This is a genomic window from Marmoricola sp. RAF53, assembly GCF_052114005.1.
Taxonomy (GTDB): Bacteria; Actinomycetota; Actinomycetes; order Propionibacteriales; family Nocardioidaceae; genus Marmoricola.
Genome location: NZ_JBFRDX010000007.1, coordinates 56,768 through 282,954 on the forward strand (window position 1 = coordinate 56,768; position 226,187 = coordinate 282,954).

The 226,187-nt window shown below is 71.9% G+C and carries 219 protein-coding genes, 1 tRNA gene and 1 riboswitch (2 of these 221 running past the window's edge); of the genes, 54 read left to right on the plus strand and 166 right to left on the minus strand.

Annotated features, from left to right (window positions below; genetic code table 11):
* The 3 genes from AB4Y76_RS08025 to AB4Y76_RS08035 all read left to right on the plus strand — a co-directional run.
* Window positions 1-186, plus strand: partial view of an SDR family NAD(P)-dependent oxidoreductase gene (locus AB4Y76_RS08025; RefSeq protein WP_441923946.1) — the 3' end only. It extends 642 nt beyond the left edge of the window; the window shows 186 of its 828 coding nt (coding positions 643-828); its start codon lies beyond the left edge, outside the window; the stop codon is at window positions 184-186.
* Window positions 187-267: 81 nt separating this feature from the next.
* Window positions 268-3,642 (plus strand): alpha-(1->3)-arabinofuranosyltransferase domain-containing protein, encoded by a 3,375-nt coding sequence (locus tag AB4Y76_RS08030; protein ID WP_441923948.1) that lies wholly within the window; start codon window positions 268-270, stop codon window positions 3,640-3,642.
* Window positions 3,632-6,451, plus strand: coding sequence for a glycosyltransferase (locus AB4Y76_RS08035; protein WP_441923950.1), 2,820 nt, complete (start codon window positions 3,632-3,634; stop codon window positions 6,449-6,451). The genes AB4Y76_RS08030 and AB4Y76_RS08035 overlap by 11 nt, the downstream gene beginning before the upstream one ends.
* Here AB4Y76_RS08035 and AB4Y76_RS08040 read toward each other — a convergent pair.
* A complete protein-coding gene (locus AB4Y76_RS08040; protein WP_441923952.1) occupies window positions 6,438-7,619 on the minus strand; it encodes an ROK family protein in 1,182 nt (393 codons plus the stop codon). The two genes, AB4Y76_RS08035 and AB4Y76_RS08040, sit on opposite strands and share 14 nt — an antisense overlap.
* Before the next feature lie 142 nt (window positions 7,620-7,761).
* Between AB4Y76_RS08040 and zwf the strand changes: the two genes are divergently transcribed.
* From zwf to eda (AB4Y76_RS08055), 3 genes are read left to right on the plus strand one after another with little or no spacing between them, the layout of a single operon-like run.
* Window positions 7,762-9,240, plus strand: coding sequence for a glucose-6-phosphate dehydrogenase (gene zwf, locus AB4Y76_RS08045; protein ID WP_441923954.1), 1,479 nt, complete (start codon window positions 7,762-7,764; stop codon window positions 9,238-9,240).
* The gene (gene edd, locus AB4Y76_RS08050) at window positions 9,240-11,075 is read left to right on the plus strand and encodes a phosphogluconate dehydratase (RefSeq protein WP_441923956.1); all 1,836 of its coding nucleotides are present in this window, start codon (window positions 9,240-9,242) and stop codon (window positions 11,073-11,075) included. The genes zwf and edd overlap by 1 nt, the downstream gene beginning before the upstream one ends.
* Window positions 11,072-11,707 carry a bifunctional 4-hydroxy-2-oxoglutarate aldolase/2-dehydro-3-deoxy-phosphogluconate aldolase gene (gene eda, locus AB4Y76_RS08055; RefSeq protein WP_441923958.1) on the plus strand — a complete coding sequence of 212 codons (636 nt, stop codon included), beginning with the start codon at window positions 11,072-11,074 and terminating at the stop codon, window positions 11,705-11,707. Before edd ends, eda (AB4Y76_RS08055) begins: the two co-directional genes overlap by 4 nt.
* Before the next feature lie 66 nt (window positions 11,708-11,773).
* Here the strand turns inward: eda (AB4Y76_RS08055) and AB4Y76_RS08060 are convergent.
* Window positions 11,774-11,856, minus strand: a tRNA-Tyr gene (locus tag AB4Y76_RS08060).
* A gap of 92 nt (window positions 11,857-11,948) precedes the next feature.
* On the opposite strand from AB4Y76_RS08060, the gene AB4Y76_RS08065 reads away from it, so the two are divergent.
* The gene (locus AB4Y76_RS08065) at window positions 11,949-12,437 is read left to right on the plus strand and encodes a YajQ family cyclic di-GMP-binding protein (protein WP_441923960.1); all 489 of its coding nucleotides are present in this window, start codon (window positions 11,949-11,951) and stop codon (window positions 12,435-12,437) included.
* A gap of 162 nt (window positions 12,438-12,599) precedes the next feature.
* Here AB4Y76_RS08065 and AB4Y76_RS08070 read toward each other — a convergent pair whose 3' ends face one another.
* A complete protein-coding gene (locus AB4Y76_RS08070; protein ID WP_441923962.1) occupies window positions 12,600-13,346 on the minus strand; it encodes a DUF3800 domain-containing protein in 747 nt (248 codons plus the stop codon).
* Between the two features lie 161 nt (window positions 13,347-13,507).
* Window positions 13,508-14,527, minus strand: a complete 1,020-nt coding sequence (locus tag AB4Y76_RS08075) for an LLM class flavin-dependent oxidoreductase (RefSeq protein WP_441923964.1) — start codon at window positions 14,525-14,527, stop codon at window positions 13,508-13,510.
* A gap of 67 nt (window positions 14,528-14,594) precedes the next feature.
* On the opposite strand from AB4Y76_RS08075, the gene AB4Y76_RS08080 reads away from it, so the two are divergent.
* Window positions 14,595-15,071 (plus strand): SRPBCC domain-containing protein, encoded by a 477-nt coding sequence (locus tag AB4Y76_RS08080; RefSeq protein ID WP_441923966.1) that lies wholly within the window; start codon window positions 14,595-14,597, stop codon window positions 15,069-15,071.
* Between the two features lie 13 nt (window positions 15,072-15,084).
* Here the strand turns inward: AB4Y76_RS08080 and AB4Y76_RS08085 are convergent, their stop codons facing one another.
* From AB4Y76_RS08085 to AB4Y76_RS08100, 4 genes are read right to left on the minus strand one after another with little or no spacing between them, the layout of a single operon-like run.
* Window positions 15,085-16,071, minus strand: a complete 987-nt coding sequence (locus AB4Y76_RS08085) for a sulfate/molybdate ABC transporter ATP-binding protein (protein ID WP_441923968.1) — start codon at window positions 16,069-16,071, stop codon at window positions 15,085-15,087.
* A complete protein-coding gene (locus AB4Y76_RS08090) occupies window positions 16,068-16,895 on the minus strand; it encodes a sulfate ABC transporter permease (protein WP_441923970.1) in 828 nt (275 codons plus the stop codon). The genes AB4Y76_RS08085 and AB4Y76_RS08090 overlap by 4 nt, the downstream gene beginning before the upstream one ends.
* Before the next feature lie 10 nt (window positions 16,896-16,905).
* On the minus strand, window positions 16,906-17,769 hold the full coding sequence (cysT, locus tag AB4Y76_RS08095) for a sulfate ABC transporter permease subunit CysT (protein WP_441923972.1): 864 nt from the start codon (window positions 17,767-17,769) through the stop codon (window positions 16,906-16,908).
* The gene (locus AB4Y76_RS08100) at window positions 17,766-18,746 is read right to left on the minus strand and encodes a sulfate ABC transporter substrate-binding protein (RefSeq protein WP_441923974.1); all 981 of its coding nucleotides are present in this window, start codon (window positions 18,744-18,746) and stop codon (window positions 17,766-17,768) included. Before AB4Y76_RS08100 ends, cysT begins: the two co-directional genes overlap by 4 nt.
* Window positions 18,747-19,145: 399 nt before the next feature.
* On the opposite strand from AB4Y76_RS08100, the gene AB4Y76_RS08105 reads away from it, so the two are divergent.
* Window positions 19,146-21,032 (plus strand): 2-oxoacid:acceptor oxidoreductase subunit alpha, encoded by a 1,887-nt coding sequence (locus tag AB4Y76_RS08105; protein ID WP_441924380.1) that lies wholly within the window; start codon window positions 19,146-19,148, stop codon window positions 21,030-21,032.
* Entirely contained in the window at window positions 21,029-22,120 is a 1,092-nt protein-coding gene (locus AB4Y76_RS08110; protein ID WP_441923976.1) for a 2-oxoacid:ferredoxin oxidoreductase subunit beta, read from the plus strand. Before AB4Y76_RS08105 ends, AB4Y76_RS08110 begins: the two co-directional genes overlap by 4 nt.
* Window positions 22,121-22,123: 3 nt before the next feature.
* Here the strand turns inward: AB4Y76_RS08110 and AB4Y76_RS08115 are convergent, their stop codons facing one another.
* Window positions 22,124-22,588: an SRPBCC family protein gene (locus AB4Y76_RS08115; RefSeq protein ID WP_441923978.1), complete on the minus strand. Its 465-nt coding sequence runs from the start codon at window positions 22,586-22,588 to the stop codon at window positions 22,124-22,126.
* Between the two features lie 53 nt (window positions 22,589-22,641).
* On the opposite strand from AB4Y76_RS08115, the gene rarD reads away from it, so the two are divergent.
* Both rarD and AB4Y76_RS08125 read left to right on the plus strand, forming a co-directional pair.
* Window positions 22,642-23,556, plus strand: a complete 915-nt coding sequence (gene rarD / locus AB4Y76_RS08120; RefSeq protein WP_441923980.1) for an EamA family transporter RarD — start codon at window positions 22,642-22,644, stop codon at window positions 23,554-23,556.
* Window positions 23,557-23,616: 60 nt separating this feature from the next.
* The gene (locus AB4Y76_RS08125) at window positions 23,617-24,336 is read left to right on the plus strand and encodes a sigma-70 family RNA polymerase sigma factor (RefSeq protein WP_441923982.1); all 720 of its coding nucleotides are present in this window, start codon (window positions 23,617-23,619) and stop codon (window positions 24,334-24,336) included.
* 22 nt (window positions 24,337-24,358) lie between these two features.
* Here the strand turns inward: AB4Y76_RS08125 and AB4Y76_RS08130 are convergent, their stop codons facing one another.
* The 18 genes from AB4Y76_RS08130 to AB4Y76_RS08215 form a co-directional block, all read right to left on the minus strand.
* A complete protein-coding gene (locus AB4Y76_RS08130) occupies window positions 24,359-24,778 on the minus strand; it encodes a DUF2752 domain-containing protein (protein WP_441923984.1) in 420 nt (139 codons plus the stop codon).
* A gap of 12 nt (window positions 24,779-24,790) precedes the next feature.
* Complete coding sequence (locus tag AB4Y76_RS08135; RefSeq protein WP_441923986.1) at window positions 24,791-25,792, minus strand: polyprenyl synthetase family protein; 1,002 nt, start codon at window positions 25,790-25,792, stop codon at window positions 24,791-24,793.
* The gene (nuoN, locus tag AB4Y76_RS08140) at window positions 25,789-27,378 is read right to left on the minus strand and encodes an NADH-quinone oxidoreductase subunit NuoN (RefSeq protein WP_441923988.1); all 1,590 of its coding nucleotides are present in this window, start codon (window positions 27,376-27,378) and stop codon (window positions 25,789-25,791) included. The genes AB4Y76_RS08135 and nuoN overlap by 4 nt, the downstream gene beginning before the upstream one ends.
* On the minus strand, window positions 27,375-28,913 hold the full coding sequence (locus AB4Y76_RS08145) for an NADH-quinone oxidoreductase subunit M (protein ID WP_441923990.1): 1,539 nt from the start codon (window positions 28,911-28,913) through the stop codon (window positions 27,375-27,377). Before AB4Y76_RS08145 ends, nuoN begins: the two co-directional genes overlap by 4 nt.
* 46 nt (window positions 28,914-28,959) lie before the next feature.
* Window positions 28,960-30,933, minus strand: coding sequence for an NADH-quinone oxidoreductase subunit L (nuoL, locus tag AB4Y76_RS08150; RefSeq protein WP_441923992.1), 1,974 nt, complete (start codon window positions 30,931-30,933; stop codon window positions 28,960-28,962).
* Window positions 30,934-30,937: 4 nt separating this feature from the next.
* On the minus strand, window positions 30,938-31,237 hold the full coding sequence (gene nuoK, locus AB4Y76_RS08155; protein WP_441923994.1) for an NADH-quinone oxidoreductase subunit NuoK: 300 nt from the start codon (window positions 31,235-31,237) through the stop codon (window positions 30,938-30,940).
* A gap of 1 nt (window position 31,238) precedes the next feature.
* Window positions 31,239-31,985 carry an NADH-quinone oxidoreductase subunit J gene (locus tag AB4Y76_RS08160; protein WP_441923996.1) on the minus strand — a complete coding sequence of 249 codons (747 nt, stop codon included), beginning with the start codon at window positions 31,983-31,985 and terminating at the stop codon, window positions 31,239-31,241.
* A gap of 2 nt (window positions 31,986-31,987) precedes the next feature.
* Window positions 31,988-32,530, minus strand: coding sequence for an NADH-quinone oxidoreductase subunit NuoI (nuoI, locus tag AB4Y76_RS08165; RefSeq protein WP_441923998.1), 543 nt, complete (start codon window positions 32,528-32,530; stop codon window positions 31,988-31,990).
* A complete protein-coding gene (gene nuoH / locus AB4Y76_RS08170) occupies window positions 32,530-33,807 on the minus strand; it encodes an NADH-quinone oxidoreductase subunit NuoH (RefSeq protein ID WP_441924000.1) in 1,278 nt (425 codons plus the stop codon). The genes nuoI and nuoH overlap by 1 nt, the downstream gene beginning before the upstream one ends.
* Window positions 33,804-36,266 carry an NADH-quinone oxidoreductase subunit G gene (locus tag AB4Y76_RS08175; RefSeq protein WP_441924002.1) on the minus strand — a complete coding sequence of 821 codons (2,463 nt, stop codon included), beginning with the start codon at window positions 36,264-36,266 and terminating at the stop codon, window positions 33,804-33,806. Before AB4Y76_RS08175 ends, nuoH begins: the two co-directional genes overlap by 4 nt.
* A gap of 28 nt (window positions 36,267-36,294) precedes the next feature.
* Window positions 36,295-37,635, minus strand: coding sequence for an NADH-quinone oxidoreductase subunit NuoF (gene nuoF, locus AB4Y76_RS08180; RefSeq protein ID WP_441924004.1), 1,341 nt, complete (start codon window positions 37,633-37,635; stop codon window positions 36,295-36,297).
* Window positions 37,632-38,297 (minus strand): NADH-quinone oxidoreductase subunit NuoE, encoded by a 666-nt coding sequence (nuoE, locus tag AB4Y76_RS08185; protein ID WP_441924006.1) that lies wholly within the window; start codon window positions 38,295-38,297, stop codon window positions 37,632-37,634. The genes nuoF and nuoE overlap by 4 nt, the downstream gene beginning before the upstream one ends.
* Window positions 38,294-39,637 carry an NADH-quinone oxidoreductase subunit D gene (locus tag AB4Y76_RS08190; RefSeq protein ID WP_441924008.1) on the minus strand — a complete coding sequence of 448 codons (1,344 nt, stop codon included), beginning with the start codon at window positions 39,635-39,637 and terminating at the stop codon, window positions 38,294-38,296. Before AB4Y76_RS08190 ends, nuoE begins: the two co-directional genes overlap by 4 nt.
* The gene (locus AB4Y76_RS08195; RefSeq protein ID WP_441924010.1) at window positions 39,637-40,359 is read right to left on the minus strand and encodes an NADH-quinone oxidoreductase subunit C; all 723 of its coding nucleotides are present in this window, start codon (window positions 40,357-40,359) and stop codon (window positions 39,637-39,639) included. Before AB4Y76_RS08195 ends, AB4Y76_RS08190 begins: the two co-directional genes overlap by 1 nt.
* On the minus strand, window positions 40,356-40,910 hold the full coding sequence (locus AB4Y76_RS08200; protein WP_441924012.1) for a NuoB/complex I 20 kDa subunit family protein: 555 nt from the start codon (window positions 40,908-40,910) through the stop codon (window positions 40,356-40,358). Before AB4Y76_RS08200 ends, AB4Y76_RS08195 begins: the two co-directional genes overlap by 4 nt.
* Window positions 40,911-40,924: 14 nt before the next feature.
* A complete protein-coding gene (locus AB4Y76_RS08205) occupies window positions 40,925-41,284 on the minus strand; it encodes an NADH-quinone oxidoreductase subunit A (protein ID WP_441924014.1) in 360 nt (119 codons plus the stop codon).
* A 231-nt stretch (window positions 41,285-41,515) separates the two neighbouring features.
* Window positions 41,516-42,493: a hypothetical protein gene (locus tag AB4Y76_RS08210; protein ID WP_441924016.1), complete on the minus strand. Its 978-nt coding sequence runs from the start codon at window positions 42,491-42,493 to the stop codon at window positions 41,516-41,518.
* Window positions 42,490-43,179, minus strand: a complete 690-nt coding sequence (locus AB4Y76_RS08215; protein WP_441924018.1) for a demethylmenaquinone methyltransferase — start codon at window positions 43,177-43,179, stop codon at window positions 42,490-42,492. The genes AB4Y76_RS08210 and AB4Y76_RS08215 overlap by 4 nt, the downstream gene beginning before the upstream one ends.
* Before the next feature lie 86 nt (window positions 43,180-43,265).
* Here AB4Y76_RS08215 and AB4Y76_RS08220 point away from each other — a divergent pair, with 86 nt between their 5' ends.
* Complete coding sequence (locus AB4Y76_RS08220) at window positions 43,266-44,147, plus strand: L,D-transpeptidase family protein (protein ID WP_441924020.1); 882 nt, start codon at window positions 43,266-43,268, stop codon at window positions 44,145-44,147.
* 46 nt (window positions 44,148-44,193) lie between these two features.
* Window positions 44,194-45,474, plus strand: coding sequence for an isochorismate synthase (locus tag AB4Y76_RS08225; RefSeq protein ID WP_441924022.1), 1,281 nt, complete (start codon window positions 44,194-44,196; stop codon window positions 45,472-45,474).
* Here AB4Y76_RS08225 and AB4Y76_RS08230 read toward each other — a convergent pair.
* A complete protein-coding gene (locus AB4Y76_RS08230) occupies window positions 45,464-46,852 on the minus strand; it encodes a M23 family metallopeptidase (protein WP_441924024.1) in 1,389 nt (462 codons plus the stop codon). The two genes, AB4Y76_RS08225 and AB4Y76_RS08230, sit on opposite strands and share 11 nt — an antisense overlap.
* Window positions 46,853-46,958: 106 nt before the next feature.
* Here AB4Y76_RS08230 and AB4Y76_RS08235 point away from each other — a divergent pair, with 106 nt between their 5' ends.
* Window positions 46,959-47,792: an SDR family oxidoreductase gene (locus AB4Y76_RS08235; RefSeq protein ID WP_441924026.1), complete on the plus strand. Its 834-nt coding sequence runs from the start codon at window positions 46,959-46,961 to the stop codon at window positions 47,790-47,792.
* 116 nt (window positions 47,793-47,908) lie between these two features.
* Entirely contained in the window at window positions 47,909-49,099 is a 1,191-nt protein-coding gene (locus AB4Y76_RS08240; protein WP_441924028.1) for a S53 family peptidase, read from the plus strand.
* Window positions 49,100-49,160: 61 nt separating this feature from the next.
* Here AB4Y76_RS08240 and AB4Y76_RS08245 read toward each other — a convergent pair whose 3' ends face one another.
* From AB4Y76_RS08245 to AB4Y76_RS08280, 8 genes are all read right to left on the minus strand, one after another.
* Entirely contained in the window at window positions 49,161-49,967 is an 807-nt protein-coding gene (locus tag AB4Y76_RS08245; RefSeq protein ID WP_441924030.1) for an ABC transporter permease, read from the minus strand.
* Window positions 49,964-50,719, minus strand: coding sequence for an ABC transporter ATP-binding protein (locus AB4Y76_RS08250; RefSeq protein WP_441924032.1), 756 nt, complete (start codon window positions 50,717-50,719; stop codon window positions 49,964-49,966). Before AB4Y76_RS08250 ends, AB4Y76_RS08245 begins: the two co-directional genes overlap by 4 nt.
* Window positions 50,700-52,046, minus strand: a complete 1,347-nt coding sequence (locus AB4Y76_RS08255; protein ID WP_441924034.1) for an LLM class flavin-dependent oxidoreductase — start codon at window positions 52,044-52,046, stop codon at window positions 50,700-50,702. Before AB4Y76_RS08255 ends, AB4Y76_RS08250 begins: the two co-directional genes overlap by 20 nt.
* A complete protein-coding gene (locus tag AB4Y76_RS08260) occupies window positions 52,046-53,077 on the minus strand; it encodes an aliphatic sulfonate ABC transporter substrate-binding protein (RefSeq protein WP_441924036.1) in 1,032 nt (343 codons plus the stop codon). Before AB4Y76_RS08260 ends, AB4Y76_RS08255 begins: the two co-directional genes overlap by 1 nt.
* Before the next feature lie 78 nt (window positions 53,078-53,155).
* Window positions 53,156-53,899, minus strand: coding sequence for an ABC transporter ATP-binding protein (locus AB4Y76_RS08265; RefSeq protein ID WP_441924038.1), 744 nt, complete (start codon window positions 53,897-53,899; stop codon window positions 53,156-53,158).
* Window positions 53,896-54,780: an ABC transporter permease gene (locus AB4Y76_RS08270; RefSeq protein ID WP_441924040.1), complete on the minus strand. Its 885-nt coding sequence runs from the start codon at window positions 54,778-54,780 to the stop codon at window positions 53,896-53,898. The genes AB4Y76_RS08265 and AB4Y76_RS08270 overlap by 4 nt, the downstream gene beginning before the upstream one ends.
* On the minus strand, window positions 54,777-55,691 hold the full coding sequence (locus AB4Y76_RS08275) for a TauD/TfdA dioxygenase family protein (RefSeq protein WP_441924042.1): 915 nt from the start codon (window positions 55,689-55,691) through the stop codon (window positions 54,777-54,779). Before AB4Y76_RS08275 ends, AB4Y76_RS08270 begins: the two co-directional genes overlap by 4 nt.
* Before the next feature lie 225 nt (window positions 55,692-55,916).
* Window positions 55,917-56,570 carry an MBL fold metallo-hydrolase gene (locus tag AB4Y76_RS08280; RefSeq protein WP_441924044.1) on the minus strand — a complete coding sequence of 218 codons (654 nt, stop codon included), beginning with the start codon at window positions 56,568-56,570 and terminating at the stop codon, window positions 55,917-55,919.
* 55 nt (window positions 56,571-56,625) lie between these two features.
* On the opposite strand from AB4Y76_RS08280, the gene AB4Y76_RS08285 reads away from it, so the two are divergent.
* Together AB4Y76_RS08285 and AB4Y76_RS08290 are read left to right on the plus strand one after the other, a co-directional pair.
* Window positions 56,626-58,143, plus strand: a complete 1,518-nt coding sequence (locus AB4Y76_RS08285; protein WP_441924046.1) for a flavin-containing monooxygenase — start codon at window positions 56,626-56,628, stop codon at window positions 58,141-58,143.
* A 40-nt stretch (window positions 58,144-58,183) separates the two neighbouring features.
* Window positions 58,184-58,804 carry a LysE/ArgO family amino acid transporter gene (locus tag AB4Y76_RS08290; RefSeq protein ID WP_441924048.1) on the plus strand — a complete coding sequence of 207 codons (621 nt, stop codon included), beginning with the start codon at window positions 58,184-58,186 and terminating at the stop codon, window positions 58,802-58,804.
* Window positions 58,805-58,813: 9 nt separating this feature from the next.
* On the opposite strand, the gene AB4Y76_RS08295 is transcribed toward AB4Y76_RS08290, so the two are convergent.
* From AB4Y76_RS08295 to AB4Y76_RS08315, 5 genes are all read right to left on the minus strand, one after another.
* Window positions 58,814-60,682, minus strand: a complete 1,869-nt coding sequence (locus AB4Y76_RS08295; RefSeq protein ID WP_441924050.1) for a Na+/H+ antiporter — start codon at window positions 60,680-60,682, stop codon at window positions 58,814-58,816.
* 75 nt (window positions 60,683-60,757) lie between these two features.
* Complete coding sequence (locus tag AB4Y76_RS08300) at window positions 60,758-61,564, minus strand: PIG-L deacetylase family protein (RefSeq protein WP_441924052.1); 807 nt, start codon at window positions 61,562-61,564, stop codon at window positions 60,758-60,760.
* Window positions 61,565-61,580: 16 nt separating this feature from the next.
* Window positions 61,581-63,179 (minus strand): 2-succinyl-5-enolpyruvyl-6-hydroxy-3-cyclohexene-1-carboxylic-acid synthase, encoded by a 1,599-nt coding sequence (gene menD, locus AB4Y76_RS08305; protein WP_441924054.1) that lies wholly within the window; start codon window positions 63,177-63,179, stop codon window positions 61,581-61,583.
* Window position 63,180: 1 nt separating this feature from the next.
* Window positions 63,181-64,128 (minus strand): o-succinylbenzoate synthase, encoded by a 948-nt coding sequence (locus AB4Y76_RS08310; protein WP_441924056.1) that lies wholly within the window; start codon window positions 64,126-64,128, stop codon window positions 63,181-63,183.
* Window positions 64,121-65,107 carry an AMP-binding protein gene (locus AB4Y76_RS08315; RefSeq protein WP_441924058.1) on the minus strand — a complete coding sequence of 329 codons (987 nt, stop codon included), beginning with the start codon at window positions 65,105-65,107 and terminating at the stop codon, window positions 64,121-64,123. The genes AB4Y76_RS08310 and AB4Y76_RS08315 overlap by 8 nt, the downstream gene beginning before the upstream one ends.
* A 42-nt stretch (window positions 65,108-65,149) precedes the next feature.
* Between AB4Y76_RS08315 and AB4Y76_RS08320 the strand changes: the two genes are divergently transcribed.
* Entirely contained in the window at window positions 65,150-66,028 is an 879-nt protein-coding gene (locus tag AB4Y76_RS08320; protein ID WP_441924060.1) for a 1,4-dihydroxy-2-naphthoate polyprenyltransferase, read from the plus strand.
* A gap of 219 nt (window positions 66,029-66,247) precedes the next feature.
* On the plus strand, window positions 66,248-66,598 hold the full coding sequence (locus AB4Y76_RS08325; RefSeq protein ID WP_441924062.1) for a TraR/DksA family transcriptional regulator: 351 nt from the start codon (window positions 66,248-66,250) through the stop codon (window positions 66,596-66,598).
* Between the two features lie 25 nt (window positions 66,599-66,623).
* Here AB4Y76_RS08325 and AB4Y76_RS08330 read toward each other — a convergent pair whose 3' ends face one another.
* The 3 genes from AB4Y76_RS08330 to AB4Y76_RS08340 all read right to left on the minus strand — a co-directional run bounded on the left by AB4Y76_RS08330 (window position 66,624) and on the right by AB4Y76_RS08340 (window position 69,266).
* Window positions 66,624-67,124, minus strand: a complete 501-nt coding sequence (locus AB4Y76_RS08330; protein WP_441924064.1) for a hypothetical protein — start codon at window positions 67,122-67,124, stop codon at window positions 66,624-66,626.
* 724 nt (window positions 67,125-67,848) lie between these two features.
* The gene (locus AB4Y76_RS08335) at window positions 67,849-68,976 is read right to left on the minus strand and encodes a PLP-dependent cysteine synthase family protein (protein ID WP_441924382.1); all 1,128 of its coding nucleotides are present in this window, start codon (window positions 68,974-68,976) and stop codon (window positions 67,849-67,851) included.
* Between the two features lie 23 nt (window positions 68,977-68,999).
* A complete protein-coding gene (locus AB4Y76_RS08340; RefSeq protein ID WP_441924066.1) occupies window positions 69,000-69,266 on the minus strand; it encodes a DUF4229 domain-containing protein in 267 nt (88 codons plus the stop codon).
* 40 nt (window positions 69,267-69,306) lie between these two features.
* Here AB4Y76_RS08340 and AB4Y76_RS08345 point away from each other — a divergent pair, with 40 nt between their 5' ends.
* Complete coding sequence (locus AB4Y76_RS08345; RefSeq protein WP_441924068.1) at window positions 69,307-69,543, plus strand: hypothetical protein; 237 nt, start codon at window positions 69,307-69,309, stop codon at window positions 69,541-69,543.
* Complete coding sequence (locus tag AB4Y76_RS08350) at window positions 69,527-70,009, plus strand: glutathione peroxidase (protein ID WP_441924070.1); 483 nt, start codon at window positions 69,527-69,529, stop codon at window positions 70,007-70,009. The genes AB4Y76_RS08345 and AB4Y76_RS08350 overlap by 17 nt, the downstream gene beginning before the upstream one ends.
* Window positions 70,010-70,068: 59 nt before the next feature.
* On the opposite strand, the gene ccsB is transcribed toward AB4Y76_RS08350, so the two are convergent.
* From ccsB to hemL, 6 genes are read right to left on the minus strand one after another with little or no spacing between them, the layout of a single operon-like run.
* Complete coding sequence (gene ccsB / locus AB4Y76_RS08355; protein ID WP_441924072.1) at window positions 70,069-71,064, minus strand: c-type cytochrome biogenesis protein CcsB; 996 nt, start codon at window positions 71,062-71,064, stop codon at window positions 70,069-70,071.
* Window positions 71,061-72,665, minus strand: a complete 1,605-nt coding sequence (resB, locus tag AB4Y76_RS08360; RefSeq protein WP_441924074.1) for a cytochrome c biogenesis protein ResB — start codon at window positions 72,663-72,665, stop codon at window positions 71,061-71,063. Before resB ends, ccsB begins: the two co-directional genes overlap by 4 nt.
* Window positions 72,662-73,435 (minus strand): cytochrome c biogenesis CcdA family protein, encoded by a 774-nt coding sequence (locus tag AB4Y76_RS08365; RefSeq protein WP_441924076.1) that lies wholly within the window; start codon window positions 73,433-73,435, stop codon window positions 72,662-72,664. Before AB4Y76_RS08365 ends, resB begins: the two co-directional genes overlap by 4 nt.
* Window positions 73,432-74,037, minus strand: coding sequence for a TlpA disulfide reductase family protein (locus tag AB4Y76_RS08370; RefSeq protein WP_441924078.1), 606 nt, complete (start codon window positions 74,035-74,037; stop codon window positions 73,432-73,434). Before AB4Y76_RS08370 ends, AB4Y76_RS08365 begins: the two co-directional genes overlap by 4 nt.
* A 5-nt stretch (window positions 74,038-74,042) precedes the next feature.
* Window positions 74,043-74,786 (minus strand): histidine phosphatase family protein, encoded by a 744-nt coding sequence (locus AB4Y76_RS08375; protein ID WP_441924080.1) that lies wholly within the window; start codon window positions 74,784-74,786, stop codon window positions 74,043-74,045.
* On the minus strand, window positions 74,783-76,132 hold the full coding sequence (gene hemL / locus AB4Y76_RS08380) for a glutamate-1-semialdehyde 2,1-aminomutase (protein WP_441924082.1): 1,350 nt from the start codon (window positions 76,130-76,132) through the stop codon (window positions 74,783-74,785). Before hemL ends, AB4Y76_RS08375 begins: the two co-directional genes overlap by 4 nt.
* 279 nt (window positions 76,133-76,411) lie before the next feature.
* On the opposite strand from hemL, the gene AB4Y76_RS08385 reads away from it, so the two are divergent.
* Window positions 76,412-77,692 (plus strand): lytic transglycosylase domain-containing protein, encoded by a 1,281-nt coding sequence (locus AB4Y76_RS08385; RefSeq protein WP_441924084.1) that lies wholly within the window; start codon window positions 76,412-76,414, stop codon window positions 77,690-77,692.
* A gap of 78 nt (window positions 77,693-77,770) precedes the next feature.
* On the opposite strand, the gene hemB is transcribed toward AB4Y76_RS08385, so the two are convergent.
* From hemB to AB4Y76_RS08420, 7 genes are all read right to left on the minus strand, one after another.
* A complete protein-coding gene (hemB, locus tag AB4Y76_RS08390; protein ID WP_441924086.1) occupies window positions 77,771-78,748 on the minus strand; it encodes a porphobilinogen synthase in 978 nt (325 codons plus the stop codon).
* Between the two features lie 21 nt (window positions 78,749-78,769).
* Window positions 78,770-80,464 (minus strand): uroporphyrinogen-III synthase, encoded by a 1,695-nt coding sequence (locus AB4Y76_RS08395; RefSeq protein ID WP_441924088.1) that lies wholly within the window; start codon window positions 80,462-80,464, stop codon window positions 78,770-78,772.
* Window positions 80,465-80,528: 64 nt separating this feature from the next.
* Window positions 80,529-81,473, minus strand: a complete 945-nt coding sequence (gene hemC / locus AB4Y76_RS08400) for a hydroxymethylbilane synthase (RefSeq protein WP_441924090.1) — start codon at window positions 81,471-81,473, stop codon at window positions 80,529-80,531.
* On the minus strand, window positions 81,470-82,759 hold the full coding sequence (locus AB4Y76_RS08405; protein WP_441924092.1) for a glutamyl-tRNA reductase: 1,290 nt from the start codon (window positions 82,757-82,759) through the stop codon (window positions 81,470-81,472). Before AB4Y76_RS08405 ends, hemC begins: the two co-directional genes overlap by 4 nt.
* Complete coding sequence (locus tag AB4Y76_RS08410) at window positions 82,756-83,427, minus strand: redox-sensing transcriptional repressor Rex (protein WP_441924094.1); 672 nt, start codon at window positions 83,425-83,427, stop codon at window positions 82,756-82,758. The genes AB4Y76_RS08405 and AB4Y76_RS08410 overlap by 4 nt, the downstream gene beginning before the upstream one ends.
* A gap of 177 nt (window positions 83,428-83,604) precedes the next feature.
* Entirely contained in the window at window positions 83,605-83,844 is a 240-nt protein-coding gene (locus tag AB4Y76_RS08415; RefSeq protein ID WP_441924096.1) for a glutaredoxin family protein, read from the minus strand.
* Window positions 83,841-85,430 carry a class I adenylate-forming enzyme family protein gene (locus tag AB4Y76_RS08420; RefSeq protein ID WP_441924098.1) on the minus strand — a complete coding sequence of 530 codons (1,590 nt, stop codon included), beginning with the start codon at window positions 85,428-85,430 and terminating at the stop codon, window positions 83,841-83,843. Before AB4Y76_RS08420 ends, AB4Y76_RS08415 begins: the two co-directional genes overlap by 4 nt.
* 116 nt (window positions 85,431-85,546) lie before the next feature.
* On the opposite strand from AB4Y76_RS08420, the gene AB4Y76_RS08425 reads away from it, so the two are divergent.
* The 3 genes from AB4Y76_RS08425 (at window position 85,547) to AB4Y76_RS08435 (ending at window position 88,694) form a co-directional block, all read left to right on the plus strand.
* Window positions 85,547-86,431, plus strand: a complete 885-nt coding sequence (locus tag AB4Y76_RS08425; RefSeq protein WP_441924100.1) for an HAD family hydrolase — start codon at window positions 85,547-85,549, stop codon at window positions 86,429-86,431.
* A gap of 171 nt (window positions 86,432-86,602) precedes the next feature.
* The gene (locus tag AB4Y76_RS08430) at window positions 86,603-87,421 is read left to right on the plus strand and encodes a sigma-70 family RNA polymerase sigma factor (RefSeq protein WP_441924102.1); all 819 of its coding nucleotides are present in this window, start codon (window positions 86,603-86,605) and stop codon (window positions 87,419-87,421) included.
* A 124-nt stretch (window positions 87,422-87,545) separates the two neighbouring features.
* Window positions 87,546-88,694: a DUF5667 domain-containing protein gene (locus tag AB4Y76_RS08435; protein ID WP_441924104.1), complete on the plus strand. Its 1,149-nt coding sequence runs from the start codon at window positions 87,546-87,548 to the stop codon at window positions 88,692-88,694.
* 184 nt (window positions 88,695-88,878) lie between these two features.
* Here AB4Y76_RS08435 and AB4Y76_RS08440 read toward each other — a convergent pair whose 3' ends face one another.
* From AB4Y76_RS08440 to AB4Y76_RS08490, 11 genes are all read right to left on the minus strand, one after another.
* Window positions 88,879-90,117: a 1-acyl-sn-glycerol-3-phosphate acyltransferase gene (locus tag AB4Y76_RS08440; RefSeq protein ID WP_441924106.1), complete on the minus strand. Its 1,239-nt coding sequence runs from the start codon at window positions 90,115-90,117 to the stop codon at window positions 88,879-88,881.
* The gene (locus AB4Y76_RS08445) at window positions 90,110-91,171 is read right to left on the minus strand and encodes an NAD-dependent epimerase/dehydratase family protein (RefSeq protein ID WP_441924108.1); all 1,062 of its coding nucleotides are present in this window, start codon (window positions 91,169-91,171) and stop codon (window positions 90,110-90,112) included. Before AB4Y76_RS08445 ends, AB4Y76_RS08440 begins: the two co-directional genes overlap by 8 nt.
* 19 nt (window positions 91,172-91,190) lie before the next feature.
* Window positions 91,191-91,292 carry a 30S ribosomal protein bS22 gene (locus tag AB4Y76_RS08450; protein ID WP_081683056.1) on the minus strand — a complete coding sequence of 34 codons (102 nt, stop codon included), beginning with the start codon at window positions 91,290-91,292 and terminating at the stop codon, window positions 91,191-91,193.
* A 126-nt stretch (window positions 91,293-91,418) separates the two neighbouring features.
* A complete protein-coding gene (locus tag AB4Y76_RS08455) occupies window positions 91,419-91,625 on the minus strand; it encodes a helix-turn-helix domain-containing protein (RefSeq protein ID WP_441924384.1) in 207 nt (68 codons plus the stop codon).
* Window positions 91,626-91,768: 143 nt separating this feature from the next.
* Window positions 91,769-92,983 carry an acetoin utilization protein AcuC gene (locus AB4Y76_RS08460; protein WP_441924111.1) on the minus strand — a complete coding sequence of 405 codons (1,215 nt, stop codon included), beginning with the start codon at window positions 92,981-92,983 and terminating at the stop codon, window positions 91,769-91,771.
* A gap of 7 nt (window positions 92,984-92,990) precedes the next feature.
* On the minus strand, window positions 92,991-93,794 hold the full coding sequence (gene proC / locus AB4Y76_RS08465) for a pyrroline-5-carboxylate reductase (protein ID WP_441924113.1): 804 nt from the start codon (window positions 93,792-93,794) through the stop codon (window positions 92,991-92,993).
* A gap of 42 nt (window positions 93,795-93,836) precedes the next feature.
* Window positions 93,837-94,766 carry a proline dehydrogenase family protein gene (locus AB4Y76_RS08470; protein ID WP_441924115.1) on the minus strand — a complete coding sequence of 310 codons (930 nt, stop codon included), beginning with the start codon at window positions 94,764-94,766 and terminating at the stop codon, window positions 93,837-93,839.
* A gap of 81 nt (window positions 94,767-94,847) precedes the next feature.
* The gene (locus AB4Y76_RS08475) at window positions 94,848-95,591 is read right to left on the minus strand and encodes an ABC transporter permease (RefSeq protein WP_441924117.1); all 744 of its coding nucleotides are present in this window, start codon (window positions 95,589-95,591) and stop codon (window positions 94,848-94,850) included.
* Entirely contained in the window at window positions 95,588-96,310 is a 723-nt protein-coding gene (locus AB4Y76_RS08480) for an ABC transporter ATP-binding protein (protein ID WP_441924119.1), read from the minus strand. Before AB4Y76_RS08480 ends, AB4Y76_RS08475 begins: the two co-directional genes overlap by 4 nt.
* Window positions 96,307-97,116, minus strand: a complete 810-nt coding sequence (locus AB4Y76_RS08485; protein WP_441924121.1) for a sugar phosphate isomerase/epimerase family protein — start codon at window positions 97,114-97,116, stop codon at window positions 96,307-96,309. The genes AB4Y76_RS08480 and AB4Y76_RS08485 overlap by 4 nt, the downstream gene beginning before the upstream one ends.
* A 2-nt stretch (window positions 97,117-97,118) precedes the next feature.
* Window positions 97,119-98,054, minus strand: a complete 936-nt coding sequence (locus tag AB4Y76_RS08490; RefSeq protein ID WP_441924123.1) for a Ppx/GppA phosphatase family protein — start codon at window positions 98,052-98,054, stop codon at window positions 97,119-97,121.
* Window positions 98,055-98,116: 62 nt separating this feature from the next.
* Here AB4Y76_RS08490 and AB4Y76_RS08495 point away from each other — a divergent pair, with 62 nt between their 5' ends.
* The 3 genes from AB4Y76_RS08495 to AB4Y76_RS08505 all read left to right on the plus strand — a co-directional run bounded on the left by AB4Y76_RS08495 (window position 98,117) and on the right by AB4Y76_RS08505 (window position 100,318).
* On the plus strand, window positions 98,117-98,893 hold the full coding sequence (locus AB4Y76_RS08495) for a hypothetical protein (RefSeq protein ID WP_441924125.1): 777 nt from the start codon (window positions 98,117-98,119) through the stop codon (window positions 98,891-98,893).
* A 76-nt stretch (window positions 98,894-98,969) separates the two neighbouring features.
* Window positions 98,970-99,608, plus strand: a complete 639-nt coding sequence (locus tag AB4Y76_RS08500) for a VOC family protein (protein ID WP_441924127.1) — start codon at window positions 98,970-98,972, stop codon at window positions 99,606-99,608.
* 119 nt (window positions 99,609-99,727) lie between these two features.
* A complete protein-coding gene (locus AB4Y76_RS08505; protein WP_441924129.1) occupies window positions 99,728-100,318 on the plus strand; it encodes a class I SAM-dependent methyltransferase in 591 nt (196 codons plus the stop codon).
* A gap of 12 nt (window positions 100,319-100,330) precedes the next feature.
* On the opposite strand, the gene AB4Y76_RS08510 is transcribed toward AB4Y76_RS08505, so the two are convergent.
* The 5 genes from AB4Y76_RS08510 to AB4Y76_RS08530 form a co-directional block, all read right to left on the minus strand.
* The gene (locus AB4Y76_RS08510; protein WP_441924131.1) at window positions 100,331-100,723 is read right to left on the minus strand and encodes a hypothetical protein; all 393 of its coding nucleotides are present in this window, start codon (window positions 100,721-100,723) and stop codon (window positions 100,331-100,333) included.
* The gene (locus AB4Y76_RS08515; RefSeq protein WP_441924133.1) at window positions 100,701-101,339 is read right to left on the minus strand and encodes a DUF433 domain-containing protein; all 639 of its coding nucleotides are present in this window, start codon (window positions 101,337-101,339) and stop codon (window positions 100,701-100,703) included. The genes AB4Y76_RS08510 and AB4Y76_RS08515 overlap by 23 nt, the downstream gene beginning before the upstream one ends.
* Before the next feature lie 103 nt (window positions 101,340-101,442).
* Entirely contained in the window at window positions 101,443-102,876 is a 1,434-nt protein-coding gene (locus AB4Y76_RS08520) for a pyridoxal phosphate-dependent decarboxylase family protein (protein ID WP_441924135.1), read from the minus strand.
* On the minus strand, window positions 102,873-104,204 hold the full coding sequence (locus tag AB4Y76_RS08525) for an MFS transporter (protein WP_441924137.1): 1,332 nt from the start codon (window positions 104,202-104,204) through the stop codon (window positions 102,873-102,875). Before AB4Y76_RS08525 ends, AB4Y76_RS08520 begins: the two co-directional genes overlap by 4 nt.
* Window positions 104,205-104,249: 45 nt before the next feature.
* Complete coding sequence (locus AB4Y76_RS08530) at window positions 104,250-105,296, minus strand: LacI family DNA-binding transcriptional regulator (protein ID WP_441924139.1); 1,047 nt, start codon at window positions 105,294-105,296, stop codon at window positions 104,250-104,252.
* A 130-nt stretch (window positions 105,297-105,426) separates the two neighbouring features.
* On the opposite strand from AB4Y76_RS08530, the gene radA reads away from it, so the two are divergent.
* Window positions 105,427-106,860: a DNA repair protein RadA gene (gene radA, locus AB4Y76_RS08535; protein ID WP_441924141.1), complete on the plus strand. Its 1,434-nt coding sequence runs from the start codon at window positions 105,427-105,429 to the stop codon at window positions 106,858-106,860.
* A 90-nt stretch (window positions 106,861-106,950) separates the two neighbouring features.
* Window positions 106,951-108,036, plus strand: a complete 1,086-nt coding sequence (gene disA / locus AB4Y76_RS08540) for a DNA integrity scanning diadenylate cyclase DisA (protein WP_441924143.1) — start codon at window positions 106,951-106,953, stop codon at window positions 108,034-108,036.
* A gap of 93 nt (window positions 108,037-108,129) precedes the next feature.
* Here the strand turns inward: disA and AB4Y76_RS08545 are convergent, their stop codons facing one another.
* On the minus strand, window positions 108,130-108,864 hold the full coding sequence (locus AB4Y76_RS08545; RefSeq protein ID WP_441924145.1) for a hypothetical protein: 735 nt from the start codon (window positions 108,862-108,864) through the stop codon (window positions 108,130-108,132).
* A gap of 88 nt (window positions 108,865-108,952) precedes the next feature.
* Here AB4Y76_RS08545 and AB4Y76_RS08550 point away from each other — a divergent pair, with 88 nt between their 5' ends.
* Window positions 108,953-109,813 (plus strand): A/G-specific adenine glycosylase, encoded by an 861-nt coding sequence (locus AB4Y76_RS08550; RefSeq protein ID WP_441924147.1) that lies wholly within the window; start codon window positions 108,953-108,955, stop codon window positions 109,811-109,813.
* A gap of 7 nt (window positions 109,814-109,820) precedes the next feature.
* Here the strand turns inward: AB4Y76_RS08550 and AB4Y76_RS08555 are convergent, their stop codons facing one another.
* The 13 genes from AB4Y76_RS08555 to AB4Y76_RS08615 all read right to left on the minus strand — a co-directional run bounded on the left by AB4Y76_RS08555 (window position 109,821) and on the right by AB4Y76_RS08615 (window position 122,978).
* On the minus strand, window positions 109,821-112,334 hold the full coding sequence (locus AB4Y76_RS08555) for an ATP-dependent Clp protease ATP-binding subunit (RefSeq protein WP_441924149.1): 2,514 nt from the start codon (window positions 112,332-112,334) through the stop codon (window positions 109,821-109,823).
* A 222-nt stretch (window positions 112,335-112,556) separates the two neighbouring features.
* Window positions 112,557-112,871, minus strand: a complete 315-nt coding sequence (locus AB4Y76_RS08560) for a histone-like nucleoid-structuring protein Lsr2 (RefSeq protein ID WP_441924151.1) — start codon at window positions 112,869-112,871, stop codon at window positions 112,557-112,559.
* A 96-nt stretch (window positions 112,872-112,967) separates the two neighbouring features.
* Window positions 112,968-114,509, minus strand: a complete 1,542-nt coding sequence (gene lysS, locus AB4Y76_RS08565) for a lysine--tRNA ligase (protein ID WP_441924153.1) — start codon at window positions 114,507-114,509, stop codon at window positions 112,968-112,970.
* 29 nt (window positions 114,510-114,538) lie between these two features.
* A complete protein-coding gene (locus tag AB4Y76_RS08570) occupies window positions 114,539-115,321 on the minus strand; it encodes a type III pantothenate kinase (protein WP_441924155.1) in 783 nt (260 codons plus the stop codon).
* The gene (nadC, locus tag AB4Y76_RS08575; protein WP_441924156.1) at window positions 115,318-116,247 is read right to left on the minus strand and encodes a carboxylating nicotinate-nucleotide diphosphorylase; all 930 of its coding nucleotides are present in this window, start codon (window positions 116,245-116,247) and stop codon (window positions 115,318-115,320) included. Before nadC ends, AB4Y76_RS08570 begins: the two co-directional genes overlap by 4 nt.
* Window positions 116,244-117,938 carry an L-aspartate oxidase gene (locus tag AB4Y76_RS08580; protein WP_441924158.1) on the minus strand — a complete coding sequence of 565 codons (1,695 nt, stop codon included), beginning with the start codon at window positions 117,936-117,938 and terminating at the stop codon, window positions 116,244-116,246. The genes nadC and AB4Y76_RS08580 overlap by 4 nt, the downstream gene beginning before the upstream one ends.
* A gap of 9 nt (window positions 117,939-117,947) precedes the next feature.
* Window positions 117,948-118,367, minus strand: coding sequence for an aspartate 1-decarboxylase (panD, locus tag AB4Y76_RS08585; protein ID WP_441924160.1), 420 nt, complete (start codon window positions 118,365-118,367; stop codon window positions 117,948-117,950).
* A complete protein-coding gene (panC, locus tag AB4Y76_RS08590) occupies window positions 118,367-119,347 on the minus strand; it encodes a pantoate--beta-alanine ligase (protein WP_441924162.1) in 981 nt (326 codons plus the stop codon). The genes panD and panC overlap by 1 nt, the downstream gene beginning before the upstream one ends.
* Complete coding sequence (locus AB4Y76_RS08595; RefSeq protein ID WP_441924164.1) at window positions 119,344-120,270, minus strand: Rossmann-like and DUF2520 domain-containing protein; 927 nt, start codon at window positions 120,268-120,270, stop codon at window positions 119,344-119,346. The genes panC and AB4Y76_RS08595 overlap by 4 nt, the downstream gene beginning before the upstream one ends.
* Window positions 120,271-120,394: 124 nt before the next feature.
* The gene (locus AB4Y76_RS08600) at window positions 120,395-120,754 is read right to left on the minus strand and encodes a hypothetical protein (protein WP_441924166.1); all 360 of its coding nucleotides are present in this window, start codon (window positions 120,752-120,754) and stop codon (window positions 120,395-120,397) included.
* Window positions 120,738-121,508 (minus strand): SDR family NAD(P)-dependent oxidoreductase, encoded by a 771-nt coding sequence (locus AB4Y76_RS08605; protein WP_441924168.1) that lies wholly within the window; start codon window positions 121,506-121,508, stop codon window positions 120,738-120,740. Before AB4Y76_RS08605 ends, AB4Y76_RS08600 begins: the two co-directional genes overlap by 17 nt.
* On the minus strand, window positions 121,501-122,730 hold the full coding sequence (locus tag AB4Y76_RS08610) for an AMP-binding protein (RefSeq protein ID WP_441924170.1): 1,230 nt from the start codon (window positions 122,728-122,730) through the stop codon (window positions 121,501-121,503). The genes AB4Y76_RS08605 and AB4Y76_RS08610 overlap by 8 nt, the downstream gene beginning before the upstream one ends.
* On the minus strand, window positions 122,727-122,978 hold the full coding sequence (locus tag AB4Y76_RS08615) for an acyl carrier protein (RefSeq protein WP_441924172.1): 252 nt from the start codon (window positions 122,976-122,978) through the stop codon (window positions 122,727-122,729). The genes AB4Y76_RS08610 and AB4Y76_RS08615 overlap by 4 nt, the downstream gene beginning before the upstream one ends.
* A 57-nt stretch (window positions 122,979-123,035) precedes the next feature.
* On the opposite strand from AB4Y76_RS08615, the gene AB4Y76_RS08620 reads away from it, so the two are divergent.
* On the plus strand, window positions 123,036-123,599 hold the full coding sequence (locus tag AB4Y76_RS08620; protein ID WP_441924174.1) for a GNAT family N-acetyltransferase: 564 nt from the start codon (window positions 123,036-123,038) through the stop codon (window positions 123,597-123,599).
* Window positions 123,596-124,681, plus strand: a complete 1,086-nt coding sequence (pseI, locus tag AB4Y76_RS08625) for a pseudaminic acid synthase (protein WP_441924176.1) — start codon at window positions 123,596-123,598, stop codon at window positions 124,679-124,681. The genes AB4Y76_RS08620 and pseI overlap by 4 nt, the downstream gene beginning before the upstream one ends.
* Before the next feature lie 27 nt (window positions 124,682-124,708).
* On the opposite strand, the gene AB4Y76_RS08630 is transcribed toward pseI, so the two are convergent.
* Genes AB4Y76_RS08630 through AB4Y76_RS08640 form a run of 3 tightly spaced genes read right to left on the minus strand, consistent with a single transcriptional unit; the run spans window position 124,709 to window position 128,481 of the window.
* Window positions 124,709-126,562 (minus strand): hypothetical protein, encoded by a 1,854-nt coding sequence (locus AB4Y76_RS08630; RefSeq protein ID WP_441924178.1) that lies wholly within the window; start codon window positions 126,560-126,562, stop codon window positions 124,709-124,711.
* Entirely contained in the window at window positions 126,559-127,401 is an 843-nt protein-coding gene (locus AB4Y76_RS08635; RefSeq protein WP_441924180.1) for a hypothetical protein, read from the minus strand. Before AB4Y76_RS08635 ends, AB4Y76_RS08630 begins: the two co-directional genes overlap by 4 nt.
* A 24-nt stretch (window positions 127,402-127,425) precedes the next feature.
* Complete coding sequence (locus AB4Y76_RS08640) at window positions 127,426-128,481, minus strand: PseG/SpsG family protein (protein ID WP_441924182.1); 1,056 nt, start codon at window positions 128,479-128,481, stop codon at window positions 127,426-127,428.
* A 64-nt stretch (window positions 128,482-128,545) separates the two neighbouring features.
* Here AB4Y76_RS08640 and AB4Y76_RS08645 point away from each other — a divergent pair, with 64 nt between their 5' ends.
* Window positions 128,546-129,466 carry a class I SAM-dependent methyltransferase gene (locus tag AB4Y76_RS08645; protein ID WP_441924184.1) on the plus strand — a complete coding sequence of 307 codons (921 nt, stop codon included), beginning with the start codon at window positions 128,546-128,548 and terminating at the stop codon, window positions 129,464-129,466.
* On the opposite strand, the gene AB4Y76_RS08650 is transcribed toward AB4Y76_RS08645, so the two are convergent.
* Entirely contained in the window at window positions 129,467-131,791 is a 2,325-nt protein-coding gene (locus AB4Y76_RS08650) for a glycosyltransferase (RefSeq protein ID WP_441924186.1), read from the minus strand.
* A 117-nt stretch (window positions 131,792-131,908) separates the two neighbouring features.
* On the opposite strand from AB4Y76_RS08650, the gene pseB reads away from it, so the two are divergent.
* The 4 genes from pseB to AB4Y76_RS08670 are packed head-to-tail and all read left to right on the plus strand — an operon-like array spanning window position 131,909 to window position 135,934.
* On the plus strand, window positions 131,909-132,913 hold the full coding sequence (pseB, locus tag AB4Y76_RS08655; protein WP_441924188.1) for a UDP-N-acetylglucosamine 4,6-dehydratase (inverting): 1,005 nt from the start codon (window positions 131,909-131,911) through the stop codon (window positions 132,911-132,913).
* Window positions 132,914-132,930: 17 nt separating this feature from the next.
* A complete protein-coding gene (gene pseC / locus AB4Y76_RS08660) occupies window positions 132,931-134,055 on the plus strand; it encodes a UDP-4-amino-4,6-dideoxy-N-acetyl-beta-L-altrosamine transaminase (protein WP_441924190.1) in 1,125 nt (374 codons plus the stop codon).
* Window positions 134,055-134,816: a cytidylyltransferase domain-containing protein gene (locus AB4Y76_RS08665; protein ID WP_441924192.1), complete on the plus strand. Its 762-nt coding sequence runs from the start codon at window positions 134,055-134,057 to the stop codon at window positions 134,814-134,816. The genes pseC and AB4Y76_RS08665 overlap by 1 nt, the downstream gene beginning before the upstream one ends.
* Window positions 134,813-135,934, plus strand: a complete 1,122-nt coding sequence (locus AB4Y76_RS08670) for a hypothetical protein (protein WP_441924194.1) — start codon at window positions 134,813-134,815, stop codon at window positions 135,932-135,934. Before AB4Y76_RS08665 ends, AB4Y76_RS08670 begins: the two co-directional genes overlap by 4 nt.
* 12 nt (window positions 135,935-135,946) lie before the next feature.
* Here AB4Y76_RS08670 and AB4Y76_RS08675 read toward each other — a convergent pair whose 3' ends face one another.
* From AB4Y76_RS08675 to AB4Y76_RS08695, 5 genes are all read right to left on the minus strand, one after another.
* Window positions 135,947-136,282: a hypothetical protein gene (locus AB4Y76_RS08675; protein WP_441924196.1), complete on the minus strand. Its 336-nt coding sequence runs from the start codon at window positions 136,280-136,282 to the stop codon at window positions 135,947-135,949.
* Entirely contained in the window at window positions 136,282-136,854 is a 573-nt protein-coding gene (locus AB4Y76_RS08680) for a hypothetical protein (RefSeq protein WP_441924198.1), read from the minus strand. Before AB4Y76_RS08680 ends, AB4Y76_RS08675 begins: the two co-directional genes overlap by 1 nt.
* A gap of 110 nt (window positions 136,855-136,964) precedes the next feature.
* Window positions 136,965-137,912 (minus strand): ABC transporter substrate-binding protein, encoded by a 948-nt coding sequence (locus AB4Y76_RS08685; RefSeq protein WP_441924200.1) that lies wholly within the window; start codon window positions 137,910-137,912, stop codon window positions 136,965-136,967.
* A gap of 144 nt (window positions 137,913-138,056) precedes the next feature.
* Window positions 138,057-138,749 carry an ABC transporter permease gene (locus AB4Y76_RS08690; RefSeq protein ID WP_441924202.1) on the minus strand — a complete coding sequence of 231 codons (693 nt, stop codon included), beginning with the start codon at window positions 138,747-138,749 and terminating at the stop codon, window positions 138,057-138,059.
* Complete coding sequence (locus tag AB4Y76_RS08695; RefSeq protein WP_441924204.1) at window positions 138,746-139,459, minus strand: ABC transporter permease; 714 nt, start codon at window positions 139,457-139,459, stop codon at window positions 138,746-138,748. Before AB4Y76_RS08695 ends, AB4Y76_RS08690 begins: the two co-directional genes overlap by 4 nt.
* On the opposite strand from AB4Y76_RS08695, the gene AB4Y76_RS08700 reads away from it, so the two are divergent.
* Entirely contained in the window at window positions 139,450-140,481 is a 1,032-nt protein-coding gene (locus AB4Y76_RS08700; protein ID WP_441924206.1) for an ABC transporter ATP-binding protein, read from the plus strand. The genes AB4Y76_RS08695 and AB4Y76_RS08700 overlap by 10 nt on opposite strands.
* On the opposite strand, the gene AB4Y76_RS08705 is transcribed toward AB4Y76_RS08700, so the two are convergent.
* The 8 genes from AB4Y76_RS08705 to hpt form a co-directional block, all read right to left on the minus strand.
* A complete protein-coding gene (locus AB4Y76_RS08705; RefSeq protein WP_441924208.1) occupies window positions 140,478-141,095 on the minus strand; it encodes a hypothetical protein in 618 nt (205 codons plus the stop codon). The genes AB4Y76_RS08700 and AB4Y76_RS08705 overlap by 4 nt on opposite strands.
* 20 nt (window positions 141,096-141,115) lie before the next feature.
* Window positions 141,116-141,616, minus strand: coding sequence for a DUF3180 domain-containing protein (locus tag AB4Y76_RS08710; protein WP_441924210.1), 501 nt, complete (start codon window positions 141,614-141,616; stop codon window positions 141,116-141,118).
* 7 nt (window positions 141,617-141,623) lie between these two features.
* Window positions 141,624-142,199, minus strand: coding sequence for a 2-amino-4-hydroxy-6-hydroxymethyldihydropteridine diphosphokinase (gene folK / locus AB4Y76_RS08715; protein WP_441924212.1), 576 nt, complete (start codon window positions 142,197-142,199; stop codon window positions 141,624-141,626).
* On the minus strand, window positions 142,196-142,558 hold the full coding sequence (folB, locus tag AB4Y76_RS08720) for a dihydroneopterin aldolase (RefSeq protein ID WP_441924214.1): 363 nt from the start codon (window positions 142,556-142,558) through the stop codon (window positions 142,196-142,198). Before folB ends, folK begins: the two co-directional genes overlap by 4 nt.
* Complete coding sequence (folP, locus tag AB4Y76_RS08725; RefSeq protein ID WP_441924386.1) at window positions 142,551-143,414, minus strand: dihydropteroate synthase; 864 nt, start codon at window positions 143,412-143,414, stop codon at window positions 142,551-142,553. Before folP ends, folB begins: the two co-directional genes overlap by 8 nt.
* Window positions 143,415-143,489: 75 nt before the next feature.
* The gene (folE, locus tag AB4Y76_RS08730) at window positions 143,490-144,062 is read right to left on the minus strand and encodes a GTP cyclohydrolase I FolE (RefSeq protein ID WP_441924388.1); all 573 of its coding nucleotides are present in this window, start codon (window positions 144,060-144,062) and stop codon (window positions 143,490-143,492) included.
* 35 nt (window positions 144,063-144,097) lie between these two features.
* Entirely contained in the window at window positions 144,098-146,134 is a 2,037-nt protein-coding gene (gene ftsH, locus AB4Y76_RS08735) for an ATP-dependent zinc metalloprotease FtsH (RefSeq protein ID WP_441924216.1), read from the minus strand.
* Window positions 146,135-146,221: 87 nt separating this feature from the next.
* On the minus strand, window positions 146,222-146,773 hold the full coding sequence (gene hpt / locus AB4Y76_RS08740; protein ID WP_441924218.1) for a hypoxanthine phosphoribosyltransferase: 552 nt from the start codon (window positions 146,771-146,773) through the stop codon (window positions 146,222-146,224).
* A 66-nt stretch (window positions 146,774-146,839) separates the two neighbouring features.
* On the opposite strand from hpt, the gene AB4Y76_RS08745 reads away from it, so the two are divergent.
* Window positions 146,840-147,880: an LLM class flavin-dependent oxidoreductase gene (locus tag AB4Y76_RS08745; protein ID WP_441924220.1), complete on the plus strand. Its 1,041-nt coding sequence runs from the start codon at window positions 146,840-146,842 to the stop codon at window positions 147,878-147,880.
* Window positions 147,881-147,894: 14 nt separating this feature from the next.
* Here the strand turns inward: AB4Y76_RS08745 and AB4Y76_RS08750 are convergent, their stop codons facing one another.
* The 4 genes from AB4Y76_RS08750 to dacB all read right to left on the minus strand — a co-directional run bounded on the left by AB4Y76_RS08750 (window position 147,895) and on the right by dacB (window position 151,877).
* A complete protein-coding gene (locus AB4Y76_RS08750; protein ID WP_441924222.1) occupies window positions 147,895-148,341 on the minus strand; it encodes a hypothetical protein in 447 nt (148 codons plus the stop codon).
* 62 nt (window positions 148,342-148,403) lie between these two features.
* Window positions 148,404-149,381, minus strand: coding sequence for a tRNA lysidine(34) synthetase TilS (tilS, locus tag AB4Y76_RS08755; RefSeq protein ID WP_441924224.1), 978 nt, complete (start codon window positions 149,379-149,381; stop codon window positions 148,404-148,406).
* Between the two features lie 11 nt (window positions 149,382-149,392).
* Window positions 149,393-150,451 (minus strand): zinc-dependent metalloprotease, encoded by a 1,059-nt coding sequence (locus AB4Y76_RS08760; RefSeq protein WP_441924226.1) that lies wholly within the window; start codon window positions 150,449-150,451, stop codon window positions 149,393-149,395.
* 40 nt (window positions 150,452-150,491) lie between these two features.
* Window positions 150,492-151,877 carry a D-alanyl-D-alanine carboxypeptidase/D-alanyl-D-alanine endopeptidase gene (dacB, locus tag AB4Y76_RS08765; RefSeq protein WP_441924228.1) on the minus strand — a complete coding sequence of 462 codons (1,386 nt, stop codon included), beginning with the start codon at window positions 151,875-151,877 and terminating at the stop codon, window positions 150,492-150,494.
* A gap of 172 nt (window positions 151,878-152,049) precedes the next feature.
* On the opposite strand from dacB, the gene AB4Y76_RS08770 reads away from it, so the two are divergent.
* On the plus strand, window positions 152,050-152,547 hold the full coding sequence (locus AB4Y76_RS08770; protein WP_441924390.1) for an inorganic diphosphatase: 498 nt from the start codon (window positions 152,050-152,052) through the stop codon (window positions 152,545-152,547).
* Here AB4Y76_RS08770 and AB4Y76_RS08775 read toward each other — a convergent pair.
* The 15 genes from AB4Y76_RS08775 to AB4Y76_RS08845 form a co-directional block, all read right to left on the minus strand.
* Window positions 152,519-153,217 (minus strand): class I SAM-dependent methyltransferase, encoded by a 699-nt coding sequence (locus tag AB4Y76_RS08775; RefSeq protein WP_441924230.1) that lies wholly within the window; start codon window positions 153,215-153,217, stop codon window positions 152,519-152,521. The two genes, AB4Y76_RS08770 and AB4Y76_RS08775, sit on opposite strands and share 29 nt — an antisense overlap.
* Before the next feature lie 14 nt (window positions 153,218-153,231).
* Window positions 153,232-155,175 (minus strand): acyl-CoA dehydrogenase family protein, encoded by a 1,944-nt coding sequence (locus tag AB4Y76_RS08780; RefSeq protein WP_441924232.1) that lies wholly within the window; start codon window positions 155,173-155,175, stop codon window positions 153,232-153,234.
* A 34-nt stretch (window positions 155,176-155,209) separates the two neighbouring features.
* A complete protein-coding gene (locus tag AB4Y76_RS08785) occupies window positions 155,210-156,523 on the minus strand; it encodes a C40 family peptidase (RefSeq protein WP_441924234.1) in 1,314 nt (437 codons plus the stop codon).
* Between the two features lie 178 nt (window positions 156,524-156,701).
* Window positions 156,702-157,820, minus strand: a complete 1,119-nt coding sequence (locus AB4Y76_RS08790) for a phosphatase PAP2 family protein (RefSeq protein WP_441924236.1) — start codon at window positions 157,818-157,820, stop codon at window positions 156,702-156,704.
* Window positions 157,821-157,844: 24 nt separating this feature from the next.
* Window positions 157,845-158,849 (minus strand): ABC transporter ATP-binding protein, encoded by a 1,005-nt coding sequence (locus AB4Y76_RS08795; protein WP_441924238.1) that lies wholly within the window; start codon window positions 158,847-158,849, stop codon window positions 157,845-157,847.
* Between the two features lies 1 nt (window position 158,850).
* Window positions 158,851-160,494 (minus strand): ABC transporter permease, encoded by a 1,644-nt coding sequence (locus AB4Y76_RS08800; RefSeq protein WP_441924240.1) that lies wholly within the window; start codon window positions 160,492-160,494, stop codon window positions 158,851-158,853.
* 10 nt (window positions 160,495-160,504) lie between these two features.
* Window positions 160,505-161,596, minus strand: coding sequence for a thiamine ABC transporter substrate-binding protein (locus AB4Y76_RS08805; RefSeq protein ID WP_441924242.1), 1,092 nt, complete (start codon window positions 161,594-161,596; stop codon window positions 160,505-160,507).
* A riboswitch (TPP riboswitch) is annotated at window positions 161,594-161,703 on the minus strand. (Overlaps the previous gene by 3 nt.)
* A gap of 1 nt (window position 161,704) precedes the next feature.
* The gene (locus AB4Y76_RS08810; RefSeq protein ID WP_441924243.1) at window positions 161,705-162,787 is read right to left on the minus strand and encodes an MBL fold metallo-hydrolase; all 1,083 of its coding nucleotides are present in this window, start codon (window positions 162,785-162,787) and stop codon (window positions 161,705-161,707) included.
* Window positions 162,788-162,812: 25 nt separating this feature from the next.
* The gene (locus AB4Y76_RS08815; protein WP_441924244.1) at window positions 162,813-163,898 is read right to left on the minus strand and encodes an NAD(P)H-dependent amine dehydrogenase family protein; all 1,086 of its coding nucleotides are present in this window, start codon (window positions 163,896-163,898) and stop codon (window positions 162,813-162,815) included.
* Window positions 163,895-164,713, minus strand: coding sequence for an SDR family oxidoreductase (locus AB4Y76_RS08820; protein ID WP_441924246.1), 819 nt, complete (start codon window positions 164,711-164,713; stop codon window positions 163,895-163,897). The genes AB4Y76_RS08815 and AB4Y76_RS08820 overlap by 4 nt, the downstream gene beginning before the upstream one ends.
* A 101-nt stretch (window positions 164,714-164,814) precedes the next feature.
* Complete coding sequence (locus AB4Y76_RS08825) at window positions 164,815-165,333, minus strand: hypothetical protein (protein ID WP_441924248.1); 519 nt, start codon at window positions 165,331-165,333, stop codon at window positions 164,815-164,817.
* A 208-nt stretch (window positions 165,334-165,541) separates the two neighbouring features.
* Window positions 165,542-166,432 (minus strand): SDR family NAD(P)-dependent oxidoreductase, encoded by an 891-nt coding sequence (locus tag AB4Y76_RS08830; protein WP_441924250.1) that lies wholly within the window; start codon window positions 166,430-166,432, stop codon window positions 165,542-165,544.
* Entirely contained in the window at window positions 166,429-168,219 is a 1,791-nt protein-coding gene (locus tag AB4Y76_RS08835; protein WP_441924252.1) for an N-acyl-D-amino-acid deacylase family protein, read from the minus strand. The genes AB4Y76_RS08830 and AB4Y76_RS08835 overlap by 4 nt, the downstream gene beginning before the upstream one ends.
* 75 nt (window positions 168,220-168,294) lie before the next feature.
* A complete protein-coding gene (locus AB4Y76_RS08840; protein ID WP_441924254.1) occupies window positions 168,295-169,341 on the minus strand; it encodes a hypothetical protein in 1,047 nt (348 codons plus the stop codon).
* 91 nt (window positions 169,342-169,432) lie between these two features.
* Entirely contained in the window at window positions 169,433-169,858 is a 426-nt protein-coding gene (locus AB4Y76_RS08845) for a PaaI family thioesterase (protein WP_441924256.1), read from the minus strand.
* A gap of 240 nt (window positions 169,859-170,098) precedes the next feature.
* Here AB4Y76_RS08845 and AB4Y76_RS08850 point away from each other — a divergent pair, with 240 nt between their 5' ends.
* Window positions 170,099-171,700 (plus strand): helix-turn-helix transcriptional regulator, encoded by a 1,602-nt coding sequence (locus AB4Y76_RS08850; RefSeq protein WP_441924258.1) that lies wholly within the window; start codon window positions 170,099-170,101, stop codon window positions 171,698-171,700.
* An 18-nt stretch (window positions 171,701-171,718) separates the two neighbouring features.
* On the opposite strand, the gene AB4Y76_RS08855 is transcribed toward AB4Y76_RS08850, so the two are convergent.
* The 3 genes from AB4Y76_RS08855 to AB4Y76_RS08865 form a co-directional block, all read right to left on the minus strand.
* Window positions 171,719-173,233 carry an Ig-like domain-containing protein gene (locus AB4Y76_RS08855; protein WP_441924260.1) on the minus strand — a complete coding sequence of 505 codons (1,515 nt, stop codon included), beginning with the start codon at window positions 173,231-173,233 and terminating at the stop codon, window positions 171,719-171,721.
* 96 nt (window positions 173,234-173,329) lie between these two features.
* Window positions 173,330-173,680 (minus strand): cupin domain-containing protein, encoded by a 351-nt coding sequence (locus tag AB4Y76_RS08860; RefSeq protein WP_441924262.1) that lies wholly within the window; start codon window positions 173,678-173,680, stop codon window positions 173,330-173,332.
* A gap of 132 nt (window positions 173,681-173,812) precedes the next feature.
* Window positions 173,813-175,420 (minus strand): succinic semialdehyde dehydrogenase, encoded by a 1,608-nt coding sequence (locus AB4Y76_RS08865; protein ID WP_441924264.1) that lies wholly within the window; start codon window positions 175,418-175,420, stop codon window positions 173,813-173,815.
* Between the two features lie 165 nt (window positions 175,421-175,585).
* Here AB4Y76_RS08865 and AB4Y76_RS08870 point away from each other — a divergent pair, with 165 nt between their 5' ends.
* Together AB4Y76_RS08870 and AB4Y76_RS08875 are read left to right on the plus strand one after the other, a co-directional pair.
* Complete coding sequence (locus tag AB4Y76_RS08870; RefSeq protein ID WP_441924266.1) at window positions 175,586-176,545, plus strand: helix-turn-helix domain-containing protein; 960 nt, start codon at window positions 175,586-175,588, stop codon at window positions 176,543-176,545.
* Entirely contained in the window at window positions 176,538-177,935 is a 1,398-nt protein-coding gene (locus AB4Y76_RS08875) for a tetratricopeptide repeat protein (RefSeq protein ID WP_441924268.1), read from the plus strand. The genes AB4Y76_RS08870 and AB4Y76_RS08875 overlap by 8 nt, the downstream gene beginning before the upstream one ends.
* Before the next feature lie 19 nt (window positions 177,936-177,954).
* Here AB4Y76_RS08875 and AB4Y76_RS08880 read toward each other — a convergent pair whose 3' ends face one another.
* From AB4Y76_RS08880 to AB4Y76_RS08935, 12 genes are all read right to left on the minus strand, one after another.
* A complete protein-coding gene (locus AB4Y76_RS08880; protein WP_441924270.1) occupies window positions 177,955-178,083 on the minus strand; it encodes a hypothetical protein in 129 nt (42 codons plus the stop codon).
* A 194-nt stretch (window positions 178,084-178,277) separates the two neighbouring features.
* The gene (locus AB4Y76_RS08885) at window positions 178,278-178,529 is read right to left on the minus strand and encodes a WhiB family transcriptional regulator (protein WP_441924392.1); all 252 of its coding nucleotides are present in this window, start codon (window positions 178,527-178,529) and stop codon (window positions 178,278-178,280) included.
* A 5-nt stretch (window positions 178,530-178,534) separates the two neighbouring features.
* Window positions 178,535-181,297: a phosphoenolpyruvate carboxylase gene (ppc, locus tag AB4Y76_RS08890; protein ID WP_441924272.1), complete on the minus strand. Its 2,763-nt coding sequence runs from the start codon at window positions 181,295-181,297 to the stop codon at window positions 178,535-178,537.
* Window positions 181,294-182,205 (minus strand): sugar kinase, encoded by a 912-nt coding sequence (locus AB4Y76_RS08895; RefSeq protein ID WP_441924274.1) that lies wholly within the window; start codon window positions 182,203-182,205, stop codon window positions 181,294-181,296. The genes ppc and AB4Y76_RS08895 overlap by 4 nt, the downstream gene beginning before the upstream one ends.
* 20 nt (window positions 182,206-182,225) lie before the next feature.
* Window positions 182,226-182,843 (minus strand): bifunctional 4-hydroxy-2-oxoglutarate aldolase/2-dehydro-3-deoxy-phosphogluconate aldolase, encoded by a 618-nt coding sequence (eda, locus tag AB4Y76_RS08900; RefSeq protein WP_441924276.1) that lies wholly within the window; start codon window positions 182,841-182,843, stop codon window positions 182,226-182,228.
* Complete coding sequence (locus tag AB4Y76_RS08905; protein ID WP_441924278.1) at window positions 182,837-183,706, minus strand: SMP-30/gluconolactonase/LRE family protein; 870 nt, start codon at window positions 183,704-183,706, stop codon at window positions 182,837-182,839. The genes eda (AB4Y76_RS08900) and AB4Y76_RS08905 overlap by 7 nt, the downstream gene beginning before the upstream one ends.
* 3 nt (window positions 183,707-183,709) lie before the next feature.
* Entirely contained in the window at window positions 183,710-184,519 is an 810-nt protein-coding gene (locus AB4Y76_RS08910; RefSeq protein WP_441924280.1) for an SDR family NAD(P)-dependent oxidoreductase, read from the minus strand.
* The gene (locus AB4Y76_RS08915; protein ID WP_441924282.1) at window positions 184,519-185,463 is read right to left on the minus strand and encodes a DUF4432 family protein; all 945 of its coding nucleotides are present in this window, start codon (window positions 185,461-185,463) and stop codon (window positions 184,519-184,521) included. The genes AB4Y76_RS08910 and AB4Y76_RS08915 overlap by 1 nt, the downstream gene beginning before the upstream one ends.
* Window positions 185,464-185,501: 38 nt before the next feature.
* Complete coding sequence (gene eno, locus AB4Y76_RS08920; protein WP_441924284.1) at window positions 185,502-186,782, minus strand: phosphopyruvate hydratase; 1,281 nt, start codon at window positions 186,780-186,782, stop codon at window positions 185,502-185,504.
* Entirely contained in the window at window positions 186,779-187,774 is a 996-nt protein-coding gene (locus AB4Y76_RS08925) for a phosphotransferase (RefSeq protein WP_441924286.1), read from the minus strand. The genes eno and AB4Y76_RS08925 overlap by 4 nt, the downstream gene beginning before the upstream one ends.
* A gap of 16 nt (window positions 187,775-187,790) precedes the next feature.
* Window positions 187,791-188,669, minus strand: coding sequence for a fumarylacetoacetate hydrolase family protein (locus tag AB4Y76_RS08930; RefSeq protein WP_441924288.1), 879 nt, complete (start codon window positions 188,667-188,669; stop codon window positions 187,791-187,793).
* A 15-nt stretch (window positions 188,670-188,684) separates the two neighbouring features.
* Complete coding sequence (locus tag AB4Y76_RS08935; RefSeq protein WP_441924290.1) at window positions 188,685-189,449, minus strand: SDR family NAD(P)-dependent oxidoreductase; 765 nt, start codon at window positions 189,447-189,449, stop codon at window positions 188,685-188,687.
* 193 nt (window positions 189,450-189,642) lie between these two features.
* On the opposite strand from AB4Y76_RS08935, the gene AB4Y76_RS08940 reads away from it, so the two are divergent.
* Complete coding sequence (locus AB4Y76_RS08940; protein ID WP_441924292.1) at window positions 189,643-190,425, plus strand: IclR family transcriptional regulator; 783 nt, start codon at window positions 189,643-189,645, stop codon at window positions 190,423-190,425.
* Between the two features lie 59 nt (window positions 190,426-190,484).
* On the opposite strand, the gene AB4Y76_RS08945 is transcribed toward AB4Y76_RS08940, so the two are convergent.
* The 8 genes from AB4Y76_RS08945 to AB4Y76_RS08980 all read right to left on the minus strand — a co-directional run bounded on the left by AB4Y76_RS08945 (window position 190,485) and on the right by AB4Y76_RS08980 (window position 199,331).
* Entirely contained in the window at window positions 190,485-191,777 is a 1,293-nt protein-coding gene (locus AB4Y76_RS08945; RefSeq protein WP_441924294.1) for an enolase C-terminal domain-like protein, read from the minus strand.
* Complete coding sequence (locus tag AB4Y76_RS08950; protein WP_441924296.1) at window positions 191,774-192,850, minus strand: mannonate dehydratase; 1,077 nt, start codon at window positions 192,848-192,850, stop codon at window positions 191,774-191,776. Before AB4Y76_RS08950 ends, AB4Y76_RS08945 begins: the two co-directional genes overlap by 4 nt.
* A gap of 32 nt (window positions 192,851-192,882) precedes the next feature.
* Window positions 192,883-193,545 carry an RraA family protein gene (locus AB4Y76_RS08955; RefSeq protein ID WP_441924298.1) on the minus strand — a complete coding sequence of 221 codons (663 nt, stop codon included), beginning with the start codon at window positions 193,543-193,545 and terminating at the stop codon, window positions 192,883-192,885.
* Window positions 193,546-193,574: 29 nt separating this feature from the next.
* Entirely contained in the window at window positions 193,575-194,579 is a 1,005-nt protein-coding gene (locus tag AB4Y76_RS08960; RefSeq protein ID WP_441924300.1) for an ABC transporter permease, read from the minus strand.
* Between the two features lie 2 nt (window positions 194,580-194,581).
* Entirely contained in the window at window positions 194,582-196,084 is a 1,503-nt protein-coding gene (locus AB4Y76_RS08965; RefSeq protein ID WP_441924302.1) for a sugar ABC transporter ATP-binding protein, read from the minus strand.
* Window positions 196,081-197,091 (minus strand): substrate-binding domain-containing protein, encoded by a 1,011-nt coding sequence (locus AB4Y76_RS08970; RefSeq protein WP_441924304.1) that lies wholly within the window; start codon window positions 197,089-197,091, stop codon window positions 196,081-196,083. Before AB4Y76_RS08970 ends, AB4Y76_RS08965 begins: the two co-directional genes overlap by 4 nt.
* 153 nt (window positions 197,092-197,244) lie before the next feature.
* Window positions 197,245-198,135 carry a PfkB family carbohydrate kinase gene (locus AB4Y76_RS08975; protein WP_441924306.1) on the minus strand — a complete coding sequence of 297 codons (891 nt, stop codon included), beginning with the start codon at window positions 198,133-198,135 and terminating at the stop codon, window positions 197,245-197,247.
* Window positions 198,132-199,331 carry an AGE family epimerase/isomerase gene (locus AB4Y76_RS08980; RefSeq protein WP_441924308.1) on the minus strand — a complete coding sequence of 400 codons (1,200 nt, stop codon included), beginning with the start codon at window positions 199,329-199,331 and terminating at the stop codon, window positions 198,132-198,134. Before AB4Y76_RS08980 ends, AB4Y76_RS08975 begins: the two co-directional genes overlap by 4 nt.
* Before the next feature lie 125 nt (window positions 199,332-199,456).
* On the opposite strand from AB4Y76_RS08980, the gene AB4Y76_RS08985 reads away from it, so the two are divergent.
* The gene (locus AB4Y76_RS08985; RefSeq protein WP_441924310.1) at window positions 199,457-200,263 is read left to right on the plus strand and encodes a crotonase/enoyl-CoA hydratase family protein; all 807 of its coding nucleotides are present in this window, start codon (window positions 199,457-199,459) and stop codon (window positions 200,261-200,263) included.
* Window positions 200,264-200,265: 2 nt separating this feature from the next.
* Window positions 200,266-201,360 (plus strand): TIGR03857 family LLM class F420-dependent oxidoreductase, encoded by a 1,095-nt coding sequence (locus tag AB4Y76_RS08990; protein ID WP_441924312.1) that lies wholly within the window; start codon window positions 200,266-200,268, stop codon window positions 201,358-201,360.
* Between the two features lie 13 nt (window positions 201,361-201,373).
* Here the strand turns inward: AB4Y76_RS08990 and AB4Y76_RS08995 are convergent, their stop codons facing one another.
* Entirely contained in the window at window positions 201,374-201,775 is a 402-nt protein-coding gene (locus AB4Y76_RS08995) for a hypothetical protein (protein ID WP_441924314.1), read from the minus strand.
* 108 nt (window positions 201,776-201,883) lie between these two features.
* On the opposite strand from AB4Y76_RS08995, the gene AB4Y76_RS09000 reads away from it, so the two are divergent.
* Window positions 201,884-202,504, plus strand: a complete 621-nt coding sequence (locus AB4Y76_RS09000) for a hemerythrin domain-containing protein (RefSeq protein WP_441924316.1) — start codon at window positions 201,884-201,886, stop codon at window positions 202,502-202,504.
* Window positions 202,505-202,513: 9 nt separating this feature from the next.
* Here the strand turns inward: AB4Y76_RS09000 and AB4Y76_RS09005 are convergent, their stop codons facing one another.
* Complete coding sequence (locus tag AB4Y76_RS09005; protein WP_441924318.1) at window positions 202,514-203,278, minus strand: matrixin family metalloprotease; 765 nt, start codon at window positions 203,276-203,278, stop codon at window positions 202,514-202,516.
* A 39-nt stretch (window positions 203,279-203,317) separates the two neighbouring features.
* Window positions 203,318-203,536, minus strand: coding sequence for a hypothetical protein (locus AB4Y76_RS09010; RefSeq protein ID WP_441924320.1), 219 nt, complete (start codon window positions 203,534-203,536; stop codon window positions 203,318-203,320).
* Window positions 203,537-203,681: 145 nt separating this feature from the next.
* On the opposite strand from AB4Y76_RS09010, the gene AB4Y76_RS09015 reads away from it, so the two are divergent.
* Both AB4Y76_RS09015 and AB4Y76_RS09020 read left to right on the plus strand, forming a co-directional pair.
* The gene (locus AB4Y76_RS09015; protein ID WP_441924322.1) at window positions 203,682-204,542 is read left to right on the plus strand and encodes a patatin-like phospholipase family protein; all 861 of its coding nucleotides are present in this window, start codon (window positions 203,682-203,684) and stop codon (window positions 204,540-204,542) included.
* Window positions 204,543-204,575: 33 nt separating this feature from the next.
* Window positions 204,576-205,343 (plus strand): crotonase/enoyl-CoA hydratase family protein, encoded by a 768-nt coding sequence (locus AB4Y76_RS09020; RefSeq protein WP_441924324.1) that lies wholly within the window; start codon window positions 204,576-204,578, stop codon window positions 205,341-205,343.
* Window positions 205,344-205,468: 125 nt separating this feature from the next.
* Here AB4Y76_RS09020 and AB4Y76_RS09025 read toward each other — a convergent pair whose 3' ends face one another.
* The 5 genes from AB4Y76_RS09025 to AB4Y76_RS09045 form a co-directional block, all read right to left on the minus strand.
* Window positions 205,469-205,678: a BldC family transcriptional regulator gene (locus AB4Y76_RS09025; RefSeq protein WP_441924326.1), complete on the minus strand. Its 210-nt coding sequence runs from the start codon at window positions 205,676-205,678 to the stop codon at window positions 205,469-205,471.
* Window positions 205,679-205,922: 244 nt separating this feature from the next.
* Window positions 205,923-206,174, minus strand: a complete 252-nt coding sequence (locus AB4Y76_RS09030) for a DUF3073 domain-containing protein (protein ID WP_441924328.1) — start codon at window positions 206,172-206,174, stop codon at window positions 205,923-205,925.
* Between the two features lie 86 nt (window positions 206,175-206,260).
* The gene (gene purM / locus AB4Y76_RS09035; protein WP_441924330.1) at window positions 206,261-207,313 is read right to left on the minus strand and encodes a phosphoribosylformylglycinamidine cyclo-ligase; all 1,053 of its coding nucleotides are present in this window, start codon (window positions 207,311-207,313) and stop codon (window positions 206,261-206,263) included.
* 7 nt (window positions 207,314-207,320) lie between these two features.
* Entirely contained in the window at window positions 207,321-208,907 is a 1,587-nt protein-coding gene (gene purF, locus AB4Y76_RS09040; protein ID WP_441924332.1) for an amidophosphoribosyltransferase, read from the minus strand.
* A gap of 9 nt (window positions 208,908-208,916) precedes the next feature.
* Window positions 208,917-210,266, minus strand: coding sequence for a dipeptidase (locus AB4Y76_RS09045; RefSeq protein WP_441924334.1), 1,350 nt, complete (start codon window positions 210,264-210,266; stop codon window positions 208,917-208,919).
* 101 nt (window positions 210,267-210,367) lie between these two features.
* Here AB4Y76_RS09045 and AB4Y76_RS09050 point away from each other — a divergent pair, with 101 nt between their 5' ends.
* Complete coding sequence (locus AB4Y76_RS09050; RefSeq protein ID WP_441924336.1) at window positions 210,368-211,672, plus strand: LCP family protein; 1,305 nt, start codon at window positions 210,368-210,370, stop codon at window positions 211,670-211,672.
* A 42-nt stretch (window positions 211,673-211,714) separates the two neighbouring features.
* Here AB4Y76_RS09050 and AB4Y76_RS09055 read toward each other — a convergent pair whose 3' ends face one another.
* Window positions 211,715-212,002: a sterol carrier family protein gene (locus AB4Y76_RS09055; protein WP_441924338.1), complete on the minus strand. Its 288-nt coding sequence runs from the start codon at window positions 212,000-212,002 to the stop codon at window positions 211,715-211,717.
* Window positions 212,003-212,040: 38 nt separating this feature from the next.
* Window positions 212,041-214,326, minus strand: coding sequence for a phosphoribosylformylglycinamidine synthase subunit PurL (purL, locus tag AB4Y76_RS09060; protein WP_441924340.1), 2,286 nt, complete (start codon window positions 214,324-214,326; stop codon window positions 212,041-212,043).
* 168 nt (window positions 214,327-214,494) lie between these two features.
* Between purL and AB4Y76_RS09065 the strand changes: the two genes are divergently transcribed.
* Window positions 214,495-215,859 carry a glycoside hydrolase domain-containing protein gene (locus AB4Y76_RS09065; RefSeq protein ID WP_441924342.1) on the plus strand — a complete coding sequence of 455 codons (1,365 nt, stop codon included), beginning with the start codon at window positions 214,495-214,497 and terminating at the stop codon, window positions 215,857-215,859.
* Window positions 215,860-215,863: 4 nt separating this feature from the next.
* Here the strand turns inward: AB4Y76_RS09065 and purQ are convergent, their stop codons facing one another.
* The 8 genes from purQ to AB4Y76_RS09105 form a co-directional block, all read right to left on the minus strand.
* Window positions 215,864-216,517: a phosphoribosylformylglycinamidine synthase subunit PurQ gene (purQ, locus tag AB4Y76_RS09070; RefSeq protein ID WP_441924344.1), complete on the minus strand. Its 654-nt coding sequence runs from the start codon at window positions 216,515-216,517 to the stop codon at window positions 215,864-215,866.
* Window positions 216,514-216,774 carry a phosphoribosylformylglycinamidine synthase subunit PurS gene (gene purS, locus AB4Y76_RS09075; RefSeq protein ID WP_441924346.1) on the minus strand — a complete coding sequence of 87 codons (261 nt, stop codon included), beginning with the start codon at window positions 216,772-216,774 and terminating at the stop codon, window positions 216,514-216,516. Before purS ends, purQ begins: the two co-directional genes overlap by 4 nt.
* A 110-nt stretch (window positions 216,775-216,884) precedes the next feature.
* Entirely contained in the window at window positions 216,885-218,255 is a 1,371-nt protein-coding gene (locus tag AB4Y76_RS09080) for an LCP family protein (protein ID WP_441924348.1), read from the minus strand.
* A gap of 195 nt (window positions 218,256-218,450) precedes the next feature.
* Window positions 218,451-220,016, minus strand: a complete 1,566-nt coding sequence (locus AB4Y76_RS09085) for a long-chain-fatty-acid--CoA ligase (RefSeq protein ID WP_441924350.1) — start codon at window positions 220,014-220,016, stop codon at window positions 218,451-218,453.
* A gap of 42 nt (window positions 220,017-220,058) precedes the next feature.
* Entirely contained in the window at window positions 220,059-220,589 is a 531-nt protein-coding gene (locus AB4Y76_RS09090; RefSeq protein ID WP_441924394.1) for an SRPBCC family protein, read from the minus strand.
* Complete coding sequence (locus AB4Y76_RS09095; protein WP_441924352.1) at window positions 220,478-221,377, minus strand: phosphoribosylaminoimidazolesuccinocarboxamide synthase; 900 nt, start codon at window positions 221,375-221,377, stop codon at window positions 220,478-220,480. The genes AB4Y76_RS09090 and AB4Y76_RS09095 overlap by 112 nt, the downstream gene beginning before the upstream one ends.
* A gap of 172 nt (window positions 221,378-221,549) precedes the next feature.
* Window positions 221,550-222,881: an MFS transporter gene (locus AB4Y76_RS09100; protein WP_441924354.1), complete on the minus strand. Its 1,332-nt coding sequence runs from the start codon at window positions 222,879-222,881 to the stop codon at window positions 221,550-221,552.
* Window positions 222,882-222,987: 106 nt separating this feature from the next.
* Entirely contained in the window at window positions 222,988-224,241 is a 1,254-nt protein-coding gene (locus AB4Y76_RS09105) for a hypothetical protein (RefSeq protein WP_441924356.1), read from the minus strand.
* Between the two features lie 127 nt (window positions 224,242-224,368).
* Here AB4Y76_RS09105 and AB4Y76_RS09110 point away from each other — a divergent pair, with 127 nt between their 5' ends.
* Window positions 224,369-224,986 (plus strand): hypothetical protein, encoded by a 618-nt coding sequence (locus AB4Y76_RS09110; protein ID WP_441924358.1) that lies wholly within the window; start codon window positions 224,369-224,371, stop codon window positions 224,984-224,986.
* A 20-nt stretch (window positions 224,987-225,006) separates the two neighbouring features.
* On the opposite strand, the gene AB4Y76_RS09115 is transcribed toward AB4Y76_RS09110, so the two are convergent.
* Together AB4Y76_RS09115 and AB4Y76_RS09120 are read right to left on the minus strand one after the other, a co-directional pair.
* Window positions 225,007-226,113 (minus strand): hypothetical protein, encoded by a 1,107-nt coding sequence (locus tag AB4Y76_RS09115; protein WP_441924360.1) that lies wholly within the window; start codon window positions 226,111-226,113, stop codon window positions 225,007-225,009.
* Window positions 226,110-226,187: the final stretch of a phosphotransferase family protein gene (locus AB4Y76_RS09120; protein ID WP_441924362.1), read on the minus strand. The gene runs 1,056 nt beyond the window's last position; only the last 78 of its 1,134 coding nucleotides appear in the window; its start codon lies beyond the right edge, outside the window; its stop codon occupies window positions 226,110-226,112. The genes AB4Y76_RS09115 and AB4Y76_RS09120 overlap by 4 nt, the downstream gene beginning before the upstream one ends.

A 226,187-nucleotide genomic window follows, 5' to 3' on the forward strand; every position in this document is an offset into this window, starting at 1 on the left:
CCGTTCGGCACCGGGGTCATCCCGATCGGCACGATCGAGCCGCACGAGGTCGCCCGACAGGCGGTCGCTGGCCTGATCGCTGGTGAGGAGATCGTCTTCGCGCTCGGTGGCGGTGGCAACTTCCGCGAGCAGGTCGAGCAGTGGTGGCGCACCGTCGACCAGGCGATTCTCGCCAGCACCGACTGACTCGGAATTGCCGTGACCAGGGCGATCGCGCGCGGACCCGCGGCAGCATCAGTAGTTCTGTACGTCGCTCTGGCCGCGTGCATGCTTGCCGAGCAGCCCGGGCGAGCCACCACTGACACGAAGCTCGGCCTGGTGGTGGCCCCGGTCCGACTCTTGCGTGAGACATTCACGTTGTGGGACCCGGGCTCGTCCTTCGGCGAGATCCGAAACCAGGCCTACGGCTACCTCTTCCCGATGGGCCTGTTCCATGCGGGACTCGCCGGCCTGAGCGTTCCGGGGTGGATCACCGAACGCGCGTGGTCACTGGTGGTCGTGGCTCTTGCCTGTGAGGGGACCCGGCTGGTCGGGCGCGAGCTCGGCCTCGGTGTCTGGCCCGCCTGGTTCGCCGGGGTCGCTTACGGCTTGAGTCCGCGGATCGTCTCCGAGGTCGGCGTGCGCAGTGCCGAAGTGCTGCCGGTGGCTGTCCTGCCCTGGGTGTTGCTGCCGGTGGTGCTCGCACTGCGCGGGAGACTCGGCCCGCGGCGGGCAGCATTGCTGTCGGCTGCCGCGGTTCCCTTCGCCGGCGCTGTCAACGCGACCGCAACCGTGGCGCCCCTCGCGCTGGTCGTCATCTTCCTGGTCTGGGGTGCGAGCAACGGACGGGTGCGCTGGTCGATGCTGGCCTGGTGGTCCGGTCTGGTCGGAGTGGCCGCCGGCTGGTGGCTGCTGCCCTTGGTCCAGCTCGGGCGTTGGTCGCCGCCGTTCTTCGACTACGTGGAGGACGCGGCGGCCACGACGAGGACCTCCGGCTTCGATGCTGCTGTACGCGGCGCGAGCAACTGGGTCGCCTACCTGACCACCGGCAGCCAACCGACCTGGCCGGCCGGGTGGAGCCTGTCGTACACCCCAGCACTGGTGCTGGCCACCGGAGTGGTTGCGGCAATCGCGTTGCTCGGCCTCGCCACCTTCCCGTCCGGATGGCGTACTCCGCTCGCCCTCGGCGCCATGCTCGGCCTCGCGTGCCTGACCGTGGGACACAGCACTTCGTTCCCGTGGCAGAGCCCGCTGGCAGCACCAGTGCAGGGTGCGTTGGACCATCCGTTCGCACTGCTTCGCAACATCACCAAGATCGACCCGGTCCTCCGGCTGCCGATGGCCCTCGGCCTCGGAGCGGCAATGGCGCGGATCACGGCCGTCCGCGTCCCGCGGTTCAGGCTGCTCGCCGCCGGCTTGGTCAGCGGCCTGCTCGTGATGTCGGCACAGCCCGTGCTCGCCGGAGACCTGCGCACGGCAGGCTGGACCCGTCTTCCAGACGCTTGGACGCAGGCCGCTTCCTTCCTGGCCCGGCAACCCGGTCCTGGCCGGACCTGGGTCGTGCCAGGTGCGGGTTTCGCGGTCCAGGACTGGGGCACGACGATGGACGAACCATTCACGGTGCTCGGCCACTCGCCCTGGGTGACCCGTTCTCAGGTGCCGTTGGTCCCGTCCGGCACCATCAGGATGCTGGACGGACTCGAGAGCCTCCTCATCGGCGGCACGCGCTCCCCCACGCTGGGACAGGTGCTCGCCCGCACCGGGATCAGCTGGGTGCTGGTACGCCACGACCTCGACCCGGGACTGGACGACTCCGCACTGGCCGGAGCCGTCTCGACGGCACTCCACACTTCCGGCGGCGTCCGACCGGCGGCGTCCTTCGGAGGCACCGCCGGCGATCCCGAGATCGAACTCTTCTCGGTCACCCCAGCAACGCGCGCACAGACGCTCACCCTCACACCACTGGAAGACGTGCGCACCGTCGCGGGCGATCCGAGCGATCTCAACGCAGCGGTCGCCGCTGGGCTGGTTCGATCCGATCGAGCGGCGATCGTACGCGGCGACTCCCAGTGGACCCCGCCTGCCGATGTCGTCGGCGACGGGTTCGCGGATCGTGAGCGCCAGTTCGGCCGGGTCCACCAAGCAACCAGCGCACTGCGAACACCGTCGGAGCCCTCGCACACCGGGCGCCGGGTGCCGGACTACCCCGGTCCGGACGGCGGCGAACCGGTCGTCGCGCAGTACAGCTCCGTCACCTACGTGGACGCCTCCACCTCCCAGGGGTTCGCTGCGTCATTCGGTCCGATCCGACCGGACCAGTCGCCGCACGCCGCGCTCGACGGCGACCCGCTGACAGCGTGGACGACATCCTTTCTCAGCGATCCGGTCGGTCAGTGGCTCGAAGTCCACTTTGATCGTCCGCAAAGTCTGACCACCGTGCGCATCGACGGCTCCGCCGGCGTACGGAGATGGCGGGTCAGCGCGGGAGGGCACGACGTACTCGCCGGCGCAGACCGCAGCGGCGCCGCGATCGCACGGCTTCCGGGCGTGCGTTCGCGCAGTCTGCGGATCACGGTCGACGCCGCGAATCGCTCGGAGCCTGCCGCGATCGCAGAGGTACGCGCTTCCGGACTGCCGGCCCGGCGCACCTTCATCATTCCCCCGGTTCCGACCACCCGCCATGCCACCTACCTGTTCCGGGCCGCGCCAGAGGAGACCACCGGCATCGATCGCACCGTCACGCTGCCTGGGAAAAAAGTCTGGCGACTGCTCGGCAATGTTCGCCTCGACGACACCGCGAAGGTCAGTTCGGCCTGCACTGACCGACCGATGTTGAGGGTCGACGGTCGTCCGGTCCGGACGAAACTGCGACACAGCCGCGACACCTCAACAGCCGAGGTTCGCTCCTGCGCCGAGTTGCGGCTGAGCGCAGGAGAACACCGTATCGAGCTGCGCCGCAGCGAAGGACTGCAGCCGACCGCGATGACGCTCACTCCGGCACGAGCCTCCGCTCCCCAAGAATCGACCCCGCGGACGATGCAGGTGCGGCACTCCGGGAGTGTCGAAACCCGGAGGGTCGAGATCGGTCCCGGTGACGCCGCGCTGCTGTCCACACGCGACAACGCGAACCCAGGATGGCGGGCAACGCTGAACGGGGTCGACCTGGTCCCGCAGCAAGTCGACGGATGGGCGCAGGGCTGGATCGTCCCAGCCGGTCGCGGCGGGACCGTGACCGTGATGTTCACGCCGCAGGGGCCGTACCGCGTGGGATTGCTGGCGGGATTGGCAGTCGCAGGTGTCCTCCTGGCCGTGGCACTGCGAGTGCTACTCACCAGTCGACTGAACGGCCCTGTCCGCGATCCCGCTCCGGACGGCGTGCCGTCGCTGACTTGGCGCGTCCGCGGCGCCGGCGCTGGCCTTGCCTGGTTGCTCGGCGGACTACCCGGTTTCGCGGGAGCGATGCTGGCGCTGACTCTGCGCCGGCGGCCGCGAGCGCTGCTCGTCCTGGGCTCTGCGCTGGTCGTCGGCGGCGCGGTGGTCAGCAGTGCACTGCTCCTCGACGGTCCACGTCTGACGCCGCAGATCGCGGACGTGCTCACAGGGACCGGCACGGTCCTGCTGCTGGTCTCGGCGTTGATCGGCGGTGCGGGTCGTGTTCGCTGACAGGCAAAGGCGATGGCGGGCAGACCTGATCTGGACAACCGCGCTCACGCTGCTCGTCCTCGGGCCGATGCTTGTCCGCCGTGGTTTCGCGTTGCGCGGCGACATGATCTTCGTGCCGGATCAGCCCTGGAAGGCGGCCTGGCTCGGACTCGACGGAGCCGTGCCGCGGGCAGTTCCGATGGACGCAGTCGTCTGGCTGCTCGGCCAGCTGGTCTCCGGCGATCTGGTGCAGAAGTCACTGCTGGCCGGCTCGTTCCTGGTCGCCGGCCTCGGAATCGGCTGGCTGCTGCGCGCATTGCCGCCACTGCCGCGAGCCGCCGGGATCGCCGTGTACCTGTGGAACCCGTGGGTGTACGAACGTCTGGCGATCGGCCAGTGGGCCTGCGTGCTGTGCTACGCGCTCCTGCCCTGGATCGTCGTCACCGCCTGCCGGTGGCGCGATGAGCAGCCGGGCGGCTGGGGCGGCACCGCGGCCCTGCTGGTGCTCGGCAGCGTCTGCGCACCATCGATGGAGTTGCTCGCGGTACTGGTCGCAAGCGGCATCCTGCTCGCGCGACCTACGGTCCGGTCGCTCACGGGACTGCTCGCCACCGCCGGATTGGCGAGCTTGCCATGGTCGGTGCCAGCTCTTCTCCGCGCCGGGATCGAGCCACCGTCGCACCAGTTCGACGCCTTCTCAGCCCGAGCCGAATCCTCGCTCGGGCTGATCGGCAGCTTGTTCTCGCTCGGCGGCATCTGGAAGACCTCAGTAGTGCCGCCCGAGCGCGGGTTTGCTGTCGTCGTCGCCCTGTCGGTACTGCTGGCGATCGCCGCGTTCGCCGCCTTCGTTGTCGAACGCGCAACGCTTGGGCCGCTCACGACACTGGGAGTCGGGATCGGGGCCGCACTCGGACTCACGATCGCGATGGGGAGTACGTACTTCCTCAGCGGTCTTGGCCCTCACTTTCCCGCACTCGGCATGCTTCGGGACTCCCACCGCTTCCTGGCTCCGCTCGCGCTGCCGCTGGCAATCGGACAGGCGCTCCTGGTCGACAGGCTGCTGACGGCGGCGAGTCCTCGCCGTGACGCATGTCGACTGGTCGCGATCATGGTGACCCTGCTGCCGCTCGTTCTGCTGCCATCGCTTTCCGGCGGCCTGCGTGGCGCCCTGTCGCCAGTGCGCTACCCCGCCGAGTGGTCCCACGCCGCGTCCCTCGTACGGGACACCGACGGCGCAGTAGTCGTCCTGCCCTGGACCGGGAGCTACCGCAGCTTCGGCTGGAACGGCCACCGCGCGATGCTCGACCCGGCACCACGACTGTTGCCGGCGGACGTGCTCGTCGACGACCAGATCCTGCTGGGTGACTCGCGAGTGGCTGGCGAGGATCCGTTTCTCACCCGGATCGGCGCCGCCGTCGAGGAAGCCAGCCCGGATGCCCTGCGTGCACTCGGGGTCCGCTGGGTGCTGGTGGAGAAGGACAACGGCGTCTCCGAGCAGGCGATCCCGACAGGTCGGGTGGCGCTCGACAGCGCCGGACTCCGGCTGATCGACCTCGGGTCGCCAGCTGCCGCGAACCGCGACGTACCGCCGACTGCCTGGGTGATCGCTGGAGACCTGATCGCCTTGACGCTGCTCATCGCGGCGTTGGTCGCGTCCCGTCGGGTCCGCGAAACCAGGCACGGCCCGCAGCGGCGAGCCGTGGTGGTGAACTGGCGCGACCTGGACCATTCCCGGGCCGGTGGCGCCGAGCGGTACGCCTGGGAGGTCACCCAGGCGCTCACGGGGGCCGGCTTCCAGGTCGAATTCTTGTGCGCCCGCGACCGCGATCAGGCGCGTCATGAGCTTCGCGACGGCATCGTGATCGTCCGCGTCGGCGGCCGGATCACCTTCCTTCCGCGCGCGCTCCTACGACTGGCGCGGCACCGGCACCGCCTCGACCTCGTCGTCGACGCCGACTGCGGGCTACCAGCGTTCTCACCGCTGGTCCTCTCCCAGCGGAGGACCGCGATCGTGCTCGTGGTGCACCATGTCCACCAGGCCCAGTTCGGCGCACTTCCGCAGCCACTCGCCGGGATTGCACGTGGGGTCGAGCGCCGGATGATGCCGCGGGTCTACCGTCGTACGACGACCGTGGCCGTCTCCGAGTCCACCCGCACCGAGATGCGTTCCCAGCTCGGCTGGGCCGGCCCGGTGATGGTGATCCCCAACGGGACCGATACTCCAGCAGATGTCGCGGTCGAACCGCAGGGCGAGCGGGTCATCGTGCTCGGCAGGCTCGCACCGCACAAGCGGGTCGACCTCGCCGTCCGCGCACTGGTGGCGTCACACCGGCACCGGCCCGCGCTCCGGGCCGACGTCGTCGGCGGCGGTCCCGAGCACGAGCGGCTGCGCCGTCTCGTCGAGGTGCTGGGCGCTGCGGACGTGGTGCGGTTCCACGGCAAGGTGGACGAGGCCGAGAAGCATCGGCTCCTCGCCTCGGCTCGCGTGCACCTGTGCGCCTCAGCGGCCGAAGGCTGGGGGCAGGTCGTCCTCGAGGCCGCAGGTCATGGCGTGCCCACGCTCGCGCGTGATGTCCCGGGACTGCGCGACTCCGTCCGGCCCGGCGTGACCGGGTGGCTGATCGGTGGCCACGCGGACGACGCAGCCACCGTCGAGGCACTGACCGAGGGTTTGCGGGGGGCACTCGGCGAGCTTGCCGAGACCGACCGCCGTGAGGAGATGGCTGTCGACTGTCGTGATTGGGCCGGTCGGTTCACCTGGGCGGAAACGCACCGCCTGACCGTCGCGGTGGCGGCCGAAGCACTCACGCAACGGGTCAACGCGCGCTGAGGGCCAGGTCGATCTGCACCGGGTCGAGAATCGCCTCGAGTGCGAGTCTGGCGCAGCCGATGACGCCGGCCTGCTCGCCGTGAGTCGAGGCCAGCACCTGGAGCCGGCGGGTGGCGACGGGGGCCGCGTGCGCATAGAGGCCCTCGCGCAGACCGGCGACGAACGTGTCGTACGCCGCGGACATGTCGCCCCCGAGCACCACCGCCTCGGGGTTCAGCAGATCTACTGCGAACGCAAGCGCCTCGCCCACGCGGCGACCGCTCTCCCGGATCAGTGCACGCGCCTCAGCATCGCCGGCGAGCGCCAGGGCGACCAGCGACCGGACGTGGTCGATCTCGCGTCCGCGCCGGCGCATCTCCTGAACCAGAGCCCAGCCGCCCGCCACGGCCTCGAGGCAACCCTGTTCGCCGCATCGACAGGTGCGTCCCTCGGCGGCCGGGGACTTCACGTGGCCGAGCTCACCAGCAGCGCCCCAGGCGCCTCGGACCAGGTTGCCACCCACGACGATGCCGATCCCGAGCCCGGTGGACGCCTTGACCAGAAGCAGATCCCGGTAGGAGCTCAGCAGTTCCCCGGACTCGGATGCGGCGAGCACGTTGGCGTCGTTGTCGACGAAGACCGGCGCCTGGATGAGCTCGTGGAAGTACGGCGCCAGCGGCACACCGTCCCAGCCGGTGAGCACCGGCGAGTCCAGACTCCCGCCCTTCTCGGGATCCACCACGGCAGGAATGCTGATGCCGACCCCGCGAACGGCGACCGGCGCCCAGCCGGACTCGGTGAGCAGATTCCGACAGCGTTCGACGATCCCGGGCATCAGGTCATCGGGCCCCAGCCCGGGCTGCTGGTCCTCGGCGTCACCGGCGAGCACGCGGCCCTCGAGGTCACAGACGGCGACCTGGCTCCGGCTACCTCCGACGGCAGCGGCCACCACGACGCCGGCATCTCGGTTGAACCGGAGCGTCGCCGGGGGGCGCCCACCGCCGGAGGGAGCCTCGTCGCCTTCGGAGACGAGGCCGGCCTCCACCAAAGCAGCCAGACGCGCCGAGACCGCGGTCCGCGACAAACCTGTGGTGCGCCCGACCTCGGCGCGCGTGGTCGCGGACCCGCTGCGGATCAGGGCCAGAACGGCACCGGCGGTGGCCGGGCCCGCTCCCTGATCTGCAGTCATGCGCGTCATTGAACCACCAGGTCCGGTCCATCCGGCCTACTTTCGCATCTCAAATACTTAAGTGTGTATTGCCTGCGCGCAAAAGTCTGCGTAGCGTCGGCATCTCTTCCGCGACCGCGCAGTCCGACCCGAAGGACAATCGATGGGATCTCCCACCGTCGCCCCGTGCGACGTCGTGGTCTTCGGTGGCACCGGCGACCTGGCGGTTCGCAAACTTCTGCCCGCGCTCTACCAACGGCACCGTGACGGCCAGCTGGCGCAGGACACCCGCATCCTGGCCTGCTCCCGGGCCGGCCTCGACGACGCCGGCTACCGCGACAAGATCGCGGGCGAGCTGCCCCGTTTCGTCCCCACCGACGACCTCGAGCCCGAGGCGGCCGAGCGGTTCTTGCGCCGACTCGAGCACGTCACCCTCGACCTCGACGAGGCCGAGGGCTGGACCGTCCTCGCCGACCGGATCCAACGCACCGGGCCCGGCCGGGTCAGGGTCTACTACCTCGCCTGCGCTCCCGGCCTGTTCGGCACCATCTCGGCGCGACTGGCAGAGCACGGACTCATCGACGACCGGTCGCGGGTCGTGCTGGAGAAGCCGATCGGCCACGACCTCGCGTCGGCCCGGGAGATCAACAATGCGGTCGGGGCTGTGTTCGAGGAGTCGCAGATCTTCCGCATCGACCACTACCTGGGGAAGGAGACCGTGCAGAACCTCCTGGTCACCAGGTTCGCCAACAGCTTCCTCGAGCCGTTGTGGAGCAGCACCGCGATCGACCACGTGCAGATCACCGTGGCCGAGTCCCTGGGAGTGGGCACCCGCGGTGACTACTACGACGGCTCCGGGGCACTTCGCGACATGGTCCAGAACCACCTCCTTCAGCTGCTCTGCCTGGTCGCCATGGAACCGCCCACCCAGGTGGACCGGGAGTCGGTGCGCGACGAGAAGCTGAAAGTGTTGAACGCACTGCGTCCCGTCACGGAGGAGGACGCCCACCGGGTCACCGTCGCGGGTCAGTACTCCGCCGGATTGGTGGACGGTGCCGCGGTGCCCTCGTACGCCGCGGACTGCGGCCGCCCGGAGACCCGCACCGAGACCTTCGTGGCCCTGAAGGTCGAGGTGCAGAACTGGCGCTGGGCGGGCGTCCCCTTCTACCTGCGCACCGGCAAGCGGATGGACCGCCGCAGCTCGGAGATCGTCATCCAGTTCAAGCCGGTGCCGCACCCGATGTTCCCCGGCGCCGAGGGCACCAACGAGCCGAACCGCCTGGTCATCCGGCTGCAACCCGACGAAGGCATGCAGCTGCACCTCACCGCGAAGGAGCCCGGCCCCGGCGGCATCCGGTTGCGCCCGGTCTCGCTCGACCTCGACTACGCCCACGCCTTCCGCCGCCGCTCTCCCGAGGCGTACGAGCGGTTGCTGATGGACGTCGTTCGCGGAAATCCGACGCTGTTCATGCGGCGGGACGAGGTCGAGGCCGCCTGGGCCTGGGTCGAGCCCGTCCTCGCCGCCTGGCAGAGCGCGGGCAAGCCCTCCCACCGCTACCCCGCCGGGACGCCCGGCCCGTTCGCTGCGACCACCCTCATCGAGCGCGACGGGCGCTCCTGGTACGAAGGGAACACCCCCTGATGAAGCCCGCCCTGCACCCCGTCCTCGCTGAGGTGACCGCCCGGATCGTCGAACGGAGCGGCCCCGAGCGTGCGGCCTACCTGCAACGCATCCGGGCTTCCGCCGACAGCGGTCCGGCTCGCCGCAGGCTCGGGTGCGCGAACCTGGCGCACGGGTTCGCCGCGGCCGAGCCCGCCGAGACGGAGGCACTGCGTCGCTCGGCCAAGCCGAACATCGCGATCGTGTCCGCCTACAACGATCTGCTCTCCGCGCACCAGCCCTTCGAGACCTACCCCGCGCAGCTGAAGAAGAGCGTGATCCGGGCGGGCGGGATCGCTCAGTTCGCCGGCGGGGTTCCCGCGATGTGCGACGGGATCACCCAGGGCCGCAACGGCATGCAGCTCTCGCTGTTCAGCCGGGACGTGATCGCCATGTCGACCGCGATCGCCCTGTCGCACGACATGTTCGACGGTGCGCTCATGCTCGGCGTGTGCGACAAGATCGTGCCCGGCCTGCTGATCGGCGCGCTCTCGTTCGGCCACCTGCCGACGATCTTCGTGCCGGCTGGGCCGATGACCTCCGGACTCCCGAACGGCGAGAAGGTCCAGGTGCGCCAGCTGTACGCCGAGGGCAAGGTGTCGCGCGACGAGCTGCTCGATGCCGAGGCGGCCTCCTACCACGGGAGCGGCACCTGCACCTTCTACGGGACCGCCAACTCCAACCAGCTGCTCATGGAGGTGCTCGGCCTACACCTCCCGGGGGCCAGCTTCGTCAACCCCGGGACCCCGATGCGCGAGGCGCTCACCGATGCCGCCGGGCGCCGGATCGTGGAGATCACGGCGGCGAGCGGCACGCTCGCGCCGATTGGCGAGATCGTCGACGAGAAGGCGATCGTGAACGCGTGCGTCGCCCTGCTCGCCACCGGCGGCTCGACCAACCACACACTTCATCTGGTCGCGATCGCCCGCGCCGCGGGCATCACGTTGACCTGGGACGACTTGTCCTCTCTGTCCGCGGTGGTGCCGCTGCTGGCGCGGATCTACCCCAACGGCAGCGCCGACGTGAACCACTTCCACGCGGCCGGTGGCTTGGCCCTCGTGATCCGTGAGCTCCTCGGCGCCGGGCTGCTCCATGAGGACGTCACTACGGTCATGGGTGAGGGCCTGGCGCGCTACACCGACGAACCGGCACTGGTCGACGGCGTGCTGCACTGGCAGGACGGGCCGACGCGGAGTCTCGACGCCGACGTGGTCCGCGGCACCCGCGACCCCTTCGCCCCGGACGGGGGCTTGCGGATCCTGGATGGGAACCTCGGTCGCAGCGTGATCAAGACCTCCGCCGTCAAGGACGAGCATCGCGTCGTCACGGCGCCGGCCCGCGTCTTCGACGACCAGGCCGACTTCCTCGCAGCGTTCGGCGCGGACGAGCTCGAGGCAGATCTGGTCGCAGTACTCCGCTACCAAGGACCCGCCGCGAACGGCATGCCTGAGCTGCACAAGCTCACCCCGGCTCTCGGCGTGCTCCAAGACCGCGGGTTCCGGGTCGCGGTCGTGACCGACGGCCGGATGTCCGGCGCGTCGGGCAAAGTTCCGGCCGCCATCCACCTCACCCCTGAGGCGGCCGCCGGAGGGCCCATCGGCAAGGTCGTCGACGGCGATCTCGTGACCGTGGACGCGGTGGCCGGCACGGTCCACCTGCACGTCGGCGACACCGAGCTCGCGGATCGGCCGGTCACAGGTCGCGCGCTCGACGACGCCGAATGGGTCGGCACCGGTCGCGACCTGTTCGCCGGCCTGCGTGCGACTGTCGGCCGAGCGGACCAAGGCGCCAGCGTGTTCGGCGGAGGCGCGCGATGACCAGCCTGCTCGACCGCGTCCCGGTCATCCCCGTCGCCGTGGTCGACGAGGTAGATCATGCCGTCCCTCTGGCTCGCGCCCTGGTAGCCGGTGGCCTCCCGGTCATCGAGCTCACCCTCCGTACCCCAGTGGCGCTTGAGGCGATACGCCGCATCGCCGCCGAGGTTCCCGACCTCCTGCTCGGGGCGGGCACCATCACCACCGGCGAGCAGGCGAGGCAGGCGGCCGACGCCGGCGCCGCGTTCTTGGTTTCGCCCGGCAGCACATCTGCGGTCCTGGACGGCATGACCGAGACCGGTCTGCCGTTCCTGCCGGGGGTCGCGACTGTGAGCGAGGCCATGGCAGCCCTCGAACGGGGGCTCACCGAGCTGAAATTCTTTCCGGCCGAGGCCGCCGGCGGGGCACCCTTCCTTCGATCGCTGCACGGCCCTCTCCCCCAGGTGCGGTTCTGCCCGACGGGAGGGATCACCCGGCAGACGGCCGCGTCCTATCTCGCCCTCCCGAACGTCGGCTGCGTGGGCGGCTCCTGGCTCACTCCGCCAGACCTTCTCGCCGCGGAGGACTGGGGCACTGTCGCCAGATTGGCCGCGGAGGCGCACCGGCTACCCGCCGACCTGATAGCCGGCTCCTGAGTCCCGCCGAGGTCGTTGGCGACACGCGAGAGGCCCGCACCGTCACCGGTGCGGGCCTCTCGTCTGTGGCAGGTGAAGGATTCGAACCTTCGAAGGCATAAGCCGACGGATTTACAGTCCGCTCCCATTGGCCGCTCGGGCAACCTGCCTGTGCTGCTCGTCCCGATAAGGTTGGGCAGCGCAGACGAGGATAACGCACCCTCGCCAGCAGTCGAAATCCGCATCAGGAGGAAACACGGTCATGGCCGACTCATCGTTCGACATCGTGAGCAAGATCGACCGCCAGGAAGTCGACAACGCCCTTTCCCAGGCCGCGAAGGAGCTCGCCCAGCGCTACGACTTCAAGGGCACCGGCGCCGAGATCAAGTGGTCCGGCGAGACGATCGAGATCTCTGCGAGCGCCGAGGACCGCGCCAGCGCCGTCCTCGAGGTCTTCAAGGAGAAGCTGATCAAGCGGCAGCAGTCGCTGAAGATCCTGGACGCCTCGGAGCCGCGCCAGTCGGGCCGCGAGTCCAAGATCACCGTCGCCCTCAAGGAAGGCATCTCCTCGGAGGACGCCAAGAAGGTCGGCAAGCTGATCCGCGACGAGGGCCCCAAGGGCGTCAAGGTGCAGATCCAGGGCGACGAGCTCCGGGTCTCCTCCAAGAGCCGCGACGACCTCCAGGCGGTGCAGGCCCTGGTCAAGGGCGAGGACCTCGACTTCGCGGTGCAGTTCGTCAACTACCGCTGAGGGCGGTTGTTCTCCACAACCCGGCGCTGACGAACTGTCTCCGGCGCCCGGATGTGCTTTCATGGTTCGACCGGAGTCGTCCGGAACCTGCCGCGGATCGCCAGCGGTGCTGCCACCGCCCTCCTTCAGTGGATCGGCCCGCGGAGGTTCCGGACGGCTCCGCTATTTCGTGCAGTGGTCGCAGGGGAACCATTCCTCATCGGTCAGGACGTCGCTGCTCGGCATGCTCATGATGCCGAGCGGGATCGCGCACGTGCCCGAGCTGTGGATCTTGTCCCAGATGCTCAACAGATAGCTCGGCTCGACATAGCCGAACGGTGGACCGGGCCAGACTGCCGCCTTGAGAAATCCCCCGAACAGATCAGCGGCCTGGCTCTCGACGTACTCGTCCGCGGACACCCAGTGCATCGAACCGACCAACTTGTCGGGCACCTTCGGATCAAGTGCGGCCTGCGCCTTGATGTAAGCCTCGGTCGTGCCGTGCCGGTGGTGCTTCACGTGCCCGAACCGGATCCGTACGTCAGTGGCACCGAGCCGCCGCGACGCCCACACGATCGACTTGAAGGTCTTGAACGCGACGTAGTTGTAGAAGCGCTCGTTGTGGTCTCGGTAGGAGCCTTCGCGCAGCGCGGACTTCTTCGCGTACACGTAGCAGACGTGAATTCCGTCGACCGAGCCGAGCACGTCGGCTGCGCGTCGGCGCCGGTCGTGCGACTTCGCATACTGCTTCCACGAGAGCACCTTGTCCTCCGGGACAGCCAGATCCGTGCGCAGCCTCGAGACCGCCTCTCGCAGGGCCGGCGCGGCGTGCTCGGGCATGATGACCGCCGCCATCCCGAAGACGGGGCTCGAGTTCGGAGCGGTCCCGCGATCGCCTGTCTCGTCGACGAATGCGAAGAATCTGGACATCCGGGAAACCTACTGATCTGTGGAGGCCACCCGCCAGCGGGGACGGCGCGGACCGGCGCAATTTTTCGAGATCGGCAGCCCCCGTACCGCGGTCACCAGCGCCGTGACGCCGACTGGTGGTGTGGGCTCCCTTACGTATGGACAGGGTCTGATCGAAGCCCTCAGCGCCAGCCGAGTGCCGGGGCCACGTGGGTGAGCACGCTCTCCACCACGTGGGCGTTGTAGGCGACGCCGAGCTGGTTCGGCACGGTGAGCAGCAGCGTGTCCGCGGCGGCGATCGCCTCGTCCTCGGCGAGCTGCTCCACCAGGGCGTCCGGCTCGGCGGCGTAGCTGCGCCCGAAGCGGGCGATGCTGCCGTCGATGTGCCCGACCTGGTCGGCCTCCTGGCCGCCCTGACCGAAGTAGGCGCGGTCCTCGTCGGTGACCAGCGGGAAGATGCTGCGGCTGACGGAGACCCGCGGCTCGCGGGCGTGGCCGGCCTCCTTCCAGGCGTCGCGGAACATCTGGATCTGCTCGGCCTGGAGCTGGTGGAACGGCACCCCGGTGTCCTCGGTGAGCAGCGTGGAGCTCATCAGGTTCATCCCCTGGCTCGCCGTCCACTCGGCGGTGGCGCGGCTCCCCGCACCCCACCAGATCCGGTCGCGGAGCCCCTCGGAGTGCGGCTCCAGCCGCAGCAGGCCGGGCGGGTTCGCGAACATCGGCCGCGGGTTCGGCTGGGCGAAGCCCTCGCCCTCGAGCATCGTCAGGAAGACCTCGGTGTGCGCCCGGGCCATGTCGGCGTCGGTGGTGCCCTCGGCCGGCGCGTAGCCGAAGTAGCGGAACCCGTCGATCACCTGCTCCGGTGACCCCCGGCTGATCCCGAGCTGGAGCCTGCCACCGGAGATCAGGTCGGCGGCCCCCGCGTCCTCGGCCATGTAGAGCGGGTTCTCGTAGCGCATGTCGATGACGCCGGTGCCGATCTCGATCCGGCTGGTCCGGGCGCCGATCGCCGCGAGCAGGGGGAACGGCGAGGCCAGCTGGCGGGCGAAGTGGTGCACCCGGAAGTACGCCCCATCACCGCCCAGCTCCTCGACGGCCTCGGCGAGCTCGACGGACTGGATCAGCGCGTCGGAGGCCGAGCGCACCTGCGAGTGCGGCGACGGCGTCCAGTGACCGAAGGACAGGAACCCGATCTTCTTCACGTCCGGGCAACGTCCGGGGCGCGGTCAGCCATTCCCGAGCCCCCGCGCGCGCACTAGCCTGCGGCGGGTGAGCGACAGCAACCCCCGCGCCTCCGTCGAGATCGACGCCCCGCTGGACGACGTCTGGGCCGTGATGATGGACGTCGAGGCGTACGGCGAGTGGAACGACTTCTGCTTCCGGGCGGAGTGCCCGTCTCCGCCGAAGCCGGGCGACCCGATCACCCTGCACGTGCGGTGGGCGAACGGCCGTACGACGACGTCGCCGGAGCGGATCAGCATCGTCGAGCCGCCGTACGACGACGCCGGCACCCGTCGCGCCACCCTCGCCTACGTGTACGAGGGCCTGCCGGCGAAGCTCGGCCTGGTCAGGGGCCGCCGGATGCAGCGACTCAGCCAGGTCCCCGGCGGGCCGTGCGTCTACGACACCGTCGAGGAGTTCTCCGGCCCGCTGGTGAAGCTGGCCGGGCCTGGACGGGTGGCCGAGGGGTTCGGGCGGCACGCGGCCGGCCTCAAGGCGCGGGCCGAAGCCCGCGCCCGAGACTGACGGCGGGTCCGGGTCAGCCGACGACGGTCATGCTCGGCACGGTGCTCCCGTTGCCGTGCGTCGGGACCAGCCAAACGTCGATGCCGTCGCGCAGGCCGAGGCTGCGCTGGGTCGCCCGGGTGACGGTCACCTGGACCTCCTCGTGGGCGGCGTCGAGCAGCTCGACGGTCAGCCGCACCTCGAAGCCAACCCGGAGCTCGCGGACGATCCGCGCGGGGATCGAGCCGGCCACGCCGGGGTGGGTGAAGACCTCGATGTCGTGCGGCCGGTGCAGCGCGCCGTCGAGCATCGTGGTGGGGCCGAGGAAGCTCATCACGAAGTCGTTGGCCGGCTTGTCGTAGAGCTCGTCGGGTCCGCCGACCTGCTCGATCCGGCCCTCGTTGATGACGACGATCTCGTCGGCGACCTCGAGCGCCTCCTCCTGGTCGTGGGTGACGAAGACGGTGGTCACGTGCACCTCGTCGTGCAGCCGGCGCAGCCACTCGCGCAGCTCCTTGCGGACCTTCGCGTCCAGCGCCCCGAACGGCTCGTCGAGGAGCAGCACGGTCGGCTCGACCGCCAGCGCACGCGCCAGCGCCATCCGCTGCCGCTGGCCGCCGGAGAGCTGCGAGGGCAGCCGGTGCCCGAACTGGGAGAGGTGCACGAGCTCCAGCAGCTCGTCGACCCGCTGCTTGATCTCGTCCTTGGGACGCTTGCGGATCTCCAGGCCGAAGGCGACGTTCTTCGCCACGCTCATGTGCTTGAAGGCGGCGTAGTGCTGGAAGACGAAGCCCACGTTGCGCTTCTGCGGCGGCAGGTGGGTCGCCTCGTTTCCCTCGATGACGACCTCGCCGGTGTCGGCGGTCTCCAGCCCGGCGATGATCCGGAGCAGCGTGGACTTGCCGCCGCCGGACGGGCCGAGCAGCGCGGTCAGCTGCCCGGTGGGCAGGTCGACGGAGACGTTCTCGAGGGCGACGAAGTCGCCGTAGGTCTTGGTGATGTTCGAGACGCGGATACTCATGATTCGTCCTCCTCGGGACGCAGGATCGAGACGACGATCAGGCAGGCCATGGCGGCGAGCGCCAGCACCGCGGCGATCGCGTACGCCGACTGCTGCTCGAAGCCCTGGTACTTGGACTCGACCAGCAAGGTCGCGGTCTGGGTCTTGTCGCTGATGTTGCCGGAGACGATCTTCACGGCGCCGAACTCACCCAGCGACCGGGCCAGGCTGAGCACGAGGCCGTAGACGATCGCCCACTTGATGCCGGGGATGGTGATCCGCCAGAAGGTCTGCGGGCCGCTGGCGCCGAGGCTCCGGGCCGCCCACTCCTGGTCGTCGCCGATCTCGGTGAGCACCGGCACGACCTCGCGGATCATCAGCGGCAGCGCGACGAACACGGTCGCCATCACGATGCCGGGGGTGCTGAAGATGATCTGCAGCCCGGCGTTCTCCAGCTGCGGGCCCAGCCAGCCGTCCCGGCCGTTGTAGACCAGGAGCAGCGCGAAGCCGACCACGACCGGCGAGACCGACAGCGGGACGTCGAGCAGCGCCGAGAGCAGTCGCTTGCCCCAGAAGTCGTAGCGCACCAGCAGCAGCGCCATGGTCACGCCGAACACCAGGTTGATCAGCACCGCGATCACGGTGACCTTGAGGGTCAGCTGGAAGGCGTTCACGACGCTGGGGTCGGTGAGCGCGTCGAAGAACGCCCCGATGCCGTCGGCGAACGCCTGCCGGAAGACCAGCGCGGTCGGGATCGCCACCAGGGCGAGGACGTAGCTGATGGTGACGGTCCGGAGGACGATCCGGACCCACAGCGGCTCGCGGAGCCGGTCGGTCTCACTCACCACGCCGTGCCTACTCACGACCTGCCACCCTCCGCTGCAGGACGTCCAGCCCGACGATCACGACCAGCGCGATCACCAGCAGGAGCGCCGCGACCGAAGCCGCCGCCGCCGGATTGCCGTTCTCCAGGGACGACAGCATCCGCACGGACGCGACCTCGGTCCGGTTGGGGAGGTTGCCGGACAGCAGTACCAGCGAGCCGTACTCGCCGATGGCGCGGGCGAAGGAGAGCGCGGCGCCCGCGGTGATGGCGGGCACCAGCGCCGGCAGGATCACCCGGCGGAAGGTGGTCAGCCGCGAGGCACCGAGCGACGCGGCGGCCTCCTCGACGTCCCGCTCGAGCGCCTCCAGCACCGGCTGCGTCGTCCGGACGACGAACGGCAGCGTCACGAAGGCGAGCGCCATGAAGACGGCCGTCCGGGTGTTGGCGACGTTGACGTCGATCGGCGACCGCGGGCCGTAGAGCGCCAGCAGCACGAGGCCGGTGACGATCGTGGGGAGCGCGAACGGTACGTCGATGACGACGTCGAGCGCGCTCCTGCCCCAGAACCGGTCGCGGACCAGGACCCAGGCGAGCGCGGTGCCCATGAAGACGTTCAGGACGGTGACCAGGACGGCCGTGCCGATGGTGAGCCGCAGCGCGGAAGCGGTCTGGGGACTGGTGATGGTCTCCCAGAACGCGTCCCAGCCGCCGTCGGCGGCGGTGATGAGCACGGCGGACAGCGGGATCAGCACCAGCAGGCTGAACCAGGTCAGCGAGATTCCGAGGGCGAGGGCCGAACCGGGCCCGAGTGACCGTGTACCCCGGGTGCGGCGCTTGCGCGCCACACCCGGGGTGCGGGTTACCGGTTCGACCTCGTACGAGGTCGCGGTCACTGCTTGCCCGTCTCCGCCTGGATCTTGGTGACGATGCCGTCCTTCTCGTCGAAGAACTTGGGCGCCGCCGCGGCCCAGCCACCGAAGGTGTCGGTGATCGTGTAGAGCGTCTTCGGGGCCGGGTAGGGGTCCGACGGGTCGTTCGCGCCCGGCGTCTCGAAGCTGCCCACGTCGACCAGCGGGCGGAAGCCCTGCTTGGCGTAGTCGAGCTGGCCGTCCTTGCCGATCAGGAATTCGAGCCACTTCGCGGCGGCCGGGGTCGAGTCGACCGTGACGGCGGCCGGGTTCTCGATCAGCAGGGTGTCGTCGGGGACGATGTAGTCGAAGTCGGCGCCCTTGGCACGGGCCAGGATCGCCTCGTTCTCGTAGGAGAGCAGGACGTCGCCGACGCCGCTCTCGAAGGCGGTGGTCGCCTCGCGGCCGCTGCCGGGAAGGGCGGCGGTGTTCTTGAAGAACTTGGTCAGGTAGGCCTTGCCGTCCGCGTCGGTGCCGCCGTTGGCCGTGGCGTGCGCCCAGCCGGCGAGGATGTTCCAGCGCGCGGAGCCGGAGGAGCCCGGGTTCGGGGTGACGATCTTGACGCCCGGCTTCACCAGGTCGTCCCAGGTCTTGATGTTCTTCGGGTTGCCCTTGCGGACCACGAAGACCACGACCGACTGGCTGGCGATGCCCTTGGTCGGGCCGGTGTTCCAGTCCTTGGCGACGAGGCCCTCGTCGACCAGGCGGGTCACGTCGGTCTCGAGCGAGAAGTGCACGAAGTCGGCGGGAGCGCCGGCCACGACGGCGCGGCTCTGGTCACCCGAGGCGCCGTAGGAGGTGGAGAAGGTGACGTCCTTGCCGGCGTCGGTCTTCTGGAAGTCGGCGAAGGTCGTCTTGTTGACCTGCTCGAGGATCGAGAAGCCGACGACGTTGACCTTGTCGCCGCTCGCGGCGTCCGAGCTGGAGCCGCAGCCGGTCAGGGCCATGGCCGCAGCGGCCACGGTCGCACCTAGTGCCACCCAACGCTTTCGAGTACCCAGCTTGCTCATGACCCAGCTCCTTGTTGCCTTGATGATTGTGCGCCAGTCGGCGTTAGTCAGGTAATTTACTACACTTAACCAGCCGCGTGGCAAATGAATCGCCACGTGAGCCGCGTCACTCGCGCTCGCCCGGGTACTGAGATGTTCTACCCGCGCCCGTTTTGCGGACTATCGTGGAAGGAGGCTTCGGCATACCTAGAACGCGTTCTAGTTTGCGCGTACGATGGGCGTCCGAAGCATCGTTGTCCGTACCGCGGCCCCCGGGCTGAGGTGGAGGAAGAGAAGGCGTTTTTCGTGGCCAAGCAGGTCCAACAGCTCGACCGGGTCATCATCCGTTTCGCCGGCGACTCCGGCGACGGCATGCAGCTCACCGGTGACCGGTTCACCCAGGAGTCCGCCGCGTTCGGCAACGACCTGGCGACGTTCCCGAACTTCCCCGCCGAGATCCGCGCGCCCCAGGGCACGCTCCCGGGCGTGTCGTCGTTCCAGGTGCACTTCGCCGACCACGACATCCTCACCGCGGGCGACGCCCCGGACGTGCTCGTGGCGATGAACCCGGCCGCGCTCAAGGCCAACCTGCACGACATGAAGCCGGGCACGGCGATCATCGTCGACTCCCACGACTTCTCGAACCGGAACCTGCAGAAGGCCGGCTACGAGGGCAACCCGCTCGAGGAGCAGGGGGCGGGCTCGCTCGCCGAGGACTACAACCTCTCGGTCCTCGACCTCACCGGCATGACCGTGGAGGCCGTCAAGGAGTTCGGGCTGTCCCGCAAGGACGCGGCCCGCGCGAAGAACATGTTCGCGCTCGGGATGCTGTCCTGGATGTACGGCCGGCCCACCGAGACCACGATCGACTTCCTCACCGCCCGGTTCGCCAAGGCCCCGGACATCCGGGACGCCAACATCACCGCGTTCAAGGCCGGCTGGAACTTCGGCGAGACCACCGAGGCGTTCGTCGTCCAGTACGAGATCAAGCCCGCCAAGATGGAGCCGGGCACCTACCGGAACATCAACGGCAACCTGGCGCTCGCCTACGGCCTCGTCGCCGCCGGCGTGCAGTCCGGCCTTCCGGTCTTCCTGGGCACCTACCCGATCACCCCGGCCACCGACATCCTGCACGAGCTGAGCAAGCACAAGCGGTTCGGCATCACCACCTTCCAGGCCGAGGACGAGATCGCCGGCATCGGCGCCGCGCTCGGCGCCTCCTTCGCCGGTTCGCTGGGCATCACCACCACCTCCGGCCCGGGCATCGCGCTGAAGTCCGAGACCATCGGCCTGGCCGTGATGACCGAGCTCCCGCTGGTGATCATCGACGTCCAGCGCGGCGGCCCCTCGACCGGCCTCCCGACCAAGACCGAGCAGGCCGACCTGCTGCAGGCGATGTTCGGCCGCAACGGCGAGTCCCCGGTCCCGATCGTGGCGCCGCAGTCCCCCGGCGACTGCTTCGCCGCGGCGCTGGAGGCCACCCGGATCGCGATCACCTACCGCACCCCCGTGATGCTGCTCTCCGACGGCTACCTGGCCAACGGCTCCGAGCCGTGGTCGATCCCGGACGCGGCCGCGCTCCCCAAGATCGACCCGAACTTCGCCACCGAGCTCAACAAGACCGTCGTGAAGAACAAGGGGAAGGACACCGAGTCCTCCTCCGAGGAGTACTGGCCCTACCTGCGCGACGACGAGACCCTCGCGCGTCCGTGGGCCGTCCCCGGCACGGCGGGCCTGGAGCACCGGATCGGCGGCCTGGAGAAGGGCGACGGTCACGGGAACATCTCCTACGACCCGGCCAACCACGACTACATGGTCCGGATCCGCCAGGCCAAGGTCGACCGGATCGCCGACTCGCTGCCGCCGCTCGAGGTCGACGACCCTTCGGGCAACGCGAAGGTGCTGGTGCTGGGCTGGGGCTCGACGTACGGCCCGATCGGCGCCGCGGTCCGCCGCGTCCGCAAGGCCGGCCAGGACGTCGCCCAGGTCCACCTGCGCCACCTCAACCCGTTCCCGAAGGACCTCGGCGAGATCCTCAAGCGGTACGACGCCGTGATGATCCCCGAGATGAACCTCGGCCAGCTCTCGCTGCTGATCCGCGCCAAGTACCTGGTCGACGTCGTCGGCTACAACCAGGTCAACGGCATGCCGCTGAAGGCCGCCGAGCTCGCCGAGGCGATCGGCGACCTGATCACCACCACGACCGGTGACGTGCACGCCCACGAAGCCGGCACCGCGAGCAAGGAGAGCGTCAAGTGACGACGCAAGAGCTGCCCTTCCCGGGCCTGGCCGGCGTTCCGACCAAGGACGAGCCGCAGAACCGCAAGGAGTACACCGCCGACCAGGAGGTGCGCTGGTGCCCCGGTTGCGGTGACTACGCGATCCTGGCCGCGGTCCAGGGCTTCCTGCCCGACCTCGGTCTGCGCCGCGAGAACATCGTCTTCGTCTCCGGCATCGGCTGCTCCTCGCGGTTCCCGTACTACCTCGACACCTACGGGATGCACTCGATCCACGGCCGCGCGCCGGCGATCGCCACCGGCATCGCGACCGCCCGCGAGGACCTGTCGGTCTGGGTCGTCACCGGCGACGGCGACGCGCTCTCGATCGGCGGCAACCACCTCATCCACGCGATGCGCCGCAACGTGAACATGACGATCCTGCTGTTCAACAACCGGATCTACGGCCTCACCAAGGGCCAGTACTCCCCCACCTCCGAGTCCGGCAAGATCACCAAGTCGACCCCGGTCGGCTCGGTGGACCACCCGTTCAACCCGGTGTCCCTCGCGCTCGGCGCGGAGGCCTCGTTCGTGGCCCGCACCATCGACTCCGACCGCAAGCACCTCACCGCGGTGCTCTCGGCCGCCGCGGCCCACCGCGGCACGTCGCTGGTGGAGATCTACCAGAACTGCCCGATCTTCAACGACGGCGCGTTCGACGCGGTCAAGGACGGCGAGTCCAAGGCCGACGCGATCATCCCGCTCGAGCACGGCCAGCCGATCCGCTTCGGCGCCCCTGTCGAGGGAGCCGAGAACGCCCTGGGTTCCAAGGGCATCGTCCGGGCCGCCTCCGGTGGCGTCGAGGTCGTCGACGTGACCCCGGACAACGAGGCCGACGTGCTCGTCCACGACGCGCACAACCCGGACCCGACGGTCGCGTTCTCGCTCTCCCGGCTCACCGACGCGGGTGTCCTGCACCAGGCTCCGATCGGGATCTTCCGCTCGGTCGAGCGGCCGACGTACGACGACGGCGCGCGCCAGCAGATCGCCACCGCGACCGCCGGCCAGGACGACCCGTCGGCGGCGCTGCAGGGCCTGATCAACGGCAAGGACACCTGGACGGTCCTCTGAGGATCAGCCGGCGGAGCTCTCCGCCTGTTGCTTGAGCGCGGCGAGGCCCTTCTCGAAGTCCTTGCCGACGAGCTTGTCCATGTTCATGAACAGGGCGAACACCTTGCCCAGGCCGGCGTGCCTGCCCTCCATGGTCCAGGTGACCGTGGTGGCGTCACCGGCCGGCTCGAAGGTGAAGCGCACCTGGTTGGTGGCCTTCCACGGCTTGAGGAAGGCGAGGGTGATCGCGATCGCGGCCGGGTCGGACGCGGTGATCTCCATCGATCCCGCACCGGCCTTGCTGTTGCCCTGCCAGGCGTAGTGCGCACCGACCCCGGCGTCCGGCCCGGTGTAGGTGCGCTGCATCGCCGGGTCCAGCCCCTCCCAGGGCGACCACGCGACCCAGCGGTGGAAGTCGTCGACGTGCGCGTGCACCGCCGCGGCGGGTGCGGCGACCGTGGTGGAGCGCGAGACCGTGAAGTTCGACATGGCCCGAGCCTAGGCCCGGCGGGCGGTGCCGGGCCCGCCCGTAGGCTGTCCCGGTGTCGGAATCGGGGCGGGGGCTGCTGTACGGCCTCGCGGCCTACCTGCTCTGGGGGCTGTTCCCGCTCTACTGGCCGCTCCTGGAACCGGCCGGTGCCGTCGAGATCCTGAGCCACCGGATCACCTGGTCGGTGATCACGATGCTGCTGGTCACCATCGTCGTCGGCCGTCGCGCCCAGCTGCGCGCGATCTTCGGCGACCGTCGGGCGCGTCGGCTGCTCACCGTCGGCGCGGTGGTGATCGCGGTCAACTGGGGCACCTACATCTGGGGCGTCAACCACCACAAGGTGGTGGAGACGTCGCTCGGGTACTTCATCAACCCGCTGGTGACCGTCCTCATGGGGGTGCTGATCCTCGGCGAGCGGCTGCGGCCCTGGCAGTGGACCGCGGTCGGGATCGCCGCGACCGCGGTCGTCGGGCTCACGATCGAGTACGGGCGCCCGCCGTGGGTCGCGCTGGTGCTCGCGTTCTCGTTCGGCACCTACGGGCTGACGAAGAAGCAGGCCGGCGTGCAGCCGGTGGAGAGCCTCACCTTCGAGACGCTGGTCCTGGCTCCGCTGGCCGTGGGCTACCTGGTCTGGCTGGGCCTGCGCGGGGAGAGCCACTTCCTCGGCCACGGTCTCGGGCACGGCTTCCTGCTGGTCCTGACCGGCCTGATCACCGCGGTCCCGCTGCTGCTCTTCGGGGCGGCGGCGATCCGGGTCCCGCTGACCGCGCTCGGCCTGCTCCAGTACCTGGCCCCGGTGCTCCAGTTCCTCCTCGGTGTCACCCTCCTCGACGAGGGCATGACGACCATGCGCTGGGTCGGCTTCGGGCTGGTCTGGGTGGCCCTCGTGATCTTCACCGTGGACTCGATCCGGGCCCGCCGTCGCGCAGACACCAGAACCGCTGTTCCATCACGCCAGAACAGCTGAGACCTGGATCACCCGAGACCCCCGTGAGCGGGCGACCTCCGCGGACGTCTCAGTGGTGTCATGCCGATCCAGCCGAGCACCAGCGACCGCGACCTGATCGCGCGGGTCCGCGCGCGCGACGACGCGGCGTACGAGGAGCTGTTCCTGCGGCACCGCGGGGCCGCGCTCCGCCTCGCCCGCCGGCTCACCGACCACGAACGTGCCGAGGACCTCTGCTCCGAGGCGTTCGCGCGGATCCTGGCGCTCCTGCGCCGCGGCCAGGGGCCCGAGCTCTCCTTCCGCGCCTACCTGCTCACCACGGTCCGCACCCTGCACCTGAACGCGCTCCGCAACGCCCGGCACGAGCGCACCCTGCCCGACAGCGACCTCGTCCTGCTGAGCACGCCGGTCTCCGAGGGCAGCGAGGCCCGGTTCGACGCCCAGGCGATCGCCCGAGCCTTCCAGCGGCTCCCCGAGCGCTGGCGGCAGGCGCTGTGGCTCACCGCCGTCGAGGGCCTCTCCCACGAGGACGTCGGCCGCGAGCTCGGCATCGACCCCAACGCGGTCTCCTCCCTGACCTTCCGGGCCCGGGCCGGCCTGCGGCAGGCCTACCTGGCCGAGCACCTGCGCAGCACCGGCGTGGTCGCCTGCGCCCGGATCGTGGCCCTGCTGCCCGGCCACCTGTCGCGCAGCCTGACGCCGCGCCGCCGGGCGCTCGTGACCGCACACCTCCGGCGCTGCGCCCGGTGCGCGGGAGCGGCCGGGGAGCTCGCCGACGTCGACCGCCGGCTCGGCGCCTGAGCGCCGTCCTGGAGGACGCGGCTCAGGCCGGGGACAACCAGCCCATCCCGGGCAGGTTGCGGGCGACGAAGTAGACCCCGAGCACGGCCAGCAGCGCCCAGCCCCACCAGGACGGCAGGGCCAGCGGCTCAGGCTTCCCGGTGAAGGCGCGCCGCGCCCAGCGCCACCACGCCCAGAGGATCAGCGGCAGCGCCACCACGAACAGCGGGTTGCGGTCCAGCGCCCCGAGCACGTCGAGGCGGGTCAGGTCGTGTGCGGCCCGCAGCCCGCCGCAGAACGGGCAGTACAGGCCGGTGATCGCGAGCAGCGGACAAGTCGGGTAGTGCCCGCCCTCGTTCGGGTCGAGCACGGCGACCAGCGCCGTCCCGACGAGCGCGATCCCGGTCGCCGCGAGCACGTCCCCGCGCGTCGACGCCGGCGGTCGCGTACCGGTCTCGGCCACTGCCCTCGCGCCTCAGCTCGACCGGTCGGCCACCACGTCGGCGAAGGCCTCCAGGGCCGTCCGGACGGGTCCCTCGGGGAGCACGGTCAGCAACGCCTTGGCCTCGGCCGCCTCCCGGACCACGTAAGCACGCGCCTGCGCCATCGCCGGGTGCGCACGCAGCAGGCCGAGCGCCTCCGCGTGCAGCGCGTCGTCGGTCAGCGCCTGGGAGAGGAGCTCGACCAGGCGGGCGTCCGCCGGGTCGGCCGACCGCAGCGCGTAGAGGGTCGGCAGCGTCGGCACGCCCTCGCGCAGGTCGGTCCCCGGCGTCTTGCCGGACTCCTCGGACTCCGAGGCGATGTCGAGGATGTCGTCGGAGAGCTGGAAGGCGACGCCGACCTTCTCGCCGTACGCCGTGAGCGCGGTGACGACCTCCTCCGGCGCGCCGCCGAACAGGGCGCCGTACCGGGCCGAGGTCGCGATCAGCGAGCCGGTCTTGCCGGCGACCACGCGGAGGTAGTGCTCCAGCGGGTCGTCCTCGGCGCCCGGGCCGAGGGTCTCCAGGATCTGGCCCTCCACCAACCGGGAGAACGTCTGCGCCTGGATCCGGACCGCCTCCGGCCCGAGGTCGGCGGTGAGCTCGGAGGACTTCGCGAACAGGAAGTCGCCGGTGAGGATGGCGACCAGGTTGTCCCAGCGGGCGTTCGCCGAGGCGGCACCGCGGCGCAGCGCGGCCTCGTCCATCACGTCGTCGTGGTACAGCGAGGCCAGGTGGGTCAGCTCCACCACGCAGGCGGCGGTGAGGACCTGGTCCGGTCGGGCAGCGCCCCCCTGACCTGCCTCGGACGCCAGGAAGCAGAGCAGCGGGCGGAACCGCTTGCCCCCGGCCTCCATCAGGTGCCGGGCCGCCTTCGTGACGAAGGGAGCCTCGCTCTCCACGTGCCCGAACAGGGCTTCCTCGGCCTCGACCATCCGAGCGAGCAGTCGCTGCTCGAGGTCGACGTCCAGGATCGGCAGGGCCAGCGGCGAGCTCATCTGATGAATTCTGCTACACGGCCGAGCGCGTCGAGCAGCGGCCCCGGCACGAGGCCCAGCACGAGCGTCGCTGCGACCCCGACGGCGATCACCGAGCTGGTCATGATGCTGGGCACCGTGACGCTCGGCCCCTCCCCGACCGGGTCGGCGAAGAACATCACGACGATGATCCGGACGTAGAAGTACGCGGCCACCGCGGACATCAGCACCGCGACGATCACGACCGGCCAGGCGCCCGCCGAGAGCGCCGAGGCGAAGACGGCCCACTTGCCGGTGAAGCCGCTGGTCAGCGGGATGCCGGCCATGCCGAGCAGCAGGAAGGCGAACAGGCCGGCCACGAGCGGGGAGTCCTTGCCGAGCCCGGCCCAGCGGGAGAGCGCGGTGACCTCGCCGCCGGAGTCGCGGACCAGCGTCACCAGCGCGAAGGCGGCGATCGTGGTCAGGCCGTAGGTGGTGACGTAGAAGAGCACCGCCTGGATCGGGTTGATGTCGCCGGCGTGGATCTCGGTCAGCGACCGGGCGCCGAGGAAGCCGGTGAGCAGGAAGCCCGCGTGCGCGATCGACGAGTACGCCAGGATCCGCTTCACGTCGGTCTGGCTCAGCGCCAGCACCGAGCCGACGATCATCGTCAGGATCGCCACGATCCAGAACATCGGCTGCCAGTCCCAGCGTGCCCCGCCGAAGGCGACGTAGAAGAGCCGCAGCAGGGCACCGAACGCGGCCACCTTGGTCGCCGCCGCCATGAAGCCGGTGACCGGGGTCGGGGCGCCCTGGTAGACGTCCGGGGTCCAGGCGTGGAACGGCGCGGCGCCGACCTTGAACAGCAGACCGACGGCCAGCATGCCCATGCCGCCGAGCAGGAGGGCCTGCTCGCCGCTGCCGCTCGCGACCGCGTTCGCGATCTTGTCGAAGGACATCGAGCCGGCGTACCCGTAGACCAGCGCGATGCCGTAGACGAAGAAGCCGGAGCTGAAGGCGCCGAGCATGAAGTACTTCATCGCGGCCTCCTGGCTCAGCAGGCGGCGGCGGCGCGCCAGACCGCAGAGCAGGTACAGCGGCAGCGAGAGCACCTCGAGCGCCACGAACAGCGTGAGCAGGTCGTTGGCGGCCGGGAAGATCAGCATGCCCGCGAGCGCGAACATCAGCAGCGGGAAGACCTCGGTGTGCTCCAGGCCGCGGGCCGACGCCTGCCGCTCGGCCTCGGTGCCCGGGAGCGCCGCGGCCTGGCCGGCGAACGCGGTGACGCCGCCCTCGAGACGACGCTCGGCGAAGAGCAGGATGCCGAGCAGCCCCAGGCCGAGCACGAGCAGCCAGCAGTACAGCGCGGGGCCGTCGATCGCGAGCGCGCCCTCGGCGGCGATGAAACCGGGCTTCGGGTTCGCCGACCGCGGGTCGATCCGGCCGAGCACCACGATGGCGGCGGCCAGCGCGGCGGCGGTGCCGACCAGCGCCAGCAGCACCTGGACCAGGTAGCGCCTGGCGCGCGGGACGGCGGCCTCGACGAGGACGCCGACGACGGCGACGCCGAGCACGATCAGGATCGGTGCGATCAGGTCGTACTCGATGTGCGGAGCGGTGAACTTCACTCGTGGGCCCCTTCCGGAGTCGTCGCCTCGGTCACCGTGGGCGCCGGGTCGTGCTCACCGAGCTGCGACATGGTGTGGTCGACCGACGGGTTGATCACCGACAGCAGCGGCTTCGGGTAGAAGCCGAGGAGGACGACCAGCAGCAGGACCGGTGCCAGCGCCGCGATCTCGCGGGTGCCGAGGTCCTTCATGCCGCGGACCGCCTCGACGGGCGGGCCGGTCATGGTGCGCTGGTACAGGTACAGGATGTAGATCGCCGCCAGGACGATGGCGCTGACCGCGAACGCGGCCGCGACCTCGCTGTAGGAGAAGGTCCCGACGATCACCAGGAACTCCGAGATGAACGGCGACAGGCCGGGCAGTGAGAGCGAGGCCAGGCCGGAGATCAGGAAGAACCCGGCGAGCACCGGCGCCACCTTCTCGACACCGCCGAAGTCGTCGACCATGGCCGAGCCGCGCCGGGTGATCAGGAAGCCGGTGACCAGGAACAGCGCAGCGGTCGCGAGCCCGTGGTTGAACATGTAGAGGTTCGCGCCCGACAGACCCTGGCTGTTCATCACGAAGATGCCCAGCACGATGAACCCGAAGTGCGACACCGAGGTGTAGGCGATCACCCGCGGGATGTTCTTCGAGCCGATCGCCATCAGCGCTCCGTAGACCACGCTGATCACGGCCAGCACGACCACCGCCGGCGTGGCCCACTTCGAGGCCTCCGGGAAGAGCTCGAGGCAGAACCGGATCATCCCGAAGGTGCCGATCTTGTCGAGGACGCTGACCAGCATCACCGAGGTGCCCGGCGTCGCGTTCGCGGTGGTGTCCGGCAGCCAGGTGTGCACCGGGAACATCGGTGCCTTGATCGCGAAGGCGACGAAGAAGCCGAGGAACAGCCAGCGGCCGACGTCGGTGCCGAAGTCGATCTTGGCGAGCTCCGAGACCAGGTACGTCGGACCGCCCGCGGTCTTGGCGGACTCGACGTACAGGCCGATCACCGCGGCCAGCATGATCAGACCGCCGGCCAGCGAGTAGAGCAGGAACTTCACCGCGGCCCGGGCGCGGTCGGCGCCGCCGTACCCGCCGACCAGGAAGTAGACCGGGATCAGGGTGGCCTCGAAGAAGACGTAGAAGAGGAACACGTCGGTGGCCGCGAAGACCCCGATGGCCAGGCCCTGCAGGCCGAGCATCCAGGCGAAGAAGGCGTTGGTCGACCAGCGACCGTGGTCACCGTCGTTCCAGGACGCCAGCAGCACGACCGGCGTGAGGATCACGGTGAGCATCACCAGGGTCAGGCCGACCCCGTCGACACCGACCGCGTAGAACGCCCCGAACGAGGCGATCCACTCGTGGGTCTCGGTGAACTGCATCCCGCCGTCGGGCTCGTACTGGAGGGCCATCGCGATACCGAGGGCGAGGGTCACCAGCGAGACGCCGAGCGCGACCTGCTTGGCCAGGACCGGGGACGTCCTGGGCAGCAGCAGCACCCCGAGGGCGCCTGCCACCGGCAGCAGGATCATCACGGTCAACCACGGGAAACTCATCGGGCCACCTGCTTGGTCGGGGCGGTCATGTCACGGAGGTTCGGGCTCATCCGAAGTTCACCGCCAGCAGGGCCAGCAGCACCAAGGTCGCGCCGAAGAGGAGCGCCAGCGCGTAGGAGCGGACGAAGCCGTTCTGGAGGTGCCGGAAGCGTGCGGACATCGCCGCGAACGCGGCTGCGAGGCCCTCGACGAAGAACCCGTCGACGACCTTCTTGTCGAAGGTCCCCAGCGCGCCGATGCCGGCGACACCCGGCTTCACGACCACTTCCTCGTTGAAGGCGTCGCCGTACAGCTCGGCGCGGGCGGCCCGGGTGACGAAGGAGACCTTCGCCGGGGCGACCCGCGGCACCGGCCGGCGGGCGATCAGCTGCACCGCGACCGCGGCACCGATCAGGACGACCACGAGGATGATCGTGCTCATCGCGATCGGCGAGACGTTCAGGTGCTCCTCGGGGTGGTGGCCGACGACCGGCGCCAGCCAGTCGACGATCCAGTCGTTGAGGAGCAGGATGCCGCCGATCGCGGAGAGCGCGGCGAGCACGATGAGCGGAACGGTCATCACCTTCGGCGACTCGTGCGGGTGCGCGTCCTTCTCCCAGCGCTCCCCCCGCCCGTCGACCTCGGGACCGTAGTAGGTCATCACCATCAGCCGGGTCATGTAGAACGCGGTCACCCCGGCGCCGACCAGTCCGCAGAAGCCGGCCAGGAAGTTGACGGAGAACGCGGACTCGATGATCGAGTCCTTCGACCAGAACCCGGAGAACGGCGGGATGCCGAGGATCGCGAGGTAGCCGACCGCGAAGGTCACGAAGGTCACCGGCATCGCCTTGCGGAGCGCGCCGTAGTGCCGCATGTTCACGTCGTCGTTCATGCCGTGCATCACCGAGCCGGCGCCGAGGAACATGTTGGCCTTGAAGAAACCGTGGGTGAGCAGGTGCAGGATCGCGAACGCGTACCCGACCGGGCCGAGGCCGGCGGCGAGGATCATGTAGCCGATCTGGCTCATCGTCGAACCGGCGAGGACCTTCTTGATGTCGTCCTTCGCGCAACCGATGACAGCACCCATGAGGAGCGTGATGCAGCCGATGACGACGACCGCGGTGCGGGCGTCCTCGGTGAGGCTGAAGATGAAGCTCGAGCGGACGATCAGGTAGACGCCGGCGGTCACCATGGTCGCCGCGTGGATCAGGGCGGAGACCGGGGTCGGGCCCTCCATCGCGTCCAGGAGCCAGGTCTGCAGCGGGAACTGCGCCGACTTGCCGCAGGCGGCGAGCAGGAGCAGCAGGCCGATCGCGGTGAGCGTGCCGCTGGGGGCCCGGTCGGCGGCCGCCGAGACGGCGGCGAAGGACGTGGCCCCGAAGGTGACGAAGATCAGCGCCGAGCCCAGCGAGAGGCCGATGTCGCCGACGCGGTTGATCACGAACGCCTTCTTGGCGGCCGCGGCGGCGGACGGCTTGAACTGCCAGAACCCGATCAGCAGGTACGACGCCAGGCCGACGCCCTCCCAGCCCAGGAACACGCCGACGTAGTCGGCCGCCAGGACCAGGACCAGCATCGCCGCGACGAACAGGTTCAGGTAGCCGAAGAACCGGCGCCGGCGCTCGTCGTGCGCCATGTAGCCGATCGAGTAGACGTGGATCAGCCCGCCGACGCCCGTGATGAGGAGCAGGAAGAGCGAGGAGAGCTGGTCGTACAGCAGGTCCATGTTCACCGTGTACTGACCGGCGGTGAACCAGGTCCACAGGTGCTGGGTGTACTGCCGCTCGCTCTCGTCGTGGCCGATCAGCGCGATGAAGAGCACCAGGCTGACCACGAAGGACGCGAGCACCGTCGCGGTGCCGAGCAGGTGGCCCCACTTGTCGGTGCGGCGGCCGCCGAGGAGCAGCACGATCGCGCCGAGCGCGGGCAGCGCGATCACCACCCAGAGCAGGTTGAAGACCCCCTCCGCGGGGGTCGAGTGCACCACCGGAGCGGCGTGCAGCAGGACGTCGTTTACGGGCGCCATGGCGATGTTCGTCATCCCCTCAGTACTTCAGCAGGCTCGCGTCGTCGACCGAGGCCGAGCGTCGGGTACGGAAGATCGTCATGATGATCGCCAGTCCGACGACCACCTCGGCCGCCGCCACCACCATCACGAAGAACGCGGCGATCTGGCCCTCGAGGTTGCCGTTCGCGCGGGAGAAGGTGACCAGCGCGAGGTTGCTCGCGTTGAGCATCAGCTCCACGCACATGAACACGACGAGCGCGTTGCGGCGGGTCAGCACCCCGACGCTCCCGATCGTGAACAGGATCGCGGACAGGACGATGAACGGAGTGACCGCCATGTCAGTCGTTCCCTTCGATCATGTTCTCGACGTCGGTCGAGATCTCCGGGACGGACTTGACCGTGCCGCGGGCGGCGAGCACCCGCGAGATCGAGGCCTCGGCGGCGGTGCCGTCGGGCAGGAGGGCCGGGGTGTCGACCGCGTTGTGGCGGGCGAAGACGCCCGGTGGCGGCAGCGGACCCAGGTGCAGGCCGCTGTCGGCGTAGTCGCGGAGCCGCTGGGCGGCGAGGTCGGCCTGCGAGGGCTTCGGGGTGAGCCGCTCGCGGTGCGCCAGCACCATCGCGCCGAGCGCGGCGGTGATCAGCAGCGCCGAGGTCACCTCGAAGGCGAACACGTACTTGGTGAACAGGATCTGGGCGACGGCCGGGATGTTCCCGTCCTTGTTCGCCGAGTCGAGCCCGATCGCCGTGCCGAAGGAGACCTGCGCGATGCCGAGCACCAGGGTCAGGCCGAAGGCCAGCCCGACCAGGATCGAGAACAGCCGCTGCCCGCGGATCGTCTCCACCACGGAGTCCGAGGCGTCGACGCCGACGAGCATGACGACGAACAGGAACAGCATCAGGATCGCGCCGGTGTAGACGATGATCTGCACCGCGAACAGGAACGGCGCGTCCTGGACGAGGTAGAGGACCGACAGCGACAGCATCACCACGGCGAGCAGCAGGGCCGCGTGCACGGCCTTGCGGACGACCAGCATGCCGAGCGCGGCGGCCACCATGATCGGGGCGAGGATCCAGAAAGCGACCACGGTCAGGCCTCCTCGGTCGTCTCGGCCGGCTTGTGCAGGTTGCCGCGGTAGTAGTCGCCCTCGTCGTTGCCGAGGCGCATCGGGTGCGGCGGCTGCTCCATGCCCGGCAGCAGCGGGGCGAGCAGGTCGGACTTCTCGTAGATCAGGCTCTCCCGCGAGGTGTCCGCGAGCTCGTACTCGTTGGTCATCGTGAGCGCGCGCGTCGGGCAGGCCTCGATGCAGAGCCCGCACAGGATGCAGCGCAGGTAGTTGATCTGGTACACGCGGCCGTAGCGCTCACCGGGGCTGTACCGCTCGTCCTCGGTGTTGCTGTCGCCCTCGACGTAGATCGCGTCCGCCGGGCAGGCCCACGCGCACAGCTCGCAGCCGACGCACTTCTCCAGGCCGTCCGGCCAGCGGTTGAGTTGGTGCCGGCCGTGGAACCGGGGCGCCGTCGGCATCTTCTCGAACGGGTACTGCTCGGTGACGACCTTGCGGAACATCGTCCGGAAGGTGACGCCGAACCCGGCTACCGGGTCCCAGAACTGCTCCTTGAGCGATGCCATCAGCTTCCTTCCCCGCTCGTGGTGACCGCGGTGCTCGTGTTCCAGGTCGTCGCCGCCGACATCGGCGGGACCGGGTAGCCGCCGGCGAACGCGTCGAACTCCTCCTCGGCCCCGGGCTCCTCGACCTCGTCGGTCTTCTCGCCGACGAAGAAGAGCAGCAGGGCGAGGCCGGCCAGCACGCCGATGGCGGCGTACAGGTAGCCGCGGTCGAAACCGCCGTTGAGGTTGATCGTGCGGATGACGGCGACGGCGATGGTCCAGATGATCGAGATCGGGATCAGCCGCTTCCAGCCGAAGTGCATGAACTGGTCGTAGCGCAGTCGCGGGAGCGAGCCGCGCAGCCAGATGAAGATGAAGATGAAGAACAGGACCTTGCCCATGAACCAGACGAAGGGCCAGTAGCCGCTGTTCGCGCCCGCCCAGAACTCGTCGATCCAGAACGGCGCCGCCCAGCCGCCGAGGAACAGCGTCGTCGCCAGCGCCGAGACCGTCGCCATGTTGATGTACTCGGCGAGGAAGAACAGCGCGAACTTCAGCGACGAGTACTCGGTGTGGAAGCCGCCGACGAGCTCGCCCTCGGCCTCGGGGAGGTCGAACGGCGCCCGGTTGGTCTCGCCGACCATCGAGATCACGTAGATCACGAACGACGGCGCCAGGATCAGGCCGAACCAGAACTTGTCCTGCGCGGCGACGATCTCGGAGGTCGACATCGAGCCGGCGTACAGGAAGACCGCGACGAGGGCGAGGCCCATCGAGACCTCGTAGGAGATCATCTGGGCACTCGAGCGCAGGCCGCCGAGCAGCGAGTACGTCGACCCCGAGGACCAGCCGCCGAGGACGATGCCGTAGATGCCGACCGAGGCGATCGCCATCACGAAGAGCACCGCGACGGGCATGTCGGTGAGCTGCAGCGGGGTCTCCACGCCGAACATGTCGACGACCGGGCCGAACGGGATCACCGAGAAGGTGAGGAACGCGGGGATGACCGCGATCACCGGCGCGAGGAAGTAGACCCACTTGTCGGCCGCCTTGGGGAGGATGTCCTCCTTCAGGGCGAGCTTCACGCCGTCGGCGAGGCTCTGCAGCAGGCCGAACGGGCCGTTCACGTTGGGGCCGATGCGGTGCTGCATCCGGGCCACCACGCGACGCTCCCACCAGATGTTGAACAGGGTGAGCAGCACCAGGATCAGGAAGATCGCGACGGCCTTGATGATGACGATCCAGACCGGGTCGTGCCCGAACGCCGACAGCGTGTCGGAGGTGTCGAGGGGGATCACTTGCTGCCTCCTTCGGTGCCGGCCTTCGCCAGCGTCACCGGCGAGCCGGCCGGTCCGACCAGGTGCCGCACGGAGGCTCCGGGAGCGCTGGCGGGGGCCCAGACGACCCCGTCGGCCAGGTCCGCGACGCCGACCGGGAGCCGGGTGCTGCCGAGCGGGCCGGTGAGGACGACCTCGTCACCCGCGGCCGCGCCGAGGCCCGCGAGGGTCTCCTCGCCGACCAGGACGACGGGACGCCGGGCGGTCGCGCGGAGGAACCCGTCGCCGTCCTGCATCCGGCCGTCGTCGAGGAGCTGCTTCCAGGAGGAGAGCACGAGTCCGCCGCTCACCGCTGGTCGAGGAGCTTGCGCAGCAAGCGTCTCCGAACCGTCCATGGTCGGCCGCTCGCCCTCCCAGGGACCGACCTGCGCCATCTCCGCCGCGGCCTGCTCGGGGGTGCGGATGCCGATCGGGCGGCCGCGCTCCTCGGCGATGCCGGCGAGCACGCGCACGTCGGGCAGCGAGAGCGGGTTGTCGAGCACCTTGCCGAAGGACCGGACCCGGCCCTCCCAGTTCACGAACGACCCGGCCTTGTCGGTCACCGGGGCGACCGGCAGGACCACGTCGGCGAGCTCGGTGAACGCCGAGGAGCGGACCTCCAGGGAGACGACGAACGCCTTCGCCAGCGCCTTGCGGAGCTTCTTCGGCAGCCGGCCCTCGGCGGTGACGTCCGCCGGGTCGACGCCGCCGACCACGAGCGCGCGCAGGTCGCCGTCGACGAGCGCCTCCAGGATGCCGGCGCCGTCGAGGCCCTCGGCGTCCGGGACGTCCTCGACGCCCCACGCCGCGGCGAGGTCGACGCGGGCACCGGCGTCGGCGACCGGCCGGCCCCCGGGAAGCAGGTTGGGCAGGCAGCCGGTCTCGAGCGCGCCGCGGTCACCGGCACGGCGCGGCACCCAGGCCAGCCGGGCGCCGGTGGTCTCGGCCAGCCGGAGCGCCGCGGTGAGGGCACCCGGCACGGTCGCGAGCCGCTCGCCGACGAGCACGATGCCGCCGGCGTCGAGCGCGACGTCCCCGTTCTCGGCCACCGCGGCGAGCGCGGCGGCCTCGGTGCCCGGGACGGTCGGCAGCAGGGTGCCGCCCATCTTCCGCAGACCGCGGGTGCTGTGCGAGGCGAGCGAGAAGACCCGGGCCCTGCCGGCCCGGTGGGCCTTGCGCAGGCGCAGGAAGATCGCGCCCGCCTCGTCCTCCGGGTCGAGCCCGGCCAGGACGACGGTGCGGGCCGACTCCAGGTCGGCGTACGTGACTCCCCCGTGACCGGGACCGGTGAGCACGACCGACGAGGCCAGGAACGCGGCCTCCTCAGCCGAGTGCGCGCGGGCCCGGAAGTCGATGTTGTTGGTCCGCACGGTCACCCGGGCGAACTTGCTCCAGGCGTAGGCGTCCTCGGCGGTCAGGCGGCCGCCGGGGAGCAGGCCGACCTTGCGCTTCGCGGCAGCCAGCCCGCGGGCGGCGACGGCGAACGCCTCCGGCCACGAGGCGACGCGCAGCTCGCCGGTCCCTCCGTCTTCCTTGCGGTCCCGCACCAGCGGGTGGGTCAGCCGGTCGTCCTCACGCGGGGCGAGGAACGCGAACCGGTCCTTGTCGGTGATCCACTCCTCGTTGACCTCCGGGTCGTTGCCGGCGAGGCGACGCATCACCTTGCCGCGACGGTGGTCGACGCGGATCGCGGAGCCGCAGGCGTCGTGCTCGGCGACCGACGGGGTCGAGACCAGGTCGAACGGCCGCGAGCGGAACCGGTACGCCGCCGAGGTGAGCGCGCCGACCGGGCAGATCTGGATGGTGTTGCCGGAGAAGTAGGAGAGGAACTCCGCGCCCTCGGCGATGCCGATCTGCTGCTGCGCGCCACGCTCGACCAGGGCGATGAACGGGTCCCCGGCGATCTCGTCGGCGAACCGGGTGCAGCGCTGGCAGACGATGCAGCGCTCGCGGTCCAGCAGCACCTGCGGGGACAGGTTGATCGGCTTCGGGAAGACCCGCTTGGTCTCCTCGAAGCGGGACTCGCCGCGGCCGTTGCTCATCGCCTGGTTCTGCAGCGGGCACTCGCCGCCCTTGTCGCAGACCGGGCAGTCGAGCGGGTGGTTGATGAGCAGGAACTCCATCACGCCCTGCTGCGCCTTGTCGGCCACCGGGCTGGTCGCCTGGGTGTTCACGACCATGCCCTCGGCCACCGGCAGGGTGCAGGAGGCCTGCGGCTTCGGGAAGCCGCGGCCGTTGCCGGCGTCGGGGACGTCGACCAGGCACTGCCGGCAGGCGCCGACGGGGGCGAGCAGGGGATGGTCGCAGAACCGCGGGACCTGGACGCCGATCTCCTCGGCGGCCCGGATCACCAGGGTGTCCTTCGGGACGCTGACCTCGATCCCGTCGATGGTCAGGGTCACCAGGTCGGACTTGACGACCTCACCGGACGACGCGGTCATGCGTTCGCTCCTTCGGCGCTACGGTGCTTCACTGGTTCGCTCCTGCCGTCTCGAACACGGCACTGGCCGCGGGGTCGAACGGGCAGCCGCCGTGCTCCAGGTGGGCCAGGTACTCCTCGCGGAAGTACTGGATCGAGGAGGTGATCGGGCTGGTCGCGCCGTCACCGAGGGCGCAGAAGGAACGGCCCAGGATGTTGTCGCACTGGTCGAGCAGCAGTTCGAGGTCCTCGGCGCTGCCCTGGCCCTTCTCCAGCCGGGCGAGCGTCTGGGTCAGCCACCAGGTGCCCTCGCGGCACGGCGTGCACTTGCCGCAGGACTCGTGCTTGTAGAACTCGGTCCACCGCAGCACCGCGCGGACCACGCAGGTGGTCTCGTCGAAGAGCTGCAGCGCCCGGGTGCCCAGCATCGAGCCGGCCTCGCCGACGCCCTCGAAGTCGAGCGGCACGTCGAGGTGCTCGGCGGTCAGCAGCGGGGTGCTGGAACCGCCCGGGGTCCAGAACTTCAGCTCGCGGCTCAGCCCGTTGCCGGCGTCGCGCATGCCGCCGGCCAGCTCGATCAGCTGGCGCAGGGTGATGCCGAGCGGCGCCTCGTACTGGCCGGGGTTCGCGACGTGGCCGGACAGCGAGAAGATCCCGTAGCCCTTGGACTTCTCGGTGCCCATCGAGGAGAACCAGTCCGGACCGTTGACGATGATGCTCGGCACCGAGGCGATCGACTCGACGTTGTTGATCACCGTCGGGCTGGCGTACAGGCCGGCGACCGCCGGGAACGGCGGCCGCAGCCGGGGCTGACCGCGGCGGCCCTCGAGGGAGTCGAGGAGCGCGGTCTCCTCGCCGCAGATGTACGCGCCGGCGCCGGCGTGCACGACCAGGTCGAGGTCGTAGCCGGAGCCGTGGATGTCCTTGCCGAGGTGGCCGGCCAGGTAGGCCTCCTGGACCGCGCGCTGGAGCCGGCGGATCACGTGCAGCACCTCGCCGCGGACGTAGATGAAGGCCCGGTTGGCGCGGATCGCGTAGGAGCTGATGATGACGCCCTCGACCAGCGTGTGCGGGCTGGCCATCATCAGCGGGATGTCCTTGCAGGTCCCCGGCTCGGACTCGTCGGCGTTGACGACGAGGTACTTCGGGTTCGGGTTGTCCTGCGGGATGAAGCTCCACTTCATGCCCGTCGGGAAGCCGGCGCCGCCGCGTCCGCGCAGACCGGAGTCCTTCACCGCGGTGATGACGTCGTCCGGGGCCATCCCGAGCGCCTTCTTCACGCCCGCGTAGCCGCCCCGGGCCTCGTACGACGCCAGCGTCCAGGAGCGGTCCTGGTCCCAGTTGTCGGTGAGGACCGGGGTCAGGACGCTGTTGTCCGGTGCCGTCGTCACTTGCCCTCCTGCGCCTTCGGAGCGGTCCAGTCGTTCTCGCGGGCGAGCTTGAGGCCCACCAGCGACGCCGGGCCCGCGCTCGGGCCCTCGTCGGCGAGGTCGTCGGTGAAGCCGGCGAGCACCCGCTCGGCCTCGCGCCAGGTGACCAGCTTCGGCCCGCGGGTGGAGCGGACCTCCTTGCCGGCGCGGAGGTCGTCGACGACCTGGACGGCGGACTCGGGCGTCTGGTTGTCGAGGAACTCCCAGTTGACCATCACCACCGGGGCGTAGTCGCAGGCCGCGTTGCACTCGACGTGCTCCAGGGAGATGGTCGCGTCGTCCCCTGGTCTTTCTTCGGCGGTCTCGTCGTTGCCGACGTCGAGGTGGTCCTTGAGCCGCTGGAAGATCAGGTCGCCGCCCATCACCGCGCACAGCGTGTTGGTGCAGACGCCGACGTGGTAGTCGCCGACCTGGCGCCGCTTGTACATCGTGTAGAAGGTCGCGACACCGCTGACCTCGGCCGGGGTGATCTCCAGGATCTCCGCGCACGCCTGGATGCCGGCGGCGGTGATCCGGCCCTCGGCGGACTGCACCAGGTGCAGCATCGGGAGCAGCCCGGAGCGCTTGTGCGGGTAACGGGCCGCTATCTCGCGAAGCTCGTCCCTCGTCTTCTGGTCGATCAACGGTCCACCCCACCCATCACAGGATCGATCGACGCGATCGCGACGATGACGTCGGCCACCTGGCCGCCTTCGCTCATCACCGAGGTCGCCTGCAGGTTCGTGAACGACGGGTCGCGGAAGTGCGCCCGGAACGGTCGCGTGCCGCCGTCGGAGACGACGTGGGCCCCGAGCTCGCCGCGCGGCGACTCGATCGGCACGTAGGCCTGGCCGGCCGGGACCCGGAAGCCCTCGGTGACCAGCTTGAAGTGGTGGATCAGGCCCTCCATGGACTCGCCCATGATGTGCTTGATGTGGTCGAGGCTGTTGCCCATGCCGTCGCTGCCGATCGCGAGCTGGCTGGGCCAGGCGATCTTCTTGTCGGCGACCATCACCGGGGCGCCCTCGAGGCCGGCGAGGCGCTCGACGCACTGCTCGACGATCTTGAGGGACTCCCACATCTCGTTGAGCCGGACCCGGAAGCGGCCGTAGGCGTCGGCGGTGTCCCAGGTCTGGACCTCGAAGTCGTAGTCCTCGTAGCCGCAGTAGGGCTGCGACTTGCGCAGGTCCCAGCCGAAGCCGGTCGCGCGCAGCGGCGGTCCGGTCAGGCCGAGGGCCAGGCAGCCGGCGAGGTCGAGGTGACCGACGTTCTCGAGACGGGCCTTGAAGATCGGGTTGGCGTTGCAGAGGTCGGCGTACTCGGGGAGGCGCTTCTTCATCAGCGCCACGAAGTCGCGGATCTCGTCCAGCGCACCTGCCGGCATGTCCTGGGCGACGCCGCCGGGACGGATGAACGCGTGGTTCATCCGCAGGCCGGTGATCAGCTCGAAGAGGTCGAGGACCAGCTCGCGCTCGCGGAAGCCGATCGTCATCACGGTCAGCGCGCCGATCTCCATGCCGCCGGTGGCGATGCAGACCAGGTGCGAGGAGATCCGGTTCAGCTCCATGAGCAGGACCCGCATGACCTGGGCCTTCTCGGGGATCTCGTCCTCGATGTCGAGCAGCCGCTCGACGCCGAGCACGTAGGTGGCCTCGTTGTAGAACGGCGACAGGTAGTCCATCCGGGTGCAGAACGTGACGCCCTGCGTCCAGGAGCGGTACTCCATGTTCTTCTCGATGCCGGTGTGCAGGTAGCCGATGCCGCAGCGGGCCTCGGTGACCGTCTCGCCCTCGAGCTCGAGGATCAGCCGGAGCACGCCGTGCGTCGACGGGTGCTGCGGGCCCATGTTGACCACGACCTTGTCGTCGTGGTCCTCGGCGATGCCCGAGACGACGGAGTCCCAGTCCTGGCCGGTGACGGTGTAGACCTTGCCCTGCGAGGTCTCGGCCTCGGAGGCGTACGGGTCGTTCGAGGTGGCAGTCATCAGTTGTAGCTCCTCCGCTGGTCCGGCGGCGGGACGGTTCCACCCTTGTACTCCACGGGGATGCCGCCGAGCGGGTAGTCCTTGCGCTGCGGGTGGCCCGGCCAGTCGTCGGGCATCTGGATCCGGGTCAGGGCCGGGTGGCCGTCGAAGACGATCCCGAAGAAGTCGAACGTCTCGCGCTCGTGCCAGTCCGCGGTCGGGTACGTCGCGCACACGCTGGGGATGTGCGGGTCGGCGTCCGGGGCGGTGACCTCGAGCCGGATCCGGCGGTTATGGGTCATCGAGAGCAGGTGGTAGACCGCGTGCAGCTCGCGCCCGGTGTCACCGGGGTAGTGCACGCCGCTCACGCTCGAGCAGAACTCGAAGCGCAGCTTGGCGTCGTCGCGGAGGACCTTGACCGTGGCCAGGAGGTCCTCGCGGCGGACGAAGAACGTGATCTCGCCGCGGTGGACGACGACCTTCTCGACGGCCGTCTCGACCCCGGCGTCGCGGGTCGCGGTGGCGAGCGCGGTGGCGACGTCGTCCATCCAGCCGCCGTACGGCGGGGTGCTGGCGCCGGGGAGCTCGACGTTGCGGACGAGCCCGCCGTAGCCCGAGGTGTCACCGCTGTCCTGGACGCCGAACATGCCGTGCCGCTGGCCGATCACCTCGCTGCTGGCACCGGCCTCCTGGGCCTGCTGCGACGCCACCACCTCGTGCGACGGGTCCTGGGTCTCGCTCATCGGAGAAGGCCCTTCATCTGGCTGGTCGGCAGGGCCTGCAGCGCGGCGGCCTCCTCGGCCGCGATCTCGTCGCGGCGGTTCTTGCCGAGCTTGGTGTTCTGGACCTGGTCGTGCAGCTTGAGGATGGCGTCGATCAGCATCTCCGGCCGCGGCGGACAGCCGGGCAGGTACATGTCGACGGGCACGACGTGGTCGACGCCCTGGACGACGGCGTAGTTGTTGAACATGCCGCCGGAGGAGGCGCAGACGCCCATCGCCAGCACCCACTTGGGCTCCGGCATCTGGTCGTAGATCTGGCGCAGGACCGGGGCCATCTTCTGGCTGACCCGGCCGGCCACGATCATCAGGTCGGCCTGGCGCGGGCTGGCGCGGAAGACCTCCATGCCGAAGCGGGCGAGGTCGTACTTCGGCCCGCCGGTGGTCATCATCTCGATCGCGCAGCAGGCGAGGCCGAACGTGGCCGGCCAGAACGACGCCTTGCGCATGTAGCCGGCGACCCCCTCGACGGTGGTCAGCAGGACGCCGGACGGAAGCTTCTCTTCAATACCCACGGTTCAGATCTCTCTCAGTCCCAGTCGAGCCCGCCGCGTCGCCACACGTAGATGTAGGCGACGAAGACCGGGACGATGAACAGCACCATCTCCACCAGCGCGAACGTGCCCATCGCGTCGAACGCGACCGCGATCGGGTAGAGGAAGACGATCTCGATGTCGAAGACGATGAAGAGCATCGCGGTGATGTAGTACCGGACCGGGAATCGGCCGCCGCCCACGGGCTGCGGGGTCGGCTCGATCCCGCACTCGTAGGAATCGAGCTTGGCCCGGTTGTGGCGCTTCGGGCCCACCACGGCACTCATGATCACGGAGAAGACGGCGAACCCGCCCGCCAGGATCAGGAGCGCCAGAACGGGGGTGTAGAGCTCCATCCCTCACCTTCCTGCTGAAGTCCGCAAGGCTGCTTTGTGCCCTTGTGAACAACTTCACGATCTGTGACCTACGCAGCATAGAGGCGTAGATCACAGAGCGCGACATCGGGGGGTGACGTCTCCGAAACGCCCTCTGACCTGCGTATTTAACGCACGGCGACGTTGTCTAATTCGGGACGCCACGTCTCGCGCTGTGCCCGGCCGAGACCGCGGTCACAGGGGGTGGCAGCGTCAGCCGGCAACCGGCCGCGCGGCCGCGATCCCGTTGCGGAGGTGCACCAGATCCTCGTCCGAGAACAGCCCGCGCGGCATCGCGTAGGTGCACTGCCTCTGGACGCGGTCCCGGAGGACGACGGCGTCCTCGTTCCACCAGATGTCGCCGAAGTCGGCGAGCGACCACTCCTGGACGGCGACCGGGAAGCGGACCACCAGTCCGTTCGGGGTGAATCCGGCGGAGATGGTCGAGCCCGGCGGGAAGAGCCTGGCGCAGCCGTTCCGGGTCGCGCGCAGCCCCCACAGCTCGGCGCCGAGGAAGACGAGGACGAGCGCGAACCAGCGCAGATCGCCGGTGACGGCGACGAGCAGGACGATCGAGACCAGCCCGAGCAGGGACATCCGCAGCCCGCGTCCCGACAGCCGGATCCGGCGGGTCACGGCCGTGCCGACCTTGCGGGCGGTGTCGTCGCCGGCGACGAAGATGCGGGTGAACCGCGGATCGCCGTCAGCGGCGACGCGCGCAGCGGCCGGCCCGGTGATCCGCGCACGCGCCTCCGGAGGACAGAGTCCGACCGGGACGATCCACGCCCGGCTCGGCGCGGTCGGGCTCGGGAAGATGACCATCTCGGTCCTCACGGTCGGCTCACCGAGCTCCGCGTAGGGCCGGGTCGTCGGCAGCGTCCCGCCGCGGAACGCGACCTCGTGCTCGCCGTACGTCGCGGTCACGGTCGCGCCCAGCGGGTAGATCCGCTCGATCCCCGTCCACACGGCGCGCGCCGTGACGACGAAGAGACCGACCAGCATGACCGCTCCGGCGAACGCCCCCTCGAACCAGCTTCCGATCCCGGCACCCATCACCGCGGCCAGGACGATCGCGAAGGCGACCAGCCCGAGGAACCGGCGCGAACGGAGTGTGAAGCGTCGCGTCGCCTTGAGGACCGCCTTCTGCACGCGCTCGTCGACGACGAGCGCGTAGGTGAGCTCTTCGCTCACTTCGTGCCGCGGTGCAGGGCGACGATGCCGCCCGAGAGGTTGCGCCACTCGACGTCGGTCCAGCCGGCCTGCTGGAGGCGGGTGGCGAGGCCGGCCTGGTCGGGCCAGGCGCGGATCGACTCGGCGAGGTAGACGTAGGCGTCCGGCGAGGACGAGACCGCCCGGGCCACCGCGGGGAGCGCCTTCATCAGGTACTCGATGTAGAGCGTCCGGAACGGCGCCCAGGTCGGCGAGCTGAACTCGCAGACCACGATCCGGCCGCCGGGCTTGGTGACCCGGCGCAGCTCACGCAGGCCGGCGTCGGGGTCGACGATGTTGCGCAGGCCGAAGGAGATCGTGACCGCGTCGAAGGTGCCGTCGGCGAACGGGAGCCGGGTGCCGTCGCCGGCCACGAACGGCAGGTGCGGCTTGGCCCGCTTGCCGACCCGGAGCATGCCGACCGAGAAGTCGCACGGGACGACGGTCGCGCCGCGGTCGCGGAACGGCTGGCTCGACGTACCGGTGCCGGCGGCGAGGTCGAGCACGACCTCCCCGGGCTGCGGGTCGACGGCGTCCAGCACGATCTTGCGCCAGCGCCGGTCCTGGCCCATCGAGAGCACGTCGTTGGTGAGGTCGTAGCGGGCGGCGACGTCGTCGAACATCGCCTGAACCTCGGCGGGCTTCTTGTCCAGGTCAGCGCGGGTCACCGGAGAAGCGTACGGGTGACAACCTCCGGGCCCGTCGGTGCGTCTGACTGAGTATGCGAGGGACTCCAGTGCACGATGGTTCGGTGGTGACGCGAGGGAAGCGTGGGGCCGGTGTGGCGATGTTCGCCGTGCTGGTGCTCGCGACGTGCGGACTCGGGTACGGCGTGGCGACGGCGACCGGCAACCTCGGCCACGCCAGCGGGACGGCCACGACGGACGCAGGCGGCCGCACGACGACCCGGGACACCGCGCGGCCGAGCCCGCAGTCCGCGCCGGTCCCGGCACGGCAGCAGGTGCTCCCCGCCGCCGCCCCGCTGCAGCCGCGCCCCGCCGTCCTGCAGCCCGGCGACCACGGCCGGACGGTCCGCGCGCTGCAGGCCCGGCTCCGCCAGGTCGCCTGGTACGCCGGCAAGGTGACCGACGACTACGGGCCCGCGACCACCACCGCGGTCAAGGGCTTCCAGGCCAAGCGCGGCCTGCCCGTGACCGGGTACGTCGACACCACCACGCTGCAGCGCCTGCACGCGATGACCCGCAAGCCCACGAAGGACGAGCTCGCCAACAAGGTCCCGGACGGCACCTGGACCGACGCGCCGCTGGACCCGCGCTGCCGGACCGGACGGGTGCTCTGCATCGACAAGACCAGCCGCACGATCCGCTGGACCGTGGACGGCGAGGTGCAACGCACGATGGCGGTCCGCTTCGGCGCGGCGTACTCGCCGACCCGCGAGGGCGTCTTCCACATCGGCTGGAAGTCCCGCGACCACGTGTCCACGCTCTTCCACAGCTCGATGCCGTACGCGATGTTCTTCAGCGGCGGCCAGGCCGTGCACTACTCCTCCGACTTCGCCGCCCGCGGCTACGCCGGCGCCAGCCACGGCTGCGTCAACGTCCGCGACCACGCCGGCATCCAGTGGCTCTTCGACCAGGTCCAGGTCGGCGACAAGGTCGTCATCTACTGGTCCTGACCCTCCTCCACGGGACCTCGGCTACCAACGCGTAGGCTCCTGCCTCGTGACGAGCACTCAGCGCGCAGCGACCTCTCCCGTCTCCGGACGACTGGTCGCCCGCTCGATGGAGGTCCCGGACCCGGGCCCGCTGCTCGACCTCCTCCCGGAGGACGCGCCGGTCGCCTGGCTGCGCCGCGGCGAGGGCATCGTCGGCTGGGGCGTCGCCGCCTCGATCCGCACCACCGGCCCGGACCGCTTCGCCGAGGCGAACGAGTGGTGGCAGGAGATCGCCGCCGACTCGGTCGTCCGCGACGACGTCGGCGTTCCCGGCAGCGGCATGGTCTGCCTGGGCAGCTTCGGCTTCGCCGACTCCCGGGGCGACAGCGTGCTGATCGTCCCGCGGGTGGTCGTCGGGCGCCGCGGCAACCGCACCTGGGTCACCCTGATCGGCGAGGACGAGCTCTCCCCGGCCCCGGACCTGGTCGTCCAGCCGGTACCGCCGGCACCGGACAACGTCGTCTTCACCGACGGCGAGGTCGACGGCGCCGCCTGGGAGGCGGTCGTCGCCGCGGCGGTCCGCCGGATCAACGACGGCGAGCTCGAGAAGGTCGTGCTGGCTCGCGACCTGATCGCCACCACCGACGCACCGCTCGACGTCCGCTGGCCGCTGCGCCGGCTCGGCGACATCTACGAGATGTGCTGGACCTTCCACGTCGACGGCCTGTTCGGAGCCACCCCCGAGCTGCTGGTCCGGCGCGAGCGCGGCCTGGTCACCTCCCGGGTGCTGGCCGGCACCATCCGGCGTACCGGGGACGACGAGCGCGACCTCGCCCTCGCCGCGACCCTGGCCCGCTCCTCGAAGGACCTCGAGGAGCACGAGTACGCCGTCCGCTCGGTCGCCGACGCGCTCGCCCCGCACTGCTCCTCGATGAACGTCCCCGAGTCGCCGTTCGTGCTGCACCTGCCGAACGTCATGCACCTCGCCACCGACGTCGCCGGCGTCGTCCCGGAGACCGACAGCTCCACCGTCCTCGAGCTCGCCGCGGCGCTGCACCCCTCGGCCGCCGTCGGCGGCACCCCCACCGATGTCGCGGTCGCGATGATCGAGGAGATCGAGGGCATGGACCGCGGCCGGTACGCCGGCCCGGTCGGCTGGATGGACGTCCACGGCGACGGCGAGTTCGGGATCGCGCTCCGCTCGGCGGAGTACGACACCCGGCCGGACGGGACCGGCCGGGTGCGCCTCTTCGCCGGCTGCGGCATCGTCGCCGAGTCGGACCCCAAGTCCGAGCTCGCCGAGGCCCAGGCGAAGTTCGTCCCGGTGCGGGACGCCCTCACCCGCTGACGGACTCCAGGAAGATCCCCTTGCGGCGGATCCCGACGAGCCGGGCCCCGAACTTGGGGGCGTCGGCCGCCCGGTGCGCGAGGACGTCGTACGGGACGGGGCCGAGCAGCTGCTGGCCACCGGCACCGACGGGGCCGTAGAGCACGGTGAAGAGGTCGTCCTCGACGACCGAGAACTCGGCGAACGCGGTGATGTCCCGGCCGGACTTCGCCTGTCCCTGCCAGGAGGTGAAGAAGGCGGTCCGGTTCAGGTTCGTCGCGAGCACCTGGTCGACGTGGCCGGGAGCCAGCAGCGCGGAGTATTTCCGCCCGGCCCGGGTGACCCGCAGCTCGAAGGTCTGCACGTGCCGCGGATCGGGCGCCTTGCCCACCGAGTCGACGAGCGCCGCGAAGTCCTTGGTCACCAGGTCGGGGACGAACTCCTGCTCGACCACGCCGGGCGCCAGGACCGCGGCGTAGGTGAGCTTGCCGTCGATCCGGTACGCCGCGAAGTCGGCGACGTGCCGCCCGTCCGCCGCCGCGCCGGTGGTGACCAGCTCCTCGAACGCGGCCGGGGTGAGCCCGGTGCGCAGCGTCGTGTCCGCGCCCGCGGTGAAGACGCCGGCGAACTCGGGCGCGACGTCGTCCGCGTCGGTCACCTCGATCGAGGTCAGCCCGATCGGGTACGGCGAGGTCCGCATCGCCTCGGCCGCCGCGGTCAGCTCGTCGGCGGACATGCCGGCGACCATGCTGCTGGTGCCGGCACCGTTGTCGAACAGCCCGTAGAACCGGTCCGGGGTGACGACGTTGTTCGACTTCATCGGCTCGCCGACGAGCGGTCGCCAGCTGTCGTGGCCGGTGTCCTGGAACCAGATCTTCGTGGTGTTGTCCCAGCTGTGGGTGCTGGTGAACGTCGGGTGCACGTCGAAGTGGAGGTGCGGCCCGGTGACGTTGCCGACGCACCCCGAGAGCGCCAGCACCGCGCCCCGCGGCACGTAGTCACCGACCCGGACGAAGACCCGGTCGGGCTGCAGGTGGTTGTAGGCGGCGACCGTCTGGTCGAGGTGCCGGACGACGACGATGTTCCCGTTGCCGTAGACCTTGGAATAGTCCTGGCTCACCAGCACCTCCGGGCTGGCGAAGCCGGCCCAGCTCGTGCGCCAGTGGTCGGACTCGACGGCGATCACCTGGCCACCGCGGGCGGCGCGGACCTCGGTGCCCTCCGGGGCGCCGAAGTCGTAGGAGTAGGACTGCGCCTTGCCGTCGGCGGTGTCGTGGCCGTGAACCGGGTCGTCCCAGTTCCCGTTGCCGAGGTTCCAGTCGTCGTCGGGCGAGAAGGGCAGGCGGTAGTAGGTGCCGAGGCCGTCCGGGGACGGTCCGAGCAGGTCAGCAGCGGTCATGTCGACTCCTGGGAGGGAGGGCCCGTGCGGGCCGGAGGCGGTTGTCGCTCCTCAGGAGTCCGTCCACCGGCCGCTGATACCGCGCCACGGGCATAGGTTCTCTCTCATGAGCACCCTCGCCCTCACCGGATCCACCGGCCAGCTCGGCGGCCTGGTCGCCCGTGCCCTGGCCGACCTGTCCCCGCGGCTGATCGTCCGGGACCCGAGCCGGGCACCGGACATCGCGGGCCGCGAGGTCGCGGTGGCCGAGTACGCCGACCACGACGCCGCCGTCGCCGCGCTGACCGGCGTGGACGTGCTGTTCATGGTCTCGGCCGCCGAGCACCCGGAACGCCGGGCCCAGCACCGCACCTTCATCCAGGCTGCCGTCGACGCCGGGGTCGGCCACATCCTCTACACCTCGTTCTTCGGCGCCGGGCCCGACGCCGTCTTCGCCCTCAACCGCGACCACCACGACACCGAGCAGGCGCTCGCGGAGTCCGGGATCGAGCACACCGTGCTGCGCGACAACTTCTACCTCGACGTGCTCCCCTACTTCGCCGACCACGAGGGCGTCATCCGAGGCCCCGCCGGGGAGGGCCGGGTGTCCGCGGTCGCCCGCGCCGACGTCGCCGCTGCGGCCGAGACCATCCTGCGAGCGCCCGAGGAGCACGTCGGCGCCGTCTACGAGCTCACCGGCGCCGAGGCGCTCACGATGGCCGAGATCGCGACGCGCACCGGCCGGGTCCTCGGGCGCGAGCTGCGGTTCGAGAACGAGACCGACGACGAGGCCTACGCCTCCCGGAGGGCGGCGTACCCGGACGCGGAGCAGTGGCAGCTCGACGCCTGGGTGAGCACCTACACGGCGATCCGCGAGGGCGAGCAGGAGCGGCTGACCGACGACGTCCGGCAGCTGACGGGACGCCGGCCGCGGTCGCTGGAGCGGGTGCTGACGGCGTGACCGACGAGTTCCCAGCGCCGAGAAATTCTGACCCGTCGATGTCTGGCGCAAATCGTCCGGAACGCGCACGATGTCCGTGGAGCGCCCGGATGGGCCGGGCGACGTGGGGAGTTGTCGTGAAGAAGCAGGTACTCGCAGGGGCGCTCGGTCTGGTCGCGCTGCTCGGCGGAACCTTCGCCACCGCGCCGGCGGATGCCGCCGCGCACGGCCGGCACGCGGTCCGCGTCTGCGCCGCATCGTCCACGGCCACGGTCGCGTCGTGCAGCTCGAAGGTGATGGTCAGCGACGCCACCGGCAAGGTGGACGCGTCGGGCACCCCGCCGGCTTCGGCGATGACCCCGGTGCAGCTGCGGGCGGCGTACGGGCTGAACGGGCTGGACGCGACCAGCACGGTCGCCATCGTCGACGCCTACGGCTACACGAACCTGGAGCGGGACCTCGGCACCTACCGCAGCCAGTTCGGCCTGACGCCGTGCACGAAGGCGAACAAGTGCCTGCGGGTGATCGACCAGAACGGCGGCACCAGCCTGCCGCGGATGAACGTCGGCTGGGCCGGTGAGCAGGCGCTCGACGTGGACGCGGTCTCCGCGATCTGCCCGAGCTGCAAGATCGTCGTGGTGCAGGCGAAGTCCGCGTCGATCGTGGACCTCGGCACCGCCGTGAACACGGCCGCCAAGCAGGCCGGCGTGGTCGCGATCAGCAACAGTTACGGCGGCGGCGACCTCGCCGACGCCACCTACGGCAAGTACTACAACCACCCGGGCTTCGCGGTGACCGCCTCGACAGGCGACAACGGCTACCAGGGCGGCAGCTTCCCGGCGTCCTCGGACTACGCGGTCGCGGTCGGCGGGACCTCGCTGGTGATGAGCGGCCTGACCCGGGTCTCGGAGGGCGCCTGGAGCGGTGCCGGCAGCGGCTGCTCGACGGTGAACACCGCCCTCGCCGCGGCCGCGTCGTTCGGCACCGGCTGCGCCAAGCGCGCGATCTCGGACGTCTCGGCGGCGGCGGACCCGAACAAGGGCGGCATGGCCGTCTACTACCCGACGAGCAGCAAGAGCTCGACCTGGGCCCAGGTCGGCGGCACCAGCGAGGCGGCCCCGATCATCGCGTCGGTCTTCGCCCTCGCCGGCGGCGTCCCGGCCGGCGTACAGGCGAACACCATCCCCTACGGCCACGCCGGGTCGCTGCGCGACATCACCTCGGGCACGAACGCGACCAGCTGCCCGACCACCCAGTGGTGCGCCGCCCGCACCGGCTGGGACGGCCCGACCGGGCTCGGCGTCCCGAACGGGGTCGGCGGCTTCTGAGCGGGTTTCGAGACGGTTGCTGCGCAACCTCCTCAACCAGCGAGCCAGAACCATCGAGGGCTCACGACTTCAGCCGCCGCCCTGTCGCGAACACCCGCGCCGACCAGGCGGTCAGGGCCAGGGCGAGCACCCAGACGACGCCGAGCGCGGCGGCGGCCGGGACGTCAGCGGTGCCGAGGAACCCGTAGCGGCCGGCCTGGACGAGCCAGAAGAACGGGTTGAGCTCACTGACCAGCTGCCACCCGGCCGGGAGCTGGGAGACCGGGTAGAAGATCCCGCCCAGGAAGCCCAGCGGCAGCAGCACCAGCGACTCGACCGAGTAGACGTGGTCGAGCGAGCTCGCGTACGCCCCGGCGATGATCCCGACCTGCGCGGCCACCAGCAGCACCGCCGGTGCCACCAGCAGCAGGTAGACCGGCTGGTCGACGCCGAGCCCGGTCAGCGGTACGGCGAACGCCAGCACCGCCAGCGCCACCAGGATGCCGCGCAGCACCGCCGCCAGGGTCAGCGCAGAGAGGATCTCCCACCACCGCAACGGGCTGGCCAGCACACAGTTCAGGTACCGGTCCCGTCGCGCCTCGTAGAGCGAGGTGGTGCCGTTGTAGTAGCCGACGTTCACGATCGCCCGCACCACCAGGCCGGGCACGATGAACTGCCCGTAGCTGACGCCGATGCCCTCGACGTGCCGGGCCAGCACGGTGCCGAAGACGACCACGAAGAGCAGCGTCGACAGCACCGGGCCGACCAGCGCGTACCGCCAGATCCGCAGGTACCGGAGCACCTCGCGCTCCAGCAGCCACCGGAACGGCGGCCGCTCGGCCTCGTAGACGTCGACCCGGGTGGCCGGGTCGAGCAGCACGGTGCTCATGACGCGAGCGCCTGGCTGTAGACGTCGGCGATGCTCGTGGCGGCGTACTGCTCGCGCAGGTGCGTCGCGCTCCCCCGGTCGACGATCCGGCCCGCCCGGATGAGGGCGATCTCGTCGCAGAGCGCCTCCGCCTCCTCCAGGTAGTGCGTGGTCAGCAGGATCGTCGTCCCGGCCTGGTTGAGGGTGCGGACCACCCGCCAGATCTCGGCGCGGAGGTCGACGTCGACCCCGGCGGTGGGCTCGTCGAGGATCAGCAGCCGCGGCCGCGTCACCAGCGCGCGGGCCAGCACCAGCCGGCGCTGCATGCCGCCGGAGAGGTCGAGCGCCGTCTTCCCGGCTTTGCCGGCCAGCCCGAGCAGCTCCAGCGCCTCGTCCGCCCGCCGGGACGCCTCCCGGCGGCCGAGACCGAAGTACCCGCCGTGGTAGACGAGCACCTGCCGGATGGTGAGGAACCGGTCCACGTTGATGTCCTGCTCGGCCAGGCCGACCATCGCCCGCGCCTCCCGGCTGCCGGCGGGGTGACCGAGGACCTCGATCTCCCCCGCCGTCGGCCGGACGAGGTTGCAGACCGAGCCGATCAGCGTCGTCTTGCCGGCTCCGTTCGGCCCGAGCAGGCCGAAGAGCGCGCCCTGCGGGATCTCCAGGTCCAGGCCGTCCAGGGCGGTGAACCCGTCGCCGTACACCTTCCGCAGGCCCCGCACGGCCAGGGCCGGCGGGCGCCCGCGGTGGCGCTCAGGCGCTGCGGCGGACACCGGCCCCGGCCCGGTCGAAGGAGTTGCCGGGACGCGGCAGCCCGTAGTGGTCGCGCAGGGTGACGCCGTCGTACTCCTCGGGGAAGAGACCGCGGGCGCGCAGCTCGGGCAGCACGTGCTCGATGAACGCTTCCAGGCCCGACGGCAGCGCCGCGCCCATCACGTTGAACCCGTCCGCCGCCCCCTGCTCGAACCAGGTGACGAGCGTGTCCACGATCTGCTCCGGCGTCCCGACCACGACGTTGTGGCCCCGGCCGCCGCCGAGCCGGGACAGCACCTGGCGCACGGTCAGCCGCTCCCGGGTCGCCAGCTCGATGATCAGCTCGGACCGGCTGACGAAGCCCTCGCGGCGCGGCCGGTCGATGACGTGCTGCGGAAGCTCCTCGTCGAGCGGCAGCTCGTGCGGCTCGACCTCCAGCACCTTCGCCAGGCCGCCGAGCCCGTACTCCGGGACCCGCAGGTCGTCGAGCTGCTGCGCGAGCGCCCGGGCCTCGGCCTCGGTGCTGCCGATGACCGGCACGATGCCCGGCAGGACGATGACCTGGTCGGGGTTGCGCCCGGCCGCGGTGACCCGCTTCTTCAGGTCGCCGTAGAACTCCTGGGCGTGCTCCAGGGTCTGGCTGGCGGTGAAGATCGCCTCGGCGTAGCGGGCCGCGAAGTCACGACCCGCGTCCGAGGCCCCGGCCTGGACGAGCAGCGGGTAGCCCTGCGGGGACCGGCTGATGTTGAGCCCACCCGCCACCCGGAAGTGCTTGCCCGTGTGGTCCACCGGCCGGATCAGCGACGGGTCCGCCCAGCGGCCGGACTCCTTGTCGCCGAGGAACGCGTCGTCGTCCCAGGAGTCCCAGAGCTTCTGCACGACGTCGAGGAACTCGTCGGCGCGCTCGTAGCGGTCGGCGTGCAGCGGGCGCTCGTCGAGCCCGAAGTTCGCCGCCTCCTCCTCGGTGGCCGAGGTGACGATGTTCCAGCCGACCCGGCCGCCGCTGACGTGGTCGACCGAGGCCAGCCTGCGGGCCAGGTTGTACGGGCTGTTGTACGTCGTCGACACGGTCGCGATCAGGCCGATGTGCTCGGTGACCGCGGCCAGCGCGGTGAGCAGCGTGAGCGGCTCCAGCTGGCCGGGGCTCCGGAACTCGCCGGTGCCCTGCAGGACCGGGCCGTCGGCCAGGAACAGCGAGTCGAACCGGGCCGACTCGGCGAGCCGGGCCAGGTCGATCCAGTGCGCCAGGTCGAAGTCGGCGTAGGGGTTGGACTCGGGCAGCCGCCAGGCGGCTTCGTGGTGACCGGCCTCCATCAGGAAGGCGTTGAGGTGCAGGCGGCGCGTCATCAGTTCGTCTCCGTCGGGTCGTAGTCGGGGGTGAGCAGGTTGTCGACGACGTTGGCGAAGTCGACCTTCTTGGCGATCTCGCCGGCCTCGAAGAAGTTGTCGGCGAGCTGCTGACCGGCCTGGACGTGGGCGTCGTCGACGTACCCGAGGGTGAACCGCCAGACCGGCTCGCTCGCCGTGGCCTGCTCGAGCGGGATGCCGCTGTCGGTGGCGATCGCCTCGGCGTGCTTGTCCGGGTGGGCGTTGCCCCAGGCGTAGGCCTTGCCGATCCGCTGCAGCAGGTCGGTCAGCGCGGCCCGGCGGACCTTGTCGTCCAACGACTTCGACGAGCCGACGTAGTACTGGCTGCCGGGGTCGACCGGGGGCACGCCGGGGACGAGCACCTTCGCGCCCTTCTGGAGGGCGAACTCGCCCTGCGGGTTCCAGATCGACCAGGCGTCGACCTTGCCGCTGTCGAACGCCGCGGCGCCGGACTTCGGGTCCAGGTAGACGATCTTGACGTCCTGCGGGGTCAGGCCCTCGGCCTTCAGGGCGTTGAGGAGCAGGCCGTGGGCGGAGCTGCCCTGCGGGACCGCGATCCGCTTGCCCTTCAGGTCCTTCAGCGACTTCGCGGTCGAGCCCTTCGGCACGATGATGTTCTCCAGCGCCTTGTCCGGGGACTCCGGGAGCTCCAGACCGATCACCTTGAAGCCGAGGTCCTTGGCGGCGCCGGCGATCGGCGGCACCGAGCCGACCATGCCGAGGTCGATGTCGCCGGTGCTCGCGGCGGCGACCAACGGCGGGCCGTACTCGAACTTCGCGAACTTGATCTTGTACGACGCGTCGTCGAACGCGCCGGACGTGGCCGCGAGCGTCTTGATGCCGTCGCTCTGCTCGCCGACGGTGAAGGTGAGCTTCTTCCACTCCGGGTGGGCGCCGTCAGCGGCACCGCCGACCTTCGCGTCTCCGCCGCTGCTGCCGCAGGCGACCAGCGCCAGCGAGAGGGCGGCGGTGCCGGCTGCGGCGACGAGGCGGGTGAACCTTCGGGACATGGTGATTCCTTCTTTCGGGGTGGAACGGGCGTGCGGGGACGCACGACCGGGAGGGGTGTGGGGTGGTGGTGCCGGTGATCAGCGACGCCCGGCGAGGCCGAGGTCGGCGAGCAGCTGCCCGCGGAGGTCCTCGCGGGCCTGGCTGGAGCGGCGGTCCTCGGCGGAGAGCGTGACCGGGTAGGCGCTGCCGATCCGGCCCTCGCGCATGACCAGGATCCGGTCGGCCAGCGCGATCGCCTCCGCGACGTCGTGGGTGACCAGGAGCATCGCCGCGCCGTGCCGCTGGTGCAGGCGGCGTACGAGGTCGTGCATGTGCAGCCGGGTGATCGCGTCCAGCGCGGAGAAGGGCTCGTCCAGCAGCACCAGGTCGGGCTCGGTGACCAGCGCCCGGGCCAGCGCGACCCGCTGGGCCTCACCGCCGCTGAGCGTCTTCGGCCAGGCGTTGGCGCGGTCGGCCAGGCCGACCTCGCCGAGGACGTCGAGAGCGCGCTCCTTCACGCCGTCGCCGCGCAGACCGATGGTGACGTTGCGCCAGACCTTCTGCCAGGGCAGCAGCCGGTCGGCCTGGAAGACGACCGCACGTTCGGTCGGGACCTCGACCACGCCGCCGTCGGGGCGGTCGAGGCCGGCGAGCAGCCGCAGCAGCGTGCTCTTGCCGCATCCGGACGGGCCGAGCAGGACCACGAACTCGCCGCGGGCGATCGCCAGGTCGAGCGCGTGCAGGACCGTCCGGTCACCGAACCGGCGCTCGACGTCGTGGGCCTCGACGGCGAGGTCGGCCGGATTCGCGCCCAGGGTCGGACTGAGAGTCGCGGTCGTCATGACGCCTCGTATCCCGGACGCCAGGCGAGCAGCACCCGCTCCAGCACCCGCACGAACTGGTCGGCCAGCAGGCCGAGGACTGCGTAGATCACCAGGCCGAAGAAGATCTGGTCGGTCTGCTGGTAGGTCTGCGCCCGGTTGATCAGGAAGCCGATGCCCTGGTCGACGTTGACCAGCTCGGCGGCCACCAGGCCGAGGACGCTGTAGGCGAGGGCGAACCGGAGCCCGACGAGGAATCCGGGCATCGCGCCCGGCAGCAGCACCCGGGACACCTGCCGCCACCGGCTCGCGCCGGCCGACCGCGCCATCTCGACGAGACGCTGGTCGACGCCGCGGATCGCGGAGAACAGGTTGAGGTACATCGGCACCGCGGCGCCGAAGGAGATCAGCAGCACCTTGGTGGTCTCGTCGATGCCGAACCAGACGATCATCAGCGGCAGGATCGCCAGCAGCGGGATCGTGTGCAGGATCTGGAAGACGCCGTTGAAGACGTACTCCCCGCTGCGCAGCAGGCCGCCGAGGATGCCGGCCGTGACGCCGACGGCGAGGCCGAGCGCGAGACCGGCTCCCGCACGGCCCAGCGAGGTGAGGAGGCTCGGCACCAGCTCGCCGCGCTGGTAGAGCTCGTAGCCCGCGTGCAGCACCGTGCTCGGCGCCGGCGCGACCGTCTCCGGCAGCCAGCCGAGCCGGCTGGCCGCCTCCCAGAGGATCAGCAGCAGCACCGGCGTGGTGTAGATCCCCAGCGGCCAGCGGAAGAGCTCCACGACCCGGCGCACCCGGGAGGATGACGGCGCCGGGGCGACGAAGCGCTCCCGCTGGATCGGGCGGGGTGGCACGTGGGCCGGACTGTGCGCGGTGGTGTTCTCGAGGACCAGGCTCATGCGGCGGCGCTCCGCTCCGGCACGGCCGAGTAGTGCGAGGAGTCGCCCAGCAGCGCCCGGCTGCGCTGCCCGGTCACGGAGACCGGGACGTCGCCGGAGACGGTGATCCGGCTGAGCCTGCGCGGCTGGTCGTCGTAGTTGTCGATCGCGTAGTGCTGGGTGATCCGGTTGTCGAACACCAGCAGCTGCCCGGGCTGCCACGACCAGCGGAGCACGTGCTCGGGCTTGGTGACGTGCGCCTGCAGCAGCCGGAGCACGTCGCGGGACTCGGTCGTCGAGAGCCCTTCGATGCCGCGGACGAAGCCGCCGATGAAGAGCCCGCGCTCGCCGGTCTCGGGGTGGACCCGGACGACCGGGTGGACGCTCTCGTACGGCGTCGACTCGAACGTCTCCCGGTACGCCGCCTCGGCCGTCCTGCGGGGTCGCGGCTCGGCGTAGTCGTAGACGTTGGTGTGCACCGCCCAGAGGGTGTCCGCGAAGGCGCGCAGCGGCTCCGGCAGGCTCGCGTACGCGGCAGCGCTGCTGGCGATCAGCGTCTCGCCGCCGTACGGCGGGATCACGATCGAGCGCAGCGTGCTGATCGCCGGCGGGTTCACCACGAAGGTCACGTCGGTGTGCCACTCGTTGGCCTTGTTGATGTCGCTGTCGACGTCGAGGACGTTCGGTGTCTCGCCGCCGGGGACCGTCGGGTGGGCGGTCGTCAGCTCGCCGAAGCGGGCCGCGAAGCGCTCCTGCCCGGCGGCGTCGAGCCCGGGGGCGTCGAGGACGAGCGCCTTGTGCTCGCCGAGCGCGTCGCGGAGGAAGGCGACGGTGTCGTCGCTGAGGTCGGCCGCCGGGTCGATGCCGTGGACGCGGGCGCCGATGTGGGCGGTGATCTTCTGGAGGCTGGTCTTGTCGAGAGAGGTGGACATGGTTCTGCTCCTGGTTGTCAGGTTCCGAGAGGGACAACCGAGCCGTGGCGCCTCGCCGCGCAGGGGGCGGGACGGCTCAGGTGGAGCTCACCGACACGACGCGCTGGTGACCCGCATGAGGTCGACGTGCACGCGGGCGATCAGGTGAACCGAGTTGAAGTTCATAATGTCCAGTAGATTACTGGACTTAAACAACAATGCAAGTCGACCCGCGAGCGACCTGCGTCACACCGTCAGGTCTTCCCCCGCGGCCAGCCGCCGGTAGTCCTGCTCCCGCGGCGCGAGGAACCGGCCGAGATGACCGTCCACGATGCCCAGCCCGGCCTCGCTGTAGACGGCGTCGTGGATCGCGAGCGAGCGCGCGGCGCCGACCTCCCGGGCGTAGTCGATGCACTCGGAGACCTTGAGCCACGGCGCGCTCACCGGCAGCAGCAGCACGTCCGGCGCGGCCGGCAGCACCGTCAGCGCGTCGCCCGGGTGGAAGACCGACCGGCCCTCCGCCTCGATCAGGTAGCCGCTGTTGTCGAAGTGCGGGAGCTCGGGGTGGATCACCGCGTGCTTGACGCCGACGACGGTGACGGCGACCTCGTCCGTCGTACCGAGGGTGAAGCGGTCTCCCGGCTCGACGACCGTGACCCGGTCCGCCAGGGCCGGGTCGGCCTCGCGGATCCGGTCGGCCACCGCGGCGATCGTGCGGATCGGCGCGTCGGTGCGGGCGAGCTGCTCGGGGGTCCAGTGGTCGGGGTGCTCGTGGGTGATCAGCACCGCGGTGGCGCCCTCCAGGGCGTCCGGCGCGGTGAACATCCCGGGGTCGACGACGACGTGCTCCGAACCGGTGACCAGGCTGACGCAGGCGTGCCCGTGCTTGATGATCCGCATGGGTCCAGACTAGGGTCGGGATCCTATTGAACTTCGTTCAAGAAGGAGTGGGGCAATGGCGGACCACGACGTCATCATCATCGGCGCCGGCTTCGGCGGGATGGGCGCGGCGATCAGCCTCAAGCGCCTCGGCTACGGCGCGGAGACCGCGGACATCGCGATCCTCGAGCGCGAGGACGACCTCGGCGGCACCTGGCACGTCAACCACTACCCCGGGCTGGCCGTCGACATCGCCAGCGTGACGTACTCCTACTCCTTCGAGCCGAACCCGCACTGGAAGCACTGGTTCGCGCGCGGCGCCGAGCTCAAGGCGTACGCCGAGCACGTGGCCGACAAGTACGACCTGCGCCGGCACATGCAGTTCGGCGTCCTCGCCGAGGGGGCGCGCTGGGACGAGGAGGCGCAGCACTGGGTGCTCATCACCCGCCCGGTCGGCGGCGGCCGCCGGAAGACCCGCACCGCGCGCTTCCTGATGACCGCGACCGGCTTCCTCTCCCAGCCGAAGCTGCCCGACATCGAGGGCGTCGACGACTTCGCCGGCACCGTCGTCCACACCGCGAAGTGGGACGACGGCGTCGACCTGGACGGCAAGCGGATCGCGGTGATCGGGACCGGCGCCACCGCCGTCCAGCTGATCCCGGAGATCGCCCGCCGGGCCGCGCACCTCACCGTCTTCCAGCGCACCCCGATCTGGGTCACGCCCAAGACCGACTTCCGGATCCCCGGGCCCGTGCAGTCGCTCTTCGCCGCCCAGCCCTGGACGCAACGTGCCGCGCGCCGGGTCAACAGCGCCTGGTTGGAAGCGATGATGGTCACCGCGGTGCTGCACTACAAGCAGGCCAAGGTGCTCAACCAGGGCGCCGCGGCGCTCGCGAAGGCGCACCTGCGCCGGCAGGTCCGCGACCCGGAGACCCGGCGCAAGCTCACCCCGGACTACAGCTTCGGCTGCAAACGGCCCACGTTCTCCAACGAGTACTACCCGACGTTCAACCGCAGCGACGTCGCCCTGGAGACGACGCCGATCCGCCGGATCACCCCGACCGGCATCGTTACCGCCGACGCCCACGGACGCGAGACCAGCCACGAGATCGACGTACTCGTGCTCGCCACCGGCTTCAACCTCTGGGACACCAACTTCCCGGCGATCGAGGTCATCGGCCGCGACGGCAAGGACCTCGGCAAGTCGTGGCGCACCAACGGCTACCACGCCTTCGAGGGCGTCACCGTGGCCGGCTTCCCGAACTTCATCAGCCTGAACTCGCCCTACTCCTACTCCGGGCTGAGCTACTTCATGACGATCGAGGTGCAGATGCGGCACATCGAACGTCTCTTCACCGAGCTCGGCGAGCGCGCCGCCACGACCTTCGAGGTCACCGCCGAGGCCGACGCGGAGTTCCTCGACCACATGCTGGCCCGGATGGACGACACCGTCTTCAACCAGGGCTCCTGCGGGACCGCGCGCAGCTACTACTACACGAACGAGGGCGACGCCGTGCTGCTGCGGCCGACCTCGTCCGGCAGCGCCCGCCGCGCGGTCGAGGAGTTCCCGCTCGAGGACTACGCCTTCGCCTGACCCTTTGCCCCGGGACCCCGCCAGCAGGCAGGATCACCCGGTGCTCGACGTCCTCGTCTCCGGCCTGGTGACCGGCTACGCGATCGCTGTCCCGGTGGGGGCGGTGGCCGCGCTCATCATCGCGCTCAGCGCCCGGACGTCGTGGAAGGTCGGTGCCGCCGCGGGCCTCGGTGTGGCCACCGTCGACGGCATCTACGCCTTCGTCGCCGTGATCGCCGGCAAGGCGGTCGCGGAGCTGCTCGCGCCGGTCGAGACGCTGCTCCAGATCGTGTCCGTCGTCGCGCTGCTCGCGATCGCGGTCCTCACCCTGCGGCACGCGCTGCGACCGGAGAAGCCGGAGTCCGCGGAGAGCGGCCGCACCTGGACGCCGTTCCGGGCCTGGCTGACCTTCGTCGGGATCACCGCGGTGAACCCGGCCACGGTGATCTACTTCGCCGCCATCGTCGTCGGCGGGACCGTGGACATCGACGGCCCGGCCGAGGGCCTGGTCTTCGTGCTCGCCGCGTTCCTGGCGAGCGCCTCCTGGCAGGTCTTCGTCGCCAGCGTCGGCACCGGCCTCGGCGCCTGGGTCTCCGGCCCCCGCGGCCGCCGCGTCACCGGCATCGTCGCCGCCGTCGTGATCGCCCTCCTCGCGATCAAGCCGCTCTTCTCGGTGTACTGACCGAGCCGGTCAGCCGGTGAGCTCGTGGACGAAGCACCAGCGCCAGGTCTCGCCGGGTTCGGCGGAGCGCATCACCGGGTGGTTCGTCTCGTGGAAGTGCGCGGTGGCGTGCCGGCGCGGCGAGGAGTCGCAGCAGGCGACCTTGCCGCAGACCAGGCAGAGCCGCAGGTGCACCCAGGCGGAGCCCTCGCGGACACAGTCCTCGCACTCCCCCGGCGTCTTCGGCTCGACCGGCGGACGCGGCTTCCGGAGGTCGTCGCAGCCACCCTCGAACGCGATCGGCGTCCCCGCCGAGCGGACCCGCTCCCGCTCCCGCTCGCTGTAGTCGAGCATCGACTCCTCGACGTCGAGCATCGAGAGCACTTCCTCGACCACCTCGTGGGCGACCTGGCCGGTCGACCGGATCTCCAGGACCCGCTTCCGCTCGGCCTCGATCATCACCTGGCGGCGGCGGGCGTAGATCTCGCTCGGCGTCTCGGTCTCCGCCGCGCCGACCCGCTCCCAGGCCGCGTAGTCGCGGCGGCGGACCCGGTCGCGCAGGATCTCGCTGACCTCGTGCGGGTCCTCCTCCTCGATGCAGTCCAGGGCCGCGAGACCGGCCTGCGAGGCCTGGTGCAGCACGTTCGCCCGGGCGAGCGCGTCCGCGGTCGGGTCGGGCGAGGGCACCTTGAGCTTCCGGGCCAGCCAGGGCAGCGACATCCCCTGGAGGAACAGCGTGCCGGCGGTCACGGTGAACGCGATCAGCAGCAGCACCTCGCGGTGGTCGACCGAGGTCGGGATGACGAACGCCGCCGCCAGCGTGACCACGCCGCGCATGCCGGCCCAGCCGAGCAGCAGCGTGTACGTCCACGGCGGCTTGCGGCGCGTGTCCGGGTCGGCGCCCGGGCGGATCAGCAAGTAGCGCGCCGCGAACACCCAGACCAGCCTCAGCACGATCACCGCGAGCAGGGTGCTGCCGCAGATCACCGCGATGTCCCAGCCGCCCAAGTGGTCGGCCGCGGCGTCGACGATGATCGTGCGGGCCTGCAGGCCGATCAGCAGGAAGACCGAACCCTCCAGCAGGAAGGCGATGCTGCGCCAGTTCATCCGCTCGGCGATCCGCGACTGCGCCGTCTGGATCAGCGGTGCCTTGTGCCCGAGCAGCAGCCCGGCGACGACGACCGCGATCACGCCGGAGGCATGGATCTCCTCGGCGGTGATGTACGCCGCGAACGGCGTGATGATCGACAGGCCGCTGTCGAAGACCGGGTCGGTGACGTGCTTGCGGACCAGCCCGATCCCGAGGAAGAACCCGAGGCCGACGAGGACGCCGCCGCCGGCGGCGACCACGAAGTCACCGAGCACCGAGCCCCAGGTGACGACCACCCCCGCCGCCGTCGCCCCGATCGCGGTGTTCAGCGCGACCAGTGCGGTCGCGTCGTTGAAGAGCGACTCGCCCTCCAGGATGGTCACGATCCGGCGCGGGAGGCCGATCCGGCGACCGATCGCGGTGGCGGCGATCGCGTCCGGCGGCGAGACGACCGCGCCGATCGCGAAGGATCCCGCCCAGCCGACGCTCGGCAGCATCGCGTGCACCAGTACGGCGACCCCGACGGTCGTGAAGACCACCAGTCCGACCGAGAGCAGCAGGATCGCGCGCCGGTTGGCGTTGAAGTCCACCAGCGAGGTCTGCAGCGCCGCCGCGTAGAGCAGCGGCGGCAGCAGCCCGAGCAGGACCACCTCCGGGTGCAGCTCGATGTCCGGCACGAACGGCAGGTAGGAGCCCACGATCCCGACGACGATCAGCACCAACGGTGCGGAGAGGTCGAGCCGTGAGCAGACAGCGGTGGTCGCCAGCACGGTGGCGACCAGGGCGACGAGGGTGACGACGAGGTCCACGCGACGATTATCCGGGGCGCCGGTCGCGCGGCCGTCCCGCCATCCGGGTGCTGGCGGTCAGCTCGTCCCGGTCAGTCATCCAGCCGTGTCCCCGGCTGCTTCCCCGGCTGCCTCTCGGCTCGGGTCGCCGAGCAGCGGTGGTGGCGCGAAGAAGTCCCAGGCGCGGAAGAGCACCGCGTGCTCCACCCCGAGCCGCTTGCCGCCCATCGCCGCCACCATCGGCAGGATCACCGCCGGCGGCGGGTGTCCCTCGATCGCGCCGAGGTACTCCCCGTGCGCCTCCAGCGACGCCACTCCGCGGCGGAGCGGTTCGCCGGTGACGTCCACACCGTGGGTCGGCCGGGTGTGCCCTCCCACCAGGAGCCAGCGCACCCGGTGCGGCGGGTGGCCCTCGTCGACCAGGTCGGGGAAGACCCACGGGTTGTCGGCGTCCCGGACGGCGTCCACGGTCGCGAGCCCGGCGACCCGGTGGTCGGCCTGGTTGAGCCCGGCGACGAACTCGACCTCCCACGACCCGGTGAGCACCACGTCGGGCTGGTGGGTGCGGATCGCGCGGGCGATGTCGCGGCGCAGCTCCAGGCCGGGCTGCAGGACCCCGTCGGGATGGTGCAGCACCTCCAGGGAGCTCACCCCGACGGCCGCGCACGCGGCCTCCTGCTCGGCGTGGCGGATCCGCGCCGTCTCCTCCGGCGGGTTCGGCATCCCGGCCTCGCCCCGGGTCAGCAGCAGGTACGCGACCTCGGTTCCCTGGGAGGTCCACTTCGCCACCGCGGACGACGTCCCGTACTCGACGTCGTCGGGGTGGGCCACCACGCAGAGGACCTTGCGGAAGTCCTGGTCGGGCAGGGGCGGCAGGCTGCTGGGAGTGTCCGTCGTCTCCATGGCACGACGCTAGCCCTCAGGCTCGGGCGAGGGAACGGATGCGCTCGTCGATCTCACGCCGGTTGTCGCGCCGCACCCGGGCCTCGATCACCTCGATGCCGCCGTTGGGGTGGGCCAGCGCCTGGGCGAGCTCGGCGCGGTCGTGCACCCGCCAGTGCGGGATCCGCAGGCCCGTGCAGAGCGCTTCCAGGTCGACGCCGTGCGGGGTTCCGAACAGCTTGTCGAAGCCCTCGGCGTGCACCGGGTCGCCCTGCTCCAGGGTCGCGAAGATCGATCCGCCGTCGTCGTTGGCGACCACGATCGTCAAGTCCGGGCGCGCCTCGGTGGTGCCGGTGACCAGCCCGGTCAGGTCGTGCAGGAACGTCACGTCGCCGACGTACGCGATCGCCCGGGTGGTGTGCGGCCGGCCGAGCAGCGCGCCGAGGGCGGTCGACAGCGTGCCGTCGATCCCGGCGAGCCCGCGGTTCGCGATCACCAGCCGGCGACCGCCGACCGGGTAGGCACCGGCCATCAGGTCGAGGTCGCGGATCGGGTTGCTGGCCCCGACCAGCAGCAGCCCGTGGTCCGGGACGGCGGCGTGCACCTCCGCCGCCACCTCGTACGGCGTCAGCCCGTCCTCCGCGGCGACCAGCTCGTCGATCCGGCCGCAGAGCCGGTCGTCCGCGCCCTTCCACTCCTCCAGCCACGCGGACCCGTCCGGGTGCGCGACCGTGAACGGCCCGTCGTGCTCGAACGTCACCGGGTGCGGCCGGTCCGACCAGGTGCCGCGCGGCCGGTTCACCACGACCTCGAGCCCGTCGCGGGCGAGCAGCCGCTGCACCGGCCGCGACAGCGTGGGCGTCCCGACGACGACGGCGCGCTCGATCCGAGCGCCGAGGTCGGTACCGAGCAGCAGCCGGTAGCCGCGGATCACGTTCGGCCCGTTGCGGGCACCGCTGGTCGGCTCGGCCAGCAGCGGCCAGCCGGCGTCCTGGGCGAGCACCCGCGCCGACGGACCGGCGTCGTCACCGGCGACCACGACCGTGCGCGGCCCGCTCTCGAGACGGTGCGCCTCGCCGCGCTCCCACGGCTCGTCCTCCGGGAGCACGACGTCGGGCACCCAGCGGCCGTCGGGCACGAGCGGTTCGTCGAGCTGCACGTTGAGGTGCACCGGTCCGCGGACGATGCCGGCCAGGCCCTCGGCGATGTCAGCCGGCTCGACGACGTCGGCCGCGGTGACCACGGCGGGACCGTAGAGGCCGACCTGGTCGGTGGTCTGGTTCGCGATCGTGCCGCGCAGCCGGGCCGGCCGGTCCGCGGTGATCACGACCAGGGGAATGCCGGTGTGCGCGGCCTCGAGCACCGCCGGGTGCAGGTTCGCGGCGGCGGTGCCGGAGGTGGTGACCACGGCGACCGGGCGCCGCGACGTCTTCGCCATGCCGAGCGCGAGGAAGGCGCCGGTGCGCTCGTCGATGCGCGTGTGCAGGTCGACCGCGCCGGCCTCGGCGGCGTCGTGGAGCGCGAAGGACAGCGGCGCGTTCCGCGAGCCGGGTGCGAGCACCACCTGGCGGACGCCGGCGCCGAGCAGCGCCTCCACGACGGCGCGGGCGAGGACGGTGGCGGGCGACGGACTCACGTCAGCGATCCTCCCGCAGCGCCGCGACGGCGGCCAGCCGGGCCTGCCAGTGCGCGATCCGCTCCGGCGGCGCGGACACCGCCGCCTCGACGACCTCCGGCCGCACCACTGGCAGGTGCCCGTCGACCGGGAGCAGCGGCGCGGACGTGGGATCGGAGGCGAGCAGCTGCACGGTCGCCAGCCCGCAGGCGTGCTCCAGGCTCGGCAGCGCCGCGGCAAGAGCGAGCCCGGCGGCGATGCCGACGCTGGTCTCCAACGCACTGCTCACCACCACCGGCAGGCCGATGTCCTCGGCGATCCGCAGGCAGGCCCGGACGCCGCCGAGCGGCTGCACCTTGAGCACGGCGATGTCGGCCGCGGCCAGGTCGCGCACCCGGTAGGGGTCCGCGGCGCGACGGATCGACTCGTCGGCGGCGATCGGGACGTCGACCCGGCGGCGTACGGCGGCGAGGTCCTCGACCGACGGGCTCGGCTGCTCGACGTACTCCAGGCCGCCGGCGGCGCGGTCCAGCAGCGGGATCCGCGCGACCGCCTCCGCGACTGTCCAGCCGCCGTTCGCGTCGACCCGGATCAGGCCGTCCGTGCCGAGTGCGTCGCGGACCGCCTCCAGCCGGGCCTCGTCCTCCGCGACGTCCTGGCCGCGCTCGGCGACCTTGACCTTGGCGGTGCGGCAGCCGTTCGAGGCGAGCACGATCGCCCGGGCACGCTCCGGGTCGCAGGCCGGGACCGTGACGTTGACCGGGATGCTCGTCCGCAGCGGTTCCGGCCAGCCCTCGTCGGCGGCCTCCAGCGCCGCGTCGAGCCAGGGGCGGGCGACGGGGTCGTCGTACTCCAGGAACGGGCTGAACTCCCCCCACCCGGCGTCGCCGCGCAGCAGCATCCCCTCGCGCACGTCGATGCCGCGGAACCGGGTGGTCAGCGGGATCGAGTAGACCAGACCCTCACGCATCCGCGGCCCCCGTCCCTCGTGCAAGAGCCCTGATCGCGACGCGGTCGGGCTTGCCGTTCGGGAGCAGCGGGATCTCCGGGACGACGACGATCTGCCGTGGCGCCCACGCGCGGGGCGTGACGAGGCTGCGGACGTGCTCGAGCGAGGTCGCGCTGCCCGCCGCCATCACCGCAACGACCCGTTCCCCCCACTCGGGGTCGGGCACCCCGACGACCTCGACCCCGAACCCGACGCTGTCGGTCCGGATCATCGACGCGACCGCCTGCGCGGGCACCTTCACGCCGCCGCTGATGATCATGTCGTCGACGCGGCCGTCGATCCGCAGCCGCCCGTCCTCGGCCCAGTGGCCGACATCGTTCGTGACCAGCCAGCCGTCACGGAAGGCAGCCGCGGTCCGCTCCGGCTCGCCGCGGTAGCCGTCGAAGAGCACCGGACCGCGGAGCAGCACGTGACCCTCCGGGTCGATCCTGACCTCGACGCCGTCGAGCGGCACGCCGTCGTACACGCAGCCACCGCAGGTCTCCGACATCCCGTAGGTCTGCACGATCCGCAGGCCGTGGCGTTCGGCCTCGGACCGGACCGGCGGCTGGAGCGGACCACCGCCGACCAGGACCGCGTCGTACTCGCGCAGCTGCCAGAGCCGCTGCTCGGACTTCAACGCGCGCACCAGCTGGGTCGGCACGAGCGAGACGTACCGCCGGTCACCGCCCCCGCCGCGGATCGTCCGGTACAGCACCTGCACGCCCGCCACGTACGTCGGCGGCAGGTTGAGCTCCCAGGTCCCCGGGCCGCCGAGGCGGGCGTGCGTCGCGTCGGCCGAGACGCGCATCGCTTCCCGGGACAGCACCACCTGCTTGGGCTGCCCGGTCGAGCCCGACGTCGCGATCACCAGCGGCTCCGGGTCGGCCGCCGCCTCCCACTCCTCGAGCAGGGCGCGGATCTCCTCCGCCTCCCCCGCCACCGGCCGCAGACTGCTCACGCGATGAATCTAGTGGGAGGTGCGCCTGACAGAATCCGCGCCATGGCTACAGCAGGACAGTGGATCTCCGGCGCCCGCCCGCGCACCCTCCCGGCGGCGGTCGCGCCCGTCCTCGCCGGCACCGGCGCGGCGGCGTACACGCACGACGAGGTCTGGTGGAAGGCCGCGCTGGCGCTGCTGGTCTCGCTGCTGCTCCAGGTCGGCGTGAACTACGCCAACGACTACTCCGACGGCATCCGCGGCACCGACGACGACCGCGTCGGCCCGATGCGCCTGGTCGGTTCCGGCGCCGCCACCCCGGGGGCGGTGAAGGGCGCCGCGTTCACCGCCTTCGGCCTGGCCGCGGTCGTCGGCCTGGTGCTCGCGGCCAGCACGAACTGGTGGCTGGTCGCGGTCGGCGCGCTCAGCATCCTCGCCGCCTGGTTCTACACCGGCGGCAAGAAGCCGTACGGCTACCTCGGCCTCGGCGAGGTCATGGTCTTCGTCTTCTTCGGGCTCGTCGCCGTGCTCGGCACCCAGTACGTCCAGGCCGAGGACGTCACCCTCACCGGACTGTTCGCTGCCGTCGGTGTCGGCGCGCTGGCCTGCGCGATCCTGGTCGCCAACAACCTCCGCGACATCCCCACCGACACCGAGACCGGCAAGAACACCCTCGCCGTCCGGCTCGGCGACGCCCGCACCCGCGCCTTCTACGGCGTCCTCCTGCTCGTCGCCCTCGGCGGCCTGGTCGGGATCACCTCGCAGACCTCGCTCTGGGTCGGCCTCGGCCTGATCGGCTTCGTCCCGCTGGGCCGCGCCGACCAGATCGTCCGCACCCAGAAGGCCGTCGGCCCGGGCCTGATCCCGGTCCTCCAGCTCACCGGCGTGGGCGAGCTCCTGTACGCCGCCGGCATCTTCGCCGGCCTGCTCATCGCCCGCTGAGGTCGTACGCCGGCAGCAGCTCCAGGCAGTGCCCCGCTTCTCTCCTCACGGCACGTGCCGTCGCGGCAAGGTGGTCGCTGGGTCGGCGACCGGTCATCCGTCTGCGGACAGCCGTTCGATCCCGCTCGTCATGCGCCAAGCGTAGGAGTCCGGGCGCACAGGTCGGCGTCCGCGAACGGCGACGAGGTCGCAGCACCGTTCTTGAACACGGATGGTCTGATGGAGAGCGTGGATCGAGCGCGCAGACGACTTGAGGCCGATCGTGTCGAGACGGTCGGGCGTCTGGCGAGCCTGACTGACGACTACGACGGAGTCGTCGCGGCCTCGCGGGACACCAACGCCGATGACGAGCACGATCCCGAAGGAGCAACGATCGCGTTCGAGCGATCGCAGATCGGCGCCCTCGTCCGGCAGGTGCAGCTCCACCTGGTGGAAATCGATGCCGCCACAGCGAGGCTGGATCTCGGCACCTACGGAACATGCGAAAGATGTGGCGAGGCGATCGGCGAGGACCGGCTCGAGGCACGCCCCTTCGCGCGCACCTGTATCCATTGCGCGGAGACAAGGTGACCGCGATCTGACAAGGTCGCACGTGTCACCGGCTGCCGCCCGGGTCCGCGCTTCCCGGAGTGACCGACCCGAGGATCGTCGCCACGACCTCCCGGTCCTCATCGCCGGCGTCCACGACCAGCCGGGCATTCCCGTCGGTCCAGCCGCCCCAGGCAGGCGAGCCGGTCCGTTCGGACCGCCGTACTCCCGGACCGTACGCCGGATCGAACGTCGCCGAACCGAAGAAGCCCACTCCGCCGTCGTACCGGCACGGCGTCGTACCTGGTGGTGCCCAGCGCTCGTAGGAGAACTCGCACCCGGTCATGTCGACGCGCCGCCAGCGCCACGGGACGTCGACCCGGACGCCGCGGTACTCGATCGTCTTCCAGCCGTCGTCCCCGCCTGTCTCGGCCACGACCCTGGCGTGCGGGTACGACGACGGCGGGTAGTCGCCGCGGTCGGTGAACGCCAGGGCGAGTGCGGTCACGAGGACCAGGGCGCTCGCGCAGCCAACGGCGGCGGCAAGGCGCTGAGACGAGCTGGTCACAAGCGTCATGTTCCCTGGGCGCGAGCCCCCGCGCTGGGTTATGCATCATCGGCCGCGCCGGATGAGTGCAGGTGAAAGGCCGCCCACCGGTGGTTGAGGACGACGCCCTGCGCCCACCGATGGTTGAGGAAGACGCCCTGCGCCCACCGGTGGTTGAGGAAGACGCCCTGCGCCCACCGATGGTTGAGGAAAGCGCTCCGCGCCCACCGATGGTTGAGGAAAGCGCTCCGCGCCCACCGGTGGTTGAGGAAGGCGCGCAGCGCCTGTCTCGAAACCCCCGGACAACACCATCTCGCCCCGCGCCAGGTTCCCAGTGCTTCGGCCCGGCGGGCGTCCAGGGAGGCTTCGGAGCCCCAATCCTCGAGCTGAGCGGCGTCGGCGGAGAGCCGGGCGTCGGTCCGACATCCCGAGCGCGGCGGAGAACTCGGTGACACAGAAGTTCGACACCAACGGCGCACCCCCGCCGGCCAGCGGGACCGGAGTGTCACCCCAGGTCGCGGCGAAGTCCGGGTCGGTGACGCTGTGCTGGTCGGCCCACGACACCGCCTGGACGAGCAGGCCGACCTCGGCAGCATCAGCTTCGGCACGAAAGCGGCGCGCAGCAGCGAGTGCCGTTACTGCGTCGAGGGTGCCGGTCGTCATGGGACGAAACGACGGACCGGCACCGACAGTCCCGGTCCCGGATTCGCCTTGCCCACGGGGAAATTCGGGGTGCGCGCCTTCCTCAACCACCGGCAGGCGTCGGCTCCACCCACGCGCCGGTCTCGACGAACCGCCGCAGCGTCTCGTCGTACGGCGCGATGTCCAGGCCCTGCGCGGCCAGCCAGTCGTCGTCGTAGTAGGTGTCGGCGTACCGCTCCCCCGGGTCGCAGAGCAGCGTGACGACCGAGCCGGTCTCACCGGCGGCCTTCATCTCCGCGACCACCCGCAGGGCACCCCACATCGCGGTCCCGGTCGAGCCGCCGACCAGCCGGCCGGTGGTCCGGGAGGTCCAGCGCATCGCCGCGACAGAGGCCGCGTCCGGCACCGAGATCATCCGGTCCACCACCGAGCCCAGGAACGACGGTTCGACGCGGGGGCGGCCGATGCCCTCGATCCGGGACCCGATCCCCGTCTCGAACGACGCGTCCCCGCGCGTCCAGCCCTCGAAGAACGCCGAGTTCTCCGGGTCGACGACGCAGACCTGGGTGTCGTGGCGCCGGTAGCGGACGTAGCGCCCGATCGTGGCCGAGGTGCCGCCGGTCCCGGCGCCGACGACCACCCACGTCGGGACGGGGTGCCGCTCCAGGGAGAGCTGCTCGAAGATCGACTCGGCGATGTTGTTGTTGCCGCGCCAGTCGGTGGCGCGCTCGGCGTAGGTGAACTGGTCCAGGTAGTGCCCGCCGGTCTCGGCGGCGAGCCGGCGCGCCTCGTCGTAGATCGTGCCCGGGTCGTCGACCAGGTGGCAGCGGCCGCCCTGGAACTCGATGAGGGCGATCTTCTCCGGCGACGTGGAGGCGGGCATCACCGCGACGAACGGGAGCCCGAGCAGCCGCGCGAAGTAGGCCTCGGAGACGGCGGTCGACCCCGACGACGCCTCGGTGACGGTGGATCCTTCGTGGATCCAGCCGTTGCAGAGCGCGTACAGGAACAGTGACCGCGCCAGCCGGTGCTTCAGCGAGCCGGTCGGGTGCACCGACTCGTCCTTGAGGTAGAGGTCGATGCCCCACTCCTCGGGGAGGCCGAAGACGTGCAGGTGGGTGTCGGCCGACCGGTTCGCGTCCGCCTCGACCCGGCGTACGGCCTCGTGCAGCCAGGTCCGGTCCACACCGGCCGAAGCCGTCCGGCAGCCGCCGTCGCGCTCGATGTCCATCTCGCTCACCCCGGGCCCCGGGGTCAGTCCAGGTCTTCCTTGGTCTTCATCTCCTGGAACTTCGCGTTGGCGCGCTCGGCACGCTCCTGGACCGACTGCGCCAGCCGCTCCCGGTGGCCGGACAGGAACCTCAGGGAGAGCAGCGAGGAGGCGACGGCCGCGAGCACGAGAGCCCAGATCCAGACCGAGTCCCCCTCGCCGAAGATCGCGCGGGCGGCGACGCCGATGATCACCCAGCAGGTGATGAACAGGGTGATCCGGAGTGCGGTGTAGATCAGGAAGTGCTTCACATCGGCCAGGATATTCCCCCGCCCTCGCTACGCTGGTGGGGTGATCCGCTTCGTCGTGTACCTGCTGCTCCTCGCCGCCGTGCTGTACGGCGTGTTCTGGGCGATCGACCGCAGGAACTCGGGGGGATCCGCGGACCCGGCCCGTCCCCTCCCTCCCGGCCCCAAGGGACCGGACGACGACGAGGCCTTCCTCCGGGATCTCGAGCGCGAACGACGTCGCGGCACCCAGGACCCACCCCCTCCCAGCTCCCAGGAGACCCATGACCACCCTGAGTGACTTCAAGGCCAACACGCTGGACGGACAGGTCCAGGACCTCGGCGAGTACGAGGGGAAGGTCGTCCTCATCGTGAACACGGCGTCGCAGTGCGGTCTCACCCCGCAGTTCGCCGGGCTCGAGACCCTCTACGAGCAGTACGTCGAGCAGGGCCTGGTCGTGCTCGGCTTCCCGTGCAACCAGTTCGCGAAGCAGGACCCGGGTACCGCCGAGGAGATCGGCGACTTCTGCCAGAAGAACTACGGGGTCACCTTCCCGATGTTCGAGAAGATCGACGTCAACGGCGGCGACGCGCACCCGCTCTACCAGTGGCTCCGCTCCGAGAAGGGCGGCCTGATGGGCGACCGGATCAAGTGGAACTTCACCAAGTTCCTGCTCGGCCGCGACGGCAAGGTCGTCAAGCGCTACAGCCCGACCACGACGCCGGAGAAGATCGCCGCCGACATCGAGGCCGCACTCCAGGCCTAGTCGCCTCCCGGTCGTCGAGCCTGTCCTCCCTGGTCGTCGAGCACCCCGCAGGCGAGAGGTCAGGCGTAGCTGTGCTGGCTGCCGCTCCCGAAGAAGAAGTTGATCCCCACGAAGTTGAACCACAGCGTGGCGAGACCGATGAGGGCGACGATCGCGGCGGCGCGGCCCTTCCAGCCTGCCGTCGCGCGCGCGTGCAGGTAGGCGGCGTACACGACCCAGGTGATGAACGCCCAGACCTCCTTGGGGTCCCAGCCCCAGTAGCGGCCCCACGCCGCCTCGGCCCAGATCGGGCCGGTGATGAGGGCCGCGAAGGTCCACACCGGGAACCCGAACGCGGTCGTGCGGTAGGCGAACCGGTCCAGCTGGGGCAGCCCGGGGAGCCGGTCGAGGTAGCCGTCGCCGGTCGCCGGCATCCCGGCCTCCGCGCGCTTGCGGAGGTGCCGGTGCTTGACCAGGTACAGCGCCGAGGCCATCCCGCCGAGGGTGAAGGCGCCGGTCGCGGTGATCGCCGAGATCACGTGGATCACCAACCAGGGGGACTGGAGCGCGTCGCGGAGCTCGACGACCGGGTCGTAGAGCAGCAGCACGTCGGCCATCAGCACGACGACCGAGAACCCGGTCACGACCGGGGAGAGCCAGTCGAGCTCGAACTTCTTGTAGAGCAGCAGGTACCCGAGGACGACCATCATCGTGGCGGTCATCGTGAACTCGTACATGTTGCCCCACGGCACCCGCTCTGCGGCGAGGCCGCGGGCGAGGACGGCGACGACCTGCGCGCCGGCCCCGACGATCGTCAGCACCACCCCGATCCGGGCGAGCCGGGCCCGGCGCGGGTCCTCGGCGGCACGCACCGGCGGTGCGACGGTGATCGTGGTGGAGTCCTCCTCCGCGGCGACCGCTGAGGCCGTTGAGTCCGCGGCGGTCGCGACCACCTCGGCGGCCGCCGAGCGGCCCTTGGCCCACTCGGCGAGGTGCACCAGGAAGGCCGCGAAGTAGAACCCCGCGGCGATCACGATCGCCTGGTTGCTGAGGACCTCGTACTGATCGGTTGTCATGCCTTCTCCTCCAGCTGCTGGACCAGCGCGTCGAGCTCCCCGGCCAGGTCTCCCCCGGCCGAGCGATCGAGGCCGCCCACCTCCACGAGCGTACGGTCTCCGTCGCGGCGCGCGGTGACCCAGATCCGCCGGGGGCGGATGAAGAGCGACCCGAGCAGGCCGAGCAGGGCGAGCACGACGCCCGCGAGCGCCACCCAGCTGCCGGGGTTGTGGCTGACCTGCAGCTTCACGAAGCGGTCGACCCGGTCGAAGGTGATCGAGCCCATCCCGTCGGGCAGGTTCTTGGTCTGACCGAGGGCGAGGTCGACCCGGTACTGCTGGCCGTTCGCCTTCTCGACCGGCTTCAGGCCCTTCTTGTCGAGCGCGTAGACCGACTGCGGGACGCCGCTGTCGAGGCCCAGGTCGCCGGACCACACGTTCATCGACAGGGCCGGGTTCTGCGCGTCCGGGAACGCCGAGAACGGGCCGGTCCCCATCGTGAACGCGTACGTCGGGTAGAACTCGCCCTCGAAGCCGAGCTGGGCCTTGGCCGCCTCCGGCACCTTGATCACGCCGAGCGAGCGGAAGGTGCTGTCCTCGGGGAGGAAGACCACCGAGCCGGAGTAGGCGACGGTGCCGTCGGCGTCGCGGACGGTGACGTGCGGCGCGTAGCCGTGGCCGATCAGGTAGACCTTCGTGCCGTCGATCTTCAGCGGGTGGTTCACCGAGATCCGGGTCTGCTTCTCCGGCGAGGTCGGCGAGGCCTGGTAGTCGAGCCCCGCGGAGAACTTGTGCGCCATCCCGGCCTCGCGGCCCTCGCGGATGAACGTGACGTCGAAGTCCTTGACGGTGAAGAAGAACGGCTTGAGCCGGTCCGGCTGGAAGAGTCCGCCGGGGTCGAAGTCGTCGTACTGGGAGAGCGTGTTGCCGAAGCCGTCGCCGGCGACCACGATCACGCCGCCCTTGTAGCCGAGCAGCGAGCCGAACGCGAAGCCGACGAGCACGATCAGGACGGAGACGTGGAAGAGCAGGTTGCCGGCCTCGCGCAGGTAGCCCTTCTCGGCCGAGACCGAAGCGACCCCGGAACCCGTGTCGACGTCCTTGCGGTAGCCGCGCAACGCCCGTCCAGCCTCAGCCACCACGGCGCCAGGATCAGCGGAAGACTCGAACGCGCGGTGCTCCGGCAGCCGGGCCAGGTTCCGCGGGACCCGCGGCGGCCGCGCCCGCATCGCCTTCCAGTAGACGCGCAGGCGCGGCAGGATGCAGCCCACCAGCGAGATCATCAGCAGGATGTAGATCGCGGAGAACCAGGCCGAGTCGTAGACCGAGAACAGCCCGAGCTTCTCGTAGACCTTGGTCAGCTCCGGGTGCTGGGTCTGCCAGTTGGCGGTGCGGAGCGCGTCCACGCCCTGCTGCGGGATCACCGAGCCGGGCACGGCGCCGAGCGCGAGCAGGAAGAGCAGGATCAGCGCGGTCCGCATCGAGGTGAGCTGGCGCCAGGTCCAGCGCAGCAGCTCCAGGGGGGCGAGCGGCGCCGGGCCGGGGTCGGGCCGCGGGTCCTCGCCGTACGCCGGCGTGCCCTCGGCCGGGCTGCCGGCGGCGTCCTCGGTCCCGGTCGTCATACGGTCGCCTCGTAGCCCGTGATCCAGCCGCGCATGTCGGAGATCAGCGCGTCCCACTGGCCGGTGACCATGAGCAGGCCGACCGCGATCAGCATGATGCCGCCGAGCCGGGTGACCCACTGCTGGTGCCGCCGGACCCAGGCGATGCCGCCGAGCATCCGCCGGTAGGCGAGTGCCGCGACGATGAACGGGAGCCCGAGGCCGAGGCAGTACATCAGGCTGAGGAAGGCGCCGCGGCCGGCGCTGGCCTCCTGGGTCGCCAGCGACAGGATCGCGCCGAGGGTCGGGCCGATGCAGGGCGTCCAGCCGAGGCCGAAGAGGACCCCGAGCAGCGGCGCCGCGGCCAGCCCGACGGCCGGCACCCGGTGGAAGCGCCAGTCGCGCTGCATCCACGGGACGGCGCCGAGGAAGGCGATGCCGAGCAGGATGGTGACGCAGCCGAGGACGATCGTGACGGAGTCCTGGTACTCCCACAACCACTCGCCGACCGCCCCGAACAGGGCGCCGTAGGAGACGAAGACGAAGGAGAAGCCGGCGACGAAGAGCAGCGACCCGGCCAGCATCCGGCCGCGCTTCGCCGACTCGAGGTCCGCGCCGGACAGACCGGTCGTGTACGAGAGGTAGCCCGGCAGCAGCGGCACCACGCACGGGCTGAAGAACGACACCAGGCCGGCGACGAGGGCGACCGGGACGGCGAGCAGCAGCGACCCGGTGAGGGCGGTGTCGCGGAACCAGTCGCCGGCGTCGAGCGGGAGGACGGCCAGGGTCATGAGCCGGTCCCGGTGCCGCTGTCCTTGACCACGTCGCTGACGAGGTCGACGAGTGTCTGCGCGCTCGGCACCTCACCGAGGATGCTGGCGGCCACCCGGCCCTGGGCGTCGATGACCACCGTGCTCGGGATGGCGTTCGGGGTCAGGGTGCCGTGGAAGGCGAGCAGGCTGCGGCCGCCCGGGTCGAAGATCGACGGGTACGGCACCTTCCGCTTCTTCTGGAAGGAGAGCGCGTTGTCGCGGCTGTTGTCCCGGGTGTTGATCCCGAGGAACACGACGCCCTGCGGCGCGAGCTCGTTCGCGGCCTTCGCGAGGTCGTCGGCCTCGGCGCGGCACGGCGGGCACCAGGAGCCCCAGACGTTCACGACCACGACCTTGCCGGCGTAGTCGGAGGCGAGGTCGACCTTCGCGCCCTCGAGCGTCTCGCCGGTGACCGCGCCGGGTGTCTTCCGGTCGGCGACCGCGAGCCGGGTGATCACGCCGTTGCCGTCGACGTACCCGCTGCCGCCGTTGCTGCCGACGTCGCTGCCGCAGCCGGCGGCGAGCGCACCGGTCGCCACGAGGGCGGCCAGGAACGCGGCGGTACGACGTCGGGTGCTCACGCGGGTCAGCCGTCGTTGCCGGGGGTGGTGTCCTCGGCAGGGTGGGCGCCGGGGTGCGACCCGGGCTGGGCGGGGAGGTCGTTGGGCTCGGTGAACCCGGTGCCGGAGGAGAACGCCGCGCGGCGCTCCGCCTCGGGGATCATGTCGCCGGCCGGCTCGGAGTAGCCGACCGCGGTCAGCTCGGTGCCGTCGAAGGTGAACGAGGTCAGGCTGCAGAGCGTGCACTGGCGGCGACGCGGGTCGTGCAGGAAGCGGCGCTTCTCGGCGTGCAGCCGGCAGATCCAGATCGGCAGCTGGTGGGAGACGATGAGCGCCTCGTGGCCGTCGGCCGCGTCCCGGGCGTCCTCCACCGCGGCCCACATCCGGGCGGCGACCTGGTGGTACGGCTCGCCCCAGGACGGCTTGAACGGGTTCCAGAGGTGCTTCCAGGTCGACGGCCGCCGGAGCACGCCGTCGCCGACGGAGAACGGCTTGCCCTCGAAGACGTTCTCGGACTCGATGACGCGCTCGTCGGTGACGATCTCGACGCCGCGGACCTTCGCCAGCGGGCCGGCCGTCTGCTGGGCACGCTCGAGCGGGGAGGCGACGACGTGGGTGATGTCCCGGTCGCCGATCCGCTCGGCGACCCGCTCGGCCATCGCCGTGCCGCGGTCGGACAGCACGAAGCCCGGGGCGCGGCCGTAGAGGATGCCCTCGGGGTTGAAGACCTCGCCGTGGCGCAGCAGGTGGACGGTCGTCGTGGTGCTCATCGGTTCCCCTCGGAGGTGGCGGCAGCGGCGGTGGCCGCGGCGGGCAGGGCGTCCAGCACGTGCTGGACAACGCGGTCGTCGTGGGCGGACGAGCAGAACCACGCCTCGAACGCGCTCGGTGGCAGGTAGACGCCCTGGTCGAGCATCGCGTGGAAGAACGCCCCGAACGCGGCCACGTCCTGGGTCTGCGCGGTCGCGTAGTCGCGGACCTCAGGCAGGTCGCCGAAGAAGATCGAGAACATGTTGCCGTTGCTCTGCAGCCGGTACGGCGCCCCGGCGGCGGTGAGCGCCTCGCCGGCGGCCCGCGAGATCGTCGCGGCGACTTCGTCGACGCGGGCGTAGACGGCGTCGTCGGCCAGCCGCAGCGTGGCCAGGCCGGCCGCCGTGGCGACCGGGTTCCCCGAGAGCGTCCCGGCCTGGTAGACCGGGCCCTCCGGGGACAGCATCGCCATCACGTCGGCGCGACCGCCGAAGGCCGCGGCCGGGAAGCCGCCGCCCATCACCTTGCCGAACGTCATCAGGTCCGGCGTCCAGCCCTCGACCGCGCCGTCGGTGCCCCACTGGCCGCTGCGCGAGACCCGGAAGCCGGTCATCACCTCGTCGGAGACGAAGAGCGCGCCGTGCCGCCGGCAGGTCTCGGCGAGGAACGCGTTGAAGCCGGGCTCGGGCGGGACGACGCCCATGTTGCCCGGGGATGCCTCGGTGATGAGGCAGGCGATCGCGTCGCCGTGCTCGGCGAACGCGGCCTCGACGGCGGCCCGGTCGTTGAAGGGCAGCACGATCGTCTGCGCGGCGGCGGAGGCGGGCACGCCCGGCGTGCTGCTGACGCCCAGGGAGGTGCCCAGGGAAGTGCCCAGGGTGGCCAGGCCCGAGCCGGCGCTGGCGAGCAGCGAGTCGACGTGACCGTGGTAGCAGCCGGCGAACTTCACCACCAGGTCGCGGCCGGTGAAGCCGCGGGCCAGCCGGATCGCCGACATGGTCGCCTCGGTGCCCGAGCTGACCAACCGGACCTTGTCGATCGGGGTGCGCGCGACGATCTCCTCGGCCAGCTCGACCTCGGTCGTCGTCGGCGTCCCGTACGACGTCCCGCGGGCGATCGCCGCCTGGACCGCGTCGATGACCTCGGGGTGCGCGTGCCCGAGCAGCATCGGCCCCCACGAGCAGACCAGGTCGACGTAGCGGTTGCCGTCGACGTCGCGCAGCCAGGCGCCGGCACCCGACTCCATGAACCGCGGGGTCCCGCCGACCGCGGCGAACGCACGGACCGGGGAGTTCACGCCTCCCGGGATGACCGTGCGCGCGCGGTCGAACCACTGGGCGGAGCTGTCCGTCGAGAGTCCTGGCACCCCGGCATTCTCCCCGACCGACCCAGGCGGCGACGAATCGCCCCCCGCGCGCCTCCCGCCGTCCGCCCTGAAATTCGGCTAAAGACTTTTTCGGTTTTTCACGACATACTTTGGCGTCCGGTTCGTCTCATCGGTGCGATACCACCCGGTTCGGCCCCTCCCGCTGGCTTGTGGCGCGGTCCGAAATGGGTAGGCGTGACCCCTTCGGGGAATGATCGTTGTCACAGGTATCGCCCGATTTTTCGTAAACGGGCCGATATGAACTGGGAGACTCACCGCATGACCGCACTGTTGAAGAGCCGCAAGAGCAAGGCCGCCACCCTGGTGCCGCTGGCGCTGCTCTCCGCCGCCTGGACCGCCAGCCTCGCCAGCGCGAGCTCGACGGCCTCGGCCGCGCACAGCGACGGGTCCGACCTGCCCGACGGCAGCGCGGTGCCCAGCCAGGCCATCAAGGCCCCGGCGAGCGTGCCGATCCCGGGTGCGATCGCCCCGGCCGTCCCGGACGGCACCGCGGACGCGGTCGTCTCCGGCGCATCGGCCAGCGGCATCCCGGCCGCGGCCCTCTCCGCCTACCAGCGCGGCGCCCAGATCATCGACGCCGCCGACACCACCTGCAACGTTCCGTGGGAGCTCATCGCGGCGATCGGCCGGGTGGAGTCGAACCACGGCCAGTTCGGCGGCAACACCCTCGGCGCCGACGGCGTCAGCAAGCCGGGCGTCTTCGGCCCGCAGCTCAACGGCCAGAACGGCACCCAGGCGATCATGGACACCGACGGTGGCCAGCTCGACCAGGACCCGGTCTACGACCGCGCGGTCGGCCCGATGCAGTTCATCCCGTCGACCTGGTCCTCGGTCAAGGTCGACGCCGACGGCGACGGCCAGCGCAACCCGCAGGACATCGACGACGCGGCGCTCGCCTCCGGCGTGTACCTCTGCTCGGGCACCGACGACCTGTCGGCCCGCGCCGGCCAGGAGGCCGCGGTCTTCCGCTACAACCACAGCCGCCAGTACGTCGACCTGGTCCTGCGGATCATGGAGGCCTACAGCGCCGGCGACTACACCGCGATCCCGTCCGGCACCTACGGCGGCACCGTGTTCTCCCCGAGCTACGCCTCGACGATCGCCTCGCAGCACCAGAAGGCCGTCGCCCGTCCGAAGAAGGGCGCCCCGCAGTCGACCGGCTCCGGCTCGACCGGCAGCACCGGCGGCTCGACCCCGGGCACCGGCACCGAGACCGGTAGCGGCGGCACGCCGTCCGTCCCGGTCAAGCCCACCGACCCGGTCGGCAAGGCGCTGCAGGGCGTCGGCGAGACCGTCGGCGGCGTCGTCCAGGGCGTCACCCAGCCGGTCGCCGAGGTCCTCGGCACGCTGACCGAGGCGCTCGGCTTCTGCAACCAGCAGTTCGCCAGCATCCCGGACCCGCTCGGCCTGCTCGGCCCGGCCAAGGCCAAGTGCGCCGCGAAGGTCCAGGGCATGACCGAGCAGGACGCCGCCGCGGTCATCCCGAACACGCTGCAGACGATCCTCTCCTGGCTGGGTCTGGCGCCCGCCCCGAAGTGATCACGCGGTGATCCACCCCTGACGCAGCACGAAGGCCCCCGGCACGCCGGGGGCCTTCTGCGTCTCCGCGCTCGGGGATCAGCGCTGCAGCAGCGCCGCGGCCTCCAGGGCCCAGTAGGTGAGGACGATGTCCGCGCCGGCCCGGCGGATCGAGGTGAGCGTCTCCAGGATCGCCGGCTCCCGGTCGATCCAGCCGCGCTCCGCGGCCGCCTCGACCATCGCGTACTCCCCCGAGACGTTGTACGCCGCGACCGGGACGTCGACGGCCTGCCGGACCGCGCTGAGCACGTCCAGGTAGCCGAGCGCCGGCTTCACCATCACGATGTCCGCGCCCTCGGCGACGTCGATCTTCGCCTCGCGGACGCCCTCGATCCGGTTGCCCGGGTCCTGCTGGTAGGTCCGCCGGTCCCCGCTGAGCGAGGAGTCGACGGCCTCCCGGAACGGGCCGTAGAACGCCGACGCGTACTTCGCCGAGTAGGCCAGGATTCCGACGCCGGTGTGCTCCTCGGCGTCCAGCGCGTGCCGGATGCTGGCGACCTGGCCGTCCATCATGCCGCTGGGGCTGACCAGGTCGACGCCGGCCGCGGCCTGGGCGAGGGCCATCGCGTCGTACGCCTCCAGGGTGCGGTCGTTGTCGACGCGGCCGTCGCTGTCGAGGACCCCGCAGTGGCCGTGGTCGGTGAACTCGTCCAGGCACAGGTCCGACATCACGGTGAGCTGGTCGCCGACCTCGGCGACCACGTCGGTGATCGCCAGGTTGAGGATGCCGGCCGGGTCGACCGCACCGGACCCGAGCGCGTCCTTGTGCTCCGGGATCCCGAACAGCATCACGCCGCCCAGCCCGGCCGCGACCGCCTCCGCGGCGGTCTTCTTCAACGTCTCCCGGGTGTGCTGGACGACGCCCGGCATCGAGGAGATCGCCACCGGCTCGCCTGCGCCCTCACGGACGAAGATCGGCAGCACGAGCTGGCGCGGCGCGAGGTCGGTCTCGGCGACCAGCCTGCGCAGCGCCGGGGTCCGGCGGAGCCGGCGGGGTCGGACGTCGGGGAAGGCCATGGGCCGAGGCTACTCGGAGGACTACTTCGAGCCGGCCCGGCGGCGCCCCGCCGACTTCCGCTCGGAAGGCTTCGTCACCGGCTGGCCGGCCTCGACGAGCGAGGCGCGACGGGCGGCACCGAAGTCGGCGAGCGCGTCGGCGAGCTCCTCGGCGGACGGCGACGCGGCGAGGACGTCGACCCGCAGGCCGTGCTCCTCGGCGGTCTTCGCCGTCGCCGGACCGATCACCGCGATGATCGTCGAGGCGTGCGGCTTGCCGGCGATGCCGACCAGGTTGCGCACCGTCGAGGACGAGGTGAAGACGACCGCGTCGAACTTGCCCGACTTGATCGCCTCACGGGTCGGCGCCGGCGGCGGGGCCGCCCGCACGGTCCGGTAGGCCGTCACGTCGTCGACCTCCCAGCCGAGGTCGACCAGGCCGGCGACCAGGGTCTCGGTGGCGATGTCGGCACGCGGGAGGAAGACCCGGTTGATCGGGTCCAGCACCTCGTCGTAAGGCGGCCAGTCCTCGACCAGGCCGCGGGCGGACTGCTCGCCCGTGGGCAGCAGGTCGGCGCGCAGGCCCCAGTCCAGGAGCGAGGCGGCGGTCTTGTCGCCGACGGCGGCGATCTTCAGGCCGCTGAAGGCGCGGGCGTCGAGGCCGTACTCCTCGAACTTCTCCCGGACCGCGCGGACGGCGTTGACCGAGGTGAACGCGATCCACTCGTAGCGGCCCTCGACGAGGCCGCGGACGGCCTTGTCCATCTGCTGCGGGTTGCGGGGCGGCTCGACCGAGATGGTCGGCACCTCCTCCGGCTCGGCGCCGTACCCGCGCAGCCGCGAGGAGAGCGAGCCGGCCTGCTCCTTGGTGCGCGGCACCAGGACCCGCCAGCCGAACAGCGGCTTGTTCTCGAACCAGGACAGCTGGTCGCGCAGGTCGACGACCTGGCCGACGACGGTGACGGCGGGCGCCTCCATCTTCGCGGCGCGGGCGTCGGCGGCGACGTTCGCCAGCGTGGAGACCAGGGTGCGCTGGGTGGTGACGGTGCCGGTCCGGGTCATCGAGACCGGGGTCTGCGGGTCCTTGCCGGCCGCGACCAGGTCGCGGGCGATGTCGGCGATGCCGCCGACCGCGGAGAGCAGGACCAGGGTCGGCCGGTCGGCGTACTTGCTCCAGTCCAGGGACGCGCCGCTGCAGGAGAGCACCGTGATCTCGCGGTGGTTCTTGGTGGTCAGCGGGATGCCCGCGTACGCCGGCACGGCGTTGACCGCCGAGACGCCCGGGACCAGCTCGAAGCCGATGCCGGCCTTGGTGCAGGCCTGCGCCTCCTCCGGACCGGACGCGTAGAGGAACGGGTCACCGGCCATCAGCCGGACCACGCGACGGCCGGTCTTGGCCTGCTTGATGACCACCTTGGCGCGCGCGGCGTGGGTCAGCGGCTGGCCGTCCTCGCCGAAGCCGCCGTCCACGAACACCGGGCCGACCGGGGCCGCGGCGACGACCTCCGCGCCCTCGTCGGACTCGTCGGTCGCGCCGAGCGGCTCGGGCAGGCCCAGGACTCCGCGGACGAGGGTCTCGTGCTCGGGGAGCTCGGTCACGACGATCTCGGCCTCGCGGAGGAGCTCGACGGCGCGCACGGTGAGCAGGTCCGGGTCACCCGGTCCGGCGCCCACGAACGAGACCCAGAGGGTCTGCCGGCCGGTCTCGACGCTGGTGGTGCTGGAGGTCTTGGTCACTGTCGCCTTCTTGCTGCTTGCCACTACTGGGAAGAGGTCGTGCTGGTGCGGTGGGTGCCTGGGGTCAAGGCGCGCCCTCGGGCGGGTCGAGCAGCTCGTGCGCGCCGTCGGCGATCATCTCGGCGGCGAGCTTGCGGCCGACGCCGACGGGATCGCCGTACGCGCCGGACGCGGATCGCCGGACGGAAAGACCGCCGTCCAGCGAGCTGGCCACGGCGCGGATCCAGAGCTCGTCGCCGTGGTCGCCCTCGACCACCTCGGCGAGCGCGCCGACGGGGGCGGAGCAGCCGGCCTCGAGCTCGGCGAGCACCATCCGCTCGGCCTCGACGCAGGCGCGGGTGTGCGGGTCGTCCAGCGCACCGGCGATCAGCGCGACCAGGTCGGCGTCGTCGGAGCGGCACTCGACCGCGAGCGCGCCCTGGCCGGGAGCCGGCAGCACCTGGATCGGGTCGAGGACCTCGGTGACCTCGTCCAGGCGGCCGAGCCGGGTCAGGCCGGCGCGGGCAAGGACGACCGCGTCGAGCTCGCCCGAGCGCACCTTGCCGATCCGGGTGTCCACGTTGCCGCGGACGCCGACGAGCTCGATTCCCAGGCCGAGCGCCGCGATCTGGGCGACCCGGCGGGGCGACCCGGTGCCGACCTTGCTGCCGACCGGCAGCTCGCCGAGGGTGAGTCCGTCGCGGGCCACGACGACGTCGCGCGGGTCCTCGCGGCTGGGCACCGCGGCCAGCGCGATGCCGTCGGCGGGAGCGGTCGGGAGGTCCTTCAGCGAGTGCACCGCGAAGTCGACCTCGCCGCGCAGCAGCGCCTCGCGCAGGGCGCTGACGAAGACGCCGGTGCCGCCCAGGCTGGCCAAAGGCGCCGAGCTGACGTCGCCCTCGGTGGCGACCAGGACGAGCTCGACGGCACGGCCGGTCCGCTCGGTGAGGAGGTCGGCGATCATCCCGCTCTGGGTGCGGGCGAGCTCGGAGGCGCGGGTGCCCAGGCGCAACGGCTGCAGGGAAGTCATACGCCCTCCGCCCGGGTGACGGCGTCGACGGCCTCGGGGTCGAGCGCGAACAGCTCGGCGAGCGCCGCGGCGTAGGAGACCGCGCCGGTCTCGTTGGCGAGCTCCTTGACCCGGACCGTCGGCTGGTGCAGCAGCTTGTCGGCGACCCGGCGGACGGCCTGCTCGATCTCCGCGCGGGCCGCGTCGTCGAGGTCCGGCAGCCGGCCGGCGAGCCGTTGCAGCTCGGTCTCGACCACGCCGGTGGCCATCGTGCGGAGCGCGACCACGGTCGGCGTGACGCTGGCGGCGTGCCGGGCGGCGAGGAAGGCACTCAGCTCCTCGCCGACGATCCGGCGGACCCCGGCGACCTCGGCCCGCTCGCCGGCCAGCTCCAGCTCGGCGGCCAGCGTCGCCAGGTCGACCAGCAGGACGCCGGGTTCGGCGGCGACCGCGTGGTCGACGTCGCGCGGCAGGGCGAGGTCGACGATCGCCAGCGGACGGTCCGCGGTGCGGGCGGCACGCACGGTGTCCACGTCGATCATCAGAGCGGTGGAGTCGGTGCACGAGACGACCAGGTCGACCTCGGCGAGCTCGGCCGGGACGGCGTCGAGGCCGACCGCGCGGCCGCCGTACAGCTCGGCGAGGCGGCCGGCGCGGGCCGGGGTGCGGTTCGCGATCACGATCGACGCCGCACCCGCGCGCTGCAGCGCCGCGGTGGCCAGGCCGGCCATCGCCCCGGCGCCGATCACCATCGTCCTCAAGCCCGTGCTCCGCCCGAGGTGGGGCGTGGTCTGCTCCAGCGCGGCGGTCACCAGCGACGGGCCGGCGCGGTCGATGTCGGTCTCGGCGTGCGAGCGCTTGCCGACCCGGAGCGCCTGCTGGAAGAGCGAGTTCAGGGCGGGCCCGACGGTGCCGGTCTCCTGCCCGACGCGCAGCGCCTCCCGGGCCTGGCCGAGGATCTGGCTCTCGCCGACGACCATCGAGTCCAGGCCGGAGGCGACGTGGAAGAGGTGCGAGACGGCGCCGTCGTCGTAGTGCACGTAGAGGTGCGGGACCAGCCGGTCGAGCAGCTCCGGGCTGGCCGCGAGCAGCATCCGGGAGATCGCCTCGACGCTGCCGTGGAAGCGGTCGACCTCGGCGTAGACCTCGATCCGGTTGCACGTCGAGAGCACGGTCGCCTCGACGACGTGCTCGTTGTCGACGACCTCGCGGATCAGCTTGACGGTGCCCTCGGAGTCCCGGGCGACCTGCTCGAGGATCTCGACCGGGGCCGAGTTGTGGGACATCCCGATGACCAGCACACTCACGCGACCACCCCGTCCGCCGGTCCTTCGGCCGCCGCGGCGGCCGACTTGCGCTGCTCGTGGTACGCGAGGATCTGGAGCTCGCTGGAAAGGTCGACCATTCTCACGTCCACCTCATCGGGCACGGAGAGCACGGTCGGAGCGAAATTGAGCACCGACCTGATCCCGGCGGCGACCATGTGGTCGCAGACCGACTGGGCCGCGGCCGCCGGAGTGGCGATCACGCCGATGGCGACACCGTGCTCGTGCACGATCGTGGCCAGCTCGGTGAACGCCCGGATCTTCAGGCCGGCGACGAGCTCGCCCTGACGGCTCTCGTCGGCGTCCAGGAGCGCGACGGTGCGGAAGCCGCGCGAGCTGAAGCCGGAGTAGTTCGCGAGCGCGTGCCCGAGGTTGCCGATGCCGACGATCACGACCGGCCAGTCCTGGGTCAGGCCGATCTCGCGCGAGATCTGGTAGCGCAGGTACTCGACGTCGTACCCGACGCCGCGGGTGCCGTACGAACCGAGGTGGGAGAGGTCCTTGCGGAGCTTGGCGCTGTTGACGCCCGCCGCGGTGGCGAGCTCCTCGGACGAGCACGTCCGGGTGTCCGCCTCGAGCAGCGAATTCAGTGCCCGCAGGTACACCGGAAGGCGCGCGACGGTCGCCTCGGGGATACGCGTACTGCTCACGGTCAACTCTCCAGCGACGCGCCCCTGGCTCGGTCACAGAGCCTGTCCTCGAAGCGCGTCAGCCCACTCACCATAAGAGTTTGTGAACGTGGGAACAAACCGAGACCACGGCTCGACCTGCCCGGGCTAGCACAGGTGAGATGTTCACCACGCGTCGGGGGGTGCCGCCGGCGTGGTTCAGCGGGCCAGCGCCGCGCGCAGCCGGGCCTCGTCGACCCGCCAGAAGTCGTGCTGGGCACCGTCGACGAAGGTGACCGGGATCTGCTCGCCGTACTCGCCCATCAGGGCCGGGTCGCCGCTGATGTCGACCTCCTCGTACGACGTCCCGAGGTCGGCGCAGACCCGGGCGACCACCTCGCGGGCGTCGTCGCACAGGTGGCAGCCGGGCTTGCCGTAGAGCAGGACCCGAGCGGTCACGAGTCGCTCTCCAGCAGCCCGAGGGCCCGCCTCCGCTCGGTGGCGCGCAGCCGGCCCTTCTGCACCTTGCCGGTCACCGTGTAGGGCAGCGTGTCGACCACGACCACCTGGGAGGGCTGCTTGAACCCGGCCAGCCGGTTGGCGCAGTGCGCCCGCACCTCGGCGACGAGCGCGTCCGGGGCGACCTCGCCGGCCGGCTTCACGTAGGCGACCACCCGCTCGCCGGTGATCTCGTCCTCGACGCCGATCACGGCCGCTCCCGCGACCGCGTCGAGCTCGACGATTACGTCCTCGACCTCGCTCGGGTAGACGTTGAACCCGGAGACGATCACCAGCTCCTTGAGCCGGTCGACCAGCACCAGGTCGCCGTCGGCGTCCAGGAAGCCGACGTCGCCGGTCGCCCACCAGCCCTCGGTGTCCGGGCCGTCCGCACCCTCCGGCCAGTAGCCGGAGAAGAGGTTCGCGCCGCGGATCTCGATCTCGCCGACGTCGTCGTCCTCCGGCGGCAGGCCGCGCTCGTCGACCAGCCGCAGCTCGACGCCCGGCAGCGCCGCGCCGACCGAGCGCGGATCGGGCGTCGCGCTGCACAGCGTCGAGGTGACCACCGGCGCCGCCTCGGTGAGGCCGTAGCCCTGCTGCACCGTCAACCCGGTCCGCTCCCCGAACGCCGCGATCAGGTCCGGGTCCAGCGGCGCCGACCCGGAGAGCACGGTGCGCACCGGCCCGAACCGGTCCTCGAGGCCCGGCAGCTGCATCCAGTAGGCGAAGACGGGCGGTGCGACCGGGAGAACCGAGATCGCCTCGTCCTCGATGATGTCCAGGGAGCCCTCCGGGTCGAAGCCGTCGACGAGGACCATCCGGGCGTGCTGCCGGACCACCTGGCCCAGCACCGCGTTCAAGCCGTAGACGTGGAAGAGCGGGAGCACCCCCAGGACGACGTCGCGGCCGGTGATCATCGGCGGGTCGACCTGGGCGGCCTGGTCGATGTTGGCGAGCAGCGCGCGGTGGCTGAGCATCGCGGCGCGCGGCCGGCCGGAGGTGCCGCTGGTGTAGAGCAGGACCGCGAGCGACTCGGGGTCGGTGGCGCCCGGCACCGCCTCGCCGGACTCCATCACCAGGTGGTCCCAGGAGCGTTCGCCGGGTTCGAGCGTGGTACCGACCGTGACGATCCGCGGCGGCACGCCGGCACCGCCCGGGGTGGCCGCGAGCGCCTCGCCGACGCCGTCGACCGCGGCCCGCACGGTGGCGATCGTGCTGCCGTCGGAGATGACCATCCGGGTGCCCGAGTCGACGAGCATCCGCACGACCTCGCCGGTGGCGCTGCGCGGGTTGATCGGCACCGCGACCATCCGGGCCCGGAGCACCCCGAGGTAGCTGGCCACGAACTCCAGCCGGTTGGTCGCCGCGATCATCACCCGGTAGCCGGCCACCATGCCGGCGGCGGAGAGCCCGTGGGCGACGCGGTCGGCCAGCTCGTCGAGCGCGGCCCAGGTCAGGGTGCGGCCGGTCGCGGCCTCGGACAGGGCGATCTTGGTGGGCTCGGCCTCCGCGGCGCGCGCCAGGAGATCGGCGACGTTGGTCTCCATCCCCCGGAGTCTTCCACAGGCGATTGAGCCGAGAGGGGTGGACGGCCCAAACCCTCTCCTGTCCGGCACGCCCGCCGCGCGTGCCTTTCTCCCCCGACGCGCCCTAGGCTGGCGCCGTGACGGCTGCTGGCGGCAAGAACCGACCTGTGAACCTGAAGCGGCGTTCGCAGCTGGCCGGCGAGGCCGCGGCCGCGAACGCCGAGGTCGAGTCCGCCCTGCGCGTCGCGGCGGACCCGACGGCGGCGGCGTTCTTCGACGTCGACAACACCGTGATGCAGGGGGCGTCGATCTTCCTGCTGGCCAAGGGCCTGCACAAGCGCAAGTTCTTCACCACCCGCGACATCCTGGGAGCCGCCTGGAAGCAGGCCTACTTCCGGATCGTCGGCGTGGAGGACCCCGAGCACGTCGCCGAGGCCAGGTCGGCGGCGCTCGCCTTCATCGCCGGGCACACCACCGAGGAGCTGGAGCGCCTCGGCGAGGAGATCTTCGACGAGGCGATGGCGCACCGGATCTGGCCCGGCACCCGCGCGCTGGCCCAGCTCCACCTCGACCAGGGCCAGCGGGTCTGGCTGGTCACCGCGGCGCCGATCGAGATCGCCTCGATCATCGCCCGCCGGCTCGGGCTCACCGGCGCCATGGGCACCGTCGCCGAGCACATCAACGGCGTCTACACCGGCCGCCTCGTCGGGGAGATGTTGCACGGGCCGGCCAAGGGAGAGGCGATCCTCGCGCTGGCCGAGCGCGAGGGACTGGACCTTTCCCGCTGCTCGGCGTACAGCGACTCCTACAACGACCTGACCATGCTGTCCCTGGTCGGCGACCCGTGCGCGATCAACCCCGACGCCCGGCTCCGGCACCACGCGCGCGAGCACGGCTGGCGGATCCGGGACTACCGGACCGGCCGAAAGGCGGCCCGCGCCGGCGTCTTCACAGCGGCGGTCGCCGGGGCCGCGGTGGGCTCCATCGCGGCGGGCGCCGCGGTACGCCGACGCCTGCGCTGACCCACTTCTGGCCCGCTTCTGGCCCGCCTTGCGGCCCGCGAGCGCCTACCGGGGCACACCGGGGCAATCCCGACGTCCGGACAGTTTGCGGTTCCGTTCCCAAATAATCGGAAATCACACTATCCTCTTCCTTGGATACCTGGCGGGGGGCCGGGGAGGGAGAATTACGCGATGGGCGGGACCTGGGAGTACGCGCGCGGGCTCGACGCGCTGCGTCACGCCCTCGCCGACCTCGTCGCCGCTCCGCTCCCGGTGGCCGCGGCCGGCCCGTCGGCTCCGTGGTGGCTCAGCAGCGACAGCGTCCTGGCCAACGCGCCGACCGTCTCCGGACCGCGTCGCAGCACCGGTGCCGAGCCGTCCGGCCAAGTACCCGCGCCGGACCGCGAGAACGAGCACGGCGACGCCGACCTCGCCGCGTCGTCGGTCGAGGACGAAGTCGTCGCGACCCGCCTGATCGCCCTCGTCGAGCTCGCCCGCGGCGGCGACAAGGAGGCGTTCGGCCAGCTCTACGACCACTACCAGCCGTCGGTCTACCGGTTCCTCTACTACCGGGTCGGCTCGATGACGCTGGCCGAGGACCTGACCGCGGAGACCTTCTTCCGGGCGCTGCGGAGCATGCACTCGTTCCGCTGGCAGGGCAAGGACTTCGGCGCCTGGCTGATGACCATCGCCCGGAACCTCACCGCGGACCACTTCAAGGCCGGCCGCACCCGCCTCGAGCAGACCACCGAGGACATGCAGACCCTGGACAGCACCACCGAGGGCCCCGAGCTCGAGGTGCTGTCGTCGCTGACCAACGAGTCCCTGCTCCGCGCCCTGGGCGAGCTGCCCACCGAGCAGCGCGAGTGCCTGATCATGCGGTTCCTCCAGGGCCTCTCGATCGCGGAGACCGCCGAGATCCTCGGCCGCTCCAGCGGCGCGGTCAAGCAGCTCCAGCTCCGCGGGGTGCGCAACCTCGCGAAGCTCCTCCCGGCAGGAGAGCGCGGATGATGCCGACGTCACGCGTAACCCCTGGAGGCACTCCCTCGTTGAATCGGGTGTACGGACGCAAAACGGACCGCGCCACCCCTGCGGCCCCTGCGCGCATGCCCTCCCAGGAAGCAGGAACGACCTCATGACCCCGCTGAGCCCGGCTCGTCGAGCAGCCGAAGAGTTCGCGAGCGTGGTCGACGGCACGCGAGGAGACGTGGCCGACCGCTACGCCGACCTCCTCACGTTCGTGGACGTGCTCCGCGCGCAGGAAATGCCTGCCCCGCGGCCGGACTTCGTCGCCAACCTCCGCACCCGCCTGCTGGACGCCGCCGACACCCACCTCGTGCCGGCCGACGCCCCCGCCCTGGCCCCGGTCGTGCCGCTGCACGACGCCGCCAAGCGCCGCCAGCGCCGGATCAGCGTCGCCGCTGCCGCCTTCGTCATCGTCGGTGGCACCGCAGGCGTCGCAGCGGCCGCCGAGAGCGCGCTCCCGGGCGACCCGCTCTACCCGCTCAAGCGCGGCATCGAGAGCGCCCAGGCCTCCTTCAGCTCCAGCGATTCCGGCAAGGGCCAGGACCTGCTCCGCCAGGCCAGCACCCGCCTCGACGAGGTCGACCACCTGATCGCGGACGACAAGCAGTCCGACAAGGTCGCGCCCACCCTGAACTCGTTCAAGGAGAGCGCCACCAACGGTGCCGACCTGATCTTCATGGCCTACCAGCGCGACGGCGACCCCGAGGACATCACCCGCCTGCGGACCATCCTCGGCGCCCAGCTCCTGCAGCTGGACAAACTGGCCCCCCAGGCCGGCGCCTCGAAGGGCGACATCGACGCCGCGCGTGGCCTGGTCCGCGACCTCGACCAGCAGGCCCGGGTTCTCTGCAACTGCGGCCCGGACGCGCTCTCGCTGTCGTCGGCACCCGCCCTGTCGAGCCTGCTCGCCCTGCCCGCCGACGCCGCCAGCAGCTTCGCCGGTCAGGCCGATGCCGACTCCGACCTGGCCAGCAAGGCGAACCAGATCGCGAAGAACACGCCGCAGGGCACCAAGACGACCGGCCCGTCAGCCGGCCCGTCGCCGACCGGCACGCCCTCCCCGAACGGCAAGCCCAGCGCCGACCCGTCCCAGGTGACGAAGCCGGTCCAGGGTGTCGTCGGCGGTCTCACCGCGGGCGTCTCCTCGCTCCTCGACGAGGTCGGCAACGCCACCGGCGGTGCCCTCTCCCCGGTCACCGACGTGCTCAGCGACACGCTGAACACCCTCGGCGGGGCGCTCGACCCGAAGACCAAGTAGCCCCTCGGTCACTGACAGGGGACACAAGACCGGAGCGTGGAGCCCGGAGTCGCGTTGCGGCTCCGGGCTCCGGCTTTCCCGGGTTTCGCGCTGCCGGTTTCCCAAGGGGAGAGGTGATTCCGGCAGGACAGCCCAAAGCATTGGGCTGGAAGCGACAGAGATGGGCTGCAGGCCCGCTCAGTTCTCAGCTGAAGACGGACTTGCGCTGCATCAGCAGGCTGTACAGCGTGGACTGGATCGTCTCGCGCACCTGGTCGGTCACGTTGAAGACCAGCATCGGGTCCTCGGCGGCGCCGGCGTCGTACTCGTCAGTGCGGATCGGCTCGCCGAACTCGATGATCCACTTCGACGGCAGCGGCACCAGGCCGAGCGGGCCCAGCAGCGGGAAGAACGGGGTGATCGGGATGTACGGCACCCCGAGCAGCCGGGCCAGCGACGGGATGTTGCCGACCAGCGGGAAGATCTCCTCCGCGCCGACGACGGAGGTCGGGATGATCGGTACGCCGGTCCGGATCGCCGCCGAGACGAACCCGCCGCGGCCGAAGCGCTGCAGCTTGTAGCGCTCGCTGTACGGCTTGCCGATGCCCTTGAAGCCCTCCGGCCAGACGCCCACGATCTCGCCGCCCGAGAGCATCCGCTCGGCGTCCTCGTTGCAGGCCAGGGTGACGCCGCCCTTGCGGGCCATCTCGCTCACGATGGGGAGCTTGAAGACCAGGTCGGCGCCGAGCGGCCGCAGGAACCGGTGGGCGTGGTCGTGGATGGTGACCGCGGTCATCAGGCCGTCGACCGGGATCGTGCCGGAGTGGTTGGACACGACCAGGGCACCGCCGGTGGTCGGGATGTTCTCGACGCCGCGGACCTCGATCCGGAACCACTTCTCGGCGACCGGACGGATCGCGGCCATGAAGAAGCGCTGCGTGATCTCGGCGTCGAACCCGTACTCGTCGACGGTGTAGTCGCCGGTCAGTCGCCGGCGCAGGAACGCGAGGAACGCGGCCAGCCGCGGCTCCCACTCGGAGCCGAAGGTCTCCTTGGCGGCGCCGGTGAACCCGGCGAGCCAGTCGACGGCGGGGATGCCGCCGGTGGGGTTCTTGTGGTCGGGGGCGACCTCGACGCTTCCGGCGCCGGTGACCGGCGCGGCGAGCGCGATCTCCTCGGCGGGCGGGGCGACCGGCGGGGCCTCGGCGGCCGGGGTCCGCTTGCGCGGGCCGGCGGCAGCCTTGCGTGGCTGCGGCACGGTCGGCTTCGCCGACTCCGGGGCCGGGGTCGCGGACGGGTGCGCGGACGGGGTCTCAGCGGCGGTAGCGGGCTTCGCCGCAGGTCGCCCGGCGAGATTCCGTGCCGAGCTCGACGGCTTGGCGCTCCCGGTCCCGCGGCCCGGCTTGCCCCGGGTCCCGATCGGGATGATCTCTGCGTCACCCACGGTGCTCACCCTCCCCGATAGCGCCTGCTGGGACCTGGGATCCACGACCACCGAGGGCTCCGACGATCGCCGTCTCGGCCGCGCGGACGCGCTTCTCCGACACGATGCCGGGCTCGAGCGACGCGGCGAACTCCGCGAACGCCTGCTCGGTGGTGCGCGACGGGTGGAAGCCGAGGACCTCGCGCATCCGGGTGGTGTCGACGCCGCGGCCGTAGGCGAGGAACGCGACCTGCTCCCGGGAGAAGTCGGCGACCCGGGCCTGGCGCATGGCCGAGCCGAGCGGGCCGACCGCGAAGCCGGGCAGCGGCAGCGCCGGCCGGCCGAGCCGGCGGATCGCCTGGGACAGCATCAGCACACCGTCGCCGGCGATGTTGAAGGTGCCGCCGACGTCGCTCAACGTCGCGTGCTCGATCACGTCGAGCAGGTCGGTGTCGTTGAGGAACTGGATCCGCGGGTCGAACCCGAGCACGGTCGGGATCACCGGGAGCCGGAAGTAGGCGGTGGTCGGGGTGTTTAGACCCGGGCCGAGCGCGTTGGCGGTGCGCAGCGTCGTCACCCGGACGTCCGGACGGCGCCGGGCGAAGCCGCGGACGTAGCCCTCGACCTCGTTGACGTCCTTGACGAAGCCGAACCCGCCGATGCGCTTGGCGGCCATGCCCTCGGTGAACATCGCGGGATCGCGGTTCGAGGAGCCGTAGACCGCCGTGCTCGACTTGAGCACGAAGTGCTCGAGGTGCGGGGACTGCTGGCAGGCCGCGAGGAGCTGCATCGTCCCGATGACGTTGAGCTCCTTGGCCGTCGTACGACCGGCCGACCCCGAGGAGGGCAGCACGCTCATGTGGACGACGGTGTCGACCTGCTCCCGCATGATCACCTTGGCGATCACGGGGTTGCGGATGTCGGCGCGGACGAACGAGACCGCGCCGAGGTCCCCCCGGGGCGGCTGCACGTCGACGCCGATCACCCGGTCCACAGCGGGCGCGGCGGCCAGCTGGTGGGCGAAACGACGACCGAGGTCGCGTGCGACCCCGGTGACGAGCACGACGCGACCCACGGGAGTCCCCTGCTCGGCGTTACTTGCCGAGACGACGACGCTGGACGCGCGTCTTCTTCAACAGCTTGCGGTGCTTCTTCTTCGCCATGCGCTTGCGGCGCTTCTTGATGACAGAACCCACGGGTGCCCTTTTCTACAGCTCGGGAGCCGGATCAAGGGCTCCTACGGAAGGCACAAGACTATCTGCACCGGCCGGGACAAACGAATCGGACGTGCTCAGTCTCACGCCAGGCACCGGACCGCGGCCTCAGCCGGTCTGGAAGAAGCTGTTCTTCAGGTACTCGTTGACGTCTTCCTCGCTCACGCGGAAGGAACGCCCCACCCGCACGGCCGGCAGCTCGCCACCGTGCACGAGACGGTAGACCGTCATCTTGGACACCCGCATCACCGAGGCAACCTCGGCGATCGTCAGGAACTTCACCTCGGAGATGTCTCCGGACAGGTTCGAGCCCATCACGCACCGCACTTTCTGATGAGCCACTCTCCGGCTTCCCCACCGGAGTCCGCGTGGCTCGTTGCCCTGAGGATAGGGCCTCGTGTGACCTGTGGGGAAGGGGTGAATTGAAGGTACTTCTGGGAAGTTTCCCCGCAAAGCACTCAGGGATGCGGGTCCAGGCCGTGCTCGGGGAAGACCGCGAGCCGCGTCTCGCGCACCGCCCGGTCCAGCCAGGTGTCCGGGTCGTAGCCCTCGGACCAGTCCCGGTACGTCGGCGTCGCGCCGTCGGTCATCAGCACCGGGGCCCGTGCACCGGTCCGGCCGGTGACCTCCGCACGCCACTCCGCCGGCGTCTCCAGGCCCGTCTCCAGCGGCCGCCCGCCGACCACCGCCAGCAGGTGCGTCCACGACCGCGGTACGACGTCGGTGACGGCGTACCCGCCGCCGCCGGTCACCACCCAGCGGCCCTCGCAGACCTCGTGCGCCAGCTCGTGCAGGGCCAGGTAGCTCGCCCGGTGGCCGTCCACGGTCAGCATCAGGTGCGCCAGCGGGTCGTCGCGGTGCGAGTCGCAGCCGTGCTGGGTCACCAGCACGTCCGGCGCGAAGGCCCGCACCAGCGGCGGGACGACCGCGTGGAAGGCCCGCAGCCAGCCGGCGTCCGCGGTGCCCGGCGGCAGCGCCACGTTCACCGAGGTGCCCTGGGCGTTCGGGCCGCCGGTCTCGTCGGGGAACCCGGTCCCCGGGAAGAGCATCTGCCCGGTCTCGTGCAGGGAGATGGTGAGCACCCGCGGGTCGTCGTAGAAGATCGCCTGCACGCCGTCGCCGTGGTGGACGTCCACGTCGACGTACGCGACCCGCTGCGCCCCGTTGGCGAGCAGCCACCGGATCGCCACCGCGACGTCGTTGTAGACGCAGAACCCGCTGACCGCGTCCGGCATCGCGTGGTGCAGGCCGCCGGCGATGTTCGCGGCGTGCAGCGCCTCGCCCTGCCAGACGCGGCGGGCAGCCTCCAGGCTGGCGCCGACGACGTGCCGGCCGGCGGTGTGCATCCCGGCGAACGTCGGGTTGTCGTCGGTCCCCAGGCCGTGTCGCGGGTCGCTGATCTCGGGGTGGTCGCTGCTGCGCCGTACCGCCTCGATCAGCTCCGGGTCGTGGACGACGAGCAGGTCCGCCTCGGACGCGAACGGCGCCGGTACGACGCGCGTCCCCGCCCCGTCGCCGGCGCCGTCCGCCAGCACGCCGAGCGACTCGGCCAGCCGGACCGTGAGGTCGACCCGCATCGGGTTCATCGGGTGGCTCGCGCCGAAGTCGTAGCCGGTCAACGTGGAGTCGTAGACGACGCAGCCGGCGCACCCGGGTGCCCTCCCCGGCGTCATCGGCTGATCAGTCCATCCCGGCCGCGAGCGCGCTGGACCGGTCCCGGGCGGCCTCCATCGCGGTGATGAACGCGGCCCGGACCTTGTGGTCCTCGAGCTGGCGGATCGCCGCGGCGGTGGTGCCGCCCGGCGAGGTGACCTGCTCGCGGAGCACGGTCGGGTGCGTGCCGGTCTCGCGGAGCAGCTTGGCCGACCCGACCACCGTCTGCACGACCAGCTCGGTCGCGGTGGTCCGCGGCAGGCCCAGGTGCACGCCGGCCTCGATCATCGCCTCGACCACGAAGAACAGGTACGCCGGGCCCGAGCCGGAGATCGCGGTGACCGCGTCCTGCTGCTTCTCGGGGACCCGGACCACCCGGCCGGTGGCGGCGAGCAGGTCCTCGGCGATCGCGAGGTGCTCCTCGTCGCAGTGCGACCCGGGCGAGATCGCCGCCATCCCCTCGTCGACGAGCGCCGGGGTGTTCGGCATCACCCGCACCACCGCGATGCCCTCGGGGATGTGCTTCTCGATCGCGGCCGTGGTGATGCCGGCGGCCAGCGAGACCAGGAGCTGGTCCTGGCGAAGGTGCGGCGCGATCTCGGTGAGGACGTCGGCCATGTCCTGCGGCTTCACGACCAGCGCGACCGTGTCGGCGGCCTCGGCGGCCTCGGTGTTCGCGAGCACCCGGACGCCGTACTTCTGGCGCAGCTCCTCGGCCCGCTCGGGACGCTTCTCCCCGACGACGAGCTCGGCGGCGTCGCGCCCTCCGCGGATCAGCCCGGAGAGCAGGGTCTCCCCCATCACCCCGGCTCCGATGATGGCGACCGTCATCGTGACGCCTCCTTCTGCCTGGTCCTGCCTGGTTCTGGCGCCCTACTTCTGGGAGACCAGCGAACGCAGGAAGAATGTCAGGTTGGAGGGGCGCTCGGCGAGCCTTCTCATCAGGTAGCCGTACCACTCCTCGCCGTACGGCACGTAGACGCGCATCCGCTCCCCGCTCTGCGCGAGCCGCTTCTGCTCCTCGGGCCGGATGCCGTAGAGCATCTGGTACTCGTAGCTGCCGGGCTCGCGGCCGAACCGGGTGGCGAGCGCGCCGGCGATCCGCACCATCCGGGGGTCGTGGCTGGCGATCATCGGGTAACCCTGGCCGGCCATCAGCACCTTCAGGCAGCGCACGTAGGACTTGTCGACCTCGTGCCGGTCGGTGAAGGCGACCGTGGCGGGCTCGTTGTACGCGCCCTTGCAGAGCCGCACCCGGGAACCCTCGAAGGCGAGCGCCCGGCAGTCGTCCTCGGTGCGGCGCAGGTAGGCCTGCACGACGGCGCCGGTCTCGGGGAAGTCCTTGCGCAGCTCGCGCAGCGTCGCCAGCGTCTGGTCGGTGGTGGTGTGGTCCTCCATGTCCAGGGTGACCGTGGTGCCGACGGTGCGCGCGGCGCGGCAGATCCGGCGGGCGTTCTCCAGGCTCAGCTTGGCACCCGTCTCCGGCAGCGCCTGGCCGATGGCGCTCAGCTTGACGCTGACCTCGGCGCTGCGGGACAGACCCTCCTGGCCGAGCGACTCGAGCAGCTCCAGGTAGGCCTGGACGGTGGCCTCGGCCTGGGCCTCGTCGAGGGTGTCCTCGCCGAGGTAGTCGAGGGTGACGAGCCGGCCGTCGGCGACGAGCGCGCGGGTGGCGTCGACCGCCTCCGGCGTGTGCTCACCGGGCACGTAGCGGGCGACGATGCCGCTGCTCACCGGCATCCGGGTGACCAGCTCCTTGACCTTCTCGCTCCCGGCGACCGACAGCAGAACTTGACGCAGCAATTCCGAACTCCCCTGACACACGTGCCGGCACCTCGTCGTGCCGACGATCCACGGTACGCCGGGTCCGGCCGGTCAGAAAATTCAGTCGGTCCGACGGCGCAGCGTCAGCGCACCGCCCACCAGCGCCGCCGCCGCGAACGCGAGGATCAGCGCCACGTCGCCGAGGATCGCCGGGTCCGCGTCGACGGTGACGGCGGTCATCGCGTCGACCGCGTAGGACAGCGGGAGCAGGTCGGAGACGACGTGCAGGACGTCGGGCAGGTCGTCGCGCGCGATGAACAGCCCGCAGAGCAGGATCTGCGGGATCACGATCAGCGGCATGAACTGGACCGCCTGGAACTCGGTGCGCGCGAACGCCGAGACGAAGAGCCCCAACGCCGTGCCGAGGACCGCGTCGAGCACCGCGACCACGAGCAGCATCCAGGTCGGGCCGGCGAGGTCCAGGTCGAGGAAGAGGACGCAGACGCCGACCGCGAGAGCGGACTGGACGGCGGCCACCAGGCCGAACGCGAGCGCGTAGCCGGCGAGGAAGTCGACCTTGCCCATCGGCATCGCGAGCAGCCGCTCGAGGGTGCCCGAGGTGCGCTCGCGCAACGTGGTCACCGAGGTCACCAGGAACATCACGATGAACGGGATCAGGGCGAGCAGCGCCGGCGCGAGCGACTGGAACTCCAGGGAGTCGCCGTGGAACATCCACCAGAGCAGCACCAGGATCGCGCACGGAAGCACCAGCAGCATCGCCATCGTGCGCCGGTCCCGGCGCAGCTGGATCAGCACCCGCCGCGCCACCGCGAGGGTGTTGCCCACGGTCCTGCGCGGGCTCACCGGGCCGTCTCCACCAGGTGCAGGAACGCGGCCTCGACGTCAGTCGCCCCGGTCGCCGCGAGCAGCCCGTCCGGGGAGTCGTCGGCGATGATCAGGCCCTCGCGCATCAGCAGCAGCCGGTCGCAGCGGGTGGCCTCGTCCATCACGTGGCTGGAGACGAAGACCGCGGCACCGTCGTCGGCGAGGCCGTGGAAGGTCTTCCAGAGGTCCTGGCGCAGGACCGGGTCCAGGCCCACGGTCGGTTCGTCGAGCACCACCAGCGCCGGCTCGCCGAGGAGCGCGACGGCGAGCGAGACCCGGGAGCGCTGACCGCCGGAGAGCCGGGCGACCACACGGTCGCGGAGGTCCGCGAGGTCGACCAGGTCGAGGCAGCGCGCGACCCGGTCCTTGCTGACCCCGAGGACGGCGGCGAAGAACTCCAGGTTCTCCGCGACGGTGAGGTCGTCGTACACGCTGGGCGACTGGGTGACGTAACCGATCCGGCTGCGCAGCGACGGGTCCCCGGCGGCCCGGCCGAAGACCGTGACGCTGCCCGAGGTGATCCTCTGCACGCCGACGATGGCCCGCATCAGGGTGGACTTGCCGCAGCCCGACGGGCCGAGCAGCCCGGTCACCTCGCCCGGCGCGACGGCGAAGGAGAGACCGCGCAGCACCTCGTTGCCGCCCCGGACCACCCTCAGGTCGGCGACCTGGACGCCGCTACTGACGCCGGTGCTCATCCGGGCGCCGTCTCGCTGGCGAAGTGCAGCTTGCTGAACGCCAGCGACTCCAGCAGATCGGCCTCCCGGGCCTCACGGGTCCCGGCCTTGCGGGTGTTGATCTCCATCACGACGTGGCCGGTGAACCCGGTGGCGGCGAGGTGCTCGAGGAGCTCCGCGCACGGCTGGTTGCCGCGGCCCGGCACCAGGTGCTCGTCCTTGGCCGACCCGCTGCCGTCGGTCATGTGGATGTGCCGCAGCCGGTCACCGAGGCGCTTGGCCATCTCCACCGGGTCGGAGTGCGCGGTGGCGGCGTGCGACAGGTCGATGGTGGTGTTCGCGTAGTCCTCGCGACTCGGGTCCCAGTGCGGGCTGTAGACGTCCATCTCCCGCTTCGAGGTCGCCCGCCACGGGTACATGTTCTCGACCGCGAACGCGATCCCGGTACGCCGCTCCAGGTCGGCGATCCCCTCGACGAAACCGGCCGCGTAGTCCTTCTGCCAGCGGAACGGCGGGTGCACCACGACGACGTCGGCGTCGAGGTCGTGGGCCATCTCGGCGCTGCGCTCGAGCTTGACCCACGGGTCGGTGCCCCAGACCCGCTGGGTGATCAGCAGGCACGGCGCGTGCACCGCGCAGACCGGGACCTCGTGGTAGTCCCGCAGCCGGCGCACCTTCGCCGGGTCCTGGCTGATCGAGTCGATGCTCACCATCACCTCGACCGCGTCGTAGCCGAGGCGGGCGGCGTACTCGAAGCCGTGCGCCACCGACTCGGGGTAGACCGAGGCGGTGGAGAGGGCGAAGAGCGGGCCGGTGGCGGTCGACACGGTCAGTCCAGGACGCTCAGCTTGTCCAGCCGGTCCAGGATGACGCCCTCGCGCAGCGCCCACGGGCAGATCTCCAGCTCGGGCAGGTCGAAGATGTCCAGCACCGCCGAGGCGACGAAGGCACCCGCGACCAGCTGGTGGGCCCGGTCCGTCGAGACTCCCGGGAGGGCGGCGATCTCGTCGTGGGTCATGTCGACGAGCTTGGGGAGCCAGCGCTCCAGCTCGGCCGCCGGCAGCATCCGGCGTACGAACAGGCCCTCGCCCGACGGCGCCGAGCCGCAGATCCGGGAGAGCGAGCGGAACGTCTTCGAGGTGGCGACCGCGTGGTCGAGCGGGCCGCCGCGCAGCAGGCTGCCGGCGTCGCGGGCGATGTCGGCCCGGATGCTGCGCCGCAGCTCGCGCAGGGCGGCGTCGTCCGGGCGCCCGTCGGCGAACCACGTCCGGGCCAGGCGGCCGGCGCCCAGCGGCAGCGACCAGGCCACGTCCGGTGCCTCGGCGGCACCGGCCGCGATCTCCAGCGACCCACCGCCGATGTCGAAGACGCCGAGCCGGCCCGAGGACCAGCCGAACCAGCGGCGCACCGCCAGGAAGGTCAGCCGGGCCTCGTCCGGCCCGGACAGCACGCTGATCCGGTGGCCGGTGTGCGCGGCGACGTGGTCCAGGACCGCGTCGGCGTTGGTCGCGTCGCGCACCGCGGAGGTGGCGAACGCGTAGATCTCCTCGCAGCCCTTGTCCTCGGCGAGGACCAGCGCCTCGGAGACGAACGCGGTCAGCGCGTCGATCCCGCGCTGGGTGACCGCGCCGCCGGCGTCGAGGTGCTCGGCCAGCCGCAGCGGCTCCTTGTACGACGACGCCGGCATCGGCGCCGCACCGCCGTGCGCGTCGAACACCAGCAGGTGGCCGGTGTTGGAGCCGATGTCGAGGACGCCCAGACGCATGCCACGAGGCTACCGCTCGGGGCCTTCCCCGGAACGCTTGTCCGCGGGCGTAGGGTGCGCCTGTGCCTGAGGTCGATCTCGTCTTTCCGCGAGCCTTCTACGAGTTCGCCGACCCTGCCGACGCCGACCAGGTGTTCCGCTGCGACCTGACCTGGCTCACCTCCAACTGGACATGCATCTTCGGCAACGGCTGCCAGGGCATCTACTCCACCTCCCCGGAGGCGGGCTGCTGCACGCTCGGCGCGCACTTCTCCGACGCCGAGGACGAGGAGCGCGTGGCGGTCTGGGTCGACAAGCTCGACGACACCCTCTGGGAGAACCGCGGCGAGGCACTCAACAAGAAGGGCCAGGTCTCCCGGAAGCGGTGGACCGAGGTCGAGGACGGCGAGCGCAAGACGCGCACGTTCGACCGCGGCGCCGGGCCGGCCTGCATCTTCCACAACTCCCGCGACTTCGCCGGCGGCTACGGCTGCGCGCTGCACGCCCTGGCGCTGCGCGACGGGGTGCACTTCGTCGAGACGAAGCCGGACGTCTGCTGGCAGCTGCCGCTCCGGCGTACCTTCCGCACGGTCAAGCGGCAGGACGACACCGAGTACACCGAGGTCTCCATCGGCGAGTACGACCGTCGCGGCTGGGGCCCCGGTGGGCACGACCTCGACTGGTACTGCTCGGGCAACACCGAGGCGCACGTCGGCGCCGAGCCGGTCTACCTGTCCAACGCGACCGAGCTGATCGCGCTCATGGGTCAGCCGGCGTACGACGTCCTGGCCGCGGCGTGCGAGGCGCACCTGCGGTCGCGCTCGACGCTGGCGCTGCACCCCGCCTCGCCGCGGCGCTGAGGTCCCGGGCGACCTCGAACAGGCTCAGGGTGACCCCGGTGTGTGACCCACATCCCGCCAGGGTGAGAATCGGTCCATGCGCCTCGACCACATCGTCTTCGCAGCCGGACCCGACGGCCTCGCCGCGACCGCCGCACGGCTCTCCGCCCAGCTGGGCGAGGAGTTCGTCGACGGTGGTGTGCACCCCCGTTTCGGCACCCGGAACCGCATCCTCCCGCTGAACGATGGCACCTACCTCGAGCTCGTCGAGGTCCTCGACCACCCCGCCTCCGACAAGGCACCGTTCGGCCAGGCCGTACGGGCCCGCTCGGAGCTCGGCGGCGGCTGGATGGGCTGGGTCGTCGCCGTCGACGACATCGCCCCGCTCGAGTCCCGTCTCGGCCGCGAGGCGGTCAAGGGCAACCGGCACCGCCCCGACGGCACCGAGCTCCTCTGGAAGCAGCTCGGCGTGAAGGGCCTGCAGTCCGACCCGCAGCTGCCGTTCTTCATCGAGTGGGAGTCCGACGCCGGGCTGCACCCGTCCAACGGCAGCACCGGCAAGATCGCCCTGGAGGCGCTCGAGATCGCCGGCGACCCGGCCCGGGTCACCGAGTGGCTCGGCGCCCCGGTCGAGCAGCCGCTCGAGGACGTGAAGGTCGACTGGGTCGCCCCGAACGGCACCCCCGGCATCGTGGCGGTCGCCTTCCAGACCCCGAACGGACTCGTCCGGCTCTGAGCGACGGACCCACCTCCCCCGGTCAGGCCGTCCGGCCGTCGCCGAACATCTGGCACAGCCCGGCGGTCTACGAGCTCGAGAACAACGCCGTCGACCGGGCCGGCCTGATCGAGTCGACGATGCGCGGCATCGCCGACTGGTCGGGCCGCGACGTCCTCGACGTCGGCTGCGGCACCGGCTTCCACCTGCCCCGCTTCGCTGCGGACGCACGGAGCGTGGTCGGCGTCGAGCCGCACCCGCCGCTGGCCGCGATCGCGCGCCGGCGGGTACGCCGCCTCGGCAACGCGGAGGTCCGCGAGGGCTCCGCGTCCGACCTCCCGCTCGACGCGGCGTCGATCGACGTGGTGCACGCCCGGTGGGCATACTTTTTCGGTCCCGGCTGCGAGCCCGGGCTGGCCGAGCTGGACCGGGTCGTGCGGCCCGGCGGCACCTCGTTCGTGATCGACAACGACGCCACCCGCTCGACCTTCGGGGCCTGGTTCCGGCGCGGCTTCCCGATGGTCGACCCGGACGCGATGGAGGCGTTCTGGTCCGCGCAGGGCTGGTCCCGCGAGCGGCTCACGACCGCGTGGACGTTCGACGCACGCGACGACCTCGAGGCCGTCGTACGGATCGAGCTGCCGACGGCCGTCGCCGAGGAGGTGCTCGCCGAGCACCCGGACCTCACGACGGTCGACTACGCGGTCAACCTGTGGTGGCGGCGGTACTGAGCGGGCCCTCGGTCACGGCCACATCTTTCTGATCGAGCCGTCTGCGTAGACGTGCCAGAACCCCTCCGGGTGGCGTGCCACTGCGCGGAGGATCGGCTTCATCGCGCGGAGGAACCGCCCGGCCATCTCCTCCCGCCGGAGATTCCCGTCGGCGAGGCAGAAGAGGTGCCCGCTCAACGCGTCGAGCTCGGAGGTCCGGTAGCGGATCCGCCGGTCCTTCGTGAGGAGAACCCAGCCCCGCGAGCAACCGTCGGCGATCCACTGCTCGTCGGGGATGTCGTGCGCGTCGTCCGGATAGACATCAGCGACGTGGTGGACCACGTGTCCTGCTGCGCGCAGTCGCGCTGCCGGAGTCCTCCCGAGACTTCGATCGAGGAAGAACTCAGGCGGCCCGGCGGAGGACATCCTCGACGAGCTCGGTGGTCAGTCCGTACTCGTCGGCGACCGACGTGATCGGCTCGCCTGTCCGCCAGAGGGAGACGATGTCCTCGACACGGACCTTGCTCGCGGCGAGCACGGGGGAACCCCGTCCGAAGCGCGGGTCGATGACGACGTCGGCTCCCGCAGGGAAGTCGCGGAGCCGCAGCCGCTGCGGATTGCCTGCGTCGTCCCAGTCGACATAGGTCAGGTGATCCGCGAGGACGTCAGCGATCGCGACCTGGTGATCCCGTGCGTGGATGAGTGCATCGTCCGCAATCTTGACGAAAAGGGCGACGCCGTCCGTCGCGATGCGCTTGCGGGCGAGTGCGTAGGGGTCGTCGAACTCCTGACGCACCAGGTCCGCTGCACGGCGGATGTCGGACATCGACATCCCCAGGTCCCGCAGCGCGCGCAGGACGTGCGCCTCGACGACTCCGACGAAAGGAACCCGTGGCCAGCCTCGCTTGGCGGGGTGCACCGCATGCACGAGAGGCTGGTCGTGCGCCGAGGCGAGCCACGCATCGAGAGTGCTCTCCGGCATCTTCAGGTAGCGCGCCGTCTCTCGCGCCGTGAGGATCGGCGTCGCGTAGACGTCGGTCATCGGAACCCCCTCTCGATCAGTCGATCACGAGGCTACCCGGCACGACTGCTCCACAGCGGGCGTACATCCACAGGCACCGCCGCGGACCGGACCGCCGACCGCCTCAGACCGGGCGCGAGAGCCGGTCCAGGAAGGCGATCAGCAGGGCCTCGCGCATCGCGGGGCTGGCCAGGTCGAGGAGGGCGTTGACCCCGGCCATCCGCTCGGGGAGCGCCAACCCGCCTTCCCCGTCCCCTTCGCCGACCAGGCCGGAGGCGGCGAGCAGGCCGTCGAAGTCGGCATCGGTCAGCGCGGCCGGGTCGAGCGCCTTGATGAAGTCGACGACGCCCGGGTCCACGACCACCGGGCCGGCGGCGACCGCGGCGGCGACGGACGCGCGCAGCGCGTCCAGGAACTCCGGCACGTGCGCGCGCGTGGCGGCCGAGACCGACAGGTGGATGGTCGCCGGTTCGCCGGCGAAGCTCATCTGCGGCTGCACGTACCAGTCCCGGGCGGCCATCTCGTCGCAGATCGTGAACGGGTCGCAGGTCGCGTCGGTCGCCAGTGCGACCAGGGTCGAGTCGGGCCGCGCGACCAGCGACAGCGCCGGCACCGACGGCAGGCCGGCGACGATCTCGTCGACCGCGCCGAACACCTCCTGCGCCATCCGCAGGTAGCCGTCGTCGCCGAGGGTCTGGACCACCGCCCAGGCGCCGGCCAGCGGCCCGCCCGACTTGGTCGACTGCATCGTCGCGTTGAGCATCGTGTAGCCCGGCCACAGCGCCGAGGCGAAGAACTGCGGACGGCGCAGCTCGGCGGTCCGGTGCAGCAGCAGCGAGGTGCCCTTCGGGGCGTACCCGTACTTGTGCAGGTCGACCGAGATCGAGGTGACCCCGTCGACCGCGAAGGTCCAGGCCGGGACGTCGCGGCCCAGGCGGACGGCGTACGGGAGGACCCAGCCGCCGATGCACGCGTCGACGTGGCAGCGGATGCCGCGTTGCGCCGCGAGTGCGGCGATCTCGGTCACCGGATCGACCACGCCGTGCGCGTACGACGGCGCGCTGGCGACCACGAGGACGGTGCTGTCGTCGATCGCGGCCGCGGTGGCCACCACGTCGGCCCGGTGGTCCGGCCCGACCGGCACGAAGACCGGCTCGACGCCGAAGTAGTGCGCGGCCTTGTGGAACGCGGCGTGCACGGTCGTCGGCAGCACCATCCGCGGGCGGGCCACGTCCGGGCGGCTGTCGCGGGCGGTCTGCACGGCGAGCAGCACCGACTCGGTGCCGCCGGAAGTGACCGTGCCGACAGCGCCGTCGGGCGCGTCCAGGAGGCGCAGGCCGAAGCCGACGAGCTCGTTCTCCATCGCGAGCAGGCTGGGGAACGCCGTCGGGTCGAGACCGTTGGAGCCGGCGTACGCCGCCACCGCCTCGCGCCCGACCCGGTCCACCTCGGCGAGGCCGGAGTCGTAGACGTAGGCCAGGGTGCGGCCGCCGTGCACGGGCAGGTCCGCGGACTGGCGTTCGCGGAGCCGGGCGAGGACGTCGTTGTCCGTTGTCATGCGTCGACCTCTTCCGGGGTGAGGGAGTACCGGGTCAGCCAGACCAGGCTGACGAGCATCAGGACCGCGGGCAGCACCGAGAAGCCGAGCGTGATCGCGGTGAGAGCGGAGTCCGGCTGCGCGACGTTCTCCTCGCCGGTGCTCGACACGTAGCCGCCGAGCGCGAGCACCAGCGCGAACAGGGCCGGGCCGAGGGCCAGGCCGACGGTCTCGCCGGCGGTCCAGACACCGGTGTAGACGCCGGCCCGGTTGCTGCCGGTCCGGCGGGCGTCGACCGCGGCCGCGTCCGGCAGCATCGCCAGCGGGAACACCTGGCAGCCGGCGTACCCGACGCCGACGAGCGCGGTGGAGGCGAAGACCAGCGCCGCGGGCTCGACCCGGGCGAACGCGGCGAGCAGGGCGCCGGCGGCGAGGATGACGGAGGAGTACAGGTAGCCGCGCTTCTTGCCGATCCGCTCCCCGACGCGGGCCCAGACCGGGGTGAGCAGCAGGGCCGGTCCGACGAAGCAGACGAAGAGGATCGTCGTGGCGCCGTCCCGCCCGAGCACGTCCTTGGCCAGGTAGTCGACGCCCGCGAGCATGCTGCCGACCGCGAGCGCCTGCACCAGGAAGGTGGTGAGCAGCAGCCGGAAGTCCCGGGCCCCGGCGACGATCCGGAGCTGGTCGCGCAGCGTGCCCGACCCGGCCTCGACGGTGCCGACCGGCGCGCGCCGGGTGCCGCGGTAGGCCGCGACCACGCCGACCAGGATGACCAGCGCCATCACCACGCCCATCGCCCGGTAGCCGTCACGACCGCCGATCGCGTCGCGGATCGCGGGCGCGGACGCACCGGCGAGCATGATCGTGAAGGCGAGGATGGCGACCCGCCAGGTCATCAACCGGGTGCGCTCGTCGTAGGAGTCGGTGATCTCGGCGGGCATCGCGACGTACGGGACCTGGAAGAACGCGTACGCCGTCGCGCAGGCCACGAAGAGCAGCAGCACCCAGACCGCGTCGAGCGTCTTCGAGCCCAGGTCGGGCCCGGCGAACAGCAGCGCGAAGCACACCGCCAGGGCGAGGCCGGCCCGCAGCAGCCACGGCCGCCGCGGGCCCCGCGGGTCGACGGTGCGGTCGGAGATCCGGCCGGCGATCGGGTTGAGCACCACGTCCCAGGCCTTCGGGGCGAAGACGATGAACCCGGCGACGACGGCGGCGATGCCGAGCTGGTCGGTGAGGTACGGCAGCAGCATCAGGCCGGGCACGGTGCCGAACGCACCGGTGGCCACCGAGCCCGAGCCGTAGCCGAGCTGGACGCTCCGCGGGAGCCGCTCGGACTCGGTGAGGGTCATGGAACGCACCTTAACCGGGCATGTCCGGTTTGCGGTGAATGATCGCTAACCCTCGCGCGACGTCGACCGCCGGACGACGAGCGTCGGGTCGAGCATCCGGGCCGGCTCGTGCACGGTCTTGAGCGAGAGCACCGTGTGCAGCAGGTCGACGATCTCCATCGCGACCTGCTCCAGCGGCAGCCGCACCGAGGTCAGACCGGGCCAGACCACCTGCGCGGCCAGCGAGTCGTCGAAACCGGTGACGCCGACGTCCACCCCGGGCCGCAGACCCCGTTCGTGGAGCGCGTGCAGCACGCCGATGCCGATGGTGTCGCTGGCGCAGGCGAAGCCGGTGACCCGGTCCGGACCCTCGTCGAGGAGCCGGTGCGCGGCCATCCGGGCGGCGTCGACGTTGTCGCCGATCCGGACGCCGAGACCCGTCGTGTCGAGCCCTGCCGCCGCCATCGCGCGCTGCCAGCCCTGCCGCCGGTCCTCGCCGATCCGCGAGGTCCGCTCCCAGCCGAGCCAGGCGATCCGCCGGTGCCCGGCCTCGAGCAGGTGCTCGGTGGCGAGGGTGGCACCGGTCGCCCCGGAGACGTCCACCCACGGGTTGCGGGCGTCCGGGTCGTCCCACGGGCGGCCGAAGGTCACGAACGGCGCGCCGACCCGCTGCAGCAGGTCGGCCTGCGGGGTGCCGGCGTACGTGTCGGTGATGACGAAGGCGTCGACGGCGGTCGCGCGGAGAAGCTCGTCGTAGCCGTCGAGCGGGTCGGCGGGGTCGCCGGAGAACAGCACGATGTGGTGCCCGGTGCGCGCGGTCGTCTCGACCAGGGTGTGCACGAACCGGTCCATCAGCGCGTTGCTGGTGCCCTCCTGCGCCGGCTCGAAGCGGAGGCCGATCATGTGCGAGGCCCGGGTGCGCAGCTGGCGCGCCGCCCGGTTCGGCGTGTAGCCCAGCTCTTCGATCACCGCCTGGACGCGGGCGAGCGTGTCCGGCCGGAGCAGCTCGGGGCTGTTCAGCGCGTTCGACACCGTCTGCCGGGAGACGCCGGCGCGCTGGGCGACGGTGGCGAGGGTCGGGTGCGGGCCCGTGAGCCGTCGGCTCGGGCTCATGGCACCTCCCTGTCTGACGGTCGCGCACGGGCGCGAATGGATCGTTCCAACCGGTGGCCCCAGGATAGGGCGTACGCCGCCCCGGCGCGTCCGGACCGGATTGTCGGCGTTCGCACCTATGTTCGAACCCATGGCGAGCAAGACGAAGCGACCGGCCCCGGCGGCGTACCAGTGCGGCGAGTGCGGCTGGGAGGCCGCGAAGTGGGTCGGCCGGTGCGGCGAGTGCCAGGCCTGGGGCACCGTGGCCGAGCGCGGGGCGGCCACCAGCCGGGTCCAGGCCGGACCGGTGACGGCGAAGGCCCAGCCGATCGGTGAGATCCCGATCGAGGACTCCCACGCGCGGGGCAGCGGCGTTCCCGAGCTCGACCGGGTCCTCGGCGGCGGGCTGGTGCCCGGCGCCGCGATCCTGCTCGCCGGCGAGCCCGGCGTCGGCAAGTCGACGCTGCTGCTCGAGGTCGCCGCCCAGACCGCGCGCACCGGCCGGCGCACCCTCTACCTCACCGGCGAGGAGTCCGCGGCCCAGGTGCGGCTGCGGGCCGACCGCACCGGCGGCATCACCGACGAGCTCTTCCTCGCCGCCGAGACGGACCTCGGCGCCGTCCTCGGCCACATCGAGGAGGTCAAGCCGACCCTGCTGGTGATCGACTCGATCCAGACGATCAGCGCGAGCGACGTCGACGGGGTCCCCGGCGGGGTCAGCCAGGTCAAGGAGGTCGCGGCCGCGCTGATCCGCACCGCCAAGCTGCGCAACATCACCCTGGTGCTGGTCGGCCACGTCACCAAGGACGGCAGCATCGCCGGCCCGCGGGTCCTCGAGCACCTGGTCGACGTGGTGCTGCACTTCGAGGGCGAGCGGTCCTCCCGGCTCCGGCTGGTCCGCGCGGTGAAGAACCGGTTCGGCCCGGTCGACGAGGTCGGCTGCTTCGACCTGTCCGCCACCGGCATCGTCGCGATCACCGACCCGACCGGGCTCTTCCTGGACGTGCGGCACGGGTCGGTCCCGGGCACCTGCGTCGCGGTGGCGATGGAGGGACGTCGGCCGCTGCTCAGCGAGGTGCAGGCCCTGGTGACGCACTCGCCCTCCGAGCGACCGCGCCGGACCACCTCCGGGGTCGACTCCTCCCGGGTCGCGATGATCCTGGCGATCCTGCAGCAGCACGCCGGCGTCCGGCTGCACGCCCACGACGTCTTCGTCTCCAGCGTCGGCGGCGCCCGGCTCACCGAGCCGAGCAACGACCTCGCCATCGCCCTGGCGATCGTCTCCGCCCACCGCGGCCGGCCGCTGGGCCGGCAGGTCGTCGCCGTCGGCGAGCTCGGACTCTCCGGCGAGCTCCGGCGGGTGCGTGACCTCGACGTCCGGATCGCCGAGGCCGGCCGGATGGGCTTCCGCTCTGCAGCGGTGCCGGCCGAGAAGCCCGAGCACATCGGTCGCAGCCGGATCGTCGACGAGGTCCGCGTCGTCGACCTCGACAACATCCGCCGCGCCGTGGACGTGCTCGGGATGAGCTCGGAGGAGGACGCGCCGCAGCGGTTCCAGCATGCCGGACCCCGGCTGGTCACCTGAGTCGCGACCGGGCAGGGCGCGACCTGAGGCGGTGCCCGTCGATACCAAAGTAGGTCGGCACGGGCACCGCGGAGCCCTAGAGTTGTCCGCGTGGTAGCCACCGACGACGCGCACGAGGCCGAGCGCCTGCGCGCGACCCTCGCCAGCATCGCGCCGGGCACGTCCCTGCGCGACGGCCTGGAGCGCATCCTGCGCGGCCGCACCGGTGCGCTGATCGTCCTCGGGCACGACAAGACCGTCCAGACGATCGCGACCGGTGGATTCACCCTCGACGTGCCGTTCACCGCGACCGGTCTGCGCGAGCTCGCGAAGATGGACGGTGCGATCGTCGTCGACGCCGACGTCACCCGGATCATCCGGGCGAACGTGCACCTGATGCCGGACCACACCATCCCCAGCGAGGAGACCGGCACCCGGCACCGGACCGCGGACCGCGTCGCCAAGCAGACCGGCTTCCCGGTCATCTCGGTGTCGCAGTCGATGCAGATCATCGCCGCGTACGTCGGCGAGACCCGGTACGTGCTCGAGGACAGCGGCTCGATCCTGTCCCGCGCGAACCAGGCGCTCGCCACGCTGGAGCGCTACAAGCTCCGCCTCGACGAGGTCTCGTCCACGCTCTCCGCGCTGGAGATCGAGGACCTGGTCACCGTCCGCGACGTCGCCGTGGTCGCGCAGCGCCTGGAGATGGTCACCCGCATCGCGCGCGAGATCGAGGACTACGTGCTCGAGCTCGGCACCGACGGGCGGCTGCTCTCGCTGCAGCTCGAGGAGCTGGTCACCGGGGTCGACGCCGAACGCGAGCTGGTCGTCCGCGACTACCTGCCGACCGGACGCCGCAAGCGCACCGTCGCGACGGTCCTCGCCGACCTGGAGGCGCTCTCCCCCACCGACCTGGTCGACATCTCGATGGTCGCCAAGGCCCTCGGGCTCGGCCAGGCCGAGCACCTCGACGGGGCGGTCACCCCGCGCGGCTACCGGCTGCTCGCGAAGGTCCCGCGGCTGCCCAGCAGCGTCGTCGACGGCCTCATCGAGCAGTTCGACACCTTGCAGAAGCTGCTCTCCGCCGGCGTCGAGGAGCTCCAGATCGTCGAGGGCGTCGGCGAGCTCCGGGCCCGCAGCGTCCGCGAGGGCCTGTCCCGGCTGGCGGAGTCCAGCATCCTCGAGCGGTACGTATAGCGGTCGGTGGTCGCGGCTGCTTCCTGCCTCACGCCGTCTCGACCAGCTCGACGACCACGGCTCTACGACGGAGCTCTACGACGGAGGAGGGAGTCAGTCGACCTTCTGCTTCTTCGGCTTCGGCGTGATCGTCTTGGTGACCACCGGGCGCGGCGGGCTGACCAGTCGGAACCGGCCGTCGCTCGGCTCCGAGCCGATGGCCGCCGCGGTCACCTGGTAGTAGCCGGGCAGCGCCCAGTCGGTCGAGCGGCTGCACTCGTCGTCGGAGCGGCGCCCGCTCCAGTGCACGATCACCTTCGCCGGCGTCGCGCTGCGCACGACCACGGTCTGGGGCTGGATCGAGATCGGGCAGTCCTGGCTCGTCCAGATCCGGTCGGTGCCGGAGGTCACCCGGACGGCGACGCTGCGCGGCGAGACCTGGAAGGTGCACGCCGGCCGGATGCCGGTCAGGTCCAGCACCAGCGGGACCCGGGTACCGGCGGGTCGGGTGGCCACCTCGGGCGCCACCGTGATCTCGTCGACGGCGCACGGCCCGGTCGGCTCGGCCAGGACGACCGGTGGCGCCGTCCCGGTCGGCTTCGCGGCCGGGGTGCTCGCCGGAACCGGCCCGATCGGCGCGGAGGTGGTGGGGGCCGCTGACGGCCCGGTGCTCGCGTGCGGGCTGCCGGCCGTGACGGCGGCGGTGTCGGTCGCCTTCTCGTCGCCACCCCCGACGAGCAGGCGACCGACCGCGAAGGCGAGGGCCAGCACGGTGACCACGACGGCGACGCGCCGGAACCAGTACACCCGGGCCGGCTGCCGTCCCCGCGGCCTCGAAACCGACGTCATGGTTGCACCGTAGGAAAGAACCGGTGGCAGGTGCGGGAGGCGCACCGAGGTGCCCGCTCCTGCGGACGGTTCCGTAGGGTACGTGGGCGTGAACCCCCTGATCGAACCCGTCCTCGACTGGTACGCCGCATCCGCGCGCGACCTCCCCTGGCGACGCCCGGGCACGAGCCCGTGGTCGGTGATGGTCTCGGAGTTCATGCTCCAGCAGACGCCGGTCAGCCGGGTGCTGCCGGTGCACGAGGCCTGGCTGGAGCGCTGGCCCACCCCGGCGGCGTTCGCGGCCGAGCCCAGCGGGGAGGCGGTCCGCGCCTGGGGCCGGCTCGGCTACCCGCGTCGTGCGCTGCGGCTGCACGCCTGCGCGGTGACCATCACGGCCGAGCACGGCGGCGAGGTCCCGGACACCTACGAGGCGCTCCGGGCGCTACCGGGGGTCGGCGACTACACCGCGGCCGCGATCGCGTCGTTCGCGTTCGGCCGGCGCCACGCCGTGCTCGACACGAACGTGCGCCGGGTCCTGGGCCGCGCGGTCGCCGGGGTCGAGTTCCCGTCGCCGTCGGTGACCCGGGCCGAGCGCGACCTGGCGGAGTCGCTGGTCCCCGACGACGGCCCCGAGGTGTGGGCGGTCGCGGTGATGGAGCTCGGTGCGCTCGTCTGCACGGCGAGCTCGCCCGCCTGCGGGACGTGCCCGGTGAGCGCCGCGTGCGCGTGGACGCGGGCCGGGCGGCCGGCGTACGACGGGCCGGCGCGGAAGGTACAGACCTACGCCGGGACCGACCGGCAGTGCCGGGGCCGGCTGCTCGCCGTGCTGCGCGACGCCGACGGTCCCGTCCGGCGCGCGCGTCTCGAGGCCGTCTGGGCCGACGTGCCGCAGCGGGAACGAGCACTGGCCTCCCTGCTCGACGATGGTCTCGTCGTGCAGGAAGGCCAGCTGTTCGCTCTTCCGGGCTGAGGTCCGGTCAGACGGGGGCTTCCTCGCCGCCGCCGGTCACCTCGACCGGCGGGACGTCCGGCAGCACCGCGCGAGCCGTGCCCTCGAAGGTGAACGACGCGGTCGCGCCCTCGCCCTCGACGCCGACCAGCACGATCTGACCGGGGCCGACCTCGCCGTACAGCATCTTCTCGGCCAGCACGTCCTCGATCTCGCGCTGGACCGTGCGCCGCAGCGGACGGGCACCGAGCACCGGGTCGAAGCCGCGCGTCGCCAGCAGGTCCTTCGCAGCCTGGGTCAGCTCGATCGACATGTCGCGGTCGCGCAGCCGGATCTCGACGGAGGCGATCATGTTGTCCACCATCGAGACGATCTGCTCCTGCGACAGCGGCGGGAACACGATGACCTCGTCGACACGGTTGAGGAACTCGGGACGGAAGTGCTGCTTGAGCTCCTCCTGCACCTTGGCCTTCATCCGCTCGTAGGTGCCCTGGACGTCGGACGCGTTGCCGAAGCCGAGGCTGACGCCCTTGCTGATGTCCCGCGAACCGAGGTTCGTGGTCATGATGATCACGGTGTTCTTGAAGTCGACCACTCGGCCCTGGCTGTCGGTCAGGCGACCTTCCTCCAGGATCTGCAGCAGGCTGTTGAAGATGTCCGGGTGCGCCTTCTCGACCTCGTCGAAGAGGACCACCGAGAACGGCTTGCGCCGCACCTTCTCGGTCAGCTGGCCACCCTCTTCGTAGCCGACGTAGCCCGGGGGCGAACCGAACAGCCGCGAGACGGTGTGCTTCTCGGAGAACTCCGACATGTCGAGCTGGATCAGCGCGTCCTCGTCGCCGAAGAGGAACTCGGCGAGCGTCTTGGACAGCCAGGTCTTACCGACACCGGACGGGCCGGCGAAGATGAACGAACCGCCGGGGCGCTTCGGGTCCTTCAGGCCGGCACGGGTACGACGGATCGCCCGGGACAGCGCCTTGACGGCCTCGTCCTGACCGATGACGCGCTTGTGGAGCTCGTCCTCCATCTTGAGCAGCCGGGTCGACTCCTCCTCGGAGAGCTTGACGATCGGGATGCCGGTCGCGACCGCGAGGACCTCGGCGATGAGCTCCTCGTCGACCTCCGCGACGACGTCCATGTCACCGGCGCGCCACTGCTTCTCGCGCTCGGCCTTCGCCAGGATCAGCTGCTTCTCCTCGTCGCGCAGGCGCGCGGCGGCCTCGAAGTCCTGGCCGTCGATGGCGCCCTCCTTGCGGCGGCGGACGTCCCCGATCTTGTCGTCGAACTCGCGCAGGTCCGGCGGCGCGGTCATCCGGCGGATCCGCAGTCGGGAGCCGGCCTCGTCGATCAGGTCGATCGCCTTGTCCGGCAGGAACCGGTCGGAGACGTACCGGTCGGCGAGCGTCGCCGCCGAGACCAGCGCCTCGTCGGTGATGGTCACCCGGTGGTGGGCCTCGTACCGGTCGCGCAGACCCTTGAGGATCTCGATGGTGTGCGCGATGGACGGCTCGGCGACCTGGATGGGCTGGAAGCGGCGCTCGAGCGCGGCGTCCTTCTCCAGGTGCTTGCGGTACTCGTCGAGCGTGGTCGCACCGATGGTCTGCAGCTCGCCGCGGGCCAGCATCGGCTTGAGGATGCTGGCGGCGTCGATCGCGCCCTCGGCGGCACCGGCCCCGACGAGCGTGTGCAGCTCGTCGATGAACAGGATGATGTCGCCGCGGGTCTTGATCTCCTTGAGGACCTTCTTCAGGCGCTCCTCGAAGTCACCGCGGTAGCGCGACCCGGCGACGAGCGCGCCGAGGTCGAGCGAGTAGATCTGCTTGTCCTTCAGGGTCTCGGGCACGTCGCCGCGCACGATCGCCTGGGCCAGGCCCTCGACGCAGGCGGTCTTGCCGACGCCGGGCTCGCCGATCAGGACGGGGTTGTTCTTGGTGCGGCGGGACAGCACCTGCATGACCCGCTCGATCTCCTTCTCGCGCCCGATCACCGGATCGAGCTTCCCCTCCTTGGCGGCCTGCGTGTAGTTGCGGCCGAACTGGTCGAGGACCAGGGAGCTGGACGGCGCGGCCTCCGGGGCGGTGCCCGCGGTCTGCGCCTCCTTGCCCTGGTAGCCGGACAGCAGCTGGATGACCTGCTGACGGACGCGGTTGAGGTCGGCGCCGAGCTTCTGCAGCACCTGGGCGGCGACGCCCTCGCCCTCACGGATCAGGCCGAGCAGGATGTGCTCGGTGCCGATGTAGTTGTGGCCGAGCTGCAGCGCCTCGCGCAGGGACAGCTCGAGCACCTTCTTCGCGCGCGGGGTGAACGGGATGTGGCCGCTGGGAGCCTGCTGGCCCTGGCCGATGATCTCCTCGACCTGGGCGCGGACGCCCTCCAGCGAGATGCCGAGGCTCTCCAGAGCCTTGGCCGCAATGCCGTCACCTTCGTGGATCAGACCGAGCAGGATGTGCTCGGTGCCAATGTAGTTGTGCGAGAGCATGCGGGCCTCTTCCTGGGCCAGCACGACAACACGACGGGCACGGTCTGTGAACCGTTCGAACATGGGCATCGCTCCTTGGACTTCGCGGGCCGGACAGCGTGCGACCCGCACGCCCCATCCAACCCTGTTTGCAGCCTACGTGTTCCGGTGAAGTGCCGTCTTCGCTGATAGCGAACAACGGAACCCTCCCGCGGGGGCACGAGCGGCCGGAGGTCTCCTGGACACAGATCGGCGGCCGCCCCCCGAAGATGAGGGACGGCCGCCGGCCCGGGTGTTCGAGGGCGATCAGTGAGCGGCGAGGTACGCGTCGCGCACCTCGGAGGAGACCCGGCCGCGGTCGGGCACCTCGAAACCGTTCTCGCGGGCCCAGACCCGGATGTCGGCCGGGCTCGGGCCGTCGTTGCGGCTGCGCTTCCGGCCACCGCCGCCGCCGCGCCGGGCGTGGCCGACGTACAGGGCGAGCGCGTCGCGCAGTGCGGAGGCGTTGTCCTCGTTGAGGTCGATCTCGTAGTCGCGGCCGTCCAGGGCGAACGACACCGTCTCGACGGCCTCGCTCCCGTCGATGTCGTCGACGAGCACGATGTTGACTTTCTGAGCCATTTTCCAATCCCCTGTCCGCGCTTTTTCGGATGGCATTTCGGAGAATACCCAGGGGATTAGGAAATGCGCACGAGAAACGCCGAGGCCACTCCCGGTCTATTCCGGGCGAAGCAGCGGGAACAGGATGGTCTCGCGGATTCCGGCACCGGTCAGGAGCATGATCAGGCGGTCGACGCCCATGCCCATCCCGCCTGCCGGGGGCATCCCGTACTCCATCGCCTTGAGGAAGACCTCGTCGAGCTCCATCGCCTCCGGGTCCCCCGCCGCGGCCAGCAGCGACTGCGCGGTGAGCCGCTCGCGCTGCACGACCGGGTCGTTGAGCTCGGAGTACGCCGGCGCCAGCTCCACGCCGTTGATGATCAGGTCCCAGGCCTCGTTGAGCCCGTCCTTCGACCGGTGCGCCTTGGCCAGCGGCTTCACCGCGGCCGGGTAGTCCATCACGAAGGTCGGGGTGATCAGGGAGTCCTCGACGAGCTGCTCGTACAGCTCCACCACGATCTCCTCCGCACCCCACGTCGGCTGCAGCTCGACGTCGTGCTTCTCGGCGTGCTTGCGCAGCTCCTCGGCGGTCGTGCCGACGGTGATCTCCTCGCCGAGCGCGTCCGAGACCAGGTCCAGGATCGGTGCCTGGCGCCACTCGGCCTCGAGGTCGATCTCGGACCCGTCCCGGCCCGGCACCACGGTCCGTCCGACGGCGCGCGCGGCGTTGAGGACGAGGTCGCGGGTCAGCTGCATCATCGTGAACTGGTCGCCGTAGGCCTGGTAGGCCTCGAGCATCGAGAACTCCGCGGCATGGGTCGAGTCCAGGCCCTCGTTGCGGAAGGTCCGGCCGATCTCGTAGACCTTGTCGACGCCGCCGATCATCGCCCGCTTCAGGTCGAGCTCGAGGGCGATCCGCAGCAGCATCGGCTGGTCGAGCGCGTTCAGGTGGGTCTTGAACGGGCGTGCGGACGCGCCACCGTTGGTGAGCTGGAGGATCGGCGTCTCGACCTCGAGGTAACCCTGCGAGTCGAGGGTGTCGCGCAGGCTGCGGAGCACCGTCGCCTTGGTGCGGACCATCTCGCGGGCCTCGGGCCGGATCATCATGTCGACGTACCGGAGCCGGATCCGGGCCTCGTCGGAGAGCGGCTTGTGCTCGTTCGGCAGCGGGCGCAGCGTCTTCGCGGCCATCTGCCAGGACGTCGCCTGGACCGACAGCTCCCCGCGACGGCTGGTGATGACCTCACCGGTGGCGGCGAGCAGGTCACCGAGGTCGACCAGGGACTTGAACTCGGCGAGCGACTCCTCGCCGACGTCGGCCAGCGAGAGCATCACCTGGATCTCGCTGCCGTCGCCCTCACGCAGCCGGACGAAGCAGAGCTTGCCGGTGTTGCGCAGGAAGATCACCCGGCCGGCGATGCTGACCGTCTCACCGGTGCGGGTGTCCGGCTCCAGCTCGCCGGACTCCAGCTTCGGGTCCCACGCCTCGCGGATCTCCTTGATCGTGTGCGTGCGCGGCACCGCGATCGGGTACGCCTGCTGCCCGGACTCCAGGAGCCGGCCGCGCTTGTCGTGACGCACCTGCATCTGCTCGGGCAGGTCGTCCACAACAGCATCCGCAGCGCTTGCGGGCTGCACGTTCTCCGGCTGGTCGCTCATGGGGGAAAGGCTACTTTCTCGGTTTCCGGTCAGGTGTTCCGGGCGAAGACGAGCTCGAGGCCGCGGAGGGTGAGCCAGGGTTGGTGCTCGGTGATCGAGCGGCACTCGTCGACCACGACCGGGGCCAGGCCGCCGGTCGCGATCACGTGCACGTCGTCGACCGGGACCCCGAGCTCGGCGATCATCCGCTCCACGATGCCGTCCACCTGGCTGGCGAACCCGAAGACCATGCCGGACTGCAGCGCCTCGACGGTGTTCTTCGCGATCACGGTCCGGGGGCGGAGCAGCTCGACCTTGCGCAGCTGCGCGCCGCGGCGGCCGAGCGCCTCCAGCGAGATGTCGATCCCCGGAGCGATCGCCCCGCCGACGTACTCCCCGCGCGGGGAGACCACGTCGAAGGTGGTCGCGGTGCCGAAGTCGACCACGATCGCCGGGCCGTCGTACAGGGTGGCGGCGGCGAGCGCGTTGATCACCCGGTCGGCGCCGACCTCGCGCGGGTTGTCCATCAGGACCGGTACGCCGGTCCGCACACCAGGCTCGACGACGACCGACTCGATCGCCGCGAAGTGCCGGGCCAGCATGTCGCGCCACTCGTGCAGCACCGCCGGGACGGTCGCGCAGACGGCGACCCCGCTGACCGCGGCCGCGCCGCTGCCGACCGACTGCTCGATCAGCCCCTGGATCAGCACGAACCACTCGTCGGCCGTCCGGGTCTCCAGCGTCGAGACCCGCCAGTGGTCCAGCACCACGCCGTCGGCCAGCAGGCCCAGCGTGGTGTGCGAGTTGCCGATGTCGGCGCACAACAGCGTCATGGAGATTCCTCGAGCAGGTCCATGCCGAGGTCGAAGACGTTCACCGAGTGCGTCAGCGCGCCGACCGAGATGAAGTCCACCCCGGTCTCCGCGACCGAGCGGGCCCGCTCGAAGGTGAGCCCGCCGGAGGCCTCCAGCACGGCCCGGCCCTCGCCGCGGGCGTCGTTGAGCGCGACCGCCGCGGCCATCGTCTCGTTGCTCATGTTGTCCAGGAGCACCCGCTCGCAGCCGGCGTCCAGGAGCGGCTCCAGGTCCTCGAGCCGGTCGATCTCGACCTCCACCGGGATCTCCGGGAAGCGCGCCCGCACCGCCTCGAAGGCGGGCACCACGCCGCCGGCCGCGACCACGTGGTTGTCCTTGACCAGGGCCATGTCCGACAGGCTGAACCGGTGGTTCACGCCGCCCCCGCAGCGGACGGCGTACTTCTGCAGCGCCCGGTAGCCGGGCAGCGTCTTGCGGGTGTCGAGGACCCGGGCCCGGGTGCCTGCGAGCGCCTCGACCCAGGCGGCCGTCGCGGTCGCGACGCCGGACAGGTGGCAGGCGAAGTTGAGCGCCGTCCGCTCGGCGACCAGGAGCCCCTTGACCGGTCCGCGCACCCGCAGGACGACGTCGCCGCGGTCGACCGGGGTCCCGTCGGGGAGCCGGTCCAGCACGGTCACGTCATCGCCGAGGACGGTGTGGAAGACCAGCGCCGCGATGCCGAGGCCCGCGACGACGCCGGTCTCGCGGGCGCCGAAGTCCGCGGTCCCGGTGGCGTCCGGCAGCGTCGCCTCGCTGGTCACGTCGGTCCCGGTGCCGTCCGGGGGCAGGTCCTCGGCGAGCGCGTCCAGGACCATCGCGTGGATCCGGCGCGGGTCGAGGCCGGCCCTGCTCAGCTCGGCGAGCAGGTCGGCGGGGAGGGCGTCGTACGGGGTCGGGCTGGTCATCGGGCGACCGCCTGCTGCGCCTCGACGTCGGTCGCTGCGGCCGGGCGGAAGGTCGCCACCGGCCGGCCGTCGACCAGGACCACGTCGAAGTGGCCGGCGAAACCGGCGTCGTCGCGCTCCGGGTGGTCCTCGCGCCAGTGCGACCCGCGGGTCTCCTCGCGCAGCGCCGCTGCGGTCGCGAGAGCGGCGCTGATCGACACCAGGTTCGTGGTCTCCCACGCCGCGGTGCCCTCCTCGCCCGGGGTCGCGGCGTACCCGGCGAGCTCGTCGCGCGCCCGGTCCAGGCCGTCGGCACTGCGCAGCACGCCGACCCGTTCGGTCATCGTGGCCTGCACGGCCGGCCGCACCCCGGCGGCGACCACCCCGGCGACCCGGTGGTCCTCGCCCGCCGCACGCTGCTCGCCGAGCTCGCCGGGGAGGACGTGGGCGATCCGGCGGGAGAAGACCAGGCCCTCGAGCAGCGAGTTCGAGGCCAGCCGGTTGGCACCGTGCACGCCGGAGCAGGCGACCTCGCCGGTGGCGTAGAGCCCGGGGACGTTGGAGCGGCCCCACAGGTCGGTGGCGACGCCGCCGGAGGCGTAGTGACAGGCGGGCGCGACCGGGATCAGCTCGGTCACCGGGTCGACGCCGTGCGAGCGGGCCGTGGCCAGGATGGTCGGGAAGCGTCTCTCCCAGAACTCCTTGCCCAGGTGGCGGGCGTCCAGCCACATGTGCGGCTGGCCCTCCTCGTGCATCCGGCGGGTGATCGCCTTCGCGACCACGTCGCGCGGGGCGAGGTCGGCCAGCGGGTGCTGCCCCTGCATGAACCGGTCGCCGGCGAAGTCCACCAGGAACGCGCCCTCGCCGCGGACCGCCTCCGAGATCAGCGGCTGCTGGCCGGTCGAGTCCGGGCCGAGGTACATCACGGTCGGGTGGAACTGGACGAACTCCAGGTCGCGCAGCACCGCGCCCGCGCGCAGCGCCAGCGCCATCCCGTCGCCGGTGGAGACGGCCGGGTTCGTGGTCTGCGAGAAGACCTGGCCGAGCCCGCCGGAGGCGAGCACGACCGCCCGGCAGCGGACCGCGCCGACGCCGTCGCGCTGGCCCTCGCCCATCACGTGCAGGGTGATCCCGGCGACCGCGCCGGCGTCGTCGAGCAGCAGATCGACGGCGAGGGCGTGCTGGACGACCTCGATCTCGGGAGCCGCCTCGATCGCGGCGACCAGGGCGCGTTGGATCTCGGCGCCGGTGGCGTCGCCGCCCGCGTGCGCGATCCGGTCCCGGTGGTGGCCGCCCTCGCGGGTCAGGCTGAGCTCGCCGTCGTCGGAGTGGTCGAAGTTGGCGCCGAGCGCGATCAGCTCGTGGACCGCCTCCGGGCCCTCGGTGACCAGCGCCCGGACCGCCTCGGCGTCGCACACCCCGGCGCCGGCGACGAGGGTGTCGATCTCGTGCTCGAGCGGGGTGTCGCCCGGGCCGAGCGCCGCGGCGATGCCGCCCTGCGCCCACTGGGTCGACCCGGCGGAGAGCACGTCCTTGGTGACCACCAGCACCTTGCCGACCTGGCCGCGCAGCCGGAGCGCGGCGGTCAGGCCCGCGATCCCCGAGCCGACGACGACGACGTCCGCCTCGGTCGACCAGCCGGGCTCACCGGCGGCGAGCCGTTCGGGCAACGTGCCCGGGAGCGCTGTGCCGACGGTTGAAGAAGGGGTCATCGGGTGAGACTAGCGAGCGTCGACGAGGTCACCGCGGAGGAGGCCGGTGCCCGGGAGCGCCTCGGCCGGGTCCGAACCGGTGCCGATGATCCGGTTGTCGGCGTCGACGAAGACGACGTGCGGCTGGTACTCGCGCGCCTCGGCGGTCTCCATCTGGCCGTAGGCGATCAGGATGACCAGGTCCCCCGGGTGGACCAGCCGGGCGGCGGCGCCGTTGATCCCGATGATCCCCGAGCCGCGCTCGCCGGCGATCGTGTAGGTCTCCAGCCGGGCGCCGTTGGTGATGTCGACGATGTGCACGAGCTCGCCCGCGAGCAGGTCGGCGGCGTCGAGCAGGTCCTCGTCCACGGTCACCGAGCCGACGTAGTGCAGGTCGGCCTGGGTCACCGTGGCGCGGTGGATCTTGCTCTTCATCATGGTCCGCAGCATCAGCGGGGGTCTCCTTCTTCGGGCCCCAGGTGGAGGGGCACGTTGTCGATCAGCCGGGTGGAACCCACCCGTGCGGCGATGAGCATCCGGGCGGGCCCCTCCTCGGGCGCCGGTCCGAGGTCGGGGGCGGTGACCTCGAGGTAGTCGAGGTCGACGCCGGGGGTCGCGCGGAGTACCGCCCTGGCCGCGCCGAGTGCCGCGTCGCGACCGCGGACGGCGTCGTCCCGGGCCGCGAACAGGGCCCGGGAGAGCACCACGGCCCGCGCGCGCTCGTCGGCGTCGAGGTACCGGTTGCGGCTCGACAGCGCCAGGCCGTCGGCCTCGCGGACCGTCTCGGCGCCGACCACGTCGATGCCCAGGCAGAGGTCGTCGGCCATCCGGCGGATCAGCGCGAGCTGCTGGAAGTCCTTCTGCCCGAAGACGGCGACGTCAGGGCGGACCAGGCCGAAGAGCTTGGCGACGACGGTGAGCACGCCGCGGAAGTGACCCGGCCGGGACGCGCCCTCGAGAACGGTGGCCAGCGGACCGGGGTCGACGGTGACCTGCGCGGCCGAGGCGTCGTGCGGGACGTCATGTGGGACGTCATGCGGGACGTCATGCGGGACACCGCGCGGGTACACCTCCTCGACCGAGGGTGTGAAGACGACGTCGACGCCGGCCGAGGCACAGCCCTCGAGGTCCGCCTCCAGGGTCCGCGGGTAGCGGTCGAGGTCCTCGTGCGGGCCGAACTGCAGCGGGTTCACGAAGACGGAGACGACCACGACGCCGTCCGGGCCGACCTCCTCGCGGGCCCGGCGCATCAGCGCCAGGTGCCCGTCGTGCAGCGCGCCCATCGTGGGCACGAACCCCACGCGGGCTCCCGTTGCGCGGCGGGGTGCCAGCGCAGCAGCGAGGTCGGCGCGCGTGTCGGCGCCCAGAGGAGCGCCCAGAGGAGGGCCCAGAGGAGGGCCCAGAGGAGGGCGCAGCGGGACGGCGTTCACCGCTGCTCGGTCCGGCCCGGCTCGCTCCGGCGGCGGACGAGCTGCGGCGTCTCGACGGCGGCCAGCGCCTCGTCGAGCAGGCGCACGATCTTGACCGCCCGGATCGGCAGCAGCCGGCCGTCGAGCACCGCCCGGTCGGCGGTCGCCTTCGCCATCGCGACGTACGACGGGATGGTGGCCGGCGCGGTCTCGGCGATGTCCTCGAGGTGCGCCCGGACGGTGTTCACGTCGCCGCGCACGATCGGCCCGGTCAGGGCGGCGTCGCCGGAGGTGAGCGCGTTGTCGAGGGCGGCGGTGAGCAACGGGCGCAGGGTGGCGGCCGGGTCCTCCGCACCGGAGGCGCTGAGCAGCTCCATCGCCTGCGCGACCAGGGTGACCAGGTGGTTGGCGCCGTGCGCGAGACCCGCGTGGTACAGCGTGCGCTTGTCCTCGGGCACCCACATCGGGACGCCGCCGAGGTCGGAGACCAGGGACTCCGCGATGCCGCGGTCCTCCGGCCGGGCGGTGATGCCGAAGACGGTGCCGGCGAGCCGGTCGAGGTCGACGTCGGTGCCGGTGAACGTCATCGCCGGGTGCATCGCGAGCGGCCGGGCGCCGACCTCGGCGGCCGCGGTCAGCACGGCCAGACCGTGGCGGCCCGAGGTGTGGCAGACGTACTGGCCCTCGCGGATCACCCCGGCGCCGACCAGCGACACCACCACGTTCTCGAGCATGTCGTCGGGAACGGTGAGCAGCAGCAGGTCGCAGCTGCGGGCCACGTCGGTCGGCTTCATCACCGGGACACCGGGCAGCAGCTCGGCGATCCGGGTCCGGGACGCGGTGGACTCACCGGCCGCAGCCGCGATCTCGTGACCGGCAGCGCGCAGCGCAGCGGACAGGACGGCGCCGACCCTGCCGGCGCCCACAACCCCGATACGGGTCATCTGGACTCATCGCCTTTCGTTGCAGTCCCGGGCGGGTACCGCACTACTCAATGACGCCCAAAGAGTACGTCGCGACGCGAGCCGGGGTAACCCCATCGGCCACGTGGGCTGGATCACAAGGGCTTCACCGAGCGAGCACGGACACGGTGATGCCGTCCAGGGTGAGCGTGACCGGCGCGTACGGGCCCGGGTCGAGGCCGTGCTCGGCGAGCCAGAGCGAGATCGGGACGTCGGCCGCCTTGGCGGCGCACTCGCACCGCGTCCAGCGCCCCCAGAAGTCCTCCCGGCCGTACCGGGCGGCGAGCGCCGGCGGGACCGGCTGGCCGGTGAGCTCGGCGTCGATCACGCAGCCGGGGTCGCCGTACCAGCCGACGGCGCGGCCGTCGGCCAGGTGGGAGCGCGTGACGGCGTCCGCGACCTCGGCCGCGGTCCCGACCCGGACGTCCGGTCCGGGCCCGGTCCCGGGCTCAGATGGAGCCGGCACCGTCGATCACGATCGCCTGCCCGTTGATGTTGGTGTCCTCCAGCAGCAGCATCCGCACCACCGGGAGCACGTCCTCGGGCGTGGTCATCCGGCCCGAGGGGGTACGCCGCAGGATCGCGTCCAGCTGGGTCTGGCCGAGCACCGCCGACATCTCGGAGGCGAAGAAGCCGGGCGCCACCGAGTTGGCGATCACCCGTCCGGAGAGCTCGCGCGCCAGCGACCGGGTGGCGCCGTCCAGGCCGGCCTTCGTCGCCGAGTAGGCCACCAGGCCCGGGTAGCCACGCTGCCCGCAGATCGAGGTGATGTTGACCAGCCGGCCACGTCGGCCCTTGCCGAGCAGCCGCCGCACCCAGAACCGGGTGAGCACCAGCGGAGCGGTCAGGTTGGTGTCGATGATCCGGGTGATCTCGTCGGCCGGTGTGTGCACGTGCAACGAGTCCTGGCCGATCGCGGCGTTGTTGATCAGCGCGTCGACGACGCCGAGCTTCGCCTCGACCTCCTTGACGAACGCCTGGCAGGCCTTGTCGTCGGTGATGTCGACCGACCCGAAGTGGCTGGCGTCCGGGTACTTCTCGGCCAGAGCGTCGAGCTCGGGGGTGACCGTGCGGGCGAACGCGGCGACCTTGACGCCGCGTTCCAGCAGGTCGGTGACCATCGCCAGGCCGAGGCCGCGGGAGGCGCCGGAGATCAGGACGACGGTGGCGGCGGGGACCGCTTCCGGCCCGCCGGGGGCGGGAATCTGCTCGCTAGACATCGCTCTTCAGCGTCTCCTTCTGCGGGATCGCGTCCAGCACCTTGATCATCCGCGGGACGCCGTACTCCGGGAGCCGCTCGGCGCTCCAGGTCTTGAGCTCCTCCACGATCTCGTCGTTGGGGCTGCTCAGCACGACCTCGGCGACGACCAGGCTGCCGACCAGGGGCGACTTGCGGCCGCGCACGTGCGCCCAGGCCACGTCGGGGTGGCTGGTCAGCACGCCCCGTACGACGCCCGCGGACACCTTCGCGCCGCCGACGTTGATCTCGTCGCTGTTCAGCCGGCCGGTGATCAGCACGCGGCCGTCCTGGATCACGACCGCGTCGCCGGTCCGGACCGCGCCGTCGAGCCCGGCGCCGTGGTGCGGGGAGGCGATCACGAGCTCGTCGCCGTCGACGTCGATCCGCGGGCGGCCCTCGGCCTCGCGACCGAGCCACTCCACCGGGAACCCGGCGCGGCCGTCGTGGACGACGATCGACGCGCCGACCTCGGAGGAGGCGTAGATCCAGGAGATCCGGGCAGCCGGGAAGAACGCGCGGAGCTGGTCGAGCACGGCCTGGTCGACGGGCTCGCCGCCGAGGCTGATCTGCTGCAGCGGCACCTCGGCCAGCCGGTCCTTGTGCGCCATCATCGTCTGGCGCCAGAAGGTCGGCGTCCCGGAGGCGGCGGTGACGCCGTGCTCGGCCGCCGCGGCGACCCAGGAGTCCAGGTCGGAGGGGTCGACGACGACGAGGTCCTGGCCCGGCGACCCGAGGCCGAGGGTGACGACCTGCCACCAGGCGTAGGTGCCGGGCGAGTACGGGCAGAGCCAGGTGCGCGGCGCCATGTCGCCGGAGACCGTGGTCAGCGACGCGAGGGTGTGCCCGATCTGCTTGGGCCGTCCGGTCGAGCCGGAGGTGAGCAGCCAGAGCCGGCCGTCCTCGGCGGCCCGCGGCGCGGACGCCTCCTCGACGGTCCCGTCGGGGTCGACGATCGCGAAGCCGGAGGCGCGCAGGTCGGCGCGGAGGTTCTGCTCCATCCGGCCGGCGGCGACCACGAGGAACTCGGCTCCGGTCTCGGCGTGCGCGCGGACCCACGGCATGGCCTCGAACGACGATCCGACGACGACCGCGGCCGGCGCCGGGATCTTCACGTCGGACAGCTCGGCCCAGGTCGTGCTGACGCCGGTGCCGACGTCGATCAGGCGGTTGCCGATCCCCGGGAAGGAGGCCGCGGCGGTCACTGGCCCTGGATCTCGGTGAGCAGGTCGAGCACGTCGCCGACGGTGTTGATCTGGCGCAGCCCGGCGGCGTCGAAGTTGAGCTCGTCGTCGATCTCGTCCTCGACCCGCAGCGCGAGCTCGCTGAAGTCCAGCGAGCGGAAGCCGATGTCGCTCAGCAGCGCGGCGTCGTCGTCAGGAAGGGTCTTCCCCTGGGTGGAGAGGACCTCGCCCATCAGGGCGCGCAACTGCTCGCGGGACACAGCACTCATGGCGAGGAGACTACCGTTGGCCCGTCCACCCGTTCGAACCGTGCCCGAGGAGCAAGGATGCTGCGTCCCGCCGCCGAGGCCGACGTCCTGGTGATGCGCGAGTGGCGCAACCAGCCGGCGAACCGCGAGGTCAGTCTGCAGCAGCACGAGATCGCGCTCGAGGAGCACCTGGCCTGGTGGGAGCGGGTCCAGCAGGACCCCGGCAAGCGCGTGCTGGTCTTCACCTACGACGACCGCCCGCTCGGCGTCGTCAACTACTTCGACCTCGAGCTGGACGCCCCGGCCGGCGAGCGCAGCGGCGCCTGGGGGTTCTTCCTCGACCACGAGACCGCCACCGCCGAGGGCATCGCGATGACCGCCTGGATACAGGTGATGAAGGACGCCACGAACTTCGCCTTCGACGAGCTCGGCCTGGACGTCCTCACCGGCGAGGTGAGCCAGGACAACGAGGCCGTCCGGGTGATGAACCGGCGGTTCCGGTTCACCGAGGGCGAGCCGGTCACCCACTCCGACGGCCGGGTCTTCCTGCCGATCACCCTGCTGCGCGAGAACCGGCGGGGCGCCCAGAAGTCTGGACAGAAATCTGCACAGAAGAAGACGACCGAGGAAGGTCAGCAGTGACGACCGAGCAGCCCCAGAGCAAGCGCACCATCACCGTGGCCGGACCCCGCGGTCCGGTGCAGATCGGCCCGGACCACGAGCCGTTCGTGATCGCGGAGATGTCCGGCAACCACAACGGGGACCTGGAGCGCGCGCTCGACATCGTGCGCGCCGCCGCGGAGACCGGCGCGCACGCGGTGAAGATCCAGACTTACACCGCGGACACGATCACCCTCGACGTCGACTCGCCCCGGTTCCGGCTCAGCGCCGACCACCCGCTCTGGCCCAACCGCCGGCTCTACGACCTCTACACCGAGGCGCACACGCCGTGGGAGTGGCACGAGCCGATCTTCTCGATGGCCAACGACCTGGGCCTGATCGCGTTCAGCGCGCCGTTCGACCCGACCGCGGTGGACTTCCTCGTCGGACTCGGGGTGCCCCTGATGAAGCAGGCGTCCAGCGAGATCACCGACCTTCCGCTGACCCGGGCGATCGCCGGGACCGGCCTGCCGACGATCATCTCGACCGGGACCGCGACCCTGGGCGAGATCGACGCGTCGCTCCGGGCGGCCCGGGAGACCGGCAACGCGGACGTGATCGTGCTGTCCTGCACCGCGTCGTACCCGGCGCCGCCGGAGGCGTCGAACCTGCGCGGCATCCCGGTGCTGCGCGACGGTCTCGACGCCCAGATCGGGCTCTCCGACCACACCCTGGGGATCGGTGCCTCGGTCGCCGCGGTGGCGCTCGGGGCGACCGTGATCGAGAAGCACCTGACCCTGGACCGCGCCGACGGTGGCGTCGACGCCGACTTCTCGCTGGACCCGGGCGAGTTCGCCTCGCTGGTCGCGGAGACGAAGATCGCCTGGCAGGCGATGGGCGAGGCACGGGTCGGACCCAAGCAGATCGAGGCCGAGGGCCTTCGCTTCCGGCGCTCGCTCTTCGTCACCCGCGACGTGAAGGCCGGCGAGGTCGTCGGTCCGGACAACGTCCGGTCGGTGCGCCCGGCAGACGGCCTGCCGCCGGACTCGTTCCGCGAGATCGAGGGCCGTGTCTTCAGAGCGGATGTGCAGAAGGGCACGCCCATGTCCCTGGATCTGCTCTGAGCCGTCATCCGCGGCACCTGGCGACGCTCAGATCGGCTCGTCGGGGATGACCGTCACCTCAGGCTGCACCCTGTAGCCGGGCGGCAGCAGGCTCTTCTCGACCTCGAGCGGCTCCACGGGCGCGTCGGGGTTGCGGTCCTTCCACTCGCCGACGGGGCCCTCGGCGGCGGCCTCCTGGGCCAGCCGCCGGCGGCGGAGCTTGTCGCGCACCCAGAAGATCTTGCGGCCGACCCGCACCTCGCGCGAGGTGTTGAGCGCGTTGAGCTGACCGCGGGTCTTGCGCAGCGCGCGCTGCCGGCCCTGGAGCCGGCGCAGCAGCCACAGGACGTGCTCGTCGGCGTCGGCGGCCCGGACCGCCAGCACCTCGGCGGCCTCGGCCAGCTCGGCGTACGAGAGCCGGCCGGTCGACGCCGGGGCGTCGTAGTCCGGCGCCGTCCCCGCCGGGCGGAGCCGGGCTTCCAGCGCGAGGGCCGGGTCGCGGAGCGCTGCCACGTCCTCGATCCCGGCCGCGGTCGCCAGCGCCGAGGCCAGCACCCAGGGCGAGGCCCCCGGCGACCACGGGTGCCGGACCCCGCGTGCGAGCAGGGCGGCGGAGACGTCGAGCAGCCCGCGCAGCAGGACCACGTCCCGGGGGGCGGGGGTCTCGGCGCGCCAGGACGGGTCCAGCGGGACCAGGTCGTCGCCGGAGAGCACCAGCGTGCGCGGCAGCAGCGCGACCCGGTCGACGGGGACGTCCGCGTCCGGCGCGGCGCCGAGCCAGTCGCGCAGCCGCCGGACCAGGACGCCGGCGGCGGAGGCGTCGTGCGCCGCGCAGCAGGCCTCCAGGGCGGCCGCGAGCGTCGGTCCCTCGGGGACCGGTCCGGCGAGCGCGGCCGTGTCGCGGACCAGTCCCGGCGCGACCGTGACCACGCCGGCCTCACCGAGGAGCTCCCGCTCCCAGGCGCCGTCGCGGCGGGTCAGCCGGTAGCCGATCGCCGGGGCGCCGTCGTGGCCGGGCTCCTGGACCAGGACGGTGCCCGCGCCGGGGTCCGGCTCGGACGCTGCGCCGCGCCGCAGGTGCAGCACGGTCAGCGGTGCGACCGCGGCTCCGAGGCCGGCCACCACCAGGTCGTGGACGGTGCGGTGCGGGTCCTTGAGCGGCAGCGCCGCGGGGTCGTCCACGTCGTAGGCGGCGGTCACCTCGCGGATCACGACCTCGTCGGTCCGGCCGTCGGTCAGCGTCGTGGCGGACGCGGCGACCAGCGGGTCGCTGCGGCGGCCGTGGCAGCACCACGTCTCCACCGACGTCAACCCGTGCCGCTCCTGGAGGAGGGCGGCGACCGCGCCGGCGTCGAGGGTCGGCCGGTCCACGACGTGCCCGTCCGGCCAGTCCGCGTCGCTGTGCCGGCTCTCGTCGCCGGCCGCGAGCAGCCGGTCCACGCCGACGGCGTTGCCGACCCCGACGAACAGCTCTCCGTCCGCCGTCAGCAGGGCGACCAGGTCGGCGAGGACCGCGTCCGCGGTCGGCGTCTCCTCCTCGGCCGAGTGCAGCCGGTCGGTACCGGCGACCGCGACCACGGCGTCGTACGACGCACCCCTGCCGGCCAGCCGGTCCAGCGGTCCGCAGAGCACGCCGATCGCGTCCGGCAGCTCCTCCCGGAGCCGTTGCGCGTCCGGCCACGACCGGACCAGCACGTCGGTGGCGCCGAAGTGCGCGGCGACGTCGCGAACCACGTCGGCCGTCGTCGGACCGGCCACGAGCGCGCGCTCGCGGCGACCGCCGAAGCCGTGCAGCAGCCGCGGGGCGAGGAGCCCGCCGAAGGCGCCGACGGCCCCGTCGGCGTCGGACCAGGTCAGCATCTCCGAGCCGAGCAGGGTGATCCCCTCGGTGGATGTCGTCATAGGTCGCCCTCCGCGCCGGGTCGGGTCCAGCAGAACAGGTCCATGATCTCAGCGGGCTCGCGCACGTGGCGCAGGCCCAGCTCGGCCTCCGCGATCGCGCCGACGACGTCACGCGGCACGAACTCCTGGTGCAGCTCCGGCCAGTTGCGCAGCTGCCGCTCGATGCCGCCGTAGACCGGGTCCTCGTTCTCGAGCACCATCGGGTCGCCGTACACGCCGACCTCGCAGCCGACCGAGGCGCCGTACAGGATCGCCGAGCCGAGACGGTTCGAGACGACCCGCTCGTGGGCCCGGAGCTCGGCGAGCTGCTTGCGCAGGAAGTCCGGGTCGGTGCCCTTGTAGCCGAAGCCGCGCATGCCGTGCGTGATCACCCGGCAGCCGGCGCTCTCGTACACCTCGCGGATGGCGGCGTTGCGGTGCTCCACCCAGTACAGGCAGACCGTGATCGGGCCGGTCTCGACCTCCTGGAGCCGGCGCAGCATCGCGGCGTGGTCGCCCGCGACCTCCTGCCCCTCCCAGCCGTGGAACGGGTAGAAGATCGTGCCCTCGCGCTTCGCCGGCGGCGGGATCCGCGGCGCGGTGCGCTCCATCTCCAGCAGGTAGGCCCAGGCGGAGCCGATCACGTGGTAGTTGCGGCGACCCATCGCCCAGCCGCGGCGCATCACCGAGTCCGACCAGACGAACAGCTTCGTCCCGGGGACGAAGTGGGTGCCGACCGCGAAGCCGTCGTGCAGGTTCCAGCCGTGCTGGAGGTAGCCGTCGAGCATCACCGGGAACGGGATCCCGACGTAGTCGGCGAAGAGGTGGGCATGCCCGTAGTAGTGGTTCGCGGTGTGCATCCGCCCCTCCTCAGTGGTGCAGCCTCAGTCCTGCCGGCGACGGGCGAGCAGCGGGGCGCACGCGTCTGCGACGCGCTCGCGCCCGCGACCGTCCACGGTCCGCCACCCCCGCTCGCGGAGCTCCGCGCGGAGCGCGGCCGAGCCGAGGAGCGAGGCGAACGCGGTACCGGTGTCCGACGTGAGCGCCTCAAGATACCCGAGGCCGACGACCAGCCCGGCCGCCACCGCCCGCTCGTACGACGTGGCCTGGTTGTCCGCGACGCAGACCAGGCCGGTGGCGGCGCCGAGGCAGAGCAGCTCCCAGCTCGAGGACCCGGCCGCACTCAGCACGACGTCGGCGGCACGGACCTCGCGCGCCAGGTCGTCGGTCGGGCCGACGACGTCGAGGCGCTGACCCGGGCCGGTCGTCAGCGCGCGGCACTCCTCGGCGATCCCGGGCCGGGCCGCGACCACCGTCGCGTCGAAGGGGAGGCCCGTCCGCAGCGCGGCCGCGGCGACCCGGGGCGCGGCGCCGAAAGGGTCGGTGCCACCGAAGAAGGCGAGGACCCGGGGCACCGGCCCTTCGGTCCTGGCCGGGTGCTCCGGCCGCGCGGCCCGCAGGTCGGCGCGCATCAGCGCGTACCCGAGACCGGCGAGCCGGGTCGTCCCGGCGGGCACCGGCCAGGGGTCCTCCTCCGCGCCGATGTTCTGGTCCAGCCACACGTCGGCCGGGCGGCCGCCGGCCGGGTCGCCGTCGACGAGCGCGAGCGTCGGGACACCCGCCTCCCGGACACCGTCGTAGACGGCGGCGGGCAGCAGGTAGGAGTCGAGGACCACCAGGGCGGGGTCGAGCGCGAGCAGGCCGGCGACCTCGTCGTCGGGGGTCGGGGCGGTGGCCTCGAAACCGCGGCGGGCGACCTGGTCGGCGGCCCACGGCACGCTCGCCAGGTCGGCGACGAAGACGACCCGGTGGCCGCGGCCCGCGAACTCCTCGGCCAGCGCCAGGCACCGCATCACGTGCCCGATCCCGACGGCCGGCCCGGCGTCGCAGCGGAACACGGCCGCCGCCTGACGCGCTCGGGCCGGAGCGGGACTGGTCACGGCCGACAATCTAGTGCCCCCGGCTATCCTGCTCCCCAACCCGAACGGAGTCAGGGGCCGACAGGTGAGCGAGACCATGAGCAGCGAGCACCACGCCCTGCTGGACAGCACCGAGGACCTCGCCGTGGTGCCCGGCTGGTTCCTGCCGGTCGACCAGCACCTGTTCCGCTGGTTCCTGAGCCGGCAGCGGGAGGCGGGGATCCGGGGCGACCTCGTCGAGCTCGGCGCCTACCTGGGCAAGAGCGCCATCGTGATCGGCGACTACGTCGGCGACGGGGAGGTCTTCACCGTGGTCGACCTGTTCGGCGCCGAGGCGAGCGACGTCGCGAACGCCAGCGAGAACGACTCCTCCTACTCGACGCTCACCCGCGAGGGCTTCGAGGAGAACTACCTGCGCTTCCACCCGGTGCTCCCGGCCGTGCACACCGCGCTGTCGTCCGCGGTCACCGAGCACGTCGACGCGGGCAGCGCACGGTTCGTGCACATCGACGCCTCGCACCTCTACGAGCACGTCGTCGGCGACACCGCCGCCGCGCGCTCGCTGCTGGCCCCCGACGGGATCGTCGTCTTCGACGACTACCGCTCCGAGCACACGCCGGGGGTGTCGGCGGCCGTGTGGGGGGCCGTGCTGAACGACGGCCTCAACCCGATCTGCGTCACGCCGTCCAAGCTGTACGGCACCTGGGGCGAACCGGCCGCGGTGAGGGCGGAGCTGCGCGCGCACCTCGACGGCGACGAGCGGCTCTGGTCGGAGGTCCAGTCCGTCGCCGGTCACGAGCTGATCCGGTGCAGCTACGTCGCCACCGGCCCGACCCGGGAGCAGCAGCTGGTCGCGAAGCTGGACCGCAAGGAGCAGGCGCTGGCCCAGGCCCGGCGGCGGCTGCGCCGGCAGCGGGAGCGAGCCGATGCGCTCGAGGCGTCGCGCTCCTACCGGCTGGGCGCCGCGCTCACCGCACCGCTGCGGGCGCTGCGCCGGCGCGGCTGATCAGCCGGTGATGCCGAGGCGGAGGATGTCGTTGCGGACGAGCTGGACGCCGACGCGGTAGCCGGCCACGGTCCGCGGCGCCGGGAACGAGGGCACCGCGAAGCGGTCGTAGACCTGCGGGGCCAGGTGGTCGGCGAACGGCAGGACCAGGTGCCACGGCTGCGGCTCCCGGCCCTCGAACGGGTCGCGCAGCTCGCGCTGGAGCCCGACCAGCTCCGCCACGTCGACGTCGAACCGGTAGCGGCCGCCCTCGTGCACCAGCGCGACCCGGGTGCCGGTCCGCTCGGCCGGGTGCTCGAAGTGCTCCACGACCACGTGGTCCGGCAGCGCCTGCGGGCCGCCCCAGGTGCCCTCGAAGCGGAGCACCGTGTCCGCGGTCCAGGTGATCGTGTCGACTACCGGGGCCGTCCGGCCGTCCAGCAGCTGCAGGTTGCCGAACATGCTCCGGGTCGCGGCGACGGTCCGGAAGCCGGCCACCGCCGGGGTGGCGGCGAAACCGGCGCCGGGGGTGACCCAGCGGCGTACCGGGCCGAGGTCGAGGCGGGCGTCGACGGCGATCTGGGACGAGAGCGGCGTCAGGTAGTCCGGGGTGTCGGTGACCGCCGCGATCGGGACCTCGGCGCGCCAGGCGAACACGCCCTCCGCCCCGGTCGGCTCGACCGCCGCCGGGAAGGCCAGGTCCTCGCCGCGGCGACCCGTCAGCTGCAGTACCGGCGCCGGCCCGATCTCGTCCGCCCGCAGGGTCCCGGCGAGCACCAGCGAGTCCGCGGTCGGCGCGACCGACTCGACGAGGACGCGCGGACGCCGGACCGCGATCCCGTACCCGTCGGCGCCGCGGTACGGCTGGACGACGGTTTCCGGACGGTCCGGCATCGTCCGCTGCGCGACGTACCGCGCCCGCCCGGTGGACGTCTCGGCGACGGCGAGCTCGACGTCGAGGTCCGCGGAGCGCACCCGCATCCGGAAGGCCCAGAAGCCCTGCTTGTCGCCGGCCGCGGCGGCCAGGGCCCGCAGGTCGACCGAGGTCTGCACCTCGACCAGGTCCTCGCCACCGAAGGGGACGTGCCGGGCCACGCGCCGTACCGGGCACTCGAGCCGGCCGTCCTTGGACTCCAGCCAGAGCGAGATCCGCGACTTCGGGCCGAGCTCGATCGGGGTGTCGACCAGGATGCTCGCCTGCAGGACGTCGCCGTCCCAGACCGCGTCCTCGACCTCCGCCACGAGCCGGACCTCGCCGCCGGTCACCTCGTACGGCTCCAGCCCGAACCGGCTGTCGCCGAAGTGCGGCAGCCGCTCGTGGTAGCGCCTGCGGAACCGGCCGTGGCGGCGGACCGCGGCCGACCGGCCGTAGTGGTGCGCCCAGGCGTGCAGGTCGCGCAGCGCGTCCGCGTCACCGGCGTCGACCATCGCGGACTGGACCCGGTGGAACGGCGCCAGCCGGGCGCCCGCCGCCTGGCCGCCCAGGCGGGCGTCGAGCCGTTGGGCCATCCCGACGATCTCCGGGTAGGTCTCCGGGGCGTTGACGGTCAGCGCGGCCACGATCGCGGTGACGTCGATCTCCAGGAAGTGCTCGCGCAGCAACGGCAGTGACGCGGGGGTCCGGGGCTCGGCGACGTCGAGGACCATCATCGCCGAGGTGTAGCGGTCGGTGAGGTTGCCGATCTCCGCGCTGCGCTGGGTGATCGAGGGCTCGCCGCCGTCGCGCTCGCGCCAGAAGTAGAGGACCTCGTCGAGGACGTCGACGGCGTCGGCGCTCGTGTGCGCGGCGATGCTGACCGGGAAGTCCTCCATCAGCATCGCCGGGAACGCGTAGCCCTGCTCGTCCCAGAAGTCGCGGCGGTAGACCTTGTTCCACGCCATCCGGTCGAGCACGAGCTCCGGGCGCTCGGTGATGTGCGTGCGGGTCCGGGTCCCGGTGATCGCGATCCCGTGCACGAACGAAGAGCTGACGCCGAGGTTGTTGAACCGGCCCGCGCTGCAGCTCGCGAACCGGGAACCGCTCTCCCGCAGGGTCGACGTCAGCCGCTCGTACGCCGTCGGGTGGACCACGTCGTCGCTGTCGACGTAGGTCAGGAACTCGCCGGTCGCCACCGCCGTGCCGGTGTTGCGCGCGGGGCCGAGGCCCTGGTTCTCCTGGGTGACCAGCCGGAACCGCGGATCCGCGTCGCAGAAGCGCTCGGCGACGGCCCGGGTGCCGTCCTGCGAGCCGTCGTCGACCAGCACGACCTCGAGATCGCGCAGCGTCTGACGCCGGAGTGATTCCAAGCACGCCTCGACGTAGTCCGCGACGTTGTAGAACGGCACGATCACGCTGAGCAGTGGCACGAGCCACCTCTCTCTCGGAGTGGCAGGGCTGGCTCGGCGCGGCGGGACAAGCCTCCCGGCAGGGTATCCTCACGCCTGCACCACGCGCTCACCACGCCAACGGAAGGCTGACAGGACGTGTCCCCAATCGAAGGATCACTGCTCAAGGGATCCAGCATCCTGGTGACCGGCGGGACCGGTTCCTTCGGCAAGGCGTTCATCGAGTACGCCCTGAAGAACCTCGACCCCAAGCGGCTGATCGTGTTCTCGCGCGACGAGCTGAAGCAGTTCGAGGTCCGTGCGATGTTCGACGACGACCCGCGGCTGCGCTGGTTCATCGGTGACGTCCGCGACCAGCAGCGCCTCTTCCGGGCGATGCACGGCGTCGACTACGTGGTGCACGCGGCGGCGCTGAAGCAGGTCGACACCGGCGAGTACAACCCGTTCGAGTTCGTGAAGACGAACGTGCTCGGCTCCCAGAACGTCGTCGAGGCCGCGATCGACGCCGGCGTGAAGAAGGTCGTCGCGCTCTCCACCGACAAGGCCTCCAGCCCGATCAACCTGTACGGCGCCACCAAGCTGACCGCCGACAAGATCTTCATCCTGGGCAACAACTACGCGGCGTCGTACCCGACCCGGTTCGCGGTCGTCCGCTACGGCAACGTGACCGGCTCGCGCGGCTCGATCATCCCGAAGTGGCGCGCGATGCACGCCGCCGGCGAGAAGCTGCCGATCACCGACCTGCGCTGCACCCGCTTCCTGATCACGCTCCCCCAGGCCGTCGAGATGGTCGTGGACACCTTCGCGCTGATGCAGGGCGGCGAGCTCCTGGTCCCGCACATCCCGTCGCACAAGGTCGTCGACCTGGCGCACGCGGTCGCTCCGGGCGCGGAGTTCATCGACATCGGCCTGCGGCCGGGCGAGAAGCTGCACGAGGAGATGATCAGCCCGGAGGAGGGCCGCCGCGCGGTCATGATCCAGGACGGCAAGTACTACGTGATCGAGCCGGAGACCCCGCAGTGGGGCTACCGGCCGATCCAGGACGCGACGCCGGTCCCCGAGGGCTTCCACTGCGCCTCGGACAAGAACGACATCTGGTGGGGCGTCGAGGACCTCCGCGAGGTCCTCGAGTCGGGCATCTGAGCCCTCAGGAAGGCAGCATGCTCCCCTACGGTCGCCAGTCGATCTCCTCCGACGACATCGAGGCGGTCGCCGCGATCCTGCGCGGTGACTGGCTGACCACCGGGCCGACGGTGACCGCGTTCGAGGACGCGATCAGCGCCGCCACCGGCGGCCACCGGGCCGTTTCCTGCACCTCGGGCACGGCCGCGCTGCACATGGCGTACGCCGCCGCCGGCGTCGGCCCGGGCGACCAGGTCGTCACCACGCCGATGACGTTCGTCGCGACCGCCTCGGGCGCGTCCATCCTGGGTGCCGAGGTCGTCTTCGCCGACGTCGAGGAGGACACCGCGCTGCTCGACCCGGCGGCCGTGGAGGCCGTGGTCACCGACCGCACCAAGGTGATCGCCGCAGTCGACTACGCCGGCCACCCGGCCGACTACGACGCGCTCCAGCCGATCGCCGACCGGGTCGGCGCGCTCACGCTGGACGACGCGGCCCACTCGATCGGCGGCACCTACCGGGGCCGTCCGGTGGGCGACCTGGCCGACGTCACCACGCTCTCCTTCTTCCCGACCAAGAACCTCACCACCGGTGAGGGCGGCGCCGCGGTGTTCAAGGACGACACGCTCGCGCAGCGGGCGCACGAGTTCCACTTCATCGGCCTGGTCCGCGACAAGGACCGCTTCGAGATCACCGACGAGGGGCCGTGGCACCAGGAGGTGCACGAGTTCGGGATCAACTACCGGCTCACCGACGTGGCCTCGGCGCTCGGCCTGTCCCAGCTGGCCCGGCTGGCCGCGTTCAAGCAGCGGCGTACCGAGATCACCGCGCGCTACAACGCGGCGCTCGCCGACGTCGCCGGCCTGCGCACCCCGGTCCAGCGGGACGACGTGGATCCGGCCTGGCACCTCTACCCGGTCCGGGTGCTCGACGGCCGCCGCCGCGAGGTGTTCGAGAAGATGCGCGAGCGCGGCGTCGGCGTCCAGGTGAACTACATCCCGGTGTACTGGCACCCGGTCTACGCCCACCTGGGCTACCAGCGCGGGATGTGCCCGAACGCCGAGGCGTTCTACGCCGAGGAGCTGTCCCTGCCGCTCTACCCCGACCTCACCGACGCGCAGGTCGACCAGGTCGTCGAGACCCTCGTCGAGGTCCTGGCCTGATGGCTGCGGTCGGCCCCGGCAAGGTGGGCGTCATCACCCAGGCCCGCACGACCAGCACCCGGCTCCCGGGCAAGGTCCTGCTCGAGGCCGGCGGCCGCACCCTGCTCGACCACCACCTCGACCGGCTGCTCGCCGCCGGGCTGGAGGTGTACGTCGCCACCACCGTCAACGCGACCGACGACCCGATCGTCGCGCTCGCCGAGGCCCGCGGGCTGGGCGTGTACCGGGGCAGCGAGGAGGACGTGCTCGCCCGGTTCACCGGCTGCGCCGAGGCGTTCGGCCTCGACACCGTCGTCCGGGTCACCTCGGACTGCCCGCTGATCGACGGCGCGCTCGTCCGCCGGGCGATCGACCTGTACGCCGCCGCCGCGGACCCGTGGACCTACGTCTCGAACGGCCTGGAGCGCACCTTCCCGCGCGGCTTCGACCTCGAGGTGTTCAGCGCCGAGGCGCTCCTGGACGCCGGCCGGAACGCGACCGAGCAGCCGCAGCGCGAGCACGTGACGCCGTACCTCTACGCCAACGGCTCGGGCCGGATGACGTTGCGCAACCTCGCCCGGACGCCGGACGGCAGCAGCCGGGACGCGGCGTCGTACCGGGTCACGCTGGACACCGAGGACGACCTCCGGCTGATCCGGGCACTGATCGAGGACCACCGCGCGGCCGAGCTCGACGTCGAGGGCGTCATCGCCGTCCTCGACGCGCACCCGGAGCTGGCCGGCCTCAACGCGCACGTCGAGCAGAAGAAGCTCGGCCAGTGACCAAGACGCTCGTCATCCACTCCGGCCTCTACAAGACCGGCTCCAGCGCGATCCAGCTGTACCTGGCCCGGGCCGACCACCGGCGTGCGCTCGGCGACGCCCGCTACCCGCGCACCGGCCGGTCGCTCGGGGTCCAGCACGGCAACCTGACCGCGCAGCTGCGCGGCGGCAAGGGCTTCCTCCCGGACCGCGGCGGCTGGGACGAGCTGATCGCCGAGATCGTCGCCGGGGACACGACCACGACCGTGGTCTCCTCCGAGCACTTCTCCGCCCTCACCCCCGAGCAAGTCCGGGTGATCGGCGAGAAGACCCGGGCCGCCGGGGTGCAGGTCCGCTGGGTCCACTACCTGCGCGAGCAGGCCGGCTTCTACAACGCCTTCTACGTCGAGCGCCTGGTGACGATGCGCCCGGAGTTCCACGAGATCATCCAGCAGCCGTTCGAGGAGTTCGGGACCTGGAGCCCGATCGACCTCGGGATGCTGGACTACGCCCGCTACGCCGAGTCGATCCTCGACGGCATCCCCGGCGTCGACCTGCGGCTGCGGCCGTTCGCCCGCTCGCAGCTGCTCGACGGGGACGCGGTGGCGGACTTCTGCGCGACGGCCGGGATCGTCCACGACCCGGGCAACGCCGAGGACACCAACATCGGCACCGGCTGGCGCACCGTGGAGACCGCGAAGCGGCTCACCCCGCTGGTCCGGCAGGCCAAGCTGCGCCAGCAGCTGCGCGGCGCCGGCAACTGGCACGCCGCCCGGATGCGCTGGATCGCCCTGGTCCGCAGCGAGCTGGTGCAGGTCACCACCGCGCTCGGCTGGAACGACGAGTCGGCGATCTACCTGACCCCGGAGTTCCGCGAGCGCCTGCTCGAGAGGTACGCCGACCAGAACCGCCGCGTCGCGGAGATCGCCGGCTTCGACTGGCCGGCGATCGTCGCCGCCGAGCGCCCGAAGCCGTACAACATCGGCGAGTTCGCGAGCATCCCCGCCGACCAGGTGATGGCCGTGGTCGAGCGCGTCCTGCCGCTGACCTTCCGGCCGCCGGAGGAGATCGAGGTGCTCATCGACCGCACGGCGGAGACCCCGGGCGCGCGCCGCGGGCTCTTCGGGCGACGTTCCTGAGCCTGCCGGGCGTCAGCCCTCGACCGGTCGTCCGGTCGCCGAGTCGATCCCGGCCCGCTGCTCCAGCACCCGCAGGCGCTCCTCGAAGACGGTCGACGCGCTGATCCGCGCGCGGACGCGGGCGTGCTCGGCGCGGACCTCGTCGACCAGCGAGCGGGCCTCGGCGCGCTGGGCGTCGTCGGCCTCCCAGGCGGGGTCGTCGATCCGGGCGCGCAGGTCCTCCAGGCGCTGCTCCAGCGCGGCGACCTGCGGCGAGAGCCGCAGCAGCTCGCGCTCCAGGTCCGCGATCCGCTGGCCCTGGACCCGGACCTCACGCAGCGCGTCGAGCAACGATCCGATCCTGGACATCAGCGGTCTCCTACGAGGGGGAGGAAGGTCATCCGGCCCGAGGCGAGCCAGCCGGAGAGCAATCCTGCCTCAGCGGCGATCCGGTGCTCGGGACCGACCCCCACCGAGTCTCCCCACTGGTGCTGCCAGGAGGTCTGGTGCGGGTCGTCGACGAACGAGATCCCGGTCAGCAGCACCTCGGCCTCGGGGAAGAGGTGCAGCGCCAGCCAGGCCGCCGTGGTCCCCGTCGTCGGGGCCAGCTGCTCCTCGCGCCAGGGCAGGCCGAGGGCCTCGTTGATCGGCACGGCGACGGCGTCGTTGCGGGCGACCGCGAAGCCCAGGTCCTCGGGCCAGGACTGCGGCCACATCTCGCGGCGGCCGTACATCCGCATCGGCTCGAGCAGCACGTAGAGCCGCTCGCGGTAGCGGTGGAAGAAGGACGGCGTCGCCGGGACCAGCCGGCTGAACAGGACCACGTCGGTGCGCGACCCCTGGGTCGGCGGGGCTCCGGGGGCGTCGGTGACGAACGAGTTCACCCGGATCACCAGGTCGGCGCCGTCGATCGCGGCCGCTCGGCTCTCCGAAGGCTCCATCGGCGCGTTGCCGACCACCGCCACCCGGCGGACCGGCAGGGACGACGCGTAGCCCTCGGCCAGCTCCCGCAGGGGAGCCAGCCGAGGGTCCGGCGCGGTGGTCGTGTCCGTCAGATCAGGCCCTTGTCCTGGAGGTAGGCCTTCGCGACGTCGGCCGGCTTCTCCCGGTCGTTGTCGACCTGGCCGATCAGGTCGGTGAGGTCCGCGGTGGTGAGCACGGTGCTGAGCTTGTTCAGCGCCTTCTCGGCCTCCGGGTGGTCCTTCAGCCAGGCGGTGTTGACGATCGGCACCAGGTTCTCGGCGTTCTGGAGGTGCTTGTCGTCGTCGAGGATGACCAGCCCGAGCTTGTCGAGGGTCGCGTCGGTGGTGCCGACCACGCCCAGCTGGGTGGTGCCCTTGGCCAGGTCGTCCTTGGTCTCCGCGGTACCGAAGCCGGTCGGCTCGAAGCCGGTGATCTTCAGCCCGTAGGTGCCCTCCAGGCCCTTCTGGCAGTCGGGGCGCTGCGGGCAGTCCTCGGCGCCGCCGAGCTTGACGCCCTTGCCGAGCGCACCGAGGTCGCTGAGGGTCTTCAGGCTGTTGTCGTCGGCGAACTTCTTCGTCACCGCGAACGCGTTCGCGTCCTGCGCCTCGGCCGGCTGCAGCGCGGTCATCCCGTACTTCGCGGTGAGCTTGTTGAGCTCGGCCAGCGTCGCGGTCGCGTCCGGGGAGGCGACCTTCGGCGCGTCGTCGCCGTTCGCCTTGCGGTTGAGCGCCTCGGTCATCGAGGACAGGTAGTCGGTGGAGACCTGCACGTCGCCCTTCGAGAGCGGGTCGAGGTAGAGGTCGCGGCCACCGAGAGCCTTGACGCTGGCCTGGAAGCCGGCGTCGTCGAGGAGGCCCTTGTAGAGCTCGGCCATGATGTCGGCCTCGGTGAACTTCTGCCCGACGATCGTCACCGAGCCGCCGTCGGCCTTGGCATCCGAGCCGTTGCTGTCGTCGCTCCCGCAGGCTGCGGCACCGAGTACCAGGGAGGTGGCGGCCAGCGCGATCCCGAGCCGCCGTACGAGGGTCTTCTTCATGTCTCCGCCTTCTGTGTCCCGCAGCGGTGCTGCGCGTGTCCGGCAGGCCTGCCCGCTGCCCGGCGGCGCCGGACGCGTGGGCCCACGCCAGGGACTTTAGGCCATCGTGTCGACAAGGCAGAGCGACTTACCGGGTGGTCCGGATCACCGTCCGCCTGTCGGGACCGGGTCGACGACCCGCTGCACCACGGTCAGGCCCAGCTCGAGCCCGAGCGCGACCAGCGCCACGATCAGCGAGCCCGCGACCACCTCCGCGGTCTGGAAGCTGACGTAGCCGTGCACGATGATCCGGCCCAGGCCCGGCCCGGCGACGATCGCCGCGATCGTCGCGGTCGCCCACACCTGGACGACGGCGAGCCGCAGCCCGGAGACGATCAGCGGCGCCGCCAGCGGCAGCTCGACGCGACGGACCACGTCGCGGCCGCTCATCCCCATGCCGCGGGCGGCCTCGACCACGTCGGCGTCGACGGTGACCATCGCGGTGTAGGTGTTCGTCACGATCGGTGGGAGCGCGAACAGCGCCAGCGTCACCAGGGTCGCGACCCCGGACCGACCGAACGGCCCGAACTCGTCGGTGCCGAAGACGCCCAGGGCGAGCAGCGAGAGCAGCGCCACGATCGGGATCGCCCGGCCGATGTTGGTCAGGTTCACCGCGAGCGTGCCGCCGCGGTGGCGGTGCCCGAGCCAGACCGCCAGCGGCAGCCCGACCACCGCCGACATCACCAGCGCCACGACCGTGAGCAGCACGTGCTGGACGAAGAGCACCGGGACGCCGTCCGGACCGTTCCAGTGGTCGGAGTCGCCGAACCAGGCAAGGACGTCGGAGAACAGGGTCACGCGACCACCCGCTTCCGCCGACCGGTCCGCGCCCACGGCGTGAGCAGCCGTTGGGCACCGACCAGGAGCAGGTCCAGGGTCACCGCGAGCAGCACGCAGAGCACGCTGGTGGCGAGCACCTGGGACTTGAAGGTCAGGTCGGAGATCAGCATGTCGCCGAGCCCGCCGTAGTCGAGGATCGACCCGACCGTGGTGAGTGCGACCGCGGAGACGGTGACGACCCGGAGGGCGGCCATCATGCCCGGCAGCGCCAACGGGATCTCGACCCGCCAGAGCATCCGGCCGCGGCCGTAGCCCATCCCGACAGCGGACTCGCGGACCTCGGCCGGCACCGAGGCCAGCCCGTCGAGGATGCCGCGGACCAGGATCGTCAACGTGTAGAGCGCGAGCCCGATCAGCACGGTCCGCACCCCCAGCCCGGTGAACGGCACCAGCAGCGAGAACAGCGCCAGCGACGGAATCGTGTAGATCGCCGTGGTCACGCCGACGATCAGTCCTTCGAGTCTCCGGTACCGTCGGGCCAGCAGCGCCATCGGGACCGCGATCACCAGGCCGATCGCCACCGAGGCGAGCACGATCCACAGGTGCTGGACGAGGGCTTCCCTCAGCTCCACCGACCGGGTCGAGTAGTACCGCCCGCAGATCCACTCGTTGCGCGTCAGGCAGTTGTCCGCCCCCGGGAGCAGAGAGGTGACGACCGATGGGAGCACAGGTCGAACCTAGCGAATCGACCAGCCCGGGGGTGCCGATGATCCGGCTCGAGGGCGTCGGCAAGACGTACGACGACGGCACCGTGGCCGTCCAGGAGCTCGACCTCGACGTCCCCGCCGGCGAGCTGGTCTGCCTGGTCGGGCCGTCCGGCTGCGGCAAGTCCACGACCCTGAAGATGATCAACCGGCTGATCGAGCCGACCACCGGCCGGATCCTGCTCGACGGCGAGGACGTCACCCGCACCGACCCGGTGCGCCTGCGCCGCGGGATCGGGTACGTGATCCAGCAGGTCGGCCTCTTCCCCCACCAGGACATCGTCACCAACGTCGCCACCGTGCCCAGCCTGCTCGGCTGGGACCGGAAGCGCTCCCGGGCCCGCGCGCTGGAGCTGATGGAGCTCGTCGGGCTCGAGCCGGACGTCTTCGCCAAGCGCTACCCGCACCAGCTCTCCGGCGGCCAGCGCCAACGGGTCGGGGTCGCCCGGGCGCTCGCGGCGGACCCGCCGGTGCTGCTCATGGACGAGCCCTTCGGCGCCGTCGACCCGGTCATCCGGGCCCGCCTGCAGGACGAGTTCCTGCGGCTGCAGCGCGACCTCGGGAAGACCGTCGTTATGGTCACCCACGACATCGACGAGGCGGTCAAGATGGGCGACCGGGTGGCCGTCTTCGCCGTCGGCGGCCGGCTCGCCCAGTACGACGTCCCGGCGCGGGTGCTCGGCTCCCCGGCGGACGACTACGTCGCCGAGTTCGTCGGCCGGGCCCGCGGCGTACGACGGCTCGCGGTGACCGGCATCGACCCGTCCCGGCTGGAACCGCTGGACGGCGTGGCGGCGGGCGATCTCGCCGGCACGGTGGACGTGAGCGCCACCCTGGAGGAGGCGATGGCCCTGCTGCTCCGCGAGGACAAGCCCGTGCTCGGGGTGACCGACGGCGCCCGCTTCCTCGGCGTGCTCACCCCGAACGGGATCCACGCCATGCTGCGCGCCGACGTCCGGTCGAAGCAGGACCAGGTCGAGAGCTAGGCGAGCTTGGCGACCTCGTCGGCGTGCTTGCCGGCGGCCCGGGCCACCGTCTCGGCGAGCTTCTCGTCGAACGCGACCAGGTCCTCCACCGAGATCCCGGAGAGGACCTCCGCGCGCAGGACCTCGATCGACTCCTCGAGCTCGCCGACGCGGGCACGCGCGGTGGCGAGCTCGGCCTCGGCACCCTCGGCCCTGACGACGACGGCGGCCAGGTCGGCCTGGGTCTTGACCAGTGCCCCCTGGAGCTCGCGCTCGGCGAGGGTGGCGGTGGCGAGCCGCTCGGTCATGGCGGTGGTGAACTCGGCGTGCTCGGCGGCACGCTCGGTGAACAGCGAGCGGTAGGCGTTCGCCGCCGCGGCGCGGTCGGCCGCGTTCTCGCGGCGCGACTGCAGGACCTCGGTCCAGACGATCCGGAGCGCGGCCCAGCCGAGCACGATCGCGGTGACGGCGCTGACGCTGAGCAGCGCCGGCGACTGGGTGGGCAGGGAGAGCAGCACCGCGACGGTGGCCACCGCGAGCAGCGCCACCGCGACGGTGACGCGCACGCTGCGCTGGCGACGGCGAGCCGAGGTGCGTCCGGACTTCGGGCGGGACGAGGAACGGGAGGCTGCCATGGAGCCAGCGTAGGTCGGCGTCAATCCCCTTCCGGGACGCGACACGCGTGCTCGAGCAGCAGGCCCGCGGCGAGCGCCACACCGGCCCCTGACGCGGCGACCAGCGCGCGCAGGATCGTGCGGTCGGCGTTCTCGCCGGCGACGCCGAGGTAAGAGATCGCGATGCCCAGGAACGCACCGGTCGCGAAGGCGCCGAGCCGGGCGACGGTCTTGCCGAGGACGAGCCGGGCCAGCCCCTGCTCGGAGCGGAGCCGACCGTGCCGGCGGTGCACCGTGCGCCAGGTCAGGTAGGCGATCCCGCCGACGACCGCGGCCACGAACCAGGCGACGGCGATCGCGAGCCAGGAGACGCCCAGCGAGGGCTGGCCGGAACGGATCGCCTGGCCCCGGACGGCCCAGCCGAGGAACGCGCCGGCGAGGCCGATCACGACCAGCGGGCCGGGGCCGGTGGTCGAGACCGTCCCGGGGCCCGGCCCGGGCTCGTCCTCGTCGGGCCGGGGCGGCTCCGGTTCGCGGCTCACGCGAGGTTCACTGCAGGTCGAGCGTGAGGTCCTCACGCCGGTTCACGCCGTCGGTGCCGGTCTTCTCCAGGAGGGTGGCGACCTCGCCGTACCCCGGGATCGACGCATCCGGCTCCAGCTCGAACCACGGCACCAGCACGAACGCGCGCTCCGCGGCGCGCGGGTGCGGCAGCCTCAGGTGCGCGTCGTCGGCCTGCCGGTCGCCGACCACGATCAGGTCGACGTCCAGGGTCCGGGGCGCGTTGGTGCCGACGTCGTCGCCGCGGTCGCGCCCGTACGCCGCCTCGATCGCGAGCGCGCGGTCGAGCAGCGTGTGCGCCGACAGCGTCGTGTCGATCGTGACGACGGCGTTGAGGTAGTCCTGGGAGCCCTCGGGGGCGTCCACCGGCGCGGTCTCGTAGACCGAGGAGACGCCGGTGACCCAGACGTCGGGGGTGTCGGCGAGCGAATCGACGGCGCCCTGGAGATTCACCAGGCGCTCGCCCAGGTTGGACCCGATCGAGAGCACCGAGCGGCGGATCGGGTGCATCTCGCCGGTCAGCGTGTCGGCGCTGATCGCGGCGGGGTTGGGGGTCTCGGTCACGTGCGCCTCCGGGAGATGGTCAGGGCGACGTCCGAGAACGTCGCCTCGATGGGGGCCTGCGGCTTGTGCACGGTCACTTCCACCTGGTCGACCGCGTCGTGGACCAGGCACACGTCGGCGATCCGCTGCGCCAGGGTCTCGATCAGGTCGACCGGGTCCTGCTCGACCGCGGCCTTCACCGCGGTGACGAGCGTCCCGTAGTCGACCGTCGCGGCCAAGGCGTCGCCGGCGGCCGCCGGCGCGGTGTCCAGGTCGAGGACCAGGTCGATCACGAAGAGCTGCCCGTCGCGCCGCTCGAAGTCGAACACTCCGTGGTGCGCGAAGATCTCGATGCCGCGCACGGCCAGCTTGTCACTCATCCCGATCGACCCTACCGGGGTCACCGGAAGGTCCCAATTCCCGACCGCGCGTGCTCCCGGGGTCCTCGCCGCGCCAGCGCGCGACCACCTTGAGCGCGTCCACGCTCGCGCGGGCCTCGTGGACCCGGACCGCCCAGACGCCGAGCATCCCGGCGAGGGTGGTCAGCGCGGTGTTGGCGTCCTCCCGGTCCAGGACCGGCCGGGGCTCCCCGGCAGGGTCGGCGAGCAGGGCGCCGAGGAACGACTTGCGGCTGGAGCCGACCAGGATCGGGAACCCGAGGTCGTCGAGCTCGCCGAGGCGACGCAGCAGCGCCCAGTTGTGGTCGGCGGTCTTCGCGAAGCCCAGGCCCGGGTCCACGGCCAGCCGCTCGGGGTCGATGCCGGCGGCGAGCGCGGCCTCGATCCGGGCGGCGAGCTCGTCGTGCACCTCCCGCACCACGTCGTCGTACGACGCCCGCTGCTGCATCACGTCGGAGTGCGCCCGCCAGTGCATCGCCACGTACGCCGCCCCGCGCTCGGCCACGACCCGGAGGATCCCCGGATCGGCGAGCCCGCCGGAGACGTCGTTGACCAGCACCGCGCCCGCGTCCAGCGCAGCGGCGGCCACCTCGGCGCGCATCGTGTCGACCGAGATCACCGCGCCTTCCGCGGCGAGCGCCTCGATCACCGGCACCACCCGGGCGAGCTCCTCGGAGACGAGCGGGCGGGTCGCGCCGGGGCGGGTGGACTCACCGCCGATGTCGAGCAGGTCCGCGCCCTCGGCGACCAGGTCGAGGCCGTGCTGGACCGCCTGGCCGGTGCCCAGGTAGGCACCACCGTCGGAGAAGGAGTCCGGCGTCACGTTGACCACGCCCATGACGAGCGGACGGTCCACGCACGGGAGCCCCGCGACCTGCCGGGGCGTCAACGCGGCGAGCACGCGCTCCCCTGCCTAGCGGTGCGCGTTGATCAGAGCCATCGCCTCGGAGCGGGTGGCGGCGTTGTGCATGATGCCGCGGACCGCGGAGGTGATGGTGCGGGCGCCGGCCTTGCGGACCCCGCGCATCGTCATGCAGAGGTGCTCGGCCTCGATCACCACGATCACGCCGCGGGCCTCCAGGATCTCCATCAGCGAGTCGGCGATCTGGGTGGTGAGCCGCTCCTGGACCTGCGGGCGCTTGGCGTAGACGTCGACGAGTCGGGCGAGCTTGGAGAGGCCGGTGATCTTGCCGGACTCGGCCGGGATGTAGCCGACGTGCGCGACCCCGGTGAACGGGACCAGGTGGTGCTCGCACATCGACCAGAGCTCGATGTCGCGGACCAGCACCATCTCGTCGTGACCGAGGTCGAAGGTGGTGGTCAGGACGTCCTCGGCGTGCATCCGCAGGCCCGCGGTGAGCTCGGCGTACGCGCGCGCCACCCGCGCCGGGGTGTCCTGCAGGCCCTCACGTTCCGGGTCCTCCCCGATCGCGATCAGCAGCTCGCGGACGGCGGCCTCGGCACGGTCGTGGTCGAACTTCCCGATCGGCTCCAGGGACTCGGCGCTGATCGGCCCGACGCTCACGGGGTGTTCCCCGGGTCCGGGGACTCGCCGAAGGAGTCGCCGTCCTCGTTCGGCGGCGTCAGGATGAGGCCGCCCTCGTGCTCCTCCTCGGGGGCGGTGCCGTTCGCGGCCGCCCCGTTCGCAGCCGCCTTGGACGGCACCACGATCGGCGGGATCGTCGAGGGGATCCGGTCCGGCGACCCGGTCCATGCCGGCCGCACCGGGCGGCGGCGCAGCGGCTCGAAGACCTCCGCGACCTCCTGCTTGTCCAGGGTCTCCCGCTCCAGCAGCGCGAGCACCAGCGCGTCCAGGACGTCGCGGTTCTCCTCGAGGATGTCGAAGGCTTCCTGGTGGGCGTTGGCGAGGAACTTCTTGGTCTCCTCGTCGACGATCGCCGCGACGTCCTCGGAGTAGTTCCGGGCGTGCCCCATGTCGCGGCCGAGGAACGGTTCGCCCTGGGCCTCGCCGAGCTTGATCGCGCCGAGCCGCTCGGTCATGCCGTACTGGGTGACCATCGCGCGGGCCAGCGCGGTGGCCTTCTCGATGTCGTTGCCGGCGCCGGTGGTCGGGTCGTGGAAGACCATCTCCTCCGCGGCGCGGCCGCCGAGCATGTAGGCGAGCTTGTCGAGCATCTCCGAGCGGGTCTGGCTGTACTTGTCCTCGTCCGGCAGCACCATCGTGTAGCCGAGCGCACGGCCGCGCGGGAGGATCGTCACCTTGTGCACCGGGTCGGTGCCGGGGAGGGCCGCGGCGACCAGGGCGTGACCGCCCTCGTGGTACGCCGTGATCAGCTTCTCCTTCTCGCTCATCAGGCGGGTGCGCTTCTGCGGCCCGGCGATGACGCGGTCGATCGCCTCGTCGAGGGCGGCGTTGTCGATCATCTTGCCGTCGTTGCGGGCGGTCAGCAGGGCGGCCTCGTTGAGCACGTTGGCGAGGTCGGCGCCGGAGAAGCCGGGCGTACGACGGGCGACCGAGACGAGGTCGACGTCGGGACCCATCGGCTTGCCGCGGGCGTGCACCCGGAGGATCTGCTCGCGGCCCCGGAGGTCGGGGGCGTCGACGCTGATCTGGCGGTCGAAGCGACCCGGGCGGAGCAGCGCCGGGTCCAGGATGTCGGGACGGTTGGTCGCGGCGATGAGGATGACCCCGCCGCGGACGTCGAAGCCGTCCATCTCCACGAGCAGCTGGTTGAGGGTCTGCTCGCGCTCGTCGTGGCCGCCGCCCATGCCGGCGCCGCGGTGGCGGCCGACGGCGTCGATCTCGTCGATGAAGACGATCGCCGGGGCGTTCTCCTTCGCCTGCTCGAACAGGTCGCGGACGCGGGAGGCGCCGACGCCGACGAACATCTCGACGAAGTCCGAGCCGGAGATCGAGTAGAACGGGACGCCCGCCTCGCCGGCCACCGCGCGGGCGAGCAGCGTCTTGCCGGTACCGGGCTGGCCGTAGAGCAGGACGCCCTTGGGGATCTTGGCGCCGACGGCCTGGAACTTGGCCGGCTCCTGGAGGAACTCCTTGATCTCGCCGAGCTCCTCGATGGCCTCCTCGCAGCCGGCGACGTCGGCGAAGGTGGTCTTCGGCATGTCCTTGGAGATCAGCTTGGCCTTGGACTTGGCGAACTGCATCACCCGGCCGCCGCCGCCCTGCACCTGGTTCATCAGGAACAGGAAGATCAGCACGATGAAGACGAACGGCAGGATCGTCGCCGCGAGCGTGCCGAGGAAGCTCGGCTTCGGGTTCTTGACGTTGTAGCTGTCGATCTTCTTGTCGTCGACCTGCTTCTGCACCTGGTCGGTGAGCCCGACCTGCTGGCCGTCGACCCAGGTCGCCATGACCTTCTTGCCGTTGGTCAGCTCGGCTCGCATCTCCTGGTCGCCACCGTCGACGAAGGTGATCTTCTTGATGTCGCCCTTGTCGATGTGCGCGGTCATCTCGGAGGTCTCGATCTCCGTGTACCCGCCGTTGGGCACGATGTACTGCAGGGCGAGGATGACGCCCAGACCGGCAAGACCGATCCACAACCAGGGACCGCGCAGAATTCGCTTCACGCCGGTCATCCTCTCAGGTCACACCAGAACGCGTCTCCGGGGCGGTCCTCACGCTGGTTGAGGAGGTCGCGCAGCAACCGTCCCGCAACCCCGAGGTCAACTGTAGACGTGCGGCGCGAGCGTCCCGATGTCACGCAGGTTGCGGTACCGCTCCTTGTAGTCCAGTCCGTAACCGACGACGAATTCATTGGGGATGTCCCAACCCACGTACTTCACGCCGACCTCCATGGTCTGCGCCTCCGGCTTGCGCAGCAGCGTGCAGATCTCCAGCGAGGCCGGGTTGCGGGAGGCCAGGTTCGAGACCAGCCAGGAGAGCGTCAGTCCGGTGTCGATGATCTCGTCGACGACGACCACGTGCCGGTTGGTGATGTCGGTGTCGAGGTCCTTGAGGATCCGGACGACACCGGAGGACTTCGTCCCGGACCCGTACGACGAGACCGCCATCCAGTCCATCTCGACGTGCCGGTTCAGCGCCCGGGCGAGGTCTGCCATCACCATCACGGCGCCGCGCAGGATGCCGACGATCAGCACGTCCTTGCCCTGGTAGTCGGCCTCGATCTTCTCGGCGAGCTCCTTGAGCTTCGCCAGGATCTGCTCCTCGGTGAACAGGATGTTGACGAGGTCTCCCTCGACGTCCGCGGCGTCCATGGGTCACAGCGTGCCACAGACGCCTCTCGTGGGAATCCGTGGCCCGGCAGCCGCGTTGCCATTCACATGCATCTCTCGGTCCTCGACCTCGTCCCCGTGCGTTCCGACCAGACCACCGCGGACGCGCTGGCCGCGACCCGCGCGCTGGCCCGGGTGGCCGACGAGGCCGGCTACCGCCGGTACTGGCTGGCCGAGCACCACAACATGCCGGCCGTCGCGGCCACCAACCCTCCCCTGCTGATCGCGATGGTGGCGGCCGCGACCGAGCGGATCCGGGTCGGCTCGGGCGGCGTCATGCTCCCGAACCACGCCCCGCTGGTGATCGCCGAGCAGTTCGCGCTCCTCGAGGCCGCCTTCCCCGGCCGGATCGACCTCGGCATCGGGCGTGCTCCGGGGACGGACCCGGTGACGTCGTACGCGCTCCGGCACGGGGCCGGCGGGGTCAGCGAGGACGCGGTCGCCCGGTTCCCGTCGTACGTCGACAACGTGGTCGCGATGATGAGCCCCGGCGGCGTCGGCCTGGAGGTCAACGGCCGGGTGCACGCCCTCAACGCGACCCCGGCGGCGACCTCGCGCCCGCCCGTCTGGCTGCTCGGGTCCTCCGACTTCTCGGCGCGCCTGGCCGCCGCCCGGGGACTGCCCTACGTCTTCGCGCACCACTTCTCCGGCAACGGCACCGCGGAGGCGCTGGCGCTGTACCGCGACGGCTTCCAGCCCTCCGAGGAGCTGGCCGCGCCGCAGACCTTCCTCACCGTCAACGTCGTCGTCGCCGGGACCACCGAGGAGGCCGAGCGGCTGGCGCTGCCGCAGTACCAGGCGATGATCGCGCTGCGCACCGGCGCCCCGCTGCGCCCGCAGCGGCTGGTCGAGGAGGCCGAGGCCGACCCCGTCCCCGACGCCCACCTGCCACTCCTGCACGCCATGCGCCGCCGCTGGGTGGTCGGTGACCCGGCGACCGCCGCGGCCCAGCTCCGCGACCTCGCCGCCGAGTACGGCGTCGACGAGGTGATGGTCCACCCGGTCGCCGGCGCCCTCACCGGAACCACGGCCGACTCCTCCCCGGCACGCGAGGAGACCCTGCGGCTGCTGGCGAAGGAACTGCTCTAGCTTCGTCGGAAGGGTCAGTCCAGCGGGCGCAGCGGGACCGGGGTGATCTCCTGGCCGGCCCGGACGAACTCGTCCGGGGAGAGCCACACGGCGACCGAGGTCCCCTCGTCGGCCAGGCTGACGAGTCGGCCGTGGTCGGCCGCCCAGGCGGTCGCGTCGAACGCGTACGGCGCGAAGGTGACCCAGGCATCCCAGACCGCGGGCACCGACTTCGACCTCGACAGCCGACCGGTCTGGGCGTACGCCTCGTTCCTCCGGCGCTGCTTCCGGCCCTGGTCGGTGAGCACCTGGGCGGCCTGCGACACCTCCCGCGGCCATTCGTCCCGGTTCGACCACGGGACGTCGGTCTCGAACGAGTCCACCGCCTCGGCGACCACGCCGACGAGTGCTCGACAGATCCGGACCCGCTCAGCGGTGGACAGGGACTCGGCGTCGACGGAGTAGGCGCGGCGGGTGGTCACACGCCCAGCATGACCCATCCCTTGCGGCTCCGGCGCCGCGCGACGCCCTTGTCGCTGCCGTCCTACTCCGTCCGCCGGAAGCGGATGACCTCGCCCTCGGCCCACGCCGTCACGTGACCGGGCAGCTGGATCTCCTTGCCCCTGGTCCCGAGCAGGGCCCGGACGGCGAGCACGTGCGCCCGGGTGAGCTCGGAGGGGATCGCGCCGGCTTCGATCGCCGCACGCCGCACGACCCGTGACCGGATCGCCTCCCCGGCGTCGTCGATGACGTCCAGGTCGACCCCGTCCGGGACCCGCGCGCGCTGGTGAGCGTCGAGCTCGAAGGGCTCCAGGAAGTCCATGTCCTCGCGCAGCTGCTCGGCCGTCCGCGCCAGCGCTCCGGCGATCCCCGGCCCGAGTTCTTGCTCGAGCACCGGCATGACGGTGTGCCGGATCCGGGATCGGGTGAACCGCAGGTCTGCGTTGTGCGGGTCCTCCCACCAAGTGATCCCGTCCGCGCGGCAGGCCGCCTCGGTCTGCGCCCGGGTGATGTCGAGGAGCGGCCGCCCGAACCCGACGGCTCCGTCGCGGTAGTAGCGCCGCATCCCCTGCAGCGAACGTCCTCCCGAGCCTCGGGTCAGGCCCAGCAGCACCGTCTCCGCCTGGTCGTCGAGGGTGTGCCCGAGGAGCACCAGCTCGGCGCCGAAATGTGTCGCCATCTGCCCGAGCGCGGCGTACCGAGCCTCCCGGGCGCCCGCCTCGATCCCCGACGGTCCGGGATCGACGGTCACCCGGATGGACGCGGTCTCGTCGGCACCGAGCGCAGCCATCTTCGCGACGACCTGCGCCGTGTGCTCGGCCGAGCCCGCCTGGAGGCCGTGGTCGACCACGACGCCGATCACCCGGGTGTCGGCCTTGCTGCCCTCGAAGACAGCGGCGGCGAGGAGGGCGAGCGAGTCCGCGCCGCCCGAGCACGCCACCAGGACCGGGGAGCCCCACTCGGTGCCGAAGTACCGCCGCACCGCGAGACGCACGGCCGCGCGGGCCGGGTCGAGGGTCATCTCCGGGTGACTCAGCCGTGGACGCGCGCCAGCCAGGCCGACGGGTCGTGGATCTCCGACTTGCCCGGCAGGTTGCCGGGCTCGGCGAAGACCGCGTTGAACCCTTCCATGCCGACCTTGTCGACGGTCTCGCGGACGAAGAGCGCCCCGTCGCGGTACTGGGCCATCTTCTGGTCCAGCCCGAGGAGGCGGCGGAGCAGCTTGTCGAGGGCGCCGACGCCCTTGCGGCGCTCGGTGAACTTCTTCCGGATCGCGCCGACGCTCGGGATGACCTCGGGACCGACGCCGTCCATGACGACGTCCGCGTGGCCCTCCAGCAGGCTCATCACGCCGGTGACCTGGTCGATGATCTCCTTCTGCTCCGGGCTGGATACGAGGTCGAGCAGGCTGCCCTCGCTCTTGCCGGAGAGGAGCTCGCCGATCCGCGAGGCTCCTTCGGTCAGCATCTTCCCCGGGTCGGTCTCGACGGAGGAGACGATCTGGTTCATCAGGTCCTGCAGGTGGTCGCGCATCCACGGGACGGCGGTGAACTGGACCCGGTGGGTCTCCTCGTGGAGGCAGACCCAGAGCCGGAAGTCGTGCGGGTCGACGCCGAGCTCGCGCTCGACGTGGACGATGTTGGGCGCCACCAGCAGCAGCCGGCCGGCCGCGCCGCCGCCCTCGTAGAACGGGTCGAACTGTCCGAGGACCTTGTTGCCGAGGAAGCCGAGCATGAGGCCGAGCTCGGCGCCGGTGATCCGGGACCCGATCGCCTCGGTGATCGCCGACGGCGGGCCCTTCTTATCCTGGAGCTTGGCGACGATCGGCGCGATCACGGTCGCGAACCCGTCGGCGTTGGCCTGGATCCAGCCCGGCCGGTCCACGACCAGCACCGGCGCGGTGCGCGCCTCGGCGACCAGTCCGGTGAACTCGCGGACCAGCGGCGTGGACTTCTCGGCACCGGCGCGCAGCTCCTCGACGACGGCGGTCGCGGCGGCGCGGGTCACCTGCGGTCCGTCCCCGGCGAGGCGTGAGCCCACCCGGACGGCCAGGTCCCAGTCGATCATCGCGGACGCGGGTCGCTCAGTCATGGGACGACCCTACGGGGGATGTCCTCAGGCGCGCTCCGGTTCAGCCGCCGCACCGGCAGGCCCCGAGCGCGGCCGCGATCCGGTCCAGGGTGCCGCGGACCGACATCGTCATCGCCGGGTCGAAGCCGTCCGCGATCTCCACGAAGGCGATCCGGTTGCCGTTCAGGTCGGTGGCGACCCCGGCGAGCCCGCTGACCCCGGTCAGGGTGCCGGTCTTGGCCCGCACCCGCCCCTTGGCCTCGGCGGACCCCTTCTCGAACCGCCACTGCAGCGACCCGGTGAACCCGGCCACCGGCAGCCCGGTCAGCACCTCGCGCAGGGCCGGGTGGTCGTCGGAGCCGGCGAGCCGGAGCACCCCGAGCAGCGCGGCCGGGGTCAGCCGGTTGTCCCGGGACAGGCCGCTGCCGTCGCGGGTCACGGTCCCGGCCAGCGGTACGCCGAGCCCCGTCAGGACCTTCTCCACGCCGGCCACGCCGCCGGCGAAGGATCCGTCGTCGCCCTCGGCCAGGCCGACCTGGTGGGCGAGCACCTCGGCGGCGTTGTTGTCGCTCACCGCCAGGGTCCGCTGCACGATCTGCCCGACCGGCGCGCTCGCCACCCTGGCCACCTCGGCGGCCGCGGCTCCGGCGGTCCCGGCGCCGACCGGGCCGGTCACGGTGATCCCGTGCCGGGCCAGGGCGGCCGCGAACTCCCGGCCGGCGGCACCGGCGGGGTCGGCGACGTACCGGCCGTCGGGGCCCTGGGCCTCGTCGACCCAGAGGGCGCTGATCGGCGGGACCACGTCGTCGGTCAGGTACGACGCCGGCCAGGTCGGGTTCACCCGAGGGCCGCTGAACAGGCTCGCGTCGTACGACAGCCCGACGGAGGTCAGGCCCCGCCCGGTGAGCGCGGTCGCGGTCCGGGCGGCGAGCGTGTCGAGGTCCCCGCGGGTCGGGTACAGCCCCTTCGCCTTCGCCTTCGTGCTCATCAGGAACGGGTCGCCACCGCCGACCAGGACGAGGTGGTCGCCGTCGAGCACGACGGTGGTGTGGAACCGGGTCATCGCGCCGAGCGACTCCAGCGCCGCCGTGCTGGTGAGCAGCTTCATCGTGGATGCCGGGACCACGACCCGGTCGCCGTGGCGGTACGCGACCTCGCCGGTCACCAGGTCGCTCACGACGACGGCGGCGTGCGGGCCGAGCCCGCCCACGTACGGCGACACCGCCGCGGCCACCGCCGCCGGGTCGAGCCGGCCGCCGGCCTCCCCGGCGGCGCTCGTCGTCGCGACCGGCGGAGCGGTGCCCGACGCGGCCAGGTCGAGCCCCTCGGGCGGCAGGACCTCGGCCGGCGTACCGGATCCGCCGGGCCCGGTGACGCCGAGGAAGACGTTGAGCCCGGCGGCCAGCACGAGCACCAGCACGAGGGCGTCGAGCAGCCGCCCGAGCAAGACACGCCGAGGGTGGCGTTTCTCACGCAGCGGCACTTGGGGACCCTCCGGATTCACGTTCGAACACAATGTGCGGGAGACTAACCCCGTCGTCTGTCGCCGTGGGCACCGCACCGGGCGGGCAACGACTCCCACACTCACTGTTCAGTGTCAGTCGGAAGGAAATGCCGTGCTGGAGTTCGACGTCCTCGTGGAGATCCCCAAGGGTTCCCGCAACAAGTACGAGGTCGACCATGAGACCGGTCGCATCCGCCTCGACCGGATGCTCTTCACCTCGACGGCGTACCCCGAGGACTACGGCTACATCGAGAACACCCTCGGCCAGGACGGCGACCCGCTGGACGCGCTGGTGATCCTGCAGGCGCCGACGTTCCCCGGTTGCCTGATCGCCTGCCGCGCGATCGGCATGTTCCGGATGACCGACGAGGCCGGCGGCGACGACAAGGTCCTCTGCGTCCCGACGCACGACCCGCGCCTGGAGCACCTGCGCGACATCAACCACGTCTCCGAGTTCGACCGCCTGGAGATCCAGCACTTCTTCGAGGTCTACAAGGACCTGGAGCCGGGCAAGTCCGTCGAGGGCGCCAACTGGGTCGGCCGCGTCGAGGCCGAGGCCGAGGTCCGCGCCTCCTTCGAGCGCTTCAAGAAGGCCGGCGGCGGCAAGCACTGACCCCTGCCGCCCAGAGCTTCCGTTGAATTGGGAGTTCCGGTGCGTTGAGTTGTCCCAACTCGTTCTGGACCTCGGCGGGGGTGGCCGAGGGGCCGAGCAGGCCGGCCAGGCGGCCGAGGTGGCGGACCGGGACGGTACGGAGCCCGCCGCGCGACAGGGCCGGGGTGTTGAGCAGGGCGCTGCCGGTGATCACGCCGCCGGCGTGGGTCACCCGGCCCATCTCGAGCACGGCCCGGTGCGGGTCCGGGAAACAGTGCAGGCCGGTGAACGAGACGACCAGGTCGAACTCCCCGTCGGCGAACGGGAGCTCGCCGACGTCGGCGACCCGCGGCTCGACCTGGTCGGCGACCCCACGCTCCCGGGCCGCGTCCAGGGTGCGCTCCAGCATCGTCGGGGCGATGTCGGCGGCGACGTACCGGATCCCCTGGCCGGGGCGCAGCCCGCGCAGCGCCACCCCGCCGCCGCAGGGCACGTCCAGGACCGCCGAGCCCGCCGGCTGCCGGCCGATCTCGGCGGCCGCGTCGTACAGCAGCCGGAGGTCGCTGGCGATGCCGAGCCTCCAGACCGCGCCGCCGGCGCGCGGGTGCTCCACCGACCAGTCGTAGAAGCTCGCCCAGAGCGGGTCCTCGCTCCAGCCGCCGAGTCCGGGCAGGCGCAGCTTGTCGAGCACGGAAACCTCCGGGGTCAGGTGAGCGGGTCCTCGGCGAGGATCTCGGTCCGCAGCAGCTCCGCGGGGATCCCGAACGCGTCCACCAGGTCCTCGGCGATCGGCCGGACCCGGCGGCACAACGACGACACCTCGCGGCTGATCGCCTTGGACCGCTGCACCGAGAGTCTGCCGTGCTCGATCCACCAGGCGCGGTCCGTCTCGACGACCGACAGCGCGTACAGGTCGCAGAGCAGGCCCATCGCGTCCCGGTTCGGGCCTTCGGCCATGCTCGCCACCTTGTCGACGAAGGCCTCCAGCACCAGCCGCTCGACGTGCGCCCGGGCGGCCCCGATGACGTGGTCCTGGCAGCGGCTGAACACCTCGGCCGGCGCCATGCCGCCGTCCATCCCGCGCTTGAGCCGGCGGGCCACCCCGGAGAGCATGTGCTCCTCGCGCCAGCGCAGCATTGCCAGCTGGTACTGCGGGTCCAGCAGGCCCGCGTCGGTGTCCCAGCTGTCGTCTCCGCTGCCCGGCAGCACGTCCTTGATCCGCTCCAGGAGCTTGTGCACCGCGGTGCGCTCGATGACCGTCTCGACGGCGAGCCCGGCCACGAACCTCACCATCCCGAGCTGGTCGAGCTCGCCGAACGACGACGAGTAGTCGGTGAGCAGGCCCTTGGCGACCAGCTGGAGCAGGACGTGGTTGTCGCCCTCGAAGGTGGTGAACACGTCGGTGTCGGCGCGCAGCGCGTCGAACCGGTTCACGCTCAGGTAACCGGCGCCGCCGCATGCCTCGCGGCACTCCTGGATGGTGTCGGAGGCGTGCCACGTCCCCAGCGCCTTGGTGCCCGCCGCCCGCGACTCCAGCGCCCGCCGGGTCCGCTCGTCGACCTCCTCGGTCGCGGAGAAGACCGCGTGCAGCTGGCCGGCGAGGACCTCCTGGGCGAAGTGCAGCGCGTAGGTCCGGGCCAGCCGCGGGAGCAGCCGGCGCTGGTGCAGGCCGTAGTCGAGCAGCAGCACCTCCGGCTCGCCGGGCGGGCCGAACTGGCGTCGCCGCAACGCGTACTTCACCGCGATCGCGAGGGCGACCTTGCTGGCGTTGATCCCGGCGCCGCCGACGCACACCCGGCCCTGGACCAGGGTCCCGAGCATCGTGAAGAAGCGCCGGTCCGGGTTCTCGATCTCCGAGGTGTAGACGCCTGTCTCGCTGACGTCGGCGTACCGGTTGAGCAGGTTCTCACGCGGCACCCGGACGCCGTCGAACGCGATCCGGCCGTTGTCGACGCCGTTGAGCCCGATCTTGCGCCCGTCGTCGGTGATCCGTACGCCGGCCAGCGGTGCGCCGGCGTCGTCGCGGATCGGCACCACGAAGGCGTGCACGCCCTGGGACGCCCCACCGACGTCCAGCTGGGCGAACACCACCGCCACCCGGGCGTGCGCGGCGGCGTTGCCGATGTAGTCCTTGCGGGCGGCGTCGTCCGGGGTGGTGATCACGTACTCGCGGGTCTCGAGGTCGTACCGGGCGACGGTGCCGAGCTCCTGCACGTTGGAGCCGTGGCCGGTCTCGGTCATCGCGAAGCAGCCGAGGAGCTCGGCCCTCACCAGCGGGGCGAGGTAGGCGTCGTGGTGCCGCTGGGTGCCGAGCTGGAGGATCGCACCGCCGAAGAGGCCGAACTGGACGCCGACCTTGACCAGGACCGAGAGGTCGCCGAAGGCCATCGTCTCGAACGCGGCCACCGAGGCGCCGATGTCGCCGCCACCGCCGTGCTCCGGCGGGAACCCGAGGCCGGTCTGCCCGGTCGCGGCGAGCTCGACGACCACGTCCTTGACCCGCTCGCGGAACGCGGCCCGGTCCAGCTCACGGGCGTCGTCGAGGACGCCGGCGTACTCGACCAGGCGCTTGCGGGTCAGGTTGCGCACCTCGACGTAGGTTCCGTCGAGGGTGGCGGTCAGAGCAGGGACGTCGAGCGGCTCGGCCATGGCACCCACTGTGCAGGAACACACCGGGCCAGGACTAGGGCCGTCCGAAGTAGTTCGGCGGGTCGCCGTCGTACATCCCGGAGACCTTCACCGGGACTCCCGTGCGCGGGGCGTGGATGATCTGCCCGCTGCCGATGTAGAGCGCCACGTGGTGGATCGTGTTCGGCGAGGTGCCCCAGAAGACCAGGTCGCCGGGCTTCAGCTGGACCGCGCTGAGGTGCTGGGTCTGCTGGTACTGGGCGGCCGAGTAGTGCGGCAGCGAGACGCCGCCCTCGCGCCAGGCCATCATCGTCAGGCCGGAGCAGTCCCAGGAGTCCGGACCGGCAGCGGCCCAGACGTAGGGCTCGCCGAGCTGGGCGCGCGCGAACTCGATCGCCCTCCGGGCTCCCTCGCTGGTGCCCGCGGGCACCGGCAGCCCCGGCAGGTCCCAGCCGCCCTCCTCGCCGAGCGCCTGCAGCTCCTGGTCGGTGGCGTCGGACTCCTTCTGGGCCTTCTTGGCCTCCGCCTTCGCCTTCGCGGCGGCCTTCTTCGCCTCGGCGGCGGCCTGGGCCGCGGCGGCCGCGGCCGCCTTCTGCGCGGCGATCTTCTCCAGCGCCTTCTGCCGGCGGGTGGCCAGGGCGACGGTGATCTTCTGCGCCTTCGCGAGCTCCTCGATCAGCGCGCGGCGCTTGCCGGCCAGGCCGGCGGCGACGCTCTGCGCCAGGTTCGCCGCGGCGCCGGCCTCGTCGCGCAGCGCGGCGGCCTCCTTCGCCAGCGCGGTCTGCTTCTTCTCGGCCTTCGCCGCCCTCGCCTCGGCGACCTCGGCCTCCGCGGCCAGGCGGGAGTACTCGTCGTACCGGACCTCCATCGCCTCGTTGGCGCTGTTCGCCACCCCGAGGCGGTCCATGATCCCGTTCGGGTCCTCACCGCCGAGGTAGGCGGTGACCCCGCTCAGGACGGTGCCGTCCTGGACGCGCTGGGTGACGAGCTGGGCGATCCCGGCGCGCTCGGCCTCGACGGTGCCGTCGGCCTGCTGCGAGGCCAGCCGGGCGGAGGCGCTGGCCTTGGCGGCCTCGCTGAGCCGCCAGACCGCGCCGTTGTAGGTCTCGGCGGCGATCTCGGCCCGCTGGGCGGCGTCCCTCAACCGGGCCGTCGCGACGACCAGGTCGGCCTGGAGCGCGGCCACGTCGGCGGCCTTCTGGTCGGCGGTCTTCTTCGCCGCGTCGACCTGTGCCTGCGACGGGGCTTGCGACGGGGCCTGCCCGGGATGCGGCCTCGGCCGGTCGGCCCGGGCCGCGGGAACCCCCATCGCGAGCACGGCCGAGCCGGCGACCAGGGTCGCCAGTGCCCGCCGAACTGTCTTCCGCACGGTGTCCATCCCCCGATCGATCCCGCGGAGTCGCACGTGCATGCCCCCGCACGTGACTGCCCCACGCTAGGCGTCAGCGGGGCGGTCCGTCGCCCCTTTCTGAAAAGAGGAGAGAGCAGAACGGCGTGTCGTTACGCGGCTCGCGGAGGAATGTCCCGATCCGTGGCGACCTGCTGGATCAGACCGGTTCGTCGAGGGGGACGTCGCTCGTCGCGGTGGTCGGGTGCGAGCGTCTGCCCCAGCGATCGAACTTCTGCCCCGTGCCCAAGCCCGCCAGGTAGACGGCGATGATCGCGATCGCCAGGCCGGCGATGTCGTCGGCGATGTAGTGCCAGCCGAAGTACGTCGTCGCGATCATCGTCAGGCCGGCGTAGACCCAGAGGCCGATCCGGAAGGCCCGGGTACGCAACGTGTACTGGCCGATCAGGGCCAGCGTCACGGTGATGGCGACGTGCAGCGACGCGAATCCGGCGACCGATTGGACACCGTCGGCGAACGGGTTGAACAAGATGTTCTGCCGGCCGTCGTACAACGCGTCCTGGAGATCGGCGACGCCGGTGTGCGGGAGGTCGTGGTAGAGCCAGACGGCGTAGAAGTTCGGGCCCATCGTGGGGATCGCGTAGTAGCTCGCGGTCCCGAGCGCCCAGCAGATGCACTGGGCGGTGATGAACCAGTAGCCGAAGCTGATGTTGCGCGACCAGACCGCCCAGACCACCACCGAGACCGGCACCATCGGCAGGAAGAGCACGTAGACGAACGACAGGAAGTGCGCCGCGACACCGGTGCCGAGCACGTCGTGCAGCAGCGTCGACGGGTTGTGCCCGAAGAGCAGCCAGTCGTCCAGCTTGTAGAGCTGGTAGTCGTACTTCTTCGCGTGCCCGTCGCCGTCGGACATGATGAACGGCAGGAAGTTCTTCAGGTTCCGGTAGCTGACGTAGGTCACGTAGAACGAGACCAGGCCGACCACCACGAGGGTGATCCGCTCCCGGGTCCAGTGCTCCTTGACGAGCAGCGTCGCCTCGGGCTTGAACCGGCCGGGGTTGCCCCGGGCCCGGTAGAGCGTGCGCGGGAGCACGTCCGCGATGAACGCGCCCGCGACCAGCAGCGGCAGCCGGATCCAGGCGGGCCCGAGGAAGCCGTCGGGGTCGCGGAGCGGGTAGCCGAGCGACCAGCTGCAGATCAGCGCCAGCGACCCCATGATCACCGCGATCGACACGAGCATCGCGTACGCCCGTCGCTGCGGGGCGCGCGCGGGCTTCTGGTCCGGCTCGGCCGAGGTCGGGGTACGGGTGGTCACGAGGCCGAAGTCTATTCGTCCGGTTCAATCGGGCTTCGGCAGTGCCGCAAGTCGGTCGCCCACGACCGACAGCCGGACCCGCTGACCGACCTGGACCGCCTCCCCGGGCGAGGAGACGCCCTCGAGCCTGCCGAGGCCCTCGACCTCGAGCTCCAGCCGGACCTGGTCGGGCGAGATCCGGGCGGAGACCACGGTCCCGGTGAGCGGTCCGGCGGCGTCGACGCGGAGCGCGGAGCGGCGCAGCGCCACCGCCTCCCACCGTGCCTCCGGGGCCACCAGCGTCCGCAGCCGTACGGCGGCCGCGCCGGTCAGCACCGCGGCGTAGCCGAGGAAGCGGGCCGCCCAGGGATCCGCCGGCCGGCGCCACACCTCGTCCAGGGTGCCGTGCTGGACGACCTCCCCGGCGCGCATCACGACCATCCGGTCGGCGATCGCGAACGCCTCCTCGTGGTCGTGCGTGACCAGGAGCGCGGTCGTGCCCGCGGTGCGGAGGATGTCGTGCAGGTCACCGGCGAGCCGTTCGCGGAGCTCGCGGTCGAGCGCGGAGAGCGGCTCGTCGAGGAGCAGCAGCCGCGGCTCGACGGCCAGCGCCCGGGCGAGCGCGACCCGCTGCCGCTCGCCGCCCGACAGCGTGCTCGGCATCCGGTCGGCGTACCCGGCGAGGCCGACCAGGTCGAGCAGCTCGGCGGTGCGGGCGGCGACCTCTGCCCGCGGCCGGCGCCGCAGCCGCAACGGGTAGGCGACGTTGCGCCCGACGCTCTGGTGGCTGAAGAGCTGGCCGTCCTGGAACATCAGCGCGAAGCCGCGTCGGTGGGTCGGCGTCCCGGCCAGGTCGCGGCCGTCGTAGGCGATCGTGCCGGCGGTCGGGACCTCCAGGCCGGCGACGGCCCGCAGCAGCGTCGACTTCCCGGAGCCGGACGGACCGAGCACAGCGGTCACCGACCCGGCGGGCACCACCAGGTCCACGTCGTCGACGGCGGTGGTGGGGCCGAACCGCACGGTCAGACCGCGGACGTCCAGACCGGGCATGTCAGAAGGCTCCCACGGAGCCGACCCGGAGGCGCTCGACCGCGACCATGACCAGGCAGGCGGACCCGGCCAGGAGGACCGAGGCGGCGGTCGCCATCCCGAAGTTCGCCTCCCCCGGGTGGCCGATCAGGTTGTAGATGACGACCGGCAGTGTCGGGTTGTCGTCGCGGGCCAGGAAGCTGGTCGCCCCGAACTCGCCGAGCGAGACCGCGAAGGCGAACCCGGTCGCCGCGAGCAGCGCCCGCCACGCCACCGGCAGGTCGACGGCGAGCAGCACCCGCAGCGGGCCCGCGCCGAGGGAGGCGGCGGCCTCCCGCTGCCGCGGCTCGATCGACCCGAGCACCGGCGCGACCGTGCGGACCACCAGCGGAAGCGCGACCATCGCCTGCGCGATCGGGACCAGCAGCGGCGAGGTCCGCAGGTCCAGCGGCGGCCGGTCCAGGGTGATGAGGAAGCCGAACCCGAGCGTCACCGCGGAGACGCCCAGCGGCAGCATGAAGGCGCCGTCGAAGGCGCCCCGGACCCGGCCGCCGGCGCGGGACCGCGGGCGCCGCGAGACCAGGTAGGCGACCAGGCTGCCCAGGACCAGCGCCATCGTCGCCGCCTGGAGGGCGACCACGAAGGAGTGCGCGAGACCGTCCGTGGCGGTGACCAGCAGGGCGTTGCCGTCGCCGGTCGTCTGCAGGTCCCGGTAGTGGTCGAACCCCCAGCCGTCGGGGGTGCGCAGCGAGGCCAGCACGAGGGTGGCCATCGGCACCAGCATCGTCACCACGATCGCCACCGCGAGGGCGACCAGGCCCAGGTCGCGGCGTCGTACCGGGCGGGCCTGGGCGGTCGCGTGCGCCAGGTGCGGGGCGTTGCGGCGTACCCGGGCGGAGGTGACGAGCAGCCAGGTGATCACCAGGATCTGCAGGACCGAGAGCGCCGCGGCCGCGACCAGGTCGAGCTCCTGGGTGGTGAGCAGGTAGATCTCGGTCTCGACGTTGGCGTACCGCAGCCCGCCCAGGGTGAGCACGACGCCGAACGAGGTGGCGCAGAACAGGAAGACCACACTGGCCGCGGAGACGATGCCCGGCCGCAGCCCCGGCAGCGTCACGGTGGTGAAGACCTGCCACGGCCGGGCGCCGAGAGCGGCGGCGGCCTCCTCGGCACGCCGGTCGACGCCCTCCCAGTAGGCACCGACGGTCCGGACGACGACGCCGACGTTGAAGAACACCAGCGCCATCACGATCGCGGTCGGGGTGCCGTCCAGGTGCAGCGTGCCGAGCGGGCCGTCCTCGGCGAGGAGCCGCCGGAACGCGACCCCGACCACGATGGTCGGCAGCACGAACGGGAGCACCACCAGCGCGCGCAGCAGGCCGCGGCCCGGGAAGGACAGCCGGGTCAGCACGAACGCGACCGGCAGCCCGAGCAGCACCGCGAACGCGGTCGCCGCTCCCGACGTCCAGAGCGTGAACCAGAGGACCCGGTGCACCCGGGGGCGGCCGAGCACCTCCAGCACGCCCGCCGGGTCGAAGGACCCGTCCGGCCAGAACCCGCGCTGGAGCATGCCGCCGACCGGGTACAGGAAGAACAGCACCAGGACGGCGACCGGCGCGGCGGCGAGCGCGGCCGACCAGGCCGCGTGCCGGGTGCGCTCGGTCACCGGTCGCTCCTCAGGAGGTGGTGAGGTCGCGCCACTCCCGGAGCCAGTCGGCGCGGTGCGCGGTGATGTCGGCCGGCGTGACGACGTACGGCTTCTCGGCCGTCGGTGCCCAGGTGTCCCAGCCGGACGGCAGTGCCACGGTCTGGTCGACCGGGTAGACGTACATGTTGTCGGGCAGTGCCTGCTGGAACTCGCGGCTCAGCATGAAGTCGATGAACTCCTGCGCGCCCTTCGGGTTCTTCGCGCCGGCCAGCACGCCGCCGTACTCGACCTGGCGGAAGCAGGTGTCGAGCAGCGCGCTCGTGGTCGGCTCGTCGGCCCCCTTCGGGACCGTGAACGGCGGCGAGGAGGAGTACGACAGCACGATCGGGCGGGCGCCGTTGCCACCACCGCCGCTGAAGTCGACGGTGTAGGCGTCGGTCCAGCCGGCGTCGATCTTCACGTCGTTGGCGACCAGCTTCTTCCAGTAGTCCTGCCAGCCGTCCTCACCGTAGGCGCCGACGGTGGCGAGCAGGAAAGCCAGTCCCGGCGAGGAGCTGGTCGCGCCCGGGGTCACGAAGAGCCCCTTGTACGCCGGCTTCGTGAGGTCGTCGAGCGTCTTCGGCGGCGTGATGCCCTTCCTGGCGAACCAGGTGTCGTCGACGTTGACGCAGACGTCCCCGTAGTCCACCGGGGTCAGGTAGCCGGCCTCGTCGCCGGTCAGGTCGAACCGGCCGGCGTCGCCGGTGCGGACCCGCGGGACGTACTTGTCGAGGACGCCCTCGTCGATCGCGCGGCTGGCGAAGGTGTTGTCGATGCCGAAGACACCGTCGGCGACCGGGCGGTCCTTGGTGAGCACCAGCTTGTTGGTCAGGGTGCCGGCGTCGCCGTTCTTGAGGAACTTCACGGTGATGCCGGTCTTCGCGGTGAAGTCCGCCAGCACCTTCTTGTCCATGCCCCACGAGTCGTGGGTGGCGATGGTCAGGACCTTGCCGGCCTTCGCGTCGTCGCCGGAGTCCTCCGACGAGCCGCACGCGCCGAGCACGAGTGCTCCGGCGAGGGCGAGGGCGCTGGCCGCAGCCAGACGGCGCCGGTTTCCGGGCCGGGTGGAACGAGTACGCATGACTCTCCTTCGACTTCCTTCGCCGGTGCTAACCGGGGCAGGTTCAAGGGTCTGCGGCTTTTCCGCACTCTCAGCGCCCCTTGCCGGGCGCTCCCCTGTCGTGTTCGGTCAATCTACCGAAAGCGCGGGCACCGAGTACTCCCGGGTGCCATCGCTGAGATCGGTGCGCACCAGCTCCCCGGTGAGCGCCATCAGCTCCAGGTGCGCGAGCGTCTCGAACGCCGCCAGCACGGCGTCGAACGGGCCGAGCGCCGACCGGTCCCGGTTGTGCCGGGTCCAGGGCAGCTCGCCGGCCACGTCCCACGCGGTGCGGGCACCGCCGGCGACCGCCTCCCGGCAGAGCTTGAGCCGGTCGTCGTGGTGCGCGACCAGCTCGTCGACACGGGCGTGCGAGCTCGCCGCGACCGGGCCGTGCGCGGGCAGCAGCTGCAGGTCGGGCAGCGCCCGGACCTTGGCCAGCGAGTCGAGGAAGTCGCGCAGCGGGTTCTCCACCCAGGCCGGCTCGAACCCGATCGAGGGGGTGATGGTCGGGAGCACGTGGTCGCCGGCGAAGAGGAGCCCGCCCGCGGTGTCGGCGTACACGTAGTGGCCCTGGGTGTGGCCGGGGGTCGCCAGCGCGTCGATCGTGCGGCCGCCGACGTCGAGGACCAGGTCCTGGTCGAGCCAGACGTCGGGCATCCCGTAGTTGTCGACCGGCCGCTCCTCGCGCGGCATCATCTGCCGCCAGCCCTCGGCCAGGTCGAGCGCCCCGGCCGCGACCAGGCGGGCGAGGTTCGGGTCGATGCGCAGCGCCTCGTCGTGCATCAGGTCCATCGACGCCTTGTCGCCGAGGCCGAGGCTGACCTCGGCGCCGGTCTCCTGCCCCACGACCCAGGCCTGGGTGTAGTGGTCGCGGTGCATGTGCGTGACCAGGAACCGGCGGATGTCGCGGGGGCCGTAGCCGAGCTGCTTGAGCGAGGACTCGAAGAGGCTCCGCGACTCCGGGATCGCCCAGCCGCCGTCGACGAGGACGAGCCCCTGCTCGGTCTCCAGCACGTAGACGTTGACCGCGCGCAGGCCGTCCATCGGCAGCGGCAGCGGGATCCGGTGGACGCCGGCGGCGACCTGCCAGGCGCCGGGCTCGGTCCACAGGACCCCCGAGTCCGGGCTGATCTGGCGTGAGGTCTGGCCGGCCTGGGCGTCGGGGGTCATGCGTCCATCTTCACAGGGAGAGATCTCAGCCCTGCACCAGCCCGCGGCCGGTGATCATCGGCAGGTCCTTGGCCGCGACCAGGCCGCCCGGCGCCTCGCAGACCGCGTGCGCCGCGTTGACCAGCCGCATCGCGGTGGTGATCATCCCGGAGACGTTGTGGTCGCCGTGCTCGCCGTGGTGGGAGAAGTCGACCTTCATCATCGGCTCGCCGAAGACCTCCACCCGGTAGCCGCCGTCGCCCTCGGCCGGCTGCGGCCAGTCCGGGCCCTGGGCCGGGTGGGTGCGGGTGACGTGGTCGAGCTGCACGCGCGGCACGCCGTCGACGGTCCCGATGACGCCGAAGTTGACCGCGCCCATGCTGCCGGCGGGGACGTCGCAGGAGTCGATCTTCAGGTCGACCTCGGACGGGATCCGCTCGTGGTACTCCTGCAGCTCGGCGTCGAGCTCGACGTCGAGGCCGGCGGCGATCTGCCGGACGACCGGACCCCAGGCGGAGCCGAGCACCCCGGGCTGCCAGAGCAGCGCCGGGTAGTCCAGCGGGCGGCCGAACCCGTAGAGGTCCTGCATCACGACGGGCTGGTAGTACGTCGAGTAGTCGCAGATCTCGCTGACCACGACCTTGTCGATCCGCTGCGAGAGGCTGGTCATCACCAGCGGCAGCACGTCGTTGGCGAACCCGGGGTCGATGCCGTTGACGTGCAGGCTCGCGCCCGTCTTCTCGCCGGCGGCGTTGATCCGGTCGACGTAGGCGTCCAGGCCGGTCCCGTCGGGGAAGGTCAGCACGACCGGGCCGGAGGAGACCACGTTGATGCCGTGCTCGACGATCTCGATCAGGTCCTCGAGAGCCTCGAAGATCCGGTCGTCGGTCATCGCCGAGTGCACGACGACGTCGGGCCGGAGCGCGAAGAGGGCGTCCTTGTCGTCGGTGGCGAGCACGCCGAGGTCGCGGTCGAGGCCGGCCAGGCGGCCGGCGTCCTGGCCGACCTTCTCCGGGTTCGAGACCCAGAGCCCGACGAGCTCCATGTCCGGGCGGGCGTCGATGCCGGCCAGCGCGTGCCGGCCGATCGTGCCGGTCGACCAGGCGACCACGCGCAGGGTCGGGGCGCTCATGCGCCGGCGCCCAGGTCGGGCCCCAGGTCGGGGAGGCGGAAGTCGAGGTTCGGGATGTCGAGGCCGCCGTCGGCCTCGATCACCTTGCCGGTGAGGAAGGAACCCGCCTGGCTCGCCAGGTAGACGACGGCGGCGGCGATGTCCTCGACCTGGCCGACGCGCTGCATCGTGGTCTTCTCGGCCAGCTCGGTCATCACGGCCTCGTCGGTGGCGACGTAGTCGAGCGCGCTGGTCATCACCGAGCCGACGCCGACCGCGTTGACCCGGATCAGCGGCGCGAGGTCCTTGGAGACGAGCCGGGTCCAGTGCGTCAGGGCGGCCTTCGCCGTCCCGTACGCCGCGTAGCCGCGTCCGGAGACCCGGCCGATCACCGAGGAGATGTTCACGACGGAGCCGCCCGGGGCGTCGCCGGACAGCATCAGCGGGACGGCTGCGCGGGTGATGGCGTGGGCGGTCGCGACGTTGAACTTGAACGCGTCGACGAGGAAGTCCTCGTCGGTGTCCAGGAACGGCAGCGGCATGGTGCCGCCGACGTTGTTGACCACGATGTCGAGGCGGCCGAACTCGTCGTACGCCGTCTGCGCGAGCGCCGCGGTCTGCTCGAGGTCGCTCAGGTCGGCCTTCACGACGAGCGCGCGCCGGCCGACGGCCTCGATCCGGGCGGCGACCTCGGCGAGCTGGCTGCTGTGGCGGGCGGCGATGACGACGTCGGCGCCGGCCTCGGCGAGAGCGACGGCCGAGCCGGCTCCGATGCCGCGGCCCGCGCCGGTCACGACGGCGACCTGGCCGGTGACCTTGAAGCGATCCAGAATCATGGCGAAAATGTAACGTGTTCTAGTTCTGGGCGTAAGGGGCTGGCACCGAGGAATGCAAAGAAGGTCCCGGCCGGAGCCGGGACCTTCTCGACGAAGAGCTGTCAGGCGTTGCTGCGGGACCGCTTCACGGCCACGCCGCCGGCGACGACGAGCGCGACTCCGGCGATGAGCAGGATCAGGCGCGGACCACCGGTGTTCGGGAGGCCGCCCTGGCCGCCCGGGGTGTCGACGACGACGCCGTTGGGGAGGACCGTCACGGCGATGGTGTGCGGGCAGGAACCCGCGGCCGAGGTCGCCTTCGCCGTGAGGACGAGCTTGGTGGAGCTGGGCACCTGCGGCGCGGTGAACTTCTGCACGAAGACCGCGCCCTTGCCGGTGCGGGTCTCGCCGTTGAACGTCATCACCCAGGAGATGGCGTCGCCGGCCGCCGAGGCTCGGAGCTGCTTCTCGATCTCGACCGCGGTCCCGGTCGCGGTCATGGTCTGACCGGCGTAGACGACCTGCGGTTCCACCGTGAGGTTGCAGGTCAGCTCGGGATAGGCGGACGCGCTCGGAGCGAGGCCGACGGTCGCCGACAGGGCGGCCAGCAGCGTCGCTGCCATGAGCAGGATCTTCTTCATGCGGGGTCTCCCGTAACGTCACGCGGCCCGAGTCACGCAGCCCTGTGACCAGGACTACATCTGCAACAACGAACCGGCCCCCCGGCTGTTACGCAGACCCTAGGGATTCCCGGGCCGCCGCGCTCGGTTTTGAACGCGCGTCGTGAGGCAAGTCATAGCGATATGACTGTTTTGCCTGCTTTGTTCGGCGTTGTTCTGAGCAGATTGTCTAGTCGGGCGTGTTAACAGCGAGGAACTGCTCGATGTCGGCGGACGTCCACGGCGGGTTCGACGCCGCGTCGCGCCAGGCGAGCAGCCGCTCCCGCGGCGGGTCGAACGCCCCCAGGTAGCCGCCGGCACCGGCCAGCACCCGGCCCGTCAGCCCGGCGCTGCGCTCCCCCGCGAGGAACACGTACAGGGCGGCCACGTGCTCGGGGGGAGCCGGCGCCAGCGAGGCGTCCCGGACCAGGTCGTCGATCAGTCCGCGCGCGTGCAGCCGGGCGATCGTCCGCTCGTGGTCCGGCCCCTCCGAGAGCCGGGTACGGGCGCCCGGGCAGACCGCGTTCACCCGGATGCCGTGCTCGGCGAGCTCGGCCGCCAGCGCGTAGGTGAGGCTGTTGACGCCGCCCTTGCCGGCCGCGTACCCGGTGCCGCCGTAGGTGCCGGTGAACGCGTGCGAGCTCGTGTTGACCACCACCCCGCGACCGCGCTCGACCATGCCGGGGACGAACGCGCGGCAGGTCAGGAAGGTCGAGGTCAGGTGCGCGTCGAGCTGGGCGCGCCAGTCCTCGAGGCTCACGTCGAGGATCGAGGAGCCGAGTGGCTCGGCGACGCCGGCGCAGTTCACCAGCACGTCCACCGCCCCGTACGACGCCCGCGTCGCGGCCACCATCTCCTCGACCACGGCCGGGTCCGCCGCCGACCCGACGATGCCGATCACGACCCCGCCGGCCGAGGCGATCGACTCGACGGTCTCCTCGACCGCCTCGGGGCGACGGCCGTTGACGACCACCCAGGCGCCGGCGGCGGCGTACGCCTCGGCGACGGCACGGCCGATCCCGGAGGTCGAGCCGGCGAGGACCGCGACCTTGCCGGCCAGCTCCGGAACGGCCTCGGTCAAGACGCCAGGGCCGAGGCGGGCGCGGTCGCCGGGCGGGTGCCCGCCGGCTCGCCGGCCCGCAGGAAGCGGCCGGTGCGCTCGGACCCGACCAGCGCGGTCGGCTCGCCGTCGAGGAAGACCGGACGCCCGTCGACGAGCACCGCGGTCACGGTGGCGTCGTTGCGGTTGACCATCCGGGACAGGCCGCCGTACTGGGCGACCGGGCTCTCGTGGTACTCCTCCAGCGTCGCGTCCAGGCGCTCCGGGTCGAGGACGAGCAGGTCGGCCCGGTCGCCGAGGCGCAGGTGGCCGGCGTCGAGGCCGTACCAGTCGGCGAGCTCGCCGGTCAGCCGGTGCACGGCAGCCTCGGGGGTCATGAACGGCTTGCCGGCGACCTGGGCGTCGCGGACGTGCTTGAGCAGGCGCAGGCCGAAGTTGTAGAAGGCCATGTTGCGCAGGTGCGCCCCGGCGTCGCTGAAGCCGAACTGGATGCCCGGGTCGACCGCCATCTGCCGGAGCACCTGCGGCCGGTGGTTGGAGATGGTGGTGCGCCAGCGCATCGCGGTGCCGTGCTCGAGGACCAGGTCCAGGAAGGCGTCGACCGGGTGCAGCCCGCCGCGCTCGACGCCGACCTGGCCGAAGGACTTGCCGACGACCGAGGCGTCCGGGCAGGCGACGATCTCGGCGTCGAAGAAGTCGCGGTGCCAGACCCGCGGGCCGTACTTCGACTCGTACTCCTTGCGGAACCGGCGGCGGTATCCCTCGTCGGCGAGGAGCTTGTTGCGGGCGACCTCCTCGGCCAGGTGCAGGGCGGCCGCGCCGGAGCCGAACTCCTCGAAGATCACCAGGTCGATGCCGTCGGCGTACACCTCGAACGGGACCGGGAGGTGCTGCCAGCGGAAGTTGCCGCCGAGCCGGTTCACCAGCGCAGCGAGCGGGCCCATGATCTTGATGACGAACGGGATCGCCTTGATGTCCGCGGCCGACAGCAGGCTGGTCTTCAGCCGCTTGCGTCCGATGCCGAGCGAGGCGAAGGCCTGGGACAGGATGCTGAACGGGTTCTTGATGTCCGGGCCGGACTGGAGCACCCGGTCGCGGCGGCGCAGCACCGCGTTCAGGCGGCGGAGCTCGCGCGGCTTCGCGTACGTCGACGGCAGGGTGCGCGAGCGGCAGGTGTCGCCGTCGAGCTTGTCGAAGAGCAGCTGCTGGGAGCTCATCCCGAGGAAGCCGGCGTCGAGCGCCTCGGTGAGCATCTGCTCCATCCGGGCGACCTCGGTGGCGCTGGCGCGGACGTCCTTGCGGGTGGCCCGGTCCAGCCCCATCACCGCGGTGCGGATGTCGGAGTGGCCGAGGAACGCGGCGAGGTTCGGGCCGAGCGGCAGCGTCTCCAGCGCGGTCACGTAGTCGGCGGCGCCGGCCCAGGTCTTGTGCCGCTGGACGCCGTCGATGACGTTGCGGCGCGGGATCGCCTCGACGCGACCGAAGAGGTCACCGGCGTCGACCGGGTCGACGTGGACGGTGGAGAGCGAGCAGGAGCCGAGGAAGATCGTGGTGACGCCGTGGCGCAGCGACTCCGAGAGGTCCGGGCCGCCGAGCACCTCGACGTCGTAGTGCGTGTGGATGTCGACCATGCCGGGGAGCACCCACTTGCCGGCCGCGTCGATCACCCGCGGGCAGCCGGTCTCGTCGAGCGGCTGCTCGGAGACGGCCGCGACCCGGCCGTCGGTGATCCCGAGGTGGCGGGCGGCGGGCGCGGCGCCGGTGCCGTCGAACCAGAGGCCGTCGCGGACGATCACGTCGTAGGTCATGGACGTATCGAACGACAAGAGTTGACACGCGTCAATAGATTCACTGAAACACGTTCCCTGCCGGTCCGGCACCGGTCAGGACCAGCAGCCGCGCGCGCTCCCGATCTGGGCCAGCCCGGCGAGGTCGCCGGCCCCGAAGCGGTGGTTCCCGCTCCACGCGGTCGGGTACATCACCTGGCCCGACCCGGCGGCGTGCCCGAGGCCGAGCGCGTGCATCAGCTCGTGCGTCATCAGCTGTCCCCAGGTCGGGTTCCCCGAGGACGCGAACCCGGCCGCCATCGACTTGCCGTTGTTCAGCAGCAGGAAGCCCGAGGAGAGCACGATGCCGGTCCCGTGCACCGAGCCGTACCCGGCCGCGCCGCCGAGGCCCGACATCCCGTCGCGGAACGCGCTCTCGTGCGCCGCGTCCGTCCACCCGGTGACGACGTCGATGCCCGGCGGGTTCGCCCTGCCGAGACCACCGAGCGCGGACGTCGTACCGACGTAGCGGAAGCGCAGGCCGGACCGGGCGGACAGCTGGGCGACCGCGGCCTGCAGGTCCGCGAGCGCGGCGGCGTACCGGCTCCCGGAGGGGTTGTAGGCCCAGGTGATCACCGCGCAGGGGTTCCACCGGCTCTGCTCGTTCAGCACCCAGGTCCAGTCGGTCGCGGAGCCGAGCGGACGCGGCTCGCTGGCCGGCAGCACCGCCGGGGCGTCGTACGGCTCGGCGACCGGAAGCGGTGCCGGCGGTCGCGTCGTCGGCGCGTACCCGCGGGCGAGCACGGCGATCCGCACCACCCGGGTGCTGGTGCCGGCCGCGCCCCGGACCCGCGGTGCCCGCACCTGGAAGGTCCGGGTCACCAGCCGCGACCCCGAGCCGACCTGGAAGCGGAAGGCTCCGGTGCGGCTGGTCGCGCGCTTCAGGACGCGGACCCAGCTGCTCCCGCGCTTCTCGTAGAGGCCGGCGACGCGCGACCGGCGCGAGGCCGTCGGGACCTTGCCGCGGATCAGGATCGTGGTGCCGGTGACCACGCTCGACGGTGCCGCGACCGTGACCCGGGTCGCGGCAGCGGCCGGAGCCGTGCCCGGGGCGAGAAGCGCGATGACGAGGAGGCACGTCAGGATGCCGACCGGGTGACGCACGCAGAGACCTCCGTTGCACGACCCCCGGCAGACGAACGGGCACGAAGGTAGTGCGTCACCTCACGATCTGACAGGAAAACCTTTCAGAAACTCAGGCGGTCCTCGCCGGGAGGTCGCCGAGGACCGCGTGGCTGCCGACGGCGCGGGCGACCAGGCGCCCGCCCTGGGTGATCTCGGCCTCCGTCGAGCCGATCCTCCGGCCGACCCCGGTGGCGCGACCGCGGCAGACCAGGGGCACCCCGGGGACGGCCGCGCGGACGTACTGCACGCTCAGCTGGACGTGCGGCGCCGCGACCCCCTCGGGGACGCGGGCGTGCACCGCCCACCCGGTGGTGGTGTCGAGCAGCGACGCCAGGAAACCGCCGTGCACGATGCCGCCCCCGTTGCAGTGCTCCGGCCCCGGATCGGCCTCGACCACGGCCTCGTGCTCGTCGACGCCGACGTAGCGGAAGCCGAGGAGCCGCGAGTAGGGCCCCGGGGTCGGGCCGTCGGCGTGCGGGTCGTGCGCGTCGGTCATGGCGCGACTGTAGCCGCAGCCGAGGAGGCCGGACCGCTGCGCTAACCCCCGTCCCCCGCAGACGACCACGAGGCCCGACCAGCGCCGCTCTCGCGACTGTCCCCCAGGACTTCGGCCCCTGGTCCGCTCGTGTTCCGGCCCCCTCGGTGTAGCCGAATTCTCGGGGGCCGCGCGCGCTCGCGCGATGGGGTTCTGTCGTAAACACCCGCGCCGTCCGCGCCGCCTCAGTAGCCTCGCCGGATGGACCGCGACCAGGTGCTCGCCGACGTCCTCCGGCTCGTCGCCGAGCAGCGCACCGGCGAGGCCACGGCACTCGTCGAGGACTGGGCCGGCGAGCAGCGGGACCCGTTCGCCGCGGGCCTGCGCGTCCTCGTCGCCTACCTCGCCGGCCGGCACGCGGACGCGGTCGCCGCGTACGCCGCCGCGACCGGGACCGAGCGGGACCCGGTCGCCCACGCCTGCCTGCTCGCCGCCGGGGGCTGGCTCTCCGCAGCCGTCGACGTCCCGGGCGGCGACCCGCTGGGCGCGCTCCCGGACGCGCTCGCACCCCTGACCACGACCGACCGCGTCGGCGCCTTCGTGGTCTACCTGGCGGTCGAGGGCGCACTCGCCTCGAACCGACTCGACGTGGCCACCGCGCTGATCCCCGACGGTCCGGCGCCGCGCGTCGCGTGGACGGGACACCCGTTCGCCGGGGTGATGCTGGCCTGCGATGCCCGGCTCGCGGTCTTCGCGGGACGGGTCGCCGAGGCGCGCGAGCTGCTCGCGGAGATCGAGCCCGAAGGCGTCGTCGGCTCGCTGCTCCTGGGCACCGCCGCGCTCGCCGCCGGGAACGCGGCCGACCTGGAGTCGATGCGTCGCCTGGTCGCCGAGGTCGCCGCCGACGACGTCGCGCCGACCGACCACCTCGGCCGCGGCGTCCACCTCCTGCTCGCCTACGCCGTCGTCGCGCTCGGCGACCGGACGGAAGCCTCCCGGCACCTGCTCACCGCCGGCGGCGACGCCGACCTGTCCGGCCTCAACGTGGTGGACCGGGCCCTCGGCTACGAGCTCCTCGTCGCCGCGGCCGCGGACGAGGCCGACCTCGACGCGGCCTCGTCCTGGCTGGCCCGCGCCGAACCGATCGCCGGGCACCGGGCCGCGGCCGGGTGCGTGGAGCGGATGCGTTCCCGCGTCGCCCTGCTCGCCGGCGAGGTCGCCGCCGCCACCGCCCACGCCGCCCAGGCGGTGACGCTGGCCCGCGCCGACGGCAGGGCCGTGGAGGCGGCCGAGGCCGAAGTGGTGCTGGCGCGCGCCCGGATCGCCGCGGACGACATCCCCGCAGCGACCCAGGCGTTGCGGGACGCCGTCATCGACAGCGACCAGACCGGTCACCTCGCGCTCCGCCACGCCGCCTCCCGCACGCTGAGAGCCGCGGGGCGCCGGCTCCCCCCGGTCACCGGGGGCGGCCACGACGCGCTGACCCCGCGCGAGCGCGCGGTGGCCGACCTGATCCTCGCCGGGCACGACTCGGACGCGATCGCGCGGCTCCTGCACGTCTCGCCCGCCACCGTCCGGACGCACGCGTCCCGCGTCCTCGCGGCGTACGGCGTCTCGACCCGGATCGGCCTGCTCGCCGCGGTCCACGAGCTGCCCGAGCAGCCGGTCACCCCCGCCGACCTGACCCCGCAGCAGGGACGCGTGGCCGCGCTGATCGCGTTCGGCAAGAGCAACCAGCAGATCGCCGACGCCCTCGGGATCAGCGTCAAGGGCGTCGAGAAGCACGTCGGCGACATCCTCACCCGGAGCCGGGCGGGGAACCGGTTCGGGATCGCCCTGGACTGGTGGAACCTCCAGGCCTGAGCCGCGCGTCCGCCCGGCTCAGCCGGCGATCCGGAAGAGCACCACGCCGGTGGCCGTCCGGCCGGTGGCGTCGCGGACGACGTACGTGACGCTGTCGACCGCTCCGGCGGCCGCCGACGCGGGCGGCGTGTAGGACAGCGTGCTGCCGCTGCGGGTCACGGTGCCGCCGAGCGCGCTGGTGGCCGCGACCGAGGAGAGCGCGAGCGCGTCGCCGTTGGCGTCGTGGTCGTTGGCGACCGGCTGGACCGCGGCGGCGCGGCCGGTGACGACGCTGTCGACCAGGTCGAGCGCGGCGTACGGCGGCACCGGCTCGGCCAGCCGAGGCACGACCGTGAAGGCCCCGCTGCTCGCCTGCTTGCCGTCGCGGTAGCGCAGGATCGCGGAGAGCTCGGTGCCGTCGAAGCGCTCGTAGGCGTTGCCCGAGTTGACGGTCGCGCCCTCGGGCCCGTTGGTGTGGTTGTCGTGGACGCCCCAGGTGTGGCCGAGCTCGTGGCGCAGCACCGCGCGGGGGACGCCGTAGCCGCCGTTGGACGCGACACCCCAGACCGACCCGGCGGTGGCGACGTACGCGACCCCCGAGCCGCCGGCGACACCGCGGAACAGGGCCACGTCGTCGACGCCCGACCCGGCCTGGTTCGTCTCCCACTCCGTCTTCGCCGTGCCGAGCGGGCTGGCGTTGCCGTCGTACGGGTCGTGCGCCCGGTCGGCCCGGATCACGACGCGGCGGGCGGCCGGGCGCAGCTGCGCGTCCGGCACGTAGACGTCCAGCAGCGAGACCGTGCTCAGGTCGACGGCGTCGACCGCGGAGGCGACCTTCGCACCGATGGTCGTGGCCTCGGTGAACCAGGCGTAGGACAGGTCGAAGCCGAGGTCCCACCGGTACGTCGTCGCGCCGACCTGGCCGGGCGCCACGGAGACGTTGAGCGACGTGTCGGTCGCCGACGGCCACGCGTACGACGCCGGCGGGGTGGTGCCGCGGGTGCCGGTGACGACGCCGGTCGCCCAGCCGGTCCCGGCGGCGGCGCTGCGGAAGTACCAGGTGGCGCCGCGGTCGAGGACGACCTGGCCGTCGAAGTCCCCGGTGGAGGTGATGATCCCGGAGGCGAGCGCGTCCGGCCGCCCGTCCACCGACCCGAGGTAGGCGCGCGAGGCGGCCACCGCCACCGGGAGCAGCGATCCGTCGGCCTGCTGGACGAGGACCTGGAAGCCCGGGGCGCGCACCTCGACCGGGTGCAGCCGGAGCCGGAGCGCCTGCCCCTGGTACGCGACGTCCTGGACGATCTCGGTCGACGCCGGCTTCGGCTTGCCGGCCTTGGCCGCCTCGATCCGCCGGGCGAACTCCGCGATCTTGGTCAGCTTGCCGTGCCGGCCGCCCGTCGAGGTGGCGGTCGAGGTCACGACCGTCGTGGTCGTCGTGGTCGTCGTGGTCGTCGTGGTCGTCGTGGTCGTCGCGGTCCCGGACGCGACCGTCGGGACGAGCAGGGCGGTGGCGGCCAGAGCAGCGGCGGCGATCGCGGGGAGGGGCTTGATCACGACCGGATCCTAGGAGACCGGGTCGTGATGATCCAGACATTCCGGATGCGGGTCCAGGTCGGCGTCGCGCGCCGGGCCGGGACCCGCTGCCCCGGCTCAGCGGGGCTTCGCGTACCCCGCGACCCCGGTGTCGAGGAAGATGCACGCCTCGTCGCCGACGACCCAGGCGTCGTGCCCGGGCTCGATGACGACGACGTCACCGGGCTCGATGGTCGCCTCGGTGCCGTCGTCCATCCGGACGACCATCCGTCCGGACAGCGCGTACCCGGTGTGCCGCGTCTGGCAGGAGTCGGTGCCGGCGAGCGGCTTCACGTCCTCGGACCACTTCCAGCCCGGCTCGAACGTGCCCATGCCCAGGGTGAAGTCCCCGAGCGTGACCACGTCCATGTGACCGTGGGCCTGGAACGGCCTGGTCTCGTCCGGCGTCTCGATGCTGTGCTTGTGCATGGATCCCACGGTTGCTACCTCCCGGTTGAGGGCCGCCCCGGGATACGACCACGAACTCTTCGAACCTACGCGCCCCCCCGGGTCGCCCGGAAGGGTCGCGGATTACGGAACGGTGGTCTCCGGATCCGCGGGCTAGCGGATGCCGAGCCTGCGCATGAACTTCAGGCCCTTGAGCATCCCGTCGACGTACTCGTCGTAGTCCTGGCCGGGACGGGCGCCCATGACCTGCTTCTTCAGCGTCGCCACGTTCTTGACGTCGGTGTACTTGAGCAGGCCCTGGTCGCCGTGGCGGGCGCCGACGCCGGAGGTCTTCACGCCGCCGGACGGGGTGCCCTTCGACGCGTACGCCGTGGCGAGGGCGTCGTTGATGTTCACGTTGCCCGAGTCGATCCGGGCCGCGACGGCGTCGGCCCGGGCGTAGTCCGTGCTCCACACCGAGGCGTTCAGGCCGTAGTCGGTGTCGTTGGCCAGCGCGATCGCCTCGTCGATCGTCCGGTAGCGGTGCAGCGCGACCACGGGGCCGAAGGTCTCGATGACGCCGCAGGTCATCTCGGTGGTCACGCCCTCCAGGATGGTGGGGGCGAAGAACGCCGGGCCCTTGTCCGGGAGCGGGTGGCCGCCGGTGACGACGGTGGCGCCCTTGGCGACCGCGTCCTCGACGTGCGCCTGGACGCGCTCCCGGTGGTCGACCGAGATCAGCGAGCCGAGCTGCGGCCCGAAGTCGTACGTCGCCCCGATCGCGAGCGCCTCGGTCGCCTTCACGAAGGCGGCCTTGAGCTCGTCGTACCGGCTGTCGGGGAGGTAGATCCGCTCGATGTGCATGCAGATCTGGCCGGTGTTGCCGAAGACGCCGAAGAGAGTGCCGGCGACCCACTCCTCCACGTCGACGTCGTCGAGCACGATCATCGGGTTCTTGCCGCCGAGCTCCAGGCAGGCGGCGACGAGGTTCTTGCCGGCGCGTTCGCCGATCACCCGGCCGGTGGCCGTGGAGCCGGTGAACATCACGTAGTTGGCGTTGTCGATCAGCGTCGGTCCGACGTCCGGGCCCTCGCCGCAGACGACCTGGAAGAGGCCCTTCGGCAGGCCGGCCTGCTCCAGGAGGCTGATCCCGTAGAGCGGGGAGAGCGCGGTCTTGTTGTCCGGCTTGAGCACGATGCCGTTGCCGGCGATCAGCGCGGGGATCGCGTCGGAGAGACCCGTGGCGAACGGGAAGTTCCACGGCGCGATGATGCCGACGACGCCCTTGGGCACCCGGACCTCGGTCGAGCTGGACACCAGCGGGACCGGCCCGGCGTGCTTCTTGGGCGCGAGGAGCTTGGCGGCGCGCTTGAGGTAGTGGCCGATGACCATCGGCGGGTCGCAGGTCTCCTCGATCGCCATCCGGCGGTTCTTGCCGGACTCGACCTGGATCAGGTCGGCGATGTTCTGCGCGTTGTCGAGCAGCAGGGTGTGCGCCCGCTTGAAGACGTCGAGCCGCTTCTTCACCGGCCACGCGGCCCACTCCTGCTGGGCGGCGCGCGCCTCGGCGAAGGCGCGCTCGATGTCGGCCGGGGTCGACTGCGGCAGCTCGACGAGGAGCTTGCCGGTGTAGACCTCGGTCAGCCGCCAGGGCGCTCGCTCGCCGCCGGCCTGGACCCGCGAGACCAGGTCGCGCAGCAGCGCGTCGGTGACGAAGGCGGGCCGGGTGAGGTCGGCGTTCACGGCGGCACCGGTCGCCGCGGAGGTCTCGTTGATCGACATGGGGAGCAGGGTAGTCGCTGCCTGGAACGTGTTCTAGTTTTCGATCCGGGGCAGAATTCCCATTCCGGTTGCCAAGGTTCGTCAAATTCGGTCAAACTCGTCATCCTGCACGGAAACCACACCGGAAACCACACCGGACCACACCCGGGGAGCGAGGGGACGCACATGACCCACGAGCTGCTGCCGGCCGCACCCCGCGCCGCGCAGCCCGCGCAGCCCCCGCTGCCCGCGCTGCCCGCGCAGGCCCGCTGGACGAAGCGCATCTCCCTCGGCACCCGGACCCGCAACGCCCGGGCGGCGGCGGGAATGAGCAGGACCGACCTGGCCGACGGCCTGACCTCGGTCGCCTACCTCTCCCGGATCGAGGCCGATGAGCGTCGACCCGGCCCCGTGCTCCTCGCGCAGCTCGCCGGTCGTCTCGGCGTCGACCCCGCCGACCTGGTCGGCACCGCACCCCGCGGCGGGGACGGCCTCCGGCGCGAGCTGACCCACGCCGACCTGCTCCTGGCCTCCGGGCACCTCGCGGGCGCCCAGCAGGTCAGCGCGGACCTCGCCGAGGTCGCCACCGCCGTCGGGAGCACCGAGGTGGCGAGCGCCGCCCGGGTGGTGGGAGCACGAGCGCTCACCGCGCGCGGTGAGTGCACCGCCGCGCTCCGGGCGCTCCGCCCGCTCCGCGCCGGCACGGCCGGCCTGCTCGCCCAGGTGGCCGCCGCCCGCGCCCACCTGGAGCTCGCCCAGTTCCACGACGCGATCCTGGTCGGGCACCGGGTCACGGACCAGATCGGCGGCGCCGCCCGGCTCTCGCTCCCGGAGACCGCCGACCTGGCCGTCACCGTCTGCGCCGCCTACCAGGCGATCGGGCGCCCGCAGGCCGCCGACCGGGCGGCCCGCCTGGCCCTGCGGCACCTCGCCGACCGGTGCGACGGAACCAGCCTCGACCCCCAGGCCACCGGCGCGGCCCCGGTCCCCTTCGGCTCGTTCGACCAGGTGGTGCGGCGTACGGAGCACGCCGTCGCCACCCTGCAGCTCAACCAGCTCCGGGCCGACGTCGCCGAGCTGCGGGAGTCGGTGTGCGATCTCCCCGACTGGCAGGTCTCCGAGGGAAAGGACGCCGGACATGCGTGAGCAGGACGGACCCGACGGCGTCGACACCGAGCTCGCCGCCGCAAGTCGTTCGATCGACCCCGCGCTCCTCGGCGAGCGCCTCCGGAACCTCCGCGTCGCGGCGGGGATGACCCAGGGCGCCCTCGCCGGCGGCGACGCGTCGGTCGCCTACATCTCCCGGATCGAGGCAGGCACGCGGCGCCCCGACCTCGGCCTCCTGGTCACCCTGGCGAAGCGCCTCGGCGTCTCCCTGGAGGAGGTCCTCCTCGGGGTCAGCCGGGACCGGCGCGCCGAGCTCCGGCTGGCCCTCGACTACGCCGACCTGGCCCTGCGCTCGGGCAACGCGGCCGACGCGCTGGCAGGGGCGACCGACGTCCACGAGGCGGCCGCGGAGACCTCGGACCACGAGCTGGTCCGCGAGTCGGCGCTGGTCACCGCGCTCGCGCTCGAGAGTCTCGGGCACCTCGACGACGCGATCATCGACCTCGAACGGCTCCTGGAGGGAGAGGAGCCGTCGGCCCGGTGGACCCGCGCCGCGATCGCGCTGACCCGCTGCTACCGCGAGTCCGGCGACCTGGTGCGCGCGACGGAGGCCGGCGAGCAGGCGACGGCGCGGCTGCGTGCACTCGGCCTGGACGGCTCGGACGAGGCGGTCCAGCTCGCGGTCACGCTGGCGTCGGTCTACTTCGAGCGGGGCGACACCCGGCACGCCGTCCGGCTGTGCCGGACCGCGATCGGCCGGGCCGAGGAGCTGGGCTCGGCGAAGGCCAAGGCGTCGGCGTACTGGAACGCCTCGATCATGGAGTCCGAGCAGGGCCGGGTCGAGGCCGCGATCCCGCTCGCGCGCCGCGCGCTCGCGCTGCTGGAGAGCGACGACGACAACCGCAACCTGGCGCGGCTGCACTCGCAGCTCGGCATGTTCCTGATCTCCAGCGAGCCGCCGGACGCGGCCGGCGCGAAGGAGAGCCTCGAGCGCGCGGCCACCGCGCTGGAGTGGTCCTCCGCCACGGCGGTCGAGCGGAGCTACAACACCGTCGCGCTGGCGCGGTCGGTGCTGCTGCTCGGCGACCCCGATGCCGCCGACCGGCTGCTGGAGGAGGCGTCGGCCGCGGCCGGCTCAGCGCCGTTGCTCGCCGCCGACTGCGCACTGCTGCGCGGTCAGATCCGCGGGGTGCGCGGCGACGGCGAAGGTGCCCGGGCCGCGTACCTGGACGCGGTGCAGATCCTGACCGGCATCGGAGCGGACCGGAGCGCCGCCCAGATGTGGTTCGACCTGGGCACGCTGCTGGACCAGCTCGGCGAGGCCGCGGCCGCCGTCACGGCCTTCCGCAGCGCGGCAGCCTCGACCGGGCTCGCGGTTCCGCGGACCGTGATCGGCACGGTCGGCACGGTCGGTACGCCGACCGCCTGACCGGCGCTGAGCCGGTCGCTCAGCAGCACCACTGCTTGGTCAGCTGCGGCCCGGTCGGCACAGCGGCGTGCGCCGTCGTTCCCGCACCCACGGTCGCGGTCGCCACGACCGCCGCGACGAAACCCATCCGGATCACGGTCTTCTTCATGGTGCTCACCTCTCGGTCCAGGACTGCCTGTCCGGGCAGATTTGACAGGTAGAGGTAATCTGAGTCAAAACCGTTTGTCCGGGTTTCCGTCGAACCGTCGCAGCCGCACGGTCGGCCCCTCCCGCACGCCTGGGCGGAAGGGCGAAACCACGCCTGGTGGGCGAGGTGGACTAGACAGCCGGGGCATCAGCAGGTCACGCCGACCGGGTCCGCATCCGGCGCAGCTGTCGCCGAGCGTCCGGATCCAGGCCGCCCCAGACGCCCTCCTCGGCTCCGGTGCGGAGCGCGAATTCCAGGCACGGCGCCTGCACCGGGCACCGTCGGCAGACCGCACGCGCCTCGGCCAGCTGCTCAGCCGCGCGCGCCGTCCTGCTGACCGGGAAGAACAGCTCGGGATCCTCCTCGAGGCACGCCGCCTCGGCGTCCCACGCCTGACCGGCGGCCATCCACCTCACCCGGTGTTCCGCAGACCGGCGGCGACGCCGTTGACGGTGAGCAGGAGCGCCCTGTCCAGCTCCGGCGAGGACACGCCAGCGCGTGCCCGCCGGAGCAGGTCGACCTGCAGGTAGGAGATCGGGTCGAGATAGTGGTCCCGCACCTCCAGGGTCCGCCGGAGCAGCGGCTCGCTGCCGAGCAGAGTGCTCTCCCCGGTGAGCCGGAGGACCTCCCGCACGGTGAGCTCGTACTCGTCCCGGATCAGCGCGAAGAGGTGCCGCAGGCTCTCGGGCACCAGGGTTTCGACGTAGTGCGCCGCGATCTCCAGGTCGGTCTTCGCCAGGGTCATCTCGACGTTCGCGACGAAGGTCCGGAAGAACCCCCACTCGCGGTACATGCGGTCGAGGACCTCAGCGCTCCCGGCGTCCCGGGCCGCTCGCAGCCCGGTGCCCACGCCGAACCACCCGGGCACGATCTGCCGCGACTGCGTCCACCCGAACACCCACGGGATCGCTCGCAGACCGTCGAGTCCGGCGCGGCTCGACGGTCGCTTCGAGGGACGGGAACCGAGGTTGAGGGAGCCGAGCAGGTCGACCGGCGTGGAGAGGCAGAAGTACTCGGGCAGGCCCGGGTCCTCGACCAGGGCGCGGTACCGCCGGTACGCGGCGTCGCTGACCAGGTCCATGCACCGGTCCCAGTCGCGCAGCGTCTGCGCACCGCTCCTCGGTCCGCGGTGCAGCACGGTCGCCTCGACCACCGCCGCCAGCGCGAGGTCGAGGTTCTCGCGGGCCAGGTCCGGCAGGGTGTACTTGTCGCTGATCACCTCGCCCTGCTCGGTCACCTTGATGTCGCCGTCGACGGTCCCGGGAGGCTGGGCCAGGATCGATTCGTACGTCGGCCCGCCACCCCGGCCGACCGTGCCACCGCGGCCGTGGAACAGCCGCAGGTGCACCCCGTGCCGGCGTGCCACCGCGCAGAGCGCTCGCTGGGCGCGGTGGATCTCCCACTGCGAGGTCGCGATCCCGGCCTGCTTGTTGGAGTCCGAGTACCCGAGCATCACCTCCTGCTCGTCCCCGCGCAGCCGCACCAGCGCCCGGTACGACGGGTCGCGCAGCAGCGCGTCCAGGATTCCGTCTGCCCGCCGGAGCTCGTCGATCGTCTCGATCAGCGGCACGAACCCGATGTCCGCGAACGGCTGGTCCTCCTCGGAGTCGCCCCTGCAGGCCAGGTCGAGCAACCCGGCCTCGCGGGCAAGGACCACGGCGGCGAGGACGTCGTCCGGCCCCTGCGTCATCGAGATGATGTAGCTCTCCACGACCTCGGGACCGTAGGTGTCGATCGCCTGCCGGATCGCTGTGAACACGTCGGTCGTCCTGGTGCCGCGCTCGTCGAGCCGGGCACTGACCGTCGCCAACGGACGGCGCGAGACCAGCTCGCGACTGAGCAGCTCCCGGCGGCCCTCGGCCGCCAGACCGGCGTAGTGGCCGTCCGTCCCCTCGACCCGGTCGACGAGCTGGCCGAGCGCGTGGTGGTGCTCCTGCGCGTGCTCGCGGACGTCGAGGGTGGCCAGGTGCAGACCGACGGCCGCGACGGTCCTGCGGGCGCGGGCCAGCACGCCGTCCGCGATCAGCCGGCCGCCGTGCGCCCGGAGCGATCCGTCGACGACGGCCAGGTCGGCGAGCAGCCCGTCGATGTCCCGGTAGTCCTGCCCCGGCACGTGCGGAGCACCGGACTCGACGCGGCCCCGGGTGTTGAGGAGCTTCGCCAGCACGCAGGCGAGCTTGAGGCGGTAGGGCTCGTCGGCATCCAGGAGGAGCAGTCGCGGTTCGACGTCCACGCACTCCAGGTCGGCCTCGATCGACGCGATCAGGCCGGCGGAGGCGCCGACGACGTTGGTCGAGGAGGACAAGGTCGTGGAGAGGTCCTCGAGGACCCCGGAGAGGATCCCGACCGCCGCCCGGTGCTGGAGGCGCAGGACGTCCCGGGTGACCGCCGCCGTCACGAAGGGGTTGCCGTCGCGGTCGCCGCCGATCCAGGTGCCGAACCGCAGCGGCCTCGAGACGTCTCCGGCGCGGACACCGACCTCGTCCAGCTCGTGGTGCAGGTCGTCCAGCAGGGCCGGGAGGACGCGGCCGCCGAGCTCGGCGAGGTAGAACACCGCGTTCCGCGCCTCGTCGTACGGCGTGGGCCGGTGGGCGCGGAGCTCGTCGGTCTGCCAGAGCAGGTCGATCGTCTCGGCCAGCGCCCGGTCCTGCCGCCGCCGCTCCGGCGAGCCCGGCTCGGTGGGCACGGCGAGCACCTCGGCCACCTGCTTGAGCTGGAGCAGGACGGTCCGCCGGCTGGCCTCGGTCGGGTGCGCGGTGAACACCGGGCGGACCTCGACCCGGTCGAACGCGGCCGACACCCCGGCCGGACCGGCGACCTCGTCGACGCGCCGGATCGCCCGGCGCAGCCAGACCGGGCGCTGCGGCTCGGCGCGGAGCCCGCGCACGCGGTGCACCTGCTCGGCCACGTTGGCGAGGTGGAAGTAGGTGGTGAAGGAGCGGGCGAGCAGGGTGGCCGACTCCGGCGAGACCTCCGCGAGCGCACCCGCCAGGGCATCGCGGTCGTGGCCGGGCTCGCGATCCTCACCGCCGCCGCGCGGGACCCGGCGCACCTGCTCGACGAGAGCGAGCCGGTCGTCGCCCTCCTGCCGGGCCAGGCTCTGCCCGAGCAGCCCGGTGACCCGGCGGATGTCGTCGCGGAGATCCTGGTCGCCGACGCTCGCGGACGCGCTCATCGGGCGCCCGCAGGTGTCGCGGCGGGCTCCAGGATGGCGCCCGGGTGCTGGACCACCTGCTCGGCCAGCCGGTGACCGGAACGGGCTGCCTCCCGCGGTCCCTGACCGGCCAGTCGGGCCGCGAGGTAGGCGCCGTTGAAGCTGTCCCCGGCCGCGGTGGTGTCCACCGCGGCGACCGGGCGGGCGGCCTCGTGGGCAAGGGCGCCGCCGTCGTGGACCCAGGCCCCGCGGGGCCCGTCCTTGACCACGATCTCGGCCACGCCCTGGCGTGCCAGTGCCGCGACGTGGGCGGCGATGTCGGCTGCTCCGGTCCGCAGCCGCTCGTCCTCCCAGCTGACGAGTGCGACGTCGGTGACCGCGAGGACCTGGTCCATCGCGGCGCGTCCGGTGTCCACGTCCGGCCAGCCGCTCGGCCGGAAGTTGGTGTCGAAGGCCACGCGCGTCCCCGTCCGGCGGAGCTCGTCGAGGCGCCCGACCAGGGCGTCCCTGACTCCCGCGGTCATCAGCTGGAGGGTGATGCCCGAGAGGTAGACGACGGATCCGCGCACGGCGTCGATCCACCCGCGACCGGAGAACAGCACCGCGGCGGCCGAGTCGCTGCGCCAGTAGGAGAAGGAGCGCTCGCCGTCGTCGTCGGTGCGGATCATGTACAGCCCCGGGGTCGCGCCGTTGATCACCACCGCGTCGTCCTCGATGCCCTCGCCGTGCCAGCACGCCCGCATCCGGGTCGACTCGTCGTCGTCACCGACGCCGGTCAGGTAGCGCACCTCGACGGGGACACCGAGCTCGGACGCCGTACGGCGCAGGTACACCGCGGTGTTGTAGGTGTCGCCGGAGTACGAGATCCGGACCTTGCCGTCGTGCCGGACGATCTCGACCATGCACTCGCCGACGGCCTGCACGGTCACGGCAGGCCGGCGCGCCCCGGTCACGTCCGCACCGGGGCCACGCAGGCGGCGACCGCCCGGGTGACCGCGTCCCAGTCCCCGGCCTCGCGAGCGGCGCGCGGAAGCATCCAGCTGCCGCCCACCGCGAGGACCTGCGGGTGCGCCAGGTAGCCCGTCGCGCCCTCCTGGGTGATCCCTCCGGTCGGCAGGAAGCAGACGTCCGGAAAGACCTCGGCCAGCGCCCGGAGCGCGGCGATACCGCCGTTGGCCTCCGCCGGGAAGAACTTCACCGTGTCGAAGCCGGCCTCGACGGCGTACTGCACCTCGGTCGCGGTCGCCGTTCCCGGGACGAACGGGAGTCCGCAGGCGAGTGCGGCGTCCGCCAGCGCGTCCGTCAGGCACGGGCTCACCGCGAACACCGCTCCGGCCTCCTGGGCCGCCTGGAGCTGCTCCGGCGTGCGGACCGTGCCGACGCCGACCACGAGCCCGTCGATCCGGGCCATCGCGGCGACGCCCTCGAGCGCGTCCCGGGTCCGGAGCGTCACCTCGACGACGGGAAGCCCGCCGGCGAGCAGCGCCCGGCCGAGGTTCTCGGCCTCGACCGGTGAGCGCAACGTGCAGACCGGGACGACTCGGTGGCCTGCGAAGACGTTCAGCACGGGGACCCCGCGAACACCGAGACCGGCACGCCGGTGACGCCGAGGCCGCGGACCAGGAACACCGAGCCGTCGGCCGCCTCGGCGTCCTGCGTCAGCCCCTCGGTGGCGCTGGTCACGACCAGGTCGGAAAGACCTGGTCCCACGAACGCGCACGACGAGGTCTGCGCGACCGGCATCGGGACGCGCCGGACCACCTCGCCGTCCGGCGAGACGCGCAGCACGGCCGCGCCGGCCCACATCGCGATCCAGACGAAGCCCTCGCTGTCCACCGCGAGACCGTCGGGGTAGCCGTCCCGCTCCAGGTCGAAGGTGGCGACGACCCGGCGCTCGCCGACCGCGCCGGAGTCGAGGTCGAACGGGTACGCGTAGAGCGTCAGGTCCTGGGTGTCGATCAGGTACAGCGTGTCCGCGTCCGGGCTCCAGCCGAGGCCGTTGGGCTGGGTCAGCCCCTCGACGACCGTGGTCACCGTCCAGTCGGCGTCCAGCCGGTGCAGCGCGCCGGCGCCGCGGGCGAAGTCCTCCGCGCAGCTGCCGGCCCAGAACCGGCCGCGGGGGTCGCACTTGGCGTCGTTCATCCGGATCCCCGCCGGAAGGAAGGGGCGCACGTCCTCGAGCCGGCCGTCGACGACCGTCGCGAAGCCCTCGCGGGTCGCGGCGACGTGGCCCCCGGCCGCCATCGGCACGGCGGCGCCGACCCAGGTCGGGACGGCGACGGTCGTGGTCGCCCCCGTGGACAGGTCGCTGACGTGCACCTCGCCGGCAAGGATGTCGACCCAGTGCAGCAGGCCGCCGTGCCAGACGGGGCCCTCGCCGACGCGGCTCCGGGCCGGGACGACGACGCGGACGTCGATCTCGTCAGCCATCGTTCACTCCTTCTCGGGAAGCGCAGCGGCGATGCGGGCGAGCAGCCCGCCGTCGACCCGGATGTCGGCTCCGGTGACGAAACTCGAGCGCGGTCCGGAGAGGAAGGCGATCACCTCGCCGACCTCGTCGATCGTCGCCACCCGGCCCAGCGCGTGCGCCGTCCCCCAGTTCGCGATCACCCGCTCGACGCCCTCGGGGGTGCCGTCGCTCCACTCGGCGGCGGAGTGCCGGAGCATCGGCGTGTCCACCGATCCCGGGCTCACCGTGTTCACCCGGACGCCGTACGCCGCCTCGTCGATCGCCATCGCCCGGCCCATCGCGTGCAGCGCGCCCTTGCTGGCGGTGTACGCGACCACGTTCGCCTGGGACGCGGTCCCCTGCACCGAGGCGACCAGGATCACGCTTCCGCCGGGGCTCCGGCGGATGTGCGGCAGGGCCGCGTGCGTCGCCAGGTAGACACCCTTGGCGTTGACGCCGAAGACCTCGTCCCAGGTCTCCTCGGTGGTGCTGACCGCGTCTCCGTAGCGCTGGATCCCGGCCGAGGTGACCAGGACGTCGAGCCGGCCGAACTCCGCGACGGCGGCCTCGACCGCTGCCTGCGACGTCTTCGCCTCGTCGATCGGACCGGCGACGGCGAGGGCGCGACCGCCCTGGGCGGTGATGCGCCCGGCGACGTCCTCCGCCTGGGCCAGGTCGAGTCCGTGGACCACCACCGCGGCACCCTGGCGGGCCAGCGCCAGCGCGGCGCCCTCGCCGATGCCGCTGGACCCACCGGTGACCAGGGCCACGCGGCCGTCGAGATCTCTGCTCATCATGAGTCCTTCGTGTCGAGGAGGGAGAGGGTCACGGGGAGGCGGACCGAGCCGCCCCCCGGGAGCGTCAGCGCGGACCGCCGGTCCGGCCCGCTGGTCGGCGTGCTCGCTGGCTCGATCGCCACCGCCCGGGCCCTCCGGTACCAGGGGAACCCCTCGCTGTGGCCGAGCTCCTGCCAGAACCAGGCGTACGGGAGGTGGGTCGGGTCCCAGGCGATCCGGACCCCGAACCCGAGGTCGTGGTTGGTGACGGTGGCCCAGGCGGTGCCGTCGAAGCCGGAGAGCCACCCGAACGCGACGTGCCGCTGCGTGGTCGGCACGACCCGGAGGTCGACGCCCGCGTCGGTCCCCGGCCACGCCGTCACCGAGCCGGCCCCGGTCGGACCGTCCGGGGTCCCGGGGTCGGCCGAGTAGGTGCGAGCGCCGGTGTCGATGCTGACGGTGCCGTCCAGGAACGCGCCGCCGAAGGCCGGGTGCGACACGTAGTCGATCTCCAGCCCGACGTCGCTGGTGTTGGTCAGCACGTCCTCGACCAGCACGCCTCCGTCCTCGACGCGGACCAGCCGGTCGACGATCACCGGCACCGAGAACAGCGCCAGCCGGAGCCGGGCCTCGCGCTCGTCCGCGGCGACCACCTCCCACTCGGCGAGGACGGCCTCACCGTGGAACCCGAGCGGGGCGCCGTGCACGACCCGGGGCGGGCCGGCGTTCGGGCAGAGCGTGTTCCAGCCCCCGCGGTAGCGCTCGAGGTACGCCGCGACGGGGTCCGCGGTCGTACCCGGCCGGCCGGCCCGGACGGCGTCCGCGTGCTCGCGCCACGGCGTGGAGAACAGCACGTCCAGGCCCGAGGGCCGGTGCCGCAGGGTGAGGACGTCGGCACCCTGGCCCGGGTCGAGGACCACTTCGACCAGGTCGTCCCGCAGGACCAGGTGCTCCGGTGTCATCCGGCACTCTCCTTCCACGTCGACGACCAGCATCCCGCTCACCGGCGCGCGACGGAACGGATCGGGAACGGGGCCAGCGGCAGGCCGCCGAGCTCGTCGTCGATCCGGATCAGCTCGTTCCACTTCGCGGTGCGCTCGCTGCGGGTGATCGACCCGACCTTGAGCACGTCGGCGTCCCAGCCGACGGCGAGGTGCGCGACCGAGACGTCCTCGGTCTCGCCGGAGCGGGCGGACACGATCGTCGACCAGCCGGCCGCACGCGCGGCCTGGTGCGCCCGGGCGGTCCGGGTCACCGTGCCCGCCTGGTTCACCTTGATCAGGGCGGTGTTGCACGCGCCGGTCGCGGCGGCGGCCTCGATCCGGGCGGGGTCGGTGACCAGGAAGTCGTCACCGACGACGAGAGCGCGGTCGCCGACCGCGTCGGTGAAGGCGCGCATCGACTCCGGGTCGTGCTCGCCGGCGGGGTCCTCGACCGCGACCACCGGGTAATCCGCCAGCCAACGCTCGACCACGGCCCGCCAGGCGTCCCGGTCCAGGACCCGGTCCTCGGACGCGAGGTGGTAGCGGCCGTCGCGCTCGAACTCGCTCGCCGCGATGTCCAGGGAGATCGCCACGTCGACGCCCGGGACGAGGCCGGTGCGTCCGATGCCGTCGGTGAGGATCGCCAGCGCCTCCTCGTTCCGCGCGACCGCCGGCCAGAAGCCGCCCTCGTCGGCGACGCCGAGCGCGGGTCCGCGCTCGGCGAAGATCCGGCCGACGCTGAGGTAGACCTCGGCGACGTGCTCGAGGGCTTCGTCGATGCGGGTCGCCGACAGCGGGACCACCATGAAGTCCTGCAGGTCGACCCGGCGGGCCGCGTGCGCCCCACCGCCGATCACCTGCACCTGCGGCCGCGGGATCCGCGTCGGCCGCGGATTGAGGTAGCGCCAGGTCGACAGCCCGGCGGAGGCCGCCGCCGCGTGCAGGACCGCCAGCGACACCGCCACGGTCGCGTTGCCGCCCAGGTCGCTGCGCGTGGGCGACGGGTCCAGGGCGTCGAGGACCGCGTCGATCCCGGGCTGGTCACCGACGGGATGACCGAGCAGGGCCGGCGCGATCCGCTCGGTCACGTTCGCCACGGCACGTCGTACGTCGAGACCGCCGAGGCGGGCGCCACCGTCGCGGAGGTCGGTCGCCTCGCCGGAGCCGCGGGAAGCCCCGGCGGGCGCGATCGCCCGGCCCCGGTGCCCGAGGCGGGTCGACACCTCGACCTCGACGGTCGGGCGGCCGCGGGAGTCCCAGACCCTGCGGGCGTGGACGGCGGTGACGACGTCGGTCATGCGAGGGCGACCTTCCAAGCGGCGGTGAGCTCGAAGAGCTGCTCGACGGGGGTGCGGATACGGCGGCGGCTGAACGCCCGGACGACCTCGGTCGCGGGCTGGTCGAGGTACTCGACCGGGGACCGCCCGTCGACCCGGGCGAGCAGCAGGAGCGGGAGCAGCCGGACCACCCGCGCCTCCAGGGCTGCGCGGGCGTCGGTGTCGACGTGGTCGAGGTACCCGGCGAGGAGCAGGTGCGCCGCGTCGACCAGGGCGTCGCGCGGGGCTCCCGGGAGGAGCGACTTGAGCAGCAGGTGGTTGAGGCAGAACGCCACGTCGAACGCCGGATCGCCCCAGCGCGCGGTCTCCGCGTCCAGGATCACCGGCCCATCGGGCCCGACCAGGATGTTCTTCGGGCTGGCGTCGCCGTGGACCAGGGCGGTGCGCACGGTCAGGGTCTCGTCGATGAGCGCGTCGATCGCGTCCGCGAGCTCCGGGTGACGCCGCACCAGCGTCCGGAAGTACGGCTCGATCCGGAGCGCCTCGAACAGGTCGTCGGTGGCGAACCTCTCGGCGATCTCCGGGCGCTGGGAGGTGACCCGGTGGACCGCGCCGAGCCGGGCCCCCACGCTGGCGGCGAACGCCAGGTCGACCTCACCGCGGAGCAGGTCGTCCTTCCACACCCGGTGCCGCGCGGGGTCGAGGTAGGACAGCGCCAGCAGGTGTCGGCTGCCGTCGTAGGCGAGGACCTCGGGGCAGGCCCCTGGGACCAGCCGTCCGACGGTGTGCAGCCAGTCCGCCTCCGTGGCGCTGCGGCTGAGGGGGGCACGCCACCCGCCGGAGACGCGCAGCTCCTCGAGCGGGGTCTTCACCACGGCGTGCCGGCGGTCGTCGTGGACGTGCCAGATCTGCGACGAGACCCCGCCGGACAGGGGTTCGGCGACCAGCGCCGCGCCTTCGGGGAACAACCCGTAGCGGGTGAGGAACTCGAGCACCTCCGCGGGTGCGCTCATCGGACCTGCCTTCCCGTCAGCCGAGGATCGCCGCGGCGTCGAACGCCCGTTCCGGCCGGCGGGCGACGTGCTGCATCCGGCCGGCGAGGGCGACCGTGGTCACGACCTCGTCGCCGGGTGCCAGGAACCGCGGCGGGTCGAAGCCGAGACCGACGCCCGACGGGGTGCCGGTGAGGATCACGTCCCCCGGGCGGAGGGTGACGATGTGGGAGAGGTACGAGACGACCTGCGGGACGGTGAAGATGAGGTCCGCCGTGGTGCTCTTCTGCAGCAGCTCGCCGTTGATCCGGCACTCCAGCTCGATCGCGTCGCGGTCGTCGTACTCGTCGGGCGTGACCAGGTAGGGGCCGAGCGGGGTGAAGCCCTCGAACGACTTGCCGAGGTTGAACTGCGGCTTGGCACCGCCGGCGAGCTGGACGTCGCGCGCGGAGAAGTCCTGCGCCGCGGTGATCCCCGCGACGTGGTCCCAGGCCTCCGCCCGGGTGACCCGGCGGGCCTCGCGGCCGATCACCAGCGCCACCTCGACCTCCCAGTCGACCTGGTCGGTCGGCAGCTCGAGGTCGCCGACCGGGCCGGTGATCGAGCTCGGGAACTTGGTGAAGACGAGCGGCACCTCGGGGATCGGCAACCCGGCCTCCTCGGCGTGCAGCCGGTAGTTGAGCCCGACCGCGAGGACCTGGCCCGGCCGGGGCACGACCGCGTCCAGGTCGGCGACGTCGACCGGCCCGCTGGTCGCGGCGGTGTCGGCACCGGCGGCCCAGGACGCGAACGAGACCCAGTCCGCGAGGACGGACTGGATGTCGGGTCCGAACCGCCCCGCGCTCGCCGCGGCGATGTCGAGGACGCCGTCCGGGACGACCAGGACGGCGCGTCCTCGGTGGTTGGCCAGCTTCATCGTTCCGTGTTCCTTTCAGCCTGCGGTGATGCCGCCGTCGATGACGAGGTCGATCCCGGTCACGAACGCCGCGGCGTCGCTGGCCAGGTAGATCGCGGCGGCGGCGATCTCCTCCGGGGAGCCGAGCCGGCCCATCGGCTGCCGGCCGACGAGCTGCTCGCGGCGGGCCGCGGGGTTCTCGGCCTCGGCGAGCAGCCGGCTCACCCACGGTGAGTCCACGGTGCCCGGGCAGACCGAGTTGCAGCGGATGCCGGCGGACGCCCACTGCACCGCGATCTGCTTGGTCAGCGCGATCACGGCACCCTTGCTGGCGCAGTACGCCGCCCGGTCGGGCAGCCCGATGAGCCCGGCCGCGGAGGCCGTGTTCACGATGACCCCGTGCCCGCGCTCGAGCATCGAGGGCAGCAGGTGCTTGCACATCAGGAAGGTGCCGCGCACGTTGACGTCGAAGACGCGGTCCCACTCCTCCGGCTCGCAGTCGACGACATTCTTGGTCGAGCCGATGCCGGCGTTGTTGAACAGGGTGTCGACCGGCCCGCGCGCGGCGACGGAGGCGAGCGCGTCGCGGATCTGCGCCTCGTCGCTGACGTCCACGGCCACCCGGGTGGCCGCGTCGGGGACGTTCCCGGGCGCGAGGTCGAGCGCGATCACGTCGGCGCCGCGCGCCAGCAGGTCGGTGACGATGGCGAGTCCGATCCCCGAACCCGCACCGGTCACGACCGCGCGTCGTCCGGCGAAGCTGCCGGTCAGCGCGGGCTGGATCTGGGGTGCCACCGTCATGGTGCGACCTTTCCGGTTCGTCAAGCAGATGCACTATCTAGTGCAACAGCGTTGCATCCTATGCTGATAGTGAAGTGGGTCACCCCGGGGCATGTCAAGTATCTAGTGCAACAAAGTTCCATCTGATGAATCTCTATGGCAGACTGATAGTTCAGCGATCAACTGCGTGATGACCGTGCTAGGAATGGGAGCCATGCCCGCCAACAACGAAGGTCAGCGAGGCACCACCCGCACGTTGCTGCGCGGGCTGACGCTGCTGGAGATGATCAGCGAGGCCCGCGAGGGCGCCACCGTGACCGAGCTCGCCGCCGGCTCCGACCTGGACAAGGGCACCGTCTCCCGGCTGCTGAGCACGCTCCGGGACGCCGGCTGGGCCTACCAGTCCGAGGACCGGCGCTACCGGCTCGCCGGCAAGGCCCTGGCGCTGTCGCACGACTACACCAACAGGGTCGACCTGCGCGCACTCGCGATGCCGCTCCTCTCCGAGCTCCGCGACGAGTGGAACGAGACCGTGCACCTCGGCGTGATCGAGGGCAACGAGGTCGTCTACGTCGAGCGGCTCGCTCCCACCGCCTCGGTCCAGGTCGTCTCGATCGTCGGCCAGCGGATGCCGATCGCCAGCACCGCGATGGGCCGGGCCTTCCTCTCCGCCCTCCCGGCGGAGGAGCGCGAACGACGGGCCAAGGAGCAGGAGCTCGTCGCCCGCACCGAGCGCAGCATCACCGACCCGGCCGACTTCCTCGCCGAGGTGATCACCAGCGCGGAGCGCGGCTACGCCGTCGACCGCGAGGAGAACGACGTCGAGACCACCTGCGTCGGGTCGGCCGTCACCGACGTCAGCGGCCGCCCGATCGCCACCATCAGCGTTTCCGGGCCGTCGTACCGGATGAATCCGCAGGTCGAGAAGGTCGGGCACTCCTGCGCCGAGGCCGCTGCCTCGATCAGCGCCGCCCTCGGCGACGCCAGCAAGCAGTAGCGAACGGTGACCCGGGCGGGTCGCTCCACCCGTCAGCCGAGAGCGACCCACCCGGGCCCTCACCCCAGGCGGGGGTCCTGGGGGGTCGCGGTGGCGTGGGGGTCCGCCCACCGCGAGTTCGGGACCAGGGGGAACCAGCCGGGTCGTCCGGGATCCCGGTCGTAGGGATAGCCGCCGAGACGCCGGTACTCCTCGGCGTACTCGGCGACCTTGTCGCGATCGAGCTCGACGCCGAGCCCGGGGCCGTCCGGGACCGCGATCGTGCCGTCGGCGTACGTCATCGGGCCGCCGACGACGATGTCGTCGCGGAGCTGGTGGTAGTGCGCGTCCGCGGTGTAGGTCAGGTTCGGCAGCACGGCGCCGAGGTGCAGCATCGTGGCGAGCTGGATCCCGAGCTCGCCGGAGCTGTGCACGGCGATCGGGAGCTGGAAGGTCTCGCAGACCCCGGCGGCCTTCACGCACGGTCGGATGCCGCCCCAGAACGTCGTGTCGAGCAGGATCACGTCGACCGCCCGGTTCAGCACGTTCGACGCGAGCTGCTCGAAGTCGACCACGACCTGGTTGGTCGCCAGCAGCAGACCCGGTCGGCGCACCTGGCGCATGCCCTCCAGCCCCCAGGTGGGGTCCTCGAGGAAGTCGTTGCGCACCTCGCGGATGCGGTCGGCCACCCGGATGCTCTCGATCACGCTCAGCGCGCCGTTCGGGTCGTAGCGGAACGAGTCGCCGGGGAACGCCTCCGCGAGCGCGAGGTAGCAGTCGATCTCGTAGTCGGGACCGAACACCCCTCCCTTGAGCTTGTGCGAGGTGAAGCCGTGCTTCTCCTTGAGAGCCCGTGCCTGGGCGACGAGCTGGTCCGGGGTGCGGACCTCGCCCTCGCCGGTGGCCGCGTCGGCGTACCGGTAGAAGAGGTAGCTCGCGAAGCCGACCCGGTCGCGCACCCGGCCGCCGAGCAGGTCGTGCACCGGCACACCCAGGCGCTTGCCGATCAGGTCGAGGCAGGCGAACTCCAGCGCCGCGTGCACCTGGGTCCGGTTGTTGTAGAGGCTCGCGGTCGGGTTGCAGATCGCGAAGCGGAGCTCCTCGAGCCGGAACGGGCTCCGTCCCTGCAGGTGCGGCAGCAGCCCGCGGATGGTCGCCTCCGCGCTCTCTCCTCCGCCACCGAGCTCACCGAGCCCGACGAGACCGTCGGCCGTCTCGACCTCGACGACCGTCCGGACGAAGCGGCCCCAGTGCGCGCCGACGGCGTGCCGCAGCGGCGCCTCGAGCGGCACGCTCACCGTCGTGGCGCGGACGTCGACGATGGTGAAGTCACGCATCGGGCCGCCGGCGGCGGCCTCGTCGAGGAAGCTCACGACCCGCTGCCTCCGGCAGCAGGGTGGCAGCCGTACGCGCTCTGGTGCAGACCGCGGATGTAGCCGAGGGCGAACAGTCGTCCCAAGGTCTCGTAGCCGGGACGCTCGTTCGACTCGCCGGCCATCGTCGGCACGTGGTCCGGGCGCATCGGCCCGGCGAACCCGACCTCGGCATAGGCGCGCATGCACTCGGGGAGGTCGGTCTGCCCCTCGTCGTGGAAGGTCTCGCGGAAGTCGTCGAAGGTGCCGATCACGTCGCGGAAGTGCACGAACGCGATGTGGTCGCGGCCGAGCTCGCGGATCAGCGCCGGCAGGTCGGTCGCGCCACCGGTGACGTCCTCCATCAGCGCCCAGTTGCCCTGGCAGAAGGTGATCCCGTTGCTGGGCGAGGGGTACAGGTCCAGCAGCCGCCGGTACGCCGCCACCGAGCCCATGATCCGCGGGAGGTTCCGGTCCGTCGGGTGGCTGGGGGGCCGCGGCGGGTCGTCCGGGTGCAGGCCGAGCCGTACGCCGGCCGCCTCCGCCTCCGGGACGACCGCGTCGAGGAAGTACTTCAACGCGCCCCACATCTGGTCGGCGGTGACCTCGCCGGGCTCGACGATCGGAGGCCGCGCCTCGGAGTCCGCGAGCTTGAAGCCGGTGACCAGGGCGCCGGCGCGAGCCGGGATCGCCTTGTCGGTCCGGCCCCAGGTCGAGATCGCCATCCAGTTGTAGCAGAGCGTCGGGATCTCCAGGTCGCCCATCGCCCGGATCTGGGTGATCACCTGCTCGATCTGCTCGTCGCGACCCTCCAGGCCGAGCCGCACCTTGTCCATCGGCGCGGTGTCCTCCAGCGCGATCAGCGTGAAGCCGTGCTCCGCGAAGAGCTCCTTGTCCCGCTTGATCGCCGCGCGGCTCCAGGGCGCGTCGGCGCCGGTGGACGCGCCGAAGTCCTGGGCGCCGACCGAGCTGAACATCCGTTGGTCCTGCTCGGCGCCGTTGAGCAGGCCGACCACGTTGTCGACGCCGCACTGCCGGATCAGCGGCCACCACGGCTCCGGCCGGGGCGGGAGCATCTCGCTGAGCTTGACCATGCTGTTCTCTCTCCCTCGTTCGTCGTGCTCGTTCAGAGGACGCCGTACCGGGCGAACGCCTCGGTCGCCGACATCCCGTTCTCGATGGCGCTGCGCACCACGTTCTCCTTGCTCGCCTTCTCCAGCGCCCGCTCGACGACCTCGTCCTCGACGTCGGCCGGGATCACCAGCACGCCGTCGATGTCACCGACGACCAGGTCGCCGGGACGGATCGCGACCCCGCCGATCTCGATCGGGACGCGGAAGTCCCGCACGATCGTGCGGACGCTGGAGTCGACGGCGTACGGGCCGGTGCTGAAGACCGGGAACCCCTGGCCGAGCACCTGGACGCTGTCGCGGTGGTGGCCGTCGACGACGGCCCCGGTGGCGCCGCGCGACATCGCGGTCGCGGTGAGGATCTCGCCCCACATCGCAGCCGGCTGGGTCGCTCCCTTGGCGACGTACACCTCACCGGCGCGGAGGTCGTCGAGCGCCTCGGTCAGCAGCCCGAACGGCTTCTGCTGCGGGACGAAGACGTCGGCGACCAGCACCGGCATCGCCCGCCCGGCGATCCGCATCTCCGGGAGCATCGGCCGAATGTGCGCCGGCAGGAACTGGTGGTAGAGGCCGAGGGTGTCCAGCACGTCGCCGAGCACGGCGGTGTAGAGCTGCTCGTTGACGGTGCGGAAGCGTTCCTCGTCGTCGGTGTTCGTCACGGGGTGCCTTTGCGTATCGGGGACGGACGTCAGGTGAGGGCGTTGTCGCGGGTGCGCCAGACGTTGACGAGCACGGCGACGAGGACCACGCCGCCGCGGACGACCTGCTGGGCATAGGGGTTCACGTTGAGCAGCACCATGCCGTTGAGCAGCGCGGCGATGAAGAGGACGCCGATGATCGTGCCCACGACGGTGCCCTTGCCGCCCGAGAGCGCCGCGCCGCCGATGATGGTGGCGGCGATCGCGTCGAACTCGAGGCCGTTCCCGATGGTGCTGTTGCCCGAGGAGAGCAGCGCGCTCTGCAGCAGGCCGGTCAGAGCCGCGGCCATCGCGACGATCACCATCACCTGGATCTTCACCCGGCGCACGTTGATGCCCGACAGGTTCGCCGACTTCGCGTTGCCGCCGACCGCGTAGATGGAGCGTCCGAAGACGGTCTTCTTCGCGACCACGCCGATCACGACGAAGACGGCGACGAAGTACAGGGCCGGCACCGGGATGCCGAGGACCCGGCCGTCGCCCCAGTAGAAGAACTTGCTCGAGTCGATCGGCAGCGGGAAGTTGTTGGTGAGGAGCTGGGCGAGCCCGCGCAGGGCCAGGTAGAGCGCCAGGGTGGCGATGAAGGTCGGCACCCCGAAGTAGGCCCGGACCGCGCCGGCGAACGCCCCGATCGTGCCGGCGATCAGCAGCACCAGCACCACCGCGAGCACCATCGGGAGGCCGTGCTTGGCCACGAACACCCCGAGGAGCGAGGACGAGAGCGCCGCCATCGAGCCGACCGAGATGTCGATCTCACCCGACACGATGACCAGCGTCATCGCCATCGCCACGATGCCGAAGAAAGCGGCGTTCTGAAGGATCGCGAGCTGGTTCGACGTGGTCATGAAGACCGGCGATGCGAACGACAGCACGACGTAGAGCGCGATGAACACGGCCAGCAGGCCGAGGCCGTCCCACGCCTTGATGCGCTGGAACAGGCCGCCGAGAGCGCTGCCCTCCGACTGCCGCCCCGCGGTGGCGTCCATGGTGGTCATTCTCAATCATCTTCTTTCATGGCCAGGGCAAGGATGCGTTCCGCGCTTGCCTGCGGTCCGACGAGCTCTTCGCGGTCCCGACCCGAGCGCAGGACGATGACGCGGTCGCAGACCAGCGCCAGCTCCTCGAGCTCGGAGGACACGAAGAGGGAGGAGACGCCGTCCTGGGCGAGCTCCCGGATGAGGCTGTAGATCTGGGTCTTCGCGTGGATGTCGATCCCGCGGGTCGGTTCGTCGAGGAGGAGCACCCGCATGTCCGCGGCCAGCGCCCGGCCGATGACGGCCTTCTGCTGGTTACCTCCGGAGAGCGTGCCGACCTCCTGGGCCGCCGACGAGGACCGGATCGCGAGCTGGTCGATCGTCCGGCGCTGCAGCGCCGCCTCGCGTCCGTCGCGGACCCAGAACCTGGGCAGCACCCGCCCGCGCGCGGTGAGCACCACGTTCTCGCCGACACCGAGCGCGGGCACGATGCCCGCGCCTTTCCGGTCCTCGGAGATCATCGCGATCTGGCGGGCGAGCATCTTGCGCGGGCGGCGCCGACGTACGGGCGAGCCGCCGACCAGCACCTCGCCGGTCACGTCGTGCCGCAGGCCGTAGATCGCCTCGAGCAGCTCGGTGCGACCGGAGCCGAGGAAGCCGGCGATGCCGAGCACCTCGCCGCGGTGCAGGTCGAAGCTGACGCTCTCGAGGACGCCGTCGACGGCGAGGTCCCGGACGGCCAGCACCACGGGCTCGCCGCTGCGGTCCTCGTGGGAGACCTCGCGGACCTCGGCCGCCTCGCCGGCGATCATCGCCGCGACCCGCTCCGGGCTGGCCTCGTCGATACCGAGGGTGCTGACCTCGCGCCCGTCGCGCATCACCGTCATCCGGTGGGCGACCTGCGGGATCTCCTTCATCCGGTGGGAGACGTAGATGATCGCGACGCCCGTCTCCGCCAGCCGGCGCACGAGCGCGAGGAGCACGTCGACCTCGGACGCGTTCAGCGCGCTCGTCGGCTCGTCGAGGATGAGGACGTCCGGCTCGTCGACCAGCGCCTTGGCGATCTCGACGAGCTGCTGCTGGGCGATCGGCAGGTTGCCGACGAGCTCCCAGGTGGGGAGCTGCGCGCCGAGGAGGTCGAGCGCCTTGCGGGCCTCGGCCTCGAGGCGGTCGGCCTGGATGAAGCCGAGGCCGCGGTTCGGCCACCGCCCCATCGTGATGTTCTCGGCGACGGTCAGCCCGGGGACCAGGCTGAACTCCTGGTGCACCACGCTGATCCCGCCGGCGCGGGCGGCGCCGGGGCTGTCCCAGGCGACCTCCTCGCCGCGGAGAGCGATCCGGCCGGAGTCGGGTCGCACCGACCCGGAGATCACGTTGACCAGCGTCGACTTGCCGGCGCCGTTCTTTCCGAGCAGCGCACGGATCTCGCCACGCCGGAGGGTGAAGTCCACGTCGACGAGGGCGTGCACCGCACCGAAGCTCTTGGTGAGTCCTCGGCAGTCGAGGACTGGGTCATCAGCAGTCATGAGTTCCTGACCTGGGATGAGGGGCCGAGCCGGCGCCAGGGACGGTGAGCGTACGGCGGGAGCGGTGGTCGGGGGCCGTTTTTCCGCGGCCCCCGACTGGCCATCTCGTAGGCACCCTGCGCCGTCTTGACCGGGTCCTGCCCGGTGGTGGCCTGCAGGATGTCGTCGCTGTCGAGCAGCATCTGCGCGAGCTGGGTGGAGATGTCGGTGCCGAACACCGGGATCTTCTTGCCGGCCTGCTTCACCGCCACGGTCGCACCGGTGGTGCCGCCGTCGTTGGAGGCCCAGAAGAGGTCGATGTCCTTGTGCGCGGTCATGATGTCGGTCGCGACGGTGGTCGACTTGTCGGCCAGGTAGGCCTCCTGGTCGGTCACGTACGACGCGGTCACGCCGCCGTCGGCGAGCGCCTTCTTGAAGCCGGCCTTGCGCAGCTTGCACGCCGAGGCGATGTCGCAGTTGAGGATCGCGATCTTGGCCTTGCCGCCGAGCTTCTCGGTGATGTACTTCGCGGCCACCTGGCCGGTGGCCGTGCCGAGCGCGGTGTTGTCGGACTGGATCACGCCCTTGACGATCGCCGGGTCGGTCTCCTCGTCGAGGCAGTTGCCGTAGCAGATCAGCGGGATGCCCGCGGCCGTCACCGACTTCATCGTCGCGATCGAGGCGTCACCGCCGGCCGGCTGCATGACGATCGCGTCGACCTTGCCCTGGATCATGTTCTGGACGACCTGGGCCTCGGTCGCGGGGTCGTTGTTCGAGAGACCGGTGGTCACGCTGCCACCGTCGGCCTTGACCGCCTTCTCCATGCCGGACTGGATGCCCTGGTAGTAGGTGTCGCCCTGGAGCATGACCAGGCCGATCTTGGGGCCCTTCGCGGTCGAGCCGCTTGCGCTGTCGCCGGCGCTGTTGGAGCACGCCGCGACGGACATCGCGGTGAGGGCGGCGAGGACGCCGACGGCGGCGACGCGACGACGCGACCCCACGCGGGTGACGCGATTGAAGCTGAACATCATGGTCTCCTTCTGGGCCCTCGGGGCACCCATCCGATGCAACATCGTTGCGCTGAACGAGACTAGTGAAGTGCCCCAGGTCACACCCTGTCAAGCATCTGGTGCAACAATGTTCCATTAAATGAGATCTTTTGAGATGTGGGTGCGCCGTCCTCAGACGTCCAGCTCGGCCGCGGTCGGCGGGTCGGCGCCACGCCGCGACACGGTGATCGCGGACGCCCGGCCCGCGCGCCGGAGCACCTCCTCCCAGGTCGCGAGCGGGAGCGTGGCCAACGCGTCCCGGGCGGCACCTCCGAGCAGGTCGCGCCGGCGGAGACCGTCGACGACCGCCGCGATGAAGGTGTCCCCCGCGCCGATCGTGTCGACCACCGCCACCGGTTCGGCCGGCGCGAGCACCTCGCCGAGGGCGGTGAGACAGCGCGACCCCGCCGGCCCCAGGGTGAGCACGACCGCGCCCACCCCCAGGTCGAGGAGGTGGGCCGCCGACTCCTCGACCGAGGAGTCCGGGCGCCAGGCGAGCAGGTCCTCGTCGGAGGCCTTGACCACGTCGCTGAGCCGGACCAGCGCCTCGATGCGGGTGCGGGCGGCGGCGTCCACCGGCACCGCCGCGGGACGCGCGTTGAGGTCGTAGCTGATCGTCGCGGTCGCCCGGAGCTCCGCGGCCAGCCCGGCGACGACGTCGGCGCCCGGCGGGACCAGCGCCCCGATCGACCCGAGGTGCAGGTGCGTCCAGGTGACGCCCGGGTCCGGCACCGGCAGGGCGCCGTCGAGGTCGAAGGTGTACGTCGCGGCACCGTCGGCGCCGAGGGTCGCGACCGCCCTCGACGTGCGGGCGAGCACGTGCGGATCGGCGGCGAACCGGACCCCGGCCGCGGCCAGGTGCTCGTCCAGGAGGCGCCCGTCCGCGTCGTCGGCGTACGCGGTGAGCAGCCGGACCGGCGCACCGAGCCGGGCCAGCGACACGGCCACGTTGGCCAGGCTCCCGCCGGGGCTCGGCACGCCGTCGACGAGGTCGACCAGCGACTCCCCCGCGACCAGGATCACCGGACACCCCCCTCGCGCAGACTGAGCGCCGCCGAGCGCAGCGGGTCGCTCGGGAGCAGGGCCGCGTGCATCGAGTGGTAGAGGTCCGGGCGACCCGGCCACACCGAGTCGGCGGGACGCAGGTCCGGCGTGAGCTGGTGCTGCCAGGACCCGGTCGCGGGATCGATCCAGTGCTCGACGGCATGGGCCCACCAGGTCGCGTACTGGTCGTCGTACCGGGCCTCACCGGCGGCCGCGTGCAGCGCCGCCGCGGCGCAGATCGCCTCGCAGACCACCCAGTGCATCCGGTCCCGGACGACCGGCCGGCCGTCCCAGTCGGTGGTGTAGACGAACCCGTCGGCACCGTCGACCCCCCAGCCGTCGCTGACCGCCCGGTCGTAGAGCGCCCGCGCGGCGGGGAGCCGGTCGCCGACGCCGAGCACGAGCCGGGACCACTCCAGGCCGTGGCCGACGGTGGCGCCGTACGGCTCGAACGGGTGGTCCGGCTGGTCCCGGTGGTGGTCCGGCAGCGGCCGCCAGTCGACGTCGAAGTGCTCCGGCACCCGCCAGTCGAAGTCCTCGGCCCACCGCAGGACCCGGTCGGTGATCGCGACCGCGCGGTCGCGGTGGGCCCGGGCGATCTCCGGGTCGCCGGTGGCGTCGGCCGCAGCCAGGCTCGCCTCGACGACGTGCATGTTCGCGTTCACGCCGCGGTAGTCGTCGAGCCGCGTGAACGCGCGGTCCCAGCGCTCGGCGTACAGGCCCTGGTCGGTGCGGAAGCGGTCGAGCGCGCTCGTCGCCTCCGCCAGCAGCGCGGGCCCACCGGGCCGGCCCGCGACGGTGACCGTCGATGCCGCGAGCAGCACGAACGCGTGCGTGTACGCCGACTTGGTGCCGTCCACGGTCCCGTCCGGGGCGACCGCCGCGACCCAGCCGCCGTGCTCGTCGTCGTGCAGCCGACCGGTCAGGCCGGCTACCGCGACGTCGGCGAGCTCGCCCGCACCGGCGACGCCGAGCAGCGACCCGAGCGCGTACACGTGTGCCATCCGCGCGGTGATCCAGGTGTGCACCGGGCGTCCGAGATCCGGCTGCCCGTCGGCGCCGAGCCAGGCCGCCCCGCCCTGCGGGTGCGGGAAGCGGCGGCCGAAACCGAGCTGGAGCCCGGCCTGCTCGCGGAGCCAGGCCTGGTGGTCGGGGTCGAGGCGGCGAGCGTCCATGCGCCCATCCTGCCGGGACGCCACGCCGTGTCCAGCGCACCTCCGGCCTCTCCCCGGGCGGCCCGGGGAAACTCAGCGGAGCGCCCGGTGCGCGACGAGCTCAACGCGAACGGAGAGAAGGACGCATGACCGACACCCCCGACGTCGACGCCAGCAAGGTGCTCGTCGAGAACCGCGACCACGTCCTGGTACTCACCCTGAACCGCCCGGAGGCACGCAACGCCGTCGACGGGGACGTCTGGTTCCTGATCGGGGACGCCCTGGAGAAGGCGCAGGACGACCCGGAGGTCCGCTGCATCGTGCTCACCGGTGCCGGCGACCTCGCGTTCTCGGCCGGCCTCGACCTCAAGGCCCTGGCCACCGGGACGCTGAACATCCCGCCGCGGATGGCGCGGTACGGCTTCGCCGGCTTCGTCCGGCACTTCACCAGCAAGCCGGTGATCGCCGCGGTGAACGGCAAGGCCCTCGGCGGCGGCACCGAGCTGGCGCTGGCCTGCGACCTGATCGTGGCCTGCGAGAGCGCCTCCTTCGGCCTGCCCGAGGTCAAGCGCGGCCTGATCGCGGGCGGTGGCGGGGTCTTCCGGATCACCGAGGTGATCCCGCGGAAGATCGCGCTGGAGCTGCTGATGACCGGCGAGCCGATCTCCGCGACGGAGGCGGCGCGCTGGGGCCTGGTCAACCGGGTGGTCCCGGACGGCACCGCCCTGGACGGTGCGCTGGCGCTGGCCGCGGAGATCGCGAAGAACGCGCCGTTGGCGGTGCAGGCGAGCAAGCGGCTCGCCTACCGGATCGTCGACGGCGAGCCCGAGGGCGAGGCCCGGATGTGGGCCGAGAACGACCAGGAGATCGGCGGCGTCTTCGCCAGCGCGGACGCGCAGGAAGGCCCGCGGGCCTTCGCCGAGAAGCGCGACCCGATCTGGCAGGGGAAGTAGTCGTGACAGCCGCACCGGAGTTCCCCGAGCTCGGCTTCTACGGCCTCGCCGGCCACAGCGACAACCCCGGCGACCTGATCGACGAGGTCCGTCGCGCCGAGGAGATCGGCCTCGGCGCCGTGTTCCTCTCCGAGCGGTTCAACTACAAGGACGCCGCGGTGATGGCCGGGATGGCCGCCGCCGCGTCGACCCGGATCGGCATCGCGACCGCGGCGACCAACCACAACACCCGGCACCCGCTGGTCACGATGACGATGGGCTCGACCCTGCACCGCGCCACCGGCGGTCGCTTCTGCCTCGGCCTGGGCCGCGGCTTCGCGCCGCTGTTCGACATGATGGGCGTCCCGCGGATCACCAACGCCCAGCTCACCGACGCCTTCGACGTGCTGCGCCGGCTCTGGGCCGGGGAGCAGTTCGGCCACGACGGCCCGATCGGCAGCTACCCGTTCCTGTTCCCGCTCAGCCCGCTCGACGAGCGGATCCCGCTGCTGATGGTCTCCATCGGTCCGAAGTCGATGGCGCTGGCCGGCCGGATCGCCGACGCGGTCGTGCTGCACACCTTCATGACCGACGAGGCGGTGGCCCGCTCGGTGGCCGCCGTACGACGCTCGGCCGAGGCGGCCGGGCGCGACCCGGCCTCGGTGCGGATCTGGGCGTGCACGGCGGTCATCGACGAGAACGCGATGGACGAGCAGACCCGGCTGCGCAAGACCGTCGGGCGGCTGGCCACCTACCTGCAGGGGTACGGCGAGACGCTCGTCGACGCCAACGGCTGGGACCCGGCGCTGCTGCGGAAGTTCAAGGCCGACCCGTTCGTCACCGGGTTCTCCGGCGCCTTCGACGCGGTCGGCACCACCGACGACCTGCAGCACCTCGCCGACCACGTGATCCCGGCCGAGTGGCTGGCCGCGCACATCACCGGCGATGCCCGCAGCTGTGCCGTCCAGGTCCGCGACCAGTTCGGCGCGACCGGCGTGGACAGCATCATCCTGCACGGGGTGAACCCGGACCAGCTCGCGGACGTGACCGCGGCGTACCGCGAGGTCCGCTCGCCGGACGTCCCGGCGCTGCCGGCGAACCCGGGGTGGATGCGCTGACCGTGCGGTCTGCTCAGCCCTCGGGAGGGAGGTCCGGAGGCAGGTCCGGGTCCTGCCAGGGCGGCAGCTGGGCGAGGGCCGTCTGCACCAGCGCGGTCCGGGCCAGCACGACGGCCTTGCGCCGCATCCGGCCACCGTCGGCGTCGGTGTGCTCCTCGACCGCGGCCCGCACCTGCGCCGCCGTGTACGACGGCCGCTCGCCGTGCACCCGCGGCACGTCGGGCAGCGACGCGAGGACCGGGAGCAGCTGAGTCCCGAGCGCGTCGAGCAGCTGGTAGCGGCCGTAGCCGCCGAGGTCGCGCCAGGCGTCCTCGAGGTCGACCCGCCCCTTGCGGATGTCCTTGTCCTGCGCGGCCAGGGTCGCCTTGGCGACGCCGGTGAGCGCGGCGGTCAGCTCGGCCTCGGAGAATTGCACGCGCCCAGGATGACCCAGGGACGGGCCTCGGACACACCTGGGGGCGCCCACCGGACCTTGACGCTCACGCGGCGGCGTCCTAGACAGGAATCGGACCCAGGAGGCGCCATGGAGCACAAGACACTCAACACCGTCATCCACGCGGCGTTCCGCCGCGACCTCGGCCGCTTCGACGCGGCCCTCGACGCCGACGACGGCGCCCTGGCCGACCGGCTCGGAGTCGCCTGGGACAACTTCGCGGCCCAGCTCCGCCAGCACCACGAGGACGAGGAGACGATCTTCTGGCCGGCCTTCCGCGAGCTCGGCTTCGACCCGGTGATCGCCGCCGAGCTGGACTCCGAGCACCAGCGGATGGTCGACGCGCTTCGCGAGGCGGATGCCCGGATGCAGGCCTACCGGGCCGCCCCGAGCGCGACCAGCGCCGCGACGGCCCGGAACGCGGTGGTCGAGCTCGGCAGGGTCCTGACCAACCACCTCGAGCACGAGGAGCACGACCTCGAGCCGTGGGCCGCCCAGCAGCACGACACCCCGCAGCTCCAGGCGTGCGCGAAAGCGGTCCGCAAGGCGCACCAGCACGGTGCCGGCACCTTCTTCGCCTGGCTCTCCGACGGCGCGGGGCCGGAGGAGACCGCGATGATGAAGCGGCAGATGCCCGCGCCGGTGCTCTGGGGGCTCACCACCTTCGGGGGCCGTGGTTACCGCAAGCGGATCGCGTCCACCTGGGCCTGAGCGACCGGGTCAGCCGCAGGACGTCGCGCCGACGCGGGCCAGCCCGGCGAGGTCGCCGGGGCCGTAGTCGAGCACGCCGACGTTCTCGGCGTACATCAGCTCGTGCCGGTCCGGCACGTGCGCGAGACCGACCAGGTGCCCGAACTCGTGCAGCACGATCGCGTAGGCACTGGCCTTGCCGACGTCGGTGGTCCCGAGCGCTTCGAACGCGTCGGCGTCCAGGGTGATCCCGCCGGTCACGAAGCGCAGCCTCCCGGAGGCGTCGGGCGCGGGCACACTGCCACCGATCCCGGCGACCGCTCCGCTCAGCTGGCCGACCTCGTCGGCCCTCGCCCAGGAGACCAGCACCGGCCGGGTGCGCGGACGACCGAGGAACGACGGCACGTGCATGGTCTTCCAGCGCGGGCGGTCGTTGGTGAGGCCGTCGTACTCGAAGCGCAGGCCGGCGTCGGTGCCGACGTGGTCCATCGCGGCACGGATCATGTCGAGGCCGTCGGCCGGCGCGTGGTCGAGGTTGACCCGGACGTGGATCGGGCGGCACGGGTCGTAGCCGACAGGCTCGTCCGGCCTGCCCGGCTGGTGGGCGAGGAACGCGTAGGCGCCGGCATCGGCGACCTGGCGCGCGGGAGCGAGCCGCTCCGGACGGCTGCCGAGGACGGCCCGTACCTCCGGCGGCAGCACCGACGGGACGAACACGAGCACCGCCGCGAGCACCGCGAGGGTGACGACCCACGGGATCATCCCGCGTACGTCGACACGCTCGGACCGGGCCACACCACGACGCTAGGGCATGCCCCCCGCCGCGGACAGGCGTCAGTCGAGGACGGTGAAGGACCCGACCTTGTAGAGGCGCATCGCCAGCGCGATCGCGGCCGGCGTGAGCACGGCGACGGGGACGAGGAGCAGCAGGCGGCCGGCGTCGTGCACCGCGGCCACGGTGCCGTGCAGCCAGGCGGCCCACACCTCGTCGTGGTAGTCGACGGCAGGGTCCCGCTCCCAGCTGGCGACCTCGATGGTCTCGTTCTGCTCCATGGTCATGCCTCCTCGCACGTCCTACTCCCCACGAGGTTCTGATCGGCGGGCGCCGGCGACTCCTTCGCAACTTCCTGAAAAAGCCTCAAAACGGACATCGCGGCGCCGATGCTCCCTTCATCACTTCGAAGCCCAGGGAGGTGCCATGAACACGACACGAGACGTCTTCGTCCTCTCGGGTGGCGCGGCACGCGGCGCAGTACAGGTCGGCATGATGCAGACGCTGGTCGAGGCGGGCATCACGCCTTGCGGCTTCGTCGGGACCTCGGTCGGCGCGCTCAACGCGGCGTTCCTCGGGGCCGGTGTGAGCATCGACCGGGTCCACGACCTGGCCGACCGCTGGCAGCGGCTGCGCACCCGCGACATCTTCCCGGGCGGCAACCTGGCCCGACTCGCGCACCTGGCGCAGCGCCGTCCCTGCCTGTTCTCCTCCGACGCGCTGCGCGACCTCATCGACGAGTGGGTCCCGGTACGCCGCCTGGAGGACCTCGCGGTCCCGGTCCGGGTCACCACCACGCCGCTGGCCAGCAACGCCGCGGCGTACCACGACCACGGCGACCTGGCGCCGCTGCTGCTCGCCTCCGCCGCCGTTCCGGGCGTCTTCGCACCGGTCGACCTCCAGGACGCCGACGGCCGGCTGGTGCCGCACGTCGACGGCGGGGTCGCCGACCTCGTCCCCGTCGCCGGCGTCCCGCCGCTGGCGCCGACCCGGGTGTTCGTGCTCGACGCCACCGTCCCCGCCCGGCTGCCGAACGCGCGCACGCCGATCGAGATCCTGGTGGCCAGCCTGGGCGTGGCGATGCGGGTCCGGCCGTTCCCCACGCTCCCCGGCGTCGAGGTGCACCACGTGCACACCGCCGACCTGGGCACCCGGATGACCGACTTCACCCGCACCGCCGACCACCTCCGCCTCGGCCGCCGCGCCGCCGCCGAGGTGGTCGAGCAGATCCAGGCCGCCGTCCCGGCCCGCCGGCGCCGGTGGGGCCGCCTGCACCACGCGGCCTGACGCGCAGGGCCCCAGCCGAGTTGAATAGCCGGCATGACCGTCCACTACGAACCCAGCGGCGACCTCGTCACGATCACGATCGACCGGCCGGAGGTGCGCAACGCCGTCGACGGACCCACGGCGGAGGCGCTGGCGGACGCGTTCCGGGCCTTCGAGGCCGACGACGCGCTCTCCGTCGCGGTGCTGACCGGCGCCGGCGGCACCTTCTGCGCGGGCGCGGACCTCAAGGGCCTGGCCACCGACCGGGCGAACCGGCTGGCGCCGGACGGCGACGGGCCGATGGGGCCCAGCCGGATGCGGCTGAGCAAGCCGGTGATCGCCGCGGTGGAGGGCCACGCGGTGGCCGGCGGCCTGGAGCTGGCGGTCTGGTGCGACCTGAGGGTCGTGGCCTCGGACGCGGTCTTCGGCGTCTTCTGCCGCCGCTGGGGCGTCCCGCTCATCGACGGCGGCACGATCCGGCTGCCGCGCCTGATCGGTCAGTCGAGGGCACTGGACCTGATCCTCACCGGACGGGCGGTGGCGGCCGACGAGGCCCTGGCGATCGGCCTGGCCAACCGGGTGACGGAGCCGGGCGGGGCGCTGGCGGGCGCCCACGCGCTGGCGGCCGAGATCGCGGCCTTCCCCCAGGTCTGCCTGCGCGGCGACCGGGCCAGTGCACTGGCGCAGTGGTCGCTGGACGAACCGGCGGCGCTCCTCGCCGAGTTCGAGATCGGACTGGGCGCGGTCAGCGCGGAGGCGCTGGAGGGCGCGGCGCGGTTCGCGGCCGGCGCGGGCCGGCACGGCAGCTTCGACGAGGCCTGAGTCCCGCCGGACGGACGCCCCCGGAGCGCGCTCGAGCCCGGCGCCGTGACGGCACCGGGCTCGTGCAGGTGGTTCTGTGGATCAGTCGGCTGCGCCGCGCTGATCAGTCGGCTGCGCCGCGCTGATCAGTCGGCTGCGCCGCGCTGGGTCGGGATGACCCCGCCCAGGAGCTCCTTGACCTCGGCCTCGCGGTAGCGGCGGTGCCCACCCAGGGTGCGGATGGCGCTCAGCTTGCCGGCCTTGGCCCAGCGAGTGACCGTCTTGGGGTCGACGCGAAACATCGCAGCCACCTCGGCGGGCGTCAGGAGGGTCTCGTTCTCGGCATTGTTCTGCATCGTGTTGCCCCTTGGATCTGGTTCTTTGCTGCTTGAGGACTCGTTGAGCATGACACTCGCGGCGAAGCGTGTAAAGCCGACCAAACGGACATCGACTTTCCGGTCTAGACCGAAGGACAAACCGGACAACACGTGCGTAACCGAAAGCCGTTTTGATCGTACGCCGTCAACGACTGGACACCCGTCAGGTCACGGGCACGACCGAAACGGGTCGCGGCAGGACCGCAACCCGTCGGGGTGTCGCTCAGTCGCGCGAGGACGAGGGCGTCCCCGCCCAGTCGTCGTACTCGTCGTACTCGTCCTGTGCCGGGGCGGAGTCGGTGCTACCGGACTCTCCGTGCAACTCGTTGGCCAGCGCCCCGAAGTCGGTCTCGTGAGTCCGGTACTTCAGATCACGAGCAACTTTGGTCTGCTTCGCCTTAGCTCGGCCGCGTCCCATCCGGGTCGACCCCCTCGCACACTTGGCCGGCGCTCTACGGCTGCCGGTCGGATTCATCGTCTCGTGTGTCCAACCGTACCTGCCCGGGGGTGATTCCCGCACATCAGATCGACTGGTGACACCCGCGGCAGGCGCGAAAGAGGTCAGGCGTTGTCCCCGACGAGCCGTACGACGCCGCCCGCACCGGGCTCCGCCGCCTCGATGCCCCCGGCGACCCAGGCCTCGACCTCGTGCTCGGCGAGCAGCGCGATCGCCCGGTCGGCGTCCTCGGCGGCCGTCAGGGCCACCATGCCGACGCCGCAGTTCAGCGTCTTCTCCAGGTCCTCGCGGGCCACCGACCCGGTGCGCTGGACGAGCTCGAAGACCGGAGGCAGTGCCCAGGTGCTGCGGTCCAGCGTCGCGGTGACCTCGGCGGGGAGCACCCGCTCCAGGTTCGCGGCCAGGCCGCCCCCGGTGATGTGCGACATCGCGTGCGTGTCGGTCCCGCGGGCCAGGGCCAGGCACGCCTTGGCGTAGATCCGGGTCGGCTCGAGGAGCTCCTCGCCGAGGGTGCGGCCGAGCTCGTCGACGTGCTCGGTGAGGCTGCGGCCGGCTTGCTCCAGCAGGACGTGCCGGACCAGCGAGTACCCGTTGGAGTGCAGTCCGCTGGAAGCCATCGCGATGACCACGTCGCCCGGGCGGACCAGCTCGGCACCCAGCAGCGCACCGGCCTCGACCACGCCGGTGGTGGACCCGGCGACGTCGTACTCGTCCGGACCGAGCAGGCCCGGGTGCTCGGCGGTCTCGCCGCCGATGAGCGCGCAGCCGGCCTGCACGCAGGCCTCGGCGATGCCCTGGACGATCGCCGCGATCCGCTCCGGCACGACCTTGCCGGTGGCGATGTAGTCGGTGAGGAAGAGCGGCTCGGCCCCGCAGACGACGAGGTCGTCGACGAGCATCCCGACCAGGTCGAAACCGATGGTGTCGTGCTTGTCGAGCGCCTGGGCGATCGCGACCTTGGTGCCGACGCCGTCGGCCGAGCTGGCCAGCAGCGGCCGGTCGTAGGCCTTCAGCGCGCTCGCGTCGAAGAGACCGGCGAACCCGCCGATGCCGCCGACCATCTCCGGGCGGCGGGCCTTCTCGATCCAGACCTTCATCAGCTCGACGGCCTTGTCGCCGGCCTCGATCGAGACTCCGGCGGCTTCGTAGGTAGACATGATTTCCTTACGGTCGGTCGAGCGCGTCGGTCGCACCGCCACCGGCGAGCGAGGCCGCGAGGCCGTCGACGTCCAGGGCGCGGTCGGGAATCACGGAGGTGGCCTCGAGCAGGTGCTTGCCGAGCAGCTCCGGCTCCGGCAGCGGCACCGGGTAGACGCCGTCGAAGCAGGCCCGGCAGAGGTTGTCCGAGGGCACCGTGGTGGCCTCGACGAGCTCCTCCAGGGAGATGTAGGCGAGCGAGTCGGCGTCGATCGACGCGCAGATCTCCTCGGTCGACAGCCCGTTCGCGATCAGCTCGGCGCGGGTGGCGAAGTCGATGCCGTAGAAGCACGGCCACTTCACCGGCGGGCTGGAGATCCGCACGTGCACCTCGCGGGCACCGGCCTCGCGCAGCATCCGGATCAGCGCCCGCTGGGTGTTGCCACGGACGATCGAGTCGTCCACGACCACCAGCCGCTTGCCCTCGATGACGTCGCGCAGCGGGTTCAGCTTGAGCCGGATGCCGAGCTGCCGGATCGTCTGGCTCGGCTGGATGAAGGTCCGGCCGACGTAGGAGTTCTTGACCAGGCCGACGCCGTACGGGATGCCGCTGGCCTCGGCGTAGCCGATCGCGGCCGGCGTGCCGGACTCGGGCACCGGGATGACCAGGTCGGCGTCGGCCGGGAACGACTTCGCCAGCCGCCGCCCGATCTCGACGCGGACGCTGTGCACCCGCTGGTTGGAGATCCGGGTGTCCGGGCGGGCGAGGTAGACGAACTCGAAGAGGCAGCCCTTCGGCTCCGGCTCGGCGAACCGCCGGGTGCGCAGGCCGTCCTCGTCGACGGCGATCATCTCGCCGGGCTCGATCTCGCGGATGTAGGAGGCGCCGACGATGTCGAGGGCCGCGGTCTCCGAGGCGACCACCCAGCCGCGCTCCAGCCGGCCCAGCACGAGCGGCCGGATGCCCTGCGGGTCGCGGGCGGCGTACAGGGTGCCCTCGTCCATCCACACGAAGCAGAACGCGCCCTTGACCTGCGGCAGCAGCTCGGCGGCGCGGTCCTCCAGGGACTTGTCCGGGTGGTGCGCGAGCAGCGCGGTCACCAGCGAGGTGTCGTTGGTGCTGGTCTCCAGGGCCCGTGCGTGGATGTCCAGCTCGCCGGAGTCGCTGGGCAGGTCCGCGACCATCTGGGCGAGGTCGCTGGTGTTGGTCAGGTTGCCGTTGTGGCCGAGCGCGATCGAGCCGTGCGCGGTCGGGCGGAACGTCGGCTGGGCGTTGTGCCAGGTGCTCGCGCCCGTGGTCGAGTAGCGCGCGTGGCCGATCGCCAGGTGGCCCTTGAGCGAGGACAGCGTGGACTCGTCGAAGACCTGCGAGACCAGGCCCATGTCCTTGTAGACCAGGATCTGGCGCCCGTTGCTGACCGCGATCCCGGCCGACTCCTGACCGCGGTGCTGGAGCGCGTAGATGCCGTAGTAGGCGAGCTTGGCGACGTCCTCGCCGGGAGCCCAGACGCCGAAGACGCCGCAGGCGTCCTGGGGTCCACGATCCTGCGGGTCGATCTCGTGCGTCAGTCGACCGTCTCCGCCGCGGCGGGAGGGCTGTCCAGGGCTGGCCACACGGAGATTCTACGGGCGAATCGAAGCCAGGTTCGCCAGCAGCAGCGTCTCGGCGAGACAGACCCGCTCGAACTCGGCCAGGTGCAGCCCCTCGTTGGCGCCGTGGGCCCGGGTGTCGGGGTCCTCGACCCCGGTCACCAGCACGCTGGCCCGCGGGAACGCGGTGAGGAACTCGGCGATGAACGGGATCGAGCCGCCCACGCCCATGTCGACCGGCCGGACCCCGTCCCAGGCCTGCGTGAACGCGTCCCGCGCCACGTCGTACGCCGGCCCGGTGGCGTCGATCGCGGTCGCCTCGCCGGTGTCGACGACGGTGATCCCGAGCTCGGCCCCCCAGGCGACGTGCTCCTCGAGGTGCTTCTTCAGGCAGTCCAGCGCGTTGGCGGTGGTGTCGCCGGGAGCGATCCGCAGCGAGATCCGGGCCCGGGCGGCCGGCACCAGGGTGTTGCTGGCGCCGAACACCTGCGGCGCGTCCAGGCCGGTGATGCTGAGCGCGGGCTTGGTCCAGAGCCGCTCGACGACCGGGCCGGACCCGATCCAGCGGATCCCGGGGACCGCCCCGGACTCGGCGCGCAGCCGCTCCTCGGGGTACTCGACGTCGTCGGCCGGGCCGGAGTGCAGGCCGGTGATCGCGACGTTGCCCTCGTCGTCGTGCAGGCTGGCGATCAGCCGGGCCAGGGTCATCAGCGAGTCCGGCACCAGGCCGCCCCACATCCCCGAGTGCACCGCGTGGGTGAGTGTGCGGACCTCGACGTCGACGCGGACCAGGCCGCGCAGGCTGGTGGTCAGCGCCGGGACGCCGATGTCCCAGTTGCCGCTGTCGGCGATCACGATGACGTCGGCGGTGAGCGCGTCCTTCTCCTGCGCCAGCAGCGCGGGGAGCGAGTCCGAGCCGACCTCCTCCTCGCCCTCGATGAACATCGTCACCCCGATCGCGAGGTCGTCGCCGAGCGCCCGGATCGCGGCCAGGTGCGCACAGATGCCGGCCTTGTCGTCGGCGGCGCCGCGGGCGTAGAGCCGGCCGTCGCGCTCGGTCGGCACGTAGGGCGGGCTGTCCCAGTCGGCGTGGTCGTTCTCGGGCTGGACGTCGTGGTGGGCGTAGAGCAGCACGGTCGGCGAGCCCGCCGGTCCCGGCCGGTGCGCGATCACGGCCGGTGCCGCGCCCTCCTCGGCGCGCGCGATCCGGGAGTCGAAGCCCTCCGCGGCGAACAGGTCGCGCACGGCTTCGGCGCTGCGCTCGACCTCGCCGGCGCGGGCCGGATCGGCGCTGACCGACTCGATGCGGACCAGGTCCTCCAGGTCCGAGCGGATGCCGGGGAGGACGGCCTGGACACGGGCGCGGAGATCGTCGAGAGCCATGGGGGTCATGCTGGCACGCCCGTCCAGATTCCGGGACTCCGGCCCGGTTCGTCGTACCCTTTCGCGAACGTGCCCGGCAGCGCTCACCCGGCAGGAACCAGATGCCCCAGGACGAGAACCCGTCGACCGGCAGTCCGTCCTCGGACCCCGGGACGGACACGCCTGCCCCCGCGAACGTCGCGGGCGGCATCCCGAAGCTGCCGCCGCTCGACCTCGAGGCCGAGCTCGCCCAGGACGGCCCGACCCGCACCGCACCGCTCTTCGACCGGCGTCCGGCGGCGCTGAAGAACCCGGCCGAGCTGCCCGAGCCCGGGGAGCGCAAGGACCTGACCGAGGCCATCTACGAACGGGTCGCCGACGACCTCAGCTGGCTGGAGAAGCCCGTCCCCAGCGACGAGGAGCAGGCCGCCAGGCAGGCCCGCAAGGAGGCGCACAAGAAGAAGGTCCGCAGCCGGCGGCGGAAGAAGCGGATCGCGATCGGCGCGGCGGTCGCGGCCGGCACGGTCCTCGTCCTCTCGCTGGCCTGGTTCGCCTACGTCTTCGGCGGCCTCTCCCGGATGCCCAGCGTGCACGGGCAGACCGGCGCGAGCACCCCGGGCACCAACTACCTGCTGATCGGCACCAACCCGGCGGAGCCGGTGGAGGGCCGCGCGGCCCGGGCCGGCTGGCGCAGCGACCTGGTCAACAGCGACCTGGTGATGCTCGTGCACGTCACCGCCGACGGCCGGTCGACGTACGTGATCTCGATCCCGGGCGACAGCGCCGTGAAGATCCCCGGGCACGGGTTCGGCAAGCTCTCCGACGCGTTCAAGGCCGGCGGTGCGCCGCTCTACGTGCGGACGGTCGAGGAGGTCACCGGCGCCCGGCTCGACCGGGTGATGACGCTCGACCTCAACGCGCTCCGCGAGATCGTGGACGTCCTCGACGGGGTCGTGGCCGACGTCCCGGCGGGCGCCTGCGACGACCCGGCCGGTCCGCGGCGCTTCGACGGCCAGGGCGCGCTGGACTACATCGCGCTCCAGGACTGCATGCCGCGCGGCGACCTCGACCGGGTCGCCCGCCAGCAGAGCCTGTTCAAGGCGATCATGCGCGGCGCCCTGGACGGCGGCACGGTGACGCACCCGTTCCGGGTCAACAGGCTGCTGCACGAGGGCTTCTCGCACCTCACCGTGGAGGACGACTTCTCCTACCCGGACATGCTCGGGACGCTCTGGTCGATGCGCCGGATGCGGACCAGCAACACCACGTTCCTCACGGTCCCGACGGCGGCGGCGCAGCCCAACGTCACCGTCAAGGACGTCGACTACGTCCGCATCGACGACGCCGGCGCGGCAGAGCTGTGGCAGGCGCTGCGGACCGACCGGATCGCCGAGTACATCGCGCTCAGCGGGATCCCGACGACCTGACCTCGCTGGTTGAGGAGGGCCGGCACGGCCCGTCTCGAAACCTCAGGTCAGCGGGAGGTACGCCGACAGGTCGGTGCGCTCGCCGGAGGCCCGCACCCGGCCGGAGTCGACCGCCTCGGTCCAGGCCAGCTCGCCGGTGGCCACCGCGATCCAGGTCTCCGGGTCGGTCTCGACGACCGCGCGCGGGGTGCCGCGGGTGTGCCGCCCGCCCTCGACGGCCTGGACCGCCCCGAAGGGCGGCACCCGGACCTCGACGGAGTGCCCGGGCGCCTTCTCGGCCAGCAGGGCGAGGTAGTGCTTGGTGAGCCGCTTCTGCTCGGCGCGATCCACGACCTCACCCCGTCTCGACAGGCTCGACGACCAGGAGGTCAGGCCAGCGCGGCCGGCAGGGTCGCCGACCAGGCGGTGCGGATCTCGCTGAGCGGGAGGGTGAACTGCCCGGCGACCTCGACGGCGTCGCCGCCGGTGGTGCCGATCCGGGCGGCCGGCACGCCGTGGCGTCCGGCGAGCGCGGTGAGCGCGTCCACGTCGCCCGCGTCCACCGTGACGAGCACCCGCCCGGCGGACTCGGAGAAGAGCGCCACGAACGCGTCGCCGGCGACCTCCACCGAGGCACCGACGTCGTGGCGCAGCCCGGCCTCGACGAGCGCCTGGGCGAGCCCGCCGTCGGCGAGGTCGTGGGCCGAGGTGAGCAGGCCGACGCCGTCGACCAACAGCTCGGCGAGCGCCTTCTCGGCGGCCAGGTCGACCTGCGGCGGCAGCCCGCCGAGGTGCCCGTGCACGACCTTCGCCCACTCCGAGCCGGAGAGCTCCTCGCGGGTGGTGCCGAGCAGGAAGACGGCCTCGTCCGCGGCCTGGAAGCCCGTCGGGGTGCGCTTCGTGACGTCCTCGATGACACCGAGCACGGCGACCACCGGGGTCGGCAGGATCGCGGTCTCGCCGGTCTGGTTGTAGAGGCTGACGTTGCCGCCGGTGACCGGGATGCCGAGCTCCAGGCAGCCGTCCTTGAGGCCGCGGCAGGCCTCGGCGAACTGCCACATCACGTCCGGGTCCTCCGGCGAGCCGAAGTTCAGGCAGTCGCTGATCGCCAGCGGCTGGGCACCGCCGGTGGCGACGTTGCGGTAGGACTCGGCGAGAGCGAGCCGGGCGCCGGCGTACGGGTCGAGCTTGGCGAACCGGCCGTTGCAGTCGGTGGAGACCGCGACGCCGAGGTTGGTCTCCTCGTCGATCCGGATCATCCCGGAGTCCGAGGGCTGGGCGAGGACGGTGTTGCCGAGCACGTAGCGGTCGTACTGGTCGGTGATCCAGGACTTGTCGCAGAGGTTCGGGCTGGCTGCCAGGCGCAGGACGGTCTCGCGGAGCTCGTCTCCCGTCGCGGGCCGGGGCAGCGCCTCGGCACGGTCGGCCTGGAGCGCGTCCTGCCAGTCCGGGCGGGCGTACGGCCGCTCGTACGTCGGCCCGTCGTGCGCGACCGAGCGCGGCGGCACGTCGACCACCCGCTCGCCGTGCCAGTCGATGTGCAGCCGGCCGGAGTCGGTGACCTCGCCGACGACGACGGCCTCGACGTCCCACTTCGCGCAGATCGCCATGAAGGCGTCGACGTCGGCGGGCTCGACGACCGCCATCATCCGCTCCTGCGACTCGCTCATCAGGATCTCCTCCGGCGCGAGCGTGGAGTCGCGCAGCGGGACCCGGTCCAGCTCGACGTGCATGCCGCCGTCGCCGGCGCTGGCCAGCTCGGAGGTGGCGCAGGAGAGGCCCGCGCCGCCGAGGTCCTGGATGCCCGCGACCAGGCCGGCCGCGAAGATCTCCAGGGTGCACTCGATGAGCAGCTTCTCCATGAACGGGTCGCCGACCTGGACGCTGGGCCGCTTGGCGGGGCCGTCCGCGTCGAAGGTCTCGGAGGCGAGCACCGAGACGCCGCCGATGCCGTCGCCGCCGGTGCGGGCGCCGTACAGGATGACCTGGTTGCCGACGCCCGACGCCTTGGCCAGGTGCAGGTCCTCGTGGCGGAGCACGCCGACGCAGAGCGCGTTGACCAGCGGGTTGCCGAGGTAGGTCTCGTCGAAGACGGCCTCGCCGCCGATGTTCGGCAGCCCGAGGCAGTTGCCGTAGCCGCCGACGCCGGCGACGATCCCGGGCAGCACCCGGTGGGTGTCGGGCGCGTCCAGCGGGCCGAAGCGGAGCGGGTCCATCACCGCGACCGGCCGGGCGCCCATCGCGAGGATGTCGCGGACGATGCCGCCGACGCCGGTGGCCGCACCCTGGTAGGGCTCCACGAACGACGGGTGGTTGTGCGACTCGACCTTGAAGGTGACCGCGTAGCCCTGGCCGACGTCGATCACGCCGGCGTTCTCGCCGATGCCGGCGAGGAGCCGTCCCGGCTCGCCGACCGGCGTCTCCTGCGGACTGTTCCGTCGCTGGCTGAGTTCCTCAGCCAGTTCGCTGAACTGCTTGAGGTGCACCTTGGTGGACTTGTACGAGCAGTGCTCGCTCCACATCACCGAGTACATCGCCAGCTCCGAGGAGGTCGGGCGGCGGCCGAGGATCTCGCGGATCCGGGCGTACTCGTCGGCCTTCAGGCCGAGGTCGGCCCAGGGCTGCTCGCGCCCCGGGTCCCCAGCGGCAACGGCAACGGTGTCGAGGGTGCTCACGCGCGCAAATCTATCCGGTCGGCCGCGGGCGTCCGACGTCGGTCCAACTCGGGACAAATAACGTCCCAAAGGGGATAATTCGGCTCGCGACACCCCTGCGCCCACTGTGACTGAAGTGACGCACGAGGTTAAAGTGGCCGCGCGTCCTTCCCCACGCTTGGAGTACACATGCTTTCCCAGCCCCGCCTCCGCAGGGTCGTCGCGGCCGTCGTCCTGGCGCTGACCGCCGGCGTCCTCGGCGTCACGGCGTCCGCACCGTCGACCGCCGACGCCGCCAACCCGATCACCCCGGGCAACTTCACCGGCTACGGGTTCGACCAGTGCGAGGCACCCAGCCAGAACGCGATGACCGCCTGGCTGAAGAGCTCCCCCTACCGGGCGGTCGGCATCTACATCTCCGGCTCGCTGCGCTACTGCCAGGCCCAGACCAACCTGACGCCGACCTGGGTCCGCACCCAGCTCGCCACCGGCTGGCGGCTGCTGCCGATCCACCTCGGCGCCCAGGCCTCCTGCAGCACCCGCGACCGCTACCAGAAGAACAAGATCAACCCGAGCTCCACCAACGACTACGCCGCCGCTCGCGCCCAGGGCCGGCAGGAGGCGGACATCGCCACCGCAGCCGCGAAGGCGCTCGGCCTCGCACCGCGGAGCACCATCTACTACGACCTCGAGTCCTTCCCGATGGACGACGCCGCCTGCAAGGCCTCGGCGCTCCGGTTCCTCTCCGACTGGACCAGCCGGCTCACCGCCAACGGCTACGTCTCCGGCGTCTACTCCAGCGCCGCCTCCGGCATCAAGGTCCTCGACAACGCCCGGGTGACCCCGGGCAACACGATCGTGCTGCCGTACCAGATCTGGATCGCCGACTGGAACGGCAAGGCGGACACGAGCTCGACGTACTTCCGCGCCGACGGCTGGCCCGGACGCCGGCTGCACCAGTACAAGGGCGGCCACAACGAGACGTACGGCGGCGTCACGATCAACATCGACAGCAACTACCTCGACCTGCGCGGGGCGCCGTACACGGCACCCGGCCCGGCCACCCCGGAGATCGCCAGCCCGACCGCGGACCCGAAGTGCACCACCGCCTCGATCAGCAAGGCGGCGTACCGCTACACCGACCCGCGCACCCGCAAGGGCCTGCACGTCGCGCTGCAGTGCCTGCTCAAGCAGCGCGGCCTCTACACCGCGATGGTCACCGGCAACTGGAACCCGCGCACGACCGCGGGCGTGAAGGCGTGGCAGAGGCGCGTCGGGCACCGCCAGCAGCGCTGGTTCACCCAGCAGGACTGGATCTCCCTGCTGGTGGCCGGCAACACCGGCAGCTACCTGACCCTGCAGGCCCGCGGCGCCGACGTGGTCCGCGTCCAGCGCGCACTGAACGCCTCCGGCTCGGCGGCGCTCAAGGTGACCGGCGTGTACGACGCCACCACCGCGAGGGCGGTCGGCGTCTACCAGGTCAAGCGCGGGCTCAAGCTCACCCGCGCGGTCGGCTCACCGACCTGGGCGCACCTGAAGGCCGGGCGCAACTAGCGGTTCAGCCCGCGAGGCTGGTGAAGAACCCCAGGCCGTCGGTGCCCGGGCCGCAGAGGTCCTCGATCGCGTGCTCCGGGTGCGGCATCAGGCCGACCACGTTGCCGGCCGCGTTGCTGATCCCGGCGATGGCGCGCTGCGAGCCGTTGGGGTTGCCCACGTAGCGGGCGACGACCCGGCCCTCGGCCTCGAGCATGTCCAGGGTCTGCTCGTCGGCGACGAACGAGCCCTCGCCGTTCTTGAGGACGATCGTGACCTCCTGGCCGGCCTCGTAGGCGTTGGTCCAGGAGGTCTTGTTGTTCTCGATGACCAGCGTCTGGTCCAGGCAGCCGAACTTGCGGTGGTCGTTGCGGATCAGCGCGCCGGGCAGCAGGTGCGACTCGCAGAGGATCTGGAAGCCGTTGCAGATGCCGAGCACCGGCATCCCGCCGTTGGCGGCGTCGACGACCTCGGTCATCACCGGCGCGAACCGGGCGATCGCCCCGCAGCGCAGGTAGTCGCCGTAGGAGAACCCGCCCGGGAGCAGGACCGCGTCCACGCCCTTGAGGTCGTGGTCGCCGTGCCAGAGCGCGACCGCCTCGTGGCCGGCGTGCCGGACCGCGCGCCGGGCGTCGGCGTCGTCGAGCGAGCCGGGGAAGGTGACGACCCCGACCTTCACGCCTGCTCCTCCGCGGTGAGCACGCGGACCGCGTAGTCCTCGATCACCGGGTTCGAGAGCAGCGTCTCGGCCATCTTCTCGACCTCCGCGAGCACCGCGTCGGTGATCTCGCCCTCGACCTCCAGCTCGAACCGCTTGCCCTGGCGGACCTCGGTCACGCCGGTGAAGCCGAGCCGGGGCAGTGCACCCAGCACGGCCTTGCCCTGCGGGTCGAGGATCTCGGGCTTGGGCATGACGTCGACGACGACACGGGCCACGGGGCAACTCCTGGTCTCAGGGGTGGACGACACCTGAATCCTAGACGCCGCCGCGCGGGCCTCCGGCCGCAGGTCGCCAGGCGGGCGGCGTACCCGGCCAGGTCGCAGGCTCAGCCCGCGGCCACCGGGTGGTACGCGCAGTCGTCCTTCGCGTTGCTTGCCCTGCTCGGGACCTTCTCGGTGGTCGCCGGCGCGGTGCTGGCGTCCGCCGAGGTGCCGGCGGTCCCGGCCGCCGGGACGGCCGTCCCGGTGCCCGCCGGCGTCGCCTTCGGGGGGTGCAGGGCGGCCTGGACCGCGGCGTGCACGAAGTCGTAGTCCGGGTCGTCGGGGTGGAACTCGTCGCTGCGCTCGAAGCCGACCGACTTCATCGGCGTGCCCTTGACCTTGCTCGCCAGGCCGACGAACGCCGACAGCAGCGACTGCGGGATGTCGGTGCGGACGATCTCCTTGCTCGCGCTGGCGAGCTTCGTGTACCGCTTGAACATCGTGGTCGGGCTGGCCTCGTCGGCGATCGCGTTGATCGCGCAGCGCTGCCGCTCCATCCGCTTGTAGTCCGTCGAGCCGTAGCGGCCACGGGTGAACCAGAGCGCCTTGAAGCCGTCCAGCTTCTGGTTCGGCCCCGGCTGGAGGTAGTCGTCCGGCGCGATGTGCGCGTCGGTGTTGCCGCCGATCGGGACCGGCTCGTTGATGTTGACGGTGATCCCGCCCATCGCGTCGACCAGCTTGGAGAAGCCGGACAGGTTCACCAGCACGTAGTAGTCGACCCGCAGGCCGAGCGCGCCCGAGACCGCGAGCTTCACCGCGTCGGCGCCCTCGTTGTCGGAGTGCCCGAGGACGCCCGGGTGGACCGCGGGGACGTTGCGGTAGACCGCGTTGAGGAAGAACTCCGCGTTGTCCTGCCGGCCGTCGGTGAAGCCGTTCGGGTAGAGCTCGGCGAGCTTCGAGCCCGGCTTGAACGGCACCCGCTGCAGGTTGCGCGGGAGGCTGAACATCACCGTCGAGCCGGTCCTGGTGTTGATGCTGGCCAGGATCACCGAGTCGGTGCGCACGCCCGGGCGGTGGACGGCGCCGTCGCCGCCGAGCAGGAGCACGTTGACGCGCTTGCGCCTGCCCCACGGGTCCGCCGCGGTCGCCTTCGGCGTGGTCTGGCTGTCGGCGCCGTCGAACACGGTCTGGATCAGGTCGCGCTGCACGACGGCGTACTTGGCGCCGACGGCCATCGGCGCGCTCACCGCGGCGCAGAGCAGGGCCACGCCGGCCGCGCCGGCGATCCGCAGCATCCGCGGCGCCGTGCGCTTGCGGCTGCGGACGTAGATCCGGCAGATCATCGCGACCCAGAGCCACCAGACCACGAAGATGCCGGCCACGATCCACAGCAGCGCGGTCGGGTCGAGGGTGAGGTCGATCAGCCGGCGGCCGGCCACCTTCGCCACCACCAGCCCCACCAGGCCCAGCACGACGGCCGGGACCAGGGTCGCCATCAGGGCACGACGCAGCGCCCGCCCGACCTGGTCAGGGCGGGCCGCTCTGTGCCTCCCCCGCTGGAGCGGAGCAGGCTCGGATCCCCTCGGCACGGCCAGCAGCCTAAGTGACCGTGTGAAATCCCGCCCAATCCCGCGGAATCCCGCTGTGGACCGGACCGGGTCAGTGCCGGTCAGTACCGGGCCAGTAACGGGTCAGTCGACCAGCTCGCGCTTGAGGATCTTGCCGGTCGCCGTCATCGGCAGGGCGTCCACGAAGGCGACCATCCGCGGGTACTTGTACGCCGCCATCTGCTCCTTGCCCCAGGCCAGCAGCTCGTCCTCGGTGACCGTCGCGCCCTCGGTGCGGATGACGAACGCCTTGATCTCCTCGCCGTGCGACTCGTGCTTGACGCCGACGACGGCGGCCAGCGAGACGTCCGGGTGGGTCATCAGGACTTCCTCGACCTCGCGCGGGTACACGTTGTAACCGCCGCGGATGATCATGTCCTTGGACCGGTCGACGATGTAGTAGAAGCCGTCCTCGTCGCGGCGGGCCAGGTCGCCGGAGCGGAACCAGCCGTCGCGCATGACCTCGGCGGTCGCCTCCGGCCGGTTCAGGTAGCCCTTCATGATGCAGTGGCCGCGGATCGCGATCTCGCCGATCACGTCGGCGCCCTCGACGGTGTTCCAGTCCTCGTCGATCAGCTTCACCTCGACGCCCCAGATCGGGATCCCGATCGAGCCCGGCCGCGGGTCGCGGTCCGGGTCGCTGAAGGTCGCGACCGGTGAGGTCTCCGAGAGGCCGTAGCCCTCCAGGATGCTGATCCCGAGCTTGGCCTTCACGTCCTTGATGATCTCCACCGGCAGGCTGGCGCCGCCGGAGACGCCGACGCGGAGGTTGGCAGCGATCTTGGCGACGTCCACCTGCCCCTCCTGAGACGCAGCGTCGAGGGCGCCGAGCAGGCCCCACCACATCGTCGGGACGCCCGCGAAGAACGTCACCTCCTCCGACTGCAGCAGCGACAACGCCGGGCCCGCCTCGAAGCGCGGCAGCAGCACCAGCGTGGCGCCCATCGAGAAGCCCGCGTTCATCTGCACCGAGGAGCCGAAGGAGTGGAACAGCGGCAGCGTCACCAGGTGCACGTCGGTGCCGGGCGTCGAGCCGAACAGCCGGTTGCAGGTGAGCGCGTTGAGCAGCAGGTTCGCGTGCGAGAGCTCCGCGCCCTTCGGCTGCCCGGTGGTGCCGGAGGTGTAGAGGATGACCGCGGTCGCGGTCTCGTCGCCGAGCACGGACTCGAAGACCGGCGACTTCCCGGCCAGCGCCTCGGTCAGGGTCCGGGCGCCCGCCACCGGCGACGGCGCCGACGGGTCGGCGGTGATCACGATGAACTCGGGCCGGTTCTGCGCGCCCTCGACGCCGACCGCGCCCTCGGCCGCCATCGGGAGGTCCGGGGTGCCCTGGAAGCAGAAGTAGACCTTCGCGTCGGAGTCGTCGAGGTAGTAGCTGACCTCGCGGCCCTTGTTGAGCACGTTCATCGGGACGACGACGGCACCGGCCTTGAGGATCCCGTAGTAGACGATCGGGAAGTAGGGCAGGTTCGGGCAGGTCAGCGCGACCCGGTCACCGGGCTGCACACCCAGGTCGACGAGCAGGTTCGCGACCTGGTTGGCGGCCCCGTTCACCTGCGCGTAGGTCAGCCGGGTGTCGCCGAGCACGAGCGCGTCCCGCTCCGGGTAGCGACGGGCACTGTCCTCGAGGAAGATCGACAGGTTGTACACGGGCTGGCCCTTCTGCTCGAACCGGGTGGGATGAGGTGCAACCTACTGGCCGGACGCTCGCTCCGACAGGATGCGGGCGGCCCGGCGCAGGTCCGAGCGGATCGCGTACGGCGCCAGCCGGGTCAGCACCGCACCGACGCCGAGACCGGCGACCGTGGCCTCGGCGGAGACGAGACAACCGGCTCCCGCCTCCTCGAAGGTGAGGGTGAGCTCGGCCCGGACACCGCGCCCGAGCTTCTGCCAGGTCCCCCGCTCCGTCCAGCGGCGCGGCCGGTCCAGCACCGTGGTCTCCATCCGCGGCCGCAGCCCCGGCGTGGTCACGTCGGTCCAGGTCTGGCCGACGGCCGGCTCGTCCGGCGACACGTCCAGGACCCGGCGCAGCGACGACTGCCACAAGGGCCGGTGGCGCGGGTCGACGAGGAAGTCGAAGGCGACCTCCGCGGGAACGTCGAACGGGACGCTCAGAACGTCTCCCCGGTCAGGAGCTCGTACGCCTCGACGTAGCGGGCCCGGGTGTGCGCGATCACGGCCTCCGGCAGCGCGGGCGGCCGCTCTCCCGACGTACGGTCCCAGCCGGACTCGGCGGAGGTGAGCCAGTCGCGCACGATCTGCTTGTCGTACGACGGCTGCGCGCGGCCGGGTTGCCAGAGGTCGGCCGGCCAGAACCGGCTGGAGTCCGGGGTGAGCACCTCGTCGGCCAGCACCACGGTGCCGTCACCGCGGGTGCCGAACTCGAACTTCGTGTCGGCCAGGATGATGCCCCGCTCACGGGCGATGTCCTCGGCCCGGCCGTAGATCCGCAGGGTCAGCTCGCGCAGCTCGGCCGCGCTCGCCTCCCCGACGGTGCCGGCCACGGCCTCGTAGGAGACGTTCTCGTCGTGGTCGCCCACGGCCGCCTTGGTGGCGGGGGTGAAGATCGGCTCCGGAAGCCGGCTGCCGTCCTCGAGACCGGCCGGCAGCGCGATCCCGCAGACCGCCCCGGAGTCCCGGTAGTCGAGCAGGCCGGACCCGGTCAGGTAGCCGCGCGCGACGCACTCGACCGGGAACATCGCCAGCTCCTCGCAGAGCACGGCGCGGCCGGCGACCTCGGCCGGCACGTCGGTGGAGACCACGTGGTTCGGGACCAGGTCGGCGAGCTGGGCGAACCACCACAACGACATCCGGGTGAGGATCGCGCCCTTGTCCGGGATGGTGCTGTCCAGCACGTAGTCGTAGGCGGAGATCCGGTCGCTGGCGACCATGAGCAGCCGGCCGGCCTGCTCGCCACCGGTCACCCGGTACAGGTCGCGGACCTTCCCGGAGTGCAGGTGCTCGGTACCGTCGATGGCCGGGGCTTCGGGGATGTTCAGGTCGCCGCTCACGGCGCGAGTCTACGAACCCCGCCGGTCGCGCCCCCCGGCGCCCGGCGGAAGTTCGCAGCACCCCCGACATCGCGGCGGATCCGATCCCCCGATTTACCCGCTTTCGCACCATATGCACGCGTGCCCGGCGCTGTCATCGGGTCTTCGGCCCCGTATCAGTAGCCCGAACGACTCAGTCCGAACGCCCGGACGACCCGGTCCCGGATCCCGCGCCGGACATCTCGGCCCACAGTGCCGGGTCGTCGGCCCGCAGCCGCGCCCGGGCCTTCCCGCGGTAACGCACGATCTGGACCAGCCCGACCGCCCAGAGCACGTACTGGAAGCTCATCGCCCAGCGGAACGCCGCGGGCGTGTAGTCCGAGGACGAACCGGGCGTGCGCCAGTCCAGGATCAGCCCGATCGCGATCACCAGGGTCAGGCTGGCCAGGAAGCCGGCCATGTTGATGATCCCGGTGGCGCTGGCCAGCCGCTCCGGAGGGTTGGAGGTCCGGCCGAGGTCGAAGCCGATCACCGAAGCCGGCCCGCCCAGGCCGGTGACGACGACCAGGACGACCAGGAGCCAGAGCGGTGCCTCGCCGGGCCAGGCCAGCACCACCGTCCAGACGGCGACGATCGCCAGCACGATGCCGATGACCAGGGTGGAGCGGCTCCACGGCCGCAGCCCGGTCCGCCAGCCCATCAGCGGCCCGGCGATCATGATCGCCACCACCATCACGGTCAGCAGCATGCCGGCGTCGGTCTCGCTGCGGCCCTCGCCCTTGACCAGGAACGGGAAGCCCCAGAGCAGGCCGAGCACGGTGGCGCTGAACTGGGTCGTGAAGTGCGACCAGAAGCCGAGCCGCGTCCCCGGGTGCGACCAGGAGGCCCCCAGGCTGGCCCGGATCGCGCGCGGGTCGAGGGCGCGGCCGCGGACGTGCCGGGTGCCCGGGGCGTCGTCGACGACCAGCAGCAGCGCCACCGTCATGACGATGCCGAGGGCGGCGGCGCCGAGGTAGGCCCGGGTCCAGCCGAGGTGGCCGAGCGCCCAGGTCATCGGAACGGCCGCGGCGATCGCGCCGAGCTGTCCGAGGACCCCGGTCACCTGGATCATGACCGGGATCCGGCGCGGCGCGAACCAGGTGGCGACCAGCCGGAGCACGCAGATGAACGTCATCGCGTCGCCGATCCCGACGAAGAAGCGCGCCAGCAGCGCCACCGGGTAGCTCTCCGCGAAGGCGAACCCGGCTTGGGCGCAGGTCAGCGTGATCGCGCCCGCGGTGAGGACAGCGCGCGGCCCGAACCGGTCCACGAGCAGGCCGACGGGGACCTGCATGGCGGCGTACACGAGCAGCTGGAGCATCGTGAAGGTCGCCAGCTGCGCGGCGGAGATGTCGAAGCGGTCCGAGGCGGCCAGGCCGGCCACCGCGAGCGAGGAGCGGTGGAAGACGGCCAGCACGTAGACGAGCAGAGCCACCGTCCAGACCGCGAGCGCAGGGCGGGCTCCGGTCCGTGCGCGCGCGCTCATGGACGCCATCGTCCCAGGCGCTGCACCTCCGCATGACCGGGCCACCCGCGGAGTCTCGGGGTCCGCGGGTGGCCGGTCAGCGGTTCAGCAGTGGTTCAGCGGTGGATCAGCTGCAGAGCAGCGGGAGCGGGACGAGCGAGCACAGGCCCTGGAGCGGGCCGCCTCCCAGGACCGCGCCGAGCAGGTTGGTCACGCTGTCGACCAGGTCGGTGAGGACCGACAGGCTCATCGCCCCCGGCAGCACCAGGCCGCCGGCGCCCGCGGTGCTCAGCTGCGCGACGATCTGCGCGACCACCTTGCCGACGAGGTCCTGCGCGGCCGTGCCGGCGAGCACCGACGAGACCTGCGCGGCCGAGAACTGACCGCCCATCAGGTTGGCCAGCGATGCCGCGTTCAGGCCGCCTCCGTTGAGCGAGGTCAGCATGGTGGTCAGCTGCGCCGGGTCGAACGCGTCGCTGATACCGGGCACCAGCGAGTCGAGGAGATCGGTCAGCTGACCGGCGTTCAGCGAGGACGACTGCCCCGTGATCGACTTGAGCAGGCCGAGCAGGTCGCCCAGCTGGCTCGGGTCGAGGTTGCCGAACACCCCGGCGAAGGTGGTCAGCAGCGCCGTCGGGTCGAAGGACCCCGGGACCGGCAGCTGCGCGAGCCCGGCGACCTGGCCGAGGAGGTGCGTGGCCAGACCGGTCAGCAGCGCCGGGTCCGCGAGGCCACCGAGCAGCTGGGTGACCTGGGCCGGCGAGAAGGCGCCGCCGAGCAGGGCCAGCGCGTCGGCCGGGTTGACCGGCGAGTCGCCGGCGACGGCGTTGAACCCGACCAGCATCGCGTTGAGCTGGTCCCCGGTGAGGACGCCCGAGACGCCCGGCAGCAGCCGGTCGAGGAGGGCGGTCAGCTGGCCGAGGTTGATCGGGCCCACGGCGAGGCCGTCGGCGACCGCGAGGATGTTGAGCGCCTTGCCGGTCGCGGCGGCGCGGGACGGCGAGGTCGGCGCGGTGCAGGCGTAGCCCACGCGGTGCTGTCGGTCGCCGACCGTCCTGGTGACGTTGCGGTACCGGGTGGCCGCCTTGGCGAGGGCCTTCTTGGCCTTGCGCACCTTCGCCGCGCTGTGCGACTTCTTGGCCTTCTTGACGGCCGTGCGGGCCTTGGCGACCTTGGCCTTGGCGACGCGCTGCTGCTTCTGCGCCTGGGCCAGGGCTGCCCGGGCGGAGCTGCACTCGACCGAGGCCGAGCTGTCGGCGGTGCGGACCGGCGACTCCGCGGCGTGCGCGGTGACCGCCGGCGCGAGACCGAGCGTCGTGGCCGCCACGGCGACCGCGAGCCCGGCGCGGGCGCGCCGGGAAATCTGACGTGAGACCTGCATCTGGGGATTCCTTCCCGTCGGCACCTCTTCCCTGAGGTGCACGTAGTCCCGCTCCTATCGGCAACGAGGCGGTCGGCCTGAGGCACCCGGCGGCCCGGACGGGACCCGGCTCTGGCACCGTGAGCCCATGGCGGAATCACCTGAAGCGCTGCACGCCCGGATCGTCGCCTCGGTCGGTGCCGACGGCCGGCTCCCGATGACGCCGGCCCAGTCCTGGGACGTCTTCCCGTGGGAGGTGGTCGACGGCGCGATGGTCCCGAAGGTGCTCGCCGAGCCGCTGGCCGCCGAGGTCCCGCGGATGGGCGAGCCCGGCGGTCCGGACTGCTCGGCCTGCGTCGGCGAGGCCGGGACCCTGCTGTGGGAGAACGAGGCCTGGACGCTGCGGCCGATGCCGCGCGGCGGCCTGCCGCTGGTGCTCATGCTCGAACCCAAGGAGCACCTCGACATCACCGACCTCAGCGACGAGCAGGCGGCGGAGGTCGGCCGGCTCCAGGTCTGGCTGACCCGGATCATGAGCGGCCTGGAGAACGTCGGCCGGGTGCACGTGATGCGCGTCGGCGACGGTTCGGCGCACCTGCACCTGTGGCTGATCTGCCGGCCGGCCCGGTTCGCCGGGATCCTCGGCTCTTTCGCCGTCGAGTGGGACGACATGCTCCCGCCGACGCCGGAGGAGACCTGGCTGGCCGACCAGCGGACGGTCGCGCGGAAGCTCGCGCTCCACGACGGCCGGTCGCTGGTCGGCTGACGCCTCCGGCGGCGCCCTACCTACCGACGCTCGTTGCTCCAGTCGACGAACCCGGTCGGGTCGTGCCGGCCGAAGGTGCCGTGCTCGAAGAGGCCGTGGCCGACCTCGCCGTCGCAGGTGGCCCGGGCGCAGTGGTCGATCACGCCGAACGGCGTACGGCCGACGACGGCCGGGTCGTCCATGGCGTAGCTGACCCGCTCGACGAAGTTCTCGCCCTTCCACTGGCCGTGCGTCCAGTCCGGGTCGCCGCCGTACCCGCCGCCGACGTGCAGCACCACGTTGGTCCGGGTCTCGACCTCGACCACGACGGGCTTGCCGTCGGTGCCGGTGCCGGAGATCCGCGCCCGCTCGGGGTGCCGGGTGCCGGGGGTGTAGTCGATGTCGATCGTCGGCCAGCCGAGCTGCTCCACCCGGCCGTCGTTCCAGACCCGGGTGCAGTCGTTGAGCGTGCGGAAGCCGTTGGCCTGCTCCTGGATGATCACCACGATCGAGAACGTCTCGAAGCGCATCGGCACGTAGAGCCACCAGAAGCCCTCCATCGGGGGCTCCTGCGGCCGGCCGGCCGGCTCCGCCTCACCGACCGGGCGGATGCCCCAGGACCGGTCCCGGCTGCCCATCCAGTGCGCCGGGTCGACGACGATCTCCTCGCCGTCGATCAGCAGCGCGCCGGACCAGGAGCCGAGCTGGGCGAACCGCTGCGCGTCCAACGTCGGCCGGCTGTCGCTGGCCAGCATCAGGTGCGGCAGCTCCTGCACCACGGGGTGCGAGCCCTCCCAGGTGAGGTCGGCGCCGAGGCCGTCGGTCTCCTCGACGACGATCCGGAGCTTCTGCAGCGGCTCGACCACCTCGAGCCGGTAGCCGCCGACGCGCTGGTCGAGCCGGTTCTGGTCGATCGCGTCGGAGAAGTGCACCGCTGTCTGGGTGTTGCCGCGGCGCACCAGCAGGTAGGCGTCCTTGACGGCCAGGTTCGGGTAGTAGCCGATCCCGGTCACCAGCATGGTGTCGCCGGAGGCGGTGTCCATGGCGTTGAAGTAGCAGCGGTCGTAGAAGTTCCGGTCGCTGCTGGCCACCCGGTTCGCCGGGAGCGGCGCCTGGTGGATCGGGTACTCGTCCATCGGGCCGATCATGCGGTCACCTCGTCGAGCAGTCGGGTCAGCAGCGGGGAGTGGTGCATCAGCTCGTCGGGTGTACCGGGCTTCTC

Coding starts and splice junctions, on each gene's coding strand:
- AB4Y76_RS08030 (WP_441923948.1), top strand. CDS start 268: ATGCTTGCCGAGCAGCCCGGGCGAGCCACCACTGACACGAAGCTCGGC.
- AB4Y76_RS08040 (WP_441923952.1), bottom strand. CDS start 7,619: ATGACTGCAGATCAGGGAGCGGGCCCGGCCACCGCCGGTGCCGTTCTG.
- zwf (WP_441923954.1), top strand. CDS start 7,762: ATGGGATCTCCCACCGTCGCCCCGTGCGACGTCGTGGTCTTCGGTGGC.
- edd (WP_441923956.1), top strand. CDS start 9,240: ATGAAGCCCGCCCTGCACCCCGTCCTCGCTGAGGTGACCGCCCGGATC.
- eda (WP_441923958.1), top strand. CDS start 11,072: ATGACCAGCCTGCTCGACCGCGTCCCGGTCATCCCCGTCGCCGTGGTC.
- AB4Y76_RS08065 (WP_441923960.1), top strand. CDS start 11,949: ATGGCCGACTCATCGTTCGACATCGTGAGCAAGATCGACCGCCAGGAA.
- AB4Y76_RS08070 (WP_441923962.1), bottom strand. CDS start 13,346: ATGTCCAGATTCTTCGCATTCGTCGACGAGACAGGCGATCGCGGGACC.
- AB4Y76_RS08085 (WP_441923968.1), bottom strand. CDS start 16,071: ATGAGTATCCGCGTCTCGAACATCACCAAGACCTACGGCGACTTCGTC.
- AB4Y76_RS08105 (WP_441924380.1), top strand. CDS start 19,146: ATGCAGCTCACCGGTGACCGGTTCACCCAGGAGTCCGCCGCGTTCGGC.
- AB4Y76_RS08115 (WP_441923978.1), bottom strand. CDS start 22,588: ATGTCGAACTTCACGGTCTCGCGCTCCACCACGGTCGCCGCACCCGCC.
- AB4Y76_RS08125 (WP_441923982.1), top strand. CDS start 23,617: ATGCCGATCCAGCCGAGCACCAGCGACCGCGACCTGATCGCGCGGGTC.
- AB4Y76_RS08135 (WP_441923986.1), bottom strand. CDS start 25,792: ATGAGCTCGCCGCTGGCCCTGCCGATCCTGGACGTCGACCTCGAGCAG.
- AB4Y76_RS08145 (WP_441923990.1), bottom strand. CDS start 28,913: ATGAGTTTCCCGTGGTTGACCGTGATGATCCTGCTGCCGGTGGCAGGC.
- nuoL (WP_441923992.1), bottom strand. CDS start 30,933: ATGACGAACATCGCCATGGCGCCCGTAAACGACGTCCTGCTGCACGCC.
- nuoK (WP_441923994.1), bottom strand. CDS start 31,237: ATGGCGGTCACTCCGTTCATCGTCCTGTCCGCGATCCTGTTCACGATC.
- nuoI (WP_441923998.1), bottom strand. CDS start 32,530: ATGGCATCGCTCAAGGAGCAGTTCTGGGACCCGGTAGCCGGGTTCGGC.
- AB4Y76_RS08175 (WP_441924002.1), bottom strand. CDS start 36,266: ATGACCGCGTCGTCCGGTGAGGTCGTCAAGTCCGACCTGGTGACCCTG.
- AB4Y76_RS08190 (WP_441924008.1), bottom strand. CDS start 39,637: ATGACTGCCACCTCGAACGACCCGTACGCCTCCGAGGCCGAGACCTCG.
- AB4Y76_RS08195 (WP_441924010.1), bottom strand. CDS start 40,359: ATGAGCGAGACCCAGGACCCGTCGCACGAGGTGGTGGCGTCGCAGCAG.
- AB4Y76_RS08205 (WP_441924014.1), bottom strand. CDS start 41,284: ATGGAGCTCTACACCCCCGTTCTGGCGCTCCTGATCCTGGCGGGCGGG.
- AB4Y76_RS08230 (WP_441924024.1), bottom strand. CDS start 46,852: ATGACCGCTGCTGACCTGCTCGGACCGTCCCCGGACGGCCTCGGCACC.
- AB4Y76_RS08235 (WP_441924026.1), top strand. CDS start 46,959: ATGAGCACCCTCGCCCTCACCGGATCCACCGGCCAGCTCGGCGGCCTG.
- AB4Y76_RS08245 (WP_441924030.1), bottom strand. CDS start 49,967: ATGAGCACCGTGCTGCTCGACCCGGCCACCCGGGTCGACGTCTACGAG.
- AB4Y76_RS08255 (WP_441924034.1), bottom strand. CDS start 52,046: ATGACGCGCCGCCTGCACCTCAACGCCTTCCTGATGGAGGCCGGTCAC.
- AB4Y76_RS08260 (WP_441924036.1), bottom strand. CDS start 53,077: ATGTCCCGAAGGTTCACCCGCCTCGTCGCCGCAGCCGGCACCGCCGCC.
- AB4Y76_RS08265 (WP_441924038.1), bottom strand. CDS start 53,899: ATGACGACCGCGACTCTCAGTCCGACCCTGGGCGCGAATCCGGCCGAC.
- AB4Y76_RS08270 (WP_441924040.1), bottom strand. CDS start 54,780: ATGAGCCTGGTCCTCGAGAACACCACCGCGCACAGTCCGGCCCACGTG.
- AB4Y76_RS08275 (WP_441924042.1), bottom strand. CDS start 55,691: ATGTCCACCTCTCTCGACAAGACCAGCCTCCAGAAGATCACCGCCCAC.
- AB4Y76_RS08280 (WP_441924044.1), bottom strand. CDS start 56,570: ATGCGGATCATCAAGCACGGGCACGCCTGCGTCAGCCTGGTCACCGGT.
- AB4Y76_RS08285 (WP_441924046.1), top strand. CDS start 56,626: ATGGCGGACCACGACGTCATCATCATCGGCGCCGGCTTCGGCGGGATG.
- AB4Y76_RS08300 (WP_441924052.1), bottom strand. CDS start 61,564: ATGGAGACGACGGACACTCCCAGCAGCCTGCCGCCCCTGCCCGACCAG.
- AB4Y76_RS08310 (WP_441924056.1), bottom strand. CDS start 64,128: ATGCGTGAGGGTCTGGTCTACTCGATCCCGCTGACCACCCGGTTCCGC.
- AB4Y76_RS08320 (WP_441924060.1), top strand. CDS start 65,150: ATGGCTACAGCAGGACAGTGGATCTCCGGCGCCCGCCCGCGCACCCTC.
- AB4Y76_RS08325 (WP_441924062.1), top strand. CDS start 66,248: ATGGAGAGCGTGGATCGAGCGCGCAGACGACTTGAGGCCGATCGTGTC.
- AB4Y76_RS08335 (WP_441924382.1), bottom strand. CDS start 68,976: ATGGACATCGAGCGCGACGGCGGCTGCCGGACGGCTTCGGCCGGTGTG.
- AB4Y76_RS08350 (WP_441924070.1), top strand. CDS start 69,527: ATGACCACCCTGAGTGACTTCAAGGCCAACACGCTGGACGGACAGGTC.
- ccsB (WP_441924072.1), bottom strand. CDS start 71,064: ATGACAACCGATCAGTACGAGGTCCTCAGCAACCAGGCGATCGTGATC.
- resB (WP_441924074.1), bottom strand. CDS start 72,665: ATGACGACCGGGACCGAGGACGCCGCCGGCAGCCCGGCCGAGGGCACG.
- AB4Y76_RS08365 (WP_441924076.1), bottom strand. CDS start 73,435: ATGACCCTGGCCGTCCTCCCGCTCGACGCCGGCGACTGGTTCCGCGAC.
- AB4Y76_RS08375 (WP_441924080.1), bottom strand. CDS start 74,786: ATGAGCACCACGACGACCGTCCACCTGCTGCGCCACGGCGAGGTCTTC.
- AB4Y76_RS08385 (WP_441924084.1), top strand. CDS start 76,412: ATGACCGCACTGTTGAAGAGCCGCAAGAGCAAGGCCGCCACCCTGGTG.
- hemB (WP_441924086.1), bottom strand. CDS start 78,748: ATGGCCTTCCCCGACGTCCGACCCCGCCGGCTCCGCCGGACCCCGGCG.
- hemC (WP_441924090.1), bottom strand. CDS start 81,473: ATGACTTCCCTGCAGCCGTTGCGCCTGGGCACCCGCGCCTCCGAGCTC.
- AB4Y76_RS08420 (WP_441924098.1), bottom strand. CDS start 85,430: ATGGAGACCAACGTCGCCGATCTCCTGGCGCGCGCCGCGGAGGCCGAG.
- AB4Y76_RS08430 (WP_441924102.1), top strand. CDS start 86,603: ATGGGCGGGACCTGGGAGTACGCGCGCGGGCTCGACGCGCTGCGTCAC.
- AB4Y76_RS08435 (WP_441924104.1), top strand. CDS start 87,546: ATGACCCCGCTGAGCCCGGCTCGTCGAGCAGCCGAAGAGTTCGCGAGC.
- AB4Y76_RS08455 (WP_441924384.1), bottom strand. CDS start 91,625: ATGGGCTCGAACCTGTCCGGAGACATCTCCGAGGTGAAGTTCCTGACG.
- AB4Y76_RS08460 (WP_441924111.1), bottom strand. CDS start 92,983: ATGACGCCGGGGAGGGCACCCGGGTGCGCCGGCTGCGTCGTCTACGAC.
- proC (WP_441924113.1), bottom strand. CDS start 93,794: ATGACGGTCGCCATCATCGGAGCCGGGGTGATGGGGGAGACCCTGCTC.
- AB4Y76_RS08480 (WP_441924119.1), bottom strand. CDS start 96,310: ATGAGCACCGGCGTCAGTAGCGGCGTCCAGGTCGCCGACCTGAGGGTG.
- AB4Y76_RS08490 (WP_441924123.1), bottom strand. CDS start 98,054: ATGCGTCTGGGCGTCCTCGACATCGGCTCCAACACCGGCCACCTGCTG.
- AB4Y76_RS08500 (WP_441924127.1), top strand. CDS start 98,970: ATGCGCCTCGACCACATCGTCTTCGCAGCCGGACCCGACGGCCTCGCC.
- AB4Y76_RS08505 (WP_441924129.1), top strand. CDS start 99,728: ATGCGCGGCATCGCCGACTGGTCGGGCCGCGACGTCCTCGACGTCGGC.
- AB4Y76_RS08510 (WP_441924131.1), bottom strand. CDS start 100,723: ATGTCCTCCGCCGGGCCGCCTGAGTTCTTCCTCGATCGAAGTCTCGGG.
- AB4Y76_RS08515 (WP_441924133.1), bottom strand. CDS start 101,339: ATGACCGACGTCTACGCGACGCCGATCCTCACGGCGCGAGAGACGGCG.
- AB4Y76_RS08520 (WP_441924135.1), bottom strand. CDS start 102,876: ATGACAACGGACAACGACGTCCTCGCCCGGCTCCGCGAACGCCAGTCC.
- AB4Y76_RS08525 (WP_441924137.1), bottom strand. CDS start 104,204: ATGACCCTCACCGAGTCCGAGCGGCTCCCGCGGAGCGTCCAGCTCGGC.
- AB4Y76_RS08530 (WP_441924139.1), bottom strand. CDS start 105,296: ATGAGCCCGAGCCGACGGCTCACGGGCCCGCACCCGACCCTCGCCACC.
- radA (WP_441924141.1), top strand. CDS start 105,427: ATGGCGAGCAAGACGAAGCGACCGGCCCCGGCGGCGTACCAGTGCGGC.
- AB4Y76_RS08545 (WP_441924145.1), bottom strand. CDS start 108,864: ATGACGTCGGTTTCGAGGCCGCGGGGACGGCAGCCGGCCCGGGTGTAC.
- AB4Y76_RS08555 (WP_441924149.1), bottom strand. CDS start 112,334: ATGTTCGAACGGTTCACAGACCGTGCCCGTCGTGTTGTCGTGCTGGCC.
- AB4Y76_RS08560 (WP_441924151.1), bottom strand. CDS start 112,871: ATGGCTCAGAAAGTCAACATCGTGCTCGTCGACGACATCGACGGGAGC.
- lysS (WP_441924153.1), bottom strand. CDS start 114,509: ATGAGCGACCAGCCGGAGAACGTGCAGCCCGCAAGCGCTGCGGATGCT.
- AB4Y76_RS08570 (WP_441924155.1), bottom strand. CDS start 115,321: ATGACGCTGTTGTGCGCCGACATCGGCAACTCGCACACCACGCTGGGC.
- nadC (WP_441924156.1), bottom strand. CDS start 116,247: ATGACCAGCCCGACCCCGTACGACGCCCTCCCCGCCGACCTGCTCGCC.
- AB4Y76_RS08580 (WP_441924158.1), bottom strand. CDS start 117,938: ATGACCCCTTCTTCAACCGTCGGCACAGCGCTCCCGGGCACGTTGCCC.
- panD (WP_441924160.1), bottom strand. CDS start 118,367: ATGCTGCGGACCATGATGAAGAGCAAGATCCACCGCGCCACGGTGACC.
- AB4Y76_RS08595 (WP_441924164.1), bottom strand. CDS start 120,270: ATGACCCGTATCGGGGTTGTGGGCGCCGGCAGGGTCGGCGCCGTCCTG.
- AB4Y76_RS08605 (WP_441924168.1), bottom strand. CDS start 121,508: ATGTCTAGCGAGCAGATTCCCGCCCCCGGCGGGCCGGAAGCGGTCCCC.
- AB4Y76_RS08615 (WP_441924172.1), bottom strand. CDS start 122,978: ATGAGTGCTGTGTCCCGCGAGCAGTTGCGCGCCCTGATGGGCGAGGTC.
- AB4Y76_RS08620 (WP_441924174.1), top strand. CDS start 123,036: ATGCTGCGTCCCGCCGCCGAGGCCGACGTCCTGGTGATGCGCGAGTGG.
- AB4Y76_RS08630 (WP_441924178.1), bottom strand. CDS start 126,562: ATGACGACATCCACCGAGGGGATCACCCTGCTCGGCTCGGAGATGCTG.
- AB4Y76_RS08635 (WP_441924180.1), bottom strand. CDS start 127,401: ATGCACACCGCGAACCACTACTACGGGCATGCCCACCTCTTCGCCGAC.
- pseC (WP_441924190.1), top strand. CDS start 132,931: ATGCTCCCCTACGGTCGCCAGTCGATCTCCTCCGACGACATCGAGGCG.
- AB4Y76_RS08665 (WP_441924192.1), top strand. CDS start 134,055: ATGGCTGCGGTCGGCCCCGGCAAGGTGGGCGTCATCACCCAGGCCCGC.
- AB4Y76_RS08675 (WP_441924196.1), bottom strand. CDS start 136,282: ATGTCCAGGATCGGATCGTTGCTCGACGCGCTGCGTGAGGTCCGGGTC.
- AB4Y76_RS08680 (WP_441924198.1), bottom strand. CDS start 136,854: ATGGAGCCTTCGGAGAGCCGAGCGGCCGCGATCGACGGCGCCGACCTG.
- AB4Y76_RS08685 (WP_441924200.1), bottom strand. CDS start 137,912: ATGAAGAAGACCCTCGTACGGCGGCTCGGGATCGCGCTGGCCGCCACC.
- AB4Y76_RS08700 (WP_441924206.1), top strand. CDS start 139,450: ATGGGAGCACAGGTCGAACCTAGCGAATCGACCAGCCCGGGGGTGCCG.
- AB4Y76_RS08705 (WP_441924208.1), bottom strand. CDS start 141,095: ATGGCAGCCTCCCGTTCCTCGTCCCGCCCGAAGTCCGGACGCACCTCG.
- folB (WP_441924214.1), bottom strand. CDS start 142,558: ATGAGTGACAAGCTGGCCGTGCGCGGCATCGAGATCTTCGCGCACCAC.
- folP (WP_441924386.1), bottom strand. CDS start 143,414: ATGGGCGTGGTCAACGTGACGCCGGACTCCTTCTCCGACGGTGGTGCC.
- ftsH (WP_441924216.1), bottom strand. CDS start 146,134: ATGACCGGCGTGAAGCGAATTCTGCGCGGTCCCTGGTTGTGGATCGGT.
- hpt (WP_441924218.1), bottom strand. CDS start 146,773: ATGGACGCCGCGGACGTCGAGGGAGACCTCGTCAACATCCTGTTCACC.
- AB4Y76_RS08745 (WP_441924220.1), top strand. CDS start 146,840: ATGCATCTCTCGGTCCTCGACCTCGTCCCCGTGCGTTCCGACCAGACC.
- tilS (WP_441924224.1), bottom strand. CDS start 149,381: ATGACCCTCGACCCGGCCCGCGCGGCCGTGCGTCTCGCGGTGCGGCGG.
- AB4Y76_RS08760 (WP_441924226.1), bottom strand. CDS start 150,451: ATGACTGAGCGACCCGCGTCCGCGATGATCGACTGGGACCTGGCCGTC.
- AB4Y76_RS08780 (WP_441924232.1), bottom strand. CDS start 155,175: ATGGCCGAGCCGCTCGACGTCCCTGCTCTGACCGCCACCCTCGACGGA.
- AB4Y76_RS08795 (WP_441924238.1), bottom strand. CDS start 158,849: ATGCCCGGTCTGGACGTCCGCGGTCTGACCGTGCGGTTCGGCCCCACC.
- AB4Y76_RS08805 (WP_441924242.1), bottom strand. CDS start 161,596: ATGCGTACTCGTTCCACCCGGCCCGGAAACCGGCGCCGTCTGGCTGCG.
- AB4Y76_RS08810 (WP_441924243.1), bottom strand. CDS start 162,787: ATGACCCCCGACGCCCAGGCCGGCCAGACCTCACGCCAGATCAGCCCG.
- AB4Y76_RS08815 (WP_441924244.1), bottom strand. CDS start 163,898: ATGAGCGCCCCGACCCTGCGCGTGGTCGCCTGGTCGACCGGCACGATC.
- AB4Y76_RS08820 (WP_441924246.1), bottom strand. CDS start 164,713: ATGATTCTGGATCGCTTCAAGGTCACCGGCCAGGTCGCCGTCGTGACC.
- AB4Y76_RS08825 (WP_441924248.1), bottom strand. CDS start 165,333: ATGAAGAAGATCCTGCTCATGGCAGCGACGCTGCTGGCCGCCCTGTCG.
- AB4Y76_RS08835 (WP_441924252.1), bottom strand. CDS start 168,219: ATGACCTACGACGTGATCGTCCGCGACGGCCTCTGGTTCGACGGCACC.
- AB4Y76_RS08845 (WP_441924256.1), bottom strand. CDS start 169,858: ATGACCGACGCGCACGACCCGCACGCCGACGGCCCGACCCCGGGGCCC.
- AB4Y76_RS08850 (WP_441924258.1), top strand. CDS start 170,099: ATGGACCGCGACCAGGTGCTCGCCGACGTCCTCCGGCTCGTCGCCGAG.
- AB4Y76_RS08860 (WP_441924262.1), bottom strand. CDS start 173,680: ATGCACAAGCACAGCATCGAGACGCCGGACGAGACCAGGCCGTTCCAG.
- AB4Y76_RS08865 (WP_441924264.1), bottom strand. CDS start 175,420: ATGTCGATCAACGAGACCTCCGCGGCGACCGGTGCCGCCGTGAACGCC.
- AB4Y76_RS08870 (WP_441924266.1), top strand. CDS start 175,586: ATGACCCACGAGCTGCTGCCGGCCGCACCCCGCGCCGCGCAGCCCGCG.
- AB4Y76_RS08875 (WP_441924268.1), top strand. CDS start 176,538: ATGCGTGAGCAGGACGGACCCGACGGCGTCGACACCGAGCTCGCCGCC.
- AB4Y76_RS08880 (WP_441924270.1), bottom strand. CDS start 178,083: ATGAAGAAGACCGTGATCCGGATGGGTTTCGTCGCGGCGGTCGTGGCG.
- AB4Y76_RS08885 (WP_441924392.1), bottom strand. CDS start 178,529: ATGGCCGCCGGTCAGGCGTGGGACGCCGAGGCGGCGTGCCTCGAGGAG.
- ppc (WP_441924272.1), bottom strand. CDS start 181,297: ATGAGCGCGTCCGCGAGCGTCGGCGACCAGGATCTCCGCGACGACATC.
- AB4Y76_RS08905 (WP_441924278.1), bottom strand. CDS start 183,706: ATGGCTGACGAGATCGACGTCCGCGTCGTCGTCCCGGCCCGGAGCCGC.
- AB4Y76_RS08910 (WP_441924280.1), bottom strand. CDS start 184,519: ATGAGCAGAGATCTCGACGGCCGCGTGGCCCTGGTCACCGGTGGGTCC.
- AB4Y76_RS08915 (WP_441924282.1), bottom strand. CDS start 185,463: ATGACACCGGAGCACCTGGTCCTGCGGGACGACCTGGTCGAAGTGGTC.
- eno (WP_441924284.1), bottom strand. CDS start 186,782: ATGACCGACGTCGTCACCGCCGTCCACGCCCGCAGGGTCTGGGACTCC.
- AB4Y76_RS08925 (WP_441924286.1), bottom strand. CDS start 187,774: ATGAGCGCACCCGCGGAGGTGCTCGAGTTCCTCACCCGCTACGGGTTG.
- AB4Y76_RS08930 (WP_441924288.1), bottom strand. CDS start 188,669: ATGAAGCTGGCCAACCACCGAGGACGCGCCGTCCTGGTCGTCCCGGAC.
- AB4Y76_RS08935 (WP_441924290.1), bottom strand. CDS start 189,449: ATGACGGTGGCACCCCAGATCCAGCCCGCGCTGACCGGCAGCTTCGCC.
- AB4Y76_RS08940 (WP_441924292.1), top strand. CDS start 189,643: ATGCCCGCCAACAACGAAGGTCAGCGAGGCACCACCCGCACGTTGCTG.
- AB4Y76_RS08950 (WP_441924296.1), bottom strand. CDS start 192,850: ATGGTCAAGCTCAGCGAGATGCTCCCGCCCCGGCCGGAGCCGTGGTGG.
- AB4Y76_RS08960 (WP_441924300.1), bottom strand. CDS start 194,579: ATGACCACCATGGACGCCACCGCGGGGCGGCAGTCGGAGGGCAGCGCT.
- AB4Y76_RS08965 (WP_441924302.1), bottom strand. CDS start 196,084: ATGACTGCTGATGACCCAGTCCTCGACTGCCGAGGACTCACCAAGAGC.
- AB4Y76_RS08970 (WP_441924304.1), bottom strand. CDS start 197,091: ATGTTCAGCTTCAATCGCGTCACCCGCGTGGGGTCGCGTCGTCGCGTC.
- AB4Y76_RS08980 (WP_441924308.1), bottom strand. CDS start 199,331: ATGGACGCTCGCCGCCTCGACCCCGACCACCAGGCCTGGCTCCGCGAG.
- AB4Y76_RS08985 (WP_441924310.1), top strand. CDS start 199,457: ATGACCGACACCCCCGACGTCGACGCCAGCAAGGTGCTCGTCGAGAAC.
- AB4Y76_RS09000 (WP_441924316.1), top strand. CDS start 201,884: ATGGAGCACAAGACACTCAACACCGTCATCCACGCGGCGTTCCGCCGC.
- AB4Y76_RS09010 (WP_441924320.1), bottom strand. CDS start 203,536: ATGGAGCAGAACGAGACCATCGAGGTCGCCAGCTGGGAGCGGGACCCT.
- AB4Y76_RS09015 (WP_441924322.1), top strand. CDS start 203,682: ATGAACACGACACGAGACGTCTTCGTCCTCTCGGGTGGCGCGGCACGC.
- AB4Y76_RS09020 (WP_441924324.1), top strand. CDS start 204,576: ATGACCGTCCACTACGAACCCAGCGGCGACCTCGTCACGATCACGATC.
- AB4Y76_RS09025 (WP_441924326.1), bottom strand. CDS start 205,678: ATGCAGAACAATGCCGAGAACGAGACCCTCCTGACGCCCGCCGAGGTG.
- AB4Y76_RS09030 (WP_441924328.1), bottom strand. CDS start 206,174: ATGAATCCGACCGGCAGCCGTAGAGCGCCGGCCAAGTGTGCGAGGGGG.
- purM (WP_441924330.1), bottom strand. CDS start 207,313: ATGTCTACCTACGAAGCCGCCGGAGTCTCGATCGAGGCCGGCGACAAG.
- AB4Y76_RS09045 (WP_441924334.1), bottom strand. CDS start 210,266: ATGGCTCTCGACGATCTCCGCGCCCGTGTCCAGGCCGTCCTCCCCGGC.
- AB4Y76_RS09050 (WP_441924336.1), top strand. CDS start 210,368: ATGCCCCAGGACGAGAACCCGTCGACCGGCAGTCCGTCCTCGGACCCC.
- AB4Y76_RS09065 (WP_441924342.1), top strand. CDS start 214,495: ATGCTTTCCCAGCCCCGCCTCCGCAGGGTCGTCGCGGCCGTCGTCCTG.
- AB4Y76_RS09080 (WP_441924348.1), bottom strand. CDS start 218,255: ATGGCGACCCTGGTCCCGGCCGTCGTGCTGGGCCTGGTGGGGCTGGTG.
- AB4Y76_RS09100 (WP_441924354.1), bottom strand. CDS start 222,881: ATGAGCGCGCGCGCACGGACCGGAGCCCGCCCTGCGCTCGCGGTCTGG.
- AB4Y76_RS09105 (WP_441924356.1), bottom strand. CDS start 224,241: ATGCAGGTCTCACGTCAGATTTCCCGGCGCGCCCGCGCCGGGCTCGCG.
- AB4Y76_RS09110 (WP_441924358.1), top strand. CDS start 224,369: ATGGCGGAATCACCTGAAGCGCTGCACGCCCGGATCGTCGCCTCGGTC.
- AB4Y76_RS09115 (WP_441924360.1), bottom strand. CDS start 226,113: ATGATCGGCCCGATGGACGAGTACCCGATCCACCAGGCGCCGCTCCCG.